The 230,686-nt window shown below is 45.2% G+C and carries 251 protein-coding genes, 3 pseudogenes and 1 riboswitch (2 of these 255 cut by a window edge); of the genes and pseudogenes, 203 read left to right on the forward strand and 51 right to left on the reverse strand.

The genetic code is table 11. The annotated features are described in order from the left end of the window. The 12 genes from ACT89M_RS07270 to ACT89M_RS07325 form a co-directional block, all read left to right on the forward strand. On the forward strand, positions 1–302 hold the 3' portion of the coding sequence (locus ACT89M_RS07270; protein ID WP_154890885.1) for a DUF6612 family protein. 556 nt of this gene lie to the left of the window's left edge; the window shows 302 of its 858 coding nt (coding positions 557–858); its start codon lies beyond the left edge, outside the window; the stop codon is at positions 300–302. A 226-nt stretch (positions 303–528) separates the two neighbouring features. Next, entirely contained in the window at positions 529–912 is a 384-nt protein-coding gene (locus ACT89M_RS07275; RefSeq protein ID WP_154958501.1) for a VOC family protein, read from the forward strand. A gap of 159 nt (positions 913–1,071) precedes the next feature. Next, on the forward strand, positions 1,072–2,364 hold the full coding sequence (locus tag ACT89M_RS07280) for a P-loop NTPase family protein (RefSeq protein ID WP_487345147.1): 1,293 nt from the start codon (positions 1,072–1,074) through the stop codon (positions 2,362–2,364). Between the two features lie 45 nt (positions 2,365–2,409). Further along, a complete protein-coding gene (locus ACT89M_RS07285) occupies positions 2,410–3,705 on the forward strand; it encodes a TadA family conjugal transfer-associated ATPase (protein ID WP_341181748.1) in 1,296 nt (431 codons plus the stop codon). 166 nt (positions 3,706–3,871) lie between these two features. Beyond that, positions 3,872–4,630: a type II secretion system F family protein gene (locus tag ACT89M_RS07290; protein WP_341181749.1), complete on the forward strand. Its 759-nt coding sequence runs from the start codon at positions 3,872–3,874 to the stop codon at positions 4,628–4,630. Between the two features lie 12 nt (positions 4,631–4,642). Beyond that, on the forward strand, positions 4,643–5,512 hold the full coding sequence (locus ACT89M_RS07295) for a type II secretion system F family protein (RefSeq protein WP_341181750.1): 870 nt from the start codon (positions 4,643–4,645) through the stop codon (positions 5,510–5,512). A 13-nt stretch (positions 5,513–5,525) separates the two neighbouring features. Then, entirely contained in the window at positions 5,526–5,702 is a 177-nt protein-coding gene (locus ACT89M_RS07300; RefSeq protein ID WP_154890890.1) for a Flp1 family type IVb pilin, read from the forward strand. Further along, the gene (locus ACT89M_RS07305; protein WP_341181751.1) at positions 5,686–6,360 is read left to right on the forward strand and encodes a TadE/TadG family type IV pilus assembly protein; all 675 of its coding nucleotides are present in this window, start codon (positions 5,686–5,688) and stop codon (positions 6,358–6,360) included. The genes ACT89M_RS07300 and ACT89M_RS07305 overlap by 17 nt, the downstream gene beginning before the upstream one ends. After that, positions 6,341–8,569 (forward strand): hypothetical protein, encoded by a 2,229-nt coding sequence (locus ACT89M_RS07310; protein WP_487345148.1) that lies wholly within the window; start codon positions 6,341–6,343, stop codon positions 8,567–8,569. The genes ACT89M_RS07305 and ACT89M_RS07310 overlap by 20 nt, the downstream gene beginning before the upstream one ends. A gap of 26 nt (positions 8,570–8,595) precedes the next feature. Then, positions 8,596–9,636, forward strand: coding sequence for a pilus assembly protein (locus tag ACT89M_RS07315; protein WP_373323227.1), 1,041 nt, complete (start codon positions 8,596–8,598; stop codon positions 9,634–9,636). A 15-nt stretch (positions 9,637–9,651) separates the two neighbouring features. Next, positions 9,652–10,158, forward strand: a complete 507-nt coding sequence (locus ACT89M_RS07320) for an A24 family peptidase (protein ID WP_154958494.1) — start codon at positions 9,652–9,654, stop codon at positions 10,156–10,158. A 60-nt stretch (positions 10,159–10,218) separates the two neighbouring features. Continuing rightward, on the forward strand, positions 10,219–12,018 hold the full coding sequence (locus ACT89M_RS07325) for a DUF6382 domain-containing protein (protein WP_308722542.1): 1,800 nt from the start codon (positions 10,219–10,221) through the stop codon (positions 12,016–12,018). A gap of 26 nt (positions 12,019–12,044) precedes the next feature. On the opposite strand, the gene ACT89M_RS07330 is transcribed toward ACT89M_RS07325, so the two are convergent. Continuing rightward, entirely contained in the window at positions 12,045–12,956 is a 912-nt protein-coding gene (locus ACT89M_RS07330; RefSeq protein ID WP_154958492.1) for a TIGR01777 family oxidoreductase, read from the reverse strand. 173 nt (positions 12,957–13,129) lie between these two features. Beyond that, complete coding sequence (locus ACT89M_RS07335) at positions 13,130–13,597, reverse strand: DUF2621 domain-containing protein (RefSeq protein WP_154890895.1); 468 nt, start codon at positions 13,595–13,597, stop codon at positions 13,130–13,132. A gap of 167 nt (positions 13,598–13,764) precedes the next feature. Here ACT89M_RS07335 and ACT89M_RS07340 point away from each other — a divergent pair, with 167 nt between their 5' ends. Together ACT89M_RS07340 and purU are read left to right on the forward strand one after the other, a co-directional pair. Beyond that, entirely contained in the window at positions 13,765–14,871 is a 1,107-nt protein-coding gene (locus ACT89M_RS07340; RefSeq protein WP_308722543.1) for a deoxyribonuclease IV, read from the forward strand. Positions 14,872–14,938: 67 nt separating this feature from the next. Further along, positions 14,939–15,832, forward strand: coding sequence for a formyltetrahydrofolate deformylase (gene purU / locus ACT89M_RS07345; protein ID WP_090918068.1), 894 nt, complete (start codon positions 14,939–14,941; stop codon positions 15,830–15,832). 106 nt (positions 15,833–15,938) lie between these two features. On the opposite strand, the gene ACT89M_RS07350 is transcribed toward purU, so the two are convergent. Then, the gene (locus ACT89M_RS07350) at positions 15,939–16,418 is read right to left on the reverse strand and encodes a hypothetical protein (RefSeq protein ID WP_154890897.1); all 480 of its coding nucleotides are present in this window, start codon (positions 16,416–16,418) and stop codon (positions 15,939–15,941) included. 372 nt (positions 16,419–16,790) lie between these two features. On the opposite strand from ACT89M_RS07350, the gene tkt reads away from it, so the two are divergent. The 5 genes from tkt (at position 16,791) to ACT89M_RS07375 (ending at position 22,252) form a co-directional block, all read left to right on the forward strand. After that, a complete protein-coding gene (gene tkt, locus ACT89M_RS07355; RefSeq protein WP_154890898.1) occupies positions 16,791–18,833 on the forward strand; it encodes a transketolase in 2,043 nt (680 codons plus the stop codon). Positions 18,834–18,987: 154 nt separating this feature from the next. Continuing rightward, positions 18,988–19,305 (forward strand): pyrimidine/purine nucleoside phosphorylase, encoded by a 318-nt coding sequence (gene ppnP, locus ACT89M_RS07360; RefSeq protein ID WP_154890899.1) that lies wholly within the window; start codon positions 18,988–18,990, stop codon positions 19,303–19,305. A gap of 182 nt (positions 19,306–19,487) precedes the next feature. Next, positions 19,488–20,843 (forward strand): glucose-6-phosphate isomerase, encoded by a 1,356-nt coding sequence (locus tag ACT89M_RS07365; RefSeq protein ID WP_090918059.1) that lies wholly within the window; start codon positions 19,488–19,490, stop codon positions 20,841–20,843. 168 nt (positions 20,844–21,011) lie between these two features. Beyond that, positions 21,012–21,644 (forward strand): YigZ family protein, encoded by a 633-nt coding sequence (locus ACT89M_RS07370; RefSeq protein ID WP_090918449.1) that lies wholly within the window; start codon positions 21,012–21,014, stop codon positions 21,642–21,644. Between the two features lie 5 nt (positions 21,645–21,649). After that, positions 21,650–22,252: a TetR/AcrR family transcriptional regulator gene (locus ACT89M_RS07375; RefSeq protein WP_090918057.1), complete on the forward strand. Its 603-nt coding sequence runs from the start codon at positions 21,650–21,652 to the stop codon at positions 22,250–22,252. A 181-nt stretch (positions 22,253–22,433) separates the two neighbouring features. Here the strand turns inward: ACT89M_RS07375 and ACT89M_RS07380 are convergent, their stop codons facing one another. Continuing rightward, positions 22,434–22,835 carry a secondary thiamine-phosphate synthase enzyme YjbQ gene (locus ACT89M_RS07380; protein ID WP_154958489.1) on the reverse strand — a complete coding sequence of 134 codons (402 nt, stop codon included), beginning with the start codon at positions 22,833–22,835 and terminating at the stop codon, positions 22,434–22,436. 422 nt (positions 22,836–23,257) lie between these two features. Between ACT89M_RS07380 and cysT the strand changes: the two genes are divergently transcribed. The 11 genes from cysT (at position 23,258) to ACT89M_RS07435 (ending at position 32,715) form a co-directional block, all read left to right on the forward strand. Next, positions 23,258–24,073 carry a sulfate ABC transporter permease subunit CysT gene (gene cysT, locus ACT89M_RS07385; RefSeq protein ID WP_090918051.1) on the forward strand — a complete coding sequence of 272 codons (816 nt, stop codon included), beginning with the start codon at positions 23,258–23,260 and terminating at the stop codon, positions 24,071–24,073. Continuing rightward, positions 24,070–24,867, forward strand: coding sequence for a sulfate ABC transporter permease subunit (locus ACT89M_RS07390; protein WP_154890901.1), 798 nt, complete (start codon positions 24,070–24,072; stop codon positions 24,865–24,867). Before cysT ends, ACT89M_RS07390 begins: the two co-directional genes overlap by 4 nt. Position 24,868: 1 nt before the next feature. Then, the gene (locus ACT89M_RS07395) at positions 24,869–25,933 is read left to right on the forward strand and encodes a sulfate/molybdate ABC transporter ATP-binding protein (RefSeq protein ID WP_154890902.1); all 1,065 of its coding nucleotides are present in this window, start codon (positions 24,869–24,871) and stop codon (positions 25,931–25,933) included. Positions 25,934–25,979: 46 nt separating this feature from the next. Then, the gene (locus ACT89M_RS07400) at positions 25,980–27,047 is read left to right on the forward strand and encodes a sulfate ABC transporter substrate-binding protein (RefSeq protein WP_186809753.1); all 1,068 of its coding nucleotides are present in this window, start codon (positions 25,980–25,982) and stop codon (positions 27,045–27,047) included. Positions 27,048–27,381: 334 nt separating this feature from the next. After that, positions 27,382–27,828: a hypothetical protein gene (locus ACT89M_RS07405; protein WP_154890903.1), complete on the forward strand. Its 447-nt coding sequence runs from the start codon at positions 27,382–27,384 to the stop codon at positions 27,826–27,828. A 234-nt stretch (positions 27,829–28,062) separates the two neighbouring features. Continuing rightward, on the forward strand, positions 28,063–28,857 hold the full coding sequence (locus tag ACT89M_RS07410) for an MBL fold metallo-hydrolase (RefSeq protein WP_154890904.1): 795 nt from the start codon (positions 28,063–28,065) through the stop codon (positions 28,855–28,857). Positions 28,858–29,027: 170 nt separating this feature from the next. Continuing rightward, the gene (locus ACT89M_RS07415; RefSeq protein ID WP_261764417.1) at positions 29,028–30,011 is read left to right on the forward strand and encodes an RNA polymerase sigma factor; all 984 of its coding nucleotides are present in this window, start codon (positions 29,028–29,030) and stop codon (positions 30,009–30,011) included. Between the two features lie 18 nt (positions 30,012–30,029). Continuing rightward, positions 30,030–30,611 (forward strand): ATP-dependent Clp endopeptidase proteolytic subunit ClpP, encoded by a 582-nt coding sequence (gene clpP, locus ACT89M_RS07420; protein ID WP_090918042.1) that lies wholly within the window; start codon positions 30,030–30,032, stop codon positions 30,609–30,611. Positions 30,612–30,849: 238 nt separating this feature from the next. Then, the gene (locus ACT89M_RS07425; RefSeq protein ID WP_090918040.1) at positions 30,850–31,224 is read left to right on the forward strand and encodes a GntR family transcriptional regulator; all 375 of its coding nucleotides are present in this window, start codon (positions 30,850–30,852) and stop codon (positions 31,222–31,224) included. A 5-nt stretch (positions 31,225–31,229) separates the two neighbouring features. Beyond that, entirely contained in the window at positions 31,230–32,096 is an 867-nt protein-coding gene (locus tag ACT89M_RS07430) for an ABC transporter ATP-binding protein (RefSeq protein ID WP_253496278.1), read from the forward strand. After that, positions 32,089–32,715 carry an ABC-2 transporter permease gene (locus tag ACT89M_RS07435; protein ID WP_253496275.1) on the forward strand — a complete coding sequence of 209 codons (627 nt, stop codon included), beginning with the start codon at positions 32,089–32,091 and terminating at the stop codon, positions 32,713–32,715. The genes ACT89M_RS07430 and ACT89M_RS07435 overlap by 8 nt, the downstream gene beginning before the upstream one ends. A gap of 468 nt (positions 32,716–33,183) precedes the next feature. On the opposite strand, the gene ACT89M_RS07440 is transcribed toward ACT89M_RS07435, so the two are convergent. Continuing rightward, entirely contained in the window at positions 33,184–34,605 is a 1,422-nt protein-coding gene (locus tag ACT89M_RS07440) for an aminotransferase-like domain-containing protein (protein ID WP_373323228.1), read from the reverse strand. 120 nt (positions 34,606–34,725) lie between these two features. Between ACT89M_RS07440 and ACT89M_RS07445 the strand changes: the two genes are divergently transcribed. Then, a complete protein-coding gene (locus tag ACT89M_RS07445) occupies positions 34,726–35,649 on the forward strand; it encodes a DMT family transporter (protein ID WP_154890908.1) in 924 nt (307 codons plus the stop codon). A 318-nt stretch (positions 35,650–35,967) separates the two neighbouring features. Here the strand turns inward: ACT89M_RS07445 and ACT89M_RS07450 are convergent, their stop codons facing one another. Beyond that, a complete protein-coding gene (locus ACT89M_RS07450) occupies positions 35,968–36,771 on the reverse strand; it encodes a Cof-type HAD-IIB family hydrolase (protein ID WP_154890909.1) in 804 nt (267 codons plus the stop codon). A gap of 368 nt (positions 36,772–37,139) precedes the next feature. Further along, positions 37,140–38,144, reverse strand: coding sequence for a lipoate--protein ligase (gene lplA, locus ACT89M_RS07455; protein WP_090918025.1), 1,005 nt, complete (start codon positions 38,142–38,144; stop codon positions 37,140–37,142). Positions 38,145–38,407: 263 nt separating this feature from the next. On the opposite strand from lplA, the gene cobD reads away from it, so the two are divergent. The 11 genes from cobD (at position 38,408) to ACT89M_RS07510 (ending at position 50,016) form a co-directional block, all read left to right on the forward strand. Next, positions 38,408–39,598 carry a threonine-phosphate decarboxylase CobD gene (gene cobD, locus ACT89M_RS07460; RefSeq protein ID WP_154982776.1) on the forward strand — a complete coding sequence of 397 codons (1,191 nt, stop codon included), beginning with the start codon at positions 38,408–38,410 and terminating at the stop codon, positions 39,596–39,598. After that, positions 39,595–40,392 (forward strand): adenosylcobinamide amidohydrolase, encoded by a 798-nt coding sequence (locus ACT89M_RS07465; protein ID WP_154982777.1) that lies wholly within the window; start codon positions 39,595–39,597, stop codon positions 40,390–40,392. The genes cobD and ACT89M_RS07465 overlap by 4 nt, the downstream gene beginning before the upstream one ends. A 37-nt stretch (positions 40,393–40,429) precedes the next feature. Further along, positions 40,430–41,407: an adenosylcobinamide-phosphate synthase CbiB gene (gene cbiB, locus ACT89M_RS07470; protein WP_308722559.1), complete on the forward strand. Its 978-nt coding sequence runs from the start codon at positions 40,430–40,432 to the stop codon at positions 41,405–41,407. Next, positions 41,401–42,060 carry a histidine phosphatase family protein gene (locus ACT89M_RS07475; protein ID WP_253496263.1) on the forward strand — a complete coding sequence of 220 codons (660 nt, stop codon included), beginning with the start codon at positions 41,401–41,403 and terminating at the stop codon, positions 42,058–42,060. The genes cbiB and ACT89M_RS07475 overlap by 7 nt, the downstream gene beginning before the upstream one ends. Positions 42,061–42,250: 190 nt before the next feature. After that, positions 42,251–42,367, forward strand: a riboswitch (cobalamin riboswitch). Between the two features lie 454 nt (positions 42,368–42,821). Beyond that, positions 42,822–43,814 carry an ABC transporter substrate-binding protein gene (locus ACT89M_RS07480; RefSeq protein ID WP_154890912.1) on the forward strand — a complete coding sequence of 331 codons (993 nt, stop codon included), beginning with the start codon at positions 42,822–42,824 and terminating at the stop codon, positions 43,812–43,814. Beyond that, complete coding sequence (locus ACT89M_RS07485) at positions 43,811–44,857, forward strand: FecCD family ABC transporter permease (protein ID WP_253496257.1); 1,047 nt, start codon at positions 43,811–43,813, stop codon at positions 44,855–44,857. Before ACT89M_RS07480 ends, ACT89M_RS07485 begins: the two co-directional genes overlap by 4 nt. Beyond that, on the forward strand, positions 44,854–45,666 hold the full coding sequence (locus ACT89M_RS07490; protein ID WP_253496254.1) for an ABC transporter ATP-binding protein: 813 nt from the start codon (positions 44,854–44,856) through the stop codon (positions 45,664–45,666). The genes ACT89M_RS07485 and ACT89M_RS07490 overlap by 4 nt, the downstream gene beginning before the upstream one ends. A 45-nt stretch (positions 45,667–45,711) precedes the next feature. Beyond that, positions 45,712–46,869, forward strand: a complete 1,158-nt coding sequence (cobT, locus tag ACT89M_RS07495) for a nicotinate-nucleotide--dimethylbenzimidazole phosphoribosyltransferase (protein ID WP_253496251.1) — start codon at positions 45,712–45,714, stop codon at positions 46,867–46,869. Then, a complete protein-coding gene (gene cobU, locus ACT89M_RS07500) occupies positions 46,866–47,426 on the forward strand; it encodes a bifunctional adenosylcobinamide kinase/adenosylcobinamide-phosphate guanylyltransferase (protein ID WP_090918011.1) in 561 nt (186 codons plus the stop codon). Before cobT ends, cobU begins: the two co-directional genes overlap by 4 nt. After that, positions 47,423–48,322: an adenosylcobinamide-GDP ribazoletransferase gene (locus ACT89M_RS07505; RefSeq protein ID WP_487345149.1), complete on the forward strand. Its 900-nt coding sequence runs from the start codon at positions 47,423–47,425 to the stop codon at positions 48,320–48,322. The genes cobU and ACT89M_RS07505 overlap by 4 nt, the downstream gene beginning before the upstream one ends. 149 nt (positions 48,323–48,471) lie before the next feature. Further along, positions 48,472–50,016 carry a cobyric acid synthase gene (locus tag ACT89M_RS07510; protein ID WP_487345309.1) on the forward strand — a complete coding sequence of 515 codons (1,545 nt, stop codon included), beginning with the start codon at positions 48,472–48,474 and terminating at the stop codon, positions 50,014–50,016. 238 nt (positions 50,017–50,254) lie between these two features. On the opposite strand, the gene ACT89M_RS07515 is transcribed toward ACT89M_RS07510, so the two are convergent. Then, positions 50,255–51,955, reverse strand: a complete 1,701-nt coding sequence (locus ACT89M_RS07515; RefSeq protein WP_154890917.1) for a methyl-accepting chemotaxis protein — start codon at positions 51,953–51,955, stop codon at positions 50,255–50,257. Positions 51,956–52,304: 349 nt separating this feature from the next. On the opposite strand from ACT89M_RS07515, the gene ACT89M_RS07520 reads away from it, so the two are divergent. From ACT89M_RS07520 to ACT89M_RS07530, 3 genes are all read left to right on the forward strand, one after another. Beyond that, a complete protein-coding gene (locus ACT89M_RS07520) occupies positions 52,305–53,702 on the forward strand; it encodes an L-cystine transporter (protein WP_090918005.1) in 1,398 nt (465 codons plus the stop codon). A 383-nt stretch (positions 53,703–54,085) separates the two neighbouring features. Then, a complete protein-coding gene (locus ACT89M_RS07525) occupies positions 54,086–54,769 on the forward strand; it encodes a queuosine precursor transporter (RefSeq protein ID WP_154890919.1) in 684 nt (227 codons plus the stop codon). Between the two features lie 134 nt (positions 54,770–54,903). Beyond that, positions 54,904–55,257 carry a hypothetical protein gene (locus ACT89M_RS07530; RefSeq protein WP_154890920.1) on the forward strand — a complete coding sequence of 118 codons (354 nt, stop codon included), beginning with the start codon at positions 54,904–54,906 and terminating at the stop codon, positions 55,255–55,257. A 222-nt stretch (positions 55,258–55,479) separates the two neighbouring features. Here ACT89M_RS07530 and ACT89M_RS07535 read toward each other — a convergent pair whose 3' ends face one another. After that, positions 55,480–56,568: a M24 family metallopeptidase gene (locus ACT89M_RS07535; RefSeq protein WP_487345150.1), complete on the reverse strand. Its 1,089-nt coding sequence runs from the start codon at positions 56,566–56,568 to the stop codon at positions 55,480–55,482. Positions 56,569–56,978: 410 nt separating this feature from the next. On the opposite strand from ACT89M_RS07535, the gene ACT89M_RS07540 reads away from it, so the two are divergent. After that, a complete protein-coding gene (locus tag ACT89M_RS07540; protein ID WP_487345151.1) occupies positions 56,979–58,187 on the forward strand; it encodes a PQQ-dependent sugar dehydrogenase in 1,209 nt (402 codons plus the stop codon). Between the two features lie 786 nt (positions 58,188–58,973). Here the strand turns inward: ACT89M_RS07540 and ACT89M_RS07545 are convergent. After that, positions 58,974–59,708 carry an MBL fold metallo-hydrolase gene (locus ACT89M_RS07545; RefSeq protein WP_308722262.1) on the reverse strand — a complete coding sequence of 245 codons (735 nt, stop codon included), beginning with the start codon at positions 59,706–59,708 and terminating at the stop codon, positions 58,974–58,976. 140 nt (positions 59,709–59,848) lie between these two features. Beyond that, positions 59,849–60,403, reverse strand: a complete 555-nt coding sequence (locus tag ACT89M_RS07550; protein WP_253496233.1) for a hypothetical protein — start codon at positions 60,401–60,403, stop codon at positions 59,849–59,851. 168 nt (positions 60,404–60,571) lie between these two features. On the opposite strand from ACT89M_RS07550, the gene ACT89M_RS07555 reads away from it, so the two are divergent. After that, the gene (locus ACT89M_RS07555; RefSeq protein WP_308722261.1) at positions 60,572–61,435 is read left to right on the forward strand and encodes an SDR family oxidoreductase; all 864 of its coding nucleotides are present in this window, start codon (positions 60,572–60,574) and stop codon (positions 61,433–61,435) included. 4 nt (positions 61,436–61,439) lie between these two features. Here the strand turns inward: ACT89M_RS07555 and thrS are convergent, their stop codons facing one another. From thrS to ACT89M_RS07570, 3 genes are all read right to left on the reverse strand, one after another. Further along, a complete protein-coding gene (thrS, locus tag ACT89M_RS07560; protein WP_308722260.1) occupies positions 61,440–63,464 on the reverse strand; it encodes a threonine--tRNA ligase in 2,025 nt (674 codons plus the stop codon). 563 nt (positions 63,465–64,027) lie between these two features. Then, the gene (locus tag ACT89M_RS07565; protein WP_308722259.1) at positions 64,028–65,779 is read right to left on the reverse strand and encodes a sensor histidine kinase; all 1,752 of its coding nucleotides are present in this window, start codon (positions 65,777–65,779) and stop codon (positions 64,028–64,030) included. Further along, on the reverse strand, positions 65,776–66,543 hold the full coding sequence (locus ACT89M_RS07570) for a response regulator transcription factor (RefSeq protein WP_308722258.1): 768 nt from the start codon (positions 66,541–66,543) through the stop codon (positions 65,776–65,778). The genes ACT89M_RS07565 and ACT89M_RS07570 overlap by 4 nt, the downstream gene beginning before the upstream one ends. A 255-nt stretch (positions 66,544–66,798) precedes the next feature. Here ACT89M_RS07570 and ACT89M_RS07575 point away from each other — a divergent pair, with 255 nt between their 5' ends. Together ACT89M_RS07575 and ACT89M_RS07580 are read left to right on the forward strand one after the other, a co-directional pair. Continuing rightward, positions 66,799–67,818, forward strand: a complete 1,020-nt coding sequence (locus ACT89M_RS07575) for a M23 family metallopeptidase (RefSeq protein ID WP_487345152.1) — start codon at positions 66,799–66,801, stop codon at positions 67,816–67,818. A gap of 168 nt (positions 67,819–67,986) precedes the next feature. After that, entirely contained in the window at positions 67,987–68,523 is a 537-nt protein-coding gene (locus ACT89M_RS07580) for a GNAT family N-acetyltransferase (RefSeq protein WP_090917980.1), read from the forward strand. A gap of 75 nt (positions 68,524–68,598) precedes the next feature. Here the strand turns inward: ACT89M_RS07580 and ACT89M_RS07585 are convergent, their stop codons facing one another. Then, positions 68,599–69,093 (reverse strand): DinB family protein, encoded by a 495-nt coding sequence (locus tag ACT89M_RS07585; RefSeq protein ID WP_221787235.1) that lies wholly within the window; start codon positions 69,091–69,093, stop codon positions 68,599–68,601. 291 nt (positions 69,094–69,384) lie between these two features. Here ACT89M_RS07585 and ACT89M_RS07590 point away from each other — a divergent pair, with 291 nt between their 5' ends. From ACT89M_RS07590 to ACT89M_RS07630, 9 genes are all read left to right on the forward strand, one after another. Beyond that, a complete protein-coding gene (locus tag ACT89M_RS07590) occupies positions 69,385–69,804 on the forward strand; it encodes a hypothetical protein (RefSeq protein ID WP_090917976.1) in 420 nt (139 codons plus the stop codon). Beyond that, on the forward strand, positions 69,801–71,090 hold the full coding sequence (locus tag ACT89M_RS07595; protein WP_090917973.1) for an ammonium transporter: 1,290 nt from the start codon (positions 69,801–69,803) through the stop codon (positions 71,088–71,090). Before ACT89M_RS07590 ends, ACT89M_RS07595 begins: the two co-directional genes overlap by 4 nt. Before the next feature lie 146 nt (positions 71,091–71,236). Further along, on the forward strand, positions 71,237–72,187 hold the full coding sequence (locus ACT89M_RS07600) for a DUF1963 domain-containing protein (protein ID WP_308722257.1): 951 nt from the start codon (positions 71,237–71,239) through the stop codon (positions 72,185–72,187). A 229-nt stretch (positions 72,188–72,416) separates the two neighbouring features. Continuing rightward, the gene (locus ACT89M_RS07605; RefSeq protein ID WP_253500267.1) at positions 72,417–72,878 is read left to right on the forward strand and encodes a DinB family protein; all 462 of its coding nucleotides are present in this window, start codon (positions 72,417–72,419) and stop codon (positions 72,876–72,878) included. A 122-nt stretch (positions 72,879–73,000) separates the two neighbouring features. After that, positions 73,001–73,705: a response regulator transcription factor gene (locus tag ACT89M_RS07610; RefSeq protein WP_090917965.1), complete on the forward strand. Its 705-nt coding sequence runs from the start codon at positions 73,001–73,003 to the stop codon at positions 73,703–73,705. 30 nt (positions 73,706–73,735) lie between these two features. Then, positions 73,736–74,869, forward strand: coding sequence for an ATP-binding protein (locus ACT89M_RS07615; RefSeq protein ID WP_154887314.1), 1,134 nt, complete (start codon positions 73,736–73,738; stop codon positions 74,867–74,869). Positions 74,870–75,017: 148 nt separating this feature from the next. Continuing rightward, a complete protein-coding gene (locus ACT89M_RS07620) occupies positions 75,018–75,458 on the forward strand; it encodes a hypothetical protein (RefSeq protein WP_154887312.1) in 441 nt (146 codons plus the stop codon). After that, positions 75,452–77,329 (forward strand): transglycosylase domain-containing protein, encoded by a 1,878-nt coding sequence (locus ACT89M_RS07625; protein ID WP_487345153.1) that lies wholly within the window; start codon positions 75,452–75,454, stop codon positions 77,327–77,329. Before ACT89M_RS07620 ends, ACT89M_RS07625 begins: the two co-directional genes overlap by 7 nt. Positions 77,330–77,465: 136 nt before the next feature. After that, positions 77,466–78,017 (forward strand): DUF2569 family protein, encoded by a 552-nt coding sequence (locus ACT89M_RS07630; protein ID WP_253496211.1) that lies wholly within the window; start codon positions 77,466–77,468, stop codon positions 78,015–78,017. A 99-nt stretch (positions 78,018–78,116) separates the two neighbouring features. Here ACT89M_RS07630 and ACT89M_RS07635 read toward each other — a convergent pair whose 3' ends face one another. The 14 genes and pseudogenes from ACT89M_RS07635 to ACT89M_RS07700 all read right to left on the reverse strand — a co-directional run bounded on the left by ACT89M_RS07635 (position 78,117) and on the right by ACT89M_RS07700 (position 89,885). Further along, positions 78,117–78,575 carry a threonine/serine exporter family protein gene (locus tag ACT89M_RS07635; RefSeq protein WP_253496209.1) on the reverse strand — a complete coding sequence of 153 codons (459 nt, stop codon included), beginning with the start codon at positions 78,573–78,575 and terminating at the stop codon, positions 78,117–78,119. Between the two features lie 18 nt (positions 78,576–78,593). Continuing rightward, the gene (locus ACT89M_RS07640) at positions 78,594–79,373 is read right to left on the reverse strand and encodes a threonine/serine exporter family protein (RefSeq protein ID WP_487345310.1); all 780 of its coding nucleotides are present in this window, start codon (positions 79,371–79,373) and stop codon (positions 78,594–78,596) included. 195 nt (positions 79,374–79,568) lie between these two features. After that, positions 79,569–79,874 (reverse strand): hypothetical protein, encoded by a 306-nt coding sequence (locus tag ACT89M_RS07645; protein WP_145328501.1) that lies wholly within the window; start codon positions 79,872–79,874, stop codon positions 79,569–79,571. 68 nt (positions 79,875–79,942) lie between these two features. Further along, complete coding sequence (locus tag ACT89M_RS07650) at positions 79,943–81,025, reverse strand: S66 family peptidase (protein WP_487345154.1); 1,083 nt, start codon at positions 81,023–81,025, stop codon at positions 79,943–79,945. Between the two features lie 72 nt (positions 81,026–81,097). Beyond that, a complete protein-coding gene (locus tag ACT89M_RS07655) occupies positions 81,098–82,435 on the reverse strand; it encodes a DUF5643 domain-containing protein (protein WP_154887304.1) in 1,338 nt (445 codons plus the stop codon). Beyond that, on the reverse strand, positions 82,432–82,947 hold the full coding sequence (locus ACT89M_RS07660; RefSeq protein ID WP_154887302.1) for a sigma-70 family RNA polymerase sigma factor: 516 nt from the start codon (positions 82,945–82,947) through the stop codon (positions 82,432–82,434). The genes ACT89M_RS07655 and ACT89M_RS07660 overlap by 4 nt, the downstream gene beginning before the upstream one ends. A 288-nt stretch (positions 82,948–83,235) precedes the next feature. Continuing rightward, positions 83,236–83,781: an ankyrin repeat domain-containing protein gene (locus tag ACT89M_RS07665; RefSeq protein ID WP_154887300.1), complete on the reverse strand. Its 546-nt coding sequence runs from the start codon at positions 83,779–83,781 to the stop codon at positions 83,236–83,238. Positions 83,782–83,888: 107 nt separating this feature from the next. Beyond that, positions 83,889–84,764, reverse strand: a complete 876-nt coding sequence (locus ACT89M_RS07670) for a helix-turn-helix transcriptional regulator (protein ID WP_341181764.1) — start codon at positions 84,762–84,764, stop codon at positions 83,889–83,891. Continuing rightward, positions 84,761–85,207 carry an NUDIX domain-containing protein gene (locus tag ACT89M_RS07675; protein ID WP_341181954.1) on the reverse strand — a complete coding sequence of 149 codons (447 nt, stop codon included), beginning with the start codon at positions 85,205–85,207 and terminating at the stop codon, positions 84,761–84,763. The genes ACT89M_RS07670 and ACT89M_RS07675 overlap by 4 nt, the downstream gene beginning before the upstream one ends. 141 nt (positions 85,208–85,348) lie before the next feature. Continuing rightward, a pseudogene (locus tag ACT89M_RS07680) lies at positions 85,349–85,834 on the reverse strand (GNAT family N-acetyltransferase); the annotation flags it as partial. 640 nt (positions 85,835–86,474) lie between these two features. Next, positions 86,475–86,885, reverse strand: coding sequence for a flagellar basal body rod protein FlgB (gene flgB / locus ACT89M_RS07685; protein ID WP_090917944.1), 411 nt, complete (start codon positions 86,883–86,885; stop codon positions 86,475–86,477). Between the two features lie 236 nt (positions 86,886–87,121). Beyond that, on the reverse strand, positions 87,122–87,937 hold the full coding sequence (speD, locus tag ACT89M_RS07690; RefSeq protein WP_090917942.1) for an adenosylmethionine decarboxylase: 816 nt from the start codon (positions 87,935–87,937) through the stop codon (positions 87,122–87,124). A gap of 145 nt (positions 87,938–88,082) precedes the next feature. After that, positions 88,083–88,661 carry an SLOG family protein gene (locus tag ACT89M_RS07695; protein WP_154887296.1) on the reverse strand — a complete coding sequence of 193 codons (579 nt, stop codon included), beginning with the start codon at positions 88,659–88,661 and terminating at the stop codon, positions 88,083–88,085. A gap of 81 nt (positions 88,662–88,742) precedes the next feature. Further along, positions 88,743–89,885 (reverse strand): RluA family pseudouridine synthase, encoded by a 1,143-nt coding sequence (locus ACT89M_RS07700; protein WP_253496199.1) that lies wholly within the window; start codon positions 89,883–89,885, stop codon positions 88,743–88,745. A 190-nt stretch (positions 89,886–90,075) separates the two neighbouring features. Between ACT89M_RS07700 and ACT89M_RS07705 the strand changes: the two genes are divergently transcribed. Further along, the gene (locus ACT89M_RS07705; protein ID WP_090917938.1) at positions 90,076–90,483 is read left to right on the forward strand and encodes a hypothetical protein; all 408 of its coding nucleotides are present in this window, start codon (positions 90,076–90,078) and stop codon (positions 90,481–90,483) included. A 277-nt stretch (positions 90,484–90,760) separates the two neighbouring features. Here the strand turns inward: ACT89M_RS07705 and ACT89M_RS07710 are convergent, their stop codons facing one another. Continuing rightward, positions 90,761–91,471, reverse strand: coding sequence for a GT-D fold domain-containing glycosyltransferase (locus ACT89M_RS07710; protein WP_154887294.1), 711 nt, complete (start codon positions 91,469–91,471; stop codon positions 90,761–90,763). A gap of 312 nt (positions 91,472–91,783) precedes the next feature. Here ACT89M_RS07710 and ACT89M_RS07715 point away from each other — a divergent pair, with 312 nt between their 5' ends. From ACT89M_RS07715 to ACT89M_RS07735, 5 genes are all read left to right on the forward strand, one after another. Then, the gene (locus ACT89M_RS07715; RefSeq protein WP_154887292.1) at positions 91,784–92,473 is read left to right on the forward strand and encodes a glycosyltransferase; all 690 of its coding nucleotides are present in this window, start codon (positions 91,784–91,786) and stop codon (positions 92,471–92,473) included. A 17-nt stretch (positions 92,474–92,490) separates the two neighbouring features. After that, the gene (locus ACT89M_RS07720) at positions 92,491–93,480 is read left to right on the forward strand and encodes a polysaccharide biosynthesis protein (RefSeq protein WP_090917931.1); all 990 of its coding nucleotides are present in this window, start codon (positions 92,491–92,493) and stop codon (positions 93,478–93,480) included. Positions 93,481–93,514: 34 nt separating this feature from the next. Continuing rightward, positions 93,515–95,410, forward strand: coding sequence for a nucleotide sugar dehydrogenase (locus tag ACT89M_RS07725; RefSeq protein ID WP_487345155.1), 1,896 nt, complete (start codon positions 93,515–93,517; stop codon positions 95,408–95,410). Further along, on the forward strand, positions 95,391–96,143 hold the full coding sequence (locus ACT89M_RS07730; RefSeq protein WP_487345156.1) for a class I SAM-dependent methyltransferase: 753 nt from the start codon (positions 95,391–95,393) through the stop codon (positions 96,141–96,143). Before ACT89M_RS07725 ends, ACT89M_RS07730 begins: the two co-directional genes overlap by 20 nt. A gap of 673 nt (positions 96,144–96,816) precedes the next feature. Next, positions 96,817–97,923 (forward strand): glycosyltransferase family 2 protein, encoded by a 1,107-nt coding sequence (locus ACT89M_RS07735; protein ID WP_487345157.1) that lies wholly within the window; start codon positions 96,817–96,819, stop codon positions 97,921–97,923. Positions 97,924–98,248: 325 nt separating this feature from the next. Here the strand turns inward: ACT89M_RS07735 and ACT89M_RS07740 are convergent, their stop codons facing one another. Further along, a complete protein-coding gene (locus tag ACT89M_RS07740; protein WP_308722240.1) occupies positions 98,249–98,788 on the reverse strand; it encodes a DUF5412 family protein in 540 nt (179 codons plus the stop codon). A gap of 353 nt (positions 98,789–99,141) precedes the next feature. Between ACT89M_RS07740 and recQ the strand changes: the two genes are divergently transcribed. The 35 genes from recQ (at position 99,142) to ACT89M_RS07915 (ending at position 126,124) form a co-directional block, all read left to right on the forward strand. Then, the gene (gene recQ / locus ACT89M_RS07745) at positions 99,142–101,022 is read left to right on the forward strand and encodes a DNA helicase RecQ (RefSeq protein ID WP_090921798.1); all 1,881 of its coding nucleotides are present in this window, start codon (positions 99,142–99,144) and stop codon (positions 101,020–101,022) included. A gap of 1,107 nt (positions 101,023–102,129) precedes the next feature. Beyond that, positions 102,130–104,172, forward strand: a complete 2,043-nt coding sequence (locus ACT89M_RS07750; RefSeq protein ID WP_487345158.1) for a B12-binding domain-containing radical SAM protein — start codon at positions 102,130–102,132, stop codon at positions 104,170–104,172. A 134-nt stretch (positions 104,173–104,306) separates the two neighbouring features. Next, positions 104,307–105,416, forward strand: a complete 1,110-nt coding sequence (locus tag ACT89M_RS07755) for a tyrosine-type recombinase/integrase (protein ID WP_341181771.1) — start codon at positions 104,307–104,309, stop codon at positions 105,414–105,416. Between the two features lie 172 nt (positions 105,417–105,588). Further along, positions 105,589–106,095 (forward strand): DUF1643 domain-containing protein, encoded by a 507-nt coding sequence (locus ACT89M_RS07760; RefSeq protein ID WP_487345159.1) that lies wholly within the window; start codon positions 105,589–105,591, stop codon positions 106,093–106,095. Positions 106,096–106,198: 103 nt separating this feature from the next. Continuing rightward, positions 106,199–106,768: a DUF1643 domain-containing protein gene (locus ACT89M_RS07765; protein ID WP_487345160.1), complete on the forward strand. Its 570-nt coding sequence runs from the start codon at positions 106,199–106,201 to the stop codon at positions 106,766–106,768. 203 nt (positions 106,769–106,971) lie between these two features. Continuing rightward, complete coding sequence (locus ACT89M_RS07770) at positions 106,972–107,793, forward strand: hypothetical protein (RefSeq protein ID WP_487345161.1); 822 nt, start codon at positions 106,972–106,974, stop codon at positions 107,791–107,793. A 138-nt stretch (positions 107,794–107,931) separates the two neighbouring features. Further along, positions 107,932–108,501, forward strand: a complete 570-nt coding sequence (locus tag ACT89M_RS07775; protein WP_487345160.1) for a DUF1643 domain-containing protein — start codon at positions 107,932–107,934, stop codon at positions 108,499–108,501. Between the two features lie 161 nt (positions 108,502–108,662). Then, positions 108,663–109,058: a contact-dependent growth inhibition system immunity protein gene (locus ACT89M_RS07780; protein ID WP_253495351.1), complete on the forward strand. Its 396-nt coding sequence runs from the start codon at positions 108,663–108,665 to the stop codon at positions 109,056–109,058. A gap of 179 nt (positions 109,059–109,237) precedes the next feature. Beyond that, on the forward strand, positions 109,238–109,990 hold the full coding sequence (locus tag ACT89M_RS07785) for a restriction endonuclease (RefSeq protein WP_154887280.1): 753 nt from the start codon (positions 109,238–109,240) through the stop codon (positions 109,988–109,990). 124 nt (positions 109,991–110,114) lie between these two features. Beyond that, complete coding sequence (locus ACT89M_RS07790; protein WP_487345162.1) at positions 110,115–110,825, forward strand: P-loop NTPase fold protein; 711 nt, start codon at positions 110,115–110,117, stop codon at positions 110,823–110,825. Positions 110,826–110,995: 170 nt separating this feature from the next. Further along, positions 110,996–111,607, forward strand: coding sequence for an alpha/beta hydrolase (locus ACT89M_RS07795; protein ID WP_154887276.1), 612 nt, complete (start codon positions 110,996–110,998; stop codon positions 111,605–111,607). A gap of 172 nt (positions 111,608–111,779) precedes the next feature. After that, complete coding sequence (locus tag ACT89M_RS07800; RefSeq protein ID WP_464680434.1) at positions 111,780–112,547, forward strand: GNAT family N-acetyltransferase; 768 nt, start codon at positions 111,780–111,782, stop codon at positions 112,545–112,547. A 510-nt stretch (positions 112,548–113,057) separates the two neighbouring features. Next, the gene (locus ACT89M_RS07805; RefSeq protein ID WP_487345163.1) at positions 113,058–113,927 is read left to right on the forward strand and encodes a GNAT family N-acetyltransferase; all 870 of its coding nucleotides are present in this window, start codon (positions 113,058–113,060) and stop codon (positions 113,925–113,927) included. A gap of 274 nt (positions 113,928–114,201) precedes the next feature. Further along, positions 114,202–114,693, forward strand: coding sequence for an NUDIX hydrolase (locus ACT89M_RS07810; RefSeq protein ID WP_154887270.1), 492 nt, complete (start codon positions 114,202–114,204; stop codon positions 114,691–114,693). A gap of 54 nt (positions 114,694–114,747) precedes the next feature. Next, on the forward strand, positions 114,748–115,242 hold the full coding sequence (locus ACT89M_RS07815; RefSeq protein WP_487345164.1) for a hypothetical protein: 495 nt from the start codon (positions 114,748–114,750) through the stop codon (positions 115,240–115,242). Positions 115,243–115,287: 45 nt separating this feature from the next. Beyond that, entirely contained in the window at positions 115,288–115,710 is a 423-nt protein-coding gene (locus ACT89M_RS07820) for a GNAT family N-acetyltransferase (protein WP_308722230.1), read from the forward strand. Between the two features lie 73 nt (positions 115,711–115,783). Continuing rightward, positions 115,784–116,551, forward strand: coding sequence for a nucleotidyltransferase domain-containing protein (locus ACT89M_RS07825; RefSeq protein ID WP_487345165.1), 768 nt, complete (start codon positions 115,784–115,786; stop codon positions 116,549–116,551). Between the two features lie 16 nt (positions 116,552–116,567). Then, positions 116,568–116,987, forward strand: a complete 420-nt coding sequence (locus ACT89M_RS07830; RefSeq protein ID WP_341181776.1) for a hypothetical protein — start codon at positions 116,568–116,570, stop codon at positions 116,985–116,987. Further along, on the forward strand, positions 116,980–117,399 hold the full coding sequence (locus ACT89M_RS07835) for a DUF7674 family protein (RefSeq protein WP_487345166.1): 420 nt from the start codon (positions 116,980–116,982) through the stop codon (positions 117,397–117,399). Before ACT89M_RS07830 ends, ACT89M_RS07835 begins: the two co-directional genes overlap by 8 nt. A gap of 69 nt (positions 117,400–117,468) precedes the next feature. Continuing rightward, positions 117,469–117,963: a GNAT family N-acetyltransferase gene (locus ACT89M_RS07840; RefSeq protein ID WP_341181778.1), complete on the forward strand. Its 495-nt coding sequence runs from the start codon at positions 117,469–117,471 to the stop codon at positions 117,961–117,963. A 115-nt stretch (positions 117,964–118,078) separates the two neighbouring features. Beyond that, positions 118,079–118,660: a DJ-1/PfpI family protein gene (locus ACT89M_RS07845; RefSeq protein WP_341181779.1), complete on the forward strand. Its 582-nt coding sequence runs from the start codon at positions 118,079–118,081 to the stop codon at positions 118,658–118,660. Between the two features lie 35 nt (positions 118,661–118,695). Next, positions 118,696–119,019, forward strand: a complete 324-nt coding sequence (locus ACT89M_RS07850) for a hypothetical protein (protein ID WP_341181780.1) — start codon at positions 118,696–118,698, stop codon at positions 119,017–119,019. Positions 119,020–119,113: 94 nt separating this feature from the next. After that, on the forward strand, positions 119,114–119,419 hold the full coding sequence (locus tag ACT89M_RS07855) for a DUF2834 domain-containing protein (RefSeq protein WP_341181781.1): 306 nt from the start codon (positions 119,114–119,116) through the stop codon (positions 119,417–119,419). An 84-nt stretch (positions 119,420–119,503) separates the two neighbouring features. Continuing rightward, a complete protein-coding gene (locus ACT89M_RS07860) occupies positions 119,504–119,965 on the forward strand; it encodes an SRPBCC family protein (RefSeq protein WP_308722221.1) in 462 nt (153 codons plus the stop codon). A 140-nt stretch (positions 119,966–120,105) separates the two neighbouring features. After that, a complete protein-coding gene (locus ACT89M_RS07865; RefSeq protein ID WP_308722220.1) occupies positions 120,106–120,681 on the forward strand; it encodes a dihydrofolate reductase family protein in 576 nt (191 codons plus the stop codon). A 146-nt stretch (positions 120,682–120,827) separates the two neighbouring features. Further along, complete coding sequence (locus ACT89M_RS07870; RefSeq protein WP_308722219.1) at positions 120,828–121,583, forward strand: hypothetical protein; 756 nt, start codon at positions 120,828–120,830, stop codon at positions 121,581–121,583. Positions 121,584–121,618: 35 nt separating this feature from the next. Beyond that, a complete protein-coding gene (locus tag ACT89M_RS07875) occupies positions 121,619–122,206 on the forward strand; it encodes a GNAT family N-acetyltransferase (protein WP_154982848.1) in 588 nt (195 codons plus the stop codon). Between the two features lie 22 nt (positions 122,207–122,228). Further along, entirely contained in the window at positions 122,229–122,489 is a 261-nt protein-coding gene (locus ACT89M_RS07880; protein ID WP_308722218.1) for a CDI toxin immunity protein, read from the forward strand. Between the two features lie 70 nt (positions 122,490–122,559). Beyond that, positions 122,560–123,087, forward strand: a complete 528-nt coding sequence (locus ACT89M_RS07885) for a hypothetical protein (RefSeq protein ID WP_487345167.1) — start codon at positions 122,560–122,562, stop codon at positions 123,085–123,087. A 19-nt stretch (positions 123,088–123,106) separates the two neighbouring features. Beyond that, entirely contained in the window at positions 123,107–123,238 is a 132-nt protein-coding gene (locus ACT89M_RS07890; protein ID WP_276539739.1) for a hypothetical protein, read from the forward strand. A 29-nt stretch (positions 123,239–123,267) separates the two neighbouring features. Continuing rightward, positions 123,268–123,576 (forward strand): hypothetical protein, encoded by a 309-nt coding sequence (locus tag ACT89M_RS07895; protein WP_154887241.1) that lies wholly within the window; start codon positions 123,268–123,270, stop codon positions 123,574–123,576. A gap of 16 nt (positions 123,577–123,592) precedes the next feature. Next, positions 123,593–123,967 (forward strand): pentapeptide repeat-containing protein, encoded by a 375-nt coding sequence (locus ACT89M_RS07900; protein WP_308722216.1) that lies wholly within the window; start codon positions 123,593–123,595, stop codon positions 123,965–123,967. 336 nt (positions 123,968–124,303) lie between these two features. Beyond that, on the forward strand, positions 124,304–124,960 hold the full coding sequence (locus ACT89M_RS07905; RefSeq protein ID WP_308722215.1) for a hypothetical protein: 657 nt from the start codon (positions 124,304–124,306) through the stop codon (positions 124,958–124,960). 34 nt (positions 124,961–124,994) lie between these two features. Beyond that, the gene (locus ACT89M_RS07910; RefSeq protein ID WP_308722214.1) at positions 124,995–125,558 is read left to right on the forward strand and encodes a hypothetical protein; all 564 of its coding nucleotides are present in this window, start codon (positions 124,995–124,997) and stop codon (positions 125,556–125,558) included. Positions 125,559–125,644: 86 nt separating this feature from the next. Next, a complete protein-coding gene (locus ACT89M_RS07915; protein ID WP_154887231.1) occupies positions 125,645–126,124 on the forward strand; it encodes a hypothetical protein in 480 nt (159 codons plus the stop codon). 65 nt (positions 126,125–126,189) lie between these two features. Here the strand turns inward: ACT89M_RS07915 and ACT89M_RS07920 are convergent, their stop codons facing one another. Next, complete coding sequence (locus ACT89M_RS07920) at positions 126,190–126,795, reverse strand: hypothetical protein (protein ID WP_154887229.1); 606 nt, start codon at positions 126,793–126,795, stop codon at positions 126,190–126,192. A gap of 132 nt (positions 126,796–126,927) precedes the next feature. Here ACT89M_RS07920 and ACT89M_RS07925 point away from each other — a divergent pair, with 132 nt between their 5' ends. The 10 genes from ACT89M_RS07925 to ACT89M_RS07970 all read left to right on the forward strand — a co-directional run bounded on the left by ACT89M_RS07925 (position 126,928) and on the right by ACT89M_RS07970 (position 134,753). Continuing rightward, the gene (locus tag ACT89M_RS07925) at positions 126,928–127,494 is read left to right on the forward strand and encodes a histidine phosphatase family protein (RefSeq protein ID WP_154887227.1); all 567 of its coding nucleotides are present in this window, start codon (positions 126,928–126,930) and stop codon (positions 127,492–127,494) included. 119 nt (positions 127,495–127,613) lie between these two features. Beyond that, positions 127,614–128,276, forward strand: a complete 663-nt coding sequence (locus tag ACT89M_RS07930; RefSeq protein WP_308722213.1) for a hypothetical protein — start codon at positions 127,614–127,616, stop codon at positions 128,274–128,276. A gap of 33 nt (positions 128,277–128,309) precedes the next feature. After that, positions 128,310–128,843 carry a hypothetical protein gene (locus ACT89M_RS07935; RefSeq protein WP_253496126.1) on the forward strand — a complete coding sequence of 178 codons (534 nt, stop codon included), beginning with the start codon at positions 128,310–128,312 and terminating at the stop codon, positions 128,841–128,843. After that, on the forward strand, positions 128,840–129,526 hold the full coding sequence (locus tag ACT89M_RS07940) for a hypothetical protein (protein ID WP_308722212.1): 687 nt from the start codon (positions 128,840–128,842) through the stop codon (positions 129,524–129,526). Before ACT89M_RS07935 ends, ACT89M_RS07940 begins: the two co-directional genes overlap by 4 nt. A gap of 604 nt (positions 129,527–130,130) precedes the next feature. Continuing rightward, positions 130,131–130,958: a transporter substrate-binding domain-containing protein gene (locus ACT89M_RS07945; RefSeq protein WP_154887219.1), complete on the forward strand. Its 828-nt coding sequence runs from the start codon at positions 130,131–130,133 to the stop codon at positions 130,956–130,958. Between the two features lie 27 nt (positions 130,959–130,985). Beyond that, positions 130,986–131,681, forward strand: a complete 696-nt coding sequence (locus ACT89M_RS07950) for an ABC transporter permease subunit (RefSeq protein WP_154887216.1) — start codon at positions 130,986–130,988, stop codon at positions 131,679–131,681. After that, positions 131,678–132,388 carry an ABC transporter permease subunit gene (locus ACT89M_RS07955; RefSeq protein ID WP_154887214.1) on the forward strand — a complete coding sequence of 237 codons (711 nt, stop codon included), beginning with the start codon at positions 131,678–131,680 and terminating at the stop codon, positions 132,386–132,388. The genes ACT89M_RS07950 and ACT89M_RS07955 overlap by 4 nt, the downstream gene beginning before the upstream one ends. After that, on the forward strand, positions 132,385–133,137 hold the full coding sequence (locus ACT89M_RS07960) for an ATP-binding cassette domain-containing protein (protein WP_154887212.1): 753 nt from the start codon (positions 132,385–132,387) through the stop codon (positions 133,135–133,137). Before ACT89M_RS07955 ends, ACT89M_RS07960 begins: the two co-directional genes overlap by 4 nt. Before the next feature lie 49 nt (positions 133,138–133,186). Next, entirely contained in the window at positions 133,187–134,197 is a 1,011-nt protein-coding gene (locus ACT89M_RS07965) for an MsnO8 family LLM class oxidoreductase (RefSeq protein WP_154887210.1), read from the forward strand. Positions 134,198–134,258: 61 nt separating this feature from the next. Then, positions 134,259–134,753 (forward strand): DinB family protein, encoded by a 495-nt coding sequence (locus ACT89M_RS07970; protein WP_154887208.1) that lies wholly within the window; start codon positions 134,259–134,261, stop codon positions 134,751–134,753. A gap of 141 nt (positions 134,754–134,894) precedes the next feature. Here ACT89M_RS07970 and ACT89M_RS07975 read toward each other — a convergent pair whose 3' ends face one another. Then, the gene (locus tag ACT89M_RS07975) at positions 134,895–135,266 is read right to left on the reverse strand and encodes a hypothetical protein (RefSeq protein ID WP_487345168.1); all 372 of its coding nucleotides are present in this window, start codon (positions 135,264–135,266) and stop codon (positions 134,895–134,897) included. Positions 135,267–135,393: 127 nt separating this feature from the next. Further along, positions 135,394–136,095 (reverse strand): NAD(P)-dependent oxidoreductase, encoded by a 702-nt coding sequence (locus ACT89M_RS07980; RefSeq protein WP_487345169.1) that lies wholly within the window; start codon positions 136,093–136,095, stop codon positions 135,394–135,396. A 186-nt stretch (positions 136,096–136,281) separates the two neighbouring features. Here ACT89M_RS07980 and ACT89M_RS07985 point away from each other — a divergent pair, with 186 nt between their 5' ends. The 4 genes from ACT89M_RS07985 (at position 136,282) to ACT89M_RS08000 (ending at position 139,129) form a co-directional block, all read left to right on the forward strand. Continuing rightward, positions 136,282–136,842, forward strand: a complete 561-nt coding sequence (locus ACT89M_RS07985; RefSeq protein WP_487345170.1) for a TetR/AcrR family transcriptional regulator — start codon at positions 136,282–136,284, stop codon at positions 136,840–136,842. A 26-nt stretch (positions 136,843–136,868) separates the two neighbouring features. After that, on the forward strand, positions 136,869–137,147 hold the full coding sequence (locus ACT89M_RS07990; RefSeq protein WP_090921889.1) for a hypothetical protein: 279 nt from the start codon (positions 136,869–136,871) through the stop codon (positions 137,145–137,147). Between the two features lie 163 nt (positions 137,148–137,310). After that, the gene (locus ACT89M_RS07995; RefSeq protein WP_090921891.1) at positions 137,311–138,351 is read left to right on the forward strand and encodes an ABC transporter substrate-binding protein; all 1,041 of its coding nucleotides are present in this window, start codon (positions 137,311–137,313) and stop codon (positions 138,349–138,351) included. Between the two features lies 1 nt (position 138,352). Continuing rightward, positions 138,353–139,129, forward strand: coding sequence for a ferric iron reductase (locus ACT89M_RS08000; protein ID WP_487345171.1), 777 nt, complete (start codon positions 138,353–138,355; stop codon positions 139,127–139,129). A gap of 253 nt (positions 139,130–139,382) precedes the next feature. Here the strand turns inward: ACT89M_RS08000 and ACT89M_RS08005 are convergent, their stop codons facing one another. After that, a complete protein-coding gene (locus ACT89M_RS08005) occupies positions 139,383–140,102 on the reverse strand; it encodes a peptide ABC transporter permease (RefSeq protein ID WP_253496107.1) in 720 nt (239 codons plus the stop codon). A 5-nt stretch (positions 140,103–140,107) separates the two neighbouring features. Further along, positions 140,108–140,743, reverse strand: a complete 636-nt coding sequence (locus tag ACT89M_RS08010) for an ATP-binding cassette domain-containing protein (protein WP_487345172.1) — start codon at positions 140,741–140,743, stop codon at positions 140,108–140,110. A 425-nt stretch (positions 140,744–141,168) separates the two neighbouring features. On the opposite strand from ACT89M_RS08010, the gene ACT89M_RS08015 reads away from it, so the two are divergent. Further along, positions 141,169–142,896 carry a helix-turn-helix domain-containing protein gene (locus ACT89M_RS08015; RefSeq protein ID WP_487345173.1) on the forward strand — a complete coding sequence of 576 codons (1,728 nt, stop codon included), beginning with the start codon at positions 141,169–141,171 and terminating at the stop codon, positions 142,894–142,896. A 409-nt stretch (positions 142,897–143,305) separates the two neighbouring features. Here the strand turns inward: ACT89M_RS08015 and ACT89M_RS08020 are convergent, their stop codons facing one another. Further along, positions 143,306–143,749 carry a hypothetical protein gene (locus tag ACT89M_RS08020; protein WP_487345174.1) on the reverse strand — a complete coding sequence of 148 codons (444 nt, stop codon included), beginning with the start codon at positions 143,747–143,749 and terminating at the stop codon, positions 143,306–143,308. A gap of 424 nt (positions 143,750–144,173) precedes the next feature. Between ACT89M_RS08020 and ACT89M_RS08025 the strand changes: the two are divergent. The 10 genes and pseudogenes from ACT89M_RS08025 (at position 144,174) to ACT89M_RS08070 (ending at position 154,741) form a co-directional block, all read left to right on the forward strand. Next, positions 144,174–144,415, forward strand: a pseudogene (locus tag ACT89M_RS08025) (hypothetical protein). A 37-nt stretch (positions 144,416–144,452) separates the two neighbouring features. Beyond that, on the forward strand, positions 144,453–144,866 hold the full coding sequence (locus tag ACT89M_RS08030) for a hypothetical protein (RefSeq protein ID WP_487345175.1): 414 nt from the start codon (positions 144,453–144,455) through the stop codon (positions 144,864–144,866). A 116-nt stretch (positions 144,867–144,982) separates the two neighbouring features. Next, entirely contained in the window at positions 144,983–146,215 is a 1,233-nt protein-coding gene (locus ACT89M_RS08035) for a WXG100 family type VII secretion target (protein WP_487345176.1), read from the forward strand. 12 nt (positions 146,216–146,227) lie between these two features. Further along, positions 146,228–146,527: a hypothetical protein gene (locus ACT89M_RS08040; protein ID WP_487345177.1), complete on the forward strand. Its 300-nt coding sequence runs from the start codon at positions 146,228–146,230 to the stop codon at positions 146,525–146,527. A 297-nt stretch (positions 146,528–146,824) separates the two neighbouring features. Beyond that, entirely contained in the window at positions 146,825–148,120 is a 1,296-nt protein-coding gene (locus ACT89M_RS08045; RefSeq protein WP_487345178.1) for a hypothetical protein, read from the forward strand. Then, positions 148,104–148,757 carry a hypothetical protein gene (locus tag ACT89M_RS08050; protein WP_487345179.1) on the forward strand — a complete coding sequence of 218 codons (654 nt, stop codon included), beginning with the start codon at positions 148,104–148,106 and terminating at the stop codon, positions 148,755–148,757. Before ACT89M_RS08045 ends, ACT89M_RS08050 begins: the two co-directional genes overlap by 17 nt. Beyond that, positions 148,754–151,624, forward strand: coding sequence for a hypothetical protein (locus ACT89M_RS08055; RefSeq protein ID WP_487345180.1), 2,871 nt, complete (start codon positions 148,754–148,756; stop codon positions 151,622–151,624). The genes ACT89M_RS08050 and ACT89M_RS08055 overlap by 4 nt, the downstream gene beginning before the upstream one ends. A 36-nt stretch (positions 151,625–151,660) precedes the next feature. Continuing rightward, on the forward strand, positions 151,661–153,502 hold the full coding sequence (locus ACT89M_RS08060; RefSeq protein ID WP_487345181.1) for a serine/threonine-protein kinase: 1,842 nt from the start codon (positions 151,661–151,663) through the stop codon (positions 153,500–153,502). 711 nt (positions 153,503–154,213) lie between these two features. Next, positions 154,214–154,402 carry an aspartyl-phosphate phosphatase Spo0E family protein gene (locus ACT89M_RS08065; RefSeq protein WP_308722188.1) on the forward strand — a complete coding sequence of 63 codons (189 nt, stop codon included), beginning with the start codon at positions 154,214–154,216 and terminating at the stop codon, positions 154,400–154,402. Positions 154,403–154,435: 33 nt separating this feature from the next. Continuing rightward, the gene (locus tag ACT89M_RS08070; RefSeq protein ID WP_308722187.1) at positions 154,436–154,741 is read left to right on the forward strand and encodes a hypothetical protein; all 306 of its coding nucleotides are present in this window, start codon (positions 154,436–154,438) and stop codon (positions 154,739–154,741) included. Positions 154,742–154,948: 207 nt separating this feature from the next. Here the strand turns inward: ACT89M_RS08070 and ACT89M_RS08075 are convergent, their stop codons facing one another. Both ACT89M_RS08075 and ACT89M_RS08080 read right to left on the reverse strand, forming a co-directional pair. Then, positions 154,949–156,628, reverse strand: a complete 1,680-nt coding sequence (locus tag ACT89M_RS08075) for a type 2 periplasmic-binding domain-containing protein (protein ID WP_487345182.1) — start codon at positions 156,626–156,628, stop codon at positions 154,949–154,951. A gap of 359 nt (positions 156,629–156,987) precedes the next feature. Further along, a complete protein-coding gene (locus tag ACT89M_RS08080) occupies positions 156,988–158,595 on the reverse strand; it encodes a response regulator transcription factor (RefSeq protein ID WP_487345183.1) in 1,608 nt (535 codons plus the stop codon). A 362-nt stretch (positions 158,596–158,957) separates the two neighbouring features. Between ACT89M_RS08080 and ACT89M_RS08085 the strand changes: the two genes are divergently transcribed. Next, positions 158,958–159,902, forward strand: coding sequence for a lysophospholipase (locus ACT89M_RS08085; protein WP_487345184.1), 945 nt, complete (start codon positions 158,958–158,960; stop codon positions 159,900–159,902). Positions 159,903–160,142: 240 nt separating this feature from the next. Here ACT89M_RS08085 and ACT89M_RS08090 read toward each other — a convergent pair whose 3' ends face one another. Continuing rightward, positions 160,143–161,954 (reverse strand): histidine kinase, encoded by a 1,812-nt coding sequence (locus tag ACT89M_RS08090; RefSeq protein ID WP_154982892.1) that lies wholly within the window; start codon positions 161,952–161,954, stop codon positions 160,143–160,145. 458 nt (positions 161,955–162,412) lie between these two features. On the opposite strand from ACT89M_RS08090, the gene ACT89M_RS08095 reads away from it, so the two are divergent. From ACT89M_RS08095 to ACT89M_RS08110, 4 genes are all read left to right on the forward strand, one after another. Next, a complete protein-coding gene (locus ACT89M_RS08095) occupies positions 162,413–163,270 on the forward strand; it encodes an ABC transporter permease (RefSeq protein ID WP_186809594.1) in 858 nt (285 codons plus the stop codon). Positions 163,271–163,289: 19 nt separating this feature from the next. Then, positions 163,290–164,162, forward strand: a complete 873-nt coding sequence (locus ACT89M_RS08100) for a carbohydrate ABC transporter permease (RefSeq protein WP_090921935.1) — start codon at positions 163,290–163,292, stop codon at positions 164,160–164,162. 820 nt (positions 164,163–164,982) lie between these two features. Further along, complete coding sequence (locus tag ACT89M_RS08105; RefSeq protein ID WP_154887149.1) at positions 164,983–165,450, forward strand: GNAT family N-acetyltransferase; 468 nt, start codon at positions 164,983–164,985, stop codon at positions 165,448–165,450. Positions 165,451–165,702: 252 nt separating this feature from the next. After that, positions 165,703–166,344: a FusB/FusC family EF-G-binding protein gene (locus ACT89M_RS08110; RefSeq protein WP_487345185.1), complete on the forward strand. Its 642-nt coding sequence runs from the start codon at positions 165,703–165,705 to the stop codon at positions 166,342–166,344. Between the two features lie 244 nt (positions 166,345–166,588). Here ACT89M_RS08110 and ACT89M_RS08115 read toward each other — a convergent pair whose 3' ends face one another. Further along, complete coding sequence (locus tag ACT89M_RS08115) at positions 166,589–167,185, reverse strand: NAD(P)H oxidoreductase (RefSeq protein ID WP_487345186.1); 597 nt, start codon at positions 167,183–167,185, stop codon at positions 166,589–166,591. A 261-nt stretch (positions 167,186–167,446) separates the two neighbouring features. Between ACT89M_RS08115 and ACT89M_RS08120 the strand changes: the two genes are divergently transcribed. From ACT89M_RS08120 to ACT89M_RS08135, 4 genes are read left to right on the forward strand one after another with little or no spacing between them, the layout of a single operon-like run. Continuing rightward, the gene (locus ACT89M_RS08120) at positions 167,447–167,821 is read left to right on the forward strand and encodes a winged helix-turn-helix transcriptional regulator (protein WP_487345187.1); all 375 of its coding nucleotides are present in this window, start codon (positions 167,447–167,449) and stop codon (positions 167,819–167,821) included. Positions 167,822–167,856: 35 nt separating this feature from the next. Continuing rightward, on the forward strand, positions 167,857–168,486 hold the full coding sequence (locus ACT89M_RS08125; RefSeq protein ID WP_487345188.1) for an NUDIX hydrolase: 630 nt from the start codon (positions 167,857–167,859) through the stop codon (positions 168,484–168,486). Positions 168,487–168,498: 12 nt separating this feature from the next. Further along, a complete protein-coding gene (locus tag ACT89M_RS08130) occupies positions 168,499–168,936 on the forward strand; it encodes a hypothetical protein (protein ID WP_487345189.1) in 438 nt (145 codons plus the stop codon). Between the two features lie 58 nt (positions 168,937–168,994). Then, complete coding sequence (locus ACT89M_RS08135; RefSeq protein ID WP_487345190.1) at positions 168,995–169,858, forward strand: DUF4085 family protein; 864 nt, start codon at positions 168,995–168,997, stop codon at positions 169,856–169,858. 111 nt (positions 169,859–169,969) lie between these two features. On the opposite strand, the gene ACT89M_RS08140 is transcribed toward ACT89M_RS08135, so the two are convergent. After that, positions 169,970–171,049 (reverse strand): anti sigma factor C-terminal domain-containing protein, encoded by a 1,080-nt coding sequence (locus ACT89M_RS08140; protein WP_487345191.1) that lies wholly within the window; start codon positions 171,047–171,049, stop codon positions 169,970–169,972. Then, the gene (locus tag ACT89M_RS08145; RefSeq protein ID WP_186375385.1) at positions 171,046–171,558 is read right to left on the reverse strand and encodes an RNA polymerase sigma factor; all 513 of its coding nucleotides are present in this window, start codon (positions 171,556–171,558) and stop codon (positions 171,046–171,048) included. The genes ACT89M_RS08140 and ACT89M_RS08145 overlap by 4 nt, the downstream gene beginning before the upstream one ends. A 144-nt stretch (positions 171,559–171,702) precedes the next feature. Between ACT89M_RS08145 and ACT89M_RS08150 the strand changes: the two genes are divergently transcribed. The 5 genes from ACT89M_RS08150 (at position 171,703) to ACT89M_RS08170 (ending at position 174,114) form a co-directional block, all read left to right on the forward strand. Then, entirely contained in the window at positions 171,703–171,918 is a 216-nt protein-coding gene (locus ACT89M_RS08150) for a hypothetical protein (RefSeq protein ID WP_487345192.1), read from the forward strand. Positions 171,919–171,998: 80 nt separating this feature from the next. Beyond that, the gene (locus ACT89M_RS08155; protein ID WP_487345193.1) at positions 171,999–172,538 is read left to right on the forward strand and encodes an HAD-IIIA family hydrolase; all 540 of its coding nucleotides are present in this window, start codon (positions 171,999–172,001) and stop codon (positions 172,536–172,538) included. A 28-nt stretch (positions 172,539–172,566) separates the two neighbouring features. Then, positions 172,567–172,908, forward strand: coding sequence for a hypothetical protein (locus ACT89M_RS08160; RefSeq protein ID WP_487345194.1), 342 nt, complete (start codon positions 172,567–172,569; stop codon positions 172,906–172,908). Between the two features lie 12 nt (positions 172,909–172,920). After that, the gene (locus ACT89M_RS08165; RefSeq protein ID WP_186809575.1) at positions 172,921–173,208 is read left to right on the forward strand and encodes an SHOCT domain-containing protein; all 288 of its coding nucleotides are present in this window, start codon (positions 172,921–172,923) and stop codon (positions 173,206–173,208) included. A 42-nt stretch (positions 173,209–173,250) separates the two neighbouring features. Further along, positions 173,251–174,114: a phosphotransferase gene (locus ACT89M_RS08170; RefSeq protein WP_487345195.1), complete on the forward strand. Its 864-nt coding sequence runs from the start codon at positions 173,251–173,253 to the stop codon at positions 174,112–174,114. Positions 174,115–174,167: 53 nt separating this feature from the next. On the opposite strand, the gene ACT89M_RS08175 is transcribed toward ACT89M_RS08170, so the two are convergent. The 3 genes and pseudogenes from ACT89M_RS08175 to ACT89M_RS08185 form a co-directional block, all read right to left on the reverse strand. After that, positions 174,168–175,253, reverse strand: a complete 1,086-nt coding sequence (locus ACT89M_RS08175; protein WP_487345196.1) for an ABC transporter substrate-binding protein — start codon at positions 175,251–175,253, stop codon at positions 174,168–174,170. Between the two features lie 26 nt (positions 175,254–175,279). Beyond that, positions 175,280–176,284 (reverse strand): iron ABC transporter permease, encoded by a 1,005-nt coding sequence (locus tag ACT89M_RS08180; protein ID WP_154887127.1) that lies wholly within the window; start codon positions 176,282–176,284, stop codon positions 175,280–175,282. Continuing rightward, positions 176,281–177,330 (reverse strand): annotated as a pseudogene (locus ACT89M_RS08185) (FecCD family ABC transporter permease). Before ACT89M_RS08185 ends, ACT89M_RS08180 begins: the two are co-directional and overlap by 4 nt. 103 nt (positions 177,331–177,433) lie before the next feature. On the opposite strand from ACT89M_RS08185, the gene ACT89M_RS08190 reads away from it, so the two are divergent. The 3 genes from ACT89M_RS08190 to ACT89M_RS08200 all read left to right on the forward strand — a co-directional run bounded on the left by ACT89M_RS08190 (position 177,434) and on the right by ACT89M_RS08200 (position 180,991). Continuing rightward, complete coding sequence (locus ACT89M_RS08190) at positions 177,434–178,114, forward strand: response regulator transcription factor (RefSeq protein ID WP_154887123.1); 681 nt, start codon at positions 177,434–177,436, stop codon at positions 178,112–178,114. Beyond that, on the forward strand, positions 178,111–179,889 hold the full coding sequence (locus tag ACT89M_RS08195) for a sensor histidine kinase (RefSeq protein WP_308722170.1): 1,779 nt from the start codon (positions 178,111–178,113) through the stop codon (positions 179,887–179,889). The genes ACT89M_RS08190 and ACT89M_RS08195 overlap by 4 nt, the downstream gene beginning before the upstream one ends. 721 nt (positions 179,890–180,610) lie before the next feature. After that, on the forward strand, positions 180,611–180,991 hold the full coding sequence (locus tag ACT89M_RS08200) for a VOC family protein (protein ID WP_154887119.1): 381 nt from the start codon (positions 180,611–180,613) through the stop codon (positions 180,989–180,991). A gap of 88 nt (positions 180,992–181,079) precedes the next feature. On the opposite strand, the gene ACT89M_RS08205 is transcribed toward ACT89M_RS08200, so the two are convergent. Beyond that, positions 181,080–182,063, reverse strand: coding sequence for a cation diffusion facilitator family transporter (locus ACT89M_RS08205; RefSeq protein ID WP_308722169.1), 984 nt, complete (start codon positions 182,061–182,063; stop codon positions 181,080–181,082). A 320-nt stretch (positions 182,064–182,383) separates the two neighbouring features. On the opposite strand from ACT89M_RS08205, the gene ACT89M_RS08210 reads away from it, so the two are divergent. The 7 genes from ACT89M_RS08210 to ACT89M_RS08240 all read left to right on the forward strand — a co-directional run bounded on the left by ACT89M_RS08210 (position 182,384) and on the right by ACT89M_RS08240 (position 188,457). After that, positions 182,384–183,061: a response regulator transcription factor gene (locus ACT89M_RS08210; protein ID WP_154887115.1), complete on the forward strand. Its 678-nt coding sequence runs from the start codon at positions 182,384–182,386 to the stop codon at positions 183,059–183,061. Next, entirely contained in the window at positions 183,058–184,446 is a 1,389-nt protein-coding gene (locus ACT89M_RS08215) for a sensor histidine kinase (protein ID WP_308722168.1), read from the forward strand. Before ACT89M_RS08210 ends, ACT89M_RS08215 begins: the two co-directional genes overlap by 4 nt. Before the next feature lie 67 nt (positions 184,447–184,513). After that, positions 184,514–185,761, forward strand: coding sequence for an ABC transporter permease (locus ACT89M_RS08220; protein WP_308722167.1), 1,248 nt, complete (start codon positions 184,514–184,516; stop codon positions 185,759–185,761). Further along, the gene (locus ACT89M_RS08225; RefSeq protein WP_154887109.1) at positions 185,758–186,435 is read left to right on the forward strand and encodes an ABC transporter ATP-binding protein; all 678 of its coding nucleotides are present in this window, start codon (positions 185,758–185,760) and stop codon (positions 186,433–186,435) included. The genes ACT89M_RS08220 and ACT89M_RS08225 overlap by 4 nt, the downstream gene beginning before the upstream one ends. 216 nt (positions 186,436–186,651) lie before the next feature. Further along, the gene (locus ACT89M_RS08230; RefSeq protein ID WP_154887107.1) at positions 186,652–187,191 is read left to right on the forward strand and encodes an NUDIX hydrolase; all 540 of its coding nucleotides are present in this window, start codon (positions 186,652–186,654) and stop codon (positions 187,189–187,191) included. Between the two features lie 156 nt (positions 187,192–187,347). Further along, positions 187,348–187,857, forward strand: coding sequence for a DUF4275 family protein (locus ACT89M_RS08235; protein ID WP_308722166.1), 510 nt, complete (start codon positions 187,348–187,350; stop codon positions 187,855–187,857). Positions 187,858–187,872: 15 nt separating this feature from the next. After that, entirely contained in the window at positions 187,873–188,457 is a 585-nt protein-coding gene (locus ACT89M_RS08240) for a DUF4304 domain-containing protein (RefSeq protein WP_154887102.1), read from the forward strand. Positions 188,458–188,465: 8 nt separating this feature from the next. Here the strand turns inward: ACT89M_RS08240 and ACT89M_RS08245 are convergent, their stop codons facing one another. Continuing rightward, the gene (locus tag ACT89M_RS08245) at positions 188,466–189,293 is read right to left on the reverse strand and encodes a DUF2785 domain-containing protein (RefSeq protein ID WP_308722165.1); all 828 of its coding nucleotides are present in this window, start codon (positions 189,291–189,293) and stop codon (positions 188,466–188,468) included. 84 nt (positions 189,294–189,377) lie between these two features. Here ACT89M_RS08245 and ACT89M_RS08250 point away from each other — a divergent pair, with 84 nt between their 5' ends. Further along, entirely contained in the window at positions 189,378–189,671 is a 294-nt protein-coding gene (locus tag ACT89M_RS08250) for an RNA polymerase alpha subunit C-terminal domain-containing protein (RefSeq protein ID WP_154887097.1), read from the forward strand. Positions 189,672–189,731: 60 nt separating this feature from the next. Here ACT89M_RS08250 and ACT89M_RS08255 read toward each other — a convergent pair whose 3' ends face one another. Continuing rightward, entirely contained in the window at positions 189,732–190,676 is a 945-nt protein-coding gene (locus ACT89M_RS08255; protein ID WP_154887095.1) for a hypothetical protein, read from the reverse strand. Positions 190,677–191,018: 342 nt separating this feature from the next. On the opposite strand from ACT89M_RS08255, the gene ACT89M_RS08260 reads away from it, so the two are divergent. The 41 genes from ACT89M_RS08260 to ACT89M_RS08460 all read left to right on the forward strand — a co-directional run bounded on the left by ACT89M_RS08260 (position 191,019) and on the right by ACT89M_RS08460 (position 216,902). Beyond that, a complete protein-coding gene (locus ACT89M_RS08260; RefSeq protein ID WP_186809572.1) occupies positions 191,019–191,501 on the forward strand; it encodes a DUF2569 domain-containing protein in 483 nt (160 codons plus the stop codon). A gap of 32 nt (positions 191,502–191,533) precedes the next feature. Further along, entirely contained in the window at positions 191,534–192,151 is a 618-nt protein-coding gene (locus ACT89M_RS08265) for a histidine phosphatase family protein (RefSeq protein ID WP_154887091.1), read from the forward strand. 214 nt (positions 192,152–192,365) lie between these two features. Continuing rightward, entirely contained in the window at positions 192,366–193,316 is a 951-nt protein-coding gene (locus ACT89M_RS08270; RefSeq protein WP_308722164.1) for a radical SAM protein, read from the forward strand. A gap of 170 nt (positions 193,317–193,486) precedes the next feature. Beyond that, the gene (locus ACT89M_RS08275; RefSeq protein WP_154887087.1) at positions 193,487–194,512 is read left to right on the forward strand and encodes a phosphodiester glycosidase family protein; all 1,026 of its coding nucleotides are present in this window, start codon (positions 193,487–193,489) and stop codon (positions 194,510–194,512) included. Position 194,513: 1 nt separating this feature from the next. Beyond that, a complete protein-coding gene (locus ACT89M_RS08280) occupies positions 194,514–195,527 on the forward strand; it encodes a bifunctional glycosyltransferase family 2/GtrA family protein (RefSeq protein ID WP_154887085.1) in 1,014 nt (337 codons plus the stop codon). 207 nt (positions 195,528–195,734) lie between these two features. Beyond that, positions 195,735–196,448, forward strand: coding sequence for an AAA family ATPase (locus ACT89M_RS08285; protein WP_154887082.1), 714 nt, complete (start codon positions 195,735–195,737; stop codon positions 196,446–196,448). Between the two features lie 59 nt (positions 196,449–196,507). Continuing rightward, positions 196,508–197,008: a cysteine hydrolase family protein gene (locus ACT89M_RS08290; RefSeq protein WP_308722163.1), complete on the forward strand. Its 501-nt coding sequence runs from the start codon at positions 196,508–196,510 to the stop codon at positions 197,006–197,008. A gap of 56 nt (positions 197,009–197,064) precedes the next feature. Continuing rightward, positions 197,065–197,301: a hypothetical protein gene (locus tag ACT89M_RS08295; RefSeq protein WP_253496007.1), complete on the forward strand. Its 237-nt coding sequence runs from the start codon at positions 197,065–197,067 to the stop codon at positions 197,299–197,301. 67 nt (positions 197,302–197,368) lie between these two features. Continuing rightward, complete coding sequence (locus ACT89M_RS08300; RefSeq protein WP_308722162.1) at positions 197,369–197,992, forward strand: hypothetical protein; 624 nt, start codon at positions 197,369–197,371, stop codon at positions 197,990–197,992. A gap of 149 nt (positions 197,993–198,141) precedes the next feature. After that, the gene (locus tag ACT89M_RS08305) at positions 198,142–198,624 is read left to right on the forward strand and encodes a GNAT family N-acetyltransferase (RefSeq protein WP_308722161.1); all 483 of its coding nucleotides are present in this window, start codon (positions 198,142–198,144) and stop codon (positions 198,622–198,624) included. Between the two features lie 127 nt (positions 198,625–198,751). Further along, positions 198,752–199,090, forward strand: coding sequence for a hypothetical protein (locus tag ACT89M_RS08310; protein ID WP_154887068.1), 339 nt, complete (start codon positions 198,752–198,754; stop codon positions 199,088–199,090). Between the two features lie 24 nt (positions 199,091–199,114). Beyond that, positions 199,115–199,624 (forward strand): hypothetical protein, encoded by a 510-nt coding sequence (locus tag ACT89M_RS08315; protein WP_154887066.1) that lies wholly within the window; start codon positions 199,115–199,117, stop codon positions 199,622–199,624. A 157-nt stretch (positions 199,625–199,781) separates the two neighbouring features. Beyond that, a complete protein-coding gene (locus ACT89M_RS08320) occupies positions 199,782–200,219 on the forward strand; it encodes a LytTR family DNA-binding domain-containing protein (protein ID WP_261769206.1) in 438 nt (145 codons plus the stop codon). Continuing rightward, positions 200,216–200,626 carry a hypothetical protein gene (locus tag ACT89M_RS08325; RefSeq protein ID WP_090922029.1) on the forward strand — a complete coding sequence of 137 codons (411 nt, stop codon included), beginning with the start codon at positions 200,216–200,218 and terminating at the stop codon, positions 200,624–200,626. Before ACT89M_RS08320 ends, ACT89M_RS08325 begins: the two co-directional genes overlap by 4 nt. Before the next feature lie 15 nt (positions 200,627–200,641). Beyond that, positions 200,642–201,040, forward strand: coding sequence for a hypothetical protein (locus ACT89M_RS08330; RefSeq protein ID WP_186809571.1), 399 nt, complete (start codon positions 200,642–200,644; stop codon positions 201,038–201,040). Between the two features lie 18 nt (positions 201,041–201,058). Next, positions 201,059–201,412, forward strand: a complete 354-nt coding sequence (locus ACT89M_RS08335; RefSeq protein ID WP_261769181.1) for an immunity protein Imm33 domain-containing protein — start codon at positions 201,059–201,061, stop codon at positions 201,410–201,412. Between the two features lie 372 nt (positions 201,413–201,784). Beyond that, positions 201,785–202,297: a hypothetical protein gene (locus ACT89M_RS08340; protein ID WP_154887062.1), complete on the forward strand. Its 513-nt coding sequence runs from the start codon at positions 201,785–201,787 to the stop codon at positions 202,295–202,297. A gap of 32 nt (positions 202,298–202,329) precedes the next feature. Next, positions 202,330–202,581 carry a DUF7660 family protein gene (locus ACT89M_RS08345; RefSeq protein WP_154887059.1) on the forward strand — a complete coding sequence of 84 codons (252 nt, stop codon included), beginning with the start codon at positions 202,330–202,332 and terminating at the stop codon, positions 202,579–202,581. Between the two features lie 51 nt (positions 202,582–202,632). After that, a complete protein-coding gene (locus ACT89M_RS08350) occupies positions 202,633–202,821 on the forward strand; it encodes a hypothetical protein (protein WP_154887057.1) in 189 nt (62 codons plus the stop codon). A gap of 8 nt (positions 202,822–202,829) precedes the next feature. Beyond that, positions 202,830–203,309 (forward strand): NUDIX hydrolase, encoded by a 480-nt coding sequence (locus tag ACT89M_RS08355; protein ID WP_487345197.1) that lies wholly within the window; start codon positions 202,830–202,832, stop codon positions 203,307–203,309. A gap of 11 nt (positions 203,310–203,320) precedes the next feature. Next, on the forward strand, positions 203,321–203,893 hold the full coding sequence (locus ACT89M_RS08360) for a histidine phosphatase family protein (protein ID WP_154887053.1): 573 nt from the start codon (positions 203,321–203,323) through the stop codon (positions 203,891–203,893). 21 nt (positions 203,894–203,914) lie between these two features. Continuing rightward, complete coding sequence (locus tag ACT89M_RS08365) at positions 203,915–204,040, forward strand: hypothetical protein (protein WP_308722159.1); 126 nt, start codon at positions 203,915–203,917, stop codon at positions 204,038–204,040. Between the two features lie 10 nt (positions 204,041–204,050). Beyond that, positions 204,051–204,443 (forward strand): hypothetical protein, encoded by a 393-nt coding sequence (locus ACT89M_RS08370; protein WP_308722158.1) that lies wholly within the window; start codon positions 204,051–204,053, stop codon positions 204,441–204,443. Positions 204,444–204,523: 80 nt separating this feature from the next. Continuing rightward, positions 204,524–205,075 carry a GNAT family N-acetyltransferase gene (locus ACT89M_RS08375; protein ID WP_308722157.1) on the forward strand — a complete coding sequence of 184 codons (552 nt, stop codon included), beginning with the start codon at positions 204,524–204,526 and terminating at the stop codon, positions 205,073–205,075. 50 nt (positions 205,076–205,125) lie between these two features. After that, entirely contained in the window at positions 205,126–205,770 is a 645-nt protein-coding gene (locus tag ACT89M_RS08380) for a Type 1 glutamine amidotransferase-like domain-containing protein (RefSeq protein WP_308722156.1), read from the forward strand. Between the two features lie 18 nt (positions 205,771–205,788). Beyond that, positions 205,789–206,682: a PhzF family phenazine biosynthesis isomerase gene (locus ACT89M_RS08385; RefSeq protein ID WP_308722155.1), complete on the forward strand. Its 894-nt coding sequence runs from the start codon at positions 205,789–205,791 to the stop codon at positions 206,680–206,682. Between the two features lie 26 nt (positions 206,683–206,708). Continuing rightward, entirely contained in the window at positions 206,709–207,473 is a 765-nt protein-coding gene (locus tag ACT89M_RS08390) for an aminoglycoside adenylyltransferase domain-containing protein (RefSeq protein WP_221786913.1), read from the forward strand. A gap of 15 nt (positions 207,474–207,488) precedes the next feature. Continuing rightward, positions 207,489–207,761, forward strand: coding sequence for a hypothetical protein (locus ACT89M_RS08395; RefSeq protein ID WP_145328782.1), 273 nt, complete (start codon positions 207,489–207,491; stop codon positions 207,759–207,761). Between the two features lie 29 nt (positions 207,762–207,790). Then, on the forward strand, positions 207,791–208,672 hold the full coding sequence (locus ACT89M_RS08400) for a GNAT family N-acetyltransferase (RefSeq protein WP_154982946.1): 882 nt from the start codon (positions 207,791–207,793) through the stop codon (positions 208,670–208,672). Between the two features lie 20 nt (positions 208,673–208,692). Beyond that, positions 208,693–209,289, forward strand: coding sequence for an HD domain-containing protein (locus tag ACT89M_RS08405; protein WP_221786911.1), 597 nt, complete (start codon positions 208,693–208,695; stop codon positions 209,287–209,289). 45 nt (positions 209,290–209,334) lie between these two features. Further along, positions 209,335–209,787, forward strand: a complete 453-nt coding sequence (locus ACT89M_RS08410; RefSeq protein WP_154982947.1) for an NUDIX hydrolase — start codon at positions 209,335–209,337, stop codon at positions 209,785–209,787. Between the two features lie 98 nt (positions 209,788–209,885). Beyond that, entirely contained in the window at positions 209,886–210,674 is a 789-nt protein-coding gene (locus ACT89M_RS08415) for a hypothetical protein (RefSeq protein ID WP_221786909.1), read from the forward strand. A 49-nt stretch (positions 210,675–210,723) separates the two neighbouring features. After that, positions 210,724–211,392 carry a zinc dependent phospholipase C family protein gene (locus ACT89M_RS08420; protein ID WP_308722154.1) on the forward strand — a complete coding sequence of 223 codons (669 nt, stop codon included), beginning with the start codon at positions 210,724–210,726 and terminating at the stop codon, positions 211,390–211,392. Beyond that, the gene (locus ACT89M_RS08425) at positions 211,389–211,838 is read left to right on the forward strand and encodes a YhfM domain-containing protein (protein WP_154887034.1); all 450 of its coding nucleotides are present in this window, start codon (positions 211,389–211,391) and stop codon (positions 211,836–211,838) included. Before ACT89M_RS08420 ends, ACT89M_RS08425 begins: the two co-directional genes overlap by 4 nt. 40 nt (positions 211,839–211,878) lie before the next feature. Next, positions 211,879–212,460: a GNAT family N-acetyltransferase gene (locus ACT89M_RS08430; RefSeq protein WP_154887032.1), complete on the forward strand. Its 582-nt coding sequence runs from the start codon at positions 211,879–211,881 to the stop codon at positions 212,458–212,460. 139 nt (positions 212,461–212,599) lie between these two features. Next, entirely contained in the window at positions 212,600–213,130 is a 531-nt protein-coding gene (locus ACT89M_RS08435; RefSeq protein ID WP_253495975.1) for a PH domain-containing protein, read from the forward strand. Then, complete coding sequence (locus ACT89M_RS08440) at positions 213,127–214,713, forward strand: PH domain-containing protein (protein WP_308722152.1); 1,587 nt, start codon at positions 213,127–213,129, stop codon at positions 214,711–214,713. The genes ACT89M_RS08435 and ACT89M_RS08440 overlap by 4 nt, the downstream gene beginning before the upstream one ends. 25 nt (positions 214,714–214,738) lie before the next feature. Next, on the forward strand, positions 214,739–215,101 hold the full coding sequence (locus tag ACT89M_RS08445; RefSeq protein WP_154887027.1) for a DUF3139 domain-containing protein: 363 nt from the start codon (positions 214,739–214,741) through the stop codon (positions 215,099–215,101). Between the two features lie 21 nt (positions 215,102–215,122). After that, complete coding sequence (locus tag ACT89M_RS08450) at positions 215,123–215,908, forward strand: Cof-type HAD-IIB family hydrolase (protein WP_308722151.1); 786 nt, start codon at positions 215,123–215,125, stop codon at positions 215,906–215,908. Between the two features lie 115 nt (positions 215,909–216,023). Then, complete coding sequence (locus ACT89M_RS08455; protein ID WP_154887023.1) at positions 216,024–216,194, forward strand: YHYH domain-containing protein; 171 nt, start codon at positions 216,024–216,026, stop codon at positions 216,192–216,194. 45 nt (positions 216,195–216,239) lie between these two features. Continuing rightward, positions 216,240–216,902 (forward strand): HAD family hydrolase, encoded by a 663-nt coding sequence (locus ACT89M_RS08460; protein WP_253495968.1) that lies wholly within the window; start codon positions 216,240–216,242, stop codon positions 216,900–216,902. 6 nt (positions 216,903–216,908) lie between these two features. Here ACT89M_RS08460 and ACT89M_RS08465 read toward each other — a convergent pair whose 3' ends face one another. Next, positions 216,909–218,066 (reverse strand): glycosyltransferase family 4 protein, encoded by a 1,158-nt coding sequence (locus tag ACT89M_RS08465; protein ID WP_154887019.1) that lies wholly within the window; start codon positions 218,064–218,066, stop codon positions 216,909–216,911. A 179-nt stretch (positions 218,067–218,245) separates the two neighbouring features. Between ACT89M_RS08465 and ACT89M_RS08470 the strand changes: the two genes are divergently transcribed. Together ACT89M_RS08470 and ACT89M_RS08475 are read left to right on the forward strand one after the other, a co-directional pair. Further along, complete coding sequence (locus ACT89M_RS08470) at positions 218,246–218,815, forward strand: DMP19 family protein (RefSeq protein ID WP_154887017.1); 570 nt, start codon at positions 218,246–218,248, stop codon at positions 218,813–218,815. A gap of 19 nt (positions 218,816–218,834) precedes the next feature. Continuing rightward, entirely contained in the window at positions 218,835–219,116 is a 282-nt protein-coding gene (locus tag ACT89M_RS08475; RefSeq protein ID WP_154887015.1) for a hypothetical protein, read from the forward strand. Between the two features lie 72 nt (positions 219,117–219,188). On the opposite strand, the gene ACT89M_RS08480 is transcribed toward ACT89M_RS08475, so the two are convergent. Next, the gene (locus ACT89M_RS08480) at positions 219,189–219,962 is read right to left on the reverse strand and encodes a sporulation protein (RefSeq protein WP_090922083.1); all 774 of its coding nucleotides are present in this window, start codon (positions 219,960–219,962) and stop codon (positions 219,189–219,191) included. A 163-nt stretch (positions 219,963–220,125) separates the two neighbouring features. Between ACT89M_RS08480 and ACT89M_RS08485 the strand changes: the two genes are divergently transcribed. From ACT89M_RS08485 to ACT89M_RS08535, 11 genes are all read left to right on the forward strand, one after another. Further along, positions 220,126–220,803 (forward strand): class I SAM-dependent methyltransferase, encoded by a 678-nt coding sequence (locus tag ACT89M_RS08485; protein WP_154887013.1) that lies wholly within the window; start codon positions 220,126–220,128, stop codon positions 220,801–220,803. 20 nt (positions 220,804–220,823) lie between these two features. Then, positions 220,824–221,366, forward strand: coding sequence for a GNAT family N-acetyltransferase (locus tag ACT89M_RS08490; RefSeq protein WP_154887012.1), 543 nt, complete (start codon positions 220,824–220,826; stop codon positions 221,364–221,366). A gap of 69 nt (positions 221,367–221,435) precedes the next feature. Then, on the forward strand, positions 221,436–221,960 hold the full coding sequence (locus ACT89M_RS08495; RefSeq protein ID WP_090922087.1) for a YfiT family bacillithiol transferase: 525 nt from the start codon (positions 221,436–221,438) through the stop codon (positions 221,958–221,960). Between the two features lie 172 nt (positions 221,961–222,132). Further along, positions 222,133–222,516 carry a VOC family protein gene (locus ACT89M_RS08500; protein WP_154887009.1) on the forward strand — a complete coding sequence of 128 codons (384 nt, stop codon included), beginning with the start codon at positions 222,133–222,135 and terminating at the stop codon, positions 222,514–222,516. A gap of 268 nt (positions 222,517–222,784) precedes the next feature. After that, positions 222,785–223,519, forward strand: a complete 735-nt coding sequence (locus ACT89M_RS08505) for a class I SAM-dependent methyltransferase (protein WP_154887007.1) — start codon at positions 222,785–222,787, stop codon at positions 223,517–223,519. Between the two features lie 65 nt (positions 223,520–223,584). Then, positions 223,585–224,280, forward strand: a complete 696-nt coding sequence (locus ACT89M_RS08510) for an SDR family NAD(P)-dependent oxidoreductase (RefSeq protein WP_154887005.1) — start codon at positions 223,585–223,587, stop codon at positions 224,278–224,280. Between the two features lie 176 nt (positions 224,281–224,456). Then, positions 224,457–227,126 carry a winged helix-turn-helix domain-containing protein gene (locus ACT89M_RS08515; RefSeq protein ID WP_186809569.1) on the forward strand — a complete coding sequence of 890 codons (2,670 nt, stop codon included), beginning with the start codon at positions 224,457–224,459 and terminating at the stop codon, positions 227,124–227,126. A 133-nt stretch (positions 227,127–227,259) separates the two neighbouring features. Continuing rightward, on the forward strand, positions 227,260–229,344 hold the full coding sequence (locus tag ACT89M_RS08520) for an S-layer homology domain-containing protein (protein WP_154887001.1): 2,085 nt from the start codon (positions 227,260–227,262) through the stop codon (positions 229,342–229,344). Positions 229,345–229,437: 93 nt separating this feature from the next. Further along, complete coding sequence (locus tag ACT89M_RS08525) at positions 229,438–229,980, forward strand: GNAT family N-acetyltransferase (RefSeq protein WP_487345198.1); 543 nt, start codon at positions 229,438–229,440, stop codon at positions 229,978–229,980. Continuing rightward, the gene (locus tag ACT89M_RS08530) at positions 229,977–230,426 is read left to right on the forward strand and encodes a GNAT family N-acetyltransferase (RefSeq protein ID WP_154886997.1); all 450 of its coding nucleotides are present in this window, start codon (positions 229,977–229,979) and stop codon (positions 230,424–230,426) included. Before ACT89M_RS08525 ends, ACT89M_RS08530 begins: the two co-directional genes overlap by 4 nt. 201 nt (positions 230,427–230,627) lie before the next feature. Then, positions 230,628–230,686, forward strand: the beginning of a protein-coding gene (locus ACT89M_RS08535) for an RtcB family protein (RefSeq protein WP_308722150.1). It continues 1,162 nt past the right edge of the window; only the first 59 of its 1,221 coding nucleotides appear in the window; its start codon is at positions 230,628–230,630; its stop codon lies off the right edge, out of view.

Raw genomic sequence — 230,686 nt, forward strand, 5'->3', positions numbered from 1 at the left:
TGAACGCAGATGTATCGGGTGACAATGTCAAGGAATTGGCTAAATCCGTTATGGAACAAAACGGTTCAGATGCTCAAATGCAGGCTATGCTTGATCAAATGAACATTAAGAGCATGAAGATGAAATATTTGATTAACAAAGAGACGTCTCTTATGGAGAAGATCGATGTAGAGATGGTGATGGAGATGGAGCAAAACAATCAGAAAATGACGATGGACATGAAAATGGACACTTCGTTCTCCAACCATGACAAAGTTGCAGAAATCAAAATCCCGCAAGAGGCTTTGGACAGCGCAAAATAAGTAAAGCCTGAAACACCTTTGATTCTTACTTCGGAATACCTGTGGGTAGACCGGATAAGGATCAGGGGTGTTTTTTTGATTTTGGAAGTTCTTTAGAGTGTTATAATATGGACTTGTATGATTTATTTTTTAAATTTGGTCATTTGTAAAAGGATCAGCCGTGATTGTAAACATGTGGTTGCGTAAGGTTAATTCATCATTGTTTTAATGGGAAGGGGATACCGAGATGATCAAATATGCACATATTCATCACGTAAGTCTGGCTGTTCGTAATTTGGAAACCGCAAAAAAATTCTATTCGGGTTTGCTCGGAATGCAGGAGATTGAGCGTCCTCCGTTTCGTTCCACGGGTGCGTGGTATGCGATCGGCAGTCAGCAACTTCATCTGTTGCAACATCCGGAAGGTCATACGCTGCGGGAAGCGGGGATTGATACAACCGACGGACATTTTGCACTTTGGGTGGTCAGTTATTCGGAGACGCTAGCTTGGCTGGAAGAGCAAGGTATTGAATATGAAGCTAGACCAGATAGTGTGGCTGGATTCGCTCAGATTTTTATCCTTGATCCGGATCGAAATATCATTGAATTTGGAGCGCCTTATGGTTCTTAAGTGAGATGGTTAGAATAAATCCCTTGCTCGTCCAGAAATTGTATGTTATAGTGTGCATACATTCATAGCACGTGACGGAAGCACCGTCCATATCCTGCAATTTCATGCGGGAAATGGGCGGTGTTTTTTGTGCTTTTTTTTGATGGGAGGGAAACGTAATTGATTGTCCTTAAGGCAATGCTGGTATCGAGGGATAAAGATTATATCCAAGCTTGGCTTGACTATGTACAGAGTAGTTCGTCAAGCTCCACGATGCGATTCATCGCTTTTTCACAGTGGGAAGCATTCAGGAATCATATGGATGAACTGGATGAACAAGAGCTACCTGATCTGATCATCGCTGAACCTGAGTTTTTAAACCCTTGGTTGATGAATGGTGGGGATGTCTCAGGTATCCCATGGCTTATGCTTAGCGAAGGAGCTGACGAAGGGCACGAGGCGAAGCGACTCATGAAGTATCAGCCGTTGCCTGCGTTGCTTGAAGCCGTCAGGAGGGCTTGCAGGCAACCACGTAGTAAGCGGAGTCGACATTCGGGTCAAGAAACATTAACCATCGGTGTATTATCGGCATCGGGTGGGAGTGGTAAAACAGCCGTAGCTCTGCATATGGCGAAGCAACTTGGACTCGCTGGGTATTCTGTGTTGTATCTCAATCTGGAGACTCTGGACAGCTCATTTCCTTTCCTGGAGAGAGGGTTACGGCAGGGCAGTCAGCATCATGTGGAAGCAGAGACAGGTTTATCACGACTACTATATGATCTGAAAGCCTGTAAAAGGGAGGTAGCGGGTGGTCAGTTACAGACGCAGCGGCGTAGCCTGAATCAAGGTCCTACACAAGATAGAAGTGCGGGGGGAAGGAAAAGTACGGATGCACATACAGATATAGCGTCTGCTACTTATTCGGATATCTCGGTAACAGGACAAATGAAAACAATAGTTGAGTATGTTGTTGGGCATGAGGCATTAAAGGCGGATGTGTTCTGGCCGTTAGCCAACCGTAAGGAAATGTTACAGATGTCTAAAGCGGATACAGTGGATCTCATCCGGTATCTGACCGATTCCGGGCAATATGAAGTGTTGATTCTGGACGGAGACTCAGGCTGGGATGAACGTAGTGATGGCATCCTGAAAACGGCAGATACCTTCGTCTGGTTAGTAGAAGATGATATCGCCGCGATGCATCGATGGGGACAATGGCTTCAGCATAACGAGCGTAACCGAACAGAACTGTTAGGAAGTATGCTGGAGCGTACGTATTTTGTCATCAACAAATATCGGGAGCAAGTGATCAATCCATTGCCAAGACCTGATCTGTATGTGGATGCAGTGTTGCCTTATATTCCTTCTTGGAAACAGATGAATCAGGAAGAGGTCATGCTGAGTTCACCGATCTTCCAGCGTGAAGTAAAGAGATTGTGTGAATTGCTGATTCAGGCTGAAGGAGGTGGCTAGCCGCAAGACAAGATGCATTTTTATACAGGAGGAGCCTGGGGAGTTATGACAGATCATTTATGGAACATCACAGACCGTGAAGAACAATTTCAAATGCTTCGCAGAGAGGTCCGAGCTTCGCTCGATATGACTTCTTCTGCCGGGGATGAGGAGTTGTGGCATGGGATTGAGAGAAAAGTTCTCGGTGATTCGGGCCTGGAAGATTTGACTTCAGGTGAGCGCCATGAGTTGGTGCAACGATTGTACGATTCTTTTCGCGGATTGGATATTCTACAACCTCTGGTGGATCACCCGGACATTACGGAGATTATGATCAACAGTCATCGGGAGATATTTGTGGAACAAGAAGGGGAGGTCAGACAGATTCCACTGCAATTCGAGTCCAGAGAGCGGTTGGAGGATATTATTCAAATAATCGTGTCTGGTGTGAACCGCATCGTCAATGAATCTTCCCCCATTGTGGATGCCCGCCTGAAGGACGGTTCACGGGTCAACATTGTGCTTCCGCCTATTGCGCTAAAGGGGCCAACGATGACGATCCGGAAGTTTCCCAGTGAGCCGATGAAGATGTCTGATCTGATTGAGAAGGGGGCCTTGCATGAGGAAGCAGCCGAGTTATTACAGCAGTTAGTGCGGAGCAAATACAACATTTTTATCGGGGGAGGTACAGGTTCGGGGAAAACGACTTTTCTGAACGCGTTATCCCAGTTCATCCCTGCTGATGAGCGGGTTATTACGATTGAGGATTCAGCGGAGTTACAGATCGTGACTGTGCCCAATCTCGTCTCTCTGGAGACCAGAAATGCCAATACAGAAGGAAAAGGTCTGATATCCATCAGGGATTTGATCAAGTCCTCCCTACGGATGCGTCCAAACCGGATTGTCATTGGGGAAGTACGGGGAGCGGAAGCGCTGGATATGCTACAGGCGATGAACACGGGCCACGATGGGAGCTTGTCTACTGGTCACGCAAATACGATCTCGGACATGATCAGTAGACTTGAAACGATGGTCCTTAGTGGAGCGGAACTTCCCATTACTGTTGTAAGACAGCAGATTAGCTCGGCCATCGATATTTTTGTACATCTTTCCCGGCTTCGAGACCGTTCACGTCGTGTGACGGAAATCAGTGAAGTGATAGGTTTACGTCATGGTGAAGTGCTTCTGAACCCGTTGTTTCGATTTCAGGAGCAGGAGGAACGGGAAGGGCGTATCATTGGTGGACTCATCCGGGTGGGCAACCTGACCAAGGTGGATAAGATTCATATGGCCGGACTTGGAGAGTGGCTTGAAGGATACATAGAACAATTAGCTGAGCAGGCCGGACCAGAAAACAAGTAGTAAGCTATGAAAATAAAGCGAGCTATAGGATGGGATACAAGGTGAGTGGAAAAGAAAAACGTCTTATAACAACTATGATTTAATGTTTTTGATGTGACCTATCTTGTTGTTAACGATTTTGGGAAGTTCCAAACCATGTTGTGAGAGAAAGAGGGTGCAGAGGGCGGTGCAGGGCAAGCAAGCATTAACGAATTATACCGTATATACACTTAGCTCAAGACAACGCTTGGTCTGTATGCTGGTCAGCGGATGTTTATTTTTCGGTGTTGGCTTGTTGTTTTATCATCACTGGTTGGCAGGCACGATACTGGCTGCTGGTTGTATATGGGTGCCCAGGTTTTGGACAAAGGTGCTACTGGAACGCAGAAGGATGACACTTAGTCTGCATTTCAAGCAAGCTCTGTATACACTATCCTCGGCCCTGGCGGCCGGGAAGTCAGTGGAAAACGGTTTTAAGGAATCCGTTGAAGACCTGCGGATGTTGAACCCTGAAGCTGATACCGATTTGATTCGAGAGTTCACTATATTGCGGACACGCATGGAATACGGTCAGCCGATTGAAGAGGCGTTGCAGGATTTTTCGGAAAGGGCACAGATTGAAGATATTACGAATTTCGCAGACGTGTTTATTACTTGTAAACGAACGGGAGGTGATCTGGTGGAAGTGGTTCGTCGTACCTCCGCAGTGATTGGAGAAAAGCTGGATATTCAACAGGACATCATGGTTGCTGTGGCACAGAAAAGATTTGAATCCAAAGTGATGTTTGCGGCACCCTTCATTTTTTTGTTATTTCTCAACCTGACCGCCAAAGATTTTATGGAACCACTATACAGCGGGCTCGGATATCTCATTTCTACAGGTGCGCTTGCTGTGCTGGTCTGCTGTTATCTATGGATTCATCGCATTATGGATATCAAAGTGTGAGGAGATGAAAAGATGCTGTTTCCCCTCATGATTGGAGGAGTACTTAGTGCGGGCTGGATTGTGCTTGATCGAACCCGGGGGAAAACTTACAAGCATTTACGAAAGCTGCATATGGAAGGATTACGTTTGAAAAAAATGCATGCTCCGTTTCTGTTTATGCTCGACAAGTTCGAGATCGGCCGCAGATTACCTGTACTTATGTTTCGGATGCAGCACGCGATCCAGAAGATGCATGGCATACAACATAGCGGTGAGAAAACGCTACTCTATTGTGCTGAAATGTTGACGTACTCATGGCTAGTGTTGCTGTCAGGATGTTTACTATCCCTCGTGAGGGAGGTAGGCACGGGAGCATTAGCTGGTGGAGTCGTTCTTGCAATTGCTTTACCATTTGCGATGTATAAGGATCTTTACACCAAGGTGAAGCGAAGAGACCAAGATATCCTTATAGAGCTACCTGAACTGCTTAATCGAATTGTGCTCTTGGTTGGGGCAGGGGAAACAGTGCAACGTGCAATCAACCATAGTGTGAATAGCCAGGGCGAACGGAATCATCCCTTGTACAACGAATTGCGGAGAGCAACAGGAGACTGGAATAACGGGTACTCGTTTCAGCAATCTTTAGAGCAGTTCAGCCGCCGATGTGGTGTGCAGGAAGTGACGATTTTTACAACGACAGTTTTACTGAATTTCAGGCGTGGAGGAGGTGACTTTGTATTGGCACTGCGGGATCTGTCACATGTATTGTGGGAGAAACGCAAGGCGGTTAGCCGGGCCAAGGGAGAGCAGGCCTCTTCGAAATTAGTGTTTCCGATGGTGCTGATCTTTTTTACAATCGTGATCATGATCGGTGCGCCAGCTTTTATGATGATGAACATGTAGGAGGGAAATTGGGATGAAGAACAAGGTAGCGGCATTTTGGAAAGAAGAAGAGGGTCTGGGTACGCTGGAACTGATTCTGATTATTGGTGTAATTATCATTATTGCGCTGATTTTTAAAGATCAGATTAAATTGTTGGTAACAAGACTGCTGAAAAATGTCAGCAACAAAAGTAATGAGTTTTTTGAGTAGACGTTTTAGAAAGGAAGAAGGGAGCTTCACTGTCGAAGCTTCCCTGGTCTTCCCGATCATATTATTTATCCTGGTGTTGCTGCTGTTCTTCACGATGTACATGTACCAAAAAACGTTTTTAAACCAGCATGCTTATGCGGCTTCTGAACGAGCTGCCTACAGTTGGGATAATAGTCACAAACAGGCGCTGACAGGCGAATATGCTTCCGGGGAATATGATCACTTGTACTGGCGGTTAAGCGATGATCGGCTGTTAGGAGTATTGTTTGGTTGGGCGGGAGCGGGTAATGAGGTTAGCGTTTCTATACCTGAATCAGAAGGTGGCAATCTTTCGGAAAAAAAACTAGCACAAGCATCTAGCCATATGCCTTCAGCCATGAAGGGCACAATGACATATCAAAATGCATTGATCCAGCGGAAGGTAACAACTGAGCTAGAGCAGGTTATATCGTTGCCTCTGCCCTCATTTTTGTTTGATTCCGGCAATCTTGTACTCACGAAGGGCTCCTCTGCTGTTGTAGAACCGGTTGAATTCATCCGAACGGTGGATTTGATCCGTTATTACGGTGCCAAGTTTAAAGGAAAAGGTGGAAAGGAAGCGACTTCAGCTGTGGAGGCAGGGCAAGTTATACAGCATTTTGGAAAAAACGAAAAATGAGCAAAGGGGGAGGGAGGCACTGTTTAGAAAAAAAGATGGTGAAGCTGGAGCTGTAACGTTATTTCTGATTTTGATTCTGGCTGGAGTGTATATGTTTGTGGCGGTTTTTATTGATTATGCGAGAATTGCCGCCTTCAAAGTACAGACGGAGCGGATGGCACATGCCGCAATGAGATCCGTTATGTCAGCTTATGATACATCACTTCGGGAGTATGGTTTGTTTGCATATGGCGACAGTAGCGGAGATGCCATTATGGCCAAAGTGTTGAATGATAGTGTGAAACCTTCTTCCGTAAAGGATGGTTTCCCGATTCTGGATATTCAATGGGACACCACTTCACTCGGTATGGAACGTGAACTGGGCAGGTATGATATTTTTAATCGTCAAATCCAGGAAGACATGAAGTATAGAGCGCCGGTTGATTTTGCTATTGAAGTGATTAATCGATTCAAACCGATGTCAGAGGAGATGAAGGAAGCAGCACATACCGTAGATCTGTTGAAGAAATTACAAAAGCTCTATGATAAACGTGAGAAATTGCTGGATGAAGCGATTGGGAATCAGATTGAATCTGCCGATAAGGTAATGAAACTTCCAGACTTGATCATGAAACCGCCAGCCCAGGCCATCTATGAAGAAATGCTTGAGACAGCGCCAGAGACAGCGGCAGAAGCGGCTGCACGTTATGCCGATTACTTAAGCAAGAAACAAGCAGACGAAGGACTGCCTCTCATTGAACAGCTGTACATATTGGAATTGGGGCGTTACCGGACAGGTGTAAATCAGATTGTGACAGGAATCAGCATGTTGATGCAACCAGCGCTAGAGGCGCATAAGACCAAACTATTGGAAGCACAGGACAAGATTGAAGAGGCACGTGAAATTAATGAAGAAATGAAACGAGTGATTGCGGAAGGAGAAAATCGTTCCGAGAATGCCGGTTATGACAACGTGGGTAGCTCTACCCTCCCTGGAACGAGTCCGACATCTGCGGGTTCCGGCAATGAAGCCAAAAGTACACGTTCGCTCGCTTCCGAGCTTGTCAGGGAAGATGCTCTATTTGATCGGATAAAATCTCGTGTGATTTCTCAAAATGAAGACTTCTCTGGCGTGGGAAAAGATAGCATGGAACTCAATACCCAGCTTCGGAGTGTGACGGGTATGAGTGGTGTTCCAATTAAACCTGCGGTCAGGCAGGCAAGTCAGACTACGGAACGTTATATGAATTCTTTTGGGAGAACAGGCCCTTCCAATCTTATCACACAGAGCCAACAGGAACTTGAAAACGGCCGTAGATCGGATGCCCAGCGTAAAGAGAATGACAAGCAGTCCAAAGGGAAGTTGAAGGAAATCAAACGGATATTCAGCCGGATAGAAAACGGAAGTTCCGGTTCCATGCAGACATTCAAACAATTGGAACAATTTTATGAGGCCAACATAGCGTTCAATCAAAAAAGCTTTGAGCGAGCGGAAAAGACAGAGATTGCGAGTGATCCGTATGATTCCGGTGGAAATGCCATGAAGGGAATGGATCACCTGTTTGGAGGGATGTCAGGACTACTCGGACAACTTGGCGATGAGTTGTTTCAGAATGAATATGCGCTTGCTTACTTTAATTCCATGGATTTTGGTCAATTGTTCTCCTGGACGGAAGGTAGTGGAGATGTTAATGACGTGTTCAAACTGGAGAATCAGGAGCTGGAGTATATCCTATACGGTTTTCATAACCCTTCAGGTAACATCGCATCTGCATATGCGGAGGTCTTCGGAATGCGTCTGGCGATTCGTACAGCTGAAGGACTAAGTGAGAATAGTAAGCTTGGGAATCCGCTTCTTGTGCTGTCTGCCGCGATCCTGTATGGAATCACGCATGCAATAGAAGATATGGTGAAGCTGGCGAAGGACGGCAATGTAGAATTATCCAAATATATCAAGGTGAAGCTGACATACAGGGATCACCTTAGATTGTTCCTGCTTATGCATAGCAATAATGATCGCAAAATGTCCCGAATGTTAGCCTTGATCCGATTGAATACGGGAGCTAACCCGGATGAGAAACAAACTTATGCTTCCGGTCAGATGCGCAGCAGCATCAAGCTATGGTTTTTGCCTGGAATTGTGCGAAGTATAGGCGCTGTTATGGGCAGTGAGGATCAAGTACAAGATGGACGTTTTTTCATTGAACGGAAGGCGGATTATTCCTATTAAACACGTGAAAACATGTTGATGGAGGCATGATGGAAAAAAGGGTTCAGGTTCAGGATGAAAGGAAATGTGTGCAGATGCAACATCGGATCACGCGGATAAGCAGATTGGAACGCTTGAAGTCACTGAGAAAACAGGTGTTTGAAGCGAAGAAAGAACAGGGCACTATGGTGCTGGAGGCTTCGCTGGTTCTACCCATTTTTCTATTCTTTATCCTATTTCTTATCTTCATTGTTCAGATGACACTGATCTCCACCGCATTGCAGAGTACAGCGGGGGAAACGGTAAAACAGTTATCAACGAAAGTTTATCCAGTATCGCTTGCCTTCGCGCCTTCAGATTCTGCTGGAGGTGAGAGGCTGGAGGAGGGCTGGAAATGGCCACAGCTGTCCCTGACGGAATGGGCAGACGGTTACGCTTCTTCCTTGCCTTCACCCTTAAGTGACTGGGTGCGAGATGCAGCGAAACGTGGTGAAGAGCCACTGCAAAGAATCAAAACGTCGGTAATGGAAGCCATACTTGATCCGGTTGTGAAGCCGTTGTTGCAACCATTTGTTGAAACTACACTGCTAGATATGGAACGTATTCATGTTAACGGAGTATCCGTTCCTAACTTGAAGAATAAGACGAATCCGTATTTCAGAATAGAGCTGAGTTATGAGTTGCCTGTGAAGGTTCCTTTTCTCGGCAAGCCTTTACGAATTCAAGTTGCTGCATCAGAGCGGATATGGATTGGTGACACAGGAGAAGGAAGTGGTAACGGAAGCGGGGGAGAAAATGGCACGGGGTCAGCAACTGTTTTATCAAAGCCAGATCCAGCATTCATAGGGAACCATGCAACGATAAAGGTTCAGGTCGAGCCAGGCGCAACGGCTAATCTCACGATTTTTTACAAGTCTGGTGAGAGTTCTGCGAAGCATATTGGCTGGGCTACGGCTGACGAGAACGGAATCATAGAATGGACATGGTTTGTGGGCACTCGAACAACGGAAGGGACTTGGAGTTTTGTTGTAGAGACTGCGGAGGGCATGCAGACGGAAACTTCATTTACGGTAGCATCCAGAAAGTAAGGAGCGATGATATAGGTGGGATGGTTTTATGTGATCTGTGGTATATATCTTCTGGTGGCGTTTGTAACCGATATACGGTCTATGAAAATTCCGAATCGGTTGACTCTACCAGTAACGGCAATGGGAGTGCTTGCTCATCTTGCCTGGGGAGGCTGGGGAGGTATGTGGTTCTCTTTAGCTGGATTTGCTGTTGGTTTCGGTATGTTGTTTTTAATGTACGTCATTGGTGCAGTCGGTGCAGGAGATGTGAAGTTATTTGGGGGCATAGGAGCTTGGACGGGGTTTACATTTGGCATACACGTGATCATATATTCCATTCTGTACGCTGGATTAATCGGCTTAGTTATCCTTTTATTTCGCAAAGATGCGTCGCAGAGAATACGTACAATGATGTTTAATATATTCGGTTTCTTTAAACTGGGCTCTCTTAAACTCGTAAGTCACGAAAAAACGCTGAAGTTCCCGTTTATGCTCGCTGTACTTCCCGGTTTCGTCAGCTCATGGATTTATATGTTTGGGTAGTTGCTCTGCTCTGGAATAACAGCGATTGAAAGGCTCCTCTGTTATTGGAGCATCCGTGTAATGACTTTTGTTAACATATTAAAACAATGGAAAGTGAGGAGCGGTATGTATGGCTTAACGAGGGATTTCGTACGTAACGGCGGGACATTTATGGTTTTGGAAAAAGCGGATGGGCTACGAATGGAGGAACTCAGCAGGGTACAGATCGGTATGTTAACCTCGAATCGAATTCCTCGTATGCTACCTTTATTCACTCGGGAGATTGATCAGAATGTAACGTTACAGTATGACATCTCCGGATATAAGATGTTGTCCCAGATGTTAAAATCGATTCAAATCAGCTTGCCGGTATTGTATAATCTTTTATTTCAGTTGGCAGAAGCTCTTGTGGAGTGCAGGCACTACATGTTGGAACCACAAAATTTGTGTATTCACGAAGACTATATATTTATTCAGGGGGCAATGGAGCAAGGGGAGCTTGGTTTAGTTTACGTACCCATGATGAATGCCCATGCCCGGCAGGAGAAGCAACCCCCGCAGATATTCCGTGACTTGGTAATCAAGCTTATGGCTCATGTTCAGGAATTAGAAGGAGAGGGCATACAACGAGTATTACAGTTATGTGATGATGAGCGCTGGGACATTCGGCAATTACGTGAACTTTTATTAGAATTGTGTACTGGTAAACCAGCACGACTGATATCCAGTCAGCTACCTGAAAAGAAAAGCGTCGCCAGACTTAATTACAATAAACCTGATACAGAACAATCAGATCGTCATCAACGTGAGCGCCAGCAAATCATCAAACCGGATGTAGACATTAAAAAAGTAGACCCCTATTCGAAATCTTTGTTACACAGGCCAACAGCTGGCCAACCTTCGTCGAGAAATACAAACTACTTTCATCAGAATCAGACCTCAACTCAACTTGAGTCCTCTTCATCATTTGTTTCCGTAGATCAGAAAAATGTGGAGATGGAAGAGCAAAATTCGGTCACTAGATCTTCGCGTACGACATATATCTGGCTAGGTTGTATAGTTTCCATGGCATTAGTATGGAGATTTATCTACATGCAGCAGCCAAGTCAGAATGCAATGATTTTGTCTACAGCGCTAAGTGTCGGCCTCATTGCAGTGGCGAGTTGGATGTGGAAGAGAACGGGTGATTCCGCTGGTGTATCCGGCGTTCATATCCCTTTATCTTTATCAGTGATTGGCAGGAAAAAGGATAAGGGGGCTAAAGTAGAAGAGGAGATGTTTCAGGAGAGCTGGCGCTGGAATGCCATGGATAAGCCCGAAGAAGATAAGGGGAAATCCATTGAATCTTTGCCTGAGGTTGCTGAAGATCATACCTCTTCCCGCCTTCGCAGCATGAGCATATCCCCTATGAACCTAACGTCTGGAGATATGCTTAATCCACCATACACTGAGAAGCGGGATAGGGAATGGGGGAGCACTTCTGAACCCCATCTCACGGGCTCAGCCGTTGAGGCAACAGTTAATCTGCAGGCACTGGACGGATTATCCAATGAAGACAGAAGCCCTAGTCTACCATCATATTACCTTGAACTAACTTTAAATAAAGGTGGAGGGAGCAAACGTGTTGATGTGAAGGGGGCATCGTTTGTCATTGGAAGAGCAGCGGATATGGTTCAATATGTAGATAACTCGACAGGTGTATCCCGTGCACATGTGGAATTGAGTCGGAGCAAGTCTGGTTATGCTCTCAAGGATCTAGGTTCCGTCAATGGAACGATGCTTCAAGGAAATCTGCTGGCTCCTTACAAAGAATATCCACTGACGGATGGGGATACGTTCATCCTGGCCGAATCGGTCTACGTTTATCGAGTGTCAGGATGAACTGTACGATCCAAATGTAATTTGTTTTAATCGGATAACCCGCGATGCTTCAGGTCCTCAAGAGCCTGAGTCAATGTGGGGAAGGTAAACTTAAAACCGTGATCCAAGGATTTTTGTGGAATGACCCGTTGTCCTTGAAGCAGGACGACGGATAGTTCACCAACCAGTGTTTTGATCAGGAAGCCAGGGACAGGGAACCAGTGAGGACGATGATAAACTTTGCCTACCGTACGGCCGAATTCATCATTGGTTACCGGGTTGGGCGAAGAAGCATTAACTGGACCCGAAATTTCTTTGTTATGAATAGTAAAGTCGATCAATCGAACGATATCCATGATGTGAATCCAACTGGTCCACTGTTTGCCGCTGCCGATCTTGCCGCCAAATCCGAGCATATAGGGCAGTTTCATCAATGGGAATGCCCCTTTTTTATGACCCAAAACGAGACTGACCCGGATTTTGACCAGTCTTACATCCCGGATGGCATCGGCGGCAACTTCCCATTGTTCCGAGACGCGGGAAGGAAAATTCATCGACCTTTGCGGGCTGCTCTCATCAAAGGTTTCATCGGGAGAGGTGCCGTAGATTGCCATGGCTGAAGCCTGGACGACAACTTCCGGCTTTTGTCGTAGCGATTCCACTAGTTTGGCAACCCGGGCAACCGTTCTAACTCTGGATTCCACAATTTCCAGCTTGGCCTTCGTTGTCCAACGCTGGTTCAATGTCTCGCCCGCTAGATTCACCAGAGCATCAATACCTTCCAGTTCCTGCGGCGTTTCTTCGAGCTGATCCCAGGATATATATGTAAGGTTTTTACTCGGATTATGCATGTCAGGAAGCTTGCGAGTGATTACTTTCACATGATGTCCGGCCTGTAACCAGTAATCTACAAGTGCGCCTCCGACAAATCCGGTACCTCCACAAATGGCAATTTTCATATTGAACATCCTCTCTTATGGGTCAAAAAGCCCCGCATGGTAAGTTAAATGAGTGAAAAGGGCTTACCGAGCGGAGCTAACATGTGTTTAATTTAACCAAATTGGTACCACATCTAACGATGCTGACCTGCTTTATTTTCCAATCGGTTCATACGCTATAATTCATCAAATGATTATTTCATCAAATGGCGATAGGGAGTATAGTCGATTTTATTTTTCTCCAGAAATTTAACCAGAAATTTATTGTCCCGTTTTGGTGTCGCAATGATATAACCTTTAATGCAATGGTCTCTGGACACTTCGGTTGCATGATCTTCCACGGCAATTTTACCAATCTCGGCAGCAATGGAATGTTTGGCAATGTCACGAAAAGGGCCAGGTACAGGTTCAACAAGCTGATCCAGAAAAGCTTTGGCTTCATCTGTCCATAGGTGGCGGCTTGTCTCCACCCAGTGATTCTGCCAATCCAGCTTGGACTTTCCGTCAGCTTTCGGCAGCACCTTAAGGAACTTCCGCATCATGAAAAATCCACCGATGCACATGCTTCCAAGCAGCAAAAGCGTCCAGAACGCAATCGTATTCATAAACCAGTTGCTGGGCGAACTACTCGTTAAAAGCTGGGTGTAGGTATTAAAAATCATTGCCAAATCACCTCGGTTTATTGATTTTCACGCCCTGATGAAAAGGCGTCCATGTTCCGTAATTTGCTGTCAAAAATAGCCTCTCATTCGAATTATATCGCATTTCTAGATTTATTTCGATAATCGCGTTATGATAGTGGATAATTCAGAAAAAGGGGGATCTATTGATGCTGAAAATCGGCTCCCACGTGTCCTTTTCGGACAAGGGATTATTGAGTGCAACGAAGGAAGCGTCCTCGTACGGTTCCAGTTCGTTTATGATATATACGGGTGCACCGCAGAACACACGCCGTAAGCCTATTGAATCGATGTTTATTGAGGAAGGCAAACTTGCCATGCAGGCAGGCGGATTTGAGGACATTGTTGTGCATGCTCCTTATATCATTAACCTGGGCTCTTACAAGGACAGCACATATGGACTGGCTGTGGACTTCCTTCAGGAGGAAATTCGCCGTACTCACGCCATTGGCGTGAAAAACATCGTATTGCACCCTGGTGCATTTACGGATAAGGATGCTCATTACGGTATCGAACGTATTGCACAAGGATTAAATGAAGTGCTCGATGGTATTCAGGAAACCGATGTGAATATTGCACTGGAGACGATGGCTGGTAAAGGAACCGAAATGGGCCGTAGCTTCGAGGAACTTGCACAGATTATTGAGAAAGTGAAACATAACGAACGTCTGACGGTGTGCATGGATACGTGCCACATTCATGATGCGGGTTATGACATTGTCAACGATCTGGATGGTGTACTGGATCAATTTGATCGAACGGTTGGACTTGACCGAATTGCTGTAATGCACATTAACGATAGTAAAAATGCTGCCGGTGCACGCAAAGACCGTCATACACCGATTGGATCGGGCTGGATTGGTTTTGAAGCAATCAACCGTATTGTAAACCATGAGAAGCTGAATAATCGTCCATTCATTCTGGAAACGCCGTGGATTGGTAAAGATGCCAAAACCCAGCGACCGATGTATGAAATTGAAATTGCATTGCTGCGCGGAGACGTGGAAGGCCGTTTCGGTCAGGAGTTCCTGAGTGAAGTCGAGCAAATGCAGCACTTCTTCAAAAGTAAGGAACTGGATTCCCGTGCGTATGTACTTGATGTGTGGACACTGCTCAAAAATGATGCCAAAGCCAAAAAAGCTGATCCGCGTGAACCGCTGGAACGCTTGTATGACATGGTGACAGAGGCGGCATTGTTCCCGCATTTGAATGAAGAACAAATCAATCACCGCTTGATTGCTTGGCTTGCAGGGTAATCCCTGCAAGTCTTGCCTGATATAGTTCATGTATGTCTTGTCTAATTGAAGGAGGAAGATTAACCCGATGGAGATTCACGCAAAACAAATACGACCTGATGATCAAAACCGCGCCAATCGAGCGCGTATGCTTATTTCCTGTCCGGATGGTCCGGGAATTGTAGCAGCGGTATCACACTTTTTGCATCAACATGGTGCCAACATTGTACAGTCTGACCAGTATACGATGGACCCGTCAGGCGGTATGTTTTTTATGCGGATCGAGTTCGATCTACCGCAACTGGAGAGCAACTTGGCGAAGCTGGAAGCGGATTTTGCCGATGTAGCAACACGTTTCGAGATGGAATGGTCTCTTTCAGCGGTTAGCCGCAAAAAAAGGTTGGCTATTTTTGTATCCAAAGAGGATCACTGTTTGGTAGAGCTGCTCTGGCAATGGCAGGCTGGCGATCTTGATGCGGATATTGCGCTTGTGGTCAGCAACCATTTGGATATGAAAAACTATGTAGAGTCTTTCGGCATTCCGTATCACCATATTCCGGTTACAGCCGATACGAAAAAAGAAGCGGAGCAACGTCAACTGGAAGTGATCGGCAACGATGTGGATGTGATTATTCTCGCCCGTTATATGCAGATTATCTCTCCAACGTTTATTGAACATTACCGTAACCGTATTATCAACATTCATCATTCGTTCTTGCCAGCCTTTGTTGGAGGTAAGCCATACGCTCAAGCCTATAACCGTGGTGTTAAAATCATTGGCGCAACGGCGCATTATGTAACGGAGGAGCTGGATGGCGGCCCAATTATTGAACAGGACGTTCAGCGTGTAAGCCATGGGGATAATGTGACCGAATTGAAACGCATTGGACGTACTATTGAGCGTGTTGTGCTTGCGCGGGCTGTGAAATGGCATGTGGAGGACCGTGTTCTTGTACACGAAAATAAAACAGTCGTATTTTAAGTCTAAGTTTACGCTTTAATACTGTGCAAGGTTGATCCGTAACCTTACAAGAGAAGTAGACTCAGTCACTCAGAGAGTGCTGCACTATAATCCGAGCGGCCCCAGTTCAATGATGAACCGGGTGCCGCTTTTTGGCGTGTATGTATTTTCCGCATAGACCTAACAAAGTACCAAAGAGAAGATGGCCAACGACCCAATAGAAAATGGCACCAGCGTCATTCAGATCGGGTACACGTGGGGATAACGGAGACAAAGGGAGATAGAGCAGGGAAGAGACGGCTCCAATAAGTATTCCTCTACTGACTGGACGGCCTGAACGTCTGATCCACCAGATATAGAAAATCCCGATGATAACAGATACAGCAAGGTGCAGGAAAAATTCGATCCATTCCGGCAGGCGCGGAGGAAGCCCTGGTACAAAATCAATGTTAAGTAGCAAGGTGTATACCTTTTCGTCAGTTAATGTTTGGACCACTTTGAGAAACAGTCCCAGAAAAACGCCGCTGACGATTCCGGTTATGATCCCGGAAAACAAGGGTAATGATGATTTTAACGAACGAGACGGGTGTCGCACTGCATCTGACATTACAAGCCCTCCTTGGAATGAAGCATACCTAGCTATCTGAAAAATAAACCGTTCACCTTGCTCTCGAATCGAGAGATACAGACTAGAAGATGCAAATTTCACGTTAATCTCTAAAAAGTGTATGGTTTTCAGCTTAAAGGTTATACTTCATCCGATGGATTAACAAGGTTTAGCGAGAATCAGCCGAATTTTTCCGTAACTTTCTAAAAGAAGGTTATGGAAAAGCTTCACGGCAAGTGATACAATACAAAAGTGAATAAGTCAAAATGAAACATTCAAGCGGATTCACTTATTGTTTATGCGGTTTGCTTGTATGATGAGAGGGACTCGCTTGCGCACCCGACTTATCTAAAGACATGAGGAGGACAAACCATGACTGACAAGAACGAAGCGATTCAAAAGGACGAGAACACCACAATCGACAATCTGTCGATTACAACCGTACGTACTTTGGCGATTGATGCAATTGAGAAGGCAAATTCCGGACACCCGGGTATGCCGATGGGCTCCGCTCCGATGGGGTACCAGCTTTTTGCAAAAACGATGACTCATAACCCGGACCACCCGACTTGGATTAACCGGGACCGCTTTGTGCTGTCCGCAGGACATGGCTCCATGTTGCTGTACAGCTTGCTGCACCTGAGCGGCTACGATCTTCCTATGGAAGAATTGAAACAATTCCGTCAATGGGGAAGCAAAACTCCGGGTCACCCGGAATTTGGACATACAGCTGGTGTTGATGCAACTACCGGACCACTGGGTCAAGGTATTGCAATGGCAGTTGGTATGGCTATGGCTGAAGCTCAACTGGGCGCAACTTATAACAAAGATCAATTTAACGTTGTTGATCACTACACATATGCAATCTGCGGTGATGGCGACCTGATGGAAGGCGTATCTCATGAATCTGCTTCCCTGGCTGGACGTCTGGGCCTTGGTAAACTGATCATGTTGTTCGATTCCAACGACATTACGCTGGATGGTAAACTTGATCTGTCTTCTTCCGAAAGCATCGCTAAACGTTTTGATGCGTATGGCTGGCAAGTGCTGCGTGTTGAAGACGGTAACGATCTGCCCGCAATTGAAAAAGCAATCAAAGAAGGTCAAGCAGACACAGCACGTCCTACATTGATCGAAGTGAAAACCGTTATCGGTTACGGTAGCCCGAACAAGCAGGGTAAAGGCGGCCACGGCGGTACTCACGGATCTCCACTGGGTGCAGAAGAAGCTAAACTGACTAAAGAATATTATAAATGGGTATATGAAGAAAACTTCCACGTACCAGCTGAAGTTCGCGATCACTTTGCTCAAGTAAAAGAAAAAGGTATTGCTGCAAACAAAGCATGGGACGCACAATTTGCTGAGTACAAAAAAGCATACCCTGAACTGGCTGCTCAGTTCGAAACAGCAATTAACGGTGATCTTCCAGAAGGCTGGGATCGTGATCTGCCGAAATATGCGGCAACAGACAAAGCATTGTCTACGCGTGTAGCTTCCGGTAACGCTCTGAACGGTCTTGCACACAATGTGCCTCATCTGACAGGTGGTTCTGCTGACTTGGAAAGCTCCACAATGACGCACTTGAACAACCTGGCAAACTTCACTCCGGAAGACTATTCAGGCCGTAACATCTACTTCGGTATCCGTGAATTCGGTATGGCTGGTGCGATGAACGGTATGGCACTGCACAGCGGCGTGAAAGTATTCGGCGGTACGTTCTTCGTATTTACCGACTACCTGCGTCCGGCTGTTCGTCTGGCTGCACTGATGAGCCTGCCAGTAACGTATGTTCTGACTCACGACAGTATCGCTGTTGGTGAAGATGGTCCTACGCACGAGCCGATCGAGCAATTGGCTTCCCTGCGTATCATCCCGAACCTGACGGTAATTCGTCCAGCTGACGGTAACGAAACTTCTGCAGCTTGGGCTTACGCGCTGGAGAACAAGAGCAACCCGGTTGCCTTGGTACTGACTCGTCAAAACTTGCCGATCCTCGAAGGTACTGTAGAAGGTGCACGTGAGAACGTTAAACGTGGTGCTTATGTGGTGTCCGATGCTAAAGACGGTAAAGCGGTAGCACAAATCATCGCGACAGGTTCTGAAGTACAGCTCGCTGTTAAAGCTCAAGCTGCACTTGCTGAGCAAGGGATTCAAGTTCGCGTAATCAGCATGCCTAGCTGGGATCTGTTCGAGAAACAAGACAAAGCTTACAAAGAGTCCGTTCTTCTTCCAGATGTTAAGGCTCGTCTGGCGATCGAAATGGCTTATCCAATGGGCTGGGAAAAATATGTTGGAGATCAAGGTGACATTCTCGGAATCAGCACATTCGGTGCTTCCGCGCCTGGCGACCGTGTAATCCAGGAGTATGGTTTTACTGTGGATAACGTAGTTAGCCGCGTAAAAGCATTGCTGTAATTAAAACTTTATACTTCAACAGTCTGTCATGGGCCGAACGTCTTCCGGCGCTTCTGGCTCATGACAGTTGTTATTTCCGCAGAGTCAAGGGCGGCATGGCTGCCCTGATCTGTGTTGCCTTTTGTTTTCATTAACTTCAGGGGAGCGGGTACGCATGTCACAATTGGATCAAGTCAGTGTAGTGAAAAAGGCCAACATATATTATGATGGCCAGGTAACCAGTAGAACGGTTATTTTGGGGGATGGCAGCAAAGTGACGCTAGGTATCATGCTTCCAGGTAACTATGAGTTCGGCACAGATTCCCGCGAAATTATGGAGATTCTGTCCGGCGATCTGAGAGTATTGCTTCCTGGTGAAGAAGAGTGGCAAGAGATTCAAGGCCAAGCTACATTCCACGTGCCTGCTGAATCCAAATTCAAACTGGAGATACGCAGCGTTACCGACTACGTCTGCTCGTACCCGGCGGAATAACACAAGAAGGGGAACTCGAACCGCATTGTTGCGGATTCGATTTGCCCTTTTTGCTTCTTGAATGTTAACAGCCAAGTTCGTGCATAAGCTTGTCAGCAAGTTGGATTTGAAGTATCCTTAGGACAAGTTGTTTAACATGGAAAACGGAAATAATATACCGATATCAGGAGGTTTTTGAGATCATGGCAAAAAAAGTGACATTTGACTATAGTACAGCTTTGCAATTTGTAAACCAGCACGAAGTAGACTATTTCGCTGAACCGATCCGCTTGGCTCACGAGCAACTTCATAATGGTACAGGAACAGGTTCCGACTATCTCGGTTGGATCGACCTTCCGACAGCATATGACAAAGAAGAATTTGCCCGCATCCAAAAAGCGGCTGCTAAAATCCAAAGCGATTCCGAAGTGCTGATCGTGATCGGTATCGGTGGATCATACCTGGGAGCACGCGCAGCGATCGAAATGCTGACACATTCCTTCTACAACAACTTGCCGAAAGACAAACGCAAAACTCCTGAGATTTATTTTGCAGGTAACAACATCAGCTCTACGTATGTGACACACTTGCTGGATCTGGTAGAAGGTAAAGACTTCTCCGTGAACGTTATCTCTAAATCGGGTACAACAACTGAACCAGCGATTGCATTCCGTATCTTCCGTGCAGCTCTGGAGAAAAAATACGGGAAAGAGGAAGCTCGCAAACGTATCTACGCAACAACAGATAAAGAGCGCGGAGCACTCAAAAAGCTGGCGAATGAAGAAGGTTATGAATCTTTCATCATCCCGGATGATGTAGGTGGACGTTATTCCGTACTCACAGCAGTAGGTTTGTTGCCAATCGCAACAGCAGGGATCAACATCGAAGAAATGATGCAAGGTGCAGCTGATGCTTCCAAAGAGTACAGCAATCCGAATGTAGCGGAGAACGAAGCCTATCAATATGCTGCTGTTCGTAACGCATTGTATCGTAAAGGCAAAGGAACAGAGATTCTGGTGAACTACGAGCCTTCCTTGCACTTCGTATCCGAGTGGTGGAAACAGCTCTTTGGTGAAAGCGAAGGTAAAGACTACAAGGGGATCTATCCTGCATCCGTAGATTTCTCCACAGACTTGCACTCTATGGGTCAATTCATTCAGGAAGGTAGCCGGAACATCTTCGAAACCGTTATTCAAGTCGCAGAAGTATCCGAACACATTTCCATTGAAGCTGATGCGGACGATCTGGACGGTTTGAACTTCCTGGAAGGAAAAACGATGGATTTCGTCAACAAAAAAGCATTCCAAGGAACGTTGCTCGCACATACAGATGGCCAAGTTCCAAATCTGATTGTGAACATTCCAGATATGACTCCATATTCCTTCGGATATCTGGTATACTTCTTTGAAAAAGCATGTGGCATCAGCGGATATTTGCTGGGTGTGAATCCATTTGACCAACCGGGCGTGGAAGCATACAAGAAAAATATGTTCGCATTGCTGGGCAAACCAGGCTTTGAAGAAGAGAAAGCAGCGCTCGAAGCGAGACTTTCTGAATAATTCATGGCTTCGCTCATATAGTTAAATAAAGATTGTTAAGTCCATCCGGGAATGCGAGCTTTTGCAGGGTATCGTTTCCCGGGTGTCATTAACCAAGGCAGTTCATCCGCAATATGCGGGGAACTGCTTTCTTGTAAAATGGATGATTTAAGGAAAGTTGGATTGGAAATGATTGAACGTTATCGAACGGTTCGAGGATCGGGACAACTGGAAATTGTGATCAAGAAATCACGGTTTATCGGTCATATTATGCCGGTCTCAACTGAGGAAGAAGCTATTGCTTTTATTGATGATATCAAGAAAAAGCATTGGAATGCGACACATAACTGCTCGGCGTACATGATTGGCGAGCGGGATGAGATTCAGAAGCAGTCCGATGACGGGGAGCCGAGTGGTACAGCGGGTAAACCTATTCTTGAGGTGATCAAGAATCAGCAATTAAAGAATGTAGCGATTGTTGTTACAAGATACTTCGGGGGAATCATGCTTGGCGCTGGTGGACTTATTCGTGCGTATACAGATGGTGCTGTGGCAGCGATTGAAGCAGGTGAAGCCATTACCAAAGTGTTGCATCGAGAAGTATTTGTCGAACTGGATTATACGTGGCTTGGGAAAGTGGAAAATGAGTTAAGGGGCCGGGAAGTGCGTACAGGTGAAACGGCTTTCACCGATAAAGTTACGTTAACGTGTCTTCCGCCGGATAGTGAAACCGAGGCATTTATCGCCTGGATCACGGATTTGACGCAAGGGCAATCCCGGATCACGGAGGGACAGCGGCTTTATTTTATTGAAGGGGAATAAAATATATGGCTAGAAGAGCAGTCGAACAGGAGTTGTCGAGGGAGCGGATACTGGAGGCGGCGAGGCATCTTTTTATTACCAAAGGATACCGCGCCATTTCGATGCGAAGCATCGGCCAGCATCTTGGCTATAGTCATGGGTCGCTGTATTATCATTTTAAGGAAAAAGCAGAATTGTTCTATGCGATCGTGGTAGAGGATTTCAACCATCTGGGACATCTACTGTTGCAAGCCATGGTCAGGCCGGTTGCAGGCGGCGTGAACAAAGTGGAGCATATTTTGATGGAGTTTATTCGATTTGGTCTGGAAAATCCGTATCAATACGAGATTATGTTTATGATTCGGGACGAGGAGTTATTGTCCTATTGTCGTACGGAGCAAGGACGTTGTTTCGAACTGTTTGCGTCGATTATTCGGCAGTATATGAAGGAAGAGGGCTGTGCCGAAGAAGATATTCAGCATGTGCCGCGTACTTTGTTTCTGGCTATGCACGGATTCATATCGTATCATATTCAAGACCGTTTAACGTTTGCTGAGATCGAATCCTCTGCGTTGTCTCATGTGAAAGTATTGTGCCGTAACTTGGGTCAGCAGCCTGGCGTGCAATAATTTGCCGCTTATGCCTGCCCCTACACTTCAAGGCGGTGATTGATCATAACATTAACTCTTTATTACGTTATCATGCGAAAGATATTATTTTCATACGCTGAAGATGAAGACAGGCGTTCCTAACCCCGGTACAGGGTGGAGCGCCTGTTTGTGTTTGTGTTTGTGTTTTTTGAGATGGAACTTAACCTTCCATAATTTTGATAAAATACTCCCGGTTACGCGGTCCATCAAATTCGCAAAAATAGATCCCTTGCCAACGTCCGAGAAGCAGTCTGCCTTCATGAAGGATGACAGTCTGTGATGGACCCGTAGTTATTGATTTGAGGTGAGAGGCCGTATTGCCCTCGGCATGACGATACTGTGGGTGCTCCCATGGGTACACCTCATCGAGACGTAACAAGACATCATGTTTAACATCGGGGTCGGCATTTTCATTAATAGCAATGCCAGCTGTTGTATGTGGACAATAAATGAGTACGGTGCCATTCTGCACGCCGCTGCTTTGCACAACTTGTTTGACTTCCCGTGTGATATCCTTCATTTCATCTCTTGCAAATGTTGATATATTTTGTGTGTATAACATGTCTTTCCTCCTTGTCGTTGTAATGGCTCTCCTCAATTTTAACTCCTCAGATAGTAACTTAACCACCTGAAGATCAACAAAACTCATTGATTCTACAGGTAGAAATAAACGATTTATAAAAGGATGTATACAAGGATGAAGGCTACACAAATGTTTGATTACATTGAACGGAATTTCGCCAATGTAATGTACTGAAATCGTTTATTAAAAATGGGGAAATTTGTGTATTCGAGGCATCAAATAGTTCGAATAAAAGCATTGACGATCAGCACTGCAAACTGGTAAAGTATCAGATAAGCAAAAACCAAGTAGACTAATGGGAATAATAATAAAGTAAACTTATCCAACTCAGGAAAATGTCGTATGAAGTCAGGTAGACTGCCGACCGGAGTTAAAGCCGGAGGCTGGGAGGGAACACAGTAATGAACACCGTTCTTCGTCACAAGGGATGGACTTGGGGTTTTCGCAGTACCGTATTGTTATATTTCATCGTGCTCATTGTACTTCCAATCATCGGTGTGTACGCCAATTCCTTTTCTGAAGGATGGAGCAATTTTGCTGAGAGCATCATGGACCCGATCGCATGGAAGGCGGTGCTATTAACGGTACGTCTGGCCGTGGTCGCCGCTATAATTAATGTGGTCTTAGGAACCATGATTGCCTGGGTGTTAACCAGATATCGATTCGTTGGCAGATCCTTTCTTAACAGTCTCGTCGATTTGCCTTTTGCGTTGCCGACAGCTGTAGGCGGTCTGATGATTATGCTGTTGCTCGGCCCGATCAGTGCTGTCGGGAAACTGGCTGAATCCATGGGGTTTGAAATTGTATTTCATCAGCCTGCAATTGTAATTGCGATGACCTTTGTTACCTTTCCTTTTGTCATCCGGGCAGTGCAGCCTTTGCTGGAAGAGATCGATCCTTCCGAGGAAGAGGCTTCGTACACGATGGGTGCTTCCAAGGCACGTACATTCATGCAGGTCATTCTTCCATCTATGGCTCCTGGCATGATTAGCGGCGGAATGTTGGCTTTTTCCAGGGCGCTTGCTGAATTTGGCGCAGTTGTACTGGTTGCCGGTAATATTCCGGGCAGAACACTAACCGCTTCTGTTTTTATCTATGGTGAGATTGAAAGTGATAACCCGACAGGAGCGGCCGCAGTATCCGTATTGCTTCTAACACTCTCCTTCCTGATCCTCTGGCTGATCAATCTCGTACAGATGCGGGGGAGAAGAAGATGAGAAGACTCTTAATCGGACTTACGTTTGTAGTGTTCACATTGCTGTTGATCATTCCTCTCGGACGGATTCTGATTGGCGCGTTTGAGGATGGTGCAGGCGGCTTTGTTAAAGGTATTATGCGTCCTGAGGCGCTTCACGCACTGATGATGACAGGGTTGGTCGTTCTGGTGGTTACCCTGTTAAATACACTGTTTGGCATCATGATGGCGATTTATCTGGTCCGCGCAGGATGGCTGAGTGAACGGGTGAAAGGACTGCTTAACAGCATTGTCGATTTACCTTATGCGGTATCGCCGGTTATTGGCGGTTTGATGATTGTTTTGTTGCTTGGACCAAACAGCATCATGGGAGGATTTTTTGAGGGCATCGGATTTAATGTGGTGTACGCTTTTCCAGGGATGGTTATTGCCACGTTGTTCGTTACGTTCCCGTTGATGGTAAGGGAAGTTATGCCCGTCCTGCAAGAGCTAGGTTCGCAGCAGGAAGAGGCGGCTTCCACACTTGGAGCCTATGGCTGGAGAACGTTTTGGAGTGTTACCTGGCCTTCCATCCGCTGGGCAGTGGTCTATGGTCTAGTTCTGACGGTAGCGCGTTCACTGGGAGAATTCGGGGCGGTATTGGTCGTATCCGGTAACATTATGAATAAAACGCAGACAGCAACAACACTGGTGTATCAGGATGTAGAGAATTTCAACGTGTCAGCCGCAAACGGTGTGGCATTGGTGCTGGTAACCTTCTCCGTAGGACTGCTGCTCCTGATGGAATGGGCCAAGAAGCGAAAGGAAGTGCATTAAGATGCATGTAGAAGTTCGTGATCTGAACAAACACTTTGGTGATTTTCATGCGGTAAAAGATGTCTCGTTCGATATTGCCAAAGGACATCTGATCGGTTTGCTCGGCCCCAGCGGAGGCGGGAAAACGTCGATTCTGCGTATGCTCGCAGGGCTTGAAAGCCCAGGGTCGGGCGAGATCCGCTTCCACGGAAAAGTCGTGAATCATCTGCCGCCTCAAGAGCGAGGCATTGGATTTGTATTTCAGAACTATGCGTTGTTCAAACATATGAGTGTTTTTGATAATATTGCGTTTGGTCTCAAGGTGAAAAAGACACCCAAAGCCCAGATTCGTGATCGCGTGATGGAACTCGTTGAGCTGACTGGGCTGAAAGGTTTCGAACAGCGTTATCCGCACCAGTTGTCAGGTGGACAGCGTCAACGTGTGGCCTTTGCCAGAGCGCTTGCGCCTGAGCCACAGTTACTGCTTCTGGACGAACCGTTTGCAGCCATTGATGCAAAGATCCGTCAAGAGCTTCGTTCATGGCTGCGTGAGTTGATCGAGCGGGTAGGCATCACGTCCATCTTTGTTACTCACGATCAGGATGAAGCCATTGAAGTAGCAGATGAGATTATGATTATCAGCCAAGGTCGTTTGGAGCAAAAGGGTACCCCTTGGGATATTTATAAAAATCCGCAGACCCCATTCGTGGCGACTTTTATTGGGGAGTCTACGGTGGTGGAGGATGCCTCTCAGCTGAAAGGTTTCGAACATGCTGTGCATGGTGGCAATACGCGCGCACTGATCAGACCGGAGTATATCGAGATTGGACTCAAAAACGAGTTCACGATGTTGTCTGCAACGGAAAAAGGGATTGTGAAACATCTTCACTTCCGCGGTAGTGAATGGATGGTTGAAGTTGAGGTGGAGGGACATAAGCTCATCACCTATCGCTCATTGGAGAAAACGACACTGGAGATCGGGCAAACGATTCGTGTGCTTGTGCACCGCGCCTATTTGTTCAACGACTCGGAGAGCTGGGTTGTTGAGAACCGACTGAAAGAAGATCCGATGCCTGTCATGATCTAGAGCCTGTTATGTTAAGAATAAAGCAGAAATGAAAGAAGGAGCGGCCATGCAGACGAGCCAAAACAATAAGAAATTTATACCTTTATACGTGATCCTGATGCTTGTGCTCGTCTGTGTGACTGCCGGATGTAGCAAGCAGGAGCCAGGGCAGCCAGCCGGGGTTTCGAGTGGGGATTCTTCGAACACACTGGTTATTGGTGCATATAGCGTAGCGAAGGATGCGGTAGGTGAACTGTTGCCCAAGTTCCAGGCAGAATGGAAAGCCAAAACGGGACAGAGTATTAATTTTCAAGAGTCTTATGAAGCCTCAGGAACTCAAGCTAGAGCGATCGTCGGCGGGTTCGAAGCGGATGTAGCCTTGCTGGCGATGGAAAGTGACATCGATAAACTGGTGAAGGCCAAGCTGGTCACTACGGATTGGAAACAAACTCCGAATGAGGGCATGATTACCCGTTCGATTGTTGTTTTAGGTACACGAGCAGGCAATCCACTGGGGATTAAAGATTTTCAGGATTTAACCAAGCCTGGCGTGAAGGTGTTGTATCCTAACCCGAAAACATCCGGCGGTGCACAGTGGGATATTAATGCTATTTACGGTGCAGGATTGAAGCTGTCGGAGGAGAAAGAGGGCAAGAAAGACCCTGCCGCAGCCAAAGCATTTCTGGAAGAGGTGCACCAGAACGTTGAATCCCTTGACAAGAGTGGCCGTTCCTCGATGGCGGCATTTGAATACGGTGTAGGGGACGTCATCGTAACATACGAGAATGAATTGCTCGCTCGAATCGCAAAGGGTGTAGACTATGATATCGTGGTGCCGAAAAATACGATACTCATTGAAAATCCTGCAGTGGTGGTGGATAAATACGCTGACAAACATGGCAATCGGGAGCTGGCGGAAGCCTTTATCGCATACTTGCGGACACCTGAAGCGCAGCGTATTTTTGCGAAACACGGCTTCCGCTCGGTAGACCCGGACGTATTTGCCGAGACGAAAGAATCGTTCCCGACACCAGCGGGACTGTTTGATATCAACTATCTGGGTGGATGGGATGAGGTGCGGAAGACACTGTATTCCAAACGCGGCGTATGGTATCAGGTGCTGGCAGGACTGTAGCCCATTGAACAATGAACTATATAAGTTGAACTATTTATTTACACAATAACGGAGAGGACAGAAAAAACCTGGAAAAGCGTAGCGCTCGCCTTTATCACCGGATTTTCCCCTTTGGAAAAGGGAATCTAAAAAAATCTGGGGATAACAGCGATTGGAAGGTTATTCTGTCATCGGAGTGTTCCGTGTAAGAGAGATTAATTCAACTTATACAGGAATGTGAACCTTCATTTTACGGCATGCCGAGATGGAGGTTTTTTACTACGAAAAGGTTATAATAGGAAGTATACTAATACACATGTTGGCATAATCGTAATTGCAGAGAGGTGTGACCGTAATGAGTACAGAGATCAAATTGTCCCAAAGCACAGCGATTCGGCTGGAGCAGGCCCGCGGCAAGGGCATGCCAGAAGCGGATATATTAAAAGCGATTCAAGCCAAGGATGTAGCGGCATTTGATAGCGTATCCGAAGAGCATTATCGGTACGATACGTTTTTCTCCTATGCGGACGAGCATGGTGAGAACTTGGAAGGGGCTGTACGGAACGGGTATCGAATTACGTTTAATACACGTGGCGGCCTGGGCATCTGGCTGGAAAAAGCATTTAATCTGCAAGCAGAGAAGGATTTCACGGTGGGTGAGGGCATCATCACCGGTTTGCAGTTGACTGCAGAACAGGCTGAGGTGCTAGAGCAACGTCTGGCATGGAACTGGGTCATCACGGATGCCTTAGAGGTTCCTGCTGGCCGTGAACTGACGTTGAAACTGCGTGCGCTGGTGTGAGCGGACGCATATGGAATCATCATGTCTGAGGCTGGGTTTCTCCAGCCCGGTCAGACGACAGACTTTCCCGGCCAGCTGTGATGAGCTGTGAGTGGGGGAGTCTTTTTTTTGCAAAAGCGGAGGTAGGGGATTACAATTTACATAAAATATTTGTGGCACAACTTTGTTGATTACGAAGGAAGAGACATCACATCTGAGCTGAATCGGCTTCAGGGAGCGAGAGGGGAATGCGGAATGAATCAGCTCACATTTCTGGGCACAGGCGACGCCATGGGTGTCCCAAGGGTGTATTGTAGTTGTGAGGTATGTGCAGAGGCGAGGCAGACAGGAGAAAATCGACGAAAACGTTCATCGATCATGATTCATGATGGTAGTCACGTGGAAGATCAGCCTGAAGACGGGATGTTTATGATCGACTGCGGGCCGGACTGGCGTTCTCAGATGGAAGATCAGGGAATGCGTATGGTGCATACGTTGCTGATTACACATGCGCATTTTGATCATATTGGCGGCCTGCCGGAATGGGCGGATGCGTGCCGCTGGCTAGGCGTGAAGGGTAAGCTGTATGCCCCGCGTGAGGTAATCGTTACGATACAGGGACAATTTCCGTGGCTCGCTCGTCACATGGATTTTATGGAAACGGATAACGGGATTGAACTCGGTGGATGGACGATTCGCTCCTGGAAAGTGTGTCACGGACACAATGGATTTTCGTACGCTTATCGATTGGAACGTAGGGGGTATGCTTGGGCTTACTGTTCGGATGCTATAGATTTGAAGGAAGACGAGAAGGAACTGTTGTATGGACTGGATCTACTGGTATTGGGCACAAGTTTTGTGCATGAGCTGGCGGAGTTTTCAACGCGTTCGGTGTACGATATGCAGGAGGCGCAGGAGCTTTTGCGAGAGCTGAAGCCGGGATACACTTATTTTACACATATGTCCCATGATGTAGATGTAAGGCAGGACTATAAACTGGATCAGGGCATTACCATAGCACGAACAGGCATGACGGTGACGCTGGGCTAAGATTCGATGTCGATGTGAAATCAGGATTCGGCATTGAAATTGGAGAATTTGAGATTGAGGAATAGATTTTGTTGTAAAAAATAAATTCAGAAGAGCGTATCCTTTTCAGGAGGTTCTTCGTTTACATAATGAAACACTTAATCAGGAACAAACAAAGGGGGGCCCCCGAGATGGCCTTTGTGAAGTCCGCAGATTGCGAAGTCAACAGACTTGAGCATGAATGGAGCAACACGCGTAATTACAAGACGGATCATGTTGGAGATGGCGGAATTACCAATCAAATGAATCAAGCTAGTCCAATAAATCAGATTACTACAACGAATCAGAGATATGATATGGATTGTACAAAGGATGCTGATGGGAAACGTATTTCGCATCCCATGTTGCACGATATATTGCCTGACCTAATGGCTTCACTCTATGCATATTGCTTGTCATTGACCAAATCAGTGACAGAGACAGAGGATCTCGTACAGGAAACCTGTCTCAAGGGATTATCGTCAGAGGTGGTGCAAGCTTCCGAAAGATCAGACGCGTCTTTTAATTGGGAAGCTTATCTGATTCGGATTGCACGCAATACATGGATTGATGGAATTCGTAAGCAGGAGAAGCTTCGATCTATTCTCGCGGAGATGAAACCTGTGATGTCCGAATGTACGGAAGAAGAATCATTTGAAGAGCTGGAGACTGCGGTGCAGCTGTTAGTTCACACCTTGCCACCATGGCAACGAGCAATCTATATTTTACGTGAAATCATGGGATATAAGGCGGCAGAGACTGCCGAGATGCTGCGTACAACCGAAGGTGCCGTAAAAGCAGCATTAAACCGTGCCCGCACAGCTTTAAGTAAGATCAGGCATAAATTCGAGGAAGCAGGGATGGATGCTGCATTGGAACAGGCGACGATGGAAGAGCCCGCTGATCTGGAGCAAGAGCAGCTCCGCAGTTATCTGATGGCTTTCCGCCAAGGGGATACCGCACGTCTAATTGATCTGTGCCTGAATCGCACGGACGATCCGATGGCTGTAGCGGGTACGATTTTGCAGCAGACTCTGCCGTCTCAAGCGATGCAGCCATTGATGTACGGTTATGCCACTTCGAGCACGATTTCGATGCCTTATGGAGGTGGATATACGGTCATCATGGCTGCCTAATATAAGGAGGCGACATATATGAACGTTGTACCTTACGTAGTAGAACAGACCGCTCGCGGCGAGCGGAGTTATGATATTTATTCACGCTTGTTGAAAGACCGCATCATTATGGTGTCGGGAGAGATTGAGGATCAGATGGCCAATGCTATCGTGGCTCAATTGTTGTTTTTGAGTGCAGAAGACCCGGATAAGGATATTCAAATGTATATCAATAGTCCGGGGGGATCTGTGACAGCGGGTTTCTCGATTTATGATACGATGCAGTTTGTGAAGCCGGATATTTCGACGATCTGTACCGGTATGGCGGCGAGTTTTGGTACGATTTTGCTGGTGGGCGGCACCAAGGGGAAACGAATGGCGTTACCGAACAGCGAGATTATGATTCATCAGCCGCATGGAGGTACACGCGGGCAGGCATCCGATATGCTGATACATGCAAACCGGATTATCCAGCACCGCCAGCGTCTGAATCAGTTACTTGCAGACCATACAGGCCAGCCGCTGGAACGCATTGAAAAAGACTCGGACCGAGATTATTTCCTGACGGCAACTGAAGCCGTGGAATATGGATTGGTAGATAAGGTTGTTACAGGTGCGTAAGTGTCACCGTAAATGAAACTGAAGAAGCGAGTGGAACAGAAAACAAATATAATCGAAACAACGAATGTAAAGATTTGGACGACAGCGGACTGTCGTTCTTTTTTTTGTATTTTCTGATGGAGAGAAGAAAAATGGATAAAAATAGGTTGACCTTAACCAGGTATATTGTGTATATTATATATATACACTATGCCTGGTTATTTATATGAAACAATGGCAATGAGGTGAAGGAACGAACATGAATATACGGATATCCAATGCATCAAGCGATCCCATCTATATCCAGATTTTATCCCAGATTCGGCAGAGCATTCTGAACGGGGAACTGGCAGCAGGAGATCACCTGCCTTCCATCCGTCAACTTGCGAAGGATTTGCAAGTCAGCGTCATTACGACGAAACGTGTATATGAAGAACTGGAAAAAGAGCAACTGATTGATTCCGTGGTTGGCAAGGGAAGTTTTGTATCCGGCGCAAATCAGGATTTTATCCGGGAGAGACGTATGAAACAGTTAGAAGCGAAGATGCTTGAGGTTATTCAGGAGAGCAAGGAACTGGGCATGAGCGCACAGGATTTGATTCATCATCTTACTTTGCTGTTAGAGGAGGAATAGGCAAGATGAATGCGATAGAATTGCGGAATGTTACGAAAGAGTATCCGTTATTTAAGGTGGATAACATATCCACGGATGTGAAACAGGGATTTATCACAGGGCTCATTGGCCCAAACGGAGCCGGAAAAAGTACATTAATCCGAATGATTACCGGACTCATCCATCCAGATCAGGGGACATTGCGAACGCTGGGCAGTGAGAATCCGAGCGGTGATGTGGCTGTCAAGCAGCGGCTCGGTATTGTGTCCGATGAATGCTTTTATTATGAACATTTGACCATCAGGGAGATGTCAAGGTTAATCGCTCCTTTTTACAGTCGCTGGGACCATGCCGTATTCAAGAGTTATTTGGAACAATTCGAATTGTCTCCAAAAAAGAAAATCCAGGATTTATCCAAAGGCATGAAGATCAAATTCTCGCTTGCGGTTGCCTTGTCTCATGATGCCGATCTGCTTGTCATGGATGAACCAACATCCGGTCTTGACCCGGTTTTTCGGAGAGAGCTGCTTGATCTACTGGCCGGCATGATACAGGACGAGGCCAAATCCATCATTTTCTCGACACATATTACGACGGATCTGGAGCGGATCGCGGACTATATCGCTTTTGTTAATCAAGGCAAGCTGATTTTTAATGAGGCCAAGGACGATGTGCTTGAGCGCTACACTATAGTGAAAGGGGATTTGGATCTGCTGGATGCCGATACCCGGCGTCAATTCGTGGGCATACGTGAAACATCGATTGGTTTTGAAGCGTTATCGGACAACAAAGCGGAGGCACAGCGTATGTTCGGCAGTGAGGCTCTTTTGCATAGGCCCGCGCTGGAAGACTTGATTTATTTCACGGCAAAAGGGGGACGTCAACATGCTTAATCTGCTTCGCAAAGACTTTATTGCACTGAGAAGTTCGTTGTGGATTATTGCTCTGTATGTGGTGATTTTCAGCTGGGCGTTTATCCCGAAGATGGAAATGTCCATGTATCTCGTAGGGATTTATACGGCTTTTGGCTCGATTATGCTAGCAACGATGGTGGACATCAAAAATCATAATCATAACTTTTTAGTTACGCTTCCGGTCAGTCGCAAACAGATCGTGCAAGCGAAGTACCTGTCTTCCATTCTCTATTCCCTGTTTGGAGTGCTTGTGTCCTACGGCATTCACAAAATTGTTAACCTGAACTATCCTGAACTCAACAAACCACAATATTCCCTGTTGGATATCCTTATTTCTATGGGGTTGGTATTAATACTGGTATCAATTTATATGCCACTTTTCTATGCACTTAGTAAAAAGGGAGCAGGGATTATCAATACGGTTTTCTTCGTTTGTTTAATTGTTCTTGCACAACCGACTGCCTTTATTCTTAATGTGGTGGGTAAAGAAGGGCTGATTACAACACCGATTATCTCGGGGATTGCCGTAGCCATAGTGGCTCTGTTTCTTGTATCGTATGTCGTCACGATCCGGCTATTTGAGAGAAAAGATCTGTGAGCGGATTGACTTTAGGGACTCGAAGCGGGCGCTAACGATCACAGATGAGCCTATTTGCTCCATTTCAGGTGATTTAAGAATGTAACGATCTCAGGAGGTGCTATGTTAGTTATTTCGATGGAAAATGGGTGAAAATCACATGTTTCCATTGAAATAAGGTCACTGGTGATCGTTAGCGTTGGCATGAAGTGGACATCGATGTGCCCACAGAGGAAACAGCCGTTTTGATTATAGACAAAAAGTGGTCTGACCTAAGCCTTGGACACCTTTCCCATTTTCGTTGACTCTCTGAGCTTTCGTTGACCCACTGTCAGTGGGTACATTCAGAATTCTGCACACTTCTAAGACTTGGCGAGGTTCAATCCACGCTCAATCCACTCTTCAAACACCCTGAACCCGCCTGGATTCCGGAGAGCCTTCGTCGAATGCTCTTAAGCTCTAGTCATCGATTCAAAACGAAGTATCTTTTTAACTTCTCGCCGCCAAGGTGATCAGTCTGTCCATGCCTTCCCGAATCTGCTGTTCACGGGCGTAGGAGAAGGAGAGACGGAGTTTACGGCTACCTGATGCGTGTGAGGGATCAAACACGGTGCCAGGCACAAAAGCAATGGAGTGCTCCATGCTTTGGTGTAACAACCTGCCTGTGTCGATCCCCTCGGGAAGCTCGGCCCAGATGTTCAGACCGCCCTCGGGGCGTGTCCATGTCCAGTCTGTCTCCAGCAGACACTGCTCCATCACTTCCATTCGAAGTTGAAGCGCAGTTCGAAGTTTGGACAGATGCTGGTGCATACGATCCGACTGGAAATAACGAAGAAACAGCTTCTGATTCAGTAGTGGTGATCCGTTATCTGTCAGGGCTTTAATCGCCTGGAGTCCTGCCATGAGATGTGAACGGCACATAATGGCTGCGATTCGCAGACCCGGAACAACATATTTGCTGTAGCTGCGGATGTACAGTGTATGTCCAGAAGTATCATAAGTGAAGATTGGCGCAGGCGGTTTTTCTTTAAAATAGATATCGTATGTGCTGTCATCCTCCACCAGGAAACAGCCATATTGTTCAGCCAGTTCAGGTAACTGTTTGCGTTGCTCTACAGATATACTGATGCCTGTTGGGTTTTGGAACGTCGGTGTCATATAAAAGAGGCGTGGCTTCTCTGTTTTCATCAGATGCTCAATCTGCTCCAGATCATACCCTTCGGGATGGATATCGGTAAAAACAAGCCGTGCACCCTGTTTGCGGAAAATTTCCATGGCAGGGCCGTAAGTTGGTCGCTCAATCAGTACCCGATCTCCGGGCTTGACCAGTGCACGGGAGATGACATCAATCGCCTGTTGAGCACCGGATGTAATCAGTACTTCGTCAGAGGACAGGTAGAAGCGTTCTTTTGCCGTCAAATGGCTGGCCAGACTGGTACGAAGCTCTAGATCGCCTTGGATCGTTGAGTACGTACCGAGTAGACGAGGATATTGATCTAACAGATCACGCATCAATTCGCCCCAATATCGGTTGGGTAGTAGTGCAGGATCGATTAATGATTTGGAAAACTGATATTCCGCTTCCAGTGATTGGACCCGGTCAAGTGTGTCCCAATAGAGCCAGGCCGACACGGAGGGATCATCTCCCTGATCTGTATCGGATAGTGGTTTGGCTGGACTGACGTAATAACCAGATTTGTCTCTAACATAGACGATCCCACGTTGTTTTAACTCCTGATACGCTTTGAAAACCGTTAGCCGGTGCACGCCGAGCAGTTCGGACAAGCTTCGTACCGAAGGCAGTTTTTCCTGTTCAACCCACTCCCCAGCCTCAATCCGTACCATGAGATAGTGGATAACTTGCTCGTACCGTTTCATGCTGTTGTCTGCCATCATTACCGTTCTGCTCACCCGACCCACGCTCCTTTTGATCTCCATTGTAACAGTTAATGAGAGATAACTGTTCTATTTTGTTCATTCTGTTCTATAGACTATGAGCTATGATGGAGAACAGATAAAGGAGTGGTTAACATGGTAGGGATTGCATTTACCGTAATGTGTCTCGTTTTTGGAACAACGTTTCTGGCGATTAAAATTGGTGTGGAGGCAGGCATGCCGCCTTTTCTATCTGCTGGACTGCGGTTTGTGATTGCGGGAGCTTTAATGTTTACATGGATGTGGATGAAGGGGAAAGTGAACTTGTCCCTGTTATTCCGCAAAGAAATGCTGATTACAGGTGCAGGTCTAACATTTGCGACCTTTGCTACGTTATATTGGGCGGAGCAACATGTCAGTTCCGGTGTAGGAGCTATTCTATCGGCAACAGGACCGCTGATGATTATGCTCATGCAAACGGCATTATTGCGGCAGAAAACCTCTGCCCGCATGGTGGTTGGCTGCCTGATCGGATTTACAGGCGTTGTACTAGTCGTTTTGCCAGGCGTATCGCTTGGTGCAGGTTCTTTATTTTTGTGGGGATGCATCGCGGTACTGGTGGGGGAAGTCTGTTATTCCGCAGGTACGTTATATTCCAAAAAAGTCATTCATCAATTCAGTGAGATGAATCCTGTTGCCATTAATGCGGTGCAGATGATGTATGGCGGTGTGCTGTTATTTATCCTCTCTGCACTGACGGAATCCTGGAATATGTCGGCACTGGATGTGCTACCGGCCGTGTCGTCTGTGATCTATCTGACGGTCATCGGTTCAATGGTCGGGCACAGTCTGTTCTATTGGATTATGTCACGCACTAATCCGTTGTTCCCGGCAACCTGGTTATACATATCGCCACCAATTGCCGTTGGGCTCGGTGCGATCGTGTACGGAGAGCATGTCAGCTGGGTGACATGGGTCGGTGTCGTTTTGGTTATCTCGGGGCTGTTAACCATGAATGAGAAGGTGAGTAGCTGGTTGAAGAAAGGGAGACGTACGAAGGTGATTGTGCAAGGCTCCTAGAATACCGGATGAATCTCTTCTATAGTATGATAGTAAGAGTTCTTACTTTGAGGAGTCGTGTGAAATGATGAGAAAAGTCTTCCTGAATTTCGTAACCAGTGTGGTTCTTTCTATCCTGGTATTTATTCTTGTTTTATTTTTCGTTCATATATCCGATTCAACGAATATCATGGTCTCGGTTGGGATTACTGTGTCGTTACAGATTTCTTTTTTAACTGCAGTATTGCTGGCCAAAAATAAAAAATAAAACTAGAAACAAGAAAGCCCGGAACCACAAATTATTGTGGTATCCGGGCTGTTTTTTATAAGAACTTTGGTTTATTCCGCGTTCAGTACAAACTTCTCGATAACCTCTTTAACACCGTCTTCGTTGTTGCTCGCCGTAATGTAGTCTGCTAATTCTTTCAACGCAGGGATGGCATTGCCCATCGCTACACCAAGACCGGCGACTTCCAACATCTCGTGATCGTTCCAGGAGTCACCGATGGCGATGCACTCACTAAGCTCGTGACCGAAATGGTCAGCCAGGAACGTCAGTGCGTGGCCTTTAGTACCTTCTTTATGCATAATTTCCAGGAAATACGGCTTGGATTTGGTGATGTGCACTTCAGATCCCAGCAGTTCACGAAGCTCTACAGCGACTTGGTCCAAATAATCCGGCTCATCAATAATGAGCAGTTTTGGTGTTGGTTGTTCAATGACTTTGATGAAGTCAGACTCGATGTAATATTGCGTGCCGTTTAGTTTGGCATAATCGAGCAGTTTCTGATTTTCCTCACGAGCATAGAGTTTGTCATCAATATACGTTTGCAGGTGCAGATTTTTCTCGAGGCAATAATCAAACAGTTTGCGGGAAGCTTCTTGCGGTACATAGCGCTCGTAGAGCACTTTTTCATCCAGCAGGTTTTTCACCAAAGCCCCCTGATACGTAATGATCGGGACGTTCAGCTTGGTTTGGCGTGCAAGTGCCTGTGCGGAAGCGTAAGCGCGTCCTGTTGCGAGGGTTACTACTACTCCGTGTGTTACCGCTTGCTCCAAAGCCGTTTGCGTAGCGGGCGTAACTTCCTTGTTGTCGTTAATCAGGGTGTCATCGATGTCGATGGCAATGAGTTTGTAAGTCATATGATGTTTCTCTCCTTTTTTATCTGTGTCTATTTCATTGAACGAAATAAATAGATTACACGAGTCACTCCAAACGCAGAACCACCGATGATTTACACGAACACTCCGAAGACAGAATAACCTTCCGATCGCTGTTATCCCCAGATTTTTTGAATCCCTTTTAGAAGGGAGAAAATCCGGTGATAAGCATATGCTTCCGATGTAGCTTTCTTGCAGAAAGCTTTTAGGTGAACGCTTCACTTCTCCAGGTTTTTTCTGTCTTCTCCGTTATTTTGTAAACGAATAGTTCTGCCTTTTCCGTTAGATGTGTCATCGAAAATTCGTTCAAACAACCTGTACCCATCTAAATGTCGTATTTCCTTCTTTATTTACTCTTCCAGGAAAACAAGACCGATAAAGTCTTCCAGCTCCAGGTTGCCGAAGTAATGCTTCACATCCAGACCTTCCAGGGCTGAACGCACTTCAGTCTCGTCATAACGCTTGCCGCGTAACATGTCCTCGATATCCGCTACATCGCCAACACCGAAGAAATCGCCGAAGATTTTAATATCTTCGATACGCCCATCCTTGATGTTCATGCGCAGATCGATGATGCCCACCGGGAATTTGCGGGTATGCTTCACATTGCTTTCCGGTGACAGACCATAGTTCCAGTCCCAATTGTTATAACGCTCCGCCGAGATTTCTTTAATCTTATCCCAGTCCTTCTCGGTCAGCTTGTACTGAGGAACGTCCTGCGGCTCCATGCGGAAAATGTGACGAAGCAACTCATCACGGAACTCTTCAATCGTCAGATTGGTGTCAATCAGATCACGAATGTTGGCAACGCGGCTGCGTACCGACTTGGTGCTCTTGGATTTGAATTTCTCGGGATTGACGTTCAGAGATGCCTGAACGTGCTCCAGATTCAGATCAAACATCAGCGTGCCGTGACTGAACATGCGTCCGCGGGTAGCGAATTGGGCGTTGCCCGAAATTTTCTTTTCGCCGACTTGCAGATCATTGCGCCCAGTCAACTCGGCATTGACGCCAAGTTCGTGCAGCGCTTCAACTACAGGCTGGGTGAATTTGCGGAAGTTATGGAAGGACTGACCGTCATCCGCGGTAATAAAACTGAAGTTCAGGTTGCCCAGATCGTGATACACCGCCCCGCCCCCGGAAAGACGACGTACCACCTGCACACCGTTATCCTGAACGTATTCGATATTAATCTCTTCAATCGTATTTTGGTGTTTGCCAATGATGATTGACGGACGGTTGATGTAAAACAACAGGTAGCTGTCATCCTCCATCGGCAGATGTTTCAAAATGTACTCCTCAATCGCGAGGTTTACAGAAGGATCTGTAATGCCCTGGTTATCTACAAACAGCATGGTCATTCCTCCATTAATGTATGTGAGAGGCGCGTAGCCCCTTATGTAGTGATACTCGTACAAAAGAATCAGAAAACTGAAGTTTCTGAAATTCCTCTTCTATTGTAAACGAATTGTCGTTGGGACACAAAGAAAACAAGTAGATAAAGGCGGATTTGGGCCCGACTCATGACAACCAGATGAATGGAGAAGGAATACAGGATTGACCCATCCCACGTACGCCATTCATAATAAAAAGAAGATACAGAGAGGATGACGGAAGAATGACCAGTTATATCGAAGTGTTCGGACATGGTGGAGATGTGGAGACCGCAGCTTCGAGGTTTGGAGGCAATGCAGCGGATTTTCTGGATTATAGCGCTAATATCAACCCTTTAGGCCCTCCCAAAGAGGTTTTGGAAGCATTACAGCAAGGTCTGCATTCGGTGCTTCGTTACCCTGACCCGGGCCATCGGGGATTCAAAGCGCTTCTGGGTGAACGTTTGGGAGTAACACAAGAGCAAATTTCCGTAGGGAATGGTGCGGCTGAAAGTATGGCATTGATCCTGCTGGCACTTGCTCCGCGCAAGGTTGGAACAGTGGAACCGGGTTTCTCGGAATATCGCGCTTTGGCACGGCAATTCGGTGCGGATTCTTTGCATACAGAAGGCCTTGAAGAGCTGAATTGGAAAGCGCCAGCTGAACATATCGAACAGTTGATGGAAAAGGTAGACCTGCTCTTTCTTGGACAGCCAAACAACCCAAACGGTGTACAATATCCGGTGGAGACACTGCATAGGTTAGCACGGAAAGCCGAAAAGACGGGTACCGTGCTCGTTATTGATGAAGCGTTTATCGATTTTATTCCACCGGCTCTGCGACAGTCACTTGCTCCTGATCTGAATCAATATCCGCATGTGATCATCATCCGTTCGATGACGAAGTTTTATGCGATTCCGGGCTTGCGTCTCGGATATGCTATAGGTCATTCGAAGTACATACAGGCGATGACGGAGAAACAAGTCACCTGGAGTGTCAACGGACTGGCTCTTATTGCAGGAGAAGCCTGTCTGCGTAGCGGGGAACGGTTCGAGCTGGACACGATATCGCAGATTACGATTGAACGGACACGTTTAATCCAGGCACTGGAGTCGTATGGGTGTAGCGTAACGTCTGGTGAAGCCAATTTCATTTTGGTGCGTGTGCCAGAGCCTTGGACGGCAGCTTCTATGCAGGAAGCTTTGGGGCGGCGGGGTATTCTGATTCGTAGCTGTGCCATGTATCCGGGGCTTGAGGCAGGACATGTACGTTTTGCGGTCAAAGGTGCTGAAGCCAACGACAGGTTGCTTGACGTGCTCGGAAGTGTGCTTGAACAAAGCGGGGATCAGGACGTGGATATGGCATCTGTCGATCAGGGGATTCAGCAGGGGCATACGCAACATTTTGAAAAAATAAAGGGAGGGAAGCGGTTGTGACACTCCCGTTTTATAACTATTTTACAGATGGAAATAGAGACGAGAATATCTACGTGTCCTCTTCCTGGCCGGGTCTGTACATCGCTGCCCATGAACGGCATGTTAAAGCTCAGAGCCCACAACCTGCTCTCGCACTTTCCAGCGCTGTATATGGCGGCGGGATGCTTGAATTAAACCGCGTCTTTAACATCTATGTGGACAAACACTACCGATGTGATGATCCACCCCGTGATATCGCAGAGGCGCTGTATGAATGGCAAGAGCAAGCCGATCAGTGTGCCGGATTGTTAACTGCGGTCAGATTGGAGCATACCTCTATTCAGGAGTATACGAGTTCGGATTTTGGACTGTTGTGCTGTACGACTGCAGGCGTATCCAATGCAGCACGAGCAGGTTCCGATAGAACCGTGTTTGATGTCCGTGGGAAAAAACAAAACAGAATTCCATATATCCCTGGTACGATTAATATCATGCTGTGGTTCAACGGACAGATGACCCCTGGAGCGATGGTTAATGCGGTTCAGACGGCCGTGGAGGCCAAGGCCGCTGCCCTTGCCGATGCAGGTATTGCCGATTCGGAGAACGGACTTCCTGCCACAGGTACAACAACTGATGCCATTGTATTTGCTGTACGTCAGATTTCTGCAGATGATAGCCAGCCGCTTCACTCATATGCGGGCACGGCTACTGCATTGGGAGCGGTTATCGGCAGACTGGTATATGACACGGTGACAGAAAGCCTTCAGGCCGGATTGCAATGGAAAGAAAGGAACGGACACAGTAATGACATTTGAATTGGAGCATCTATGGACATCAACGTTCTGGATTGGCATGTCTGGAGCTTGGATCATCATTCTTGCATACATATTAGACCGGTGCATCGGAGATCCGCGCTGGATTCCGCATCCCGTTATCGGCATGGGGAAAGGCATCTCGGCACTGGAGCGTGTTATTCGGGCACGTGTACATACAGATAACGGGCTGAAAAAAGCGGGGATCTGGTTCCCGATCTTGATTGCGGGAGGTTCTTTTGCTGTCACATGGGGTCTGCTCCTTCTGCTGGGTCTGATTCATCCGATCTTTGCGGCTGCAGCCGAAATTATTCTGATTGCAACAACGATTGCTTCCAAAGGGTTGCGTGATGCAGGCATGGAAGTGTACCGCCATCTGAAAGAGCAGGATTGGCCTGGAGCCAGGCGTTCACTCGGTATGATTGTGGGACGTGATACGGCACATCTGGATGAGCCGGAAGTGGTTCGGGGAACGGTGGAGACCGTTGCGGAAAACATTGTGGATGCCATTGTGTCGCCGCTATTCTATGCACTTATTGGTGGTGCTCCGCTGGCTATGGCCTACCGTGCCGTCAATACGCTGGATTCCATGGTTGGATATAAAAATGATAAATATCTGCATCTCGGGTGGGCCTCCGCACGGCTTGATGACTGGGCTAACTGGATTCCCGCTCGCGTGACCGCTCTGCTGTTAATTGTAGGTGCATGGGTGCTAAAACTGGATGCCAAAGGCGCAGCGCGTATGGTTGCCCGGGATGCGAGGTTACATCCCAGCCCGAATAGCGGTTTTCCCGAGTCGGCAGTCGCTGGAGCGCTAGGCATTCGGCTGGGCGGGCATAACGTGTATCACGGCGTTGCTTCATTTAGAGCTTATATGGGCGAGGCTACGCGGCCGATGGAGTCGGAAGATATTGTGCGAACGACGCGGCTGATGTTTTGGTCGGGGGGAGCTTTTGTGGGCCTTTGTTTCTTGGCAACCTTGGGTGTGTGGTTAGCAGGAGGTGCGCTATTGTGGTAATTAAAGAATTAGAACAGCTTGGATCAAAACAGTCTCCGTACAAGCGTAGCATCGTATTGATCCGTCATGGAACAACCCAGTGGAATGTGGAAAAAAAGTATCTGGGGCATACCGACATGGGGCTGTTGCCTGATGCACAAGAAGAGCTGGCTCAGCTACGCGAGCAGTGTCGCGAGCTTACATGGGATACGGTGTATTGCAGTGACCTGCTTCGTTGTCGCCAGACGCTGGCACACATCGCACCGCAGCTGATTGAACAGGCGAAGTTTGATTCGCGCCTGCGCGAGAATGATTTCGGACAATGGGAAGGCCTGAATTACGAGCAATTGAAGGATAATCTCTTGTACCGGGACTGGATTGATGATCCACACAAGGTAACTCCGCCTGAAGGAGAAGCGTGGCAGACTTTTGCGGAACGAGTGGATTCTTTTCTGTACGAACAGATTTGGTCGGAGCATTCACACGAAAATTCACACAAGACACTTATTGTGACACATGGCGGTGTCATCCGTTATATGATGTCCCGGCTCATCCATGGCGTCGGGTTTTGGGATACACATGTCATCCCTGGACAGGCTATTCAGGTTGATCTTGAAAAGCAAGGGGATCACTGGCTTGGCAGACGAATGGATTTTCCGTACATCGGGTTGTAAGGTGCTGCAATATACCCTATAATCACAACAGAAGTGTGACTCGGACGGACATATTGGGTATGATGGGCTGAGACGCCTGAACTGACGTGATTCGTGCGATGAGCACTACGACTATGTTTGACCTGAATTAACCATCTTTAGCGACTAAGGGTCCCGCGTGCCAATCCGTTGTTCATGAAGAACAAGGACAAGTTATCATGCGCACAAGGGTAAAATGGGGAAGCTGGTGCAAATCCGGCACGGTCCCGCCACTGTGAAACAGGAGCCATCCTGTAAGTCAGATTACCAGCCCTGGACGTACAAGCCGGTGTTCCTTCGAGGAAAGGACAACGTTTCGGGCCATTCTGTGCGCATGGACAGCTAGCCGCTGTTACATGTACAGATTGCCGTATGCGAGACGTCATCCCTGATCCTTGTTTTAAGGATAAGGGATTTTTCTTGTTGTACACGATGTGTTGAAAAGTACTATGTTACACGAGGCCACTCCGATTGCAGTACCATTTTCCGATCGCTGTTATCCCCAGATTTTTTGATTCCTTTTCAAAGGGAAAAATCCGGTGATAAGCGTATGCTTTCGATGTAGCTTTCTTTCAGAAAGCTTTCAAGCGAACACTTCGTTTCTCCAAATTGGTTCTGCACTCTCCGTTAAACGTGTACACGTCTGCATTTCCTTTCATCTGAACACCAAGATGGGGTAGAGCAATAAGAGTGAGGTAATAAGCAACAACAATAGTACAGATAGAGAAGGGGAGTTTAAATCAATGATTAAGAACTGGAAAGCACTCACATCACTGTTGAGTGCAGCAATGCTGGCACTGGCGCTGGCTGGATGCGGTAATACCGCAACAAAAGAAGGTGCGGGCAGCTCACAGCAACCTGCACAGGAACAGTCGCAGGAACAAACGCAAACGGATCTGAAAACTCAATACCCACTGACCGTTACAGATGCAACGGGTGAGTCTTTCACTTTTGAAAAAGCACCCACCAAAATCGTCTCGGTATCTCCAGCTGAAACGGAGTCGCTGTTTGCCCTCGGACTGGATAATGAGATTATTGGCGTATCCGACTATGACGATTACCCGGAAGCGGCAAAAACCAAAACGAAAATGGGCGGTGTCACCAAGCCAAACGAGGAGTCCATTATTGCAGCAGATGCGGACATCGTGTTCACTGGCATTTCTATGAGTGAGGATGCGGTGAAGAAGCTGCGTGAACTGGGCATTACCATTTTCAAAACGGATCCTAAATCCATCGACGATGTAATAAACAATATCGAAACCTTCGGTAAAATCACCGATCATCAAGAGCAAGCTCAGAAGCTTGTCACGCAGATGAAGAAAGATGTAACAGATGTAACAGAAGCGGTAAAAGCCGTAAAACCGGAAGAGAAGAAAAAAGTATACATCGAGTTCTCCCCAGGCTGGACGGTTGGTAAAGGTGAGTTCATGGACGAACTGATCAACGTAGCCGGGGCTACCAATATTGCTGCCGACAAAGAGAGTTGGTACCAAATTAACGAGGAAAATGTCATTGCCTCTAACCCGGATGTTATCTTGTACGCCAATGACGTAGTTGAGGACAACAAGACGCTGGATCAGATCATCAAGGCACGTAGCGGCTGGGATCAAATTAGGGCGGTGAAAAACAATGCCGTGATTGGGCTGGATGCCAACTTGCTGAGCCGTCCAGGACCGCGCGTAACTCAAGGGTTGAAAGATGTTGCCAAAGCGATCTATCCTGACCTGTTCAAATGAGCAGAAAGCTGATCCTGTTCGGAACGATGGGCATGGCGCTGCTGGTGCTTACCGTGCTCGTCTGCACGGGCATCGGTTCAGTGGCGTTGCCCATCCGGGACATCGCTGGTATTCTCGTTCACAAATTGCCATGGGTGGGCGACTGGATTACATCTGATTGGAACAAGGCCGCCGAACAAATCATATGGAAGGTGCGTTTCCCGCGTGTCTTGCTTGCGATGCTCGTAGGTGCTTCACTAGCAATTGCAGGGGCGGGGTTTCAAGGTGTATTACGCAATCCTCTGGCTGATCCATTCACACTGGGGGTTTCCTCTGGTGCTTCGATGGGGGCGGCGTTCCTGATATTCTTTGGTTTGCAGTACGCTATCATTGGTATTTGGACACTGCCGCTGGTTGCTTTTTTGACCGGGGTAGTCACGTTATGGTTCGTGCTGTCGCTGGCTCGTGAAGGACGTAAAATACCAACGCATAGCCTCATTCTGGCAGGTGTGGTCATGCAAAGTTTCTTGGGGGCAGTCGTTTCCTTCCTATCGACCATGTCGAAGCAGACAATCAATGAAATTATATACTGGACGATGGGAAGTCTGGCACTGCGCGGGTGGTCGTATACGACCATCCTTTTCCCGTATTTTCTGCTTGGACTGATTTTTCTATGGAGTCGGGCACGTTCGCTGAACGTCTTGGCACTGGGTGAACGTCAGGCAGCGCATATTGGTGTTGGTGTGGACAGGCTCAAGTTATCTGTGCTGGCTGTAGGCACATTGCTAACGGCAGGAGCTGTTTCGGTTTCGGGAGTCATCGGATTTGTTGGCTTGGTAATTCCGCATATTTTGCGATTGCTGGTGGGGCCGGACTATCGCTTGCTGGTACCTTTGTCTGCGATTGGCGGTGCGATTTTTATGGTATGGGCAGACACCATAGCTCGCTCCTTGCTGGCACCGACTGAAATACCGCTAGGCGTCGTGACTGCTTTTGTCGGCGCTCCGTTTTTCGCCTATTTGCTGCATCGGAACAAAAAGCTGCAGAAGGGGATGATGCCGTGACGACCGACAAAAATTATGCTACCGCTTCTCTAGTAACTGTTGTCCGGGCGGGCAAAACATACGGTGATCATCATGCCCTGCATCCTACCGATTGGCAGATCACAGAAGGAGATTGGTGGGGTGTCGTTGGCCCAAATGGAAGCGGGAAATCAACACTACTCCAGCTTATTGCAGGAACGGAATCGTTAAGTGAAGGCCAGATCAGCATTGCTGGTCGTGATATCCGATCATATAGTCGCAAGCAATTGTCACGGATGATTGCCGTTTTGCAGCAGGATGGCTTACCCGCAATCTCCTATCCGGTTCGAGATGTTGTCGAAATGGGGCGTTATCCTTACCAGAACTGGCTAGGCCGTGAATCGGGAGAGGGAGCCCATGTGGTGGACAGAGTGCTTGAAGAGCTGGGACTCACGGAACTGGCAGATCGACCTCTGGATTCCCTAAGCGGCGGACAACGGCAGCGTGTGGCCCTAGCCAAGGTCATGGCACAGGAGCCGCGATTATTATTGCTGGACGAACCAACGACGTTTCTCGATATCAAATATCAATTGCAGTTTATGGAGTTGTTAGCGGCATGGCAGAAGAAGAGCAGCATCACGATTGTAGCGGTGTTGCATGATCTCAATCTGGCTGCGTTGTTCTGCGATCGTATTTTGGCTTTGCGTGAGGGGAAGGTAGTGGGAGAGGGAACACCTCACAGTTTAATGACGGGAGAGCAGATTCAAGAGATTTTTCGCGTTAAACCTGCGATGGTGTCCCATCCGGATCATGCGGTTCCTCAACTGCTGCTGCGGAGGGACTTGGATTAAACGAGGCGGGAGAGCCTCTATTTTGATGAAGGAAGTGCTGGTTGAATGAAGACAGAAGAACAGAAGTTGGAGCAAGTATTAAATAAGATTGTTGCTCCTGACCCAACCATTGCTGCCGAAACGTCTGCTCATGTGGATATACTCACAAAGCCACCTGGTAGTCTCGGCAAATTGGAAGACCTTGTGATTCGATTGGCAGGGATGACAGGGCAGGCACGTCCGCGTTTTGATCGCAGGGCTGTGATCGTTATGGCTGCGGATCACGGGGTCGTAGCTGAAGGGATCAGTGCTTTTCCAGCCGAGGTTACACCGCAGATGGTCATGAATTTTCTGGCTGGAGGCGCTGCAGTCAATGTCCTTGCTCGTCATGCCAGAGCGGAAGTGATCTGTGTCGATATCGGTGTAAATGCTGACCTTGATCATGCTAACCTGCTCTCCCGTAACATTCGTAAAGGCACGGCCAACATGGCTCAAGGAGCCGCGATGACTCGGGATGAGGCGATTCAGGCTATTTTAGTAGGTGTGGATGTCGTTACCGCGGAAGTAGCAAAAGGGACAGGGTTGTTTGTCACCGGAGAAATGGGGATTGGCAACACAACGGCAAGCGCCGCAGTGATGAGTGCGCTCACCGGTATTGCACCAGCATCAGCTGTTGGGAGAGGGACTGGCTTGGATGATGCAGGTGTGCTACGCAAGGCTGCTGTTATAAGTCAGGCTTTGAGTGTTAATACACCTGACCCTGAGGATGCGCTGGATGTGCTATGCAAGGTGGGTGGATTGGAGATTGCCGGACTCACCGGCGTTATTCTCGCTGCCGCGGCTCATCGCTGTCCAGTTGTCGTAGATGGTTTCATCTCGACTGCGGCGGCACTAATCGCAAGAAAGCTGGCTCCCCTGAGTACGGCTTATATGGTCGCTTCCCATACCTCCCATGAGAATGGACATGCGGCTCTGCTACGTGAACTTGATTTGAAGCCGATGCTAGATCTGGATATGCGCCTTGGAGAAGGCACAGGTGGAGTACTCAGTCTGCATCTCATTGATGCAGCATGTCTGATTTTGAATGAAATGGCGACCTTTGCAAGTGCGGGTGTGTCAGACGGAACGAATCAGGCTTCGGACTCTGATTCCAGTGAGAAAGAGCATTCGACTGGTTCCTCCATTTTAACGGTCTCACCTGTTCAGGGAGATGGCTCCCGATGAGTGTATTGGTTACTGGCGGTGCACGCAGTGGTAAGAGTTCGTTTGCCGAACGTCTGTGCATGCAGCGTTCCTCAGAAGCTTGGTATGTAGCAACTGCTCAGGCGTATGATGACGAGATGCGTGAACGCATAGCAATGCACCAGAAGCAGCGTGAAAGTTCCGGTTACCTCTGGCGTACGATGGAGGAACCCTTGGCTTTGCCTGCTCTAATTCAGCAGATGGGCGAAGGGCATACGGGAACGTCCGCACCAACGATTCTGGTGGATTGCTTGACTCTCTGGCTGACGAATGTGTTACTGGCCCATGAACATGACGAAGGTCACGTGTTGCAAGGTCATCTGGATGCACTGGTAGAAGCGGTTCAAACCTATCCCGGATTACTTGTGCTGGTTACCAATGAAGTAGGGGATGGAATTGTACCCGAATACAAGCTTGGTCGTGTGTATCGTGATCTGGCAGGTGTTCTTAATCAGCGCATTGCAGCAATCTGTCGTGAGGTGTTTCTCGTGACGGTAGGCATTCCAATCGAATTGAAAAGTAAGGAGTATCGCTTATGAAGCATGGCTCAGCGGGTTCAGCCGTTCCGCAGCGGAAACATGCGGCAGCCGCGGCCTTTCAATTTCTGTCTCGTTTTCCTGTGAAAATGCAGCTCGATTTTGTTTCGCCATTGCTACGCGAAAGTGTGGTGTATTATCCACTGGTCGGTGCTGCAATCGGTCTCTGCGTGTGGCTGGTCGCCGCACTGAGCGGTGCCCTGCTTCCGGCTTTTCCGGCAGCGGTTCTGACCTTGGCTGTATGGGTCTGGCTTACCGGAGGATTGCATCTCGACGGATGGATGGATACAGCAGATGGCCTGCTCAGTTACCGCAGCCGTGAGCGAATGCTGGAGATTATGAAAGACAGCCGAGTGGGCGCGATGGGGGTTATTGCCTGTGTGCTGCTCCTTATGATGAAGGCGGCACTGATTGCCGATATGATTGCCCGTGGGAACTGGTTGTACGGTGCGTTGCTGATTTTGCCTATGATCTGGAGCCGATGGTTTATGGTCTATGCCATGTCAGCCTGGCCTAATGCTCGTGGGGATGATGGGCTTGCCGTTCTATTCAAAGGGCTCGGGGAGCGGAATGAAGTCCAGCGAGCACGTAGCGCTGCGATTGGACTTACGCTGGTCTTAGGCGTCATTACAATTGCTGTCGTATGGCTGTTTAAACCGGATATTGCTATTGCCGATGCCATGGTCAGCGGGTTCGGGTCACTCCCTTGGTGGTTGTATCCTGTAACGTCAGTTATCGTACTGCCTGTGGCGTGTTATTATATAGGGCGATTTGTTGCTACCCGGATCAGTGCCCGGCTCGGAGGGCTTACTGGAGATACATATGGTGCCATGAACGAACTGTTGGAAGCGGCTTTATTGATGGTATTAAGCGTGCTTCAAGGACTATTTTGGCTGTAGAGATTGAGTTGTAGAGGTTAAGCTACCCAGAATTTCATTGGAGAGTTTTCGTTTGGTTTGAGCATTATCGTTGTGTAGCAAGTTAATCGCGCGAAAGACAGGGGTGAGGGACCGTGGAAGATCAGGTAAAACAACCAGCGGCTGTACTCATGCTGCAAGGCACGGCTTCTGATGTAGGTAAGAGTGTCATTACAACGGCACTGTGCCGGATTTTCAAGCAAGATGGCTTCAGCCCTGCTCCGTTCAAATCACAGAATATGGCGCTGAACTCTTATGTTACAGAAGACGGCAAGGAGATTGGTCGGGCGCAGGGGGCACAGGCTGAAGCCTGTGGTATTGAAGCTACGACCGATATGAATCCGATTCTAATCAAACCTGTGCGGGATATGCATTCACAGATCGTGGTGCATGGTGTTCCTTTTGCCCAGATGAGCGCATCGGATTATCGTCAGCATTTCTTACCTGAAGCGAAGCAGACCGTAATGGATGCATTAAATCGGTTGCGCGATACATATGACATCGTTTTAATGGAGGGAGCAGGCAGTCCGGCAGAGATTAACCTGAAAGATCGGGATATTGTGAATATGAATCTGGCGGGATGGGCCGATGCGCCGGTTATTCTGATCTCTGACATTGATCGCGGCGGCGTGTTTGCTTCGATCGTGGGTACGCTCGAACTGCTGGAGCCACATGAGAAAGCCCGTGTAAAAGGATTTATCATCAATAAGTTCAGGGGGGATCTCTCTCTGTTGCAACCAGGGTTAGACTGGCTTGAAGAACGGACTGGAATACCTGTGCTGGGTGTGCTGCCCTATATAAGAGATATTCAGATCGAGGCAGAAGATTCGGTGGTGCTGGACTCTCTTCGACATGGCAAAAAAGAAGAGACAGAACTGGATATCGCCGTCATTCGTTATCCGCGCATCTCCAACTTCACGGACTTCGATGCATTATCCCGTGAACCGGACGTGAATGTACGTTATGTGACTTCACCGGAGGAATTGGGTAGCCCCGACGCCATTATTTTGCCAGGCACTAAAGATACGATCGGAGACCTGATTTATGTACGGGAATCGGGATTGGAACAGGCGATCCAAGCTCATTCAGAGCTTGAACATGTTCAACTTGTGGGGATATGCGGTGGATATCAAATGCTGGGACAACACTTGGTTGATCCGTATGCTGTCGAGGCAAACCAAGCTCAGGAAGCGGTGGGACTTGGCAAACTGCCTTTATCAACAACATTTCTTCAGCACAAACAGACGGTCAGAGCTATGGGGAACGTACAGCCTGAACATCCCATTCGGCTACATGGAGGAAAACAAGTTGAGTCTTCGGCCATACCTGTTAAGGGATACGAAATCCATATGGGTGTAACGGAATGCCACGAACCTGAACAGGTAACCGCTTTGTTTGAGATCGCTCATGCTGGCGGACAAGCATTCTTGGAAGGATGGGGCACATCAGATGGGAAAGTGTGGGGAACGTACCTGCACGGACTGTTTGAAAGCGACCAATTCCGGCGTTCCTGGTTGAACGGACTGCGTACAGCAAAGGGACTTGCACCGCTGGAGGAAACATATAGTGCTCAGGAGCGCAAAGAAATGGAGTTTGATCGAGTAGCCACCTCTTTGCGCTCATCACTGGATATGCAACGAGTGTATGAGATTATGGGCCTGACACAGCCTGAATAATTAACATGTGCACTTTGTTCAGGACTTATCTGTAATGATCCGAGTGAGAAATATGGATGAATAGCAAAAAACACCCCCATGACCCGCGACCTGTTCAGTCATTGAACGGTTGCATCTGGTATGGGGGTGTTTTTTATTAGATTATTTACAATGTTTAGTATAGCAAATGCAGGGTTATAGATATGTGATCATTATTGATGATTGTTGACGGATGATTCGATTGAAGCTTAATCAATCATTAGTCGATTTTAAACTTCTTCATCGCTGTTTGCAGCTCGACAGCTTGTTCATGCAGATGGCGCACCGTGCTCGAATGAGAGTCCATCTCGCTGAGTTGCATTTCTGCGGTAGTTGCAATCTGTTCCATGCTCTCACGAGACTTGGATGTAATCTGTGCTGTTTCTTCCACCGAAGCGCTAACTTCTTCTGCACCTGCAGAAACTTGCTGTGTGGAGGAGGAGACGGTTTGAATGGTGAGATTGACGTTCTGGATCAGTTCATTGAGTTGCTGGAAGGCTGAACCTGCTTGCTGTACAACAGCAGTTCCAGAACCAATCTCTTGCGTTACCCGGTTCATCGCACTTACGGATCGTTCGGCATCTTCACGAATCGTACCGAGATAATCGGCGATTTCTTCGGTCGCTGTCTTGGATTGTTCCGCCAGCTTGCGGACTTCTCCAGCAACGACGGCGAATCCTCGTCCGTGTTCACCCGCACGGGCCGCTTCAATGGATGCGTTAAGGGACAGCATGTTAATCTGTTTCGTAATTTCAAAAATAGAATTGACAATGGTTCCGATGGCAACGGAACGTTCGTTCATCGTTTCGATATAACGCAGCGATTCGCTAGCGGTCTGTCCGACAAGCTCCATCTGATTCACTGCATTTTGTGCCAGTTGATTGCCGTTAAGCGCCTCTGTTGCAGCTTCATTAATTTGTTCGGATACTTCGGCGGCAGAAGATGCGATATGCATAATTCCTTGGGTAATCTCTTCCATCGCTCTTGCGTTCTCGGATGCACTGGAAGCGATACTGACACTACCTTTTCCAGCTTCTTCGGCAGCATGGCTGGAGTTCTGTACCATACCGGACATGGACTCTACACGCTCAAGCAAGTCATTGGAACCGACAACGACCTCATTGGAGGTAGTGAGGGCACGGCTAATCATTTCTTTGAGATTATGTGTCATCGTCTGGAAGCTGAAGGCCAGTTGGGCGATCTCGTCTTTGCCTTTAATCTGCAGCTCAGCGGTAAGATCACCTTGAGAGATTCGTTTACTATGTTCTACAAGTTTAATGATGGGTTTGGTGACTCTTTTGATCATACTAGTAGAGATGAGCCAGCCAAGGACAAATACCAACGCGGTAATACCAAGGCATAGCCAGAAAATTTGAGCAATTTTATCCTGAACAAACTTGGCATCCATGCTGACGGCCATGAGCATATTGCTTCCCGCAATCGGCATAAATGCTGCTTTATGTACACCATAAGAATCAGAGAAGACCGGGCTGATGACCACTTGTTTCTTCTCGCTTGCTTGTGCCATGGAAGGTTCTACATCAATAGCATCTCCGGTCTTGAACTTGGAGTTGATGCTAGCGACAACAACGGTGGCTTTGCCATCCTGCACGGCAATGACATAAGCCGCATCTAGGCTATGTTCTTTGGATTGATCAGCCAGGTAGGATCCGACCGTCATGGCCGCTCCTTCAGCGCCTGCACCGCCACTTTGGATCTGCAGAAGTTTGGATGAAGATGTATTTTTGTAAATATCCTGAATGGACGTATTCAGAACTTTGTCGAACTGAGGTAGCACGTAACTTTGAATAATATTCATGGATACGGCATAAAAACTGATACTAAACAACAGGGAGGCAACGAGTAACACTAGGAATAACGTGCCCCTGATCTTGCCAGCAACGGTGCGTTTGCGAAACATAGAATCACCCTTTCACGTCATCTTCAATAACATTGTCCCTTATTCCGTTCTCTATGGCCTTTTTTACTAACGAAGAAAGACCTATTTTTTAGTTTTGCGAAGCTGTCGAATAAGCGGATATACCCATTTTACAAAATTAACCGCGGGTTGAATAGCAGAATTTTCATAAAACTGCATAATTATTTTCATCGATCCAGAATGAATAACATGAATATTACATAATATCAATTAATACCTACCAGAATAGTTTGATATGTGTTATATTGTTCATTGTCACATTTGGAGGCCAAATATAAATTAGAAAATCGGTTCAACACCGATGATACATGTCTGAGGAGGAACAAAGGTAATGAATACATTTCTATTAATTGTGAATGTAGTGGTCATGCTGGCGCTGCTGGGTGTTCTCTACTGGATGCAAAAGAAACACATCTCGTTTACGAAACGTGTATTTGCGGGTCTAGGTATGGGTGTTGTGTATGGTGTTATTCTGCAATTGATCTACACATCAGGTTCGGATGTGATTACGAAGTCAGTCGATTGGTTTAATCTGGTCGGTTCAGGATATGTCCGTCTGCTACAAATGGTAGTTATTCCACTCATCATGGTGTCGATTATCTCGGCGATCATGAATCTGAAGGGCAAGCAAAACCTCGGCAAGATGAGTTTCTCCATCATCGCTATTTTGCTAATTACGACAGCGATTGCTGCTGGAGTCAGCATTGCAACAAGTCTGGGATTCAACCTGACTTCCATTGAGATTCAAGGCGGAGACCGGGAAACGGCTCAAATCCAGAAGGTGGAGGAACGTTTGGCTGATGTGAAGGATCAGACGATTCCACAGCAGGTGCTGGAGTTCATTCCTTCCAATCCATTTGCGGATATGACGGGTGAACGCCGTACGTCTACACTGGCTGTCGTTATTTTCTCAGCCTTTATCGGTGTAGCTGTATTGGGACTGGATCGCAAAAAACCGCAACAGGCGGAAACGTTCCGTGGCATGGTGAATGCCGTCTACGCCGTTGTAATGCGGATTGTCACGCTGGTACTGAGGCTTACGCCTTACGGCATTTTGGCGCTCATTACGAAAGTAACGGCGACCACCAATGCAGAGGAAATTTTGAAGCTGATCAAATTTGTCATTGCGTCTTACGTGGCGCTGGCGATTATGTTTGTCATCCATCTGATCATCATCTCCCTGTCCGGATTTAACCCGGTTACGTATGTGAAAAAAGTACTGCCAACGCTGGTATTTGCTTTTACTTCTCGTTCAAGTGCGGCAGCGATTCCGCTGAACGTGGAGACACAGACGAAGAAACTCGGCGTATCCGACGGGATTGCCAACTTGTCCGCAAGCTTTGGTGCTACGATTGGGCAAAACGGCTGCGCCGGTGTATATCCGGCCATGCTGGCGGTTATGATTGCTCCGACGGTCGGAATCGACCCGCTGAGTTGGGACTTCATCGTGACGTTGATCCTCGTAGTTATGATCAGTTCGTTTGGTGTGGCAGGCGTCGGCGGCGGGGCGACCTTCGCTTCCCTGATCGTCTTGTCCACATTGAATCTGCCTGTGGCTCTGGTTGGACTGCTGATTTCCGTTGAGCCGTTGATCGACATGGGTCGTACAGCGCTCAACGTGAACGGGTCCATGACATCCGGATTGTTGACAAGTAAAATTTTGAAAGAAAACGATCGGGACACATTCAACGATCAAAGCCGTGAGCTGGATTCTGCTGCTCACGCGTAAGCTGCGCGAAGCTTGCCGCGCACGGCTTGTGCACTTGGTGAGGCAGCGTGCGCAGAGCGAGCTGCAATAGAGTGGATGCAAGGCCGTCCTTCGGAGACATTCCGGAGGGCGGCTTTTGCGTGTGGGATTGCACCAGAACGTGCAGATGGGGCACGAGTGGTGGGAGTCTTTTTTTCAATAGAGAAGGGGGATCGGGGTGATAGCGGGTATAGAGCGTGTGAGGATATATGTGTTGGGTTAACGGTGTTATGCAACGCTGGAGGGATTTAGTGCTGTTCAATGTTGCAGAAATGTGATAGAGTTATTCATGTTTTGGCGCTGCGCCAAACCGCGGTTCGTAACCATCCCGCGTAATCAAAACTAGGAAGGCAGTGTATGTATTCATGTTTAATTTGGTGTGGGGAGCGGTATTCGTTCTCGTGACGTATGGATTTTTTCTTCTATGTTATCGTCTGTTTGGCAAAAAAGGTCTGTATGCCTGGATCGGTGTAGCAACGGTCATTGCCAACATTCAGGTGACTAAAACGATAGACATTATGGGAATCGTCTTAACGCTAGGTAACACGATGTATGTGAGCATGTATCTGACCAGTGATCTTCTCAATGAAAAGTACGGGGCGGATGAGGCACGGAAGGCGGTATGGTTTGGATTTTTCACATTGATCATGACAACCGTTCTGATGCAGATGGTGTTATTCTTTAATGCGGCACCGACGGACTTTGCACAGGAATCCATGGAAAAATTATTTGGACTGTTGCCACGCCTGGCACTCGGCAGTCTGTCTGCGTATTTCATCAGTCAGTTTCTGGATGTGCGTTTGTTCAGTTGGCTACGTAAAATTGCACCAGGACGTAATCAGCTCTGGATTCGAACGAACGGTAGCTCGATTATCAGTTCCTTTGTAGATACGCTTGTATTCTGCACGGTTGCCTTTGTGTTTATCTATCCATGGGATGTGTGGCTGGAAATTTTCCTGACGACCTACCTGATCAAGTTTGTGCTGACTGCGGTTGGAACGCCGTTTCTGTATGCCGCACGTAACTTTAAATTGGAAGATGAAGCTTAAAATAGGATCGCCACTTCAAATCCCTCTGCGGAGCCACAGTTGCAATATGGACTCTGCAGGGGGATAATTTATACAACAGAATTTGTTTCCTGATAATATACGTCTACGATTACATAAGACAAGGGGGATTGAGCATGTATTCCACACTGCGCTACAAACTGGAGAGCAATGGCACAACCTATGAGAATGATAGCCTTAATGCCTCGGTATTTGTGGACTTGATTACGGATCTGGAATTGCATGATTTTGTCGTTCTGCAACCGTCAGAACGGGTAGAGGGAAGTATATATTTGCAGGCTGCTTCGCTTGAGGAACCGGGGCAAATGGTGGTAGAGACCCGTTTGCAGGAAGGTGAGAGCGGATTTCGGCATTACAGTTACACCACGGCAGATACAACCAAGGTGATTCAGTGGTTTTTGGATTACTGGGGCAAACAGGAGCTGCCTGAACTGGAGGATTGGCAGGATATAACCCATGAAATGGACTAACGAAGATGGAAGCTGATTGAGCATGGAATACAAAATGTACGCCTGACATAGCAACCCTCTGATCGATTCAGATCGCGATGGATGTGAACTCTAATAGACGCTGATCCCCATCGCAAGAATCAAAATCCCGCAAGCCAAGTTGTCATGGGTTGCGGGATTTTTTGTGCTAATTGAAGTTGCAGTTGTCTCATGTTTTGCGACTGCATACTTGCTACTTGCAGCTTAGTTTGTCAGGATTTGCAGTTCTTTGGGATACGTAGTAAGCACCTCTATGCCTGTCTCGGTTACAAGTACATCGTCCTCAATACGCACACCGCCAGCTGCGGTGTAAATACCCGGTTCAATGGTAAACACGGTTCCAGCCTGAAGCAGATCCATGTTCTCTCCATGCAGGGATGGATATTCATGCACATCAATGCCGAGTCCATGTCCGACACGGTGCATAAAACGCTCGCCGTATCCTGCATCAATCGTCACCTGACGAGCAGCGCGGTCAACGGATGCGCAGGTAATACCTGGTTTAACAACCTGTATCGCGGCTTCGTTGGCGGCAAGTACGGTATTATAGATGGTGCGAAGTTCAGGCGAGATGTCTCCGTAGGCAAAAGTACGCGTAATGTCCGACGCATATCCTCCAGCGTACACACCCATATCAAACATAAGCAAATCCCCGTGCTGCAGTTTGCGATCCCCAGGCGTACCATGCGGCAGGCCAGTTTTTGGTCCAGTCAGCACCATTGTATCGAAGGAGGGACCGTCGGCACCGAGTTTTTTCATCTGGTATTCCATCTCAGCAACCAGCTCGATCTCCGTTACACCTGCACGTACATGGGTAAGACCTTGTCGTAGCGTTTCTTCAATTATGTAGATGGCATGGCGAATACGAGTGACTTCTTCCTTTGTTTTGTTCAAACGCAGTGCGCGTAGCAACGAACCAACATCTTCAAAACTTGCACCGCCGAGAGCGGAGTTTAGTTGCTCATAACGAGAGACGGTAACGTATTCTTTTTCCAAACCTACCCGGCCCAGCCGTCCTTGATATCGGTCAAACAGCGAGTAGGGATTATCTGTGTCCGAATGTGTAGCAATGTTGGATACAGTAGAAGCTGCCGCAGCGGCATCCGCGTCCAGTGCGGGCACAATCAGTAACGGGTCTTCACCGCGTGCCAGCATCAGGCCCATAAAACGTTCATGCGGATTGCTCGCATATCCCGTCAGATAATAAATATGTTTTGGATCTGTGATGAGCATGGCATCGAGTCCTTGCTTGGACAGATCGGATTCCAGTCTGGATAAAGGAGTTTGTTTCATATTAGTATATCCACCTTTCATATGTACGTTCTTTTAAATAACCAACGTGTTTTCTTAGCATTATAGCGTCTACTCCTTCTATTATAGAAGATGTTGAATAAATTCTAAACTGGCGGCGACTTTTGAGCCAAGGAATGCCTGTTTTTACCGTTTAGGGAAAGAGTGGCAAGGGTAATACAGGGCGAAACCGCTTTATCGGTGGGACGTTGGCTGAAGGAAAAGACGCATATATACTAGACATATAGAGACTTGTAACACACATACACGAAACAGGCACACAACGAGACACAATACAGACTTGCTATACAGTCACATGACACAGAGACACAGACGAGTCGGCATATAGAACAGTCACATGAAATAAAGACTCGCACATATTCAAAGAAGCTGAAAGGGGAGTTTAATCCGTTATGAACAATCGATTAACTGTGCCGCTCTATGCCTCATTGCTTAGCATGGCTCTGTTAACCGCATCCTGTGCTCCGGGCACCCCGACGTCAGATTCGCAACGGCTATCTCAAGGAGAAGGAACGGGTCAAGGACAGACGGCAACCGGAGGCAACGCTGAAACAGGTACTGAAGAGTGGGATGAGCAAGGGAATACAGTCGTTCCCTATCAGGCTTCCGTTCTGGTCGAGGGATTGAACGCACCTTGGGAGATGGTGACGGTTGCAGATGGACGAATGTTTGTGACCGAGCGCCCGGGCGTGATCCGAGTTATTACGAATGGAAAACTGGAGTCTGAGCCGCTGATTGAATTCGAGGCACCCTTTAACGAAGAAGGCGAAGGTGGATTGCTCGGGCTGGAGGCAGATCCGGACTTTGAGAGTAACGGTTATCTGTATGTGTATCACTCGTACTTGGAGGGACAGGATATTGCCAATCGCTTGCTGCGCCTGAAGGTGACGGATGGAAAAGCGGTAATCGACAAAGAGCTATTGACGGGCATTCCAGGCGGCGTGAATCACAACGGCGGACGAATCAAAATCGGACCGGATCAGCTGCTGTATATCACCACAGGCGAGCGTTATGAACCGGAACTGGCACAGAACCGGGATAGCCTTGGTGGAAAAATACTGCGCATCGGTCTCGATGGGTCGATCCCGTCAGATAACCCTTGGCCGAATTCCCCTGTATACAGTATGGGACATCGTAACGCTCAAGGGCTGGCATGGAATCCGGATAACGGGTATCTCTATGCGACCGAACACGGTCAGCGCAATCATGACGAGATTAACCGGATTGTTGCCGGGGAGAACTATGGCTGGCCCGAAGTAGAGGGCGACGACGATGATAACGGAACTTATCAGGCTCCGCTGGCGCATAGCGGGAATGATACCTGGGCGCCTTCGGGTGTAGCCTTCATTGCGGAAGGCCCGTGGGCGGGTTCATTAGTGGCTGCGAATCTGAGAGGGGAGCAGCTACTGCGGGTTGTATTGTCCGAAGACGGTACGAAGGTCGAGCAGGTGGTCCCTTTTTTCGAAGATGAATGGGGCCGTATACGTAATGTCACCGCCGGTGAAGACGGTAAACTGTATGTGCTAACGAACAATCGCGATGGCCGAGGCACACCGCGTGACGGGGATGATAAGTTGATCGTGCTTACGCCCGAAGGGTAGCGTTTATTTAGCTGGATTGGTTGGAATTCGGTGATCTGTAGATCGGGAAATGAGAGTGCAGTTAAAGTGGATTACAGAGTAAATGAGGGAACGTGCCAAATTGGGAGTTAGGAGTAAGGAAGTAAAGGGGAAGGAGTTGGGTGTCACAGGGGGACAGGAAAGGGTAGGGTTTTACAGACTGCTACACGCCGGGTGTATGGGTACTGACTCCGACTTTTATTTCTAACGATCACAGGCGAGCTTATTTGCTGGTTTTTGAGGGTTTGAGAATTTTAACGATCACCACAGACGTTATTTTGCTGAAAATGCGCATAATGGGGCGAAATCGTCACGAATTGGAGTAAATAAGCTCTCTGGTGATCGTTAGGAAATAAAACGTGGCGAATCAGGCCAAATAAGGCTTCTGATGATCGTTAGAATTTAGAATTTTGGCCGACTGCGGGGCATTGAATAGGCAGAAGGTAAATACTCATCTAAAGGTAGATAGAGGGTTTCGAACACTCGATATAGCTCTGCTGTGTTAGTTTACAAACGCATCCATCGCGATAAAATTCAAAAAAGCTGTCCCCGCCAGTATACAGACGAAGGACAGCTTTTGAATTACAGGGAATCTAGTTATGGCATTTAGATATGAGAGAACGCACAAACCAACTTAAAAAGTCAGTGTACCAATGTACACTGTGAAAAGGTTTTACGTTACTCAAATGCTACACAGTGTGCCGTACCCACAAATTATAATGCTTAAACGTTAACACTGTACGGCGGTGACGAAATGTAGCATGACACCTAAGCTTCCGAATTCTCAGCCAGTTCGGCGATGTGCTTTGCAGGCTCTTTTGTATATTCTCCGCCATGGTAGCAGAGAACTTGATCTACCGTTAGGCCGGTCAGCTTCTTCAGACTGCGCAGTGCTTCAGGCATGTCCGGCGTTGCTGGCGGCGCTGGGCCGACCAGTTCATCGTCGACGACTCGCAGTTCATCGGCAGCAAGCAGGAACTGTTGCTCCCTAAAATAAAAACACAGGTGGCCTGGCGTATGTCCCGGTGTATGAATGACCTGTGTTCCGCCTTGGAGCGGAAGGATGTCCCCGTCCGCAAGTGCTCTGCTGATGTTGATCTCAGGCAGTTGCATCAGCAATTGATCGGCCAAAGCCAGCACAGGGGCAGGTAGCATGGCACGGCGTTCCGGCGTGAATTTGATCAAAGGTTTTGCACCTGTCAAATAAGGAATTTCATCCGCATGAGCCCAAACTTCAAGTCCTGGAATAGCATCCAGCAGAGCACCCAGATTACCAATATGATCGATATCCTGATGTGTTACAATCACACGTTTAATGTCGGAGAGAGGGACGTTCAACTCTTCCAGTGCGGATTGAAGTTCGGCAAATTGGCCAATCATGCCCGTGTCAACCAGAGTGTACCCGTCTTCGTCTTGAAGAAGCACAGGATGAATAGGGCTGTTGCCCGAAGGTGTTGGAATGTTGAGTGTTAGCACTGTGATGGATGGTATAGGTTGGCTCATAAAATATCCGGATATGTGTCCGGAGCACCTCCTTATATGATTGTGTTTTTAATAAGGGACAGTAAACGCAGCTTGTACCTCGTTCATTTTCCCATGATGCATCAAGCAACGAGTAAGTAATTAATCACTTAATCACTTACTTACTCCTTATTCTGAACGTTCGGTTCATAGCTCAGATGTTTCCTATATTTTTTTACTGCATGTAAAATGGTTTCAAAGGTGTCCTCTTCATTGCTGCCGTCCTTCACGATTGTTACGAACGAGAAGTTCTCGTGAATTAATCTGTTCCTTGTCTGGAACGCCTGATGGAGCGCTATGCTGCATGGCTCTTTGCCAGCCTTCAAAGCAATATGTTGCTTACCCAGTTCGGACTCCAGCATCTCCATGTTGGAGCGTGCCCGGTAAGCAGGAGTTTTCATGAGCTGGGTCGAATTAAACTTTTTCTGATACGTCCGTTTGTAAAGCTGTAATAACATCTGTTCCATAATAGAGCATAACTCCATCGTTAGCGAAGCGTATCTCCGGTTTTTGCGTTTGCGGGTAAGCTCGCTTGACTGTTCTTCGTTCAGCCATTCGTATTCTTCATATATTGAGGAATCGTCATGGTTCAGAATATCGCGATATTCCTGTTCCAGCAGTTTAATCTCAAGCTTGGCGAGTTTCTTGACGTGTTTGAAATCCTCTTGGGTTAGCATACGACTTGTCCTCCCATGGGTACCGAGATGTAAATGGAGCACGATCTATTCATGAATGTTGCTGATCAGGTGATCGTTTCATTATCTCATATTCTGGAACATAATGCCTTAGCGCTTTCATTATAAAATAATTCACGGAACCTCCGGTTCAGAAGGGAAGGACACCTCATGTCCATTCAGACAGCCATCGTTACAGGAGCCAACTCAGGGATGGGACTGGCCACCACTATTGAACTTGCCAAGCAGGGGTATCACGTCATTATGGCCTGCCGCAGCGAAAAGAGAGGACAAGAGGCGCTTGAACAAGCCTTGCGTCAGTCCGGATCGACCAGTATCGAGCTGATGCTGTGTGATCTCGGTTCGCTGGACAGCATCCGTCAGTTTGCACGCCAGTACCGCGAGCGCTATAATCACCTGGACGTACTGGTGAATAATGCGGGCGTGGTGATGGTGAAGCGCAAAGAAACGTCAGATGGCTTCGAGCAGAGCATTGGCATTAATCACCTGGGTCACTTCCTGCTCACGTTGCTTCTCATTGAACCACTGAAAGCGGCTAAACAGGGTCGAATCGTAAATGTGTCTTCTGGGGCGTACAAAGCCGGTAAAATTCATTTTGATGATCCACATTTGCGAAAAGGCTATAATCCGATCAAAAGTTACGCCCAATCCAAGCTGGCTAACGTATTTTTCACCCGGGCGCTTGCTCGTAAGCTCGCGGGAACTTCCGTTACGACGAACTGTTTACATCCAGGTGCGGTAGGAACCAGCATCGGAGTGGATCGCAACACCGGATTTGGCACCCGCATCATGGCACTTGCAGCCAAGTTGCCGTTTTTCTTGACACCAGAGGAAGGGGCCCGGACTGCAATCTACTTGGCAACAAGTCCAGATGTCACCGGGGTGACTGGGCGATACTTTTATCAGCAGAAGGAGCAGCGCTTGAAAGAGCATGCTTTGGATGAGGCGGCTGCCGAGCAGTTATGGACGTGGAGCGAAGAACAGGTTGGTTTGCAACCTGACGAGAGGTTATAACCTCTTATACCTGTCCGAGCACAATTTTATTCATCACCGCGTGTTGAATCATCTGGACAAAAGCATCGATGTGTTGCATGCCTTGATCTCCCTGACCGTATGCCCGGACAGAGGCGGATGAGGCATTTTTCTCTTGTTCACCAAGTACGAGCGAATAAGGGACTTTTTCCATTTGGGCTTCCCGAATCTTATAGCCTAGCTTCTCGCTGCGTAGATCAGTTTCCACACGGATACCCGCTGCCCGTAGCTTACTTTGCACCTCAAGTGCATAGTCGGCATAATGATCCGATACGGGAATCAGCTTAACCTGCATAGGAGCCAGCCAGAGTGGAAACGCACCTGCATAGTGCTCAGTCAAAATGCCGATAAAACGGTCAATCGAGCCATAGATTGCTCTATGAATCACGACTGGGCGGTGTCTCAGACCGCCTTCACCGATATAAGTAAGATCGAATTTCTCCGGCATCTGAAAATCAAGCTGTATCGTTCCGCACTGCCAGCTTCGCTTCAGCGCATCAAGAATATGAAAGTCGATCTTCGGCCCGTAAAAGGCGCCGTCGCCTTCGTTAATGCGATATTCCACACCGCGGGCGTCTAACACATTGCGTAACGCCTGTTCCGCCTGATCCCACAATTCTTCCGAGCCCATGGAATCTTCGGGGCGTGTGGAGAGCTCGATTTTATAATCGAAGCCAAAAATATCGTACATCCGTCCAATCAGGGAGATGGCCCGATTAATCTCGTCTTCAATCTGTTCAGGCATCACATAGAGATGGGCATCGTCCTGACAGAACGTCCGCACCCGCATCATACCATTCAGGGCTCCTGAGAATTCATGACGGTGAACCTGACCGAATTCCATCATGCGAATCGGCAATTCGCGATAGGAATGCAGTGTGTTTTTGAAAATCAGCATATGTCCTGGGCAATTCATTGGTTTTAAGGCAAATGTAGCGTCATCCACGTCCGCAAAGTACATGTTATCCTTGTAATGCTCCCAGTGACCTGACTGTTCCCACAGGCGGTTGTTCATCATGAGCGGAGTACGAACCTCCTGGTACCCTTCCTGCAATTGCAGTTCCCGTGAAAATTGCTCCAGCTCTGTACGAACTGTCATGCCTTTGGGTAGATAGAAGGGCATGCCAGGCGCTTCCTCAGAGAACATAAATAGCTCCAGCTCTTTGCCAAGCTTGCGGTGATCCCTCTTTTTCGCCTCTTCCAGCATGTGAAGATGTTCCTGCAACTGGGCCTTGTTCGGAAAAGCAGTGCCATAGATACGCTGCATCATTTTGTTGTCGGAATTTCCGCGCCAGTAGGCACCAGCGACATTCAGCAGTTTAAACGCTTTGATTCGGCCAGTGGATGTGAGATGTGGCCCGCGGCACAAGTCGAAAAACTCACCCTGCTCATAAATCGAAAGTTCAGCGTCTTCTGGCAGATCACGAATAAGTTCCAGCTTGTAAGGGTCATGGATGGCTTCGAATCGCTCCAAGGCTTGCACCCGACTAACCACTTTGCGGCGGATGGGCCAATTTTCCTGAATAATCTTGTTCATTTCCCGCTCGATGGCATCTAGGTCACTGATGGAGAGGGACTGCTCCAGATCGACATCATAGTAAAATCCATCTTCAATGACCGGACCGATACCCAGCTTCACGTGATCTGCGCCATATAATCGTTTCAATGCCTGTGCCAGCACATGTGCTGTGCTGTGACGATATCGGTGCAGACCTTCCTCGCTATCGAGTGTAACAATGATGAGTTCGCAGTCCTGCTCCAGTTTTTCGCTCAGATCGACATTCTGGCCATTCACGATCCCACCGATCGCCTGTTTACCAAGACTTGTGCTAATCGAAGAGGCAACTTCGCCTACAGTGATGCCTGCTTTGTAACTACGTACAGCACCGCCTTGCAACTGGACTTCAATCTTTTCAATCGACGATTTGGCTGCCAACGACTCAGACACTTCTGCGTGCTGATCACCCAAGGATAAATGCTCGCTTGCATACTCATGTTTTTCTTGACTCATGTGAACCACTCTCCCATATTTTTTGTGTTGGAAGCGCAAAAAACACCCGTCCCGGAGAAGGGACGAGTGCGCTTGGCTCGTGGTTCCACCCTAATTTGGTTATGCTGCATTCTGCTCTCGGCCAGCCGCCGCAAACAGAACCATCATAACCCTCATTGGAATCCGTTAACGGGGATCAGGCGGTGAACTCTACTGACCGTACGAGTAACTATCTTACGAAATCATCGATTGGAGTAATCTATTGAGATGATCTGCGCAAGTTCTGTACATCGTCGGAGGTTCGAGACCACGGCTACAGAGGGGTAACTTGAATTCGTTCGCTGAAGAAGGTTTCACCAATCCCTTCTCTCTCTGGGCAGCACGCAATGCAAATCATGTCTCTGGTCATCGCTAAATATGAAGGATGCAACGAGCTGAATAACACAGGGATATTTCAGATCCGTTGATCCTGTAGTGTGTAGAATTTAATGTAATCATTGGAACAGGTGTTACTTGAGAACCGATTATATAGACTGAAAATGGAAAGGTCAAGTGGAATGTTCAAATGCAGGCTAGCCCATTTCTTATGCATTTTGCATCCAGATTAATCGAATCGTTGTTCCTTCTCCAGGTGTGGAAGACACTTCAATTCGACCTTTCATTGCCTCGATTAAACCTCTGGTGACAGCCATGCCGAGTCCTGATCCAACATCACTTGTTCCCGTATCTGTACCACGGTAATACCGTTCAAATAGCTTCCACACGGTTTCGGGGCTCATGCCTCGTCCATTATCGGCAAACTCGATTGTAAATTCACCGTCACGTTCACCGGCCTCGACACGAACAACGAGGACAGACTCGGATGGGTTGTGCAGCAGAGCATTAGCGGTGAGATTATCTACAATCCGTTCAAAAGAAGGAACGTGTACTAGCCCATAGACAGGCGCGTCTGCAGATTGAAAGACAATACGTCCTTCACCGTACGCAGGGTTGCGCTCGGCTCGCTGCACGAGATTACGAAGTAGCGTATTTACGTCATTTCGTTCAACCTCAGGTTGATATCCTCCACTCCGCAACCGATAGGTCATCGCAAGATCGTTCACAAGTCTGTCCATATACATGGATTTGTCGATCATGATGCCTGCGAATTCTCGAACTTCTTCAGCCGTCCAGGTGTATTTGTCCGTTTCCAGCATATGCGCGTATCCCTGAATGGAGGAAAGAGGTGTCTTGAGATCATGCGTGATGCCAGCGATCCATTCCTCTCGAAGGGAATCCGTTTGTTTCCGTAGTTCCTCATCCTGCTTGAGTGTATGGGACAAAGCTTGCATGGAGTGGAGTACGTCGCCATACACTTGGTATTTACGTTTCCATTTTCCATTGCGGCGTTGGCTCCGCGGAATACCTGCTGCCCCGGTTGGTTCCTCATACTGTCCTTTCTCCAGACGTTGCAACCACTGAAGCATGTGCAGCATCGGAGCACCGAATCGATTAGCGTACCATAAAGCGAGTAAAATCAGCAGCGCAACGATGGACAAGATCAGGACGATTAGCGCCGGTTCAAGAATAAAAGCGTATGGATTCTGTTTCTCAACGACAGTTGAATCAATCCGTACACTTACCATCCAGGTCGTTTCGTTTTGGTTATCGTACCATGTGGCGACCGATATGCCTGAACGATTCGGGTAACGAACTTGGAGAACGAGATCCTGAATACTGTACTGGTTCGGCACGCCTACGGCCGGTTTGTTATAAGAGTCGATTTCTTTTCCATAAGGGTCCAATATTTGGATGTAGGCATCTGCTTTGCGAATCGTTTCTTGCTCCGCATGTTTCACAGTCAGTTTGCCGCCCTCATACGACAGCTTTGGACGGATCTCATCAAGTAAGGATTTGGCCGCATTTCGCTCTCCGTATAACAACGTAAAATATTTCCCGTCCTTCTCCCGGATCAGCATGGATAGCTGATAGGGGAATGGTTTATTAGCTTCCCAGTAGGCGATTAATTCTCCTGGTTTGTAGTGGTCTGGTACATCGGACGGGACATGATAATCGTCGATGACATAGCCCTTTTCATCCAGAACCTGAAGCCAGCCATGATTTTTATCCACCTGCTTGAGCAGATCGGGATCGTATCGTATCGTGTTATCCGGCAGGATCTCGGCGGTATTAATAAGTTGATCCAATCCGTTGTTTGCAAAGTCATCAACCAGATCCACTTCATTCACTTTCTGCAAAACCCAGATGGTAGCGATTGATCCTAGCAAAATAATCAGAATGACCGTGCCAGTGAGCATACCAATGAAGCGAGTTAATAACTTACGGCGAATACTCATGTCTGTGACAGGTTGCTAGGCTGGATCAGCTTGTACCCCAAACCGCGCACATTAACAAGAAAAGCCGGATTGGAAGGATCTTTTTCAATGCGTTCCCGAATGCGGTGGATATGCACCATAACGGTGTTATCGTCGCTAATGGCTTCTGAACCCCACACCCGTTCATACAGTTCAGACTTGGTGAAGATTCGGTTCGGATGTTTGCAGAAGAAGAGAAGCAACTGGAACACCAGTGCCGGGCAGGTCACTGCCTGTCCTTCAACGCGAAGCTCCCCAGCCAATTCGAATACTTGGAATCGTCCAAAATCATAAATGCCTTGTGATAGGTCAGAAGATGACGTATTTACGTGTGATAAAATGTTTTGTTGTTGCTGCAAAACGACTGTCTTGGAAGGCAAATAGCGATTAAGCAACGATTTAATTCTTGCAACAACTTCCAGCGGGTTAAACGGTTTGACGACATAATCATCACCGCCAACGGCAAATCCGGTCAGTTTGTCATAGTCCGTTGTTTTGGCGGTTAGAAACAGGATTGGGGCATCTGTGACCTGCCTTAGAAAAGGGCAGATTTCCAAGCCGCTTTTCCCTGGAAGCATAATATCAAGCACGATACAATGATACGTTTTGTTGTTGCATGCTTCGAGCGCTGCTTCACCTGTCGTGACCGTATCAATATCGAGAAACTTTTCTTTGAGCAGTACGGTTTTGAGCATATGTAAAATCGCTTGTTCATCATCAACAAGCAGTAGTGAGACATGATCCATGATGTAATGTTAACCTCCTCTTAACTCTCTTTCTTGCTATATTGCCCATCATAACATTCTTGAGACCAATTGGAAGATAGGTTGCCTTAACAGAAACTTAATTATAAAGCTTAGGTAGGGCGGTAAATTTAACTAGATGTAAGTGAAGGTTAGACAAACCATAAGACTCATGATGTAGATTTGAGGTAAGTAAGAAAAGATAATCAGAAAGGGTGTTGAATGATGAATAGGAAATGGAAACTACTCCTTCTAACCGTGACAGCATGTGCTGTACTCTCTGCTTGTACAAGTAACAAAGTTACCTCCGATGAAGCTGAGCAGGCTGAGAAGCAAGCTACAGAGCAGGTGAAGGATCAAAAGGATAACGGTGACACTTCAAGCAAAGAACAAAATGATGGTTCGACAGCTCAACAGGTAACACCAGATAATCTCATGGATACATTGACGAAGGGCTCCAAAGATGCCATTTATAATCAGTTTACTCCTGACATGAAGCAAGCTGTTTCCTTGGAAGATTTCAAGGCGTCTGCTGACAGCTTTTTGAAAGGAGTGAAGTCGTGGAAGCAGGTGGTAGACTCTGAGATGAATGGTTTGACGGAACATGCGTGGACAGACGATTCAGGGACCAAGGGGATCCTCGCCTATTTTACAGAAGATCATCAGATTGCCGGATTAAGCATTACTCCACTGGAACCACATCCCGATACAGATAACAAGCTGACCAAGACTGAGTTTCAGTTCCCGATGAAAGGAGAGATGTATGTCTTCTGGGGAGGTCATAGTGTTATGGAAAATTATCATTACGAGCATGAAACACAGCGCTATGCACTCGATATTGTTCAGACGAAAGACGGGGCGAGTTATCAGGGCGATGCCAAGGATAATGCCAACTATTATGCGTTTGGTCAGCCGCTCTATGCTGCTGCGGATGGTACGGTAGTTGAGATCAAGAACGATATTGCGGATAACGTGCCTGGCGTGATGAATCCGAAAGAGCCTGCGGGTAATTATGTGGTTATCGATCATGGCAATAAAGAATACAGTATCACGGGCCATATCAAAAAAGGCAGTGTAGCGGTGAAAAAAGGAGATAAAGTCAAGCAGGGGGATCACATCGGGGATTTAGGTAATTCGGGCAACTCCAGTGAAGCTCACTTGCACTTCCAGGTATCCGATGGTCCAGACCTGTTCACGTCACGTTCCCTCAATATTCGCTGGGCCGATCAGAGCCAGGAGTTGACACGGGGGAATACGGTTCAGGGACTGCCGGAGTAAGCGGGTAAGTCGGCACTATTGTTGGATAACGCTTGTTGTGTAGGTATGGATATTCTACATGCTGTACGCCAGCTTCCTTTTTCCATTATAATAACCTCTATAAATTAGAGCAATGAACTTGGCTTCGAAATGATATAAGAGCTATATAAGTTAATGGAGGAATAGGGAATGGCACTGGAAAAGGTACAGATCGAATATGCATGTCTCGAAGACTTGCCGAGAATTGTAGAGATTTATAATTCAACTATCGAGAGCCGCATGGTAACGGCGGATTTGGAGCCGGTGACGGTAGAGCAACGATTGCCATGGTTTAATGAGCATACACCGGATCGTCGTCCTCTATGGGTCATGAAACGGGATGGGCAGGTTGTCGCATGGGCCAGTTTGAGTTCGTTTTATGGGCGACCAGCATACAATGGGACGGTGGAAGTCAGCGTATACGTCGATCAGCAGTGCCGTGGGATTGGGGCCGGTGGAATGCTGCTGAATACAGTATTCGAGGCTTGTCCTGAACTGGGAGTAACGACGATTCTAGGATTTGTATTCGGGCATAATGAGCCGAGCCTGGGGTTATTGCGCAAGCATGGCTTCGAACAGTGGGGATTTTATCCGGAAGTGGCGGTGCTGGATGGCGTGGATCGAGACCTTGTGATTCTGGGCAAAAAAGTTGGAGCAGATCACCGCCTGAAAGAGGCGCAGATTTAATTAAAGAAAACCTCCGTACCCACTATAAGTGGAGTGCGGAGGTTTTTTTGCTTATTTTACAAACCACGAACCCATTTACAGTCCCAGTTGCTGCTTGATCTCTCGAATCTGTCCCAGATGACGTTCCTCGTGGTAGCTTGTAAAATCGATCCATTGTGCCAGATCCAATTCACCGAACGCCGGGTGAGGGAACGACTTACTACGTAACAGGGCAACATCATGCTCGCGTGCAAACTGTTCCAGTGCTTGATGGGACTCAGCCAGATCCCTACGAATATCCGCAAGTCTCTCAGGCTCAGTTGGTGGTTGCACATGAGGAGGGGCTTCGACAGATCTGCTGCGGTCCAGAGACATTTCATAAGGCTTTTTCTCAATGGACACATTCTGTTCTTTTTCCACTGCAAGACGAGCTTGCTTGGTGATGACATTTTCCATCAGATTCAAGTGCCGTAACACTTGCATAATACTCCACTGTTCCGGGGAAGGTTTCCGGTTCAATTGATCTTCATCTAACCCGGAGATAGCCTCCCAGATTTGGTTACGTATTTCGTCATTACGTTCAAACATCATAAACATCCTCTCTTTAGGTTTATTACAATAACATTACTGTTTCTATATGTCCAACCGAACATATAAGACCCTGTTTAACCAGCATAAAACACAAAATGAGCAAATGCGAACTTTACCTATATTACCCCTTGTTAGGTGAACTTGAGGAAAAAATAAAAAACATACCCTTAAATTGGGTATGCTGAATTGTATACAACGGCTTCCATAAAACGAAAAAAAGATTGACGGGTATGCCCCGGCAAACTATAATCGGTAACAAGTAACTTGATATGTAAGGAGTCCTGACATGATATGTTAGTAATCGACGAGGTGTATCACCATACAGCATTGCAAATATCATCGTCCGATCTATTGTACCTTATCGAACGGTTGAAGGTCAAAAAAGAAAATGAGATCGAAACGCTCAAGCAGAAGATTGAACAATTTGAACAAAAACGACGAGCCGAGGAAGTGGCTTATCAGTCGCTGTCTCCTGTTCGCAAATGGTTTGCGGGACGTCCGGCTTCTCATCACCAAGCGGTGGAATACATGGTGCAGGTGAAGGAACGATTCCGCAAGATGGAGCAGATTCGCAGGCGCATCCGTGATCTTGATCAGATTATGGAACGTATTCAGAGCGCTAATCATAATCGGCAGGAAGAGATTGAGCTTTCGCCTGAAATTATCCGCGAGATCAGACAGCTTAGTGAAACGGAGGATGTGCAGGCATGACTTTGGAAACGTTAAGCTCCGGGATCGACACGGTCTGGGTTGTTCTCAGCGCAGCGATGATTTTGTTGATGGAGGGCGGATTTGCCCTGCTGGAGGCTGGGTTTGTACGTTATAAAAATAGTGTGAATATTATCATGAAAGTATTTGCTGATATTACGATTGGCACATTATTGTTTTACGCGATTGGTTTTGGCTTGATGTATGGTTCAGATGCTGGAGGGTTTATAGGAGTGACAGGTTTTTTCCTGAATGGTGATCTCTCTCATCTGAACGTCCCGGTATCCCTGGAGACGTTTTGGCTATTCCAAGCCGCGTTCACGATTGCGGTCATTTCAATCGTATCCGGTGCCGTAGCTGAACGGATCAATTTCCGTGCATACCTACTATATATCATCCTGATGACGGCGATTATTTATCCGATTGGCGGACACTGGGCTTGGGGTGGCGGCTGGCTCAGTCAGCTCGGCATGCAGGATTTTGCCGGTTCAGCTGTGATTCACGCACTGGGCGGTTTCTCTGCACTGGCGGCAGCTATTATTATCGGGCCACGTAAAGGGAAATACACACCACTTGGTGTAAGTGCAATTGCACTGCCAAGCAATCTGCCGCTGGCATCGGTAGGTGCTTTCCTGTTATGGTTTGGCTGGTTTGGGTTTAATGCGGGAAGTACATTGAGTGCGACAGATGTCAGAATCGGTCACATCGCCATCGTTACCATGCTATCCGCAGCTGCGGGTGGTGCGGCTACGTTGCTCTATACCTTGTTCCGCTTTAATCGTTCCGATGCACCGTCCGTGATTAACGGTTCACTTGCTGGACTGGTAGGCATCACAGCAGGCTGTGCATTTGTAGGTGATCTGGCAGCAATATTCATCGGCGCAGTCTCCGGTCTGTTGATGATGGCTGCTACGAACTGGCTGGATCGCATGCGAATTGATGATCCGGTAGGGGCTTTCCCGGTTCATGCCGTTTCGGGAATGTGGGGGACGGTTGCTGTAGGTCTGTTTGCCACGGACGGAGGTTTGTTCATGGGCGGCGGCTGGAAGTTGCTTGGTGTTCAGGTGCTTGGTCTGACTGCACTGGTCGTCTGGGGATTCGCAATGACCTGGTTCGGACTGAAGCTCATTGGCAAAGTGGTTCCTGTCCGTTCGACCGAGGAAGAGGAAGACCTTGGTCTGGACATCAGTTACCATGGGGTGATGGCTGCGCACCAGTCGCATGAATTTCTGGATGGCGAGGAGCATATGATTGCTTATCAGCAGAAGTCCTCTGATTCAAATCGATAACAAAAGTATATGAAAAGATAGGGGCTGACGAAGGTCAGCCTCTTTTTTACACAGAAAGCAGGGAAAAAAGACAAGGCGGAAGAATATACAGGTGTGAACGTGAATAAGTCTCAGCATAGGTGTAACGTCAAAAAGGGAGGATCTATATGATTAAGCCGGAACAATGTGAACGTCTGACTAGAAAAGCACGTAAAACCCTCGAAGAAGAATACGGTCTCGGTGCTGTTGCCGATCTGGTGCTGGATGCTGGGCGCTGGGGTATTCGCCTGGATGTGTCCACAACGGATGAATATCGCAGAACAGGAAATTCGCGTGTTGGCGGACATCCTGATCTGCCGGATGATCTGGACTGGCCGCTTACGGAGGACGGGGTGCCAATGACTTTTCTGGCCCAGCTGAATATGGTGGATTTGTCTCCGTATACACCGAATGACGGGCGCGGAACGTTGCCGGAGCGGGGTATGTTGTACTTTTTTATTGGCAGTGTGGATGCAGCTTATCCGATTGAACATCGAGTGATCTATGAACCATCTACATATAATCTTGTGAAACGAGAACCGGACGGGGCTACTGCTCTGGGGGGAGAACCTACGATAGCGCATTCGGTTACCGTCTTGCCTAACCTTGAGCTTCCTACATATGCGTACATAGATGCTGCGGCGTTGGATGAGCAGGGGAAAGCTTCAGAGGCAGTTTCCAATCCAGAGGGAGCTCTCGAAGGCCGTTGGCTAGACCGTTATCTGGAATTCGAATCAGACTGGAATCACCCAAGCCCGCTGAATTGGGGCGGCATGTTTGGTTACCCCGATGGGCAGCATCCCGATGCAGAACACCGGGCGTTGAGTTATATTGAGCTGGGTGAGGCACACACCGGCAGTGAGCAGGAATGTGTGAAGAAGCTGACCGCGCATTACGATGGGGATGAGGAGCGCACGTGGGAGGAATTATCCGACACACTGCTGCTGTTAAAAATAGATACGAATGATGCTATCGGTTTTCAGTGGTTGGATTGCGGTGAATTACAGTTCTTCATTCGAGGTACTGACCTGGAGGCTGAGCAATTTGATCATACATGTTGTTCGATTTATTCCAGTTAAGTTTTAGTTCATTTTTTTACCCAGGCCTACTGCCATTCCATAAATTAGGTGAATATTTATTCAATAGCTGTAACAAAATGTCCTGAATCCCCGTTAATAAGAGGAGGAGGGACTTTTTTTTGTGCGCATATGTTAATCAGAGGCGCCAGCGTGTTTAAATAGTTAAAGGAAGTACATAGGTTGAAATGAGATCATATGTTCTATATAATGGGATGAAAAGGAAGTGATAATGTTGATTCAGTCTGCATTCAAACATATTGATACGGCGGTTGCATCATTAGTTGATATTTGCGATCAGTTAAGTGAAGAAGATTTGGACCTGACTCCGATTGAGGGCAAGCGTTCTATAAGGGAGTTACTTTCGCATCTAGCGTTAGTCTGTCGCGCAGATCTGTACATATCCGAAGGTGCATCAGAAGAGGAAATGACTCGATTTTATCAAGAGAACCGCGTGTGTTCTGTGAACCAGATCAAGGATTCTCTCATAGAGAACCGGAACTTCCTCTACCAGCGTTACATGCAGTTTACGACGGAAGAATTGCTTCATGTAACAACATCCTATTGGGGTGCTTCCTATAGCCGTCTGGAATGGTTACTTGAAATGATGGGGCATATGTACCATCACAGGGGACAACTCTATACGATGTTAACCTTGACGGGAAGAGAACCCAAGACGGCGATGTTTGCCTAAACGAATACATATCATCAATACATATCAGGTTAATTCCAAAGTGGTATACTGTGTACAGATAGATTGCTTACATATTCGGTTTAAACCGATGCAGCACTTGTGAAGCAGAAAGGAAAAATGCCGTGGCACAACCAGCATCTATACTGCTTGTCGATGATGAGCAGGATATTATTAAACTGATGGAAATTTATTTTGGCAATGAAGGGTACCGGATTTTTACTGCGAATGACGGAATACAGGCTCTAGAGGTGCTTAAGACGGAAGACATTGATCTCATTATTCTGGACGTCATGATGCCCAATATGGACGGAATCGAAGCCTGCATGAAAATTCGCGAAGAGCAGAAAATGCCAATTATAATGCTGTCTGCAAAAAGTACGGATATCGATAAAATAACGGGTTTAAGCATCGGCGCTGATGATTATTTAACCAAGCCGTTCAATCCGCTTGAGCTTGTGGCGAGAGCGAAATCCCAGCTTCGCAGGTACCATACGTTTAATGAGGGCAGGGAGAGCAAGGAGCATGAATGGATCATTGATGATCTGATTATTAATACAGACACACATGAAGTGTGGCTGGATGACAAACCTGTGCATCTTACACCCCGGGAATTTGCAGTGCTTGAACTGCTCGCAAGGCATCAAGGATCGGTACTTAGTATGGAACAGATTTACCGCCAAGTCTGGAAAGAAGAATTCATGGAGTCTAACAACACGGTTATGGTGCATATTCGTAAACTTCGTGAGAAGATTGAGCACGATAGTAAACATCCGAAGTTCATACAGACGGTATGGGGTGTCGGATATAAGATGATTAAACCAATTTAGGTTGTACGTCACAAGCAGGGAGTTTCTACCATGAATTCGAAATGGATTAATACGGTACGCTGGAAGTTTATTTACGCATTTCTGTTAAGTGGCATTTTGACTGCGGTGATATTGTATGGAGCAGGTAAAGTGGGCGAGACGATTCTGAAAAATCAGCAATATCCGAATTATACGATTCCGGGGCAAGTGGTTCGCTGGCTAGTAAATCATATTGGCTCTGTTCCGCTGATGATTGCTGTAGGAATCATCAGTTTTGTGCTGTTTTTCTTTCTGTTCACCCGCAAAGTGATGGTTGTGCTGGATGAGATCACGGCGGGTATTCAGGAAGTAGCCAAAGGAGAACTGTCACATCGGATTGCGGTGAAGACTTCGGATGAGTTTGGTGTGGTTGCGGCGAGCATCAATCAGATGGCGGAACAACTCCAGCGATCTCTTCAGGAAGAACGGAGTGCCGTTGCAGCCAAAAATGATCTGATTACAGGCATCTCGCATGATTTGAGGACACCCTTAACCTCGATTCTTGGATTTCTGGAGTATATCGAGAAGGATCGGTATCAGGATGAATTAGAAATGCGTTATTACGTCAGTATCGCTTACGAGAAATCCCTGACGTTGCGTAAACTCATTGATGATTTGTTTGAATATACTCGGGTCAGCGGCGGAAGCCTGCCGTTGTCTTTGAGACCACTGAATCTGACTCCATTCCTCATGCAACTCGCCGAAGAATTTGCTCCAATGCTTGAAGAAGCAGGCATGACCTATACGATCGTTGGAGGACAAGATCCATTATGGATTCAGGCTGCTCCGGGAGAACTCGTTAGAGCCTATGAAAACTTGTTCAGCAATGCGATTCGATATGGTGCAACGGGCAAAGTAATGGAAATTGGCCTTGCTCTTGAAGAAGGAGAAGCTGTGGTACGTATCAGCAATTACGGAGAATCGATCCCGGCTCAGGACTTACCACATTTGTTTGAACGTTTCTATCGGGTAGATAAATCACGTTCTCGTGATACAGGAGGCACAGGACTGGGACTTGCCATTGCCAAATCTATGATAGAACTGCATCAGGGGCAGATTGCCGCTTATAGCGATCAGGGCCGGACGGATTTTGTTACCCGTTTTCCAGCCATAAAACCACCCGTCCATACGCCATTGGAAGAGTAGGAAGAGTAGAATGTTCATATCATACCTCTCATATTAAGCTTTGGATATGTAAATTAAGAATTTGATAAGAAGTTAACAACGCTTCTTTAAGAACTATTCGGTATGCTACCTCTATCAATCTGTTCGAAGTATGAGGAGGGTACCGAAGATGAGTTCAAGATTTAACACCGTTCGAATGAAATACATCTATATTTGCGGAGCAAGCGCGGTTCTCAGCATCGTGCTTCTTTTTGTTATGTACCAGATCATGAGATTAGCTTATCGTTTGATGTTCCATGAAGTTGTCTGGTTTACCAACCTCGTACATTGGAGTATCAATCATATAGGAAAGAAACCGATCGGGTTGCTTATGGGCGGAGGTTTGTTTCTCTTATTTTTCTGGGTTCGTTCTCAGAAAATAAGCGAAGACATGCAAGCCCTTGTGCGGGGAACTAATGAACTTGCTAATGGCCGGAATCCTGCACCCATTCAAGTCTTAAGTGGTGGTGAGCTGCGGCAATTGAGTGATCAGATCAATGCGATTGCGGCGCTTACGGCGAATAAAGATTGCTCTGAAATGAAGGTTAAATCAGAGGAACCATCATGTTAAATGTGAAGATGAAACGTTCCATATATCGATTGTACGATGTTGCTGTTATTGTAGCGGTTCTACTGGTGCTACTGTACATCTATTTGTTTTCGTATGGAAAAATGGTGACTCGCCATCAACCGGAAGTTATGCAGCAAGTGTCATCAACCGTCATTCTGGATGAGGCTGGACAAGAGATCATCAGGTTGACGACACCAAACGGAGGATATATGGCGTATGCCGATCTGCAAGAAATGCCGGATATGCTAAAACAGGCCTTTTTAGTGACCGAGGATCGGCGTTTCTACCGACATGCGGGTCTAGACGTCATGGGTGTTGGCAGGGCAATGGTAGAAAATATACTACATATGAATTGGAGCCAGGGCGGGAGTTCGATCACACAGCAACTGGCTAGAAATCTGTATCTGAACGCCAACAAGAACTTCATCCGTAAAATAAACGAGTTATCCATTGCGATCGAGATGGAAACGAAGTATTCGAAGGACGAAATCCTGGAAATGTATCTGAACCGGATTTACATGGGACGGCAGCAGTATGGAGTCAAGGCAGCAGCATGGCGTTATTTCGGTGTGAAAGATTTGAAACGGTTAAAACTCTGGCAGATCGCCACGCTCGCGGGTATTCCCAAGGGGCCTTCTATATACAATCCGGTGGATAACGAGATTCTTTCCCAAGAGCGACGTAATGTCGTTCTCTCCATGATGCACGAACAGGGAATCATTACGAGCAAACAGATGCAAGAGGCTATAGCTGTTGAATATCAACCGCCTCCTCCCAATATGGCGAGCCTGTCAACGGCACGTACATCGGCAATGGAGCAGCCTTCCTATACATCTGCATTGGATGCAGTCATGCAGGAGGCTTCACTTCTCACCGGCAAGGGTGAAGCCGAGATTCGTTCCGCAGGATGGAGCATTCGAACGGGCTTGAATGCAAGTGTGCAGCGGGCAATGGAGGAAACATTCGCGGAGCATGTCTGGTTTCCGGATGACCGAGAAACTCAACAGGTACAGGCCAGTATGGTAATACTTGATCAACATAACGGTGAAGTGAAAGGCATAATGGGCGGACGAAATCCTGTGAAGGGAGATATGAATCGTGCTATGAAGGATGCAAGGCAACCAGGATCCGTATTTAAACCCGTCATCGTCTATGGCCCTGCATTGGAGTCTGGACAATTCGGGCCATCAAGTATGCTTCCTGACCGACCTACGCGTTACGGGAATTACCAGCCGGGCAATGTGGGAGGAAGGTACAGAGGTACGGTATCTTTGTCGGAGGCGCTGCAAAAATCAATCAATGCGCCTGCGGTTTGGTTGTTACACGAGATCGGGTTGAACCAAGCCAAAGGGTTCGCTGAGCGACTGGGAATTCAATTACAGGATGAAGATATGAATCTGTCCGTTGCCCTTGGGGGGATGCATCAAGGTGTCTCGCCGCTCAAGCTTGCGCAAGGATATGCTGTTTTTGCCAATGAGGGGAGATTCAATCGTGCACACCTTATACGCGAAATAACGGATGCCCGAGGGCGAGTTATCTATAGCCATCGCTCAGAGAACAAACAAGTTATCACGAGGCGAACGGCTCAAGAAATAACGAACATGCTGCAGCTTGTCGTGAGCCAAGGAACAGGAAAGCGTGCCCAGTTGCCTGATGATCATGTGGCTGGCAAAACGGGTACGACACAAGCCGCATTGCCGAATGTGCCCAAGCAAGCAAATCGGGATATCTGGTTTGCCGGATATACAAGGAAATGGACGGGGGTCGTGTGGATGGGATTCGATTATACGGATGCGAAACATTACTTAAAGTCCGGAAGCGGAACTGCAGCGGAGTTGTTCGGAACGGTGATGAAACGTAGCGAGGAATAAAGGAAAGGGAATAAGAGAGCGGAACGCTCAATGGATATTCGTGCTTGATTTAGCAGAGAATTTTCTCCTTTTTATAACACAACATACAGATATTAAGTTATAATAGATGCTCTTCTATTTTTCTAAGGAGGGTATCATGAATATGAATCGGGCATACGGTAAGCAAGATGAGGATGTAGATATGGTTTCGTCCAAAAGTGGCACCAGGCCTGAACTTCCAGGTATTTCGGGTTTGGGCGGCTGGTTGATTTTAATTCAGATTAGTCTTTGGGCTTCACTGGTATTTTTACTTTCGGATATCTCACAGGTTGCGGTGATCATGGATCCGGCACGATGGGAAGGAAGTCGGGGCATCGACCCGCAGCTGTATACGGAAGTCGTAAGGCCGTTGCTGTGGTTTGGATTCATTAGTAGCGTTATTTTGTCTGTCATCGTTGTTGTGAATCTTGTTCTTTTATATAGTAGAAAGCGGCTTTTCCCACGTTTGATGATTGTACAGTACATTGTCAATCTGATAATCGGTATCGCTACCTGGATTCTTATCGCTCAGAACGAAGTGGGAAGAGAAGAGCATATACTGGATGCGACCCCTGCTTTTAACCTGATTATTCGTTCGTTGCTGACGTGCTGTATTTTTATTCCCTATTTTCTAAAGTCGGTACGTGTGAAAAATACGTTTATCAAGTAAACGAAAAGGCCCATAGCCTACAAGAACGGAGCTAAGTCAAAACTCCAGCTTGCAGACCATGGGCTTTTTTTGCTTGGTGGCAACCTGCCATTGGGAGGTTCATTTGGAGGTGGACTTGATGCGGTTTGAACGGGAAAGGCTCTGAATCATCTGGTTTAATACCTCGGATAGGACAAGTCCTACGGCGATAGCACCCGACAACATAAGAGCTTTGGCGGCCATCTCCATGGCAGCACTGTAGTTATTTTGTACAAAACTACGCATCGCATTATACGCCAGCCCACCCGGCACGAGAGGAATGATACCCGCCACGCTAAAAATAATGACAGGTGCCCGGAACATACGAGAAAATAGCTGACTGATGACACCGACAGCAATCGTTGCAGCCAGTGTGGCCGGAACAGCATCTGCGGCATACTCCAGCACAATATAGATAATCCAGCCAATCATACCGACAAATCCGCCGTGAAGCAGCATCCGTCTTGGCGCATTAAAAATAATGCCAAACGCAGCCGAAGCAATGAAGCTGGTTAAAGCTTGTCCTATAAAATGGAGCATTTCCTGCAACCCTCCGTCTTACATCAAAAGTGAAAATACAACAGCAATGCCTGTGCCGATGGCAAAAGCAGTCAGAAAAGCCTCGGCGCCCTTAGATAAGCCGGATACGAGATGCCCAGCCATCAGGTCGCGCACGGCATTGGTAATGAGTAATCCCGGCACGAGCGGCATGACAGAACCGATTATGATTTTGTCCCGCTCAAAGCCTGCACCGACATATACGAGGAAAAAGGCGAGCATGCCGATGACAAAGGAGGCTGTAAGCTCGGCAAAAAATTTGACGCGCACCCAGCGGTGAAAAAGAATGACCGCGGCGTAACCGATTCCGCCGCAGAGTAGTGCCGGAAGAAAATTTCCCCAGCCTCCGCCGAACATGATTGTGAAGCAAGCACTGGATAAGGCAGCGGCCCCTAGCTGGACAGCATACGAATAACCGGAAGGCTTGCGTTCGATCTCCAGCAGCAGCTCATGGGCTTCCTGAACGGTTAGTTGCCCTTGTCCGATGCGACGTGAGACGGCATTCACTTCAGACACTTTATCGAGGTCCGTGGTGCGCTCCGAGATGCGAATCAGCTTCGCGGGTTCCGTGGCATCCACCGAGAAAAAGATGCCCGTGGGCACCACATAACTATGTGAATGTGGCAGCCCCAATGCAGCGGCCATCCGCTTCATCGTATCTTCAACGCGGTACGTTTCGCCGCCGCTTTGCAGCATGATTTTCCCGGCAAGCAGACAGATGGCGATGACTTGGGATTGCTCAGACGGTTCAGTCACAGGGTGTTGACCTTTGTTACGCATCTCCGATTCGGATTCAACAGGAGAAGAGGGGTCATGACGTATGTATTCCAACCGGATCAAACTCCGTTTCATATGAAATAAGGCGAGGTACCGACACCATTGTATCATATTTCACACGCTCACAAGCAATCCCGGCACATGGAATAAAAAAGCTTCGCCCAATCCTCGAAAGGAAAGAGACGAAGCCCTTTTGGCTTACATTAACAAGGTGATGACGAGCAATTCATACAGCACCAGCGGTAGAATCGTTGGGCCAAACAAAGCACGCGGTTCAGGGTAACCATGCATTGGTGTCACTTGAAGGTACAGTATTCCGCGGTCTGCACTAATAATGACTCCTTCCCAAACCTGACCATCGATGTTCTGAACCTGCACTTTCTTGCCGATATGCTGACGAGCCGTATGATGCAGCATGTTCCGCACATTTTGCACGGATTGCAGCATCGGTTGATTGGCCTGATATACAACACGTGTGGTTGGTGTGGATGGCGATTCAGACATGATGCACAACCCTTCCTCGAAATAAAATCTTTCTTACTTCAAGGTATGCATCTGCCTACAAAAGGTGATTACACATATGACATGTGCAGAGCTCCACGGCCGCTTTCGTAACTGACCTGACCCACTGCGCCATTCACAAAAGTCATCTGAGGTGGAATGTGACCGAGATCCACATCATACAGCACAGGCACGTTCAGATCGCCAAGCGCAGAGGAGAGGGCATCGGTAAACGTAAAATCATCTGTGTCCGAATAACCGGCAGGTCGTCCAAACAGAAAACCGTTCGCCCCGGCAAACCAGCCTGCTTGTCTCATCTGCCACAGGCGGCGATAGATATCACTTGCATCCATCTCACAGCTTTCCAGATACCAGATCGTTCCTTCGTCAGCGCAGTATTGATGCAAATAGTCTTCTACCGGTGCAAAAGAAGTGCCGATCAGGCACGTTATCGTGTCCATGCAGCCTCCAATTAACCTACCTGAGAAGCGAACAGAGTCACTTAGTGTTTCAGATGCTCCAAGCTGCTTCCAGCAAGATGGCGTATCTAGATTAAAGCCGGGCAGTTCCATATTCCATTCGGATTGATAATGGGTAGAAGATACTTGTGTGATCTCTTCGTCAGCTTTCGTCTGCAGCACATCAAGCCAGCGAGCCGTAACCGGATCTAATTCATTTGTCCGAAGATCAACATAATTCGTACCATGAGCTGAGGCAGAGCCGGTCAACAACGTATAAGCAAACAAGAAAGTGCTGATATCGGAGTAGCCGAGCACCCATTTGGGTGGTGACTTCTTCATTGCTTCCCAGTCCAGCAGCGGCAGAGTTTCCATCAGAAACTCTCCGCCCCATGGGGGAATGACGGCCTGTATCCCGGGATCAAGCATATATGCGTTCAGTTCGGCCGCGCGAGATTCTTTGGGAGCACTCACACATTTGGAATTGTTACGCAGGGAAGGACTTTCCTTAATGTTGAAGCCGAGACGCTCCATATGATGTTTGCTGTCTTCCAAATGACGATGCATAGACTCGCCTACACCACTGGACGGTGCGGCTACACCAATCGTATCGCCCTTCACGAGTGGCTGCGGATAACGGATGGAACGCGGATTCATATATAACACACCTTTCCCACTTGAGCTGAAGTTGCTCATGATATGACTTCATAATATTTCCATCATTATACAGCAAAGTTTTGCCAAAGACAGCTCATTGGAGGCAATCTATCAAGGATTTACAGGGATTTCGAGTGAAAAGGGTGAGTTTATTTTTGACGGATAGGTAGCAATTTTCATCTGAAGCTTACCCTGTAATTTTGCACCATGTTCGATGGTGATTGAAACGGTGGTGTGATCCAGATCTTTACCATGTCCCGGACTCCAGCTTGCACCAGGGGTTTGATAAGTTTTACCCGTACTGTCTTTTACTTCGCTGAAACCGAGTACGAAACTATCTTCCATGCTGTCAGGAACAGAGAAATCAACAATAAGATTTTTGCCCTCTACTTTGCTGCCAAGCATCTGAAGACCGGAAGGGCCTCCCGTAATCTCACGTGTTTTCAGGTCGAGGCTGAAATCAAGCTCTTTTTTATCCAGACCTGAGAATCCAGAGCCTTGTAAGGTCAGCTTTTTGGGTTTGGAGAAATACATGCTCTCAAAATAAATGGAACGTGTATCCTCCCCAATGGCGGTGTCGGTTCTCCAGGCACGTCCTTGTTCATCCACGAGTTGCAAATCGCTGAGACCAAAGATTTTTTTGCTGTTGTTTGGGTCGATCTGTACGTCAAGTACCAACCGGGTTGGATACATGGTGGCCTGTTTTACCTGGATACGCTGTCCATCGACGACTAAGGTTTCGTTTACAGGGATGACCTTTTTCATGCCCTTGGTTAAATTTTTATCGACTGGCATCGTTACCTTCCACACCCCTGGACTGGCTTTGTCTCTCGATTTGAATACCACCGTTAACACATCCGGAGGGGGGGATTGGTCGGTAAAAATAACATCAATATAGTTTTCATACACTGGATCATCTGAGTCAAAGTGGATTGTAGAATAGCCAAAACCAACAGGAAGATCTTTACCGTTTCCATCCAGTAAATCGATGTCATAGTCGAATTTTTCTGTATTTTTCATGCCTTTCATCTTATAAAAAATAACCATGCGTGAGTCGTCTGTAATAATGCCTTCCACGGTTACGGAACCCCCATTATGCTCGTCGGTGATCCCGACTTTCTGCAACAGGGACTGATCAATCGCCATCATCAATCCTTTGTCTTGCCGGATCAGATTGACGACGCCTTCCATTCCAGGCAGTTGCTCGACAAAGGACGCAAAGGCAGGGGATACCCGAATACAGCCAGTGAACAATAAAATCAGGGCTGCTGCGGAGATGGAGCTGGTCAGCCAGCGTAATCTGGTTTTTCGTTTACGGGAAGCTTGTTGAATCCCGGCCTGTACAGCTCGGGAAGTTGCTGTATCCGGTACGGGCATCGTATCGTATTCGGCTTTGCGTGCTTGAAGACGTGTCTCCAAAGCTTCGAACGGATTTTGTTCGTCGGTCATGATAAGAGCTCTCCTTTCGGTTCAAGTTGATCCCGGAGCTTGCCAAGCGCGCGGTGCAGTCGTGATTTGACCGTGCCTGCCGGAATTTCGAGAATGTCAGCGACTTCAGTTAACGAGAAACCTTCGAAATAACTCAGAATAATAATTTGTTTGTATTCCGGTTCAAGTGCAGCTACCGCAGCGGCAAGGTCCGGATCTTCGGGACGATCCCAGCGGCCTGATTCACGAATCTCGGTTACGGAACTGAACCGGATTTTGCGTTTGCGTTCATCTGCACAGTAGTTTAGAAGGATGCGGATTAGCCATGTACTGAAATAGGTAGGTTCTTTCAGTTTTTTGAGTTTGCGGTATGCGCGGTAGGTTGCTTCCTGTATCGCTTCCAGTGCATCGCCCTCATTATGCAGATACGCATAGGCGATCCGGTACAGGCGGCTCTGATGCATCTCCATTAAGGCTGCAAACGCTGCAGCATCCCCTTTTTGTGCAGCTCGCGTAAGTTCGGTAGGGGTCACAAGGCTCCTCCTTTGCTGATGTTGTTTCGTATTAGACAGAGATCGTTGCCAAACGGTTCTTGTTTTTTGAAAAAAAAATGTTGTGCATGTTGCTCATCAGAAAGTTTCATTGCATTATACAGCAAAAACCGTCAGCTCTCTCATGAGCATTACGGCTCCAGGAAGATTCTGACGGTTACAAGTATGATCTCGAATATCCTTCTTGGTACGATGCCGAGTCTTAAGTGTAGCATGAGTCCAAAGTATAGTACGGATTCACATCGCTATAGCGGCTTATATCGATCCCACTTAGGATAGCTTTGCCATCGCTTGCTCCAGACGAGCAGCGACAGAGGTATGACCACGTTGCTTCGCAATATCTAGTGCTATTTCGCCGGATGTGTTAAGTGCTTTGACATCGGCTCCATATTGAAGCAGCAAGTCTATAATGGCTGTCTGATCGGTATGAAAGGCAGCCGTGTGAAGGGCTTGCTGTCCGTCACTGTCAAGGATGCTCGTGGATGCGCCATGTTCCAGCAATAGCTTGATCACTTCCACTGAACGCTCTCCAGCGAGTGCGGCGTGTAGGGCTGTGTTGCAGGGAATGAAGGATATAAGGGAATGAGAGATCGCATTCACATCCGCACCGTGCTCAATAAGGGTATGTACGCTCTCCGTTCGTCCGAAATGTGCGGCATATCCCAGCGGTGTCAATCCATCCTTGTTTTCCGTGTTGGCCAGTTCTGGTTGTACGGCAAGAAGGGACTTTACTTTTTCAACATCATTCTGCTGTGCAGCTTCAAATAGCTGTTCCAATGGTTCTAGCTGCTTTGGACTCTGATCGGTTTCTTTCATTTGTGAAAACCTCCTCTTTCGTATCTATACACACAGGGAATGTAGCGTAAGCTCGTTCGGAGCTAACTTCATGATAGATCGTTCACACGGACAGTGCTTCTCGAAAATCACCTTTTTATCCGATACTGTGCAGGGGAGTATTTAAATCGTCTGAAGAAAAGGGAGCTGAACGAGCCAAGGCTCTCAAAACCGACGTTGTAACAGATTTCTGTAACAGGGAGATCCGTATTGGATAACAGCTGACAAGCAGCCTGAAGCCTGCGTTCCGTCAAAAATTGATGTGGCGATATGCCGAATACCTTTTTATAACTGCGGAGAAAATGATTCACGGACAGATGCGCGGCTGAGGCAGTCTCTGCAAGCGTGATAGGTTTATTATAGTAGGCTGTCATGTACTCGTGTGCGATATAGATTCTTCGATATATCTCGTTTCGGGTTGAAGATTTCACCATATCCAGGCTGTCGATTTCCAACCGAATCTCACGGTGCAAAACAAGCATGTGCACGCCCAGATGATAGAGTTGTTCCTCTAGTCCCCATACATCTACGGCCTGAGAGGCATAGGAGGAGCGCAATCGCTCAAGAGCAGCTCCTAGTTGATCGGTCATAGGATATGTTCGTTCCATCCAGTCCAGTGTACCAAGGGAAGATGTGGCATAAGGCTCATCCAAGAGATACCGGTTACTTCCTGAGATATTCCGACCGATTTCTTCCACTAGCCCCGAAGGGAAGAAGATGCAAAACGATTCGACGGGAACAGGTGAATCAATATGTAGCTGATATTCCTGTCCTTCGTTCAAAAGCAAATATCTGTCCTGATCGACTGCAAAATGTCCATGACCCGCTTCGTATAATGATGTTCCGTAACGGAACGTTTTCAGGGAAAGGGCACCTTGACCTTTCCAGTCGAACTGGTGTCTGGACTCATGCAGTATGAAAGGGACGGTACGTTGCGTTAATGTATTTTTGGAAGAGCCCTTCATTGGGTGCCGCTGTCCCGATGCTTCTCTGCATATTGTTGCTTCGCTGCTTCCAATGCCGGGACGGCAAAGCTGGCGAGTGGAGAAGGTAGCTCATGGAGCGGGAACCAGCCAATCTCCCCAATAGCTCCGCCTTCTTCCAGATTGCGTGCTTCTCCGCTAACGACCTTGGTGGAGTAGAGCACGGAAATCCAATGCTCCTGTCGCTCAGGGCGAATCGTTTCTGCGGTACAGAGAAGACCGTTGATCACAATATCCAGATTGACTTCTTCTTTAACCTCCCGGATAACAGCCGTCTCCAGTGTTTCGTACACATCGACTTTCCCGCCGGGAATACTCCAAGTGTGCTGTTCGGGTGCACGATTACGCCAAACGAGGAGCACTTCATTTCGTTCATTAAGGATCACTGCACCTACGCCGATCCGGGGAGTGGCCTGGACTGCCATGCTACCAACCGTAGTAGAGCCTGCCGAAGGGAAAGCACTTGCACTACCCGAACTAGACCCTGGCTGAAACGAAACGGGATATCCCGTTTGGGCGGACCAGTCTGCTGCGAGAATGCTCATCGAGATCAGATCGTACTGTGTACCGTCTCGAAGAACGGCAGCACGATGCCTGCCTTCCTCGCGGAATCCGGCCTTGAGATATGCCCGTCTTGCGGCTTCGTTGTATTCGATCACGTCAAGAGCAATTCGATTCAGGTTTAACTCATGGAATGCATATCGCAAAATCAACGCAAGAGCGTCACTGCCATAACCTTTGCCACGATCTCGTTCTTCACCAATGCCGATAGCCAGTTGTGCAGAGCGGTTATTCCATTCCAATCGATAGATGGCAACAAATCCGAGAAAGCGATTGTCTTCCAACGTGCGCAGGGCAAATTCGAAATCTTGACCGTTCCGAACGGAAGAAGATCCGGTCTCATCGGATGTTTGTGGCGTCACAATATCCGTATCCAAGTTACGCATATATTCGTAGTTTTGTGTAAAATGTGCGATTTGCACGCTGTCTTCGGGACAGGGTGCCGTGAGTCTGACTTTGGAGCCTTGAAACGCATTGTATTGACGATTCATGTTGCACCTCTTTTTATATAATCTAACGTTCTTCGCTTATCCCATTATACTACAGCCCTAATAAATACCGAACTTCCAGTGTGGATTGGTCGGCGGAGAACTTGGATCAACGCTTGCAGACGCTACACTTGAAAGTACTAGAGCTGATCGAGAAATTGTTTTATATTATATACAAAGGGATAATGTGGGAGTGAAACTATGAATCGGTTCCATAAAATAATATTATGTAGTATTCCAAGTGCTATTTTTCTATATGTATTCTATCTACCACAACTAAACTATTACCGGATCACAAGATTAACGGGTTGGTCAAACAACACAATGTCACTTTTAATAAGTATTATTAGTATTTTGCTGTTGGTTTCATTTGTGGTGTTGTTCTATTTCATAACGAAGAGACTGTTATATAATGAAAAGTTTAAATATATTCCAACGGTCTCATGGATTCCGTTCTATATTGTTCTTATTCTCATTAATAATTATACAATTCCTATTACAGAATCGGGGGACAAACCTTCGCCAGGAACAGGCATATTACTTATATTCTCTTATGTTTTATTACCTGTCATTCTAGCTTTCATCATCGGCATTTCTACCTCATACACAAAAAAACAGCCACGAGGGCTGCTGGTGTAAGCTTTTATTTTAAATCATTCAATAAATTTTTCATTTTTTTGTAATGTCCGCTGACTCGATCAGCCATGTAGTTATACATGAGTTGATTCTCGGAAAGCATAGCCATCTCCCGGTCAATATCTACATTGTTGTTGTTATTATTCATGGCTGTTTCGTTGTTCTGCATCACTCGGTACTGCACGATGGAGGCATTCGGATTGCTGACGGGAAAATGTTTCTCATGTGTGCGTTGCATCCGGAGTTGTCCGGTTTTACCGTTCTCGATGATACGTCTAAGCTCATCTTGAAACTCAACGGTTGTTTTTTTGTAATTGGGCGTATCGGCGTTAGCAATGTTGTTCGTTATGGCTGCATGTCGGGCGTTTAAGGCTTGCAAAAGGGATTCATTACGCTTGGTCGTATTCGTTTCAATCATACCCTGTTCCTCCTTTACCGCATCCGAGTGCAGTTCCCTCTATTTTAAGAAATTCGCGCGCACACTGTCAATCTGTTCAAAGTAACATATGGCGGGTGGGCTCACCGTCACAGCCGAAATAAACAACAATAAAGACAAGTATATGACCCAAATATGTGCTTCTGTGAAGGAAGTCAGCAGGATCAGGATCACTTGTCTTTATTCATGATGACATCACTCCTGACTGGTCTGTCCAATCAGGAAGAACGGTCTATATTTTTGCCGTAATAAATCTCGTCCATCTCCAGCTTCAGCCATTCGGTAATCTCCTGTTGTTCCGCTTTGCTGAGCTTGTCCTTGGTGTACCCGAACAGATAATTATCCAGATCGAATTCTTTCAGCTTACATTTGGTGTGGAAAATGTTCTCCTGATAGACGTTCACGTCAATCATATCGAAACCGCTTTTGATCTCGTCCGGAATGTAGTTCTGGATCGAACTGATCTCATGGTCAATAAACAGCTTGCGCCCGCTCGTATCCCTTGTAAAACCACGCACGCGATAATCCATAATCATAATGTCTGTATCAAACGAATGAATCAGGTAATTCAATGCTTTCAGCGGTGAAATCTCACCACAGGTCGACACATCGATATCCGCACGGAAGGTGCTGATGCCCTCGCTGGGGTGGAATTCGGGATAAGTGTGCACGGTAATGTGACTTTTATCCAGCTGCATGACGACATTATCGGGCAGGGGACCAGGCGACTCATCGAAGGATTCTTCGGGAATCTCAACGATCGGGCCTTCCGATACCAGCATAGTTACACTTGCGCCCTGCGGCACATAATCCTGCTGTGCGACATTCAGGACGTGTGCGCCGATGATGTCCGATACATTTTTCAAAATATGAGTCAGTCGGTCTGCGTTATATTGTTCATCGATATATTCAATGTAGGCTTCACGTTCTTCTTTGGTCTTGGTGTAACAGATATCGTACATATTGAAACTGAGTGACTTGGTCAGGTTATTGAACCCGTGCAGCTGGATGCGCTGCTCTGGCGTTAAAGTCATGGTTGCAGTTCCCCTTTATCCCATACGACATAAAAATCGCAGTTTTAATACTACTTATACCCAACCTTGCCCGAAAAAAAACATGAGTTTCCCATTTGGGGCGATAGCAAAAAACTGCACAGCATTTGCTGTACAGTTTCTAAAGTTAGAAGGGGATGTCCCCATCATAAGCAAAATCATTCATGCGTTCTTCCTCCGCGACCGATTGGATATCCTCGGAAGTGACCGTAATGATGGGATAATGCTCATTTTGTTGTTTCTTCAATGCCTTTTCCTTTACAAAACGCGGGCTGCCTTCGCCGGCATCTTCGTCATAGACAAGCAGCAGGCCATCGCTTTTACGCAGCAGCAGATCGTCCCGTGCGGTGAACTGCCACGGCCCGATGTATGGCTGTTTGCTAATTGCACCATAATAGTCCACTCCAGACAGAATGGAACGGTAGTACTCCTGCTTGTCTTCTTTCCATTGTTCCTCCGGGTTCTGAAAAGCAGTGATAATCGACAGCTTCAGATGTGGATAGCTCTGTTTCAGCTCCAACACAACCTCGCAGGCCCAAAGGTCGACACCGTATTGACCTGGAGTAAGCACCCATTCCAAGCCATCTTCCACAAGAGGTGTAAGGCGGGAGGCGATGGCTTTTTTAATGTAAGGAATACCCTCATGCTTCTGACCAAAAATTTGCAGTTCATGTGCACGATAACCGGTAATGAACAGGTTTTGCAAACGTGTTAACCTCCTTTCAGACGGACAATGAGTCCGTGAGGAACGGCATCTTAGTCGGTTGTCCGTCTTCGTATGAGCACGTTATTGTGCAGGTGTTGCCTCTCCGCGGAACGGATACAGGAATGGCTTCGGAATATCCGTTTCGAATGTCATCAGTTTGCCTGTCGTTGGATGAATAAACGACAACACTCGTGCATGAAGTCCCAGACGTCCGAGATCTCTTGTACGTGCGCCGTATTTACGATCTCCGGCAATCGGATGTCCCAGGTCTTCCATATGCACACGAATCTGATTTTTACGACCCGTTTCCAGACGAACCTCCAGCAGGGAGAACTCACGGTTCGACTTCAGCCGTTTATAATGCGTAACCGCATGTTGCCCGTCGTTTGGACGGGAACTGGAGTACATCTTGAGTGTTTTAGTTTCCTTGAGCCAAGAGGAGATGGTGCCTTCTTCTTGAGCTACCGCGCCTTCAACCAGTGCGACATAAACACGGTCTTGTACGTTTTCTTTCCAGTTGTTTTGCAACTGCTGCTGAACCTCTTCACTTTTGGCAAACATCATCACACCCGAGGTATCCCGATCCAGACGATGCACGATGAAAATCCGGTTCAGTTCGTTGGTACGACGCACATGTGACATCAGCTGGCGATAAGCGGTCAGATCGTCACTTTTGTCAGCCGCGATCGATAGGAGTCCGGCTTCCTTCCTAATCACAATGATGTCGTCGTCTTCATGCAAAATGTTAATACCTGTCAGAGAAGGAGCGGCTACAGCACCTTCTTTGCTGATGGATACGATCTGTCCGGGTAGCAGAGGTTCGTTAAACTTCGTTACAACTTTCTCATCTATCGATACTTGTCCACGTCCCAAAATGGACTTCACCGCATTACGTCCTGACTTTATATGCTTCAGCAGGAAATTCAGCAGTTCATCCGGTTCGGTTACCTTGTACTGACGTGGCGGTTCGGACTTGCGATAATGTGCATTGCCTGGACGCTTGGATGCCGTAGCCGGTTTGGCCGGTTTGCTTCCTTTGCCACCGTTTTTTGCAGGCGCCACGGACGAATGGGAAGCTGAAACCTTACTCGTATCCTCTCCCGAACGAGGGGAATTCGGTTTGGATGATGAAGTGTTGAAACGGCCGGAACGCGGCTTGGAAGAGCCTCCGTATGATTTTCCTTTGGCAGATGTACCGCCGGTTGAACGTTTGCGTTTATTCATGAATGACAATCTCCTTCTGAACAGCTTGTATCCTTTGTGTGCATACGATCCGTTCATTTCGTTATGCTGTTCAATATACCATTAACCGCGCGGAATTAAAAATAGGTTCATCAAATCTGCCAACCATCCAATCCGAAGAGTTGTCAGTTTCATAGAATATGTTATCCCATAGCATTGGAGGTGTTACTTCATGGGCGTGTTTCTCGATATGAGAACCTCGGAGAACTCGGGATACGTAGGGGCACCGGGATTACCTTTGTCCGAATCCCCTGAACCTTTCGGCGCAATCGGTCTTCAAACCCAGGGGGTCATTAATCCTATCATTACCTTGAATGGTACAGTGGGTGTTACGGGAGAACTGGGCGACACGTTTGTTGTAGAGATAGTGCGTGGTTTTGTGTACGATCCGTTCTTCATCATCTATCGAGCAGAAGGAACGGTCGGGCAAAATGGCGGTGCCGAGTTCCATTCGTTCACAGCTCAGGATCTGGCTGCACCACCAGCGCTGGAAAATGTATATACGTCATTCATCTCCGGTGTATCCACAGCTGTGCGAACCGGGCCGGAGATGTTCTACGGTATTGCCGCGACCAACTAAAGGAGCTTTGAAAGACTTTAGAGAGACCATCTTATAGTAACGTTTGTTGTACCCGTTTCAGTTACATGGCAATCAAGATCATTCCAATCAAGATATAACTCAAAATCCCCGCCTACCGAGGCGGGGATTTTGAGTTTGAGATGAAGCAGGATTGTAAGAGCATTGATTTATAAGAGAGAGTAGAAAGATTTTGATATAGAAGGAAAGGGAGAAGTAGAGATACAAGCAGCGCTATCGATCATGGGCATAGAGAAAAACTGAATACTGTAGATGCAACTTAGTTGGCGCGTCCTTTCAAAATCATGTTATTGGCTTTGCCGAAATCGATAGCGACTTTACCTGCCAGCGCTGCGGTTCGTTCTGCAAGAATGACGGCGTTAACCCCGCAAGAGAACAGAGCAACATCAAAGTCATCCTGATGCGTTTGAATCCATTGCAAGGTCTCATCCATCTGATCATAGTTGTCAAAAGCCAGTGTACTTACGATGTCGAGATGATAAGGCTCCTTAACGAGTGCGGCCTGTAACTCATCCAGTTCACGCGTTACAAGCAACACACGTTTGCCGGCAAGCATCTGCCAAAACCGAGGTACTTGCACAAGTTCACGATTCACACAAGCATGACAGGTCAACGCAGGCACGATGCCGTAGTGAGCAAAGATCATATCGGTCAGCGGCCGCTTAAGATAATCCGGAGCCTTGATGGTGCTGTCTCCACGCGGAAGGACACCCACAATAGTGGCTCTTTTCAACGAAGCAGCGACTTCGTCCCGCATCTTCAGGTTGGGAAGCCGCAGCCCCTTTTGTCCGAGATTAGCTTTGATTGCCCAGCGCTCTTGTAGCACCTGCTCCATAGGCCATACGGATTCTTGCGACATCACGATATTTTCACCATCCCCCACACGCACCAGTGAGAATGGACGCTTCTCTTGCAAAGCAGCTTCAAGCTGATCCAGCACGTCTTGCATTTCTAGATAAGTAGAATTCATTCCGAATGCCTGCCCCCTTTGAAAATCAAGCTCCTCTATTCTATGTTGCGAGAGAAACCGTGATCTGTGCGTTCGACCTCCAAGAGATAACTTGGGGTGTATATCAATCTATTTATAAGAAAATCAGTACATATGTCGGTGCCGGAATGTTCAGAAGTTCATACGTTATACAGTGCTGGCATTTAAGAGAATTGAAGTGTAAGCGATCAGCGCGAGGAACGAGTTTCGTAGATGCGAGATTTCATTCTAAAAAAACTATGAAAACGTCTGTACTCGCCATATAGGCTTACAGCGTTCATGAGGAGGAAGGGTATGTCCAGGAAAGTTGTGATTGAGATTAACTTCAATAACTACGGGTTAGATCCGCAGCGGCTGACCCGCGAATGGCTGGAGCGCCGTATGACCATTTTTCGCACATTTACATTGCATTGTCTCAAGGCTCAGACGAATCAAGATTTCTTGACAGTGGTGAAGCTTTCCAAAGAATCCGGGGAGCTGATGCAGGAGATTTTGGCGAGCCAGGAGCCCCTGCCTTCGAATATTCGTTTTGGAACCCACATCGAGAGTGTACGTGCGATTCTGGAGTTTGCCAAAGACGTAGAAAACATCTATATTGCCCGTCTGGATTCGGACGATCTGTATCACAAAACATTTGTGCAGCAGCTCTATGATGTAAAGCCTCAGCCAGAAACGATGGCGTTGATTAATCAGAATGGTTATCTGTGGGACAGTGTGAACAACGAGATGGCTCCGGCATTCCACCGCTCCCCGCAATTTTATGTCTATCTGTACAAGACAGCAGAATATGCCGCCGGATATCGGGTCAAACTTCCGGGCCGAGGCACGCATGGGAATGTGATCGACTTGCCACATGAGCTGCTTGCACCGCGAAACTACGTCAATATCGTGCATTCCAGCAATACTTCAGTCAAAAAAGTACCACCTAAAGACCGCTTAAGCCGCGAGGAGATGGCGCAGGTTTTACGTGAATTCATGATCTGAACAGGAGGGATTCATCCATGATTCAAGGACAAACGATTCTGGTCACCGGAGGAACTGGCTCCTGGGGTCAGAAGCTAACGGAGGTACTGCTTGCGCAGAACCCGGCGGAGATTCGACTGCTATCTCGGAACGAGTATGCTCAGATCGCGATGCAGCGGGAGTTCAATCATGATCCGCGTCTGCGTTTTATCATTGGAGATATTCGCGATTACCGGGCAGTGGAGGAAGCGTGCCAAGGCGTAGATGTGCTCTTTCATCTGGCCGCGCTGAAGCATGTTCCGGTCTGTGAAGATCAGCCGGATGAAGCATTTAAAACAAATGTGATTGGGACACAGAATATTATTCGGGCGGCCATCCGTATGGGGATTCCAAAAGTCATTGACGTATCCACCGACAAGGCAGTCGATCCGATTAACGTATATGGCATGACCAAGGCACTGGGCGAAAAAATGATGATTCGTGCCAACTGGCTGAGCGAGAAAACAAGATTTGTATGTATCCGCGGCGGCAATGTTCTGGGCACAAGCGGCAGTGTTGTACCTTTGTTCCGCAGACAGATTGACGAAGGCAAAAGCCTGACCATTACAGACGAAGGCATGACTCGCTTTTTCCTGACCCGTACCGAAGCTATTCATTTATTACTCAAAGCAGCGGAAGCGGCGGTAGGTGGAGAAACATTCGTCATGAAAATGAAAGCTTGCAACATGACGGAACTGGCATCTGTCATGCTCGAACAGGCAGGTCGCCCGTCAGGCGATTACAAAGTGACGGGCATCCGTCCGGGGGAGAAGCTGCACGAAGTGCTGATCTCGCCATTTGAAGCACCGCGTACTCGCCAGTACGATGCGCAGTATTATGTCATTTTGCCGGAGCATGCCGATCAAGGTCTTACGAAACATTATGATCATCTGCCACGTGTGAAGTTTGATCAGTATCGCTCTGACAGTGAAATGATGAACAAACCGGCGATAGCTACGTTTTTGCGTGCAGGGGGATATATCGACTAACGGAAGGGAGGCGGAACGTTTGGAGGTGGAAGAGATGAGTGAGAACAGCCTGAATCCCGAAGAGAAACGTCAAGATGAAAAGGAGAAGCAGGCACAGACTCCAGGAGAGCACCGTGGCCGGAAACAGCAACGATTGAAGCAACTCTACCCGAAGCCACAGCACACCACGCTTCAATGCATTCATGACCGCTCCCTGAAGGCTGTTGTCATCGGTCTTGGTTACGTGGGACTGCCGATGGCCGTTGAGATGGCACAGTCCGGTTACCAGGTGCACGGCATTGATATCGATGCAGGCAAAGTAGCTAAGCTTCGTGCAGGCCATTCGTATATTATCGGCATTGAAGATGAGGTGCTTCAAACGCTGCTGGAGGCGAATTTGTTAACGGCAGGCACGGATTATGCAGCAGTCGCAGGTGCGGATGTCATTGTCATCTGTGTACCGACTCCGTTAACGGATAAACATCAGCCGGATATATCCTATATTTCATCAGCAGTGGGGGGGATGACCCCCTATCTTCAGCAGGGCAGCCTTGTCATTCTGGAGAGCACGACGTATCCAGGCACGACGGAAGAGCATGTGAAACAGCCCGTAGAGGCAGCGCGCGGTTGGACAGCAGGTGAACATTTCTATGTCTGTTATTCGCCAGAGCGAGTTGATCCGGGCAGCGTACATTACGGGGTGAAAAATACCCCGAAAATCATTGGCGGTTCGACTCCCGCCTGTCTGAGTTATGGAACACAATTCTATGGCTCGTTTCTGAACGAAGTCGTGCCTGTTAGCTCGACAACCGTTGCCGAGACAGCGAAACTGTTCGAGAATACGTTTCGCAGCGTAAACATTGCGCTGGTTAATGAGTTAACCCCGGCTTGTGAGCAGATGGGCGTGGATATCTGGGAAGTGTTACAGGCAGCGGCAACGAAGCCGTTTGGCTACATGCCGTTTTATCCTGGACCAGGTATTGGCGGGCACTGCATTCCGATTGATCCGATCTATTTATCATGGGCAGCCAATCGCCAGGGATCGGAGCTGCGGTTCATTGAGCTCGCAGATGCGACGAACCGGCAGATGCCAGAGCACGTAGTTCAGCGTGCAACAGCCCTGCTGGAGCAACGCGGCCATTCCATTCGCGGCGCCCGCGTTGTACTGGCGGGTATGGCGTACAAAAAAGACATTGACGACCTGCGCGAATCCCCTGCGCTCGACGTCTTCCGGCTGCTGAGCGCAGCGGGCGCCGAAGTTGTTTTCACCGATCCGATGGTGCCCGTATTCCGTCAAGATGATGGATCCATGCTTCAGTGCCGGCCAGCTTCGCCCGAATTGTGGACATGGGCCGATCTGGTGATTATCACGACAGACCACTCTGCGTTTGATTATCAGGAGATGGCGGATCATGCACCGCTGATTTTCGATACACGTAACGCCACAGCTGGCTGCCGTGGAAACAATATCGTTGTGCTCGGTCAGCCTGAGCGGCATGACCATGGGAGAGTACACAGCTTGGAGCAGGAGAAGGGTCAGGGTGCTGAAAGGGAAAAGGGTGTCCAATCAGAATATCTAAAACATGCAGGCCATGAGGAACATGAGAAATATGAAGAAGTTGTGGAAGATGCTGAACTTGCGGAAACAGAACATGTGGCGCATGAGGAACAAGGGATGGAGAAAGAGGATTTTCAAGATACAGAGCATGAAGCGTCAGGATTGGAAGGTCATAGTAACAGCGGTCAGGTCACGAGAGAGAGAAATTCAGCAGGGGAAGACGTAAAAGGACAAAATGAAAGATATCCGAGTACGAAACGCGAGAACGTTCCCTCGGGTGAAGGTGCAGAGAAAGAGAACGGTGAATCGCATGGAATCCAAGACGATGCCTGGGCGGATCAAGATATGAAAAATGTGCACGGGAAAACGGGAGATGGCTATGGCGAATCATGACCGGGTGAACGAACGTTATTACGGAGAGATTAATTCCGAAGAATCTCATGAAGCGACGAGGACCCGTGTGCACTGGATGTGCCGGGAAACCACAGGCAAACGTATTTTGGATGTGGGATGCAGCCAGGGAATTACGTCTATTTTGCTGGGGCGTGAAGGCTTTCGGGTGACAGGCGTGGATTTGGAGGAGGAAAGTATCCGCTATGCGCAAGAGGAGCTGGCTAAAGAATCCAAGCCTGTCCGCAACCATGTCGATTTTCGCATGCTGGACATCACGCAATGGAAGGCGAGAACTACGTTTGACACTGTCCTGTTAGGGGAAGTGCTGGAACATTTTGCGCATCCCGAGACATTGCTATCGCAGGTTCACCGTCTGCTCACAGAGGAAGGCACACTCATCGTGACTGTTCCTTATGGCTATCATCCATTCTATGATCATAAACAGACGTTCTATGCGAGTAATCTGGCGATGTGTTTATTACCGTATTTTGAAGTATTGAAACTAGAAGTCCATCATAAATATCTATGTTGTGTAGCACGCAAACGCCAGAAAATACAGCTCGACGTAAAACCGCCTCTGAACCAGGTGCTGGACTGGATGAAGCTGGACCATACCCATTTTGAAGAGGTGGAGCAGCAACATCTACGCTCCATGAAACAGCGTAAAAAAGCGCTGGACAGTGCCGTGGATCAGCTGAAACGGCTGCGTCGTCAGGAGAATGAGGAAGGGTAATCGGAGAAGCATTGTCGTAACACCAACACTACACAGGCAGGACGGTGACAGTACACCACCACTAATCGTTAACACCAACATTAACCGCGAAACCAAGCCTAACATCAGCAACTGTATCACCAGCATGTAGACCATCGACACCAGGAGCAATATCGCAATCACACAACACTATGGAACTGGCATACGAACAACGCTAGCTACACAAACCACACAAACCACACAAACCACTAAGTTTAACACCACACATTTTACACAAAAGTAGTTGCTCTAACTCAAGTATCTCTATCAGCGACTGCACCATTAGCATGGGTACCACCGTACCACAGCGGTACCTACACTATCAGTACCAGTACCATTGCAATGACTATAGAAATTACAGAGTATAAATGAGGTAAGTTTTTCTAACGATCACCAGAAGCCTTAATTTAGGTCATTTCAAAGCTCACAGGATTCTAACGATCACCAGCGACGTTATTTGCCTTAAATTCAGTGATTTCCCTCAAATTTAGGTCTGAAATACGAAAATAGGCTCATCTGTGATCGTTAGATTTTCAAAAGCGCTGAAATGTGCTAAATAGCGTCATCTGTGATCAGTAGAAATTTTAGATTTTTACAAGTTGCTTAATCTCTTTTGTGTGAATCAGTACGCGTACGACAGGAAGGGGCTTTAAACGTGATCACCATCAGTTTGTGTATGATCGTGAAGAACGAAGAACGCACACTGGCAAGGTGTCTTGAATCGGTGGCTGACCTTATGGATGAGATTATCATTCTGGATACAGGGTCGTCGGATCGAACGATGGACATCGCTGCAAAGTATACCGACCGGGTCTATACGTATACATGGAATGAGGACTTTGCCGCAGCACGGAATGAGTCATTCGCCCAGGCTACGAAGGAGTATATCCTGTGGCTCGATGCGGATGATGTGTTGTTGCCCGGGGAACGGGCAAAGCTTGCGATGTTGAAGGAGCAGCTGCCGTCCGGAGGGAAGACGGCGGGTGTGATTATGGGCTATACGCTGGCCGAGGGGCCGGAGGGAAGTCCGCTGGTGGCGGACCGCCGGCTTCGCCTGGTCAGGCGGGATGCCGGTTGCCGCTGGCATGGCCGGCTGCACGAGCAGCTGCGCTTCCCGCAAGGCGAGGTCATTACGGCAGATATTGCCGTCACCCATCGCCGCGAGGCGGGCAATCATTCGGCGCGAAACGTGCGCATTCTGCGCAAATGGATCGCCGAAGAGGGCATAGCCCAGGGACGCCTGCTGTTCTACTATGCAGGCGAATGTTATGACCGCCAGCGCTACGCAGCGGCGGCACGCGGTTACGCGAAGCTGCTGGAGCAGCCCAGCGGTTACCGCGAAGATCGGCTCATTGCTTGCGCAAGGCTGGCGGAATGTTATGAGCGGCTTGGCGAGCCGGGCCGTAAGCTGGGCGCATTGCTGCAGTCGTTCCAGTACGACTTGCCGCATGCCGATTTCTGCTGCGCCATTGCCGCCTGCTTCCATGAGCGGCAAGAGATCGTCACCGCCATCTATTGGTATATGCAGGCGGTGGATGTAAGCAGCCGTGATCCGGGTCTGCGCCCTGTACCGGCTGCTTGCCGAACGTGGCTGCCGCATGCCAGGCTCTCACTCTGTTATGCTCATCTGGGCAACTGGGAGCAGGCGTTGTTGCATAACACGAAAGCTCGGAAGTATCTGCCGGATGATCCAGGTTTGGTCGGTAACCGGGAGAAGCTCGAAGCCGTGATTCGCAAACAGAGAAAAGAGAGAGAAGGATAGCACATGTAAGAAGGAACAAAAACGGAAAGTGAAGATGGGGCATCCAATAGTATGAAGCTAGCAATCCATTGGTGAAAGGGAATCATAACAGTTCTCAAATATAGCAATTAGATATAGCAATCAAATTAGCAATCCAATAAGGGTCTTCTACAGAGGCCTAATAAAAATAAACCCCGTTTAGCCGAGAAAGTCGGTAAACGGGGTTTGCTGTTGCTCTGTTTTAGTATGAACAGTGTAAACCGCGTTTAGAACAACTGAACTTATCGTCCGTATCCATGTTCCGAAGCAAAGTTGTCATGACATGATATTTCATCACATATGTTATTCACGATTCAGGTTCCAAACATCTTACATACTGGTCCTTTGTACGCAAGCTGCTGCAAGCCCAGCCCCATCCATCATAAATTTCTTCATCTATATTCAAGGTAACCGTCTCGTTACTATACTCGCTCCAGTTTTCAATGCGAAGGGTATCGTCACTCTCCCATTCGAGGTGATTTCCGCCATGAAACTCTGCGCGATAGATGCTTTTGGCATTCGAAGCGCTTGTATCCGCTGTTTTCCGTACGTCTACCCAGATCGTCACCCCGCCTGCTGCGCCGCCGTAAGGAACACCGTATAGTTCGGCCGTGTATTCTCCATTGGGAGATGACATGTACGAGCTCAGATCACCCTCACCCGAACGATCGAATGTGGAGAGGTAGGGACGAAGCGTGAAGAAAAGCGTCAAAGCCACGACGGGCAACATAAACAAGGAGATAAATATCGAAGCTTTTGGATGCCTGCGAACCCAAGATTTGCGTGAAGAGTTATTAGACAATGTTGATTTGATTTTGGATTGATCGGAATGTTCAGAATGTTCCATGGATACCGTAGTCCTCCCTTGCGGTCTAGAAGTTCATTGACATTTTCATTCCTGATCATATCATAGTGAGTGTTTTCTAGATTACAAATAAGTTAAATTAATCCAAAACAATTGTTATAAAGAGTGGTTATTTGACTTGTGTCTAAAAAGGGTTAACCATTTTTACATTAAAACGCGGTTGCTCATTCGCGCCGTGCCCGTTAAACTAAAGGTAGCGGCGTTTTGCTTGACGGACAAGTCATGAGAACGCCATTTTGTTGTCAGGGATGCGGCGCTGGTGCCGCGTCTAGATGTCAGAATCGGATAGAACCAAGCCGGTGCAGGAACACCGGTGACAAGTAAGGAGTCTTTACATGAGTGTGCAAGCACCTACTTTAGAAGAAGCGCAGGGTCTCCTGCAAAAATATTATGGTTACCCCGATTTTCGTGAGGGCCAAAAAAAGATCGTTTCCAGCCTGCTCGAATATGAGGACACGCTGGGGATTATGCCAACCGGAGGCGGGAAGTCAATTTGTTACCAGATTCCCGCTTTGTTATATCCGGGGCTGACGCTGGTCGTTTCCCCGTTAATCTCGTTGATGAAAGACCAGGTCGATGCGCTGACGACCGCGGGCATTGCCGCCGCTTATATTAATAGTACGTTAAGCGGCAGAGAAGTGAATGAGCGCATCCGCGCGGCGCAGCGCGGTGAGTTGAAGTTGCTCTACGTCGCGCCGGAGCGACTGGAGCTGGACTGGTTCCGCGATGAGATGGGGCAGTTGCCCATCTCGTGCGTGGCAGTGGATGAGGCCCACTGCGTGTCACAGTGGGGCCATGATTTTCGGACAAGCTACCTGGCGGTAGCACCGTTTGTGGACAGTTTGCCGGAGCGGCCGGTGGTTGCGGCCTTTACGGCGACGGCGACGCCCGAGGTCATGGGCGATATTCTGCGGCTGCTGCGTTTGCAGGACCCGCAGACGTATGTGACCGGACTTGGGCGAGATAATCTCGCGTTTAGCGTGCTACGCGGCGAGAGCAAAAAAGATTTTGTCTTGAACTACGCGCGCGAACATGCCAGCGAGCCAGGTATTGTATACGCCGCGACCCGTAAGGACGTGGACGATCTGCATCAGCGTTTGTTGCAGGCTGGTTTGCCGGCAGGACGTTACCATGCAGGCATGACGGACGATGAACGGGCGCAGAGCCAGGAGCAGTTTTTGTACGATGATATTCGCGTGATGGTTGCGACCAATGCCTTCGGAATGGGGATCGACAAGTCCAACGTGCGTTATGTGCTTCACTACAGCATGCCGAAAAACATGGAGGCATACGTTCAGGAAGCCGGACGTGCGGGTCGGGACGGTGAGCCAAGTCAGTGTATTTTACTTTTCGGAGCACAGGATATCATCACCCAAAAGTTTCTGATCGAGCAGAACCCGATGGAGGGTGACCGCAAAGCGAACGATTACCGCAAGCTGCAACAGATGGTGGATTACTGTTATACCACACGCTGTTTGCGCAGTGCACAGCTGGATTACTTCGGTGAGGTGCACGAGGACAAGCCTTGCGGCATTTGCAGTTCGTGTACAGACGACCGTGAGCTGGTGGATATGACCATTGATGCGCAAAAAATATTCAGTTGCATTCACCGCATGCGTGAACGCTACGGGGTATCGCTGGTCGCTTCGGTACTTAAGGGTTCCCGTGCCAAGAAAGTGCTGGACTACGGCTTCGATTCCTTGCCAACATACGGGGTTATGGGCAATCGCACAGAGCGCGAAATTGCAGAGATCATCAACGTGATGGTATCCGAAGGTTACCTGATGTTGTCTGAGGGCCAATATCCAGTGGTTCGATTACAGCCGCTGGCGGTGGAAGTGCTGAAAGGTCAACGCGAAGTCATGCAGCGTGTCGTACGGAAAACAGCGGCTACAGCTTCCGGTACAAACTACGGCGGACGCCGCGGACGCGATGCAATGCCTTCGGCTGTGAACGAAACGGTGTTTGAACAGCTGCGCCTGATCCGCCGTGATCTGGCTGCCAAAGAACATGTGCCATCCTATATTATCTTTAACGATGCCACCTTGCGCGAAATGAGTGTGGTATGTCCGAAGACAGAACGTGACATGCTGACCATTAAAGGGGTCGGTGAGGTCAAGTACCGCAAGTACGGTCTGCCGTTCCTGGAATTCTTCCAGAAGCAATCGGGTGAAGAAGTGGATACGGATGATGACGCTTTTTATGAATATGAGTGATATATGTTAGCGATATGTGATAGTGAATATGTCGTGAGTGATGAGGATAAATGACAAGAGATAAGTGATATCTGATCTGTGACCGAGGCCTACAGATTTGACAGGCTGCTCAAGTAGAGGATGGAAAGCTAACGATCCCCATGGAGCTTATTTGCCCTGAATCGGGGACATTTGAAATCTAACGATCTCCAGGAAGCTTATTTCATTTAAAATCCTGAAAAAAGAGTCTGATCAAGCTGATTTCAGCAGAATAGCGTCTCTGGGGATCGTTAGAATTTTCCAAAGCCCGAACATGCCGAAATAAGGCTTCTCCTGATCGTTAGCGCTCGTAGTAGAGGGTGGCCAACTTGCACTAGCCATGGGTGATGGGTGATATTTGACTAATGTGCATGGATTGATGAGCAATATTGGAGTGGATTGTGTACGTTCTATAGTTCTACTTATATAGTTCAGAAGCTGAAACTAGATCAGAAGCGGAACCGGAAGCATAATTAGAAGAAGGAACACAAGAAGAACCACAACCGGATCAAGAACAGGACAGAACAAGAATTAGAACCAGTAACAGGATCAGAGCCAAGCTCAGAATAGAATCGAATTCAAAAAGTAATACATGTCTCTCATGAATTGTGTCCTTTCAGAGTAGACAATATGGGCGAGAATGTCTTTCAAAGGGTGGACATGGACGTTAAAAGTTGTTAACGAGTGTTGACACAGTATATAGTTGTTTTAATGAAATTCAAGTCTATATATTGTGTCTATATTCGGGCGGAGAGTGTATGTGTTTTTAAAAGAGGTGTCCACTCTTTGAAAGACAAAATAGGAATTTGTTTATGAGGCGCGGACGGTTATAGCATACGGACTGGTTAATAGATCTTGTTAGTAGACCTTGCTAGTAGATCTTGTTTATAAGTCCTGCGAGTGTGTTGGCGCGTTGAAGCGTGTGTGTACTTGCGCGGTTTTCGATGTGGATTTGTGCAAGTGTGGCGATAAATAAGGCTCGGAGTTGCGTAGAGGTTTGTCTGAACAGCATCCGGGGAAGGATGGCTGTGGAGCTTTACTTTTCCCAAAAAATATGTGGTCTGGGTGTCCAGGCAAAGGTTGTGAACCATGAAGGTAATTTTGTCGACTTTGAATGCAAAGTACATCCATACCTCGCTGGCGCTGCGGTGTTTGAAGGCGTACAGTGAGAAGGATTTTGATATTGAGCTCGCGGAGTATACGATCAAAGACCCGGTCATGAATATTGTGTCCGATCTTTACCAGCGCGGGGCGGATGTGATTGGGTTTTCGTGTTACATCTGGAACATTGAAGAGACGATTAAGGTGATCGATAATTTGAAAAAGGTTATGCCTGACGTGAAAATTTTGCTCGGCGGGCCGGAGGTGTCCTACGACACCGAATATTGGATGAACCAGATTCCCAATGTCGATTTTATCGTCATGGGTGAAGGGGAAGAGACGCTGCATCAGCTCTTGACGGAGCTTGAAGGCAGCAAGAAGTTTCATTTTGTCTATGGACTGGCGTATCGCAAAGGGGAAGAGGTTATTCTCATGCCAGGACGCCCGAAAGCGGATTTGAATGATCTGCCTTCGCCGCATCGATTTGAAGAGGATATCCCGGATCTCGGGAAGCGGGTTGTTTATTTTGAGACCAGCCGGGGCTGTCCGTTTAGTTGTCAGTTCTGTCTTTCCAGTATTGAAGTCGGCGTGCGGTATTACGATATCGAGCGGACGAAATCGGACATTCTGTACCTGATCGAGAAGGGTGCGAAGCTGATCAAGTTTGTGGACCGGACGTTTAACATTAAACGGGATTATGCAATGGAGATGTTTAAATTTTTGATCGAGAATCATCAGGGAACGGTGTTTCAGTTTGAAATTACGGCTGACATTATGCGTCCCGAGGTACTTGATTATCTTGCAGAGAATGCGCCGCCGGGTACGTTCCGCTTCGAAATCGGGGTGCAATCCACGAATGATCCAACGAATGAACTGGTGAAACGCCGCCAGAACTTCGCCAAGCTGAGTCGTACGGTGAATAAAGTCAAAGCCAGCGGCAAGATCGACCAGCATTTGGATCTGATCGCGGGACTACCGGAGGAAGATTATAATACGTTCCGCAAGACGTTTAATGATGTGTTTGCTTTGGGGCCGGAAGAGTTACAGCTCGGATTCCTCAAAATGCTTCGTGGTACGGGACTTCGTCTGGATGCAGAGAAGTACAATTATACGTATATGGATCACGCACCGTATGAGATTTTGGGCAGTGACGTGTTGCCGTTTAGCGACATCGTTCGCCTGAAACGCCTGGAGGATGTGCTGGAGAAATACTGGAATGCGCACCGGATGGATCATACGCTGAAGTATCTGATGGAGCAGGAGTTTGATTCACCGTTTGATTTCTTCCAGGCCTTTGGCGATTACTGGGAGGGTCAGGGCTGGCAGAAGATTGGGCATCAGCTAGAGGATTTGTTCACTCGTCTGCACAGCTTCCTGGAGTCACGGAACACACCACACATGGATATTGTGCTTGGTCTGATGAAGCTGGATTATTTCCTGGGTCATAAGTACAAGCCGCGTAAAATCTGGTGGGACGATGTGCTCCAGAAAGATCAATGGGCGGGCTATATGAAAACGTTGGCTGAACGTCCAGAAGACGTTCGATTGCCACGTGTTGCCGGTGCCTCTGGCTCGGCATGGCTGGAAAGCAGCGGCGCGAGTGGAGCGGCCGCTGCGGGAACTTCGGCGGCTGCCGGAGAGGACACTGCCGCAGATGCGGCGGGTGTGATCGGCAGCCACGCCGGGGATGCTGCGTCGCTTGCAGCGCGCGACGCGGTGGGGTCCGCCGCGGATGGAGCGGCGGACCTGGGGCACGGCAACGCTTCGCGTGCGTTGCCAATGACCTCGGCCATGACCGCACAGACGGTCATGGGTGCCCGTGCTTTCGCCGATCTGGGACTCGGCGAAAAGGAACTGCAGAAGCACGCCGTACTGGACGTGCTTCCGTTCCGGCTTGAGCGTGTGCTAGCTGGCGCCAGCCCGCTTGCCGCGAAAGGCCAGACGCTGCTGGTTGTCGTATACCAGCAGCACGAAGACCAGCAGGCGCAGTATTACACGCTGCCGCTGGGAGAAGAAGCCGCTGCCATGTAGGTGCAGCGACCATATTTCCGAAAGCATCGGAAGATCATTGGATTTCCTTACGGGATGAAGATGATCTTCCTTTTTTTTTATTTTCCAAATTCAATAGAACTCATATATCCAATTAAGCTGAAGGAGAATGTCGTATGAACAACCGAACAGAAGCCTCCATCATACTAACCAAAGGTTATGCTGATACATTATATGTGCAAATTCCATATAATACGGTGCACATTCAGCGCATTCGTCAGGTAACAGGGAGAAGGTGGGAGACTGATGCAAAACGCTGGATCATTCCCTACTCAGACGCATCTCTTCAGGAGTTTACAAAGCACTTTGATGCGCTAGATGTAGAGATTTCCCCGGAGTTGTGGGTAGAGAGTGAGCTTTTAAGGAACTGGAAGTTAAGTGGAGAGCAAACACAATGGAAGAGGGAGGAATTGCAGCAAGCTTTGAAGTTAAGAGGATACAGTCGCAAAACGATTAAAGCATACTGCAATCAGATAGAACGATTTGTGGCCAGTCTTCCTCAGATGGATACAGAAATCCATACATCTCATGTTCAGGCATATTGTTTGGATTTACTTGAGCGAGGAGTCTCCCATTCCAGTGTGAATCAGACGATTAGTGCGATCCGATTTTATTGTAAACATGTGTTACTTCATCCTGCTGAGTTTCAATATATACGTCCCAAAAAGCAGGTGAAGCTGCCCAATGTTATGTCCGAAAAAGAAGTTACCCTATTGCTGAAAGCTGTGACTAATCTCAAGCATAAGACAATCCTGTATCTCACTTATTCGGCAGGGCTTCGTGTCGGCGAAGTCGTTCGTCTACGCTATAGTGATCTGGATATTGATCGTCAGACGATTATCGTAAGGCAGGGAAAGGGTCAAAAGGATCGGAGAACTCTTCTCTCTCATCTTGCTTGGGAGATTGTACAGAAGTACATCGCCGAATATAAACCCGAGCGTTGGTTGTTTCCGGGACAATCATCAGATCGACATCTTACGGAGCGCAGTGTACAAAAGGTTTTTGAAGAAGCTAGACAACGAGCGGATATTGTAAAAAAGTGTAGCATCCATGCTTTGCGGCACTCTTTCGCTACACATCTGTTGGAAAACGGAACAGACCTGCGCTATATTCAGGAGCTTCTTGGTCATACGAGTGCACAAACAACGCAAAGATATACGCATGTTAGCACGAAAAATATTCAGCGTATTCAGAGCCCACTGGATCGGATGGACATGGGAGATTGATTATCTCAAACTTCTCCCTTTTTCACCAAATTTTTCTTCGCATATATCGCCCCGTAGGTTATCATATACGTAGTTCATATATTACGTTGAATGTGTGGTATTTACGAAGTACATAAATTAGATGTTATGGGAAATACCACTAAAGAAGTTTTATAGAAAGGAACGAAATTATATGACAATAATTCAAGAAGCTAAAATACAATCAAAAGTGATTTTTTCAAAAGACAAAAGGCACAGATACTTGCTTGAGAGAGTTTGGGACAATGAGAAGAAAAAAGCGACTGTGATTATGATTAATCCGAGCTTTGCAGATGAATTAAAAACTGATGTGAGTGTTTGTAAATTGATGAATTTTCTAATAGATAATGATTTTGGGACACTTAGGATAGTAAACTTATATGCATTTATTTCAACAGACCCTTCTGCTTTATCGAACAATTCAGAGGCCGTAGGTGAATTAAATGATCAATATATTGAAAGTTCTATAGCAGATACTGACTTAATCATTATTGGTTGGGGAATTGAAAAATCAAAATACACCAAAAGAAAAGCATACATAAGGAATCTATTAAAGAAAACTAATATAGAAATTAAAGGATTCATTGATAATGAAGGGCGTATAGGGAGACATCCAAGTAGGATAAACCAATTTATATTGAGTGATTATCCTCTGGAGTAATGGTACTACCCATAACATAATATTCAAGCAGCGGCTCTATGGAGCCTTGGTCTGCGGGAAGGATTTCGGAGAGGGATTTCAGCAGACAACCCCGTTGGGGTTCATGAATACAGGAACGTTATGGGAAATACCACTAAAGAAGTTTTATAGAAAGGAACGAAATTATATGACAATAATTCAAGAAGCTAAAATACAATCAAAAGTGATTTTTTCAAAAGACAAAAGGCACAGATACTTGCTTGAGAGAGTTTGGGACAATGAGAAGAAAAAAGCGACTGTGATTATGATTAATCCGAGCTTTGCAGATGAATTAAAAACTGATGTGAGTGTTTGTAAATTGATGAATTTTCTAATAGATAATGATTTTGGGACACTTAGGATAGTAAACTTATATGCATTTATTTCAACAGACCCTTCTGCTTTATCGAACAATTCAGAGGCCGTAGGTGAATTAAATGATCAATATATTGAAAGTTCTATAGCAGATACTGACTTAATCATTATTGGTTGGGGAATTGAAAAATCAAAATACACCAAAAGAAAAGCATACATAAGGAATCTATTAAAGAAAACTAATATAGAAATTAAAGGATTCATTGATAATGAAGGGCGTATAGGGAGACATCCAAGTAGGATAAACCAATTTATATTGAGTGATTATCCTCTGGAGTAATGGTACTACCCATAACATAATATTCAAGCAGCGGCTCTATGGAGCCTTGGTCTGCGGGAAGGATTTCGGAGAGGGATTTCAGCAGACAACCCCGTTGGGGTTCATGAATACAGGAACGTTATACGACAGAATCAAACAAAAAATCAAAGATAATGGTTAAAGAAAATTAATTCACATACATAGAATATTTATGGAGGTGTAGTATGTATCACAATTTTGTGCTAGTCCAAAAAATAAATAAACATGCAGACTTAAAGGTTTACTTTGCAACAGGACAATACATCAATTGGACGTATGAAACAATCAAAAGTCCCTCTAAGAAGCTTAATAACCCGATGTTTCCTATAACCATTACTGATCAGAGAGTAACAATCCAAGAAAAGCCAAAAGGACGAGAAACAAGTTGTTATAGAACCACTGAAAATAAAATTAGATTCATAGACGACTATGGAGTCCCAGAAGGATTTCTTATATGTGTAACAGGACCAGAAGGCTACATACCTAAATTAATAAAATTCGGTCCAAAGCCTACTGTATATAAACAAGGATTTTCCTATGAGAATCCTGGAATATTTGATTTCTATGTTAATTCAACTACAAGGGAGGCATCAATACTAATTCATACGACTGAAAGATCTTTATTCAGTATGGCAATTGATTTTGAAAAATATGATGGCGATTTCAATATGAATAGAAAGACTAACTATCATGATACCTTTGATTTAACGATAGCTTTAAATGCAGGTAAATTTGAAGAAGTGACAAAAAAAGATGTACAGGACATAATGCCTAACATATTGGAATCACAGTCTGAGGAAATAGTCGAAGTAATGAATGAATTGATAGAACACCTGAATACAAGAGAACATAGTAGTGTACCTAATTCTCTTAAATTGAAAATTTCTAATGTGTTTAATAGTGTACTTGCTACAACCTCCGCCACTGTTACGATAGTGGATTCATACATTAACGATGGAAGTGCGGGGAAGATACTTAAAACTTTAATAGAATATTTTTCTCAATAATAAGTTGTTTGAATAATAATAAAGAATTAATTATGCGAGTATATCGAGAAGAGTGATTCCATCGTATAACATAATATTCACGCTGCGGGCATACGCCCTAGGTCCGGCATTCGCCAGACACCCGACATGCGTCGGGTCGTGAATACAGGAACGTTATGGGAAATACCACTAAAGAAGTTTTATAGAAAGGAACGAAATTATATGACAATAATTCAAGAAGCTAAAATACAATCAAAAGTGATTTTTTCAAAAGACAAAAGGCACAGATACTTGCTTGAGAGAGTTTGGGACAATGAGAAGAAAAAAGCGACTGTGATTATGATTAATCCGAGCTTTGCAGATGAATTAAAAACTGATGTGAGTGTTTGTAAATTGATGAATTTTCTAATAGATAATGATTTTGGGACACTTAGGATAGTAAACTTATATGCATTTATTTCAACAGACCCTTCTGCTTTATCGAACAATTCAGAGGCCGTAGGTGAATTAAATGATCAATATATTGAAAGTTCTATAGCAGATACTGACTTAATCATTATTGGTTGGGGAATTGAAAAATCAAAATACACCAAAAGAAAAGCATACATAAGGAATCTATTAAAGAAAACTAATATAGAAATTAAAGGATTCATTGATAATGAAGGGCGTATAGGGAGACATCCAAGTAGGATAAACCAATTTATATTGAGTGATTATCCTCTGGAGTAATGGTACTACCCATAACATAATATTCAAGCAGCGGCTCTATGGAGCCTTGGTCTGCGGGAAGGATTTCGGAGAGGGATTTCAGCAGACAACCCCGTTGGGGTTCATGAATACAGGAACGTTATGTGAAATACCAGAAACTAGTTATTCGAGAGGGTGAAACGATGCATCAAATGGATCTAACCAAAACCCTTGAAGAGCTTGAAGATAAATATTGGGGAGAACCGAATTTTGCTTCCTCATTAGTGATTCAAGTGCATAAATTAAGAAAGAAACCTCTTTGCGAATTGAGTGATGAAGATTTAAGACTATTGATCGGGCAACAAATGAGTCTAACTTTTCTTTTACCTCTAGCGTTAGAGAGATTAATAGATAACCCATTAAGATCAGGGGAATTGTATACAGGCGATTTATTTTGTTCGGTTCTCAGAGTAGGGAAAGAATATTGGAAAGAACATAAAGAATTAAAGAACGAAGTGGATGAAGTGATTAGAACATATGAAGAAGCAAGAGAGACATTAGAAGAACACATAAGAAAATACAGAAACGATCATTTATAAGTAGATTCAAGAAGCCCGGTACTCCACATAACAATATATTCACGCTTCGGCTCCGATGGAGCCTGGGTCTGCTGGATGGATTTCGGAGAGGGATTTTCAGCAGACAACCCCGTTGGGGTTCGTGAATACAGGAACGTTATGTGCAATTACTGCAAATATATTGAGAGTGGGAATCAAACATGATTAATAAAGGAAAGCTTCTTGAAGAATACATTCATTATGTCTATTCAAGTCTTTTGAAGATGGAAGAGAAAAATGCACTAATCACTAAAGATGTAGTTATAACTGGTAATGACGGGCAGAAAAATCAATTTGATGTATACTATGAATTTATTAAAGCCGGGGTACCACACCGTGTGGCAATAGAATGTAAAAATCACACTAGACCAATCGAACGAAAAGAAGTACATGATTTTGCATGCAAATTAGAATCTGTAGCTCCGATGCAAGGGGTCATGATCGCACCTTCTGGGTTTCAGGAAGGAGCGAGAATTGCTGCAAAAAACAAAGGGATTACTTTGTTAATGGATGAAGAGTTGCCCAAATTAACTGATATCTTGTCTAAACAAATTTCATATATTTTTTTACCTGATGAAAATGTTGTTGGCGAACCCTTTTGGGCATTAATGATGTTAAATGGTGAAGGAGAAAATACTGGGAATTATGTTTCTTTTTTAGATAAACAAAAGCAACAACGTATTCCCATTTTTATTTCAAAGAAAACAGCAGAGAATTTTCGAGATAAGCATTTTTACCACGCAAATTGTGGTGTGAGAGGGATTCGTCAACACCAGCTAATGGCAGTTATTGAATTTTCAAAAATTCAAAAGTTTGAATATCTATTAGTAACATCTACTTATGATGAAACAGAATTTGAATTTCAAAACATAAATACTGATCATCTTAAAAGAGATTATTTGACTGATTATTGAGTATTTCAATGTAGGCAGTAACAGCACATAACATTATATTCACGCATCGGAACCTGTCGGTTCCTCGGTCTGCGAGAAGCACTAGACAGGGAAGCAGATTCAGCAGACAACCCCTTAGGGGTTCATGAATACAGGAACGTTAGGTGAAATTATCAGAAAGAAGGAAAAATATATAATGACTCATAAACTAATCATAGTAGATGGAATACCGGGATCTGGGAAGTCAACGCTTTCGGAAATGATATCTAAAGAGTTGGATAAGCAAGAAATAAACAATATATTTTATCATGAATTAACTGAAAATCACCCACTATTTATATGGGGGCGTAAATTTACGACCTTAAAAGATAAAGAGGAGGCAGAGTATTATTTTAATCGAGTAGTTGAACTGTTTAATAGTTTTGTAGAATCCCATAAAAATAAATCGGAAGTTATTATAATCGAAAGTGTATTATTTCAAGATACATTAAGTTTTGCATATAACAGGGGAATGGACCGGCTAAAGATTGAAGAACTATTTAGTAAATTAGTAGATATATTAAGAAACATGAATCCTATTCTCGTTTATATCTATCAATTAAATGTTAGAAGAAATTGGGAAATAATTGGTAAGGTAAGAGGTGTAGAATGGATAGCTTCTTTACATACTCAAGAAGGATTAGATGAAGCTGAAAGAGATTGGAAACCGAATCAAGAATTTATTAAGTCATTGATTGAAGAATGGAAGATACCAAAATTAATTATTGAAAACAAAGATTATTTATGGGAGGAATATAATGAAAGAACTAAAGAATTTTTGAGAGCTAATTCAATGCTGTCTGATAAAATCATCTAACATCACATTCCTACTGCGGGGCATTCGCCCCTTGGTCGCCAGAGGCGTTTCGAGGAAGAGGTTCAGGCGACACATTGATTTCCCTAAGATAAGAGCTATCTAAGGGAATCAACTTCAGGAATGCAACAACGTTATACGAAATAATCCAAAACCAGAAAGGATAGTGAAAAATGAAATTAGAGATTTTAAATGTACCTTCATTTTGGGGAACCGAAATGAAACAAAAACACTATCAAGTTCATGAGGGAAATAAAAAATTAGTTGTTCTATTTCCTGGACAAAATTATCCATGTCACAAGCCTACCTTGCATTTCGCAGGAACTTCCGCTATTCAAAGTGGTTTTGACCTTCTGATATTAGAGTATGGTTATCAAGCTGCGCGAGCCGAACTGGATCATGATGATGTACAAAGAGTGGTAGAAGAAATTCATGAGTCGATTAAGCAAGTAGTAAATAAATATAATCAAATTGTTTTTATTAGTAAGAGTCTAGGAACAATAATAGCTGGGGAAGTTCATGAGAAACTTGATATGCCAATTAAACACCTATTTTTAACACCTATTAAAGATACTATTCGCTACGTCAATAAGTTCAATGGAGCAGTCATATACGGAACAAAAGATCAAGCATTTAGTGAAGAGTTGGCAAGCAAAATCAACGAAGAAAATGAAATTGTTAAAATCGCTAATGCTAATCATTCTTTAGAAACAAACGAAGTCGAAGAAAGTATTGAAATTTTGAAAAAGCTTGTAAAAATCTATAAAGATTTTTTGGGACAATAATTATTCAATAAATTAAAGAGTAACTTCGTATAACATAATAATTCTAGTTGCGTCTCCTTCGGAGTCTTGGTTTGCGAGAAGCATTTCGAAGAGGGATTTCAGCAGATAACCCCTTCGGGGTTCATGAATACAGGAACGTTATAAGAAATAGCCGCAAAGGGAGGAATAATTGGTGTTAGAATTAGAGAAAAATGAGCTCGAGACTGTTCGCTTTTTATGCAGCGGTATAAGTAATACAGTTCTTTTTGCGAGTATAGAAGGAAATATAGGAAGGGCATGGATTGACAGCAAGAAGGAGCCCACGTACTCCGTAATTGTTGCAGGAGATTTCGCATTTTTACTTGGAAGTGTCGAAGCTTTGAAAGAAGTAGATGTTCCATTGCGGTTTGTTCTTGAAGAATGCAGGGGGAAAATCATAATTACGAATGAGTTTTCTTGGATATCCCTTTTATCTCAACATTACTCGGATTCATTCCAAAAGTTTAACCGGTATTCCTTTAAGAAAGAATCGAATTTCCAAGTAGAACAATTAGAAGAGAACATAAAAATGATAGATACTGCATTCAAAATCGTACCCATAGATGAACATATTTACCCAATGGTACTGCAAGATCCCTTTATGGCAGATTGTTGTTGTTTCTTCTCTTCCATAGAAGAATTTGTGCAGCATGGAATTGGATTTGTTATCCTCAAGGATAATCAGATTATTACCGGTGCTTCTTCTTATACTTATCATGAAGGGTGTATTGAAGTTACAATTGGGACACATCCCTTGTACAGACGCCAAGGTTTGGCACTAGCTTGCGCATCAAGATTGATTCTTGAGTGCCTAAGTCGAAATATTCACCCAAACTGGGAGGCAGCCAATATAGAGTCAGTTGCTCTTGCAGAAAAATTAGGTTACAAATTGGAAAAAGAATACGAAGTGTATTCCATATAAACAGTCACACTACGGGGACTGCGTTAAGATAACAGGACGGCGGTAGTTGAGTGTTGCAAAGAAAATAATTGTAGGTGCTTCAAAGAAGGCGGATACATCGTGTAACAATATATCTACGCCGCGTCGCTATTGCTCCTTGGTTTGCGCGAGGATTTTCGAAGAAGTCGATTCCGGCAGGCACTCCTGCAAGGCTAAGTGGCGGAGCGCCCATTCGCTATTGCTCCTTTTAACCTTTCGGGTTCATGAATACAACAACGTTATAGGAAATCATCGTAAATATTAACATCAATTAAACACCTATTGATATTAATATTCTCAAATGAGTAGCAAAATTGCAAAGCACTTAATTATCCTAAAAATATTGATTATTCTCTTGATAAAATTAATAATGTATACATAGCTTGTCAAGGAGGCGGTACAATTGGTAATCATGAATAGTCGGACAGAAATTAGAGGGATAGCGCCTACTCGTCCATAAACTGCGTGTTTCTTTCTTGATGAGGGCAACCAGTGCAAGAATATCAAATTGCAAAAATGAATGACTTTTCAAATGAAAAGATCAATCAAATTAGAATGCTAGAAGAGTTATGCAAGATATACGATAACTCAAGTTTGAGGGTGGGGATCGAAAGCCTTAAAGAGATAGATGGAGATCATGCTTTTCTTTGCCAACAGGAAGATCAGTTAGTCGGTTTTCTAAGTTGGTATTCCTCAGATGGGATTGAAGCTAATATTAATAGTATGGTTCATCCGCAATCTCGCCGTTCTGGTGTTTTTCGGAAATTACTTCAAAGGGCAACGGCGGAGATGCAAATGCAGGGTATCCGTACTTGTCGTTTCAGAATTCCATCAAACTCTGAGTCAGGTATTAATTGTATAACACATTTAGGTGCTAGCTTTAGTTCATCTGAATTCTCTATGACCTTCAAGGGGATAGAAGATAGAGAATTATGTGTTGGGGACGTTAATCTGCGATTGGCTGAAGAACAGGACTTAGAGTTTATGATTACGTGTTTGTCTGAGGCTTTTGGAGATTCCGAGTCTTGGACTAGGGAATATCTGAGCCATACTAAAGAGTCATCACGTATTACGTATATTGCTATGGACCGTCTGACACCCTTAGGCATGATTAGAGTGAATTGTCTTCATACGAATACTGCGATTATCCATGATTTTTGTGTGCTTCCTGCATTTCAGGGGAGAGGGTATGGCCGTGACATTCTTTCGAAGGTAGTTAAGTTCTTGCAAAATCAAGAGTACTCTCCAATCCGCTTGAGTGTAGTTACTCAAAATAGACGCGCATTAAGTCTGTATCAGTCCATAGGATTCGATGTGTCTGCCGAATCTCTTTATTATGTGATTCCTATGGATAACCTTTAGTTGATTACGATAGGAAAAGAACGAGTTACCAACTAAAAAATCTTTATGGTATATCAAAGTATCAAAGAAAACGCTGAAATCCTATAACCTAGTATTCATGCTACAGGGTTATCACCCTTGATTGTCAGATGCTAATCATGAAAGGAAGCTCAGACAACAAACGATCCAGCCTAAGATAAGAGCTATCTATGGTTGGGTCATTTTTTAATACAGGGATGTTATGCGAAGCTACTGTAGTATCACTAGAGATCGACATAAAAAAGGAGAATGCTTGATGTTCTATGTTAATGCAAGAGCAATTGTCGAACGTAAAGGAGACGATAATACGGAAATAATCATACAGACCCGAAATAAAAAGAATGAGGAATCATTAGAATTGCCAGGTGGAAGATTAGAATTATTCGAATCCATATTAGATGGTCTGAGGCGAGAAGTTTTCGAAGAAACAGGTTTGACTGTTATTGAAGTGGAAGGTAGTCAAAAGCGTATAGATACACGTGGGATTAATCCCGATTTTGAAGTTGAGTGTCTAGAACCTTATTGTGTATATCAAACAATAAAAGGTCCAGTTGATTCTATGGGGATGTATTTTATATGTAAGGTTGATGGCAATCTCTTAGAAGTAGGAGATGAAACTACAAATATCAGATGGGAAAATGTTGAAGAAGTCTATAACATGATGATAGAAGATCAAAAACAGTTTTCAGATGTAGATCGTGCTGGGTTGAAGTACTATTTAAAACACAGATTTGGAAAGCAAATCTAAACAGGCAACATCGCATAAAAATGTCACGCTTGGCTACTGAGGTGAATGTATCTAATGATAAAATTAAATGTAAAAATAATGATCTTGATCTTATTTTTAATTTTGCCTGCCTGTTCGCCCAATAATGAAAAAGAAAAAGATCCTCCTGACTCCATCTTTCAGGTTGGCGTAGATGAAATTGCAAATATTAAGGTCAACGAAACTTTTCAATTCGTAGGGTATTTGAAAAATTCATCAAAAAAGGCAGTGGAGATATCTCATGGATCAGGTATGTTCAGTTATGAGATTTATAATGAAGATGGCGAAAGAATCCTTCCAAACGGAAATGTGTTATTAGAACACGCTATTGGCTATCAGGTGGAGATTCGTTCTGGTGAAGAATATAGAAATAATGGACAAAAACAAAGAAGTAAGGAATATTATGAATTCGTTATCCACCAGCCAGGCAATTACAAAGTTAAAACGAATGTCGAATTTATGATGAATAATGATGGCAAACAAAAGAAAATGAGGTTATCGAGTGAATCCAAAGAATTCAAAGTGCAGTAGAGGATTGCAGGGAATCTCAACATAAATTTAGCGGAGGTGATTTCAATGGAAGTACAAATACTCAAAAAACAAATTAGTGTAGAAGATTATATGAATCTGAGGGAGATCGTGGGTTGGGGTAATCCTGATAATATAGAGGCCATCGAACGTGGATTAAAGAACACTTTATATTCCATCTGTATAGAGGTTGAGGAGCAGACGATAGGATATGGAAGAATCGTGGGCGACGGTGGGTTTACTTTTTACATACAAGATATTATCGTGTTACCTTCCTATCAAAGGCTAGGTTTAGGCAATAAAATAATGGCGGAACTGATGGAGTATATTACAAGTACGTATCCGCCAGGAAGTTCAGTCGGACTCATGTCGGCAAAAGGTAAAGAGGATTTTTATAAGAAATTTGGATTCATGGAGAGACCCAATGAAAGTTATGGTGCAGGAATGATCCAATACTTAAAGAAACCATAGTAGAGGCATGTCAAGCAAGAGAAATTCACCGGACACATAGCTGAAAGAAGTTCTTAGTTTAGGAGGAATTCATATGATATTAGAAAAAGTTATAAATCAAATCACCATACAAAGTGAATATAAGGATTTGGTTGATACGTATGTAGAGCATATCCTGAACGAATTCAAAGATAAGATTCATAGCATTTATATGTGTGGCTCGATTCCCAAAGGAACGGCTCAACCTTATAAGTCAGATGCAGACTTTACGATTGTATGTGCAAAACCCGAAGATATTGATTACGAAAGATTGTCGAATATCAAGGATAAGCTTTTGGAAGAATACCCGTTTGTCACTAAGATGGATACAATCATTTGCTCGATGGATGATGTATTAAGTAGGCCGAATGATTGGGGTTTTTGGGTTAAAATCATTTGTGTTTGCATACATGGGGAGGACATTGGTGAAAAAGTACCCCCGATCATTATCTCTCCAGAATTCATCATAGACTTAAATAGAGATACCAAGGAGGAAGTGGATCGTGTACATCGTTCACTTTCTAATGCTAGTGATGACGCGATGAAAACTAGATATACTAAAGGTTACTCGAAGAGATTACTTCGTGCATTATATTCATTGATTATAGAAGATACAGGGGTATGGGAAGACGACATGACTAAGATGAAAAATGCTATATTAAACTATTGCGAGATTGATCCTGCTTTAGTTGAATATCTGTATGCTTGTTACTTGGATAGTAGTCATGTACCTGTTGAAGAGTTTCTAAGAAATGCAGAGGAAGTATATCGCTATTTCGAGAATGCCTTACATACAATGGCTGCTTTCAGAAAATCAAAATGAAGGTGAGGTGGGACAGATGAAGGAGGCTACTCCTAAATATGTTGAACAAGCATCCATGGAAAGTCTCATACAAAAGTTGAATCTGCCGCCACTCACTCCATTTTCACAGGACTGGGAGTATACGTCGGCTGATGCATCGAGATTAGATGAATTTATTACGTATTACGAGAATCATCAATTAAACGACAATGAGAAATTTACACTGATGATCATTATGATCTCTTCATTGGATGACTACCTTTCCGAAGGAAAAGGAATGGATGGTCACAAACTATGGAATAGAATAAAACAAAATCTACGTAAAGATTATGAGTTACATATCCATACCATTAATTACTGGTCTCAAGATGAGAGCGATCTGGAAGATTGTTTTGCAGTCACACCCTATGTTAGAGAGATGCGAACCTGGAACGAAGGTGAATACGACAATGATTGAAAAAGAAGAAATCATGGACAGGTTATTAATAGCCGTGCCCTCCTATAAGGATAGATATGAACGGTACATCCAAGAGAACTATGAACTTGGGGAAGCGAGATTGATCTATGTCGATATAAGTGACTTCGTCAAACATGTTATTGAGTGTTATCAACGTAAAAACACGGATGAATTCGATGCACTATTCGAAGTCATTGAAGAGCTTCATACGAATGGAGATTCATTTGTTAAAGAATTTGCTACAGTCGGTATTCTGGAATCATTACAGAACCAATTATCGGATAAGAAAATTGAGTATAGTGAAATTGAAAAATGTTTAAAACCAGAATCAAAACGATGGTGGAATCATGTAATTGATTATTGGAATGGGAAGACTCCATACATAGGAGGACCGATTAAGGAACAATCATAATTTTCTGGATGTTGGTGATTTTGAAGCAACCCTAGAATCATTCAAAAGCCCGAAAAGGAGATGATTCTTATGAAAGTCACGCTTCGCTTTGTCTTACCTTGTGATGCTGAATATGTACAGCAATACGCAAGTTACCCTGAAATTTCAGAGACAAGCAATGTTCCCTATCCTTATCCAGACGGAGCAGGAGAATCATGGGTGAACATGGTGATGGCTAGACGTGAACAAGGGATATCTTATGTATTTACTATTTTATCGGATGATCAATTTGCGGGTGTCATGTCTATAAATGCTGTGGACCTAACTGAGAAAACAGCAGAGTTGGATTACTGGATTGCAGTTCCTTTCTGGAACCGAGGCATAGGTACAATCTCAGCCCAAAAGGCTATTGCCTTTGCATTTCATGAATTGGATCTTCAAATTCTTAGAAGTGCTTGTTTGGCGAGCAATAAAGGCTCGTTAAAGGTCCTTGAGAAGAACGGATTTAAAAAAGTGAATGACTTTATTTTTGAAGCTGGCAAGTTTGAAGATAAAACAGGATGTAGACTTGAATTACATAGGTGAAGACCTTTAGGTTGCAAATCCTGATGAAAACTTTATGGAGCCTGTGATTGATTAAATCGAGTGAGAGGGAGAGATCTCCATCCTCTACTGCAGGCGATTGGAGAGGAATGATTCTATGAAGATGGCCTTTATTTTATTCAATGGAGTAACATTTCTTGATTTTGTTGGTTTCTATGACGTTATCTATCGATTGAACTTATTTGACCAAACCAAAGGAACGACATGGGACATCTGTGGATTGACTGAGGAAGTGACGGATGAACTTGGGATGAGCGTAAAGGTGAATGTCATAAAACCTGATTTATCTCAATATGACCTTGTTTTTGTTCCAGGAGGCATGGGGACTAGAAAACTAAAAGAAGATAATGAATTTGTAGATTGGATTCGAACTGCCGAATCTGTAAGTTACAAAATCTCGGTTTGTACGGGTTCACTTTTGTTAGGGGCTGCCGGTTTCTTAAAGGACAAGATAGCCACAACCCATCCGAATGTATATGAATTACTTCAGCCTTACTGTAAAGAAGTAGTTAAAACGAGAATCGTTAAAGATGGAAACGTGATCACTGCTGGAGGCGTAGCAACATCGATTGATTTGGGACTATATTTAATTGAATTGTTTATAGGCCAAGAAGAGGCAGATGTAGTAAAGAAGCAAATTGATTATCCCTACACTGCAGTAGGAATCATTGAGGTTTAGTTTTTTCGAAGAGGGCAAATCAATGGGGGAAGGAAATGAATAAGAAAACGTATCTTGTTAAGGTTGCTTATTTAATTGATCTGAGTGATGAAGAATACAAAGAAATTGGCGACAATTTGATTCCAGAACTTGAAAATGAAATTACAGTCAGGCAAAATCTAAAATTAAAATGGGAGAGTAGTTCTACTATATTACTTGATTCAGAGGGTATGAACTGTGGAAGGTGTTCGAAATGTAATTCGTGGGTAACCGACAGAGAAAAACCGGATCATATAGATGAACTAAACAACGGAGCGGTTGTCGATGATCGATTACTCTGTGATGAGTGTTTGCCAGAGGATCATAGGTGGGCATTCTAGAACGCTCCCAAGGTGCACGATAGTCATTTCCAGTATGTGAATTTAGGTGGACATAATATATTAATGAGGTGAGAGGTTGAAGTATTTCTTCGGGGTGTTAACCATCTTAGGAATAATATTACCTTACATGTCGTTTATTCCTTGGATTGGTGAAAACGGATTCAATCTAACAATGCTATTGAGTGAAGCAAGACAGAATCGAATTAGCGAGTTTGCTTGGGTGGATGTGTTAGTATCAGCAGTTGTTTTGATTGGATTTATCATATATGAAGGAAAGCGAATTGGAGTAAAGCATATGTGGTTACCGATCATTGGAACATTAACCGTTGGGGTTTCATTCGGACTACCATTATTTTTATTATTGCGTGAAATTCATATGGAAAAAATGAAGAATAGATAAACTAGAATTGATCTTTAGGTAAGTGAAGGAGTCCCGCAACTTAATTGAATTGGTGATTTGAGTATTTGTTGAGGTGATTGTGGAGTGGTTATAGTTGAGACAGAGATTCTAATCGATGCTCCAATAGAGTTATGTTTTGATATGGCTAGAGATATTGATGTTCATACACAAACGGTGTGGAAACATACGAAAGAGAAAGCTGTCGCAGGAATTACTTCGGGAAAAATAAATCATGAAGATACGGTAACCTTCGAGGCTAGACATTTTTGGATTAGGCAAAAGTTAACGTCAAGAATCTCAGCATACCAAGCCCCTTATTATTTTGTAGATGAAATGCTGAAAGGTGCGTTTAAAAGCTTGCGACATGAGCATATTTTTGAAGGACAAAACGGCAAGACACTCATGAAAGATCGGCTTACTATGGTTGCTCCGTTTGGAATTATAGGCTGGGTTACCGAAAGACTTATATTAAAGTCTTATATGAAGCGTTTCCTCATGCATCGAAATCAACAGTTGAAATTATTAATAGAGATGAAGATTAAATAGAAGAACGTGATATACATCGTTATGGAATCGTCGTATATTTCATTTGTGGTTAGCAAACCATATGAGAAAACAAGATGAATCATGCCCAAGTTCAGTTCAGATTTAGCGGAGATATCCCTCATAAACAAGGAGAAGTGAAGATGAGAAAACTCGTTTTATTTCTGCATTCGTCGCTTGACGGTTATGTAGAAGGACCAAATGGTGAGATGGATATTGGCTGGGTTTCTTATGATGCCGATTTGGAGAAACACGCAAAAGAGGTTCTGAGCACTGTTGACACGGTCATTTGGGGACGTGGGACGTATCAGATGATGCACGGTTACTGGCCGTCTGTACGTTCGGACGCATCAGCTTCTCAGCATGAACGGGAGCATGCCGAGTGGATTGAGAAGACCGCCAAAATTGTTTTTTCAACAACGCTGAACGACGTCGAGTGGAACAATTCCAGATTGGTAAAAGAAAATATTGAAGAAGAGATCAAAAATCTCAAACAACAACCAGGTGAGGATATGGTCATACTCGGTAGTCCAAGGTTCGCACACTACCTTATGCAGCTTGATTTAATAGATGAATATAAAATTACGGTGTCTCCCGTTTTAATCGGAAGTGGATTACCGTTATTCCAAGGTCTCAACCAGAAGATCAATCTTCAACTTATTGAAAATAAAACCTTTGATTCCGGTGCTCTAGGTCTCTTTTATCGGGCGATAAAATGAAGGGATCATCTTAAAGTAGAATAAAGGGAGAGAATCCCATCACACACACCCAGTCTAAGATAAAATGATCTAAAGCTGGGTCATTTCGTATTAGAATTATTCACAAGAACGTAATTACATAGAATCACGAAGAGGATGGAGATCATATGAAGCTATTTAAAAGCAAATTCAAGATTGCTGGATTGATCATGGTATTGTTCCTATTTTCAACTATAGCGGTTTCTCTAAAAGTCTACGCAAAACCTGTGAATGCTGTGTTAGTGGATTATTCAGCCATGGAACAAATCGAAAAAAATGTATTCATAGAAGCTGACGCCGGGAGCGACGTGAAAACTCAACTGCTTGAGTTTGTCAGATCATCAGAAGATAAAGTGATTAATATATTCGGCAGTAGAGTTGCTTCTCCCTATGTAATAGTTGCATTAAGTCAGAGTGCATTAAATAAATATGCGGAAAATATAACGGGTCAAACGTACTATTATCCATGGAAGAATTATATAGTTATAGGACCGAAGGGATTAAATGAAAATGTAATATCACATGAGTTCACGCATGCAGAGTTGAGAGAAAGATTAGATAATAAAGACAAAGTTCCTGCTTGGTTTGATGAAGGTCTGGCAACCATGATAGACGGTCGATATGCCAACAACGAAGACGTATGGAAAGAACATACGAATAATGGCGAGAAGCCTATTGATTATCAAACACTGGGATCACATGATGCATTTAATAATTATGGAACCCAAGAGGCTTGGATTAACTATAACTTGGCATGTTACGAAGTTACCCGTTGGTTCAAAGTGGTGGGAAAGGATGGACTTCTCCAGTTAATTGATGGATTGAATAACGGTAAAGAATTTGATAACCAATATCAATTAATCGAAAGCGAAATGATTGATTAGCATTAAAGTCAAACAACAAACCGGAGGTGTGGAAAATGAAGATTGAAGATGTTTACAACGATTTACCTGTGCTTGAGACTTCGAGAACGATACTTAGAAAAATTGAAAAGAATGATGTGCAGGATATCTATTCTTACTGTAGTGACCCGGAAGTATCCAAATATACAACATGGCATCCACATATGAAAATAGAGGATACCGAGAATTTTGTTGATTTCATCATAGATAAATATAATAAAAGCCAGATTAGCCCATGGGGGATACACGATAAAAAGACAGGCAAGATCATCGGAACTTGCGACTATGTAGGCTGGGATATTAATCACCACAAAGCTGAGATTGGATACGCATTGTCAAGAGATTATTGGGGACAAGGTTATATGACGGAGTGTGTGGAGAAAATAATCCAATTTGGTTTTGAACATATGGACTTGGTTCGAATTGAAGCTAGATGTATATCAGCGAATACGGGTTCTTCAAGAGTCATGGAGAAATCAGGCATGGAGTTTGAAGGGCTTTATAGAAAGCATATATTCATTAAAGGGAAATTCGAAGACCTCAAAATGTATTCGATCATAAACGAGAATTCAGCGAAAAGAGTGGAAGATAACTTTGTCATTTGATAGAAAAAGAAGGCTTCAGACATTGCTGAGAAGAAACAAACTGAAAAATAAGGAAAGAGAAACAAGTGTGTTGTTTGAAGAATGTTTGGCAGCGTTAGGTAGTGATGTGATTGTTATGACCGATGAACAGTCAAAAGAAATATATAAGTTATTTGAAGCGGAATTTAAAATCAATTTATATGGTCGAATAGAATGGGATTCATACAAAGCGTATGAGGAAATGGATGACAATACATCTGGAAATCGATATATGGATCTATCGAGAAGAGAGGCAGGTTATTGAAATCTTCCATGATGGAATCGTAAGAGTGATGCAAAAGAAAGAATGAGGGTGGTAAAAATGAGGATCAAGGATGTTGGGAGGGGAAATATTGCGAGTAAGTACATTTCTCGAAGAAAAAGATTTTAGCTTTAAAGATGTGGAATACTTGTCTCCAGAAATCAAAGCACTAGTGGTCAATCATCATATTAATGTCACACAAGGAGAAAGTGAAAATATTGCACATATACATGTCCAATATAATGATAACTTGTCTTTTCAATGTAAAGTGATTGATTTATATCAGGAGCATTCACCAAAGATCGCATGGATCAAAAATAGTTATGTAACAGATACATCGAATGATGATTTTGATTATGAGGATGTTATGCCTCCTTTTGGTGTTGTAGAGTTATATGATTTGGATATGAAATGTAATTCAGATTGTACGAAAGTCATGATCCAAGCTTTGTATCAATTTATGTTTAACTTCTTGCTGGAATATTTCAATGTGATTGTTTTTCATTCAAGGGAAGCTACGAATGTTATAGATCTTGAGAACATAAGATTTAAGAGTTTCATGATCAACGACGAATTATATTATAGGTCGATTTCTTACTGAGTATAAAGAAAAGTTATTGTTGAAGAATGAACAAGTGCTGTTTTTCGATCCAACTTTTCTCTCTGGCATTAATATAGGTGGAATAGAGCAGTATGAATTTCGGCGGATTCACAACGAAGAGGAAAAACAAGAGGTATATATCGAGCTTTAATTAATCTAATACATTGGAAGTGGTCTTCAGTGAAGAAAGTAGCGGTTGTTAGCTTGTATTTTTTGAGCGAGGCAGAAGGCGGACAGAAGGCAGCAATTACGGAGGACTTTTCGGCACCTATCGTTTTTGATGTTGATCCAGATTTGCAATTCGGGCTCTGGAGTGCTGTCGTGAAGTTACATAGTCAACCGGATGAACATAGGGAAGCTAGGGCTGATCTGTATTATCTATTCCACAATTCAGAAGAAGTGCCGAATCATCTATTGGAACCCGGCAACAGTTTCTCACTAAAAACGAATAAGACCATTGCCAAAGGAACGATAAGTGAAATGAAATAAAGAGGAGTCATCCAGGATGATCATAGAAACTGAAATGACAATCAAAACATTAAAAGATCTCGTACGTTCAGGAACAAAGCATTTAAAAAAAGTCGAAGTAACGGAATATGGAGATATTCATTATTTTAATTTTGACGATGTGATTTTTGAAGAGTGTATATTGTCATTAGACTTTACTGGCTCAACTTTTAGACATGCGAAATTTATTCATTCGAACATTAAAGCTTCGATATTTAGTGAAACTGATTTATCTCATTCGGAGTTTATTGATAATAGTATTGATGCTTGTACGTTTAAGAATGCCCAAATTGATGGAATTGTTTTTCTTAAGAATACTCAATACTCAAGTGAAAATACAATTGAGGATTTAAAAGAAATGGTGGGGGAATAAAAAAACTGAACCATGTATGTCATCTTTTAAAACAGTCACATCTATGCTGACATCTCAGCCATACAACTGTGATGTCAAACATGAGCCCCGCGATTCATTGTCGCGGGGTTTCTTCATAAGGTAAGATAGAGAAGAAATGTCATATTTTTATTGTGAACGATGATTACATGATGAGTGAACCGGGGCAACGTCATGAAGAGATGTTTGAATAAATATTAGATAATTGGGTGTAAAAGAAGTCGGGATAGTGTGACTGAGACTCGTATGTAATTCAATAGGTGGCAGGTACACTGACCTGGATGATTGATACATATCAAATCTGAGGGGTGATCATGGTTGGATATTAATAATCAAAATGGTGATTTTCTTGGTAGAATTCAGATGGAAGCACAGGAAAGTGATTACGTCGTAGATCAAATTATACGTACTCTGAAACCCGGTGATGGAAAGGCCATCTACATTGCAAATGCTGGAGAGCACCAATTCACCCAGCAGACGAATTATGCTGCCGTTGAATGGGAGCACGGACTGGAGCAGTTGAATGAAACGCTGACGGAGTGGCAACCGCAGTTTCCGGCCCATGCGGGGGTTGAGAGCATTCAGGTCTATTATGGATTCGATAATCTGACACCGGATGAGATTGAAGCTATGGCTGAAGAGAGCAGAATCACAGGACAGCAGGTCGTGATCCGCGATTTGCATCCAAACAACAAACTTGTAGGTATCCGAATCCAGTATCAAGGAGAAGGGGCACTGACCCTTCACATTTTTGGGACAACGAAAAGCCGAGTTTACCTGTCCGAGGATGAATTGTCTCAGGTGAAACCGCTACGCGTTCGGGGCGCAGAAGCATTTTATTTTTCGAATCACGGAATGGACCGGTTGATCTGGATTGAGGTTGGAAGCAGCGGAAAAGCGCTACAGTATGAACTGATCGGGCAGCAGCAGTCCGCAGCAACTTTAATTCAAATGGCTGAAGGGATGAGCATATAGTCTTAGTTAAGCATCGAAAAGGAAAAGAACAGATATGAATAACAGAAGATGGGCAGTACTTTCAACGGTTATCCTGATTGTAGCCGCAATATTTATTTATCAGTATTACAAGTCGGACTCCACAAGCGAGGCAATAACAGAGAAGGTTTTGAACCAAGATGGGTATACCGTCACGCTGAGATCAGAACATATTCCTCTTGAAATTTTTGTGAAACCCGAATGGATTAATTTTAATGTCGATAAACCCATGAAAAAAGATATCCAAGCAGCCGAGATTCACAACTCGACTCTGCTACTGGATGTGGTAAACAAAGGTAATGATATTCATTTTTCGTTTAGAGCGACCTTTAATATGAACAATCCTTCGGGAGTATTTATATATAATGGATACTTTACTGAAGAGGGAATTCAAACTTATACGGATACAAATGTGAAATTGTACGAGACAAATGGGAAAGAAATCGCAGTAAGTCAAACAGGACTTGGTCCAGGTGCAGCATTTTCCTTTGGAATTGAGGAGGAACAACAGAAGCTTATTAAGGAAGGGTTTTATGTGAAGTATAATGATTTTAATGTTTACAATTATATGGAAAAATAGCAACTCATCATGATTGAGTTCAGCGATCTGATGTGCCTTGTCATGAGGTGGATGGAGGATGTAAGTAGCTATATATGGAGGGTATTATGGACATTGTAACCAAGCAATTAAAGCTGGAAGAGCTTAGTGATTTGAAATATGAAGTGCATATGGGAGATTCCCAAGCCGTTAATTACTGTAGCATCATGATCTTGAAATTCATGGGTGAGTATGGTTTTGGTTCATCTGGGAATTCAGATGCTATTTATATGTGTGCCATCGGAGAAGCAGCAGTGGAAGCCTGGGAACCAGACGGTTTGATTTTGGACTTTAGTGAGCTGGTCTACGAATGGGGCGATCTGATCGAGCGTGTTTTTGATATCGGTAAAGCCAAGTCTGGGAGAATTCCTTTCCCAGAAGCACTTGTTGTAGGCAAGCAATCGGAAGAGGCAATACGAACTTTGATTTTGGGAGAATATAGTGACGAGCCTATTGACGACATTGATTGGGTACACCGTGATCTGAACAGCGCATGGGCGTTCATTGAAAAGAAATTGACGGAATATGATCGAGATAAACGATTGTAAAATTTGCCGTGACAGCCTTTTAAGTATAAATTCAAACGAAAAAGCCCCAATGTTGGGGCTGAATCCTATTCCAGGTGGTATTTTTTCATAACTGCATCCCAAAAGATTTGGTAATCGGATAATTGTTGTGATGTGGAGGATTCGGGTAAGCGATATGGACTTACGCCTTCCAAGCTGAATTTTCCCGAGTTATCATTAATCAAACCGAAGTCACCATAGGAGTTTCTCAGCAAAATTAGCACACTTGGTTCATCCTTCTGCAGTTCTACATAATCATTTGCCGTGTACTTGACATTCCCATCCAGGCTAACAGGTTCGATAACTGTCAATTCGGTCAGATCTGAAGGGAAATCCTCAGGTTTCTTTACTATTTGCTCAATCTTGATGTTGGTATTAGTGTGGAAGGATTGCATGGTTCCATCATCAAATGCAGTTATGACATGCTCACGATCCGCAAACCCGTCTGTTGCATATCCAATCACGATTAATTCAGCAAAAGCATCGAGCTTTTCCACTTCACTGAAGGTGATGGAGTTGGTCGGGAGATTGACTACGGTATAGACGGTTTGATCCGGTTTGGATTGAACATTTATATATGTGATAATCGATACAGTGACGACGACTATACATACAACGAATATTAGAACAGATCTCTTTTGGAATGAAAACATTAGCTTATCCTCTCTTAGATATTCTTTTCTCCACTTCTACTATTACATAAATGAGAATTATTGCAAATTATTTATAGGAGTAAGAACCGATAGATGAATGGATTTTGGAGATGAAACCAAAGGAGTTTTTTTATGAAAACGATCATTTATATGGTTAGGCATGCCGAGTCGCCATACAATGAAGGAACGGAAAGAACAAGAGGACTTACCTTGAAGGGCAGGGAGAATGCAGCTAAAGTAACAGAGATATTAAAGGAAGAAGGGATACATACCATCATTTCAAGTCCGTATGCGAGAGCTGTTCTAACTTTGGAAGGGCTGGCAACGGCTTTGGGGCTAGATATTCAGCTCATGGAGGATCTGCGAGAAAGGCATTTTTCAGATGAGGCTGTTGAGGATGAGGATTTTAGCGCGATTACGGAAAGAATGTTTGCTGACCCTGAGTATGCATTGCCCGGAGGCGAGTCTAACAAGGTGTGCCAGCATAGAGCTGTGAGCGGTTTGAAACAGATTTTAAAAGAGTATTCTGGGAAAAAAGTAGCGATCGGCACACACGGACATGTCATGACGTTAATGATAAATGCCTTTGATCCAACGTACGGAGTGGACTTTATCAATCAGATGAAGAAACCGGATATCTATCAATTGCAATTTGACGGGATGAGATTAGAGAAAGTCACTAGACTGTGGGAAGAATAGGAGATGATTCCGATGGCAGGCGGCTAGATTGGCTGGTTCGCACATTAAGGAGAATGAAGATATTACGGAAGAATGAAGAGAGTGGTAGGGCTGCTTAAAAATGAGGGGAGAGAATATGGATGGATCAGCAGGTTGACGCAGACCATCTTTACGGCTTCTTTCAATGGTTTATGCCATCGGGAGAGGGTATTGACCGAGTGTTTGAGCCGATTCCAGGCGGTGAGCGTTTTCTGGACCGAATACGTCCAATCTATGAGATGTTGAATCCTGGCGACTTCACCGGTGAATATGTGCCAGGGTATTTCAATGGTGGACATGAGGTTGCTCCCGAAGAAACGTTGCGAAAACTGGGTCAGGAGCTAATTGCAGGCTTGAAAACTCTGTTCTCCATTGTGCCAGAAGATGACGAATCAGCGGATATCGCTCAGGAAGCATTACAAGATCTGGCCAGTGTGAAGGAAGTGGTTGTGTTACCGCAGGGTGAACTTGGCAAGTTAGAGCAAAGAGCCATCCAAGGCACGGACGAAGAAGATAGCGAGGCAGTTTACGAAGCTCTCGGAGACCTCCTTAGCTCACGCAGTGACTACGATGAAGCGATTGAAATCCTAAGCGAAGCCTATTATTCTATTGCTTGTGATTATTGGGTAGCGTATTACTTGCAATGGCCCCGTTATGAAGGTTTGCAGGAAGTAGAAAACTGCCTGTATCCATACTTTGAGCTGTACCGTTATGGGTATAATCTTCATTGGACTAAGACGACATTATTCATTGGCAAGCGTTGATCCTACTAGAGCGTATAGAAGGAGTATATATTTATGAAGATTGAACCTACCAAAGAGTTTGCTTGTAAGCTGGGGATCATGCTTGAGAGTAAATTAATCTGGTACAAACACTTTCAACTCTTTTGTGATGACATTATTCTGGAATATGAGAAGCCACCATACTGGATCATTGAATTAGCAACAGTGAAATATCAAGGTGACGCGATTGGAATCGTTAACAGATATATTCACTCCGAACCTTTCGTCGATGAATATCTTAACTCATTATACGATCATTACATCGCTTGTTTGTATATGAAGTACGATCGAAGAGAAATATCCTGGGCCAGCTTTCTGCTCGCTTCCGGACAGTATGCTGATCTTTACCAGGCAGTGAAAGTGGAGTGCGAATATTTCTATGAATTATTAAATAAATACGAGGCTGAAGAGTTCGATGTGGAGCTTGAGCACAAACAAAGTGAAGAGATTCGGGATACGTTTCGGAACGAGATCATGGAAATGCAGGAGATCTATGATGTGTTCAGGGTGTATTTTCAACAATATATTAGGAAGGAAAGAGAATCATGAAGCTTTTTCATGGAAAAGAAACCATCGTTCAACAGGCGATGCCTGCGATGCCATCTATATGTACACCTCTGGGCACCGTGGAATTCTTACTTTCGGTCTCCAACCAATCCTATCTTGCAACAGATTGCGCCAAGCTCAACAGTGGTGGGTGGTTGTATAAGTATGACTACGATTCATGGGACTGCGAACTCGCAATTTGTAGAGTGGATGTAGAACTTGCTTGCGATCAGGCAGTAGATGAATGCTGGGGAGCTGTATTTCGAATCCAACCGAAGAGTGGGCAACGGATTGATGAGTGTAGCTTCACAGCCTCGTGGAAAGAGGGATATAACTGGACAAGCTGTGGATCGGATACTGGAGAAGGACTCGAAGCGATTGAATATAAAAATCAAACGTATCAGTTACATATCGGTACACAAGACGGAACGCTGTTAATGATGAGGAGAAACCAAGGAGATCGGATTCCGAAATCCTATGGTGAAGGTATTGATGTTGAAGCACAGGGGTACATCCTGAGTTCTGGAAAAGGGATTAGTGTGCCCATGTCACAGATGGAATCCGATGAAATATGTGAAATTCATGTTGTAATCGCTTGGAAGAAGTATGTAGAAGAAGATGTGTCTACCTGGCTCGCTGTGGATCAATTTTCAAAGGATATCTTAAAGGGAGAAGGGCTCAGCTAGGCAACACCAATCTAATAGATAAGGGTGAACCATATGGAACGAGGACTCATTATCTTTTTAAATGCGGAAAAAATACTAAGTTATATGAACTCCGGGCAAGAGTACTCGGCATTTAAGAAGTTAAGTCGAAGATAACTATATAAGTTGAAGAAAAGGGAATCAAAAAAATCCGGGGATAACAGCGATGGGAAGGTTATTCTGTCGTCGGAGTGCTCCGTGTAAACATCTTTAGTCCAACTTATATAGAAGATAAGTGAAGGAGAAGGGGCGGCTAGTTATACTTTCATAAGGGTGTTGGACATCTTGAACCTAACGATTCTTCGTTAGGTTTTTTGCTTGTTTCTCCGAGATCACGTTAGATAACGATAATGAATCAGGTTTAATGTAGAAGTCGTCTATATTATCGCAAGTGGGCACTTGCGGTCCTGCTAAGGTATGGTGTAATCGCACCCATTGAATATTTTATTTATATATAGAATTGTTCTATAAGTAAACCCGTTGACGGTGTTCCTGTTGGAATGCTATTTTTAGATCAATTAATTCCTAGTTAACATGTAAGAATTAGTGGTTTAAAATAATCGCACACATAACGGGGGAGAAAAACATGAAAAAATGGTCTGTTCTAACACTTACAACTGCAATCGTATTGGCGCTCACAGGATGCAGTACCGGGGGAGATACGAAGACAACATCTGGAGCTGACGGAGCGAAAGAACCAACCAAGATTATTGTGGGAACAGGCACGCAATTTCCGAATGTCGCTTTTATTGACGAAAATAACAAGCTGACGGGATACGATGTAGAACTCGTCAGAGAAATTGATAAACGGCTTGATGATTACGAGTTCGACCTGCAGACGATGGAGTTCACGAACTTGTTGCTCAGCCTCGAAACGAACAAAATTGACATGGTCGCGCATCAGATGGAGAAAAACCCGGAGCGCGAACAGAAATATCTATTCAATAAAGAAGCATATTCCCACTGGAAGAACAAAATCGCGGTTCTCAAAGATGACAATACCATTCATTCCATTGATGATCTGAAAGGCAAAAAAGTGTTAACGACAGCAACCAGTGCCCAGGCCATCTTGCTGGAAAATTACAACAAGCAGAATAACAATGCACTAGATATTGTGTATTCAAGCGGTGTGGCCAACGATTCCATCGCACAGCTCAAGGCTGGACGGGTTGCGGCATTTGTAGCAGCGGACTTTACGCTTCCACTTATTGATCCGAGCGGCGAGCTGAAACTGGTGGGTCCACCACTCAGTGAATCGGATACCCTGTTTATGTTCCGTAAGGATGATTCTGAAGAACAGAAACTTGCGGATCGTATCGATGAAGCACTCAAGGAAATCAAGGCAGACGGTACATTGAAGAAACTGAGTGAGCAGTGGCTTGGCTTTGATGCTACGCAATCGGAAACGAAATAACACGTACAAGAAAGGCAGGTCGCAACGATGGGTGCACCATTTGAATTCAGTTATGTCATCGACTACTTTGTAAAGCTCTTACCCACCATCAGTACTACGCTTCTCATCGTAGTTAGTGCAATGGTGCTCGGTCTAATCATCAGTTCCATCGCGGCACTGCCGCAGATGTACAATATTCCGGTGCTGAAACAGCTGTCTAAGCTGTATGTGTCCTTTTTTCGCGGAACACCAATTTTGATTCAACTGTTTTTGTTCTATTACGGTGTGCCGGAAATTTTGGGTCTGTTCGGGATTAATGCGAACCGCGCACCTGCCATCTACTTTGTCATTATGACTTACTCGCTCCATAGCGGAGCGTTTATGGTGGAGATGATTCGGGCTTCCGTCGCTTCCGTGGATCGGGGACAGGTCGAAGCTGCTTATGCCATGGGCATGTCTGGCCCGCAAGCTTTCTTCCGGATTGTATTGCCGCAGGCCTATGTGACGGCATTGCCTATATTCGCCAATATGGTGATTGGCAGCCTGAAGGATACATCCCTTGCTTTCAGTGTGGGTGTCATGGAGATGACGGGCAAATCGTCTACACTGGCAACGATCTCTCGTCATTTTATTGAAGCGTATATCTCGCTGGCGCTCATTTATTTTGTTTTGAGTTTTGTGCTGGAGAGGGTGTTCGGTGTGCTTGAGCGGAGAGTGCAGAAGAGGGGGGTTGCTCCGATATGAGCTTTGATCTTTCCTTTGTAGGGACCGCTTTCGTGCAGCTTCTCGGTGTCATCCCGATTACACTGGCCATCACGGTGGTCTCGGTAGTCCTCGGGTTTATCATTGGCACAGTGGTGGCGCTTCTCCGCCAGTTTCGGGTTCCTTTACTAAGCCAGCTGGCGACTGCCTATGTTACGTTTATTCGCGGTACACCCATGATCACACATCTGCTTCTGATCTATTTCGGTCTGCCGATGATCATTGACAGCGTGTCTTCATCACTCGGACTTGGGTTCAACTCATCGTCCATTCCATTGATCGGCTTTGCTTACCTGTCCTTCTCGATTACCGCGGGTGCTTATGCGTCAGAGATTGTCAGATCGGGCTTACTCGCGGTGGATCGCGGGCAGATTGAAGCCGCTTATTCTCTGGGCATGACAGCGACGAAGGCGCTGCGCAGAATTGTTTTGCCGCAGGCTTTTGCAGCCAGTCTACCCAACATTTCTAACATGCTGATTGGCATGTTACATGGATCTACACTGGCATTTGCGGTATCGGTGGTCGAAATTAATGCCAAGGCGCAGATTGTCGCATCGACCAACTGGAAATTTTTTGAGGCATATGTGGCGGCAGCCCTCATTTTCTGGGGTCTGACCATCATAATTGAAAGACTGACCGCAGTGGCAGAGAAGCGGTTCAGGTCGTACAACCGGGGAGGCGTGTCATGATTGAACTAAAGCAAATATACAAAAGCTTCGGAGACAATAAGGTGCTGTCAGGAATTAATCTGAATGTGGCGCGCGGAGAGGTTGTTGCGATTTTGGGACCTAGTGGGTCAGGCAAAACAACGCTTCTGCGCTGTATGAACTATTTGGAAAAACCGGATTCCGGACATATCACACTCGGGGACTTTACCTTGGATTACGGCAAGCACGCAAAAAAAGACATCCATGCCTTACGCCAAAAATCAGCGATGGTATTCCAGCAATATAATCTGTTCCGCCACAAAACTGCTCTGCAAAATGTAATGGAAGGACTTGTCGCTGTTCGCAAAGTGGCTAAAGAGGAAGCGCGGACACGGAGTGTCGCTTTGCTTGAAAAGGTTGGTCTCGGGAACAAGCTCGATTCATACCCCAGCCAGCTTTCAGGTGGACAACAACAACGTGTCGGGATCGCCCGGGCGCTGGCGATGAACCCTGAGGTGATTCTGTTTGACGAACCGACCTCCGCGCTGGACCCGGAACTTGTAGGCGAAGTGCTGGCGGTTATTCGCCAGATTGCAGAGGAAGGCATCACAATGATCATCGTGACTCACGAGATGGGTTTTGCCCAGGAAGTGGCGAACCATGTTGTCTTTATGGATGGCGGGGTCATTGTGGAAGAAGGAGAGCCGAAGCAGCTGTTCCGCTATCCGAAGGAAGAACGGACGAAGCAGTTTCTCAAACGCATTACGCCGGATAGTGCGTACTCCATATAAGAACACGGGATTAGAACCATGATTAAGGAATATCCAAGGGGGAAGAGATATGTCATTTACATTAGGGATTTTGGATCAAAGCATTATATTCCCGGGCCAGTCGGCTGAGGAGGCGTTGAAAAATACCGTAGAACTGGCGAAGCTTGCAGAATCACTTGGATATGACCGATTTTGGGTAGCAGAGCATCATGACTCGGAAGGTGTTGCCGGATCATCGCCAGAAGTGCTCGTGTCGTATTTGCTTGCTCAGACTCAAAAAATCCGGATTGGCTCCGGTGGTGTGATGCTCCAGCATTATAGCCCATATAAGGTGGCCGAAAGTTTCAATGTGCTTGCCACACTGGCTTCGGGACGGGTTGAACTTGGGATCGGGCGTGCCCCGGGCGGCTTGCCGCGTTCCACAAAGGCGCTACAAAAGGGAATCGCCGAGCCGGAAACACTGGATGACAAACTGGTAGAACTGAGAAACTTCCTGAATGCTCCGGCAGGTGAAACCCATGCACAGCCAGGACTGACAGCTCATCCGTTACCAGGGCAGCCGGCACGTATTTATATGCTGGGCACGAGTGTTTCCAGTGCGGAACTGGCAGCCAAGCAGGGACTACCGTATGCGTTTGCGCTGTTTATCAACAGTGATCCCGAAACGGCACGGACCGCACTGGATACGTATCGCACGCAGTTTAACACGGAACATGGCAGAGAGCCCGAAGCCATTCTAGCTTTGTCGGTCATTGCTGCAGATACGGAAGAAGAGGCGAATGCGCTGGCGGGACAGCACAAAACGGTGCGTGCCACGCTGGCGAGCGGTAAAACCGTGAATGTGCAGACGTTGGAGCAGGCAGCAGAATTCGCAAGACAGGCAGGAGAAACGTATACGGTGGTGGAGCGCGAAGCGGACATTACACGCGGGACCAAGGAAACGGTGCGGAAGCGGTTGCTCGAGCTGTCTGAGGAATACGGCGTGAACAGCTTTGTGTTTACAACGATTATTCCTAATTTTGAACAACGGGCACGTTCATTCCAATTGCTGAAAGAAGCATTTACAGGAGAACTGGTGTAAGCACAGCAATTCCTATCATCCGCATTGTAGTTAAACTTATATAGATCGGAGAGCGGTAACCATGGGAAACACAGCAGTGAAGACAGAATCAATCATATCGGCATATGTACACGCTTATGAAGAGATTGAACAGGAGATTACGGGTCTGACCGAGCAGCAGTTGAGATGGAAGTCTTCTCCATCCTCCTGGAGTGTTACGGAAGTGCTGGCACATCTGGTGGATCACAGTATCGTCGTATCCTTTCGTATCCGGGAAATATTAGCGGGATCACCGGCGACGCTGCCTGGTTTTAACCAGGATGCATGGGTTGCTGGACAAAAAGCAAATGAGGAGCAGATCTCTCAGCTGATTACGATTGCTAATGGTCTGGTGCAGTACAATTCAGGACTACTGGAACGGCTAAGCGATGAAGAATGGGAGAAAACCGGCATTAACTTCAAAGGCGAGACAGTATCTCTAGCTGCGATCATTCCGGGTTTTGTCGCTCATGTGCAGAACCATCTCAACCAGATTCGCAGAATCAAGCAAGAGTGGGTCGAAAAGCAGGTGCAGTAATAGGAAATGCGGTGGTCAGAGCAACGGGAAGGCAGGCATCCGTTATGTCTAAGTCCGTTAAGTCTATGATTCTATGATAGATAAGGATTGGAATTGAATAGGAAGTGACCCGGAAGGGTTGAATATGGCTTCAGATGAAAGTCAGGGCTGGGGCCAAATCTTTCTTTTAGCGTTGTCCTGCCCTACTAAGTAGATTTCATCAATATTCCCATATGTGTTAGTGAACGAGATGTTGAAGTCCTTATGACCTCTAATCGGAAGTTTACTGCCTTTGATCTGAATGAATAGTGAATGATCTTGATGTGAGATGTTGTAGCCGTGATATTTGCTGATGCTGTCTCCGAATCCACCTTGTATCGTAATAATCTCAGGAGAAACTGTAGTTTTCGTGACCATTATCTCTTCCGGATCGACAACCTTGTTCAACATAAAGAATCCAATGATTATAGGAAAAGCAATAATGGCAACGGTGAACACTATAGTGATATACTTCCTATTTAGTCGCATACTCATGATTCACCTCCTAGTTAGATGCTATGAATCGATGTCTCAATTATTATTGGGGCATCGATTTTTTGGCTTTAAACAAAGGCCTACATTGATTATATAAGAAGTTGAACGAACCTCCAATCCGAACGACCTATCTCCCTATATTCACAATTTTTCCGATCCAATCGGGCTGGCTGACTGCCGCGCGTACTAGCCCGTCAGCACAATCTGCAAAAGGAAGTGCAGCAATTGGATTGATGCGAGTGAGTGGGCCAGCCGTATATTCCAAGTTCCCTTCCGCATACTGAAGCACGGATGCACGCATGATGACCCATTCGAGATCACTTTGGATGAGCGCTTGTTCCGCGATATGTTTATCTTGAATGGCCTTCCAAAAAATACGGCGCATCAGATGAACGGCGAGACGGCTGACATAAGAAAGTTCTCTACCATCGCTCAAATTAATGCCGCTCTGCATCACCATACGTTTAACCCCTGTATGCTGACAGGCCGAAATAATATTTGGAATTCCCACAGACATGACCGTACCTGGTGAGAAATTAGCCTTCATTGTACTTAAACCGGCACTGAGATTACCCAAGCCCTTCTTGGCGGAGGTGGATGATACATTGAGTGGAGGGCCTATACAACTAATGACAGCTTCTGCCCCGGAAATGGCCTGAATCATAACAGGTAAATCGAACACATCCCCTTTTCTAACAGTAAGTCCTTCTATTGGAGCAATGGCTTCGGGACGACGAGCAACGGCAATAACTTCATGCCCTAATCCAAGTGCGCGTTCAATCACTTTTTTTCCTGTTCCTCCGGTAGCCCCAATGACTGCGATTTTCATATGGTTAAACTCCATTCCTCACTGTGAATTAATGCACAGTAGTGTATTATTTATTAACTATGTATAATGGTATACGTAAATAAAAATCTTACAATGGCTAAAAAGCTGGATTGCGTGCAATTGTGCACAGATGGTTTGAAAGTGCGTATTAACCATGAAGAAAAAGGGTGATGTGAAGTGGTCAAGGTGGATCGAAGGATACGCAAATCGCAAGAAGCGATCAAAACGGCGGTTATTGAACTGATGATGAACAAAGATTTTGATCATATTACGATCCAGGACATTTCAGAAAAAGCGGATATCAGCCGCAGAACGATCTATCTTCATTACACAGATAAATTCGATCTTCTGAATAAACTCATCACAGAGCATATTGAGAATTTGCGTGAAATCTGTGAATCTACGGAGATGGACACGGGTTATAACAACATGGTATTCGTGTGGTTTGAGTATTTTGAGAAGCATTTTTTATTTTTCTACGCATTGCTGGCGAGTAAAGGCAGTTCTTTTTTTCGTAAGCAGTTTCTGGACTTTTTTATTCATGAATTACAGAACGGGAACGAGAGCGAACCAGCTGTTATGAACACCGAATTAATGAAAGACCAGATTGTGGAGGTTCAGTATGTGGGGGGAGCGATCATTGGGGTCGTCGAATGGTGGTTTACGCATGAAAGACCTCTCCCACCTTCCGTAATGGCTGAACGTATAGGAGCAATGCTTGAACGAAATCTGGATATGAATCCTTAAAAATATTCCTTTGGAGGAGATCCACTATGAATCCAGAAGAGCATATTGAGCAAATGTTACATACTATCATTGAGAACGCACAATCCATCATTAACGATCAAGGAAAGCAATCCTTCGGCTCTCTAGAATATTTTCTGGGACATATTAGGGAGTATCGCGATGAAAAGCAATACCTGACAGAGGATTGGCAGTTCCGTACACCGCGCTGGCTGGGGGAGTATGGCAATACGCCGGAGGAAGAAGAACTTCTTGCAGACATTTACCGTCTTCAGGCTTACATTGCTGAGAAATTAAAAGGCGGATAGTGGATAGGTGTAGGTGTAGGTGAAATATCAAGTGTGATGTCGCATTAGTCCGACTGAAATGTCGCAAAAGTACATGGTAACACGATACACAGATCGTTTATACTCTCTTTATGTTTCGATAATGAAAATCATTATCACTAGTATACATAAGGGGGATTTACAAATGAAACAAGGAACAAACGGGCAAGCTGCCGGAAGCAAAGGCTATTTTGCTCACAAATCACGATTACTTATGGGCTTGATGTTGGCCCTGATTCTAGTCCTGACGGCGTGCGGTGCCGGAACAGGTACAGATAGCGGTAAACAATCCGCGGCAACGCCTTCGGATACACCTGCGAGTACAGAGACGAAGACCGACGGCGCTTTTCCAGTAACGATCAAGGGTATGAAGGGTGACATCACTCTAAACGAAAAACCGAAGAAAGTGGCCGTGCTGGATGTTAAGTTTTTGGATCAAATGTTAGCGGTTGGCGAAAAGCCAGCAGGTAGTGTTATCGCTGGAGGAAACACTGATTTTCCAGAATACTTAGGTGATCAGGCAAGTGGCGTTGAAGTTCTGGGTACACGGGACGAGCCTAACCTGGAAGCGATTGTTGCACTCGACCCGGATCTGATCATCATGACCGACTTCCAAGAAAAGCAGTACGAGAGTGTAAGCAAAATTGCACCTACCCTGGTACTCGATTTCTACGAAGACTGGCGTGATACGTTAGCTACAGTAGCTAAGATTACGGACAAGCAAGACGAGGCAGAGAAAGTACGTACAGCGTATGAAGAGAAAGTGGCAGGAATGAAAACAAAACTGGCTGAGAAGCTGGGTGATGAGACAGTAGCATTGATTCGTCCGCGTAAAGAAGGTATCCGTGTTCATGGCATCGAGCACCGTACAGGTGGCATTCTGTATAATGACCTGGGCTTGAAAATGCCTGCACTTGTTGAAGGCATCAAGGATGATACTTCCGTAGAGATTTCGATGGAGAAAGTGCCTGAAATTGGGGCGGATCGTTACTTTGTACTGTCGGATGAACTGTTTGCCGCAGAAGCTGAGGCGATGGTGAATAATCCGGTATGGAAGTCTCTGGATGCTGTGAAAAATAACCGCACGTATGATGTAAACTCTACACTATGGATCGCATACTACGGACCGCTTGCGATTAACCTGATTGTAGATCAGGCATCGGAAGCCCTGCTAGGATCGAACTAATATGAGCCGATATCTCTCAACAGACGCATGGAAAGAGACGGTGGAGGATCATTCGATTTTGCTTGGCGAGCCGCCTGAACATAGTGTCCGTAGCATTGCGCTGAGTGAGCTGCATGACGAAGAGGCGTGCCGAGAGTATATCCGCTGGTTTCAACATTATATCGATGCACCAGACATGAAGGTTGCCGCTTCCATGTTAGCCAAGCGACTTGGCTATCTATGGACGACTCCGCTCGTGACGGCGATGACATTTCATCATCAGCATGTAACCTTTCAGCTGGAGAACAGCTTTCTCTATCATCCGAAGCTCGAAGAACATGAGGAGGGTACACGATTTCCTTTTCTAGCGGTGAACGAGCTTCGGGCTGAAGAATGGACTGGAGATAGACACGTTTGGCGGGAAAAGGCGGTCCAGGAGATGTTTGCAGTACAGCTTACACCTCTGTTAAAGACACTTGCTTCGATTGCACCCCTTTCGATGAGTATTCTCTGGGAGAATATCATGGTGCGGATCGGGCGACTATTCGCTCCTGATGAAGGTGAGACGGAGCAGGAACGTAAGATCATTCGAGAGGACTTCGCCTATCTGACGCAGGTAGCGTCCGGGCAAGTGTTTGGTGAGAGGAAGAATCCGTTAACCCGTTTTACCGAGTGTAAGAACGATGTGCATGTTGCCAAAAGTGATCGGCTCACCTGCTGTTTCTGGTACCAGATGTCAGGGGAATATTGCCTCAAATGTCCGAAAATTGACAATGAGAAAGAATCTCAACTACAATGACAACAGCAATGATTATACCTACGCGATTGTCAGGAGATGAGAGAAATGCCCGGCAAGAGCAGCGTTTGCACGAAACAAATGTAACTTCTAATGTGCTGCTACTGGCATAAGGAGGGGAAGGGGAGCTTGCAATGGATGGCGAGGGATGCCACATTGGAGCTTCTTTTGCCTGTTATAGAGGGGACAATCCACATAATTGTGTAAAAAAAGTTCCTATCAGATTGCCCCAAATTCCAACGTGTACATCAACTTTTTAGTCAATTCCAAGCTTTAACCAACGTTTGTTCATCAGTTTGCCGATCAGAACACTCACTAAAAATAAGATAAGATTATACACAATAACCGTTAATACATTGCTTAAAGAAATGAAATTGTTTCCTTGTGCAAACACTTGGTTGATGTGCCTATAAAGGTAATTTGAAGCGTCGAAAACAGCAACATATGTTAATTTATCTGAACTGGCTACTAAAACGACACTCAATATCCAGTATAAAATACTTAAACCAATACTCATCAAGATATTAGAAGAAAGCAAACTGATCGTTCCAATGATAAGAATGTATTGTGTGACTACAGACGTCAACAAAAATACCATGAGCAAAAACAGACTAAAATCCTGGTACACCATAGATACAACGGAAAGGAATATTGTGATTAAAATAAGTGATTCAATAAATAGTACGGCAAATTTATTCAAGAAGAATTTAAGACTGTCATAGGATAACAGCCTATAAAACAGAATGGTTTTATTCGAATATTCCTTATTCACGAAGAAAGCAATGATAAACGAGAACATTAAAAATCCAAATTGAGTAAAGACAGTATAGGTACTGAAGAGATACTCTCGATAACTTAGGGATGTAACTTTATCAAGACCAATAGGAAGGAACCAACCGATTAAGAACGACAACACAAAAATAAGTGCCAGGAACATAAATACTTTATTAAATAGGCTTTTTGCAAATTCAATCATAGTCACTATTCCTCAATATATATTTTTATTAGTTGATCTTTGTTTTCGTATTGCACTAGCTTTTTGTCTTGAAAGAGGAAGTATCTTCCCTCAATGTTTTTGAGATCTGATAAATTGTGAGTGATGTTCAATATGATTTTGTTTGGATGCTGTCTGCTATAAATGTTAAGAAATTGGTGAATCTCATTGACTGTTGTTTTATCTAGAGAATTAGTGATCTCGTCGAGTATGATCAGTTGCTTATTTTCTAAAAGAAATGATACCAGCTTAAGCTTCTGTTTCTGTCCATCACTTAGATTTTTTATGAGAATGTTGGAGGGTATATTTTCAATATTCAATAAATCACTAAGCTGATCCAACATCATCCGATCATATCTTTTAATTAATATCTTAAAAAGCAATTTGGCGGAAATATCTTCAGGTATATTAGAATAACTTGAGATTACGGTTAGGTTTGAGGACAAGTGTTTCGGGAAAAAACCGCTCTTATTTAGAATAAAATCTTTCGCCAGTCTGGATTTCCCCACACCGTTCTTCCCAACAATATGATTGACACCACCTGGTTGAAAATGTAAATGTGCGTGATCAAGCAAGAGTTTATTTTTGATTCTTAACGTATAGCCATTTATATCTAAAACCATGGCATGAATTCCTCCTCTCTTAAAACCACAATAAATACCATATCCATTTTCAGCACCAAGACATTAAATTTAGCCGGTTTCTCTGAATTAGAAATCAATTCTTTAATTTCTAATTTTCCCATATGTATTAGCTTTCTTACAATTACCACTATTATACATGTGATTCTTATACAGACAAGTTAAAAATGTATGAAACCTATTAAATGATTGGATACTTCTATGGATTAACGAGATTATGATCAACATTATTTAAGTTTCGTCTAACAACTGTATATTTGTTTTTCTCATCGTGCCTGAACCACTCTTTGGGATGATCTCTGTGACGAAGAGCCGTGCCGAGTCCGAAAATTGACAATGAGAAAGAATCTCAACTACAATGACAACAGTAATGATTATACCTATGTTATTGTCAGGAGATGAGAGAAATGCCGCTGCAGGAACAGACAAGTGGTTGGAGTGATACAGCAATCAAGATGCTTGACGGATATAGCGGTACTTTGCAGACAGGCAGCGTTTTACACGAAACCAATGTAACTTCTAATGTGCTGCTGCTGGCATACGGAGGGGAAGGGGAGCTTGCAATGGATGGCGAGGGTTGCCACATTGGAGCTTCTTTTGCCTGTCATGCGGTGAAGGGATCATCCTACACGTTGACGGCCAGATCAGAGGACATTCATTATATAGTGATCAAATACAAGGCTTCTTCCATGGAGGGAGCCTCTCTTGTTGTGCCTTCGTATCGCAAACATCCGCTGCGCAGATCCTTTGTGCAGAACTCGGCAGCCCACGCGGAATGGATCGAGAATGCGGAAAAAATAGTAGCCAAATGGCGCCGTGGCGAAGGACTGGAACGATTTTATACCAACGCTTTGCTCCAGGGCATGATCTATGAGCTAATCATGGCGTATGAACGTGGTCAGGGGGGCGCGGAGTCCGATATGGTGGATGTGGTCGCTTCCTATATTGCGTCGCACTATCGTCAGAACCTGGAGCTGAAAGAGCTGGCTGCCCTTGCGGGTTGTAGCGTACGACAGCTACAGCGTCGTTTCAAACAAGAAAAGCAGCTCGGACCAATGGAGTACGTCATTCAGCTGCGTATGGAAAGTGCCTCACGTATGCTGCGTCATACAGATGCTTCGATCGGTGAAATTGCAGACAAGTTGGGCTATCGGGATATGTATTATTTCAGCAGAGCGTTTAAAAAATATGTTGGTGTTCCACCGCTGCATTATCGGCATGCCGCTGCTTCGAGAACGGATGCAGACTATGCGAAGACTTTGCTGCAAAATCGCACAGCTTCATCCTATGAATCAGCCCAAGGCCCGGTCATCTGTCATATGCAAGGCGAATACACCGTCACCGAAATACCGCAGCGTATCGCTGTCCTTGATGTGCAATATGCAGATCATTTGCTGGCGCTGGGCTTGTCTCCGGTAGGGAGTGTCGGACTTGGAAGCAGCGTGTTATCTTTTCCTCAACCCCTTCAGGCAGGACTCAAGGACACCGATTTACTAGGTACATATGAATATCCAGATCTGCCTGCGGTAGAACGACTTGCACCGGATCTGATTATCTGCACCGAGGTGCATGAACAGTATCTTGAACGATTAAGTGCGACCGCTCCAGTGCTAATGTTCAAACGTAACGAAAACTGGCAGACGATCCTTAGTCTGTTCGGTGAACTGACAGGCAAGCGAGCAGAGGCCAAGCAGATTAATGCCGACTATCTTCGCAGAACGGCTTTGCTGGCTGAGGAAATAGCTACAGTATTGGCAGGCAAAAGTGTGGCTCTAATCCGCCCGCTGGATTCGCTCGTTCGTGTGCATTCCTCCGCTCATCGCACAGGTGCTGTGCTGTACAGTGATCTGGGTCTGCCTGTTCCACTGTTTGTCGCAGACACCTCGGATACGGCCTATCATATTTCGGTTGAGAGATTACCCGCAGTGCAGGCAAGTCACTACTTTTTGCTGAGTAATGAGTTTATGCAGGATGGGATATCAGCAACAGAGGAGCGGGTATTGGGAATGCTCGGTGGGGGAGAAGAGCAGCGACAGCGAGTGCATTCGGTGGATGCGGCGACGTGGATTGGTTGTTATGGGCCGATGGGGATCAATGGGATTGTGGATCAGGTGGAAAAAGCGTTGTTGGGGTAGGAGAGTTACTAGCACTAGCCCGCTTACAGCAAGCGTTCTATTTTTGAAAAGTAATTAGGTTCAATGGTATTGGAAGGTCGTCGGATTCCCTATGGGATGAAGAAAGGCCTTTTTTGTTTTAAACGAAGATTCGTTTGCTTGCATCTAGTATCACACTACGTATTCAGTATTCAAAGCCCACTGGATGTATGGACTTGGGAAATCAAGTTTCCTGATTATTCGGGGGAACATCACTAAATATCACACTCATGTTGCGCGGTAATTCGTCCTGGGTCTTATATTCGCAGGTATGCATGATCGGAAGCCTAAGAATCTGCAAGAAAAAAAGAATCGGCGAACCGATTCTTAAAAGTAAATTTTAACATGATAGCAGAATCTACATCATTTTAACCGAATAGCTAAGCTTATCTCAATCTTGCACTTCATGATAATTCCCAGTCCATGGATCAAAAACGAATGAAGTTACTTCTGAATTTTTTTCCACTGAGAACATATAACCTTTTTTAATTTCATTAGATTCATCTTCAATTAACGTATTCTTTTGCTTATTAACCACATAAGGCTCTTCTAAGTTCTGAGTGACCTTATCTACCGCACGTTCATACGTGTATTGAGGAAGTGTAGTGATCGCATGAATTGGAATAAATATCAAAAAGAGTGTTTGTATAAAAAGTACTATTTCTTTACGTTTTTTACTTAGTTGAACTTTTAAGAAATAACTCAGCACCATGAAAAAAACTAACACTCCAATGAAAGAAAAAAGATCTAAAATATTATTGTAACGATATTGTAAAAAAAGTAAAAAAGAAACTTCTATCAGACAAGAAATAATTATTAGTTTTCTATACATCATATCTCCTTTGAATAAGTAGTTGAAGCCAAGCATTATATGCTTCGATTATGCAAAGATCAGTAGCCCCTGCTACTTGAACACTTAAAATATCAATAATCAGAAGAAAAGAAAAAAGACGTAAATAATTCTTTCATACGAACACTCCTTTAAATAATATACTTTTAAAACGTTTTCTAACCAAACATTTCCTAATATAATTACATCATATCATTTAAGGCAAATGATTATCTTTTCACCATGAGTTGTTTTTAAAGAAAGTCCGACCTCCTTCCAAGCGAATATGGTGTTTAAATTAAGTGAAGGTGTATCGCCTTCATCTTTGTATCGAATGTAATGTTAAGATTCAGAAATGATATTTGAATTTAGGTGTATATGATAAAATGATAGTAAGTTTCAAAAATACAAATAATAGGAGGTATAGCACATGAAGTGGCAGGAAGTAAGAGAGCTATTCCCTGACCAATTTGTTTTAGTTTCTATCCTTCAGTTTCATGAGGAAGATAACAAAAAAGTTGTGGATGAAGTTGCACCGATTCGTACCGTATCCGAACAAGATGCAAATAAAGAGTTTTTCAAGTAGAGCCTGGTAACGTTGTGTATCATACTTCGAATCCAGACTTTGTGATTTATCTCCGCAAAGATCCATTAATGAGAGTGAGACATTGAACGGATATGGAGCGAAAGATTTAGAAGGGGAGAGCCTATGAGCGAAAGAGCTAAAAAGAAATTGAAAATGCAATTTGGCTTCATCATATTATTTATTTTTATCATTGGCGTGCAATTAATTGTCAAAAACTACTTCGTGAATCATCCCCCTGCATGGACAACTGGATTGTACATTTCTTGTTTTATTATATTTTGTATACTTGGACTGCTAACCTACCTTGATCTCAAGAACCAAGAGCAATTCGTAACGAATGGTCGGATCGTAGATGTGAAGAAGGATAAAAGTATTATTATAGTCAAAGGATTGGGACGAGGTGATCGTAAAATATTAATAAAAGATAATCATATTCTAAATATGATGCAGCCAAATGAACTGATCGAAATCACGAGATTGAAATATACAAACATGATAACGAAGAAAGTGTATCAGAACCAGGAGCTGCAACTTTGATCAAGTGATGAAAGGTTGTAGTACATATCGTTGACAGTAGCAATAAACTAAAGGTAAAATCCAAATATTCCCTGTCGTCGAAAAGATAAAAATCTTTAACCTATGTGAGGTGTTCTATGACGAGAATTATGGTTACACCTGATCAACTTTTCGAAGTAAGTAAACAGTTTTCTACAGCATGTACTGCTTTTCAACAGATAAATGAAGGTTTGCTACGAAGCATAAGTGATATTGAAGCCAAATGGGATGGAAGTACAAGAGAACGATTTTACAGTGATTTCAAACATTCCCGGATTGTTATGACGGAAGTTACCATATTAATGAATTCAATATCGACGGTTTTACATAACCACGGAGAACGGTTTTTGCAAGCGGATGCGTTGAAAGAAGCAAAGGATCAGAGCTGTTTACCTCCACCACCTAATGCTTGTGGCCCACAGGAAGCTGTAGATACTCGTAATGCATTTGAAAAGTCTGTAGATAGTCTAAAAGAGTTAGGGCAAGCATTTGTGCAATCCGCAGAAAACCGATACCAGAAGAGATATGATAGTGTAGGCGGATTTTTGGACTACTGGACATTTGGCATTCCGAGTGGACTTGTCAATGGATATGTTGATCGAGCTGACAAAGCTTTCGATTCGCCACAAGACACGCTGAACTGGCTGACATTTGGTGCTCACGGAACGATTAGGGAAGCTGTCATGCCCACGAATGCGTGGTCAAGTGAACATTGGGCAAGTATGCTTGGTACAGGAGGCATGGTGCTAGGGGTAAGTTCTGTTTTCAAACCTAAGCTGCACATCGATGCCCCAGTCAAATACGATGGTGCAGTCGATCTCAGGCAGATTTTAAGTAATGGACAACGTAATGAGTTACCACTTACGGATAATCAAAAGATCGAGATAAAGCGTTATTTGAATAAACTAGACTTTCCTGAAGAAAACATCTTAATTGCGCAACCCGGTTATTACGACACATGGAATACAGGTATGATGTATAATCGGCTGATCATTAACACAGATGTTCTCCCAGCGGCAGCCCCAGGCGTAGGAACATTGAGTGCGAATACTCGCATATCTATGAATGCCACACTTGCTCACGAGATTGTTGGACACTATGAGGCTACTATCGCAGGTAGATCGTTTACGCTTTATGATCTTCCTCCCGAGGTTGTGAAAAGAAACTATGCTCTTGATGAAGCTCAAGCAAGCATTCGAGCAGCAAGATTCGCGCCTGAACTCAATTCTATTGAACGATATGCTTTATTGAGAGATGCCATCGTTAGACTTCATAACGCCGATCTTCGAGTACGAGATGTCAAAGGCGAACTATTCATAGATCAGAGATAAGGAGGTCAGAGAATGGAAACAAAAATGCTGTTTGGCGTAGGTATGGTCTTTGATACACCTGAATATGGAACCATTGTGATGGGGGCAAACGAAGAGTTGGATGATCTTCTTCCTTCGACCATTCAAGAGATGATTGGTGAGCAGGTCATGATTAAAACAGCGGATGGGAAAGAGCAGGTATATAATGTTGTTTCTTCTCAGATCAATCATTCGATTGCGGGTAAAAAGAATGTTGGGATATGTTTGGGAAAAGAGGCATCGCCTGATGAAGTAGTTGAGGGCTCAATTGTTTATTATTATCAATCGGAATAAAACAGTCAGTAATGTGACTTTGGAAATCAGTATGAAGTGAGAGTTGCTGGTGGTATGGTTTAAGACAGGAAGCCGAAGCTGCTACTTGGTCTGACCGAGCCATATCGGGATAGCGAATTCGGGTAGAAAACCTTGAGAACCTAAAATCTTGTTGGCTAATCGTTAACATTCCGGGTTTGTAAAATTTAGACTCTTATAAAAAATAAGAACTTATTTATTGTCGATTGTTTGAGGATTAAATGACTGCATTGCTACAATAATTTTTATAAGAAAAAAGATAAAGGAGGTGTTTCTTTAATGGGGGGATTTTCAACAAAAAACAATAATATTGATGCGGAAGGTGAGTACCAAGGGAGTACTAGCGAGGAACACCATTCTGAAAAGGTCAGAAGTGACTATGACTTATCACATAAAGATATCGTTATGGTTAAAAGTATTGAAAATCATTTAAGAATTTTTGAGATTTTTAAATTACGGGACTCTCAGATGATAACGCTAATTATAGCAGGAGCTAAAACATTGGCCAGTGAAGCGGGACGTTTTTCACTTGATGAGGCTCAAAATTATTTGGGATATTTAAGTAAGAAGACTAGGGATAGAGTAATAAAAGAGCTTCAAGAAAAAGGATGGATAGTTTTTGATGGGTTTGATTACGAGGTGCCAGGTAAAATAAGATCCTTTTTGACATCTATATTCTTATCGTTTGCCAAGGAAAAACTCTCTATGGAAGAACAAATTAAAACAACTATTATACTAGCTGATTTTGCTGACGAATTTAATATGAATGAGGCTCATACAGAGTCCATTAAAAATATGGGGTTTCGAGAACTTTCAGTATGGAAGGGATATCTTGAACGGGTAATTCAAAAAAACTCTCGGAGAGAAATTTTAGAAATAGGCAGTCATACTAATGCAATCATAAAAGTGATTACTGAAACGCAAAAAGCGCTTAATACCAATCGAGATATTTTTGGCAGGTTAAAATACGATGAATTTTTTGATTTAACAAGTAATATCCTCCAATTGACGACTCAAATTTTATCTATGGCTATTCAATTCCAAAGAGAGAGTCAAAAAGGTTTAGGCGAGTTTATTTCTCCGGAAATGATAGAAGCAGCGCTCTTTGAAGCACCTATAGAAATTTTATCAAGTTTCTCTGAAATGAACTTCTCCGCTCCAAAACATACGTATCAATTAAGGGAAGAAAATATAAGTAGCAAAACAAAGGCATTTTTTGAAAATGAAAAAGAGGAAATTATAGCAACACCTTCTCCAGAACCGGTGGATATTATTGAAGAAGAAGTCAGTTTAGATCGAATTCAGAATCCTATGGAAGTTTTCTATCAGGAGGTTGTCCTAAAAATGAAGTTAAAAGATGAAGTGCCAATGGAAGATATTCTCTATCAAGATATAGATAGTTTCGGCCAAGCAATGTATAGGACAGGGCAACTTCTCAAATTGACGCGAGAACTGGATGAGGATCAAGAAAGTGAGAAAAGAGAGATATTTGGGCTCAATGTAATCGATGGTTATAAGGAATTACTACAAGGACCTGTGAAAATTGTGACAGAGTGTTATGTTAGGAGGGAATAACATAGATTCTATTAATGAGGTAACAATAAATCCCGAAGCTCAGAGAATATGCTCAATGTTTCATTATGGTTGGGTTTCTAAAAAAGAAATAGGTACAATTGAAAGAGATATCAAACTATTTAGAGATGTACAGACCTATCTTTCTCTAATGGGATATGATCTTCTTAATCCACCAGGAACCGATTGGTATGTAATAAGACTGAAGAAGGAGTATGATTCTTCATCATTCGATTATTTTTATAAGAGGATTAAAGACTTGGATAGAAGACATATGGCGTTGCTCACAGTAATTTATGCCAAGCTGGTTCTCCCTAAGGAACTGCGTCATGTAGACCCTGAAAATGAACTTTTTTTGACAGTTGATGAACTTTTATATAACTATGGTGCTAAGTTTCAACAGGGAAGAAAGAACCCGCGTAAGACAATTGAAGCTTTGCTTATGTCATTAAAAAAATATCACTACATCCTCTTCGATAAAGGAAAGTCAAAGATTACTGTTGGACCTGCCATTTATATGTTACATAGTGAGATACTCATGGATATATGTGAATATGCAATCCAAGGAATAACTGCAAACTTAAATCCGGTCCAAAGAATAAAGGAAGAGAGTTCGAACACGGAGGAGGAACAAGAATGATTAAAAATTTCTCTACTGTTTACTGGGGCTATCTTCCTAGAACTAAGGAACCGTACAAGGTTCACGAAAAAGTCAATGCTTTTATTGGACAGTCAGGCCATGGGAAAACAACAATATGGGATGGACTTCGGTTAATGTTAGGTGCAAGTCACTATGAGAGTAAACGGACTTTTTCTTATTATGTTCATAAAGATAGTAATTGGTCGGTTGTTAGGGTTGCATTTTATAATATCCCCGTTAACGGTAGTCGTCCATTTGAACAATATAGAAAATTCAAAGATGAGGTTACTGCGTGTTGCAGAATTTTTAAAACTGAACAAGGATCGTGGTCAAGAGAATACTACCTAATGGATGGTGAATTTTATGATTTACCAGATTTACATTCAAACTCTAAATCGTATAGTGAAGCTTCTCTTAGTGTAACTCAGTATCTTCAAATTTTAGAACAATGTCTTGGTATAACCAAGGAATTCCGCAACTTAATGGCAATGAGTCCAGATACTGTGCGTGAAGTTGTTAATTCAACTCCATACACACTTTTTCAGTTACTATTTGATCTAAAGGGAACAAAAGATTATAAAAAACGTTATGACGAGAGTAAGCAAAGATTAAGTGATCAGGAGATAAGTATTGAACGGGCAGAGAAAGAGATGGAGCAGGCAAAGGTTCGGTTTGAAGAAACTAAACAGAGGGCGCAAAAATTTCGTCTCTATCAATCGAAAGAGTTGGAGGCGAAATTAACAGAGACTAAGTTGAAAAAAATCGAATATTTCGAATGCCAGGAAATACTGAATTCTGTTAAGGAAAAAATTAATAAAGTTGAAAGACAGATAAAATTTGAGTCGGATGTAGTGAATGAATTATCGGTCAAAATTGTGGACAAGCATAAAGAAATTGAAAATTTAGATAAAGAATATAAGGTTTTTGATAATAACGAAGAAAAAGCAAATTCCGAAATCACTGAGCTTACAAGCAAAAAAAGTTTGGATGAGGTAGAAATCGTTAGACTAGCCAAACAAATTAATGAGCTTACACTCATTAGCCCCCAAAGTATTGATTATTTAACTCAAATGAAAGATATGCTCACAAGTGAGTTGGATCTTAAAAAGTTAGAATACTCCCAATCACATAGTCATTTGGAAAAATTAAAGAGAACAATGGCTGATTTGGAAAATAATTTACTCCCCTATAAAAGTGATGTGAAAGAATTTAGAGGGATTCTTGAGAATAATCAAATTCCATTCATTATGCTTTCTGATGCTATTAGTGTGAGACCAGAAATGAGGAAGTGGCAAAAAGCAATCGAGGCATTTATTGGTAACAACCGTTATCGTATTATTGTGGATGAGACTAACTATCTGAATGTGAAAAAATTACAGCAGCAAGCTCGTTATGGTTCACGAGTATCTTTGCCAAAAAACGCGGGGGAAGTTTCGAAACGGAAAGATGTTTCTTTTCCAAGTATTCGTTCCGCCATAAATATTACGCATCAAAAACAAGTAGAAGGATATTTGAATCAATTAAATCATGTATATCTTGTTGAAACTGTAGAGGAAGGTCATTTGCTTCAATCCAGAGGAATTCAAAGTATAACGATCCAAGGTCTACTTCAGGATAATGATGGTGCTATCTATTTAAAATATCACAATTTATGTTGTGGAAGATTAGCTATTGAGGAAGAAAAAAAAATTACCAAAGAATTATTACTTCAGCAAGAAAGTATTATAAGTAAATATAAAGCAGGCATCAATATTAAGGAAAGAGAATTGGAGGAATTAAAAGAGGATATAGCAAATCAAAAGGCATTAAGTGAATTATCAGCCCTAGAGGATTCACATTTTAGTTTAACGGTCAAAGTTAATGATTTATTGTTTCATATTAACGAAGCAATAAAGAGTAAAGCTCTTGCTAAACAGAATAAAGAAGACAACACTGCTAAGGGGCATGAAGCCAGAGAAACGCGGAAGGAATTTACATTAAGAAAAACTCATGCAGAACAGACAATAAAAGAAGCTTCTATACAACATATTGAATTATTAAACCAATTAGACTCTCTAACTGATAGCTTGGAGAAGGCTCGTATAGCAGTTGAAGCCAAGGGTTTAAGCAGTGATGATATAGAGTTTATATCATATGAAATAAAAGGTAGTGGTTTCAGAGATCCCCATGGTAACGTGTTTACCTCTAAAGAATTACAGCAAATATTAAACACACTACTTCAGGAAAAAAATAAGTTATATGACCCCTCAGTAAGTGAAGAAATTGTCCGATTAGTGGAAGCACAAGATGGACAAGTGGGCTTACTTGTGCAAAGTCTCAACAAACTGAAAGAAGACAGAATTGAGCTGGAGCGTACATGTAACGATTTACTATTTCAATTCCGAGGTCATATAAAAGATATTATGAAAGATTATATTTCTGAGTTTGAGAGTTTAGCAGATTTACTAAAAGCATCTGCCAAAGGGAAATTAATTGAGATCACCCCTGAACCGGAAACGTGGGAAATTCATCTGTTCATTGGGTATGATGGTAAGGAGCCTGTTCCAGTCGACGGGCCAGATCTTAGCTCTGGTCAAAAGGCTAGTACTAGCTTAATGATTCTGCTGGCTGCTTTAAATGATAACAAAAATGGCCGTTCTGCACCCATTATGTTTTTAGATGAGCCTAAAGCACGTGTAGATGATGAAAGAGGGAATGAGATTGGTCAACTTCTGCAGGTTACTGATATCCAGTATTTTATTACACATCAACAAGGTGAGTCTCTAAAAACTATTGATTGGATCGATCATGCATTTAGTTGTAGTGCCCGTGAGCCAGGCAAACAGTTCGCAAATCCACTGATACTAAAGAAACGCGTTAAAAAATAGAGGCGATGGTGATGAATATTAATGGCCCTAAATCATGTGTTTAGAATTGATGAGCAGCACATTGGACTAGTCATAAGTAAAGTGAACAAAGAAAATTATCGTTTTCCGTTTGAGATGCAAGCAAGTGGAAGGAAATTTAACGGTGTGGAGGCTACTTTAAGTAAGCCACATGGTAAGAAGAGTATTATGAGTCTTATTATTAAGATACTCTTAAAAGGGCCGAAGCAGTACACTCCATTTATTAAAAAAATCATCAAAGAATATCCTTGGATTGACTTAAGTGATGCACTAGAGATTCTTTTATTAGATGGTGTAATACAAATTATTTTCAAGAATTCGAACCCCCGAAAAGCAATTCAGTGGGAACCCAAAACGATTAAGCTAGATCCTAGAGCGTTGGAATTTTTTATGAAGGAAAAACCCAACATTGCAATTGAGCATGAAAAATTAAAAAAGTCTGCTCTTGAATTAATTGGAAATGTCAAAAACCCTTTAACGCCACATATACAACAATGGCTTGAAGAAACAGTAGTTAGAGATCATTCAGGTAATGTACTTGCCGATATTAAAACATTTCAGAAATATAAGTCAATAATTCTTACTATTTCATACTATATTTATTTAAAGGATTGTGGAAACAATATACCATTACGTCATTTATCCAATCAAATATGGAACCAGTCAAGGGTATTAGCTACCTATAAGAACGAAATTTTGCTTGCGGCAGGTCTAAGTAATGAAGACTTTGAATCAGTTCTCCTTTCAGATATCAATAATACCTTGAATGTGCCCCTCATATCTATCTCTCCTGTGGAACACTTGTACAACTTAGTGTATGAGCTTTTAAAACCAGAGGTTTCACAAGATGTCGTATTGTTATCTTTAAATGAAATAAGTGATTCTATAAAAGAGATTGTTGAGGTTATTGAAGAACCAGAAAATGAGAGTCTAGACACTTTTTTGCGAGAATATTATGAGCTAAATAGTAAGTTAGTTAAAGTAGATTCAAAGGAAAATCAAACATTAATTTTAAAAAAACTAATAAGATCTATAACTAGATTAAAACGGGAAATGTTAAAGATGGATCATATTAAACACCGTTTTGAGTTAATATTGTTAAATGATGAGGGAAGTGGGGCATTTGCTACAGTATACAAGGTGTTCGATCCTGAATCACATAAAGTTGTAGCCTGCAAACTTCTTAATTCAAGAAGTTACTTTAAACAGAATTATAGGAAAGATGGGGATGAATATATACTCCGGTTTAAAAGAGAGGTTAGGTTGTTAGCTAATGAGCTTAGGCATAAAAATATAATTGAGGTAGAGAAAATTCATCTTAAAAGTTCCACCTTTTGGTTTACTATGCCTTTAGCAAATTGTACTTTGGAAAAATGGATAAAGAATAACCGGCAAGCTTTGATAGAACAACGAATGGACATCTTTAAGCAGATTATTTCAGGAATAAAGTATTTACATGAGAGAGAAAAATATCATAGGGATCTATCCCCAAACAACATATTAATATTTGAAACAAATAATGGATTAGAAGTAAAGATTGCTGATTTTGGACTGGCAAAGGACTTAAAATCAAAATCATTTTTTACTGGATTATCAAAAAGGGGATATGGTCAAGAAGATTTTACTGATCCAGAACAGTTAAACAATTTTGCTTCCTCTAATTATTTATCCGATATTTACTCATTAGGGGCTATATTGTTTTATTTATTAACAAATAAGCTTCCAAAAAAAAGATTTCATGTTTCATTCATGTGCAAAAATATAGTCATGAAAGCGATGGATAAACGGAATAAACGTTATCAGTCAGTTTTGGATTTTGAGAGTGATTTGAACATGTGTATCAAGATGAATCAAGAATAGAATAAGATGTGATTATTAGATATTCACCAAATGTGATGAAGCTTATATGTTCCAAATTTGGATGCTGGAGAAGTGATAATTTATGCTTATACCCCATTTCCCATTACATTTACTGCCAGAGAGTTTTCCTCTAAATAATTGTCTCAAACGTATTGACATTGATGTTACGGGAATTTACATCGTCTTCAGCACAACTGCTTTTCTATATGTTGGCATGTCATTATAAGTCGATCGGCGTATTTCGCATATAGAAACTCAGCATCATCAACTACCTCAGATTTGGAGGAATCATCCTAAGGCAAGTGTACGCATACTCGAATATCCCTGGTGGGAGTTGGAAAACACTAATGAAGCGTTATCAAAGGATAAAGTTACTTCTGCATTTAGGACGTTTGAAAGTGCCGCTATCCTGCACTATGGCCCACTATATAATCGAACTAGTTGATCATTGTCCGGAGAAAAAAAGTATTAGACTAGAGTCGCTGTTGTCCGCTGTGACTGGTTTCTGATCGCCTCACCACTTTTGTTGGTATGCTTGTATGTGGAGATAATACTATTTCTAGCCAACGGAGATTTAAACCGGTGGTTATTTTTTTGAAATTCGATATCCGCATTAAAATCGTAGGGATTTAAAATACAATTGATTAAGTCAGATACCATCTGTGATTAAGAAGATATTATACAGTTTAGACCCATCAGAGAGGTGCATGTATGAGCCGGTTGCTTGACTTATTGGAAGAGGAACGGCGCAAGCTTAATCAGCTTGGTGAGGCATCCTTGAAGCAAGCGATTCCGTTATGGGACAATCCTGCGGTTCAGGAACAGAGCCGGAGGGTGGATGAACTGGTGGCACGAGTTAATGAAACGAAGGCGAAACTTGGTCGAGTGGTACGGCAATGAGCGAAGTACATAATGCGTAGGGGAGGAGAAGCTATGGATTTTCCACCGTGGATGCAGCGAGCGATTCAGGCAAGGCTGGATGAGGTGACTGCCCGGATCGAGCATGATCCTGAACTGAGTCGTGTACGTGAGGAAAACGACGAAGCGTTTGAAGCTTGGTTTGCAGGTAAGGAAATCGAGCAGACACCTGAATACGCGGAGTGGGAGAATCGTTACATTGTTAGCAAAGGACTAGAAAATGAACGGTTGTACATGCAGGGGCTGCGAGATGGTATTCAGTTAACGGTATCCTTGCTAGGCCAGTCGATGTTGGCGGAGAGAGGGAATGAATCTGACTAACGCTAGTTGATTTACGAACTTAGCAGTGTGAAAAGCCCGTGCATGCTTACATAGCTAGCTTGGTAAGCATGCACAGGCTTGATCCACAACGCAAACCCATAAGATATGGGGGAGCGGCCCTGATCTACACTTAAAAACCCGAGTCGAAGCGTGAATAACTCGCTTCGGCTCGGGTTTTAATGCTTTACTTTTCCCAACAACAAAATCTTATTTCCCACTCACCGACTTGAACCAATCATTCACCTCTTGGGTGATCTGGTCGCCGCCGTTGGATTTCCAGTTAGCTACGAATTGATCGAATGCATCGATTGGCAGTTTGCCGTAGATGATTTTGTTGAAGGTTTCGAGCTCGGACTGACGGAGCAGGTTCCACTTGGATACCATGGTTGGTGTGGCTGCGCCTGTGAAATAGTTTTGTTTGCGGATGTCGATCTGGGACATCACGACTTTACCAGCGTACCAGTTTTCCGGTTTACGGAATTCGGCCATTTGTTTCTCGTAAGGTGTTTCAGGCTTCTCGCCGTTCGCGAGTTTCACGAGTGTTTTCATGTACAGATCCGGAATACGCGCCGGGCCGGTCAGGAACGGGAATTCGTTGGAGAAGTCTTTGATCTTCTCTTTGTCACTGGTCGGTTTACCGTCTACGACATCCCAGTCATAACCTTTAGCAAAGCCGTACTCGTACGGGCTTCCCGCTTTCGGGTTCGCCAGGTTATCCAGCAGATAGTTGTAGTACAGGAAAATCGCTTCCGGGTGCTTCGCATCTTTGTTGATCATGATACTTGCGTTGACGCCAGAGTTCTGCCATTTCGTACCGATCTTGCCGTCTGGACCAGCCGGAACAGGGTAGGCTTTGTATTTCGCGCCAGGTACGTTCTTCAGCAGGTCTGGAGCAGGCCAGTCTGGTACCCAGTTTGCGCCAGGCAGGATGCCGGCTTTGCCAGCGGTCCAGCTTTCAGCGGATTTACCTTCGTCCCATAGGGCGGAGTCAGCGTGGATATAGCCTTTTTCCATCCATTCAGCCAGCTTGGCAAGAGCTTGTTTCGCACCCGGGTTCACGGAGCCGTACTCCAGATTACCGTTTGCGTCTTTGTTCCATTGTTCTTCAATTGTACCGTATGCACCGAACAACCAGTCCAGTCCACCCATCCAGGTGTTGGTGTTATTTTTGAGCGAGATGGCCAGCGGGAATACTTTGTCTGGAGACAGACCGTCCGGGTTCTCGTTTTTGAATTTGTCCATGATGTTCTCAAGATCTGCGATGGTTTTTGGCGCTTCCAGGTTCAGCTTCTCCATCCAGTCCTCACGGAGCCAGAGCAGGGTATCGTCGTTATCCGTGTACTCCATGATTGGCATGTTGTATTTTTTGCCGTCCTTGGTGAACGGATACCACAGCTCAGGATGTGCTGCTGCGTGCTCTTTCAGAATCGGGCTTGCATACTTCTCGAACAGCTCATCAATGGCGATGAATTGACCGGAGTCGATCAGCTGATTCGTCAGTACCGCATTCGTTGGTACGGTTACGAAATCAGGCAACTTCTCGCCAGACGCAATTGCGAGTTGCAGCTTCTGTCTGTATTGATCGTCAGTGGCCGGATACCACGTATCTTTGTGCTTCATGCCCAGCGTTTCGAGCATCCAACGGTCATGTACGTTGTTCTCTTTGGTATCGCCATGAGCGTATTTTTTCGGCATCAGCACGGAGCTGAATTCGATGGGTGGGTCGTATTTTCCTTTGGCAAACGCTGCTTCCGCTTCCGCAGAGCCGACAGCCTCTTGTGTATCATTCGTGCCTTTCTCACTGGCTGACTCGCCACTGCCGCATGCAGTGATGGTGATGAGTGCGATGACCATGAGCAAGGACCACCATGTTTTAAATTTGATCATTGTTCAATCCCCCTACGATGTATGATCTTTACACTGTAACTGTACCAAGAGGAGCAGGAGGGCATCTATATGAGTTTGTTAGTTTCGATAGGACTCTCTTAGTGAAAGTGTAAAAACTTTGGTTATCGCAATCTATATAAGTTGAACTAAAGATTTTACACAATCCACTCCGATGACAGAATAACCTGGAGAGTAGCGGTTATCCCAGATTTTTTGATTCCCTTTTTTAAAGGGGAAAATCCGGTGATAAAGGCGACCGCTTCGCTTCTACAGGTTTTTTCTGTCCTCTCCGTTCTCGTGTAAATGAATAGTTTAACTTATCTATAAGTAACGTAATCCAAAGCGAACTGCTTTTCATATTAATGCTGGTCGCGGTACTCTTGGGGTGTCACGCCGAATTGCCGTTTGAACACTTTGATAAAATACGCCGGGTCCATATAGCCGATCTCCAGGCTGATCTCATATACTTTTTTGGTAGTCGTGACCAGCTTGTGGCAAGCTCGATCCATACGCAGACGCGCGATATATTCACTGATGCCTTCGCCTGTCTCGATCTTATAAATTTTGGACAGATGCGTTGGGTGCAGGTTCACATGATCTGCAAGCACACGTAAAGACACGTCTAGATGCAGGTTTTTATCTGTAAACTCCTGAATCTTTTTCACGTATTCTGACCGGGTATCCTTGACCTCGTTGGACGTGCCTTCCTTAAGTTTGGCGAGTACGCCGAGCGACCATTTGCGCAGTTTGCCGATGGTGGAGAAGACTTCGCCGCTTTGTAGTTGCTCGATCTCACTACCCATTAGACCTGCCAGGGTAAGCCTGTTCCGATGAGCCAGATTCGTGAACGCAGCGGTGATGAGGAATCCGGCCTCCATACAGTGTTCCCATGATTCCGACCATTTTTCGTCCAGTTCGGCGCAGACGGCACGGATTTTGTCTTCTGCGGCATCCCATTGGCCGCTTTCCAGTAGCTGAATGAAGGTAGGCGGAGTGTACAGCACGTCCAACGGACCTTGTGCCGCAGGTGCTTCGACATCGGTCACCCGCATGACGAATTCACGCTCGTCCCCGACGATCTGGCGGAAATAGGCGGAAGCCTGACGGAAGCGATCGTAGATCTGTTCCGGGAAGGTGAACCACTCGGTCATGACAATGGAGAGGGAGCCTTTCAGAAACTGTTTTACTTTGGATTGAAGCTGAATGGACAGCTTCTCCAGAATGGTTTCTTTTCCAATATCGCCGTTCGCCTCTTTCAATTGCAGTAAAAATACAACGTACCCGTGCTCCTCCTTCACACCCCAGACGTGCATAAACTCGCCCATAATCTCCTCCGCCATGTTGATGATGGCATATTCGATCAGGGTCTGATCATGACTGTCGTACTGGCTGAACTCATTATCCATACGGACCAGCATCAGCGCGGCATCCCCGGTGTGGAAGGGCAGGTCGTAGTTGTCGAGCTTACGTTCCCATTCGCTGGCGGAGAACCGATGTCCCTGTAAGGCTTCCAAAAGTAGGCGTCCCCGCAAATGCGGCAAATTCTCGCGCAACGTAAACTGCGTTCGCGACAGGGAGCTAACAAGCGCCCATTCATTGTTTAGTTGGTCGATGGCTTTCTGCACGGCGCCAATCAGTTCGTCATCTGTTGGCGGTTTGAGCAGGTAGTCCACGGCTTCGTACTGGATGGCTTTCTTGGCATATTCGAATTCGGAGTAACCGGATAAGAGGATGCATTTTATTTTTTTGTCCCGGATGCGGATGCGTTCGATCAGCTCTATGCCTGTCATTTCCGGCATCTGAATGTCCGAGATCACGATATCAATAGGGTGAGTTTCAATGAGTTGCAGTGCTTCACGAGCGGAGTATGCCCGGTGAACCTGTTCGATCCCGAGCGTATGCCAGGGTTTGGTCATGGACAGGTTATCGACCCAGTGTGCTTCGTCGTCTACGATGATCATTTGCATGTTGCTTTGTCTCCTTGCTTGAGGGTTTACACGCTTCTAAGCTGACATGTGTTGCAAGCAGTATATCACACCACCATCCGCTTCTCTATGGAAACAGTTCCGGGCGCATATGCGTTTGAAAAAAAGATTGAATAATCAATATTTACGTATAGTAATCCGATATATAGGGTGAAATTACAATTGCTAAATTCCTCCTTAGGGAAGTAGGATGAATATGTATGAACGTTCACTCAGCATGTGGCAACCTTGAAGCCGATGAGGAAATACAGAAATACATAAAGAAAAAGATGACAACGACGAAGAAGAAAAAGAAAGAGAAGAAAAGAATAAGAAGAGAAAAAGTATCATTACGGGGGGATTATGTGAGTACAACAAATCATTTTAAGTTTAATTCGGATGAAGGAACTCGAATCCATGTGTATAACTGGCTACCTGCAAGTGAGACTCAGGTCAAAGGAGTGGTGCAGATCTGTCACGGGATGGCGGAGACGGCGGCCCGGTATGAGCGTTTTGCACAGGAACTGAATCGGAATGGATACATCGTGTACATCCACGACCAGCGAGGGCATGGCAAAACGGCAGAGGTTGTGGAGAACTTGGGTCATCTGGCAGATCGCGATGGCTTCGAGTGGATGGTGCATGATCTGTATAAACTGACGGGCATCATTAAGAAGAAGTATCCTGAACTCCCTCTATTTTTGATGGGGCATAGCATGGGTTCTTTCGTAACGCAGCGGTATCTGATGCTCTATGGCGAAGAATTAGACGGCGTGATCCTGTCGGGTTCAACCTTGCATGTGCGTTTCATCCTTCATGTGGCTTCGTTGTTAACCAAAGAAGAGATTCGGCGCCGCGGCAGACGTGTACCAAGCCACCGAATGAACAAACTGTCCTTCGGCAGCTACAACGATGCGTTCAAGCCTGTCCGCACTGAGTTCGACTGGCTTAGCCGGGATGCGGAAGAGGTGGATAAATATATTCGTGATCCGTTCTGCGGCACGGTGTTTACGACTGGATTTTTCGAAGACTTTTTCACTGGACTCAAAAAGCTTGGGATCAAAAACAATCTGAATCTGGTGCGCAAAGACTTGCCGATTCATATCTTCGCTGGGGACAAGGACCCGGTAGGCAGCTATGGCAAAGGCATTATCCGGTTGTACAACGCCTATAAACAGCAGGGCATCGACAATGTGACCTACAAGCTGTATCCGGGCGGGCGGCATGAGATGCTGAACGAAACGAACCGGGACGAAGTTACTGCGGATATTGTGAGTTGGTTGGATGAGCGGATAAGCAAGAAAGTATAGACGTAGTCGCAAATGGAAAAAAGAAAGCAAGAAGATAGCAAAAAGTGTAGCAAAGAGGATAGCAAAAAGGATACGAAGAAGATACCAAGAAGAAGGAAAAAACGCCTTTACCGCCGCCACAATGAGCGGTTGGAAGGCGTTTTTTAGTGCGTACATTAGTGTATGCAATCGTTACCCGAGGACGTTGAGCAACAAATGCGGCGGTCCAGGGTAACGGATACTAGGTTAATCTGTCTTTATCTATCCACCTGAGTCGTTCCCACGTTCCTTGTCAGCTTCTTCGCTCGGAATTTCCCAGACGATTTCGGTGCGGAAGCCGCCGAGTGGAGATGGGCCGAACAAAAGATAGGAATGGTTGCCAAAGGTGTGAATCATACGCTGATACGTATTCCAGAGACCGCAACCGACTTCCTCTTGCAATGGCTCCAGCATTTCCTGGTTCAACGCTTCGTACTGCTCCGGCGTGAGACCGGGGCCGTCGTCATCGATATAGATTTTGCCAAAGCCATTCACACTCTCCCCGGTAATACGAATCTCCCCGGAGGTATAAGATTTCCCAATCCCATGAATCACCGAGTTCTCAACCATTGGCTGAAGCATTAAACGTGGAACCGACTGGGCAAGCATATGCTCCGGAATATCGATGTGATATTCAATACGGCCGTTGCGTAGCTTCTGAATATCCAGATAGTTAACGAGCAGCTTGATTTCTTCCTGCAATGAAGAGGTTTCCCGTTCCATCCGGGTGGTGTAGCGATAGTATGCACTCAGATTATGCGCCATGGACACCACGGCTTGCTCGTCCTTCATCTGCGCCATGTTGATGATATAACCGAGACAGTTATATAGAAAATGCGGGTTAATCTGTGCCTGGAGCTGCTTGAGCGTCGCTTCTCTGGCTCGTATTTTTTCCTGAAAGACATTTTCGATCAGGTCCTGAATCTGGTGAGACATGTCGTTGAAACGGTGGAATAAGAATGAAAACTCATTCTGGTTGTTGCTGTGCAAACGCACGGAGTAATCGCCTTGCTGCACGCGGCGCAGACCTTTGATCAGTTTCTGGATGGGGTACTGCACATTGCGATACAGAAGGATGGATGCCGATATGCCCACAACAAGCAGCAAAATCATACAGGCATAAAACAGATTCTGACTCAGCGAGATCGGCTCCAATATCTGATACAGCGGCACGACATCCACCAGATGCCAGTCCAGATACGTGGATTTGACGGTACTGACAAGATAGTTTTTGCCGCCCAGTTCCACGACATCTTGCGTTGTATCTTCAAGCGAGTGAGTATCCAGATAACGGATCAGGTCACCGGATAACTGCTTGTCCGCGGTGCGGTTTAGAATAGGAGTGTTGCCTTTGTGATAAAAGAATGGGTCACCCTGTCCACCTGCTTTGTACGTGTCGAGCATATTCTGAATGTTCTCATGGCTAAAGCTGGCTTCAATGACCAGATTGCTGCCTGTGAGCATACCTGGTTGTGCTAATGAATCCGTATAGAACCAGTAAAAGGATTGCATGGCGTCTTTCGAATCGGTGGAATGATCCCCGTAGGTCCATTGTCCGCTCATGTTTTTTTTCAGATACGCCTCATCATAACCCGTATCGCGTGTATAGTTCGCAATCACCTCTTTGTTCTGCTGGGAGTACACCGCGTAGCGGGTAGGCCAGAGATCGGTTACGCCTGTCTGCAGCGTCATTTTCTCCTGAATGATGTACCGCGTCTGCATCTGGTCATACTTATCCTGCCACAGGTTCAGACCGTTGAAGGCACGCACATTCGGATCACGCGAAAGAATCAGGCTGAAATCCATCATCTGATTGATGCGCGAATCGATCTGGCTAGACAGAAACGTGAGCTGCTTGGTGTTCGAGACCTGCAGTTCTTTGCTGACGACATCGTACGTAACGTTGTTCGAATAGGTGTACATGATCAGAATCGGGATGAACAAAATGATGATTAACAGATTGATTTTGGCGAAAAGGCTGAAGCGGGATCGGATTCCTTTTTGAAAAACGTTAAAGCGCTCCCATGTATACATAAAAAGTCTCCTCTACATTCACATCTAACTATATTGATGAACGTTTTTATTTACACGTGTAACGGAGAGGACAGAAAAAACCTGGAAAAGCAACGTGGTCGCATTTATCCCCGGATTTTCCCTTTAAGAAGGGAATCAAAAAAATCTGGGGATAACAGCGATTGAAAGGTTATTCTGTCCTCGAAGTGGCTCGTGTAAATAACACGATTAGTTCACCAATATAGATCAAACTAACAAAACCCTATCCACCCTAACAATGTTATATAGTCAGACCTCGGAACGGCTTGATACTATTTATATCAGAGAAGCCCAAGACACACAAAAACTTTTTTTGGGAACAGGAGAAGGTTCATATGGAGGCTAAAATAGAGGGTCAACGGCTCCCGCAGGCGAATGCGGGCAACAAGCTGGAAAAAAAGAAGAAAAAACGTTACAAACAGCCGTGGATATTGCACTTCATGGTGCTGCCAGCGGCCATTATGGTCTTTATTTTTTCATATATTCCGATGTCAGGTATTCTAATGGCCTTTCAGGATTACAAGCCCGCGCTGGGCTTCAGTGGTTCGGAGTGGGTGGGGCTGAAGCATTTCGAGTATATGTGGACCAATGATTATTTCCTGCAAATTACGTGGAACACACTATTCTTTGCCTGCTCAAAGATCATCATGAACTTGATTATTCCGTTTATCTTTGCGCTATTGCTTAATGAGGTACGGAAGATGGCGTTGAAACGTACGATCCAGACATTAGTGTATCTGCCACACTTCTTGTCCTGGGTAACGCTGTCCGGTATTCTGATCGATATTCTGGCACAGACGGGCATATTGAATCAGTTTCTGGTGTCGGTGTTTGGCATCAAACCGATTTTCTTCCTCGGGGATGGGAACTGGTTCCGGTTCACCGTCATTATCAGTGATGTGTGGAAAGAGTTCGGTTTTAACACGATCATCTTCCTTGCTGCACTGGCGGGCATCAACCCGTCTCTGTATGAAGCAGCTGAAGTGGATGGGGCGGGGCGCTGGAAACAGACGATGTATATTACCATTCCGGCACTTATCCCCATCGGGATCGTTATTGCCACGCTGGCGCTGGGCAACGTGTTGAACGCCAACTTTGACCAAATCTTCAATCTGTACAGCCCATTAATCTATCAGCAAGCGGATATCATCGATACGTTTGTGTATCGCGAAGGGCTGCTGAGCGGACAGTTCAGCTTTGCAACGGCGGTCAATCTGTTCAAATCGGTCATCAGTCTGATCCTCATCGTGATCTCGTACCGACTGGCGTATCGTTTTGCCGGATACCGAATTTTCTAAGAAAGGATGATGATGAACCATGTATCATAAAACGTTACCTTATCGCATTTTCAGCATCTTCAACAATGTGTTTCTGACCATCCTTTCGGTGCTCTGCTTGCTGCCGCTGTATCACTTGCTGATGGTTTCACTCAGTTCGTCCGCCCCTGCGAATGCAGGGCTCGTGACATTCTGGCCAATTGGATTTACGTTCGAGGCGTACGCCAAGACGTTTGATAACTCCAACTTCTTGTCCTCGCTCTGGGTATCGGTGGAGCGGACGGTGCTGGGCACCGGGCTTGCACTCATCGTCAATACGCTTGCGGCGTATGCTCTGTCGAAGGAGACACGTGTGTTCCGCGCTCGTAATGTCTACTTGTGGTATTTTGTGATCACGATGCTGTTCAGTGGGGGGCTTATTCCGGGATATATCCTCATTCTGAAGCTGGGTCTGATGAACACGCTGTGGGCGCTGATTCTGCCGGGGCTGGTGGCGGTGTTCAACATCATTCTGTTGCTGAATTTCTTCCGTACGGTGCCGAAAGATTTGGAAGAGGCCGCATTTATCGATGGCGCAGGTCATTTCCAGTCATTTATCAAAATCTATCTGCCCGTGTCCGTGCCGGTTATTGCTACCGTGTCCTTGTTTATGATGGTGGGGCACTGGAATGCATATTTCGACGGGATCATCTACATCCGTGATTCGGAGAAGCTGCCTTTGGCGACATTCATGCAGACGATTATCGTGCAGGGCGACATGACCAAGATGGACCCGCAAGCGATTGCGAACCTGTCCCAACGGACCATCCGGGCGTCACAAATTTTCATCAGCGCACTGCCGATCTTGCTCGTGTATCCATTCCTGCAACGTTACTTTGTAAGTGGAATTGTGGTCGGGGCCGTGAAGGAGTAGGGACTTAAGGCTGTAATTGGAATGGCGTTAATAACGATTGAGAAGTGGAATGCATGTGTAAACTTTTGTTTTCAAGTTATGTGAATGTAACGTGAAAAGGAAGCTGTCAAACTGGGGAAGGCCAGGGAGATAGCTTCTTTTTTGTAGTCTTTAACAGATCACCTTGTATTACGTTTCTTCATCCATATCTTTAAGCAACTATACACAGTTACGATGATGTTCAACAATAATACACCTAAGTATCCGTCCGTATATTGAGTTCGCTCAATCCACTTGTTCACCAGTTCTCCAGAAAGAGCTTGTTTTGCTAAGTAGTTATTAATATCATTCGGAAGAATCTCATTGATGTAAATGAGTGGGAACTCCATGCTATTGGGGGAGAAGGCTAGTGGTGGATAGAATTCGACCCATTTCTGACCTGTCCATCGATCAAACTTATACTTGAAGTCCGCGCTGGACTCAGATTCAAGATGGTCCCATCTCATAAAACCGAATAGCAGTAGAATACACAGTGTAAAAATGCTAATGAATATCTTTTTATTTTTCAAATGATCACATCCTTTTTGGCGCGAACTATATCTAGTTCAACCGATTGGGAAGACCCATTTGGTGCTAATAGGGCTTTACCGTTTTTATTTTATCAACACTATCAGTTCTCTGTAAGTATATTCCTTCATGTTCAACTAAATCTCTCCGGTTACCTTTATTTGAATAAAATGGTACGATAGGAAAAATAAAAAAAAGGAATACGAGATGAACATATATAAGCGCATGTATGGGGTAGCATCTACAATTCACTCTACGAGCAGGGGGAAAAGAAATGGAATTCAGAAAAATCTCTTGGGATAATTTTATTGAATGTATTGAACTCAAGGTTTCTCCGGATCAGCAGCAATTCATCTCTTCGAATCAGCATGCACTTGCAGAAGCGTACATAGCCTCGGATGAGGGGCAGATCATTATCACATTTGCAGTATACAAGGAAGAACGAATGGTCGGATTTATTTCGATGTATTATGACGATGGGGATGGAAATTTCGAATACAGCAGCTATGGCATTTTCAAAATGATGATTGACCATCGGTACCAAGGCCAGGGATACGGCAGAGAGATGGTAGAGAAAGCGATTGCGTATGCACGGTCAGCCCCGCGTGGGGAAGCTAAAGTGGTAGAGCTAACATATAAACCAGAGAATGTGGCTGCTAAGAAAATCTATGACTCGCTTGGTTTTCAACTTACTGGTGATGTATTGGCTTGTGGTGAGGTGCAGGCAGTGTTAACACTGTAATTGCCCATCTCCCACCATTCCTGCTATAATTCCCGTATATCGACTGCATTGGGGGTTATGACGTGGCAATAGGGATGATGCCGGATTGCTCGTTCGCTAGAAAGCCTTACGCAAAGCCTGAATAGGGGCGGACTTTGTGTAGGGCGCGACAAAATGAGATCGTGTGCCCTGAAATCAACATCAATATCATGGTTCAACCCGCAGGCTTTGCACCTTATTTGCTTGACCACTATAAATAAGGGGCTGAAGGCCATGCAAACACCATTTATTCATAATCATCAATATAACTACATTGTTAAACAAGCCGAATTTCTGTTAAAAACGCTGCGCTCGGTCGTGGACCCCAAAGTATTGGATACGGTCCGCTACACCGTCAGTACGAATGCCGTAGGCATCTTCGAGGATCTGACGCTGGAACAGAAGCAGCTGCTGGAGCAGTTATCCACGTATGCGACACCGCATGACGTGCAGCTCTATCTGAATCAGCTTGAAGACTATCTGATTCCATACCCACAGGTTACAGCCAAGCAGATTCAGAAGTTGTTTCCAAAGGCGAAGAAGCTCAAACTTCCTGATCTGGAATCTATCGATTATGTACACACCACGTACCTGAGATGGATCGATATTGCGACAAGCCGTTTGTTCATTGTGTACCCGCACGAAGGCAAATTCCTCGGGATTGAGGGACGAATTACGCCCACGAACAAGAAGGGATACTGTATGTTCTGTCATCGCCATCAGGAGCTTGGATTCTACAACGTGAAGACCAAGGCACAGTCGGCGGACAATTTTGCATCTGTTGGCCAGTATGTGTGTATGGATGATAAGGCATGCAATGAGAGCATTACGGATATCAGCATGCTGGAGAGATTCTTGCTGGCAACGATGAAATAAAGCTGGAGATGCGTGTGTAACGAATATAAGCAAATTATGAAAACGACGTTAGTATCGTAAAATAGCACAAAACACAGGAAGGGTCGCTCGGTTGAGCGGCCCTTTTTGATGTGTGATATGGAGGTTTTACTTACCATAACCGCTCTTGAAAAGCGGAAACGGGGGATTTATTTTACCAAAGGCGGAGCGGAATGTGAGATGTTTATTTTTCCAATCGTGAAAGGCGCAGATGGACCTTAACCATTTATGTTACTGACTGTTCGGCAGAAGCGCTAACATAGTTCAGTCCCAACTCATACGCCTGATTCAGCAGTTCCTCATAATGCTCCGGCGGTGCTTCTACGGTATTGTACAGAAACTCAACCTTTGAATTAGTCACGCCACAGTAATCGGCAATGCCGACATTGAGCAGGTTTTGAATCGAGTCACCATAGCCCCGCTTATTCATCTGTTCTTCCGTTACACCGGAAAGAGCGATCCACAAAATCTGCTCATGATGCAGCTTGTTCGCACCATAGGCAAAACTGTTGTTCATGACGCGGTCAATATACCCTTTCAGCATCGCTGGCAGATGCCACCACCACAGAGGGAAAACAAAAGCAATTGCATCGTGTTTCTTGAGCCGTGTAATTTCCGTTTCAATCTGAGGGGAGAATCGCTGATTATCTTGCGTATAGTCCGGTTCATCTTCTGCTCGCAGGATCGGATCAAAACCAATCTCGTGCAAATCCACGATTTCAGCTTGATGACCTGCTTCTGTCAGACCTTGAACGAAACGATCGGTGACCTGGAAGGTCAGGGAATTTTTGCGCGAATGAGATACTACTACTAATACGTTCATTATTAATCACAACCTTTCTGGAGCACGGTTCGGTAGCCGTAACTCCTCTGCTGATGCTATTATAAACAGAGTTGAAAACATCTGGAAGTACGCACTTTGATGTTCTATAGGGAGATGAAAGTACCCTAGGAACATGAAATTTGAACGTGAACTTAAATGTACCTTGATGGAAATGTCATGATTTAAGAACCCTGATATAAAGAACCATGATATGAAGGCCATGACATTGAGGCTCAGAAAGATATCGGAGGGAAGATCAAGATGGAACAAGGCAAGACCAGTACTGAGGCTCCCAAGAAATATAGAGTTGGTGTTGAAGCAGCGTTGGAAGTGATGGGTGGAAAGTGGAAGCCGCTCATTATTTATCATTTGTTTACAGGTTGCAAAAGAACGTCGGAGCTGAAGCGGTTAATCCCCGAAATTACACAGAAAATGCTGACAACGCAGCTCCGAGCACTGGAAAAGGACGAGATCGTGCAGCGTAAGGTGTACTCTGAGGTTCCTCCACGAGTGGAGTATGAACTGACAGCTTATGGATTGGGACTTAAACCCGCGCTGGATCTTCTGTGCTACTGGGGGGAAGAGCATCTGGATAAGGTTTACGGCGATAAGTCGAAGGTGTTGGAGGATTTTTAATTCCTGGAAAACGTGAAGGACAGGGGAGAGAATCGGTGAAACATACAACGAATGCGAAAGGAGTAAGCCAAGTGAACCAAACGGGTCAATTAAGTCATTCCGACCAAAACACACAAGCCAATAGGGCTACACAAGCTAATCAGTCCACGAAGGATACTCCGGCCAACTTAACCGATTTAACCGCTCTACCCAAACAGTCTGTGCCGATCCGCTGTGAAGGGGTTGCTGTGGTACTCTTGAAGAAGTATCTGAATGAATTTCATGTGCTGATGCTGAAACGGGCTGGTCGAATGCTGCATGGTGAGTGGTGTTATATCGGCGGTGGTATTGAGCCAGGGGAAAAGGCATGGGAGGCCGCGATTCGAGAGATTCGTGAGAAAACGGGCATCACGGATATTCGTTTATACACGTCTAATCAGTTCGAACAGTTCTATTCACAGGCAGAGGATTATATCTACATGGCTCCCGTATTTGTAGGTTATGTGCACGAAGATCAGTCTGTCCAGTTGAATCATGAGCATAGCGATTACCGATGGATGACGTTTGACGAAGCCAAACACAACGCGGCACTGCCCGGAATTGATGATATTCTGGGTTTTGTAGAAAAGCATTTTGCCAGAAAAATACCTTCCAAGTGGTTGCACATTAATATAGAAAATGATTAGGAGGAATATTGCATGACGTATAAGACGATTTATCCAAGAGCTGTACTGCAATTACTTTGTATGCTAATGATTGTAGTTTTATTTTCTAGAAATGTTTTTTACGGTGAAAATGGTGTTATGAAATACATCGCTTTATCTTTTTTCGTCTTTATTCTAGGCTATATCATCTTTCTAATCTGGCGTTTGCTGTTCACCAGACCTAGCATTACGCTGGAAAGTGATCATATCATCTCTACCAAATTACAGAAATACGATGCATCTCAGATTGAGTGTATTTATATGAACTACAGACGAATCGGGTTTAAACGCTATGGCAAACGGATTGTGCCAATGGATTTATGCTTTTATTTTAAGGGAGATCAAGAAACCGCAGGTGTAGAAGCAGTCCGTGAGTGGGCCGCGCGGAACGACAAAGAAATCAAACATAAATTTTTTCAATCCTGGGTGTAGACCGGCATGTCTGTGAGAGTAAGGGAACGTTGAGGCTGGAGAATCTGGAGGAGTAGCTATGAAATACTTAACAAAAGAGTGGTACGATACGTGCCAGCAAACAGGGCTTCATTTTGGGTTGAGAGTACATAAAGGCGCGGGGGCGCTGGATGAGGATCTTTTCCAGAGACTGTACAAACGGAAGGAAAAAGAACATGTAAAGCAAGAGCGTGAGATATACGATACCGATCCACGTTTCATGCTGGAGAGTGATGGTCAAGTGATGACCCGTGCAGACAAAGCTTTTAGCGGGGAAGAGATCACGGCGGAAGATCAGATGGTGTATCACATGCCGCCGGAAGAGCGAGCGCATATCGAGAAGCTGATTGCGGAGTATGATGTCCGTCCTGCTTTTGATGTGAAGCAATGCAAAGACAAGTATAAAGAAGCGATGGAGTGGAACTACCAATACCATGCGGAGAAATTACCCGCGCACATCTTGAACCAGATTGCTGACATCCGTGTGTTTGCACTGGGATATTGCACGAGAGAAGTTATGCAGCAGCTTAAGAAAAAGAGTGCAGAGAATACCCAAGAGATGGAACGTATCGGACAAGAATACAGGGAAGCGATGGTGAACCAGAATATTGCGGATGATGTTCGCAACCAAGTACAATTTCATGATTGTCAGGTGACGGAGCTATTGCCTTCGGAGAATCTGGTTATTCGTTTTGACAACCGGGGAGGCTTCACTGAAATGAATAAACTCACGTTGATTGCACCTGAAATTCTTAAGCAAGAAGGTGAGGTTGTGGGCAGTCACTGGCTGTACCAAGAGCTGTACCGGATCGATAACGGGTACGAACTGCATGTTCTTTTGGACGGAGAACCCATGCCTGAATTGATTGTACGTTGTACAGATATTGTTGCCGAGACCGAGTGAGGGGGTACCTTTCTAGATTCGTTTGCATTATCAGTAACTCTTGTATGTAAAAATAGAGATCATGCCTGTTCACACCAAGGCATGATCTCTATTTCAATGGGTCATGTATGCTTAATCCCAATTCCATATCTCTACCCGGTTCAGATGCACATGCCGGAATTCCGGATTCTCGCTAATCTTCTGCAATTCACGTATGGGCCCTGTTACAACAGCTCCATATACTAGTACGCCATTCTTTTTCAGATAGTTAAGTCTTCGTTGATCCCAATCAACACCGTTATAACTGAGGCTGTTCGTCATCCATTCCAGATCAGACATCATGGCTTGGATTTGTTCCTGCATCGTTCCTTCTGACTGTGCCAGCTCCTGATCTTTAGTGTCTCTAGGAAAATAATTAAACCATCGGCCTCCGCCGTCTTCCATTTCATAGAGCGGCTTAAGAGTCAGATGAGGAACATCATAATCAAACAGTCCTGCTCTCGTATAGGAAAGATTTTTTTCCTGCATTTCGCCTGAATAGATCGGCATTGCTGTTACTCGGACATCATACTTAGAGAGCAACTGCATCAATTGCTTCGGCGATTTTAAATTTTTCAATGAGATCGACATCTCGGCAACATGCCCGTCATCTATTTTACGAAGTCGCTTAGAACTGCTGTTTTCCTCCGTGTTCTCATTGGAAGGTTTGCCGTCAACCAAGTCATACGGAAGGTAAAATGGACCGCGTTCGTTACCGTTTAAATAAGCTCCTGTGCTATTCATCTTGTAACTGAATTTACCGGTAATACTCCGTTCGGCCTGAACCTCACCAGTGATCACTTCCGATGAACCGACGAGGCGATATACCTTCAGATTGGCCTTTTGTGTTAAAAAGGGAGTGACTTCAAACGTCTGATGGGGGCTTTTTTCGACGCGCAGTCCGTCACCATGAATCTCCACCACCGAAATAATGGAACGCATGAACTCGTTCCGCACCTTGGATTGATCGAAATACATATGCAGAGCCGTGATATAGACATGATAGAGCACAAATATTAAAAATAGAATTCCCCCTGCGTTCAAGAAAAATTTCCAGCGTGTTTTCCATACCATTCGTCTAAATTGCTTATGACCCCATTCCGGGCGTTGAGGTTCGAAATCATCTGCATGGAGCACATACAGATCATCTGGTTCCGTTGGCTTGGACATCATTCATTCTCTCCTTTCATCTGTAACATCTCTTCTTTGAATCGTGCTCTGGCGCGAAACAGGGTAACTTTGACCTGACTCATATTCATATCCAGAACCTTGCAAAGTTCCTTGTAAGACAGCTCATTCATCTCGCGAAGTAGCAGTACAGTCCGATATTGTTCGGGCAGTTTCTTCATGACCTGTTGAATGAGCTTTACCCGTTCACGAGCGGCGAGTACTTCCTCAGGAGTACGATATGTATTCTCTACACTTTGTTTCTCCAGTTCCCGGCTCATTTCCATTTCCCCGCGGTTCTTTCGGTACCAATCGATAAATAAATGTCGGGCTACTTTGTACAGCCATGCTCTGGCATAGTCGGCATGTTCGGTTTTCATGGATACCATAGCTCTGTAAAATGTTTCTTGAACTAACTCCTCAGCCGTTTCTTGTGATCCACACATTCGGTAGAGATAGAGATGCAGGGAGGATTGGTACTGTTTGAATAGTTCGGCATATAAATCACTCCTCATTCCAGATTTCATCCTCCTTCATTTAAGACAACGGGTGGAGTTGAAAAATGTTACAATTAAATTGAATATTTATTAATAATATGAATTCGATTATGCTTTTGTCAGGCACATAAGTTCATAGACACCAAGGAGATGTACACGACTATGGAGTTATTTACAGCGTTAATTTCCGTTTTTGTATGCATTATTGTTGTGCTTATTGTTGCAGCGGTTGTGCGTTATGCCGTGGATTCGTCCAAAACATCAAGGAAACTTGATCTACTGATGAAGGAAGTACGTGATCTGCGCGTAGAAGTCAGACGGCTTCAACATGCAAAAGAGCAGGAGGATAATAAACATATTATCGATGAAATAGTGTAATAGCTGTGTGAAGCGGTGAGATCTTTAAGTTAGTGAATAGTGATTAATACAATAACTTAAATCGGGAGTGAACAAACCTTATGACTGCAAATCCAAACGTTCAGGCTGTTTTTATCGACAGAGATGGCACGATCGGAGGTACAGGACATTTTATTCATCCGAGAGACTTTGAGTTATATCCGAATGCACAGGAAGCGATTACGCTCTTAAAGCAAAACGGAATGAAGGTTTTTGCACTCACCAATCAACACCGAATTTCACGCGGACAGGCAACGGTTCAGGAGTTTGAACAGCAGTTTCAGGAATACGGATTCGATCAGGCCTACATTTGCTCACATGAAGAAGAATGCGGCTGCCGAAAGCCTAAACCCGGCATGTTACTTCAGGCCGCGGAGCAGTACAATTTGGATTTGACCAAGTGCATCGTAATCGGAGACGTAGGCGAGACAGACATGCTTGCTGCGCATGCTGTAGGCGCGACTAAGGTCATGGTGAGAACAGGCTGGGGCGAATCCTCATTAACGAAGTTCAGAGATAAATGGGCTCAGACGGAGCCGGATTATATTGCAGCAGATATTTTGGAGGCAGTGCATTGGATTATTGACAATTTGAATGAGTAAATGTTCAGTGTATAAGGGGAGTGATGGGATGATCGCAAGAACATGGCATGGAGCGGTACCGCTGGAGAACAAGGAAGCTTTTCTGGAATATGAGGTTGAAACAGGTGTGGAAGATACACTCGCTGTTAAGGGAAATCGCGGAGCGTATCTGAAAGTTGTGGAGCAAGGAGACTACGCACACTTTTTCCTGTGCACCATGTGGGAGGATATGGAGTCCATGATGGTATTTGCAGGGCCGGAGCCTACCATTGCGGTAACTTATCCAAAGGATGAGGAGCTTGGTTTGATCTCTGATCCGATTGTCATTATACAGGAAGTAACCAGTGCAGATAGTCCATTTGAGGATGATAAAAAAGTACATAACATTTAGGGGGGAATGAAGTTGAAGGCATTATCCATCATTGCAGTTGTAGTATTTACATTGACGTTATTTTTCATTTTTGTTTTGGGACCCGTAGACGAGGCGGCTGCAGTAGGATGGGCATTTTTATCTATGTTTTTTGCCATACCTTATTCGATTTTTGTGCTTGTAAAGGTCAATAAATTAAAGAAACCCGTAGTTAATGTCCATGAACAGCTGTTACAATTGGGGGATTTAAAGGACAAAAATATCATCTCGGAGTATGAATTCGACCAGAAGAAAGAGAAGTTGCTTGCAAAGATTAGATAAAACAGGAGAAAGGAGAAGGGGAAAAAGGAAAGGGAGAAACATATGATAAACATCAACCCAAGCACCAAGGAGATCAACGAGCTCTTGCAAAAGCATAGCATTCACGAACACATCGTGGAAGTAAAGCAGCTGTCGGGAACGACGGCGGGGCGGGTGTTCAGGCTACTTGCGAGCTCGGGCGAACGGTACATTTTGAAATGGGATGATCCTGAGGACATTCGTGTTACATGTCAGTTTATGAATACATACAGTGAAGTGATGCTGTTGCCAAAGGTTCTTTTTATGAGTTCGGACAACACTTATTTTTCATACAGCTTTATGGAAGGTGTGACTCATAACCATCGGGGAGCGAAGAAAGCATGGTTAACCCGGCTGGTGAAAGAGCTGTTGAATACATATGTACGTTTGCCGGATACAAAGTTATGGGGAAGAATGGAGTATCCACGTGAGACATGGAAGGCATTCAATCAGATTAGTATCGATGAGGCGAGAGAGAATATTGGTGATGTGCTTACAGCGGAAGACTACAATCTGGTTCAATCTACAGTGAATCGTCTGTTTCATGAGGATGAGTCGGAGAGATTTCTTTTGCACGGGGATGCGGGTGTTCATAATATTGTGTTTGAGCAAAAGGAACTGATTGGGGTCATTGACCCATCTCCGATGGTCGGCCCGGTTCTCTATGATTTTCTCTATGCTTTTTGTTCCTCCCCCGATGACCTCGACCCGATATTGTTATGGGATGTATTCGGTCATCTTGAGCAGGTGACTATGGATAAGTTCAGATTGATGGAAGAAGCAGTGGTTCATCTATACTGCCGGATCGGGCTAAGCAACAAACATCATCCGCAGGACTTGCCTGAGTATCTCGAAGCGTGGGATTTGTGGAAACGGTATATAACATAAAGCCAACCTTCGCTTGGAAGGTTGGCTTTACTTTTGCATTAAGGAAAACCATATTATTTTGTGAAGAATGGAATAGCCTCTTTTAGAATTTCTTCACCCGACAGAGGCCCCTTACCCAGTGCCCATATTTCATCATTAACAACGAGCACATGTTTATCTTTCACCGCTTTAATCGATTGGAAGGTGCTGTTATTCATCCATTTATCCAGGTCAGCCTTCGCCCCATAGATGACCAGATAGTCCGGGTTTTCCTGTACAAGGGTTTCCAGATCTACATCGGCTACGTCAATCTTGCCTGGCGTCTGTTGCTGACTGGACTTGTTCTCATCGAAGCTGTATTCCGCGCCGATTTTCTCCAGCAGAGTTGCGATATATGAGGTTTTCATCCAGATGTAAAAGTTTTTCTCCAGTGCTTTCACGACGATAACTTTAGGTGTGCCCTGGATTTGAGCGTGGGTCTGTTCAATGTTCTGGTTCAGTTCATTCATAACCTGATCATGTTCTTTTTCTTTGCCAAGCAAGGTTCCCAGCATAGCGAAGTTTTGCTCCATGTCTCCGTAACCATTGGTATAGAGCGCGATGGTCGGTGCAATTTTCTCCAGATCCTCACGTATGGCTCCGTGCACATCGGCATTGGCGATAATCAGATCGGGCTTGAGGGAAGAGATGACTTCCAGATTAGGCTGCTGGTGATTTCCAACAAAAGTATAGTCCTTCACCTGATCTTTCAGGTAACCAAGCACTTCCGCTTTATAAGAGCCTGCAATCCCTGCTGGCGTTACACCAAGGGAGACGAGCTCATCCGTGAAGGAGAAATGAAGGGTAACGATTTTTTTGGGCGAGACAGGGAGTTTGGTTTCTCCCCAGGCGTTCTTTACAACAAATGAACCGTCTGAATTAGAGGTAATTGAAGGAGTCGTTGTTGTATTGGCTTCATTTGAACCTTGGTCTGAAGATGATGTTGCAGTGGAGGAAGTGGACGCATTACCACTATCCGTTTTACTCGGTTCATTGGCAGAAGCCGCTGACTCCTTGTCCGATGTAACACCAGCGGTGTTGCCAGCCGTTCCTCCGCCACATGCGGTGAGAACCAGCACAAGAGTTAATATAATTACCATAAATAGTGATGTTCGTTTCATTGGGAATGAACCCTCCATATTGAAAATTATTTTTTCTGTCCTTGCTTGATGATCAGGTATACAAAATAGGGCGCGCCGATTAACGATGTAATGATGCCAACGGGAATCTCCATTGGAGGGATCAGAATGCGGCCAATCATATCGCCAAGCATGACAAGTAGCGCGCCGAGCGCCGCGGTAAATGGGAGGGAACGGATGAAGTTCTCTCCAACCAGCTTATGGGACAGATGTGGAATAATAAGTCCAACAAAGCTGAGATTCCCCGATATACTGGCTGAGCTTGCGGATAAAGCGAGAGCCACAATGAGTAGTACCGTTCGCACCATGCGAACCCGGGTGCCTAAGGACACCAGCACGGATTCATCCAGCTTCAAAACATTTAAGTACCTTACGAGCAACATGGCGGCTAACAATCCTGCTAGCGTCCACGGCCACAACATCTCCACATGTTGCAAGCTGCGCGCATATAAGCTGCCTTTAAGCCAGACCAGTGCCTGACTGGAACTCATGGCATATTTAACGATAAGCATTTTGATGATGGCCTGTAATGCAGAACTAACGGCTATACCCACAAGAGCGAGACGGATCATGGATGTGCCCTGGCGGCGATAAGCGAGCAGGAAAATGATTAGACTTGCCGCTGCCGAACCTGCCATCGAATAGAAAGGCAACCAGATTGCGGGTGTTAACGGCGCAAGTAAAATAATGACTACGGTCACCAGCCCGCCACCTGCTGTTGCCCCGATGACATCAGGTGAAGCCAGAGGATTACGCAGGACAGTTTGCAGGATGGCACCTGCGACAGATGCAGCAATGCCTACAAGCATGGCGCAGAGAACACGAGGCAACCGAAGCTCATAGATCGTGCCCGATTGCGCTTGAAACTGGGCGATGATTTCATGGAACGTAACGGGGGTTGCCCCGAAACGAAGCGACAGGATGAATACCAGCGCTAACGAGAATAAGACTGCGGTCATCAGTGCAGCAAAGCTCCAGTTGGATCGGGAGGACGGATTTTTTAAACATGTCATGAACGTTTCCTCCCGCGCATGCGCATGAGCACGATGAAGAACGGTGCTCCAATAAACGCAGTAATAAGTCCAACCGGTGCTTCCAACGGATAGAAAAGCAGGCGTCCGATCAGATCGGCATACACGAGAAGCACACTGCCTGTCAGCGCAGCGAGTGGTACAATCACCCGATAATCGATACCTGTTAACGTACGAATAATATGTACTGCCATTAAGCCAATGAACCCGATGGGGCCGCATACCGCCGTTGCTGCACCAACGAGCACAATAATGGCTACCATGATTCCGCTCCGTACCATGGTTAACCGTTGTCCGACAGATATCGCTGTATCCTCACCCATAGACAATACATTTAACTGGGACGCAAACAAGCAACAAAGGATACTGACGGGAACGAGAGTGACTAGCGAGAACATGACATCTTCCCAGGACATGCCCGACAGATCGCCGGCCATCCAGCGCAGCAGTTGTTACAGATCGGTATCATGGAATATGATCAGCGTGGTGGTCATTGAACTAAAGAACAGACTGTTCACGAGCCCGGTGAGCACCACACTGCTAGAACTGAAGCGACTTCGCACACTGAGCACATAAATGAGAATGCCGCTGAGCGCAGTTCCCAACATGGAAGCCGTTACGGTGAAAAAACGGAATGTTTGGAACTGCATCAGCACCATCAGTGCAGCAATCGCCATGTTGGCCCCCTGATTAATGCCCATAACCTCCGGGTCTGCCAGATCATTCGATGTTAAAGACTGAAGCAGACATCCCGCAATACCGAGTCCGGCACCAACAAGTACCGCAGCGAGAATTCGGGGCAGTCTAATCGTGGTTACCGAGCGAATCAGGGATTCGTTGTCCGTCCAGGCGAACCAGTTGAACAGGATCGGTTCCTTGCGACTGGGTTGCAGATGAAAGATCACGGCCAGATATGCGCCCGCAACAAGCAGGATAAGTAATGTCAGGCCGATCCAGATGGGCTTCGACAGGCCTAGATGTTTTCGTACGGCAGAAGCACGAGATGAATTATGAAATGAAAGAAACATGCCGGATTACGTTCATCCCCTTTTCGTTTTTAATGAAAATGATTATCATTGTTGATATAATACATAACAGTTGTGTGATTCATGTGTGTTTAGGAGGAAAATTGTGAGACGTTCCGTTTTATTAATAGAAGATGAAGAATCCATTCGTGAGCTGGTCACGGATTACTTCAAGCAATCCGCTTGGCAAGTTATTGAAGCAGCTAACGGGGAAGAAGCACTTGAACTGTTCAATGCCTGTCCTCCAGACTTGGTGATTGTAGATCTGATGATTCCCAAAGTGAGTGGCTGGAATGTGTGCCGGCAGATTCGATCTCAGTCTACCGTGCCCATCATTATCCTTACTGCAAAATCGGAAGAAGAGAATAAGCTGCTGGGCTTTGAGCTAGGTGCCGACGATTATGTGACGAAACCGTTCAGCCCGCGAGTGCTGGTTGCCCGCGCGGAGACATTAATGAAACGTGTGGACAATACAGTAGGACAGGAAGATCCGATCATTTCTTTTGGCAATATAAAAGTATATGAGAGAAAACGCGTAGTGGAGTCAGATGGTCAGCCTGTCGAGCTGTCCTATAAGGAATATGATGTGTTGCTACACCTGCTCAGGCATCGAAACTTCCCTTTGACGCGTGAACATTTGTTAAACCAGGTGTGGGGTGTGGACTATTTTGGCGACCCTCGCGTGGTAGATACTCATATCAAAAATCTGCGTAAAAAATTAGGTGAAGATGCCGGATATATTCGTACGGTGTTTCGCATCGGGTACAAGTTTGAGGTTGAATCGTGAAAACGAGAGGGATCGTATTTAAGCTTTTTGCTGCCAATCTTGTATTTTATATCGTCTTCTTTGCAACGGTTGTGGCAGGACATTTCTGGTTCTTTGAACGTTTCTACCAGCATGAACGAGCCAGTGATTTGGGGAAAAAGCTAACATCCTTCGCTATGGATTATGCCCGGCAGAAATGGCCTGAGGAGAAAACACCTATGGTGATGGGCAGTTTCATTACACAAAATCATGTGCAAATGGCGGTTCTAAGTAAAGAGGGTGAGGTTCGCTACGATAACCCGTTTCGAATTCAACTGAACACGGATAAGGGACAATCGCTACCTGTGGCCGTTTCCTTTTTTCCAGACATCTCGGCTCTGACTTCGTATGGTTTGCAGCCTGGTGATCGCGTGACGGTGCAAGGTGCTTATTACATGGAGCATGGAAACGCGCTGTTCTCGCCTTATGTCATTCGTAAAGAGGGGTCACCCGCGGTTGGGGTGCTTCCTCACAACGCCGATCGGGAAGGCGTCATTGAGATTAGTGGCACCGTAAACTCGGTATTGTTGCCTGCGCCGGGTCAGTGGAATAACCGGGAAGGTATTATGGCGGCCGCGCTGCGCGTGTGGTTTCCTTTGCCGGAAGCAGAGCGGGAGCAGTTGGATCGGGGCGAAGCATTTCATACCGAATGGAAGGAACCTGTGAGCGGTGTACATAATCTGGTGTTTGTGCAACCGATTGTTCGTGATGGTAAGGTCGTGGAGTATCTGTTTGCTCTAACGCCCTTGACGCAGCTTGGGGAGGCATTTGGCGCGCTGGAGGTGTATTATGCCTTTTTCAGTATTGCCGGAGGGCTACTGCTGATGGTGGTTCTGTCCTTTTTCTTCTCCAAAATCGTTTCACGTCCGTTATTACAATTGAATCGTGATGCGGCTCGCATGGCAAATCTGGATTTCACGGCCATGGCCCCGATTCAGAGTAATGATGAGCTGGGTAGTCTGTCCGAAAGTCTCGTCAGTCTTTCTTCCAATCTGGATCGTACGCTAAAGGAGCTTCAACTCACGAACGAGAAACTGGTGCTGGAGATGGAATATAAAAGCCGGATGGAGCAGTTGCAGAAACGTTTTGTGTCGGATGCTTCGCATGAATTAAAAACACCCATCAGTGTGGTGAAGGGATATGCGGAAGGACTTCTGGATCAGATCGCGGAAAATAAACGTGAGCGTTATATTCGTACCATTTTGCGAGAAGCCGATCGGATGGAAAAGCTGGTGCTCGATATGCTGGAATTGACCCGGCTAGAGGCTGGCGCGGTGAAGCTACGTATGGAATCTTTTACGGCGGATCAACTTGTAGCTGAATGTGTGGAGAAGATGAGACAACTCGCCAAGGCTAAGCAGATGAAGTTCGAGGTGCAGGGTGACCGCGATGTACATGTCTGGGCAGATGCCGAGAAGATGCAGCAGGTCTTGCTGAATTATGTGAGTAATGCGATTCGCAACGGGAATGAAGGAAGTACGATTCGGATGGAGATTAGACATAATCGTGAGCATGAACAAGTGTGTATAATTGTAGAAAATGAAGGGCCTTCCATTGCAGAGCATGAGCTGACACGGATATGGGATCGGTTCTACCGCGAAGAGGATGCGCGCAGTCGTCAAGCCGGTGGAACCGGGCTGGGGTTATCTATCGTGAAGGAGATTGTACAACTGCATCAGCAGTCCTATGGTGTAGCAAATACGCCGAATGGCGTAAAATTTTATTTTACGTTGCAAAGCTCGTCGGAAGATGAGTGATTGTTCCTGAACGTACTGGTCGATGATCGGATTTCTGTGGCTGGAGTACTGTTGAAATAAAAGGGATCGTGGAAATGTTTATCAGCTTATAAGAAGAGGGCCTTGGCTTAAAGCCAGGGCTCTTGTCATTTTAATTAATACTTCATGAAAAGAATCTATAGGCACGTTTACCGGGTGTCGCTACGACTTAAGTAGTACTCCAGCTCTGAAATGAGAGTGTCAGAATTCTAACGATCCCCACGAAGCTTATTTACTCTGATATGAGGGTGTCCAAACTCTAACGATCTCCAGGAAGCTTATTTCATCCAGAAACATAAAAAATATACTGTATTGGCGCAAAATCAGCTAAATAGCGTCTCTGGTGATCGTTAGAAAATAAAAAGCAGCGAAACAGGCCAAATAAGGCTTCTGGTGATCGTTAGCGTTTTAGTTGAGTAAGGATATAATGATATCGTACCATTCAATAGCCTTTTTTCATTGACGTTTAGGAGGGGTCAGGTATGGTGGATTTAATTTTTCATATGGGGAATAGAACATGGGGAGGATATGTAATTCTAAATTGGGATGAGATTGATATTTAGACAATTACAATTGGATTGCATACATAACGGATGTGTGTCGCCGAAAAACACGCTAGACGTACTGTAATTATATCTATAAAATGTTATTATAAAACGAAACATAGTTTCGTTGAGTGAAACTTAATAGGAGGATGAATCAAATGGCCTATCATTTCAATGGCATTGATCATGTGCAGTTGGCTGCTCCTGAAGGTTGCGAGAAGGAAGCTAGAGATTTTTTTAATCAAATTCTTGGATGGACAGAAATTCCAAAGCCTGCACTGTTGCAAAAACGCGGCGGTGTGTGGTTTCAATGCGGCGTCCATCAGGTTCATATCGGTGTTCAACATGATTTTGTACCCGCTTCCAAAGCCCATCCGGCCTTTCATGTCCAGAACCTGGAGGAGTTACGCGAACACCTGCACAAGCACAGTATCCAAGTATTAGATGATGAAGCAAGAGCAGACGAGGGAGTACGGCGTTTTTATCTGAATGATCCCTTCGGGAATCGACTGGAGTTTCTGGAATTCATTGCAGTATAAACAGCAAAAAACAGGGCGATCCCTTAACGGGAACCGTCCTGTTTTGCCTTATCCCAATAAAAGGGAGTATCCGCTAACCTGCAATACATCAATGATGGTGATGCGCATGTGCATCGGGTGCGTCACCTTTGACGGTGCAGAGGACGGAGGTATCGTGAAGATGCTTTTCAGACTCAACCTGCAAGGTGACATGTTTGATCTCTTTGTGCTCCAGCAGATGCTCAATTTTCTGTACAAGCACCTCGGACGCATATACATCCATCGTTCCATCTACCACGATATGGGCAGTCAGTGCGTTCAGGTTACTGGTGATCGACCAGACGTGAACATCGTGAACACCTTTGACGCCATCCACCTGCTGAATCGTCTGCACCAGATCGTTCACATCGACGTTTACGGGTGTGCCTTCCATGAGAATGTGCAAAGAAGATTTGGTGACATAAAATCCACTGCGTAATACCAGCACCGCCACGATGACACTTGCCAGCGGATCAGCCCAGCCCCAGCCGAAGAACATCATGAGCAGGGCAGCAGCAATCGCACCAATCGAGCCGAGCATGTCGCTGATCACGTGAAGATAAGCACCGCGCATGTTCAGGTTGCTCTCGGTATCGCTGCCACGCATCATAATCCAGGCGACCAGAATGTTCACGAGCAATCCGATTGTACTGATGATCAGCATGCCCATCGTTGCCACTTCGGGCGGGTGGATGAAGCGGCCAATAGCCTCGTAGAAAATATAAAGTGCAATGGCAATTAACGTCACGCCGTTTAACGTGGCTGCCAGAATTTCAAAGCGTCTGTAACCGTAGGTTTTCCCCGTATTGACGGCTTTGGCTCCATATGTGAACGCGAGCAAAGCAATACCGAGCGCGATAGAGTCCGAGAGCATATGACCTGCATCGGAGATGAGTGCAAGACTGTTCGTAATGAATCCCCCGAAGGTTTCTACGATCATGTAGAAGGTAATGATAATGAAGGAAAAGAGCAGTACCTTTTTGTTATTCGTGCCGTGCGCGTGATTGTGTCCATGATCGTGGGTATGATTGTGCCCATGTTGTTGTCCTGACATTGTAATCCTCTCCTTTGGAACGATCCTCTGTTATGTATGTTGCGTGATCATATAGCGTTACGTGTTACTTGTGGATGTGTTGCTGATCATTTTTGTAATACGGTTCACTCCTATTTATATGAACATATGAGCAATCACTCATATGTCGTAAACTTATTATAATTCGGCCTCATAGTAGTGTCAACCAGATTTGCGAAAATATAAACATGCATCCACACAGACAGCTGTAATGTCAACTGCACCACTTAACTGCACTGGCTAATGGCTTCGTTTTTGTGCTACCATCGGGGCAGGATCACTATAGAAGGGCGGACTACGAGATGAAACATCTGCTACTAGCAGACGATGATGCGAATATTCGCGCACTGTTGCGCCATGTCATGACGAAGGAGGGATACCGGGTACATGAAGCACAGGATGGTGTGGAGGCGGTCCAAATGATACAGCAGACCCCCATCGATCTTGCGATCTTGGATGTGATGATGCCAGGCATGGACGGACTTGAACTGTGTGATTACATACGTCAGCATTACGACATTCCTATTATATTGCTGACCGCAAGGGATCAGCTGGCAGACAAGAAAGAAGGATATTTGCGGGGCACGGATGAGTATGTGACCAAGCCGTTTGAACCTGAGGAACTGGTGTACCGGGTCAAAGCGTTGTTTCGCCGATATCATCGAACTTCCAGCGATATCATTCGCATGAACCGGATTGTGATTGACCGCAACAATGTGGAAGTAAGCGATGGACAGTCGATTCTTTTTTTACCGATGAAAGAGTTTGAACTACTGTCTCAGCTTGCGCAGTTTCCGGGGCGCCTGTTCTCGCGTGATGAATTGATTCGTCTTGTCTGGGGGGCGGATTATGAAGGGGACGACCGAACGGTCGACGTACATATCAAGCGGTTGCGTGACCGCTTTGCGGACTATACAGATGATTTTGTGATTCAGACGGTGCGGGGCATTGGATACAAAATCGAGGTGAAATCGCATTGAGATCGTTATACGTTCGCATATTTCTCATTACGGTGGCGGTGATTATCGTCAGTAGTTTGCTCGGATTCTTTTTCTCCAACATCTACTATCACGCTAAACTCAAAGACTTTAATGATGAGAAGTTGGTTGGTATCGCCATGGACATGAAAAAGTTTGCCGAAGAGCAGCCTGAGCCGAGTACGGTTCAGCGATATCTTCACAATGCAGCGGCATTAGGATACGAAATCTATGTCACCGATGGTCAAGGCGATGATCAGTTTTACGGCCGTGAATTCCGCGAAAAGGAGTTGGACAAGCAGGCTGTTCGTCTGGTTCTAGGCGGCGATGTGTATCATGGCGTGGCCGAGTTTCCGAGCCAACCGTTTATTACCGGATTTTTTGACAACCAATTAAGCAATACGGTGGGGGTTCCACTTCAGGTGGGCGAGGTTCGTTACGCCATGTTCATGCGTCCCGATGTTATTTTGCAATTTGGAGAACTGCGGATTTTCTTTGCGCTCATTGGGGCATTGACGGTGGGTATCAGTGTCCTGATCTTTCTGTTCAGTACGCGTTATCTGGTCAATCCGATTGAACGGCTGTCTGAAGCGACGAAACGTATTGCGCAGGGCAATTATAATCTGAAATTAAATACAGCAAGGCGTGACGAGATCGGGCAACTCGCCCAGCATTTTATGACGATGAGCCGAGAATTGGAACGGGTGGATCAGGCGCGGCAACAGTTTGTGTCCAACGTATCCCATGAGATCCAGTCACCGTTAACCTCCATTCAGGGATTTGCGCAATTGGTAGCGGATCCGGAACTACCGGAGCAAGAACGTGCGCACTATGCATCCATTATTGAAAAAGAGAGCCGGCATCTCTCGTTGCTCAGTAAACAATTGTTACTCCTGTCTTCCTTGGAACAGGGTCATGAAGATATGACGCAAACCCAAGCTACCTTCGCGCTGAGAAGCCAATTCCGTCAGGCGGTTCAAGTGTTGCAATGGCAATTGGAGGAGAAAGAGTTATCCCTGCGCATGTCTGTACCGGAATCCATAAAGATTACAGGCAATGAAGTGTTACTGATGCAGGTTTGGATGAACTTGCTTGGTAATGCGGTGCAGCATCTGCCGAAGGGCCGTAGCATTGAGGTTCGGGCAGAGCAGTTGGATAAAGCGTGTGTCGTGTATATTCAGGATACTGGAGACGGAATTGCAGCCGAGCATCTGCCTTTTTTGTTTGACCGTTTCTACCGGGCGGATCATGCACGTGAACGTTCATCTGGCGGGACCGGCCTGGGCCTTGCGATTGTGCAGAAAATTATTCGTCTCCATCACGGCACCATTGAGGTGTCCAGTTCAGCTGAAGGCACGCTCTTTACCGTAACGCTTCCACAGATGTAATGTGTTATTCATTTTCCGTTCATTTTCACCTCCTATACTTGGATTATCAAGAGGGAGGTCAGAGCAAATGTACTTGGCTATACGGGAAATGAGGTTTGCAAAAGGACGATACGCATTGATTGCCACCATCATGGTGCTGGTTTCGTTTCTGGTGTTGTTTGTAACCGGACTTGCGCAGGGGCTGTCGTATGATAACGCAGCTTCGATTAAAAATATGGCAGCAACCCATTTTATACTCGAACAGGATTCGAATCATCGATTTACTCGTTCACAGGTGGGCCAGCAGGAGCTGGATGAGGCCCGTGCTGTCGTTGGACAGGATAATGCCGAGCCGCTTGGGGTTCGAATGACGACCGTCAGCCCGGCGGACGATACCAAGAAGATCGATGTCACCCTATTCATGGTGAACTCGGGAAGCTGGCTGGCGCCAACGGTTACCGAAGGCAATGCGATCAACGATCAGTCCGCAGGGCAGGTGGTGGTCGATCGGAAGCTGGCGAAATCCGGCGTCACGATTGGCACGGTTCTGGTGGATCAAGCCTCGGGGACGGAGTGGACAGTGAGTGGTTTTGTGCAAAATGAATCGTTCAGTCACGCACCGGTGGTGTTTATGAATGAGCAGGAATGGCTTACATTGCAAGCTGGATCACGTACTGTGCAGGCAACATCTGCAATAGGTCGAGTAGACACCGGCACTGGCACTGGAACAAGCGCGATTGCTAAAGCGAATACTGACGCTATTGGCACTGAAAAGAGCGCTGAAGCTGTAATGGGTACATCGACTCCATCTGGTTCACTGAATGCGCCAGTTTACAATGCAATCGCGGTCAAAGGTGCGGATGATCAAGTGAGCAAGTTGAGTGCCGCCTTACCAAAGACAGAGATCATCACCAAATCGGATGCGGTATCCGCTATTCCAGGTTACAAGGAGGAGCAGGGCTCATTATTGATGATGATTGCTTTCCTGTACGTCATCTCGGCATTTGTACTGGCGGTATTTTTCTACGTCATTACAATTCAGAAGACCAGTCAATTTGGCATTTTAAAAGCGATTGGAACACGAAACGGTTATCTGGCAGGCAGTGTGTCGCTACAAGTGTTGCTGTTGTCCGTCGGTAGTCTGGTGATTAGCGTATTGCTTGTGCGGCTGTTAGAATCTGTTCTTCCAGCATCTATGCCTTTTCAATTAGGAATATCCACCCTTGCATTGACCTGTGTGTTATTCATTCTGATGTCGATGGCGGGTTCGTTGTTCTCGGTGTGGAAGGTTACCAAAATTGATGCACTCGATGCGATTGGGAGGACGGCAGCATGAGAAAACGACTGGAATTACAAGGGATTACACAGACATTTGATGACGGTGGCAGCCAGCGTACAATATTGGATCGCCTTGATCTTCAGGTGGCAGAAGGAGAACTTGTCGCCGTGATGGGCCCTTCGGGTTCAGGAAAAAGTACATTTCTGTCCATTGCAGGTGCACTGCTCGAACCCACGGATGGGGAGGTACTACTGGATGGCTCTTCGATCATGGGCAAAAGTAAAACGGACATCTCGGATGTGCGGCTGCGCCAGCTCGGATTTATATTTCAAAGTGCGAATCTGATTCCTTACCTGAAGGTGGAGGAGCAGTTATTAGTAGTAGCGAAGCTTGCGGGTATGGACAAAAGTAAAGCCGAGCGCCGTGCAGGTGAACTGCTGGAGACGGTGGGCCTGTCTCACCGGCGCAAAGCATATACTGACAAGCTGTCCGGCGGAGAACGCCAGCGCGTTGCCATTGCGCGGGCGCTAATGAATGATCCGGCTGTGCTACTGGCGGATGAACCGACGGCTAGCCTCGATGCGGAGCGCGGGCTGGATATTGTAGGCACGATTGCGCGGCTCGTGAAGGAGCAGGGCAAGAGTGCGGTGATGGTTACGCATGATGAGCGGATTTTGCCGCTCTGTAGCCGGGTTCTTTTTTTGGAAAAGGGAAAGCTGGTAGCACGTTAGAGGATTGTGAATTTGCTTTTCGAAGAAATAAGTTGATGAGAAATACGCTTAACGGTTAGTTCCAGTGCGATGAGAGGGTCACAGCTCCTGTGGGAGAGGTGGCCTTCTTTTTGTGTTTTCGACTATAATTGGAAGGGAATGGCGTGTACGTTGAGGTAAAGATTCAGGCTACGAATGGATGACAGTACATCATGAATTTCATTGGGAGAGGATTGGATGCGAATGAACAGCATAGATGCACAACAATTTCCGGCACTGAGTACGTCGATCCACTGGGGAATCATTGAGGCGGAGTTTAGGCTGGGCGAGCAAATAGACGAGACACTGGTGAGTAATGTGAGCATTATTCCGTTTGTTGGAGAAGAGTGTGTTGTGTTTCAACTGGATAACGGACTGTGGGAACTGCCCGGAGGAACGTTGGAAGCAGGCGAGCACTATATGGACGGATTGAAACGTGAACTGATGGAAGAATTAGGCGCGGAGCTACGTAGCTACCAAGTTTTTGGACAGTTTCATTGCACTTCCAGTGCTCTTGAGCCGTATAGACCTCACATTCCGCATCCGCATTTCATTAGAGTCATTGGTTACGGTGATGTGGAATTGGTATGTGAACCGCTCAATCCCGAAGATGGGGAGCAGGTGGTGGCGGTTGAGGCCGTAGAGATTGATGAAGCGGTACGGCGTTTTCGGGAACAGAACAGACATGATATTGCCGAGATGTACGAACTGGCCTATGTGCTGCGAAAAAACAGATAAGGGCTGATATAACCGAAGACGAAGGGCATTGTTGGAGTTTTGAAATTTAGTGAGAGAATCTATACGCTTCCATTGGAGTTGCTGTGTGATAGGTATGTACGTATCTCATGATCGATAAATGTTTTTTGAAAGTATCTACATAAAGGAGGTTCACCCATGATTCGAGAAGAGATTAATCGGATGCTGGATGTGTTGCCGGAAAGTGAACTTAACGTGGCATACTCACGAGTTGAAATGGTGTACCGCAAATATATGTATGAGAAAATGATCGCGGACAAGGGAGTACAAGTGACCGAGTTGTGCGAGGAATCGGAGGAGATTGTTCAGCGTTGGGATGAGGTGTTTGCCCATAACCTGGATGATGTTTTAAAAGAATCGATCTATTACAGCCAGTACAAATGGCATATGTTCAGTTACGAACAGCAGGAATGTTTAGAAGGGGAAGCAGCGCGAGCGGCCTTCGATGCGGAGGGGAAACATGATTTATATGTGATGTATCAACATTCACCATATATACAGGTCTACGAAAATGCAAGCGCTGTTGTCGCAACTGATTTTGATGAACAACAGGACATCTATATCTTTGACAAGGCGTTCACATGGACATATGTACATACGCATGAATCGATGTGCGGGCCGTATTTTTATAAAATCGAGCAGGCATAGAGGGAGGGAGTTCCGTTGCAGGAGCTGTTTAAAGAGATGATCAAAAATGAAGTAAAACCTTTGTTTGCCCGTCACGGTTATACCAAAAAAGCTCTGAATTTTCGAAGAGTCGAAGACGGTCTTATTTACGGATTCAACATTCAGAAGTCCCAAGCTAATTCAGCCAATCACGTTCGCTTCTATATTAACTGCATGATTCATTCCAAGGAGCTGCAGTCTATGATATCAGGCGGTAAAACGATGGGGGAGCAGGCTCATCTGACCTGCAGGATTGAAGAGATTGTCCCATCTGCCCCAGACCGCTACTCGTTGACACCTGACACCGACCCGATCACCTTTTCACAAGAACTACTGTCCGGCCTGGAAAAGGCCGTTGAATACATGGAGAACATAACCAGCGCCAGGGATATTGTGGAGTATTATATGAATATAACCGCACTACATTTAAGCGAAGAAACCTTTCATTATCTACTGCAAAATGGCGATACTACGACTGTTCAGAAATATCTACAACAGCTACACGCTAAATATGGAGCCCAAAAGCGATGGACGATTTTTGAGAAGAAGTATGCCGCTATTTTTGCATCGTATGGACTCTAACACATTCTTCAGGATGTGTAGTAGACCGGTTCTACTTTATATAACGTTTGCTCAATCGTTGGACATAAGGCAGCATCATACACTCCATGAAATTTGATTCTAAAATAAAGACTTTTGAGAAAGTTTTTAATGTTGTTTTTTTGCCTGAAGGCAGGCAAAAATTCGGATTCATTCTCCACCGTGCCAAAACGTTGAATCCATTGTTGAACGGACGCCTGACTAAGGATGTTTCTATCCAGAATACACATGACTGGTGTTATCATTCGTTCGTCTTCGCCATCGGAGTAGACCCGGTCACTGATCGTCATTTTCTCGTACACCAGATCCAGCATCGTTGATAAATCAGCCTCATCTAATTCAATATATTGAGCCAAATCTTCCAACACATCAGCAGCATGAGCTACAGCGTGAGCCCAACCCTTAGTTTCATCATATCCACGGTAATCCTTTTCTTCTCGTACATTGTGAAAGACTACATCCTTAATCTGATGAATGCGCTCACTTGACAGGAAGGGCGATGCTGCGTGTCTCATGAAAAGAAGAGGGATAACCAGCATGGAAAAGGAACGTGTGAATACGGAGTCGGAATGGGTTTCCCCCAGTCCATAAAGCAGATGGTCACGATCTAAAACGGTGGTTAAAATGTGTTCTAATTCGGATGTAGTCAGAGAAAGGCTAGGAATCCAGTGAGATAGGGTGGTATAGATCAACTCATCACGCAATTGTGCGTCCACCGTACCGATGTTATGTAACATTTCTTGGATCAGGACGAAGGCGTCTGACTGTGCTTGATATTGATTTTCTCGTATGTACATCAGTTTTTCTTTTAAATTCATTTAAACACACTCCTGCAATTTAAATTTCATTCTAGTAAACTTATTATCAAACGTATTATACAATCTCTAAGGAGGAAAGCCCAAATGACAACCAATAAAGGAACACGGCGAACATGCGAGAAGGGACATACATTTTTTAAAAAGAGTGATTGTTCGACTTGTCCCAAGTGTGAGGCGGAGCGGAAACCGAAAGAGGGATTTATGAGCCTGCTATCTGCTCCGGTAAGACGTGCACTGGAAGCAGAAGATATTACGACATTACCAAGACTTGCTGAATATACGGAAAAAGAAATTCTGAAACTGCACGGTATAGGGCCATCGTCCATGCCTATACTGCGTAAATCGCTGGAGGAAGAGGGATTGTCCTTTAAGGTATGACTTTAATCTTTGATTTCAAGCTTTTTTGATCGTTTTCCTCATTCCTCAGCTCATGTGAAGCTACTCTATAACAGATAACAGTTCTTCCATCGTGACCTGATACAGCAAGTTCCCCTCACTCAGTAGCAGGCGATCCTGACGAAAATCCTGTCGCGCCTGTTGGAAGGGGCGTTTTTTCTCGTTCAGCAATTGGAACTTCGTTCCTTTGGTGAGGCTGCCAGACTTCTGCATTTTCTTGAAAATAAATGTTCCATGCTTCCCGTACCCGGCATCAAACAGGAAGTGATATCCATCCGTACAGAAACCGGAGGAACCTGATATATTTGGATTCAGGAAGTTCATTCGAGCAGACTCCGGTTTGAATCCTCCCGAAATACAACCAAGTGAAAAGTCACTATAATAGTAGAACCAGACTTCTTCCTCGTTCACCACATTGAGTGCGTAACAGTCAGCAATGTCTGCACTGTTATTTTTATAGAGCACATTCCCGTATGCATCCCAAGCGAGCAATCCACTCGCCCCAACGGGCTGATCCCAGCCATAGTTACCAAAGATACCTTCATCGAAGTAACTCGTCCAGATCGTTCCATGCTTCGTCACCTGTACACTCTGAATCCCATCCCCGAGCAAAAATTCTCGAATCGTCGTGCCTTCCATATCACATACTTTGGCGTTCAGATCAAATTGATCGTTTCCATAATAGGTGCAGCGCGCACCAACGAGCAGAAGATGTTCTTGTAAAGGCTGTACATAATGATAGTGAAATTGTTGTCCCCCGATGACAACTTCCTGGACATATTGATCCGATACAATCAGCACTTTGTACGTGTATGGCTCCTTTAGTTTGGTTTGCACGAACATACCTTTTCTTCGTTCAGGGACTTGATTAATAAGTAGTATATATGCAAGCCCATCGTGTCCCCACTGTACGGAGACGATATCGAAACCTTCGGTATAAACGGAGATATCTGCAAAAGGCAGTAACGTTAATTTTGGATCAGGCATGGCTAAATCCTCCTTATTATAAGTAATCGTAAGCAGCATCGTAGGCTGCTGTTGTTACGTTGAATTATGACATGAGCGGACGGGACGGAACATGGTGTAAGTATAACGAACCTGATAATAGGAGGTAGAAAAAATGAGTATGCCTCATTTCTTCACTGTAGTACAATAAGGAAGCTGTGTAAATTTTTATGGGAGGGACTAAATAGCTTTCAAGTAAGAATAGGAAAGAAACGTATAGAGTATTTATACATATGGAATTGAATAGCGGCAGTTAAAACAGCATAAGAGAAGGACGTGTTAGAAGTGCAACAAGAACCTCGACAAGAACCATTTCAAGAATCAATGATAGAATACCGTCCATTGGGTGTGTCTGGACTCGGAGGCTGGCTGATCCTAATCCAGATTGGTTTGTGGTTCACATTAGTGATGCTCCTTGCACAGATTAGCCAGTCTGTTTTACCCATTTTAAACACAGAGACATGGGAGATTCTAACTTCGAAAGATTCAGGTTATTATCACCCACTTTGGGGTCCAATGATTATTTTTGAGGCGATTTACAACATATTGTTTCTATTATTCACGGTGTATGTCATCGTTGCTTTTTATCGTAAAAAAGCGATTCTTCCACGCCTGATGATTATTTTTTACAGTCTTAGCCTTACAGTAGGCATCGTGGATTCTCTGCTGCTCTCTCAGATTCCGATGGCGAGAGAACTGACAGACGGAAGCTCGATTCGGGATATTGCAAGATCCGCCATTGCCTGTGCGATCTGGATTCCGTATTTTATCAAGTCTGAACGTGTGCAAAATACTTTTGTTCGTTAAATGATGAGACAGTGAGAGGTGACAAGAACGCCATGAAGATTTTCCTGGTTCGACACGGTGCAGACGAAGAAGGTTATCGCGGCGGTTGGAGCCAAAGGGGACTCACCGAAGCAGGTGTTATTCAAACCAGAGCTTTAGGATCGTATCTGTATGAACATAAAGAGCAATATGATATTCATACGGTGATAAGCAGCGATCTACCCCGTGCGGTGCAAACAAGCCAAGCCATTGAAGAGTCATTGGGCATTCGAGGTGTACACACACCTGATTGGCGTGAGATGAACAATGGTGACATGGCGGGTATGCTCCATGCGGAAGCGGAGGAAAAGTACCCCGGGATTTATTTTAATACGCTCAAGATGGACACTGCTTTTCCGGGCGGAGAAAGTCCGACCCATTTTTATACAAGAATACAAAATGCATTCGAGAATCTTTGTGTTCAACTCGAAGAGAAGCGAATCCAATCAAATGTTTTACTGGTGACCCACGGTGGGGTGATTAATGTCCTTTATTATGTGCTCGCTAACAGGGAGTGGAGCAATACGTCCAGTTTTTATCCCATCGACAACACGAGTATTCACACGGTTCAGAACATGAAAAATGGCTGGAGCATATTGGACACGAACAGGATTCCTCATTTAAGATCGTAAAGTAACAGAACTCCAAGGCACCATGTATCAGCGTATACGGTAATCGTTATTGCTGTCGCCGGTTTTATTCGTTTGAAATTATAGAGGTGCAGGAGTTAATTATTTTTATATGGAACGTACATAATGTCATAGCGCCCTTGGAATGTCTTTCGCTATAATCTTCAGGTTATCAGGACGTGGAGGTAACTGGCTGAAAGATAATCAGGGGAGGCGTATGACGATCAGAAACAAATATAAAGCACTTGAACTGGAGACCCCGGGCGTCTATGAGCTGGAAGGGCTAGAGGTTGGAGTGACTTCGAATTGCAATTACAAATGCGACTACTGCTGTGCCTACAATCGAGATGATGGGGAGTGCATCAGCAGTACAGAGGTTATCCGAATTATTCGTGAGCTTCCACATCTCAAGCGGGTACGCCTGTCAGGTGGCGAGGTGACGCTGAAATATCAGGATTGTCTGGAGATTGTAACGTACTGTGCAGCACATGGCATAGATACACAGCTGAACACCAATGCCAGTCTGTTGACAGAGAAAAGAATCATAGCATTACGGGATGCCGGCTTGTCCAACATCCATATTTCTTTCAACTACACCGATGCGGAATCGTATGCTGCCTACTACCGTGTGCATCCAAGCATGTATGAGAGATTAGAACGTAATATCCGTCTTTGTACGGAGCTGGGTTTGGAAACCGTACTGGAAACGTTGTTGTTCAAAGGCAATCAGGATCATATGCTGGCGATTAGCGATAAAGTATATGACTTGGGTGTGCGTATTCATGAGATTCAGAACAGCATCAAGATGCCACACACCGACTGGAGTCAGATTGTCTCCAAAGAGTCACTGGTTCAATCGGTCACGGCGTTAATCGAACATAAAAAGCCGGATACAACGCTCTATTTTACATGTATGGATCGGTTTGCCGAACAATTGAATCTGCGTGAACAGCCAGGTGTATATTTCTCGAACTGTGTGGATGGTACGAAACAATTACACTTGCATGGTAACGGTGACATTCTGATCTGTGAGCTGTGTCATCCGGTGGTGATTGGTAACATTTATAGTGGCACGTCGCTAAAAGATATCTATAAGCAGCAGCCCGCTGCACTAACGGACTTTCTGGAAAAGCGCCCTTGCCCGGCTTATGATGCTTTATTCACATAAATCCATTCTACTTTGAGGTCTTCTGATTTCCTTTAACGGAAACGGAGGATCTTTTTTGTATTTTAAAGATAAACTCATAGCCATCTTACCTCTTTCATTTCAGATTCATTTAAGTTACCGGTCCTAATATGGCATTAGAACGTAAATGAATCTGGAGAGGTGAATGATACATGATCAAACTCTTTGAAAAAAACAATCGGAAAGACCAACATAGCATTCCTGTTTCCCGAAAAAAACGCAGGTGGCTTACCTTTACCCTTGTGGCTGTCATTGTTATAGGTAGCATTCTGTACAGCCTGGCTGACCGATATTTGATTCGGCATGTACAGGTGGTTGTGGCTGATGATAACACGGTAGCTACTCCTGCAACGGCGAATGCTGGATCTGAGGGAACAGCGAGTACAACCTCTACTACAACGAGTGCAACGGGTGCACATGCAACGTCAGATGACTGGAGTTACAGCAGTGATGATCTAAAGATACAGATTCAGAAGGTGCAGACAGGCTCCGGCTCGGATCAGATTACCTATTATGTAGCTGATGTACAGGCGAAGGACGCGAGCAGTTTGCGAAGTGCGCTGGCGGACAATAGCTTTGGCACCAATATCACGGAGGACACATCGGAGATTGCCGAAGCAAACAACGCGATTTTTGCGATAAACGGTGACTACTACGGATTCCGTGATGATGGTGTCATTATCCGTAATGGCGTGTTATATCGGGACAGCCCGACAAGGGACGCGTTAGCTCTGTTTAATGACGGGACAATCCGAACGTACAATGAAAATGATATTTCTTCTACTGAACTCCTGGCAGAAGGAGTAACGAATACATTATCCTTTGGGCCGATTCTGGTGCAGAACGGTGAAATTACAAGTGATTTCAGTCGTGTGAAAATTGACAATAACTTTGGCAATCGCTCCATTCAGGATGCGAATCCACGAACAGCTATCGGTATGATAGCTCCAAACCACTATGTGTTTGTTGTAGTCGATGGAAGACAGGATGACAGCCGGGGCATGACGCTGGCTGAACTTGCCCAGACGATGAAAGACCTGGGCGCAACCGAGGCTTACAACCTTGACGGCGGAGGTTCTTCCACCATGTATTTTATGGGCAGGGTAGTCAACAATCCTCTGGGACGTAACCAGGAACGTGGCGTAAGTGACATTCTGTATCTAACGGAGGCACAATAATATGACAATCCTTATTCCATCCTATGAACCTGACGTTCGTTTATTGAATCTGGTTATGCAGTTACAGACATTTAAGCTTGGGCCTATTGTGATCGTAGATGATGGCAGCGGGGCTGAATACCGTGGAATTTTCGAGACAGCTGAGGCGTACGGTTGTACAGTGCTGACACATGAGGTCAATCGGGGCAAAGGCCGGGCGCTGAAGACTGGTTTCCAATATATTAGAGAGCATGGCCCCAAAGGCGGAGTTGTATGTGCAGATAGTGACGGGCAGCATCTGCCGCATGATATTCGGAGTATCTTTGAGACACTGCTTGCGCAGACAAGCCCTGGCATTGTATTAGGAAGTCGTCGCTTTACAGGTAAGGTGCCTGTCCGTAGCCGTTTCGGTAACCGTGTTACCCGTACTGTGTTTGCGCTGACAACAGGCAGTAAGGTGTATGATACACAGACGGGACTTCGTGGTTTTCCATATGCGATGCTGGACTGGCTGTGCCAAATTCCCGGAGAACGGTTTGAGTATGAGATGAACATGCTGCTAAACGCACATAAGGAAGGATATGAGATTACAGAAGAATTCATTGATACGGTCTATCTGGACCACAATGAATCCTCCCATTTCCGTCCTTTGGCAGACTCGTTTCGTATCTACATGCCCATTCTGATGTTCAGTACATCTTCTGTCTTATCTGCTCTGATTGATTTTGGATTATTATTCATCATACAGTATTTCACACATAATCTGTTTCTGTCGGTGGTTGCCGCAAGGCTTTGCAGTTCCATGTTCAATTACACTGTGAACCGCAAATATGTTTTCTCCGCAGGTCGGAGTTCCAAGATTCAGCAGTCGTTACCGAAATACTTCTCGCTTGTGTTGTTGGTGCTGTTACTAAACTACGGATTGTTATATTTGTATAATGAACAACTGATCATTCCGCTATTGGCAGCTAAAATTCTGACGGAAATTTCAATCTTTGCGTTCAGCTACTGGGCACAGCGAAGATTTGTATTTTAATTAGCCTAAGGACGCGCGTATCCGTTTTAGTTCTCGATTGTGGCAGCTTGCTCAATGACAAGCGTGTTCAGCAACATGGAAAAGTAATATAAAGAGTGAGCCAACGGGCTCGCTCTTTTTCAATTGAAGCGGTTTCCAAAATATTGGATTATAGGGTACGATGGACATAGGGCTTTACGTGAATGAACCTATGGCAGGAGGTAGATCATGTATCTTCGAAGCGTTGAATTAATGTCAGACAAGATTGAGCAACCTGGGGAATATCCCTTCAGTATCCCGTCGATTCATTCCATGGGGCGACTGGAGTTTAGCAATAACGTTACGTTTTTTGTTGGTGAAAATGGATCTGGAAAATCAACATTGCTGGAAGGCATCGCTCATCAATGTGAATTTAATACCGCCGGAGGCGGGCGGAATAATGTGTTTGAAACACATGCATCTGAGTCCTCACTAGGAGACTATCTAAGACTGGCCTGGTTGCCTAAAATGGCAAACGGTTTCTTCTTGCGATCCGAATCGTTCTATCAATTTGCATCCCATGTCGATGAGATGCCGGAATCGCTTCGATATTATGGCGGACGTTCATTGCATAAGCAATCCCATGGAGAGTCTTTTCTTAACTTGTTCATCAACCGTTTCAGTTCCAAGGGGATTTATCTGCTTGACGAGCCAGAGGCCGCTTTGTCTCCAGCCCGGCAGCTCTCGTTGCTGCGAATTATTCATGACTTGTCGAGTACTTCGCAATTTATCATTGCGACACATTCGCCCATTCTGCTCGGGTATCCGGGGGCCGATATTCTAAGTTTTGACGACGGACATATTCACGAAATTAGGTATGAGGATACAGATCATTATCAGATTACTCGCAGCTTTCTGGAGAATCAGGATCGAATGCTGCATGAATTGTTTAGGGATGATTAACTGGATAACGACAAGCAGAAATACGAATTAAACCATTGGATATTAGAAGGAGAGATCGGATGAAAACAGGATTGTTAATTGTGGATATGCAAGAGAGCATTGTGCGTCAAAAGATGGATCAGAAGGCCATAGACCATGCCTGCGAATATATCAATCATGTCGCGAACGTACTTCGCTCCAATGACCATGTGGTCGTGCATATTCAAGATGTGGAAGGCATGGAGGGAGCAGAACCCGAGCAATATCAGGTCATTTCAGAGATTGATGTGGATGGGGAAGATATTACGATCACCAAAGAGAGTTCCAATGCATTCTGGCAAACCAATCTGGAGCAGACGCTCAAAGATTTAGGCGTTGAACTGCTCATCGTATCCGGTTTTGCCGCAGAAGAGTGTGTCCTGTTCACATACAATGGTGCCATGGAGCGCGGATTCAGACCCGTGATGCTCCAGAACGGTGTTCTTAGCACATATTCAGATGCCGTAGCTTCAGCCTACAGGGATCGCAACGTAATCTCGTACCCGGTGGTTGATTACTTGATTGGATCGCGGATGTCATAAACGGAGGTTACTGTTCATCAAAATGCTGATTTTATTCTCGAAGGGGGAAAAGCAGGATGGATGGATACTACATTGCTTTATTAATCGTACTTTCTTGCACGGGGCTGATCTGGACGGTCAAAGGCATTAAGAAAAAGCTGCGTCTGATGGTGTTTTTCGGTGTCATTCTGATGCTGGCACCTATACTAATCCTTATGGGCTGGATGACATGGTTACCGCTTGTAAGCTCCGTTGCACTTGTTGCTTCTTTGTTTGTGCGGAAAGACAAAGACGTCAAGAGGACAGAACTTTGAAAGAGGGGGAAGCTACGCTACTTCGTCATTGAAATCATAACATCTCTGGATAAAAGGAGGGCTTTGCTTGCCTTGGCCAATGGTTCATTTTGCAGTTGCATCTGAAATCGTACTGCATTCATCTCCATCATTCTTACTGGGAAGCCTAGCACCGGATTCCATTCATGTGAGAACGAACATACGCAGTGAAAAGGCAAAAACGCACCTCATGGCTGTAGAGCATGAATTTCCTACAGATACTGATTTTCAGCATGTTATTGAATCAAACAGACAACGGATGCAGCAAGACCACCAATTTGCGCAATACCTATGCGGTTACATCGCCCATATATACACTGATCGTGAGTGGACATATCAGATTTATCCACCTTACGAAGCTGACCCGAATGGACGAAGTGTGTACACCCATGATGTGAAAAAGCTGGAGTTTAGAATCCTGCGTGAATACGTCGGTGCTTACGGATGGTTAGATCAGTTGATGACAGCGAAAGCATATGAGTTTGGCGGTCTGTCAGCACATGAGGTGTACGAGTACAGGGGAGAAAAGTTGGATTTCCTTATGAACAAGGAGAACGAGCCTGCGGATGATTTCCATGTGTTGACGATGGACAGTATATCAACTTTTATATTGAAGACCGCCTTGAATTTGAAAACAAGATTCAAAGAATGGCATGTCTACGAACATCTATAAGTTGAACTATTCATTTACACTTTAACGGAGAGCACAGAAAAAAACTGAAAAAGCGTAGCGGTCGCCTTTATCACCGGATTTTCCCCTATGAAAAAGGGGATTCAGAGAATCTATATAGATTCTTAGCGAGACTGGGAGTGGGAAACAGGATGGGACAAGGTATTTGTTTGGTACCATATGAAGAACAATATCATCAAGATTTAACCCGGTTTACGCTGAAAAATGAACAAATTCACTTTACGGCATTGCCTGCCCAGGTGATTGAAGAGGCTATGATCAATCCGGACAAAGATCCGATCGTTATTTTACATCAGGCTGTGCCTGTAGGGTTCTTTGTTTTACATAAAGGGTCAAAATACGTGGAGCCTGTGGAGCCTGATCGCAAAATACTCATTCGTGCGCTGTCGATCTCGGAGCAATATCAAGGGAGAGGTTATGCACTGGATGCCATGAAGCAACTGCCTGATTGGGTACGTGAGTTTCATCCTGAGATTGACGAAATCATTCTCGCTGTGAATGAGGCAAACAAGGCTGCATATCAGTTGTATGTAAAATCTGGTTTTCTCGACCTTGGATTGACCCGAATGGGCAACAGCGGTATTCAGCATATTTTGCACTACAGCATGAGGTAGGGAGGCAACATAGATGGACATCGGGATGAAGCTCGAATCACATGGCTGGCTGGATATAGAGATTGAATCTCAGCAACAGGAAATCATCGAAATTCCAGTTTCCTAGTTGTCGGATGCCTTGGGGGATATGGCTAGTCAACTCATTGCCCTACATAGAGGTGCGGAAGAAGTTGTCATGGTGATGCAGACGGAGCCAGGGGAATACCGTTTTAAAATCAAGAAAATCGCTCAGGCACGGGTTCGGTTTATGGTGTACGAGATGCGTGACACTTTTAGCTCACAGGTGGTCACAGAAGGGACTTTGTTGATGTCAGAGGAATTAACTTTAGTTAAGCTAACGAAATTATTTTACCGGGAATTTAGTAAGTTAAAGAACTTAGGTCTAGAGGAATATAAGACTCGATGGAGTTATGGGTTCCCTATGGATGCTTATGAGCGAATTGGCCGAGTTGTTCAAATCAAGTAAAGAGTGAATAGAGAGGAGCTTGTAATGAAGGCTGAGATCAGAAAAGAGGATTTAGATTCGCAAAAACTAAGCTGGCTGTGTATTGAACCGATGCTGCTCTCCGTCCGCGGACAGAGTATGGAAGCCAAAAAAGAGGTATACATGCGGCTAAACGAAGGGCAACAAGCATTATACCTGTTTTACTCATATCACAATCACACCATAAGTCTGGCAGAGTTTTATTGGTTCTCGGCATATAACATCATTGATTTGCGTAGCTGGAGCGGGATCAGGAAAGGCATGCAATTTTTTGATTTGAATGAGATGATTGATGTACTGGATGATATTGAAGCACTTATAACAGATGCCAAAAAATCCGGAGAAACATGGCACGAAGTATCGCCAACCGATTTGGAACATGACCCTCAGTTGCTTCAGCAGACGGAGCATTTATACGCAGCATATCGGCAGGCTTCACAGCAAGCGATCACAACGATGAATGAGTGGGTACGGCAGCATCAGGACCTAATTTTAGAGGTTAAGGCAGAGGCATAGAAAAACGAGCAAAAGATCGTAAAACTACTCTGAAGAGTAGTTTTTTTGTTTTTAATGCAACACAACTACGGGTTCATGCAACAAAACGCAAATTAGTGGGAAGTGTCTTTTCAGATATGTAATATGAGTGGTGAGAGGAGGACGACGTGTGAAAGTTATGTTTGAGGAAAATCAGGAGATGCAGCCTAACGAGGCCAAAATAGTAACTCATCCTGCAGAGAAGTCAAAGTGGGATCGTATTCGGGAAGCGATTGGTCAATCCGAGACGGAACTGGTCGTGATTCAGGCGAAAAACAATCGTCAGGTGAGGATTAAACTTAGCAGCGTCATTGCCATTGAATCGGAAGATCGCATGTGCGGGGTGCGTGTCGTCACAGGAGAGAGATATTTGCTTAACCTACGTCTGAAATATGTGGAAAAAGATTTTCAAGATACTTCATTCGTACGAATCAACAATCAGACGATGATTAACACCACACATATCAGCAACTTTTCAGCTGCCGAACATGCCAGAATTCAGGTTAATCTGACCGATGGCTCAAGCTACTCCGTCAGTCGGTTTTATATTCAAAACTTTAGGAGGAAACTATCATGATCAATCAGCTTAAACAATCATTTTTTCAGGTATTTACGGTCACTACTCTTTGGGTCATCCTACTGCTGACGCTGTTCTACCGCGATCAGCCCATTCAAATGGTGTATTTGTGGAACATTGCAGGCATTTCCCTTATTGCGGCTTTATTGTTTGGAGTGATGTACAGCGCACTGTGGAATCATCTTACGTTGAAGCCGATATGGAACATCGTTATTTCTTCTACATGTAACATTGCCGGAGGCATGGGCATCATTTGGTTGTTTTCCAGAGAGATGTTTGAGCTAATTGCGCCTTGGTTCCCGGGAATGTGGCTTCTATCAATCGTGTTGCATGTTATTGCGTTTTATTTTTATGCTAGAATGGATAGCAGGAAAAAAGCGGAAGAATTAAACGACATTCTGAGGTAAGTCAGATGAACAGATATGAATGAAGATGAATTGTTGCAATTGTACGGAATGGAGCCTGACAAGGAACAGCGGGAGTCCATTCGTAGGCTGCTGCAACAAGAGATGGAGAATCAGAAAATAGAGGATCATGAGGTATTGAAACTGCTGTGCATCATGTTGTTTGCTATCGGGAACGTAGAGGACACAGAACTGATCTGGCAAGCCAAACGAAAAAATCAGGACGCAGGCACTTACATTGATGTGCAGCTGCTTTGCGGAGCAGGTGTTGAAGAAACAATCGTGTATCTGGAAAAAAAGGGCGGCGAACAAGCGCATGATCAGGTGCTTTATCTCAAGAAGTGCGAGCTGTACGACTTTGTGGATTTTTCCAAAGACGAATGGTTATCAGGATACAGAGGCTATTACGGCATCTGATGCCAAGGATGGAGGGATATGGTGAAGCAGGAGAGTGCTATACACGTACAGAAGCAACTGTGTGAGAAATACCATGCAGACTATGTTCCGAGTGAACCCCACCTGAAGGTAGGGATTGCCTGGAACGTAAAGGAGAAACGCGAGCCTATCCATGGGATGCGAATTCAGCCAGAAGGCGATACGACGGGCTGGTACATTTGGGCCGAGGAATATTCGGCAGCTGATGATTTCTTTGTACCGCTGCATGTTGCTCATATCGATGAATGGGATGCGAAGATTAGTCGATATCTCGGACTTGCTCCCGGATGGAGGTTCTTGATTGCCGAGGATTATGAGGACGTATGGTTTGATGAAGGGTTGCTCAATAGATAAGAAAGAGGTAAAGAGGTATTTGATTTGCGTTTAATATGATATGAAGATTTACGAAATGAGGCCAGCAAAGATGGTAATGCAGCATAGGAACACCGATATCTTTTGAAAGATGAGGATGGGAAGGAGCTCCAAGTTAAGGGTACAGGAATATTAAATAGGTTTGTAAATAAATAATTGAGCTAGCGCGCTTGCATATAGCATGGATATCCATGCAGCCAGCGTGTTTTTTTATGTCAGGAGGGAATGTAGTATGAAAGTGGATGTGTTTCCACAGCATTCGCAAATCCCACATTATGGGTTATGATGTATCTGGGAGAAAAATTTACAGCGACAGGAAGTCATGGGTTGAAAACGAACTGGGAGTGAAGTGGAATGATCCGAAAGTATGCCTTGATCCTCAGTGTTATGTCGTTGCTTGTAACGGCTTGTCAGAGTAAAACAGAGCCTGAGGATACACAACAACCGGAGGTCTCGGTAAGTACGAATGACGAATTAACCGTGGATGAAGATGAATCAGCAGTCTCTACGCCACAAGATGAAGTTACCCCGCCCGAATATGTGGATGAGAGCAAGTATTCTGGTGATGAGCTGGAAATTGTCAAACTAATGAATACGCATATGCGTTACTTATATGAACAGGATGAAAAGGGATATATGAGCCTCTTTGCGCCGGAATCTCCGATCTCCGGCATGCCGAATTATACTTTTCGTAAAATCACTTCCATGGGTGACATTACGATTACGGAACAAAAAAAGCTCTATCAAGGTGTTGTAATGATTACGGAAGTGGACGAAGACGACATCGAGTCCAGCTCCACCATGGTGTTTTGGAAATGGAAAGCAGATGGTGATGCTGCGAAATGGATCATTGCGGACATCGATTAACAAGTACAACATGAAAGAAGGTTCAGAACGCGGTGCAGAAGACATTATTTGAACTTGTGAATGAGGTGCAGGACGAAGCCACTTTTATTGCTTTCCTAAGTGCTTTAAGTAAGGATCGACAGACCTGTGCCGATGAATGGCAAAATGATTCGATCGAATCATTTTTGGAAGCTGCGGCAGATTGGGGGCAGGAATCCGTTAACGGATTAACGCATTATGAGAAGCCTGATAACCCTTGGAAGCGATGTGCTCAGATGATGTATATGGGCAAAATTTATGAGTAATTGGTGAACTATAGGGCAACTAAGAATGATACATAACGGAGGTTATATAAGATGATGGAATTTGTAGAGATAGGTTTGATTGTTGTAACGGTAATGTTGTTCGTCCTAGGTGCGATTAGTAAACGTAAATTATTCATCAGGTGGGGGGGCGCAAGCCTCCTTCTACTAGTCGTGTTGTTTATTCCGTCGTTTGTGAACGGATTTCAGAATGGATTTGTTGAAGGATGGACGGCTCGATGACTGATTCGGTGAACAGAAATATATCGTATTTGCAAGACAACAGCCGATTTAACTTTCGTGTTGCCGGTATTGTGATGGATGCGGACAGAGTTCTTTTACACCAGGCGAAGCAGGATGATTTCTGGAACTTGCCTGGCGGGCGAGTGGAGATGAATGAATCAACAGGGGATGCGATTCGGCGAGAGATGATGGAGGAGCTGGGTGTGTCTATCCGGGTAGAGAGGTTGGCATTTGTTTGCGAAGATTTTTATGAATACGATGGTAAGGAGATGCATGAAATGGGATTCTATTATGTGATCTCTTTGCCCGGAGGGCATTCCTTCTATAATGAACGCAAATTCAAGGGTGTGGAGCAAGATGGCAAATTAACGTTTCGCTGGTCTCCCATCCAAGAGACAGAGCAGATGGAGATTTATCCTGTTTTTTTGCGAAAAGAACTTGTTAATCTTCGTGATTCAAGTAGCATAAGACACTTCATTCAGAAATAGAGGGGTACCGAGTGGATATTACATTTATTCGTCATGGTCACGCGGAGCATTTGTTGAAATATCCGAAGGAGCTTAACCGATTACACCCGGGGTTGACTGAACAGGGAAAAAAACAAATCGTTTCCTTACGTAAAAACATCAACATAATGCCTCACGATACTATTGTGGTAAGTCCTACTAAACGTACTCTTGAAACGGTAGAACTATTAATGACGAATGAGCATAATGGGGCTGTAATTAGTCCTCTAGTCGGCCCTAGAATGTATCCTCAAGATCCGAAGTTTGCTCCATTAGGCTGTGATCAAATCTATTCAATGGCAGAACTCAGCTTGCTATACCCAGATAAGCAATACATAGATGTTGGATTAGAAGCCTGGGAAGAAAGTATAAATCAGATGAATACACAACAGTTCACACGACTAGCAGAGCAACTCTTGGCTTGGTGCAGAAAACAGACGGGGCATACGTTCATCGTGTCACACGACGGTACGATCACGAATTACAGAATGATGTTAGGTGAGCATGATCTAACCAGAGATGATTTTCTTGGAGAGGCAGGGTACTACACTGTCCGTGATGTTTAGCTTGAAAAGGAGAAATGGTTGATGACGCTGTTTCAGTCGATGGAGACACAAAGACTGTATATGGGAGAACTAACTTTGGCAGACCGAGAGAGTGTATTCAAACATTTTGCTGATGAAAATGTCACGCGGTACATTCTGAATCAATAGGGGGGTTCACATGAAGTCCATTTCCCTTTCATTATCGATACTATTAGCCAGTTTTATTCTGGGGGTCTCATTTATTATTGGCTCTGTACTGCTCATGAATCAGGACAAAGATTCGAGTAATGGAACACTGAATCAGACAGCGGCACAGCAGACGCTCTTGCTTGATAAGGTTTTGTTGACACTGAAAGAGACGGCTACATATCTGGGCATGAATGAAGATCAGGTGATGAGCATCATTAAAACAGAACAGAGCAGTTTGAATGCTTTTCACCACTTTGAGGGGAAAATGTTTCCATTTATAAAAGTTCAAGATCAGTTTTATGTAAGCCGGGTTGAACTGGATTTGTGGATACAAGATGCTTCAAGCAACCATCGTAGATACATTAATGGGCAATTGCAATAGTTATGGCATGTAAGGTTATTCGAATCTTCTAATCATGTACGTTATATCGCTATCCTTGGAGAGGAGAACTAGGCACTAGTATGGAAATCGTCGGACAACAGATTCGGATCAGTAGCTTAAACGAGCAGGATATGGATTTTATATGCAAACTGGAATGTGATACAAGCTTGTGGAATTATGAAGAGAGTGTGGAAACGAAGGAAGAGGATGTAAAGGAGAAGTACCGGAGTCACTTCCACGTTGAGGGCGAGACACCGTATGCGTATGATTTTGTTATCCGTCGCTTGAATGATGCCAGTGATACACCAGTGGGCATCGTTCAGATGTGGAGTTACGTTGATTTTCGCAAAAGCTGGGAGATTGGTTTCGCAGTGCTGCCTGAATATGCAGGACAGGGGTACGGAAGCGAGGCGACCCGGTTATTACTGCAATTTGCATTTAACGAGTTACAAGCACACAAAGTCGTAGGCATGTGTAATGCCGAGAATGTAAAATCAGCGGCTTTAATGCAACATGTAGGCATGACAAGAGAAGCCATTTTCAAGGAAGAGTTATGGTGGCGGAATAAGTGGACGGACCAGTGTTTTTTCTCCATTTTGGACAGCGAGTTTAAGAAGCATGGAATGGACTAAGACAGCAGTAATCTAAGACACGTCCTAATACAAGATGAGGGGTTAATCTAATGGCACAGCGTAAACTGGTTTTGCTTAGCGATCTGTATTTTGAACCCCATGATGAACTGAATGAGAGAATTCGAAGCTTGTTTCAGCACAAAAAGCCCTCAATCGGTTACATCCCTTCCTGTTCCGACCCACAGCGCATTTATGTCGAGCACACTCGGCGTTTTTATCGCCAGTTTGAGATGGAAGATGTGCAGTATTATGATCTCGATACCGAGTATGAGAAAAGCATGCTGGACTCTCTTTTCGAATGTGACGCGATTCATTTATCTGGCGGGAATACGTTTTATTTTCTAAGTTTGTTACAGCAACGAAATAGGATTGAACAGCTACGTTCTTACATTAGTGACGGTGGTATTTTGATTGGGGTTAGCGCGGGCAGTATCCTGATGACACCTACGATTCAAATAGCTGGATACGGTGAGGATGCAGACGAGAATCATATCGGTTTGACCGATTTACAGGCCCTTGCTCTTGTAGATTTCGAGTTTGCACCCCATTGGGATCGTTCCGAAGAGATGATGCAATCATTCAGAGAATACGCTCAAAATTATCAAACCAAAGTATATGCGTGCCCGGATGGTGGGGCTGTTGTTGTTGAAAATGAATCACTTGAATTATACGGCGGGGCAACTCCTGCTTTGTAAAGAGAGGATGAAGAGTAGATGCGTGCTATCCAAGTGTACCACTATGAAGCTTTTTCAAGCATTCCAGGCAAGGGCAACCCGGCGGGCGTTGTTTTTGAAACAGATCATCTGAGTGAAGTTACAATGCAACAGATTGCTCATGCTGTCGGTTTTAATGAGACGGTATTTGTATTGAAGTCTGAAAAAGCCGATGTCCGGTTGCGTTATTTCACTCCGGGTCACGAGATTAATCTGTGTGGTCATGCGACCATGGCGGCAATGTATGGACTTAAGACACGTGATGTACTACAAGGAAAAGACTCTATCACGATTGAAACGAACGTAGGTATATTACCAATTCAGTTTGAACAACAAAGTGACACCTGGTTGATGGAGATGAAGCAGGACCAGCCACGGTTTGTTCCCTTTCAAGGCGATGTAGAAAAGCTTGCTAAGTCTATTCATCTGACAACGGATGATTTGGACATGAATATGCCTACCGTATACGGAAGTACGGGTACGTGGACGTTATTAATTCCGATTCGTCGTTTAGATGCATTTGTTAAAATGAAACCGGATCCTTCTCAGTTCCCGGACATTTTATCTGAAAATCCCAAGTCATCCTTACATCCCTTCTGCTTCGAAACTCGCGATGCAGATGCTCTGATGCATGCAAGGCATTTCTCTTCGCCATACTCAGGTACAACGGAAGACCCGGTGACGGGCACCGCTTCAGGCGTGATGGGAGCCTATTATTTAACGTATGTGAATCAGGAGATTCACGAGGTTGATTTTACAGTAGAGCAAGGGCATGAGATTGGTAGAGATGGCAAGGTCCAAGTGAACGTACGCCGGGAGCAAGAGGGGATGGATGTCCGAATCAAGGGCACGGCTGTTTATGTTCGGGAGATGAAGGTGGAAATAGACAGTTGAGGTTCTGACAGAAGGAGAGAGTCAAGGTGAATGAAAAGACCATATTGAGCAGGCTCATCGAAGTATTAAAGGAAGAGTTAACCGACGCGTTAACAGGCGTGTATTTACATGGCTCCATGGCGATGGGATGTTTCCATCCGCTGCAGAGTGATATCGATATTTTAGTTGTATGTAGAGAGAAAAGGTCCTCTGAGAGTTACCGCAGAATCGCCGACCAACTGATACGTATAGAAGATGAAATGCATATTCCGAAAGGGTTTGAGATTAGTATTGTACTAGAGTCAGCTGTAACACGTGGTCAATACCCTACACCTTTTGAGTTTCATTATTCTGCATATCACCGGGAGAAGTACAGAAATGATCCTGATTATCTCTGCGGTGGTCATGAAGACCCGGATGTGGTTGCACATATGGCGGTGATCTATGATCGAGGTATTGTGCTGTATGGCAAGCCGATCAAGGAACTGTTCCAGCCGGCGAACCGCGAGCATGTCATCCAATCCATTGCATCTGATGCAAGTTCAGCCTTGGAAGAAATCGTAGACAATTCGGTCTATTATGTTTTAACTTTGTCACGCGTGCTGTTGTATATTCAGGAATCAGTGATTCACTCCAAGCGAGAGGCTGGAGAGCGTGCGGTGGCAGAAGCATTGCCTGAACATCAGGAACTTATCTCCCAATGTTTGGCTAAGTACAACGGGGAACGTGAATCGGTCAATGTGGAACATACACGTTTAAGAGATTATGCCGAATATATGCTCAAACAAATTCAAGAAGCTATGCAGGCTTAAAGGAGAACTTGATATATGAAAGAATCACAACGGATCAAATGGGAGAAACAATTACAGCAAGGAAAAAGGCATCATATCCTGGTGCGCGGCGTTTTGGGCTGGGGTTTGCCTTTGGCTTTTCTGTATACCTTGGTGATGACCTCGTGGAGCGGACAAAGTTTAACCCTGAATGGTGAGTTTTATGTAAACTTACTGACGGCACTTGTGTTGTTTCCAGCTGCTGGCATCTGGTATGGTGCCTGGACGTGGAAAATCCTGAAAATGAAAGTCGAGCAAGGCAGAAGGTAGAGCGGTGAGGTGAAGAAAGGATTGAGTACATGATTACTGAGCTGGAGGCTTCTGAATTTCACAAAATAAAACATCTAACCAATGCCTGTCGCAATATGGAGGTCAAAGCAGTGGCATCAGGCATGAACCCGGGACGGGTCTATGTCGACGATACCCTCAATCCTCAAGCGGCGCTTGTATGGGTTCAGGGGCAATCCGGTTATCAGCTAATTGGTGATTTTCAGAATGAAGTGTTCCGAAGTGAACTCCGAGAGTACATGGAGACACAGATTTATCCCACATTAGCATCATTACAAATTTCTGACGTAGAGATTGGCGTAGAAGATAGTCGGTGGGAAGCGGTACTTGAGCATATGGCTGGCCCGAGTGAACTGAACGATGATACACAGCATGTGTATCTGCTAAACCCAACGGATGAAAGAATAGAGCGAACAGAGAAAATAAAGAGTGCCAAGCGCTCATCTTCCTCTAGAATGCTTATACAACCAGTCGAGGGAACACAGGTTATTATAATAGACGAAGTACTTTTGAAAGACGATAGGTTGAATAATCTTTCTTTTGTCACATATAAGATCAAGCATTTCTGGACAAACGTAGATGCTTTTTTGAAACATGGTGTTGGCTATGTTGTTACTCGCGAGGAAGAGATTGTGTGCATATGTATTTCTGCTTTTGTCGATGGAAACACACATGCCATTGATATTGAAACATTGGAAGGTCATCGTAAGCGAAATTATGCTGCCTTGGCTGCTCAAGCGTATATGAACGAATGTAACGATAGAGGCATCCGTCCCTATTGGGATTGCTCTCCGGATAACATAGGTTCGATCCGTTTAGCACAAGGTGCAGGTTTATCTCTGGATTTTAACTATCAGGTCTATTGGTACAGCATTTCAGAGTGTATGCGTTAGTAATTGAAGGGGGTAAGAGCGTGGATGAGACACTAGAGTCACAGGTCCAGTTTCTGATTGAAATAGACAAGCTGAAAACGATTGAACGAAGAACACGAATTATCCATGGCGAACGGCTCGAGAATGATGCAGAACATTCTTGGCATCTAGCCATGATGGCATTCATATTGCATGGTCATGCTAACAAGGAAATCGACATGCTTAAAGTAATCAAGATGTTACTTGTTCATGACCTTGTTGAAATTGATGCCGGTGATACCTTTGCGTATGACACCCAAGGAAACACAGATAAACATGAACGAGAGCTTAAAGCCGCAAACCGATTATTTGGTATGTTGCCAGAAGACCAAGCCGAAGAACTGTTAAGTCTGTGGATGGAGTTCGAGACCAAAGAGACACCGGAGGCCAGGTTTGCTTCTTCCATGGATCGGTTGCAGCCGATCATTCATAATCATCAGAATGAAGGTGATACATGGCAGAAATATAACATTACGAGTGATCAGGTATTAAATCGTAATGCCGAAATTGCAAATGGGTCAGCAACGCTGTGGAAGTATACACAACAAATCGTACAAGATTCGGTAGATCAGGGGATATTGAAACAATCCGGTTCCTAAGTAAACGGGGGCTGTTTTAACTACATTTGGACTCAGGAGGCTAACATGGGGTACATCATGGATTTACGAAAATTGGTAGGCACACGTCCCTTGATCATGGCAGGTTCATGTGTACTGGTGTTTAACGAGCAGGGTCACCTGCTACTCCAGAAACGAACAGATAGCTTGGATTGGGGTACCATTGGCGGTTCGCTTGAACCGGGTGAATCATTGGAAGAGACTGCTGCGCGTGAACTATATGAAGAAGCTGGTCTGCGAGCAGAGGCATATAAGCTGATTACCATATTTTCGGGTCAGGATATGTATTACCGTTATCCACATGGAGATGAGGTATACAATGTCATGGCAATCTATGAAGCAGGCGGCATTACGGGCAGTCCAACGGTGATGGATGATGAAGGGTTAGAGCTCAGGTACTTCGACTTGACTCAGCCGATTCCGGATATCAATCCATTCACCAAATATGTGCTGTCCAAAGCGGGATATATCAAAAGCTAGGAGGAGTTTCGCACAACATTATCATTTTTCTCTCAGTGATTTACGGATACTGATTTAGTATGATAATAGTATCATTTTGCAAAGAGAGAGGGTTAGACATGGATACATTTTTGCAGCAAATTAACGAGTTAAATGAGCTTCAGATCGAGCTGGTCAGCCTGCATCCTTTTTTTGCAGAACACCATCCGGTTGTTGTAGCACACGAATCATTGTTATATATCTATGATTATTCATCTGTATCCGGGCAATACGAATGGGTCAAAACCGTACCGGACGACCTATATATTCCTGATGACTGCCTCGGCGCAATGCCTGTACATCATATGAACGATCGGATGTGCGCGATTGTGACCGCTTCTGTTTTCAAAGATTTAGAGCAGAAGGTTTTTCTGTTCCATGAATACGTGCATTGTTCTGTCTATGGAAAATACGAGGAACGAATCGTTGACCGGATGCAGATTAAACATAAAATGACCCAGTTGAGGCGTGTAACCTGGGAGATCGATTACGAATTCCCGTACGAAGATGAGATTGTTGCTGGGCGAATTGAATCTCTTCTATCTGCGTTGAAAAGTGAGAATTTACAGCAAATTCAGGTGGCGCGAACGGCATTGTTCCAATCTCTTACAGAAGAGCAAGCGGAATATTGGAGCTGGCTGGAATGGAATGAAGGAGCAGCAAGGTATATCGAGAATTTGATTCGAGCCAAGTATGAATTGCAGCCTAATCATTATGGCGATACAGCACCTTTTAACCGCCTCGTATTTTACGAGTGTGGATCGGAATATATCCGTTTGCTGGTGAAGGATCAGCCTGCGTATCATACGGATCTGGAAAAGTTGTTTGACCGGATGCAGGACGAGAGACTGGCAGGTTTGGTGAGCTAACGAGAGATTATATATAACCATTCCTTCAATGGAAAAAGGAGATCGGTCTATGCCTCTGCCTATGGTGCATTTAAGTGTAGCCCATCGATTGGCTGATACGTTGCCTGAACCACTGGACCTGGGAGCATTTTATCTCGGAAATATTGCGCCAGATGCCATTCATATGCGTGAAGGCACAACAAGGGACGACAAGCAGTATACTCATTTTTATCCTGAGCAAGAAGACAATTATACCGGACGTCTCCAGAAGTTTTATGGTGATTACATCAGCGAGCGCAAGAGTGAAGGCTGGACTTCCTTTGTCACTGGTTACTTCATGCATGTGATGACGGATTATTACTGGTTTCGAAGTGTGTATCCCGCATTCGAGGAACAGGTTCGTGAGCAAGACCAGTGTGAGGGAGCCGTGCGAACCAAGGAAGACCTGGCCCGTTTATATTACAAGGAGACGGATCAGATTGATTTTAATCTGTATCGCACCATGAATTGGAGCGAAGAAGTATGGTCGGCCTTAAATAACTCGTCAGGGTACGAGATGGCAGATCGTTTAACAGCAGATGAGATCATACGCTGGCGTGATCGCACGTTTTCTTTTTTACATGGGGAAGCGCCGGGCATTATTCCGTGTTACATTACCGAAGAGGTTGTACGAGCTTTTGTCCAAAAAACAGTCCCACGTTTAAACGACTTATTAGCTGAATGGGAGGCCGCTAGGTGAGACATATCGGAATGTTGCTTCTATTCTTCAGCGTCATATTCATTGCAGCGTGCGGTGGCAACAATTCGAGTGATGTGGGCTCCAAAGAGGCTGAGGAACTAGAACAGAGCGAAGGGATTCCTACGTTAATCACGTTATCTTGTAATCAGGCTCACTTCTCTAAAACGTGCCGCGATGTAGAATTTGACCGCGCTGACGAGATTCAAATCGTGACCGAAGCCATATTCAGTGCCGAGCGTATGCAGGGGATGCTTGATTATTCTGCTGAATACACGATGAACATCACATACACAGACGGTTCCGTCACTCGGTATGATCTGTCACTGGGTACAGATCCTAAATCGCAAGGTTTGCTTGTAAACCAAAAGGATACGACGACTGGATATACGATCCCTCTAGAGAACGCGAATCAACTGAGACAAATCATTCAGCGCCGTACTGACTAAATGGAGCGAAGAGATCAACAACATGAATACAGGCTTATAGATGAATGGAGATGCAGGCAAGTTGATAACAATCGGAACACTGACGGCAGCAGATGTGGATGGAGCATATCATATTTTTGAGACAACGATTCCAGAGGCATACCGTCAGGAAGGGATCGGATCACTTCTGGATGAAATTCTGGAAGAGATCGAACATAAAAAGACTATAGTACAATCTGTTTTGCAACATGAATCTGATCTTGAACCAACGATAACAAGTCCCTTTTTCTTTGTTGCCCGAAAAGAAGATAAGGTCGTAGGTACGATCTCATATGGGCCTTGCGGGAAAGTCGTTCAGGAATGCACCAACCATCGTCTGGATCACGTTGGAACGCTGGGCTCACTGTATGTTTTACCTGAACTGCAGGGCCAGGGGATTGCTTCTGCGCTTATCGCGGCATTGGTCACCGAACTACAGAAGCGGGGGATTACCCAATTTTGTCTGGACAGTGGTTATCGAATTGCACAGCAGAAGTGGCGGCGGAAGTTTGGAGAGCCGTATGTTGTGACGAAGGACTACTGGGGTGAAGGAAGCGAAAATATGGTATGGTTGTGTGAAGTGCAGGATTTTGCTGGAAAATAAACGAAAACAAAAGATGACCCCCCCTGCACGTGAACAGGAGTCATCTTTTTTTATTTCTTTTATCTTACTGCATCGATACATACGCATCATCGTAAAGTATATTGACCAAAAAAGACATGAGAGAGGAGAGAACAACAACATGTCAGAAACAACAGATATGGCAGTAACAACTGGAACAGAGGAATGGAGCACGCCGCAACAGAAGCTTTCCCCTCATGCCATAAGGTTGTGGAGAGTTAGCGCGATCCTCTACAACGTCATTGGCTTTGTGGTGTTGGCAGCGTTGCTTATACTGGACTCCGTCTATGATTGGAGGCCGTGGATCGGCTGGATTTTATGGGGAGTCACGGTTATATCCGCAGGTTATGCTGTGTGGGATATATTTTTGCAGCCCGTGTTGTTGTATCGATATTGGTTTTATGGCGTTAACGCAGAGTTTGTGCAATTGAAGCATGGGGCATTGAACAAGGTGCACCAAGTCATTCCGATGGCCAAGGTGCAATCCGTATCAACGAATCAGGGGCCATTGATGAGAAAATACGGACTATACTCGGTGTCCATCGGAACGATGGGTTCATCTCATCATATACCGGCCTTGCCAGAAGATGTGGCATATGCGCTGCGTAACCAGATTGCGGATTATGCCCGGATTAACGAGGTGGATGAATGACGGAGATGAAACGGCATCATGCACTCAGCTTGTTGTGGAGTTTGGGTAATCTGCTTAAAAGTACATTTGCCTTTATTCTGTTTTTATTCGTATTTCGTGCAGGATCAGATCAGGCATGGGTCTTCTATGCACGGATGATTTTTTATATTGGTATTTCAATCGCACTGTTCTCTATCGTCTGGAAATGGTTCACAACACGTTATTCAGCCGATGAAAAAGCTTTCCATATCTACACGGGAGCATTCAGTCGAACCCGCAGAACGATCCCGTATACGAAAGTACAAAATGTGAGCCGACATACGAGCTTTGTTCATCGTTTATTCGGAGTAACCTCTATACGCTTCGAAACGGGGATCAAGGGTGATGATGCGACGTTTCAGCTACAGGTCGTTTCGGTTTCTGAAGCAGAACAGTTAGAAAAGCGGGTAGCCCGTCATTTATCCGAGGACCAAGCTACAGTTGAAGGAATTATGGATGATGAGCAGGATGCAAAGGATGAGAAAAGTCTACTTGCAGAGCAGTATACCGAAACTGAAGAACAAGCAGGCAGTGACTCAAGCGCCAATGCCAATAACAATGACACAGGAATTAAAGGCACATTCGAACACGTCGTTCACTACCGTTCTACGCGCAAAGATGTGTTCAAAGCTTCGTTTACTTCACTTAGTTTTCTGGTGTTGATCCCGATCTTGGGTTCCTTGTACTCAACCGTGAAGGATTTCTTCCCAGACGAAACCGTAACCGAAAGCCTTGTGTTAACCTGGCTTGAATCATGGTGGGTGACGAGCCTGGTCATTCTGCTTTTGATCCTTGTATCTGTCGGGCTTGGAATTGTGCGTACCTTTGTGAAATATGGAGATTTTCAGATCACGTCCGATGACAAGCGAATTTATATTACAAAGGGCATGCTGGAGAAGACGTCGTTCTCGATCCAGAAAGATCGTGTACAGGCCGTCAAGATTACACAGTCCCTGATGAAAAGATTGCTAGGTCTTGCCGAGGTAGAACTTACAACCGCAGGCAGTTTGGGTGAAGCTAGCCAGGAGGTTAACACATTATATCCCTTTTTACCTGTGAGGGAGGCCTATCGCATCATTGAAGAAATGCTGCCTTCCTACCATGTGACGGAGGAAATGCAGAAGCTGCCTCGGAAAGCGTTATGGTTACGGTTACTTAAACCAAACTGGTTATGGATCATCGTCACGGGTGTGCTAGCATACTTCAAACCGGTTTTGTTCGGCATGGAACAGACATGGTGGATGATTTCGCTACTGTTGTTCGTGTGGATTACAACGTGTAGGGTGATCAATTTTTATCATACGCGGTATGCACTGAACGATCAGTTCATTCAGTTTCGCTCAGGTGCGCTGACTTCGACGCTGTTTCTGTCCAAACGGGAAAAGGTCATTGAAATCAAGATTACTCGTCATCCCTTGCAGCGCAAGTTAGGGCTGGCTTCCATCCATACCGTAAATCGCGCCAAACCTGTCATGCATCAATATGTTCACGATATACCGGATGATGTGGCTGGCACATTCCAGATGTGGTACATGAGGCGTTCCAACGAGGTACAGATCCGGTAGAAACGACAAGGGGACGTTAAGTAAAATGAGTAAAACTAAAAAGATTGTATCATGGACGATTGGCATTACGCTCATTGTATTGATTCTCACGCCGTTTATCTATGTAAAAGTCAACAAAATGATCTATGCACATCGTGTCACAACATATTTAACGGAGCAGAAACATTATTCTCCTGATGAGATTGAATCCGTAGAAGGCGTCTGGAGCGTAAAACTGCCACCCTTCCTTGCTGTAGTGAAGTTTAAGGATGAACCGGATGTGGAGTATATATATTTTGCACATAATGATGTGATTCAGTTTAGCCATCGCATTTCGGAAGAGGCGCAGAAGAGCGGTAAAACGAAATCAGACCTGAAGCATTTTGCGCCGACAGTCGACCAGCAGTAGAGGAGAAGAGGATGAGGGTTAATGAAAAAAGTAATAAAAGCTGTATTTTTGGATGTGGACGGTACGTTGCTTAGTGAACAAGATCGCAGTCTCTCCAAGTGTACCGAAGAGTCCATTTGCAGGTTAATCCAAAAAGGAATTCATATCATCCTTGTGACAGGCAGACCACATCATCTATGTGAAGAGTTTAAGCATCTTGGCATAGATACGGTTATTTCAGCTAATGGAGCTTTGGCTACTTGCCGTGGTGAAATCATTCATAAATCCATTCTTTCTTCAACCATGGTTAGGGAATTCAGTCATTTTGCTGATTCTCAGGGACATGCACTTTCCTACTTTACGGAGTCTTTTGGCATGAACGGAACTGGTCGGACGGATCATCATGTGATAGTTGCTCTTCGAGAGACACTTGGAATGATGGAATATGCGGAACAGATCATGACGCTCGATAAGGAAATATACTGTATGTGTTTATACGCAAATGAGGAGGAGACAAACCGATATAAAGAACAGTTTCCTTATTTACGATTTGTACGATTCCATCCGTACGTTTGCAATGTGCTAGAAGCGGGTGAAGTCAGTAAATCTGTAGCGGCTCAGAAAGTTCTAACTCACCTAAATATACGCAGAGAGGATACGATGGCTTTTGGGGATGGAGAGAACGATATAGATCTACTAACTTATGCGGGCGTAGGTGTCGCTATGGGAAACGGTGGAGAGCGTGTTAAGCAAAGTGCGGACTGCGTCACGCTGAAAGCGAGTGAGGATGGAATAACTCATGCGTTGAGGCACTATAAGCTTATATAAAGGGACTTTAGTTGGAATAAGGGATATCCATATTGTGGATTTTTATGTAAAATGAAATGAAGTGAAGTGAGAAAGCCCTAAAGCATAGGGTGTCAAAAGAAAGGTGAATTTTAATATGAAAAAAGGTTTTATACTCATTTTATCGCTGGTTATACTTATCGGTGTATCCTCTTCGGCGTATGCACATCCTGGTCGATTGGACAAAAACGGTGGACACAAGTGCTCCGCAAAATCGATTAAAAAAGGTCTGTGCACAGGCTATCATTATCATAAAAAGAAAAAGTAGTCTCTACTTCTCAATTAACTGAAGGAGAACGGAGGAACAAACTTCATGGATCGCATTAAAGCTGTCATTTTTGACTTGGACAACACGATTCTAAACCGGACAAGAACGTTTGAGGGTTTCACACAAAGTTTGATCAACACGTATTTTGGACACATGGAATCGACCGAACATATAAAGCAGCGGATCATCGAGCTCGACGAAGATGGTTATAAGGAGAAACCCCGGCTGTTCGACGAATTATTAGAAGAATTACCTTGGGCAGAACATCCTCCGCACGAAGAACTAATGGCATTCTACGGCCGGGAGTATGTGCGAAATTCGGTGCTCATGGATGAGGCAAGAGAAGTGGTACAGCATTTGAAAGGCCGTTATTTAATCGGTTTAATCACCAATGGTCAAACACATATTCAATATGGAAAGATTGATCAACTTGGCATTCGTGAGGATTATGATCACATCATTGTATCGGAAGAAGCAGGTGTGAAAAAGCCTGATCCGCGTATATTTCAATTAGCCCTTGATCATTTTGGTATAGAACCTGAGCAATGCCTCTACATCGGGGATCATCCGCTGAATGATATACAAGGGGCGGCCAAAGCAGGCATGAATACGATCTGGATGAAGGTAAACCAGCCTTGGCCTGAGATAGTTGAGACAACACCGCTACATACAATCCAGCAACTTCGAGAATTGAAAACCCTGCTCTAGCAAAATTTATGCCGTATAGATTTGACCTATCTTCCGTCTATGACGTTGCTGGGTGGCCTCTTCGTAATCTTCAATCAGGGTGTCAAAAATCTGCTCCCAGGAACGCTGTTCTGCAAGTTTCCGGCCTTCAAGTCCCATCTTTTTCAGCAATTCCGAAGAGTCGACTCGTAAGCCAATCTCTCTTATAAATGCGTCTACGTTACCCGGCTCAACAAGTATGCCGCTGTGTTGATGTACGACGAGGTCTTTGACTCCGCCGGCGTTAGCAGCCAGTACGGGAAGACCCGAGGCCATGGCTTCCAGCACAACATTGCCGAAGGTCTCTGTACAAGAAGGAAAGACAAACAGATCTGCTGATGCATACATCGATGCAAGCTCATCACCATGCAAATATCCGGTGAACGTAACATTGGCAGGCGCTTGCTGCTGCATCTTGGGAAGGGCAGGCCCATCACCGACAATGATCCAGTGAACATGGGCTTGTAGTTCTGCGGGCAATTGCTGCATCGTGGCTGTCAGGGTGGCTATATCTTTTTCCGGAGAGATGCGTCCAACGTAGAGCAGGATGAGAGGTGCGGTGATCTGATACCGTTCGCGAATGTTGGGGCTTCGTTTGCATGGAGAATAGAGGTTACAATCAATACCGCGAGACCAGAGCTTGAGCCGCTGAATCCCCTGAGCCTGTAAGGTGTACATCGTGTCTTGGGACGGAACGAATGTAGTATCACAGGTGCGATGAAACCACTTGATGTACTTCCAGTAGAGTGGAATGACACTTCCAAGCTTGTAATAATTGAGATAACGATCAAAGTGGGTGTGGTAAGAGAGGACGTGTGGAAGCTGGAACTTGAGTGCATATCTCAGGCCAAGTAGCCCCATGTTAAACGGTGTAGCGACATGAAGCAGATCAGGCTGAAATTCCTGTAGCTGTTTATAGGCGGTTACTCTGCTGGGAAAAGCGATTCTGCATTCGGGATACAGAAAAAAGGGGATATTGATTACGGAGCTTACGGGAGCTTCAACGTTTCCTTCCATGATGGATTGGGATGTAAACAGCAGATGTTCTATATTTCTGCGATTCAGATGGTTGCTTAGACGATGGAGTGTTCCTGCGACACCATTGGTTTCTGGAAGATAAGTATCTGTGAACAAGGCTAGACGCATCCTTACCCCTCCCTAAACTTGTGATGCCAAGATCATAACAGCGAATTATTTTCAATGAGTCAAATGCATGTTAACTTGGCGCGATTTCTTTTCTATACAGCATATTCTGGTATGATGGAGAGACGTGGCGGCGCAGATCATGACTACGCTATATAGAGAGATACAGGAGGACAAGTGAGATGAACAAGTTACAGGAAGAACTGGCGGAGTTGATGCCGCCTGCAGGCATCGAAGAGATGTCAGGTGAAGAAATCGTGGGCAGCATTGCGATGGATATGTACCGGGCTGAATTTGCCACGATTCGGGAACAAGTTTCAGAACTGCCTGTAGTAATACGAGATATTATGCTGATTATTGATCTGGATACGGAACTATCCATGAATGGATTGACCGGTTATTTGGAGAATGCCAGCGGCCTGCATCTGAGAGAGGTCATCGAAGCGTTAAACCGAAGTGGCAATGAGACAGATGCGATGATTTTGCATAAGGTGGAACAACTCTTGAAGGAACAAGGAATCACGCCAGAACAACTCAGAGAGAACGTGGAACGTCTGTCCGAACACGACATATCAACAAGTTTGCAGACACATGGGACACAGATCCATGAGTTATTACAGCAGGTAGAGCAGGAAGGTCAACATTTAAGCTTTCAAGCGGATAATGAAGAAGTTTTCGATTTGCTGTACCAGTATGTAGACGAGCATAAAGATGAATTAAAGCAGCAACTGGAGCAGTTTCTCGTTCTATAAGAATAAGGGGGAGAAATGAATGCGTCTGAACAAACGTGTGGGGATTGAAACCATTATCGTTAGCTTTATTTTCATACTTTTGTTAGTGGTTTGGAAAATAGCCCAAGGTATGTTTTTAACATTACAGCATGTCCCGCAAGGTACACCATTACAAACGTCTGGTGCGGCATCGCAAGTTGATTTTGGACATGCGGCAAGTGGAAGCGGTTTGATGATAACCCTAAGTGTTGGTGGTATATTCCTTTTGGCTATAGCGTACTATGTTGTTCGTTCTTATGTTGTGGGAAAAAACAAGAGATAAAGAGAGTAGCCCTTGGCATCAGATGGATACATAGCCGGGGGCTGCTCTCTTGATGTTTTGCATGTTCGTAGTCTATAGGTGCTCTGAAATAATCTCTTCCAAGCCTTGTGCGACGGAACGTGCACCACGCTCCAGATGTCTCTCGTGCAGTTGCAGGCGCACATAGGTCTCATCCGTGCCCATGGCTTCGGAGAGCATTCCGCTAAGTCCACGTGCACGACGGTCGATCTGGATCAACAGTTCCAAGGAATTCCCCATTGGATAGAAGAGAACTTCAAGTTCATCCAAATATCCGCGAAACTTGGTGGTCGGCACAAACTCAAACTCCTGTACAAACGGCAGATTGCCACCGAGCCTTGGGGCATAATCATTAGTTACTTCACGAAGTTTGAATCCCAGCATATCCATGGCATCCAGAACGATCTCCATCTCCCTGGAAGGCACAACATGAATAAGGTCTCGATCTGATGGGTCTACTGCGCTAGAGATGTCCAGTCCCGTTTCCACCCATACTTCCGCACGGTGTAGTGTAATCGGTAAATTTTCCGGTAGATCGAATTGAAAGCTCTTTTCCAGTTTTGTACCAGGCTGCAGGGTGAACCCCTCGGTGAGCAGATATTTGGCTACAACAGCCGTTTCCTTCACTTTGCGATCATTACTTTCCCGAATGTAGTGCGTTTTGATTAATAGATAAATCCGATCAACCTGCTGCTCCACACCTCCGCCCTCAATGTACACTATTCCCGAAAGAGTTCCTCCGGGCATAACTTCTGTTGTATGTAACTCCGTATTTACTTTTGCTGCACCTACACCAACACTGGCCAGCATTTTTTTGAAAAATGACATGTGAGCAACCTCCAGATTCATGGATTATTATGGGGGAATTATGATTTCGAGCATAATACGGACGATGAAATAGATGCGTTTCAATTTTTATAAGAACAGGGGAATCTGTATGGTCTCGCCCGAATGTTACTTTAGGATCAAAATTCCAGATAGGAGGATGTCTATGAGTATGGAGTGGTACGATATGATTGCACGACGTAATGGTGGATACAGAGCTCGGGCACAGTACATATGGGAGGGGAAGTCCACAGAAGAAATGTTCGAAGAGCGGCTGATCCAGTTACTGCCTGCGTATACATCGGTCCTTGATGCAGGCTGTGGACACGGTGACTTTACTCTTAAAATGGCGGCACATGCTACTCATATAACAGGGTTCGATAACTCGGAAGAGATGATTAAAATAGCGCAGGAGAGTTTGGAGTCCAGTGTCATTCAGAATGTGGATTTTATCTGTGCTACAACAAAAGAAGATTTGCCTTTTCAGGATGAACAATTCGGCTTGATCTATAATCGTAGAGGCCCCACATCCATTATTGAATACGGAAGACTTCTCCCTCAGGGAGGCCTGCTGTTTGGAATACATACGGATGTTACCAAGGTTCGTGAACGGTTGGAACGTAACCTTTACGAGCAGATTGAGATCGAAGAATATCATGAGGCACTTATGGTTTTTCCTGACGAAAATGAGTTTGCTCTCTTCCTTGCAGACGTTCCGGGTAACCCGGATTACACAAGCTCTGAGTTTCGTGAACAATTGCAAACCAAATTAAAGGAACATACGATTGATGGGAAAATAGCCGTTCGAGAGCATAAATATATATGGAAGGCTGTAAAAGCGTAAGGATTCGGGGAGGGGATGAAATGAATATCGTATATCAAGTGGGGAAATTGAAAGTTCGCCTGCTACAGACGGAGGATGAGCAGTTGCTAGTCCAATGGCTGTCTGACCCGGAGGTTCTACAGTATTACGAAGGCCGGGATCAGCCGCATGATCTGGAGCTTGTGAGAGCACATTTTTACAATCAGGATGATGAGGCTGCCCGTTGTATTGTAGAGTATGACGGGAGGCCAATCGGATACATTCAGTTCTATGAGCTGGAGACAGAGGAACGTGTGGAATATGGTTATGCTGACAATGGTGAGATCATCTATGGGACCGATCAGTTTATCGGGGAAACGGATTGCTGGAACAAGGGTATCGGCTCACAACTGGTGAAGTCTATGACAGCGTATTTGATTCAGGAGAAACATGCCCGGAGAGTGGTTATGGACCCGCAAGCGTGGAACGAACGTGCGTTATCTTGTTACGAGAAATGTGGTTTTAAAAGGGTTAAACAATTGCCACAGCATGAACTGCATGAAGGACAGATGAGAGATTGCTGGCTGATGGAGTACACTCTATAAAATAGCCCGGTAAGTGGTGTCGTGTTCATATGCAGTAAACAAATCCACAGGGATCATGGGGGAAATAAGATGGACTATAGATATCCAATTGGTCAGTTCACACATGAAGGTGAGATAACGCTGGCTCATAGGCAACAATGGATTCAAGATATTGCAGACCTGCCTAAGCGTGCGAGAGAAGCGGTAGAAGGATTGAATGAAGAGCAGCTAAGTCTGCCATACCGGGACGGAGGCTGGATGCTGAAACAGGTTATTCACCACATGGCAGATAGTCATATGAACAGTGTGATTCGCTTCAAGCTCGCTTTGACAGAAGATACGCCTACGATTCGCCCGTATTTTGAGGAACGCTGGGCCGAACTGAGCGATTCCAAGGATCTGGGTGTGGAGGTTTCACTGCATCTTCTGGATGCACTACATCGCCGCTGGTCGGCATTGCTATACGCGCTAACGGACGAAGACTATGCTAAAAAGTTCTATCATCCTGCATCCAAAGAAACGATGAGACTGGATCATTGTCTAGGATTGTATGCATGGCATGGCAAACATCATGTTGCCCAGATCACTTCACTTCGAGATCGACTGGGAATATAGAAAAGAAATTACAGCAAACTTTCCTCGCCGTATAGGTGGCATGAAACGTCAATTCAGCTGCTCTAAAATGTTTATCTTAAAATAGGACATGCATGTTATACTCAATTGGAATCTGAGGCAATCTAAGATTGAAGGAATACCGAGATAACTTGATTAGAGGAGTGGTTGGCACATGTTTAGCAAATTAGGCCAAGTTATGCTGTACGTCAATAACCAGGATGAATCTCTGGCTTTTTGGACGGAAGTAGCCGGGTTCCATATCGTGGATGAGGTTATTCTTGATGAAGGTATGCGGTGGATTGAGATCGCTCCTGCGAAAGATTCACAGACCAGCATCATTTTGCATGATAAAGAGGTCGTGGCACGTATGTCAGCCGGGGTAAATCTGGGCACACCTTCGTTGATGTTTTTCACCGATGACCTTGATCGGTTATATGCGGATTTGTCTGCTAAACATGTAACGGTTGGAGAGATTGTAGAGATGCCGACAGGGCGTGTCTTTAATTTTGCAGATAATGAGAAAAATTACTTTGCCGTGATGGAGCGCAAGGTCTAAAACGAAACGTATTTATAGTTTTAAACCGGTAATCTTATAACTGTAATTTCAAGCGGACAACATGCGATGTTGTTCGCTTTTTGTATGGGAAAAACAACGTATATTCTACTGAATTTTTACATGGAAAATAGAGAATGAATGGTTAAAAATGTTATAATAAAGTGTAGTGAATGGAGTAGGATTTCATGCAAAAATGCTAGTGGAACAGCAGGGTAACAATAGTGGAGAAGTACCCATTTTAAGCGTTAAAACAGGAGGGATTTGGACCTTGGAGAAAACGATAAAACGTGTGCAGGATCTCTATGATATGCTCGATGCGGATTTCAGATCGGCCAAGCAATTTTGGGAGCCGTTCTATGAGAATCGGGACAGACCCATTCCGTTTTTTCCAAACAAGCCAGACGAGAATCTGGTTGCTGATGTAGAAGCTGGACGGTTAAGAGGTGGCAGAGCACTGGAGCTGGGATGTGGCCCCGGCCGGAATGCATTGTATTTAGCGGGACACGGTTATCAGGTTGATGCCTATGATCTGTCAGAGACTGCGATTGCTTGGGCCAAGGAACGGGCAGCGGAAGAACAGCTGGATGTTCATTTTGAATGTCGTTCGGTGTTCGAACTGGCGCCAGAACAGCAATATGATCTAGTCTACGATTCGGGCTGTCTACACCATTTGTTACCGCATCAGCGTATTCCTTACATTGAGATGATTCATCGTGCATTGAAGCCTGGAGGGTTGTTCGGCATGACCTGTTTTGCACCAGGATTCGGCGATCAAGGCGGCCCGGAGCATGTGATGGACGATTGGGAAGTTTACCGCGAGAAGTCAATGCGGGGCGGACTTGCTTTTACGGAGGAGAAGCTTCGGTATTTACTGGAGGACCCGTTTGAGTGTGTGGAACTGCGTCCAATGAAAGCGATGGGGCAGGAAGATCCGTATTTTGGTTTGCCTATTTTGTGGGTGACCATGTGGAGAAAACCAGAAGTACAGGATGAACAAGTTTAGAGATGAAATACATATCAATCCTGCGGCATTAGAGCAGATATGAGAATTGAAAGGTGAGGAGCATATTGGGTAACAGAACCTTTATTATTACAGGTACATCCAAAGGCATTGGTAGACAGCTTGCAGAACTTTGTTTGGAAAAAGGAGACTCCGTCTACGGCATAGCACGCGGAGCATCCGACTTGGGCAATATCTACGAAAGGTACACTCATGTCCAGTTCGACCTTACAGACATTCAGGGCATCGACGATGTAATCTCGGGCATATTGGAGCAGATTCCGCTTCTTTCTGTGGAATATATCGGACTTATCAATAATGCGGCCATGCTTGAACCGTTGAAACCCATAGATCAGTGTCTTGCGGACGAGATTAGCGTCCATCTGAATATTAGCCTAGCCGCACCGATGATTCTTACGTCATCTTTTATTCACCACACCAACCATATAACGGCACGCCGAAAAATTATTAATGTGAGTTCCGCATCGGGCAGTTATCCCGCTCCTTCGATGGCTACCTATTGTACATCAAAGGCAGGAATCAACATGTTTACACAGTGTGTTGCGATGGAGCAAGCCTCACAGTCTAATCCGGTGGAGATCGTCGCCTTTGATCCAGGCATGGTGGATACGGAATTGCAGGCTGTGGCGAGAGGAAAAAGTACAGAGGAATTTGCACTGTCTGGCGCATTTCGAGATGCTTATGAGACAGGGCAATTGAAAACCCCACGTGATGTAGCACTCGCGCTATTAGAGTTGTTGTGATCCAAGATAAATAAACGTCTCTTTTGCCCTGTACTGTCTGTGCAGGGTTATTTGCCTTTGGTTTTTGTATAAAATGGTGTGCGGCATCGACATTGTTCCCTGTATACTTAGAATATCTAAATGTACATACAACGATTTCTATAATGTGCACCTCAGTGCGGGTTCAGGAGGATTACATGCAGCAAGAACAAACAGCTGGTTTCCATGGCGACTGGCTTCAATTTATGATTTTGACGAACAAACTGGAATTGCCCCCTTTACCAGCGGATACCATGGATCGTCCAAGGCTCAGTTCGCAATACGATGAAGTTATGCAATCCAAGATGACGTTGTTGACTGCTCCGGCCGGTTCGGGAAAATCAACACTATTGGGGAGTTGGCTGAGAAGTGCCGCAGGGCAAGCGGCTTGTGTCTGTCTGGATGAAAAGGATCAAGATCCATTTCAGTTTTGGCTTTACATTATTCATGCGTTGGACCGCGTGAGACAGGGGTTGTGCGCAGAAATTCTGCCTCAGTTTTTGCAGCGCTATCCAGTCGAGCCGAGAGCGGCATTAATTTTGTTGCTGAATCGTGTTGCCCAGAGTGGTCAGCACACCATGCTTATTTTGGATGATTACCATGCGATAACGCGGCCGGAAGTTCATTCACAGATGCAGGACTTTATTGAAAACCTTCCTTCGTCTATTCATCTGGTCATATCGAGCCGGACGTATCCTCCGTTTAAGCTGGAGAAGCTGCGCCTAAGGGGCGAGTTGAAGCAGCTTACACTTCAGGATCTTGCGTTTACACCGGAGGAAGGCATTGATTTTTGTCAGAACGTTATGCGTATGGAGCATGCCAACAAGGATATACTTGGGTGGGTTCATCAGACGGAGGGGTGGGCGGCTGGGCTGAAGCTACTTGCTTTATCTCACACATTAGGTGCAGGCACGGTGAAAAGTTCATTGCCCATCATCTCTTCTTTCCCCCATCGCGCAAGTGATGCTGAGACAGGCAACAGAAACATCTCGGATTATTTGTTAGAAGAGGTATTCCATCGTCAGTCACCAGAGATGCAGCTCTTTTTGCTTCGAACTGCAATAACAAGAAGGATGAACAGCCGTTTAGGTCAGGTGTTAAGTGGTTTGCATGAAGCTCCACAGTTGTTAAGGCAGCTGGAGAAAGAACATCTTTTTCTTATCCCTCTGGATCGGGAAGGAGAATGGTACCGTTATCATCATTTATTCTCGGCATTCCTGAGGCGTGAGTTGAGACGGAATCACGCCGAGTTGGCCAACGAATTACATGGTTTTGCCGCACTTTGGTATGAACAGAACGGATATCCATCTGAAGCGCTGGATCATTATATTCTTGGGCTACATCTGGAAGATGCCGCAAGATTGCTAGAAGAATTGTTCGCCCATTTTATCATGGGAGAGTGGTGGACACTTCGTAAATATTTTGATGTTTTGCCGCTAGAAATAGTGAAAGCTCGTCCTAAGTTATATATGTCTTATTTGTTTCTTGTTGCACGTGAAATGCCTTATGGGGAGATGGTGAAGCAACTGGATGAGCTCGAGCATGTCATCCGCGTGCATCTCCAAGGGCAGGTTGCGCCAGAAATTATTGAATATTTGTTGCAAGTGATCTGTGTCATGAGAGCCTATATGGCGTATCTTAACCGTGATTTAGAAGGACTTTCTTCTTATCTGGTGTCTTATATTGATCAGGGTTACCCTGATGATATCGCGTTTCAGTATATGGACTACGATCGAAGAGAGAGCATGCGTATGCGAAGTTTTCACGGCGTTCATGGTTACTTGAGGAGAGCTGAAGCTTGTTTTGGAGCCATTACAAAGCGTTGGTATGATGAACCTGCCTATGTAACGTCCTACTACGGAGCAGGATATGGTGAGATTTTGATGGAACAGGACCAGTTATCCGAAGCCGTGAAGTATGCGGAACGAGCTCTTGAAGTGGCCTTGCAGATCAAAGTGGCGGCGATACTTGTTCCTGCATATGTACTGAAAGCTAGGCTTGAATTACATTCAGGTAGAGCTGAGGAAGGTATAAAGCTGTTGCAGCAGGCTGAGAGTCTGCTGTCTGAGAAGGATAGAGAGTACTGGAAATCTGTATTGGAAGCACATCGCAATCGAATAGGGCTTGAGCAGAGCCCTGTGGACACGGCTACCCACATTCTCGCTAATCCGGTAGACGAACAACAAATGCTCGTTGAAATGAGCTGTGACCAACTATTTCAATGGATGGTTCGATTACGTGCTGCCGTGGCTCTTGAACATTATGATTACGCACAAGAGGAACTGCAACGAGTTCGAGAACATGCTGAAAAACGCGATCTGTTGACGGAACAGATTGAATGTGCCCTGTTAGAGTCCGTGATACTACAGAAGCAGGGGGACTCAGGTGCTGGTGTTGTAGCCTTATCGCGTGCTCTTGTTTTGGGAGAACCTGAAGGATATATCCGTTCATTTGTTTCCGAAGGCGAGCCGGTAAAATGGCTACTTCAACAGTATCTGGTGCTTCGCCGTAAGAAGGCTATCTCGGATGATGGAGTGAAATTAGCTTATGTGAAGCAATTACTCTCTGCTTTTGTCCAAAACCAAAAGGTACGGGGCCGTTCAGTACTAGATGAAGCAAAGCATGAACAGAAGGAAGTGGGACTGAGTCCCATGGAGCAGAAGATATTTGGTCATATTGCAGAAGGGTTAACCAGCAAGCAGATTGCTGCCGAATTTGGGATATCACCTGGAACCGTAAATACTCACATTCGCCGTGTGTTCGCCAAGCTTGGAGCAAGCAGTCGTACGCATGCGGTACAAATTGCTGAACAGCGGGGCTTATTATAAGTTATGAAACAATGTCTACTTTTTTGTAGACTGTTTGGATGATGTCGTCTCTCCTACAATAAATCTAACGAAATAACGCTGTGAATTTCCGGTGTCATTAGCGATAAGATTCCGTAGGAGGTTGTGTTAAGAAATGTCTAATCATCGTTCCAATTACAAAGGTTACTCTGAACAGCGTCGGAATAAAGTTGTGCCATATATAGCCGCTGTGTTGTCGCTCACTCTCTTTGGTGCTCCGGGAACAGTAGGTGCCGCGGAGGATGGAACAAGTATTCAGGACCTGCAGCTTGCTGCCCCGTGGGCCCAGCAAGCCATTGAAAAAGCTACCCAGCAACAATGGATTATTCCAGACGGTACAGGTCGTTTCAACCCAGATGCACCTATGACAAGAGGGGAACTTGCACATATGTTGGCTCAGCTTCTGGAGATCAAGGTCTCGTCTTCAGACCAACGACCGAAACAGTTATTTAAAGACTTAGAGCGTACAAGTTCAGGCGAATCTTATATCTATGCTCTTAACTTAACTGGCATTATGAATGGATATCCCGATGGTACATTCCGGCCGAATGGTGTAGTGACGAGAGAACAGCTCGCTGTTACGATGATTCGGGCACTGAAGGTGAAAGGGTATGTTGGGCTATCAGATGGTCAACAATCGTTATCATTTAAGGATAGCAAGGATATTAGCGCCTGGGCTTTGCCCGGTGTGCAACAGGCCGTTGGATTAGGTCTTCTCAAGGGGGAAAATGGATATTTTGCACCCAAACGTTCCACGTCCAGACAAGAGATTGCTGTCATTGCAGTGCGAACAACAGACACGATTCGAGTATTGAGGGCAGGAGGTTCAGAGAAAGATGGTTCTAATTCGCAGGCTCCAAAAGATAATCCAGGCAAGGTAACGGAGACACAAGGTACAATTACAGGAACAGTAGGCACTGCGAATGGTACAGGTACAGGGAACAACAACAACAATAATACTGGAACAACGTCCGGCGGAACAACAGGTGGAGGAAGCGGAGGATCGGTTAATCCGTCTGTACCTTCAACCCCTTCCAATCCATCTAATCCAGGAACCAGCAATCATGCTCCAATCGTTGCCCCTGGAGGTTTGCCTGCTCAGGAATTGACGTTGGATCACGCTTCTAAGGACTTGCAGGCCTCTTCTTATTTCAGCGATCCAGAGGGTGGACCATTGAAGTTCGCTGTCTTGTCGGGAGATGAGAACATGGTATCTTTTACTGTGACGGACTCGGTAATTCGCCTTGCACCACGGGCTGCCGGTCAGACGATGCTGACCATTCAAGCTACTGATGAACAAGGTGCCAGTGTAACGGCACAACTCCAGGTTACCGTGCAAGTGAATACGATTAGCCGCCAATTCCCTGACGAGCAATTGGCTGGAGCTATGGCATTTTGGCTACAGAAGGGGCTAGATGATCCGCTGACCAAAGCAGAATTAGCTACGGCACTTGTCCAGACTCAAGGAGGATTGTATGCAAGAGATGCTGGCATTTCCGATCTTACCGGTGTCGATATATTTAATGGATTAAATGTCGTAGAAATTGATTTATCTGGAAATAACATAAGTAAAGCGGATGCCTCTGGATTCGAGCAATTAGAGTGGCTTGATCTGTCGAACAACCGTCTGAGTGAAATTAACGTCACAGGGCTTGAGAAATTGCATTACCTAAATCTGAGAGATAATGAGCTTAGTGTGCTGGACGTGACAGGGCTGGCTTCCTTGCAAACATTGTTTATGCAAAACAATCAGCTTGTTCACATTCCAGGAGGACTGGTAGATTTAACGAATTTGGAATATGTAAGGTTAGATTCCAATCAAATCAACCTCAGAAAAGAACCAGATTCCATAATGCATCATGCCCTGCTACTAAAAGAAGAACTGATATATGGTTTTGATGGTTCTCCTCCTAAACTGATCGAGGCACCAGCAGGAAATACAGCTTATGTAGGTGGAGATGAAATCGAGATAGACTTGTCCTACATGTTTAGAGATGAGGATGATGACAGTTCGACCCTTAAGTTAGAAGCGACATTTTCTGATAATCAATTAGCAACTGTTCGAATGGTTGGACAAAACTTATACGTGAAAGCATTAGGAACAAGTAATACGCCTATACGAATTGGGATAATGGCTACAGATCCGTTGGGGATGACGGGTTGGGGGTATGTAGATGTTTATCTGACCGAAGCCCAGTAGCTAGTAGCTTAGTCAGAATTGAATGGAACGATAACAAACGCACTTTCCTATGAGGGAGGTGCGTTGTTTCCATTTTGTGTAATTTAGTATAAGATGAGTGAGATAACGTTAAGCGATAATATGAAATACATAGATAGTAGATTGCGAATTTTAATTGATGTAGAACCGAGAGGGAGAGCAAATATGCCAAATACCAACATTACGCCAAGTACCGAAGAAGATTCAGCCTATGTCCGCCAGCAACTGGTCGCTTACAATGCGGCACATGTGAGCGAGGATTTAAGGAACAGATACGAGGAACTTCATTTTCATATTCGAAACGAGGCAGGGCAGATTGTAGCAGGGGTACTGAGCACCTTATGCTGGAACTGGGTCGAGCTAGATATCTTGTGGGTTGATGCCAAAGAGAGGCACAAAGGGTATGGAACGAAACTGCTACAGGAGGTAGAGCGTTTGGCCCGGGAGAAGGAGTGTGATTTCATTATGCTGAACACCTTCTCGTATCAGGCTCCTGAATTTTACCTAAAACACGGGTACGAGCTGATGACGATGATCGAGAATGCACCTACGGGACACCAACAATACTATTTCAAGAAGGATCTCATCAGATCAGAAGGAGCAGAGGCTTCACGATGATTACAATTAAACAGATTGAACCGCAGGATTTGCCTGCGTTAAACCAGCTGTACCATGAATTGATGGGTACACCTCCCAATGAACAGCAGATGAATGCACAGCAAATGCAAAAGACGTTTCAACAAATGAAGAAACAGGGTCACTACTATGTGCTTGGAGCCTACGATCAGGATAAACTTGTGGGATCGGTTATGGGGGTTGAATGCATGGATCTGATGGGTTCTTGCGAGCCATTTATGGTCGTGGAGAATGTCATTGTCTCCGAACGGGTTCGCAGGCAGGGTGTTGGACAGAAGCTCATGCTTAAGATCGAACATATTGCCAAAGATTTGGGATGTGCGTACATCATTCTGGTGTCTGGTGATCAGCGCAAGGAAGCCCATCGATTTTACGAGAAACTGGGCTTTAGAGACGAGAAGGTTCAGGGATACCGAAAACATTTATAAGCGGCAGTATTCTTTCTATACACTGTAAAAAAAAGGGAGTGAGCCCCCTAGTGGACGCTCTCTTTTTTAGTGAGCGAACGGAAAAGGGGAGCCTTTTTTACAGCAGTATAGCGTATCCTACACCTATACTTTAGTAGCATATCGAGAAGGATAGATTTTTGTTAAACTTTAGGAAAAAGAATACATAGGAGGTTACCGAATATGCGTATCGTGGATAACATCAAAGTCTGGGGGGAACCGCTGGAGAATGCCGTCAGTCA

Source organism: Paenibacillus sp. NN59, assembly GCF_057597225.1.

Coding starts and splice junctions, on each gene's coding strand:
- ACT89M_RS08380 (WP_308722156.1), top strand. CDS start 205,126: ATGGCACAGCGTAAACTGGTTTTGCTTAGCGATCTGTATTTTGAACCC.
- ACT89M_RS08340 (WP_154887062.1), top strand. CDS start 201,785: ATGATCCGAAAGTATGCCTTGATCCTCAGTGTTATGTCGTTGCTTGTA.
- ACT89M_RS07635 (WP_253496209.1), bottom strand. CDS start 78,575: ATGCTCCATTTTATAGGACAAGCTTTAACCAGCTTCATTGCTTCGGCT.
- ACT89M_RS07315 (WP_373323227.1), top strand. CDS start 8,596: ATGATGGAAAAAAGGGTTCAGGTTCAGGATGAAAGGAAATGTGTGCAG.
- ACT89M_RS08285 (WP_154887082.1), top strand. CDS start 195,735: ATGTATCTTCGAAGCGTTGAATTAATGTCAGACAAGATTGAGCAACCT.
- ACT89M_RS08175 (WP_487345196.1), bottom strand. CDS start 175,253: ATGAAACGAACATCACTATTTATGGTAATTATATTAACTCTTGTGCTG.
- ACT89M_RS07975 (WP_487345168.1), bottom strand. CDS start 135,266: ATGAGTATGCGACTAAATAGGAAGTATATCACTATAGTGTTCACCGTT.
- ACT89M_RS07995 (WP_090921891.1), top strand. CDS start 137,311: ATGAAACAAGGAACAAACGGGCAAGCTGCCGGAAGCAAAGGCTATTTT.
- ACT89M_RS07335 (WP_154890895.1), bottom strand. CDS start 13,597: ATGATTTTTAATACCTACACCCAGCTTTTAACGAGTAGTTCGCCCAGC.
- ACT89M_RS07305 (WP_341181751.1), top strand. CDS start 5,686: ATGAGTTTTTTGAGTAGACGTTTTAGAAAGGAAGAAGGGAGCTTCACT.
- ACT89M_RS07720 (WP_090917931.1), top strand. CDS start 92,491: ATGATTCAAGGACAAACGATTCTGGTCACCGGAGGAACTGGCTCCTGG.
- cbiB (WP_308722559.1), top strand. CDS start 40,430: ATGTCTGGAGCTTGGATCATCATTCTTGCATACATATTAGACCGGTGC.
- speD (WP_090917942.1), bottom strand. CDS start 87,937: ATGACTTTAACGCCAGAGCAGCGCATCCAGCTGCACGGGTTCAATAAC.
- ACT89M_RS07515 (WP_154890917.1), bottom strand. CDS start 51,955: ATGTTTCGCAAACGCACCGTTGCTGGCAAGATCAGGGGCACGTTATTC.
- ACT89M_RS07530 (WP_154890920.1), top strand. CDS start 54,904: ATGTATTCCACACTGCGCTACAAACTGGAGAGCAATGGCACAACCTAT.
- ACT89M_RS08245 (WP_308722165.1), bottom strand. CDS start 189,293: ATGAATTTAAAAGAAAAACTGATGTACATACGAGAAAATCAATATCAA.
- ACT89M_RS07485 (WP_253496257.1), top strand. CDS start 43,811: ATGAGCAGAAAGCTGATCCTGTTCGGAACGATGGGCATGGCGCTGCTG.
- ACT89M_RS07825 (WP_487345165.1), top strand. CDS start 115,784: ATGATATTAGAAAAAGTTATAAATCAAATCACCATACAAAGTGAATAT.
- ACT89M_RS08170 (WP_487345195.1), top strand. CDS start 173,251: ATGATAAACATCAACCCAAGCACCAAGGAGATCAACGAGCTCTTGCAA.
- ACT89M_RS08225 (WP_154887109.1), top strand. CDS start 185,758: ATGAGAAAACGACTGGAATTACAAGGGATTACACAGACATTTGATGAC.
- ACT89M_RS08210 (WP_154887115.1), top strand. CDS start 182,384: ATGAAACATCTGCTACTAGCAGACGATGATGCGAATATTCGCGCACTG.
- ACT89M_RS08480 (WP_090922083.1), bottom strand. CDS start 219,962: ATGTCATTTTTCAAAAAAATGCTGGCCAGTGTTGGTGTAGGTGCAGCA.
- ACT89M_RS07545 (WP_308722262.1), bottom strand. CDS start 59,708: ATGAGCCAACCTATACCATCCATCACAGTGCTAACACTCAACATTCCA.
- ACT89M_RS08370 (WP_308722158.1), top strand. CDS start 204,051: ATGAAGTCCATTTCCCTTTCATTATCGATACTATTAGCCAGTTTTATT.
- ACT89M_RS07630 (WP_253496211.1), top strand. CDS start 77,466: ATGAATATGAATCGGGCATACGGTAAGCAAGATGAGGATGTAGATATG.
- ACT89M_RS08305 (WP_308722161.1), top strand. CDS start 198,142: ATGGGACAAGGTATTTGTTTGGTACCATATGAAGAACAATATCATCAA.
- ACT89M_RS07815 (WP_487345164.1), top strand. CDS start 114,748: ATGATAAAATTAAATGTAAAAATAATGATCTTGATCTTATTTTTAATT.
- ACT89M_RS08375 (WP_308722157.1), top strand. CDS start 204,524: ATGGAAATCGTCGGACAACAGATTCGGATCAGTAGCTTAAACGAGCAG.
- ACT89M_RS08050 (WP_487345179.1), top strand. CDS start 148,104: ATGTTAGGAGGGAATAACATAGATTCTATTAATGAGGTAACAATAAAT.
- recQ (WP_090921798.1), top strand. CDS start 99,142: ATGAGTGTGCAAGCACCTACTTTAGAAGAAGCGCAGGGTCTCCTGCAA.
- ACT89M_RS07580 (WP_090917980.1), top strand. CDS start 67,987: ATGGCACTGGAAAAGGTACAGATCGAATATGCATGTCTCGAAGACTTG.
- ACT89M_RS08385 (WP_308722155.1), top strand. CDS start 205,789: ATGCGTGCTATCCAAGTGTACCACTATGAAGCTTTTTCAAGCATTCCA.
- ACT89M_RS07925 (WP_154887227.1), top strand. CDS start 126,928: ATGAAAACGATCATTTATATGGTTAGGCATGCCGAGTCGCCATACAAT.
- ACT89M_RS08105 (WP_154887149.1), top strand. CDS start 164,983: ATGGAATTCAGAAAAATCTCTTGGGATAATTTTATTGAATGTATTGAA.
- ACT89M_RS07850 (WP_341181780.1), top strand. CDS start 118,696: ATGAATAAGAAAACGTATCTTGTTAAGGTTGCTTATTTAATTGATCTG.
- ACT89M_RS08520 (WP_154887001.1), top strand. CDS start 227,260: ATGTCTAATCATCGTTCCAATTACAAAGGTTACTCTGAACAGCGTCGG.
- ACT89M_RS08150 (WP_487345192.1), top strand. CDS start 171,703: ATGGAGTTATTTACAGCGTTAATTTCCGTTTTTGTATGCATTATTGTT.
- ACT89M_RS07590 (WP_090917976.1), top strand. CDS start 69,385: ATGTTAGTAATCGACGAGGTGTATCACCATACAGCATTGCAAATATCA.
- ACT89M_RS07435 (WP_253496275.1), top strand. CDS start 32,089: ATGCTTAATCTGCTTCGCAAAGACTTTATTGCACTGAGAAGTTCGTTG.
- ACT89M_RS07325 (WP_308722542.1), top strand. CDS start 10,219: ATGACTTTTGTTAACATATTAAAACAATGGAAAGTGAGGAGCGGTATG.
- ACT89M_RS07760 (WP_487345159.1), top strand. CDS start 105,589: ATGACAATAATTCAAGAAGCTAAAATACAATCAAAAGTGATTTTTTCA.
- ACT89M_RS07625 (WP_487345153.1), top strand. CDS start 75,452: ATGTTAAATGTGAAGATGAAACGTTCCATATATCGATTGTACGATGTT.
- ACT89M_RS07885 (WP_487345167.1), top strand. CDS start 122,560: ATGTTGGGAGGGGAAATATTGCGAGTAAGTACATTTCTCGAAGAAAAA.
- ACT89M_RS07845 (WP_341181779.1), top strand. CDS start 118,079: ATGAAGATGGCCTTTATTTTATTCAATGGAGTAACATTTCTTGATTTT.
- ACT89M_RS07820 (WP_308722230.1), top strand. CDS start 115,288: ATGGAAGTACAAATACTCAAAAAACAAATTAGTGTAGAAGATTATATG.
- ACT89M_RS07900 (WP_308722216.1), top strand. CDS start 123,593: ATGATCATAGAAACTGAAATGACAATCAAAACATTAAAAGATCTCGTA.
- ACT89M_RS08005 (WP_253496107.1), bottom strand. CDS start 140,102: ATGATTGAATTTGCAAAAAGCCTATTTAATAAAGTATTTATGTTCCTG.
- ACT89M_RS08155 (WP_487345193.1), top strand. CDS start 171,999: ATGACTGCAAATCCAAACGTTCAGGCTGTTTTTATCGACAGAGATGGC.
- ACT89M_RS07425 (WP_090918040.1), top strand. CDS start 30,850: ATGAATATACGGATATCCAATGCATCAAGCGATCCCATCTATATCCAG.
- ACT89M_RS08450 (WP_308722151.1), top strand. CDS start 215,123: ATGAAAAAAGTAATAAAAGCTGTATTTTTGGATGTGGACGGTACGTTG.
- ACT89M_RS08325 (WP_090922029.1), top strand. CDS start 200,216: ATGATCAATCAGCTTAAACAATCATTTTTTCAGGTATTTACGGTCACT.
- ACT89M_RS08180 (WP_154887127.1), bottom strand. CDS start 176,284: ATGACATGTTTAAAAAATCCGTCCTCCCGATCCAACTGGAGCTTTGCT.
- ACT89M_RS07550 (WP_253496233.1), bottom strand. CDS start 60,403: ATGCTAACCCAAGAGGATTTCAAACACGTCAAGAAACTCGCCAAGCTT.
- ACT89M_RS07755 (WP_341181771.1), top strand. CDS start 104,307: ATGAACAACCGAACAGAAGCCTCCATCATACTAACCAAAGGTTATGCT.
- ACT89M_RS07415 (WP_261764417.1), top strand. CDS start 29,028: ATGGCCTTTGTGAAGTCCGCAGATTGCGAAGTCAACAGACTTGAGCAT.
- ACT89M_RS08020 (WP_487345174.1), bottom strand. CDS start 143,749: ATGATGTATAGAAAACTAATAATTATTTCTTGTCTGATAGAAGTTTCT.
- ACT89M_RS08515 (WP_186809569.1), top strand. CDS start 224,457: ATGCAGCAAGAACAAACAGCTGGTTTCCATGGCGACTGGCTTCAATTT.
- flgB (WP_090917944.1), bottom strand. CDS start 86,885: ATGATTGAAACGAATACGACCAAGCGTAATGAATCCCTTTTGCAAGCC.
- ACT89M_RS07750 (WP_487345158.1), top strand. CDS start 102,130: ATGAAGGTAATTTTGTCGACTTTGAATGCAAAGTACATCCATACCTCG.
- cysT (WP_090918051.1), top strand. CDS start 23,258: ATGAACACCGTTCTTCGTCACAAGGGATGGACTTGGGGTTTTCGCAGT.
- ACT89M_RS07430 (WP_253496278.1), top strand. CDS start 31,230: ATGAATGCGATAGAATTGCGGAATGTTACGAAAGAGTATCCGTTATTT.
- ACT89M_RS08460 (WP_253495968.1), top strand. CDS start 216,240: ATGGATCGCATTAAAGCTGTCATTTTTGACTTGGACAACACGATTCTA.
- ACT89M_RS07585 (WP_221787235.1), bottom strand. CDS start 69,093: ATGATGTTTGAACGTAATGACGAAATACGTAACCAAATCTGGGAGGCT.
- ACT89M_RS08455 (WP_154887023.1), top strand. CDS start 216,024: ATGAAAAAAGGTTTTATACTCATTTTATCGCTGGTTATACTTATCGGT.
- ACT89M_RS07525 (WP_154890919.1), top strand. CDS start 54,086: ATGTTTAATTTGGTGTGGGGAGCGGTATTCGTTCTCGTGACGTATGGA.
- ACT89M_RS08235 (WP_308722166.1), top strand. CDS start 187,348: ATGATTCGAGAAGAGATTAATCGGATGCTGGATGTGTTGCCGGAAAGT.
- ACT89M_RS07300 (WP_154890890.1), top strand. CDS start 5,526: ATGAAGAACAAGGTAGCGGCATTTTGGAAAGAAGAAGAGGGTCTGGGT.
- ACT89M_RS08420 (WP_308722154.1), top strand. CDS start 210,724: ATGCCTCTGCCTATGGTGCATTTAAGTGTAGCCCATCGATTGGCTGAT.
- ACT89M_RS07875 (WP_154982848.1), top strand. CDS start 121,619: ATGAAGATTGAAGATGTTTACAACGATTTACCTGTGCTTGAGACTTCG.
- ACT89M_RS07785 (WP_154887280.1), top strand. CDS start 109,238: ATGATTAATAAAGGAAAGCTTCTTGAAGAATACATTCATTATGTCTAT.
- ACT89M_RS08100 (WP_090921935.1), top strand. CDS start 163,290: ATGTATCATAAAACGTTACCTTATCGCATTTTCAGCATCTTCAACAAT.
- ACT89M_RS07380 (WP_154958489.1), bottom strand. CDS start 22,835: ATGTTATACACACAAAATATATCAACATTTGCAAGAGATGAAATGAAG.
- ACT89M_RS07370 (WP_090918449.1), top strand. CDS start 21,012: ATGATTGAACGTTATCGAACGGTTCGAGGATCGGGACAACTGGAAATT.
- ACT89M_RS08490 (WP_154887012.1), top strand. CDS start 220,824: ATGAATATCGTATATCAAGTGGGGAAATTGAAAGTTCGCCTGCTACAG.
- ACT89M_RS07540 (WP_487345151.1), top strand. CDS start 56,979: ATGAACAATCGATTAACTGTGCCGCTCTATGCCTCATTGCTTAGCATG.
- thrS (WP_308722260.1), bottom strand. CDS start 63,464: ATGAGTCAAGAAAAACATGAGTATGCAAGCGAGCATTTATCCTTGGGT.
- ACT89M_RS08250 (WP_154887097.1), top strand. CDS start 189,378: ATGACAACCAATAAAGGAACACGGCGAACATGCGAGAAGGGACATACA.
- ACT89M_RS07965 (WP_154887210.1), top strand. CDS start 133,187: ATGTCATTTACATTAGGGATTTTGGATCAAAGCATTATATTCCCGGGC.
- cobT (WP_253496251.1), top strand. CDS start 45,712: ATGAAGACAGAAGAACAGAAGTTGGAGCAAGTATTAAATAAGATTGTT.
- ACT89M_RS08440 (WP_308722152.1), top strand. CDS start 213,127: ATGACGGAGATGAAACGGCATCATGCACTCAGCTTGTTGTGGAGTTTG.
- ACT89M_RS07505 (WP_487345149.1), top strand. CDS start 47,423: ATGAAGCATGGCTCAGCGGGTTCAGCCGTTCCGCAGCGGAAACATGCG.
- ACT89M_RS07570 (WP_308722258.1), bottom strand. CDS start 66,543: ATGGATCATGTCTCACTACTGCTTGTTGATGATGAACAAGCGATTTTA.
- ACT89M_RS08410 (WP_154982947.1), top strand. CDS start 209,335: ATGGGGTACATCATGGATTTACGAAAATTGGTAGGCACACGTCCCTTG.
- ACT89M_RS07910 (WP_308722214.1), top strand. CDS start 124,995: ATGAATAACAGAAGATGGGCAGTACTTTCAACGGTTATCCTGATTGTA.
- ACT89M_RS07330 (WP_154958492.1), bottom strand. CDS start 12,956: ATGAAAATTGCCATTTGTGGAGGTACCGGATTTGTCGGAGGCGCACTT.
- ACT89M_RS07955 (WP_154887214.1), top strand. CDS start 131,678: ATGAGCTTTGATCTTTCCTTTGTAGGGACCGCTTTCGTGCAGCTTCTC.
- ACT89M_RS07730 (WP_487345156.1), top strand. CDS start 95,391: ATGGCTATGGCGAATCATGACCGGGTGAACGAACGTTATTACGGAGAG.
- ACT89M_RS08070 (WP_308722187.1), top strand. CDS start 154,436: ATGGATTTTCCACCGTGGATGCAGCGAGCGATTCAGGCAAGGCTGGAT.
- ACT89M_RS07350 (WP_154890897.1), bottom strand. CDS start 16,418: ATGTCAGATGCAGTGCGACACCCGTCTCGTTCGTTAAAATCATCATTA.
- ACT89M_RS07275 (WP_154958501.1), top strand. CDS start 529: ATGATCAAATATGCACATATTCATCACGTAAGTCTGGCTGTTCGTAAT.
- ACT89M_RS08275 (WP_154887087.1), top strand. CDS start 193,487: ATGATCAAACTCTTTGAAAAAAACAATCGGAAAGACCAACATAGCATT.
- ACT89M_RS08475 (WP_154887015.1), top strand. CDS start 218,835: ATGCGTCTGAACAAACGTGTGGGGATTGAAACCATTATCGTTAGCTTT.
- ACT89M_RS08270 (WP_308722164.1), top strand. CDS start 192,366: ATGACGATCAGAAACAAATATAAAGCACTTGAACTGGAGACCCCGGGC.
- ACT89M_RS07940 (WP_308722212.1), top strand. CDS start 128,840: ATGAAGCTTTTTCATGGAAAAGAAACCATCGTTCAACAGGCGATGCCT.
- ACT89M_RS07740 (WP_308722240.1), bottom strand. CDS start 98,788: ATGGAACATTCTGAACATTCCGATCAATCCAAAATCAAATCAACATTG.
- ACT89M_RS08065 (WP_308722188.1), top strand. CDS start 154,214: ATGAGCCGGTTGCTTGACTTATTGGAAGAGGAACGGCGCAAGCTTAAT.
- ACT89M_RS08430 (WP_154887032.1), top strand. CDS start 211,879: ATGAATGGAGATGCAGGCAAGTTGATAACAATCGGAACACTGACGGCA.
- ACT89M_RS07670 (WP_341181764.1), bottom strand. CDS start 84,764: ATGAAGGGCTCTTCCAAAAATACATTAACGCAACGTACCGTCCCTTTC.
- ACT89M_RS07725 (WP_487345155.1), top strand. CDS start 93,515: ATGAGTGAGAACAGCCTGAATCCCGAAGAGAAACGTCAAGATGAAAAG.
- ACT89M_RS07665 (WP_154887300.1), bottom strand. CDS start 83,781: ATGAAAGAAACCGATCAGAGTCCAAAGCAGCTAGAACCATTGGAACAG.
- ACT89M_RS08320 (WP_261769206.1), top strand. CDS start 199,782: ATGTTTGAGGAAAATCAGGAGATGCAGCCTAACGAGGCCAAAATAGTA.
- ACT89M_RS07915 (WP_154887231.1), top strand. CDS start 125,645: ATGGACATTGTAACCAAGCAATTAAAGCTGGAAGAGCTTAGTGATTTG.
- ACT89M_RS08035 (WP_487345176.1), top strand. CDS start 144,983: ATGACGAGAATTATGGTTACACCTGATCAACTTTTCGAAGTAAGTAAA.
- ACT89M_RS08255 (WP_154887095.1), bottom strand. CDS start 190,676: ATGCCTGATCCAAAATTAACGTTACTGCCTTTTGCAGATATCTCCGTT.
- ACT89M_RS07840 (WP_341181778.1), top strand. CDS start 117,469: ATGAAAGTCACGCTTCGCTTTGTCTTACCTTGTGATGCTGAATATGTA.
- ACT89M_RS07990 (WP_090921889.1), top strand. CDS start 136,869: ATGAATCCAGAAGAGCATATTGAGCAAATGTTACATACTATCATTGAG.
- ACT89M_RS08365 (WP_308722159.1), top strand. CDS start 203,915: ATGACGCTGTTTCAGTCGATGGAGACACAAAGACTGTATATGGGAGAA.
- ACT89M_RS08465 (WP_154887019.1), bottom strand. CDS start 218,066: ATGCGTCTAGCCTTGTTCACAGATACTTATCTTCCAGAAACCAATGGT.
- ACT89M_RS07405 (WP_154890903.1), top strand. CDS start 27,382: ATGAGTACAGAGATCAAATTGTCCCAAAGCACAGCGATTCGGCTGGAG.
- ACT89M_RS08500 (WP_154887009.1), top strand. CDS start 222,133: ATGTTTAGCAAATTAGGCCAAGTTATGCTGTACGTCAATAACCAGGAT.
- ACT89M_RS08110 (WP_487345185.1), top strand. CDS start 165,703: ATGCAAACACCATTTATTCATAATCATCAATATAACTACATTGTTAAA.
- ACT89M_RS08470 (WP_154887017.1), top strand. CDS start 218,246: ATGAACAAGTTACAGGAAGAACTGGCGGAGTTGATGCCGCCTGCAGGC.
- cobU (WP_090918011.1), top strand. CDS start 46,866: ATGAGTGTATTGGTTACTGGCGGTGCACGCAGTGGTAAGAGTTCGTTT.
- ACT89M_RS07450 (WP_154890909.1), bottom strand. CDS start 36,771: ATGACTTACAAACTCATTGCCATCGACATCGATGACACCCTGATTAAC.
- ACT89M_RS08145 (WP_186375385.1), bottom strand. CDS start 171,558: ATGAGGAGTGATTTATATGCCGAACTATTCAAACAGTACCAATCCTCC.
- ACT89M_RS07795 (WP_154887276.1), top strand. CDS start 110,996: ATGAAATTAGAGATTTTAAATGTACCTTCATTTTGGGGAACCGAAATG.
- ACT89M_RS07620 (WP_154887312.1), top strand. CDS start 75,018: ATGAGTTCAAGATTTAACACCGTTCGAATGAAATACATCTATATTTGC.
- ACT89M_RS08205 (WP_308722169.1), bottom strand. CDS start 182,063: ATGTCAGGACAACAACATGGGCACAATCATACCCACGATCATGGACAC.
- ACT89M_RS08525 (WP_487345198.1), top strand. CDS start 229,438: ATGAGTGAGATAACGTTAAGCGATAATATGAAATACATAGATAGTAGA.
- ACT89M_RS08015 (WP_487345173.1), top strand. CDS start 141,169: ATGCCGCTGCAGGAACAGACAAGTGGTTGGAGTGATACAGCAATCAAG.
- ACT89M_RS07480 (WP_154890912.1), top strand. CDS start 42,822: ATGATTAAGAACTGGAAAGCACTCACATCACTGTTGAGTGCAGCAATG.
- ACT89M_RS07295 (WP_341181750.1), top strand. CDS start 4,643: ATGCTGTTTCCCCTCATGATTGGAGGAGTACTTAGTGCGGGCTGGATT.
- ACT89M_RS07365 (WP_090918059.1), top strand. CDS start 19,488: ATGGCAAAAAAAGTGACATTTGACTATAGTACAGCTTTGCAATTTGTA.
- ACT89M_RS08445 (WP_154887027.1), top strand. CDS start 214,739: ATGAGTAAAACTAAAAAGATTGTATCATGGACGATTGGCATTACGCTC.
- ACT89M_RS08280 (WP_154887085.1), top strand. CDS start 194,514: ATGACAATCCTTATTCCATCCTATGAACCTGACGTTCGTTTATTGAAT.
- ACT89M_RS07770 (WP_487345161.1), top strand. CDS start 106,972: ATGTATCACAATTTTGTGCTAGTCCAAAAAATAAATAAACATGCAGAC.
- ACT89M_RS08290 (WP_308722163.1), top strand. CDS start 196,508: ATGAAAACAGGATTGTTAATTGTGGATATGCAAGAGAGCATTGTGCGT.
- ACT89M_RS08530 (WP_154886997.1), top strand. CDS start 229,977: ATGATTACAATTAAACAGATTGAACCGCAGGATTTGCCTGCGTTAAAC.
- ACT89M_RS08040 (WP_487345177.1), top strand. CDS start 146,228: ATGGAAACAAAAATGCTGTTTGGCGTAGGTATGGTCTTTGATACACCT.
- ACT89M_RS08090 (WP_154982892.1), bottom strand. CDS start 161,954: ATGTATACATGGGAGCGCTTTAACGTTTTTCAAAAAGGAATCCGATCC.
- ACT89M_RS07640 (WP_487345310.1), bottom strand. CDS start 79,373: ATGCGTAACAAAGGTCAACACCCTGTGACTGAACCGTCTGAGCAATCC.
- ACT89M_RS07835 (WP_487345166.1), top strand. CDS start 116,980: ATGATTGAAAAAGAAGAAATCATGGACAGGTTATTAATAGCCGTGCCC.
- ACT89M_RS08075 (WP_487345182.1), bottom strand. CDS start 156,628: ATGATCAAATTTAAAACATGGTGGTCCTTGCTCATGGTCATCGCACTC.
- cobD (WP_154982776.1), top strand. CDS start 38,408: ATGACCAGTTATATCGAAGTGTTCGGACATGGTGGAGATGTGGAGACC.
- ACT89M_RS07600 (WP_308722257.1), top strand. CDS start 71,237: ATGATTAAGCCGGAACAATGTGAACGTCTGACTAGAAAAGCACGTAAA.
- ACT89M_RS07790 (WP_487345162.1), top strand. CDS start 110,115: ATGAATACAGGAACGTTAGGTGAAATTATCAGAAAGAAGGAAAAATAT.
- ACT89M_RS07410 (WP_154890904.1), top strand. CDS start 28,063: ATGAATCAGCTCACATTTCTGGGCACAGGCGACGCCATGGGTGTCCCA.
- ACT89M_RS08115 (WP_487345186.1), bottom strand. CDS start 167,185: ATGAACGTATTAGTAGTAGTATCTCATTCGCGCAAAAATTCCCTGACC.
- ACT89M_RS08120 (WP_487345187.1), top strand. CDS start 167,447: ATGGAACAAGGCAAGACCAGTACTGAGGCTCCCAAGAAATATAGAGTT.
- ACT89M_RS07340 (WP_308722543.1), top strand. CDS start 13,765: ATGCTGAAAATCGGCTCCCACGTGTCCTTTTCGGACAAGGGATTATTG.
- ACT89M_RS08045 (WP_487345178.1), top strand. CDS start 146,825: ATGGGGGGATTTTCAACAAAAAACAATAATATTGATGCGGAAGGTGAG.
- ACT89M_RS08315 (WP_154887066.1), top strand. CDS start 199,115: ATGAAGGCTGAGATCAGAAAAGAGGATTTAGATTCGCAAAAACTAAGC.
- ACT89M_RS08095 (WP_186809594.1), top strand. CDS start 162,413: ATGGTGCTGCCAGCGGCCATTATGGTCTTTATTTTTTCATATATTCCG.
- ACT89M_RS07960 (WP_154887212.1), top strand. CDS start 132,385: ATGATTGAACTAAAGCAAATATACAAAAGCTTCGGAGACAATAAGGTG.
- ACT89M_RS07865 (WP_308722220.1), top strand. CDS start 120,106: ATGAGAAAACTCGTTTTATTTCTGCATTCGTCGCTTGACGGTTATGTA.
- ACT89M_RS07285 (WP_341181748.1), top strand. CDS start 2,410: ATGACAGATCATTTATGGAACATCACAGACCGTGAAGAACAATTTCAA.
- ACT89M_RS07705 (WP_090917938.1), top strand. CDS start 90,076: ATGGGCGTGTTTCTCGATATGAGAACCTCGGAGAACTCGGGATACGTA.
- ACT89M_RS07950 (WP_154887216.1), top strand. CDS start 130,986: ATGGGTGCACCATTTGAATTCAGTTATGTCATCGACTACTTTGTAAAG.
- ACT89M_RS07605 (WP_253500267.1), top strand. CDS start 72,417: ATGTTGATTCAGTCTGCATTCAAACATATTGATACGGCGGTTGCATCA.
- ACT89M_RS07535 (WP_487345150.1), bottom strand. CDS start 56,568: ATGAAACAAACTCCTTTATCCAGACTGGAATCCGATCTGTCCAAGCAA.
- ACT89M_RS07510 (WP_487345309.1), top strand. CDS start 48,472: ATGCTGCAAGGCACGGCTTCTGATGTAGGTAAGAGTGTCATTACAACG.
- ACT89M_RS08135 (WP_487345190.1), top strand. CDS start 168,995: ATGAAATACTTAACAAAAGAGTGGTACGATACGTGCCAGCAAACAGGG.
- ACT89M_RS08030 (WP_487345175.1), top strand. CDS start 144,453: ATGAGCGAAAGAGCTAAAAAGAAATTGAAAATGCAATTTGGCTTCATC.
- ACT89M_RS07710 (WP_154887294.1), bottom strand. CDS start 91,471: ATGAATTCTACTTATCTAGAAATGCAAGACGTGCTGGATCAGCTTGAA.
- ACT89M_RS08265 (WP_154887091.1), top strand. CDS start 191,534: ATGAAGATTTTCCTGGTTCGACACGGTGCAGACGAAGAAGGTTATCGC.
- ACT89M_RS07870 (WP_308722219.1), top strand. CDS start 120,828: ATGAAGCTATTTAAAAGCAAATTCAAGATTGCTGGATTGATCATGGTA.
- ACT89M_RS07650 (WP_487345154.1), bottom strand. CDS start 81,025: ATGAGCAACTTCAGCTCAAGTGGGAAAGGTGTGTTATATATGAATCCG.
- ACT89M_RS07715 (WP_154887292.1), top strand. CDS start 91,784: ATGTCCAGGAAAGTTGTGATTGAGATTAACTTCAATAACTACGGGTTA.
- ACT89M_RS07830 (WP_341181776.1), top strand. CDS start 116,568: ATGAAGGAGGCTACTCCTAAATATGTTGAACAAGCATCCATGGAAAGT.
- ACT89M_RS07970 (WP_154887208.1), top strand. CDS start 134,259: ATGGGAAACACAGCAGTGAAGACAGAATCAATCATATCGGCATATGTA.
- ACT89M_RS07935 (WP_253496126.1), top strand. CDS start 128,310: ATGAAGATTGAACCTACCAAAGAGTTTGCTTGTAAGCTGGGGATCATG.
- ACT89M_RS08335 (WP_261769181.1), top strand. CDS start 201,059: ATGGTGAAGCAGGAGAGTGCTATACACGTACAGAAGCAACTGTGTGAG.
- ACT89M_RS08435 (WP_253495975.1), top strand. CDS start 212,600: ATGTCAGAAACAACAGATATGGCAGTAACAACTGGAACAGAGGAATGG.
- ACT89M_RS07920 (WP_154887229.1), bottom strand. CDS start 126,795: ATGTTTTCATTCCAAAAGAGATCTGTTCTAATATTCGTTGTATGTATA.
- ACT89M_RS08395 (WP_145328782.1), top strand. CDS start 207,489: ATGAAAGAATCACAACGGATCAAATGGGAGAAACAATTACAGCAAGGA.
- ACT89M_RS08200 (WP_154887119.1), top strand. CDS start 180,611: ATGGCCTATCATTTCAATGGCATTGATCATGTGCAGTTGGCTGCTCCT.
- ACT89M_RS08350 (WP_154887057.1), top strand. CDS start 202,633: ATGATGGAATTTGTAGAGATAGGTTTGATTGTTGTAACGGTAATGTTG.
- ACT89M_RS08415 (WP_221786909.1), top strand. CDS start 209,886: ATGGATACATTTTTGCAGCAAATTAACGAGTTAAATGAGCTTCAGATC.
- lplA (WP_090918025.1), bottom strand. CDS start 38,144: ATGCTGTTTGTAGATAACCAGGGCATTACAGATCCTTCTGTAAACCTC.
- clpP (WP_090918042.1), top strand. CDS start 30,030: ATGAACGTTGTACCTTACGTAGTAGAACAGACCGCTCGCGGCGAGCGG.
- ACT89M_RS07945 (WP_154887219.1), top strand. CDS start 130,131: ATGAAAAAATGGTCTGTTCTAACACTTACAACTGCAATCGTATTGGCG.
- ACT89M_RS07655 (WP_154887304.1), bottom strand. CDS start 82,435: ATGACCGACGAACAAAATCCGTTCGAAGCTTTGGAGACACGTCTTCAA.
- ACT89M_RS08160 (WP_487345194.1), top strand. CDS start 172,567: ATGATCGCAAGAACATGGCATGGAGCGGTACCGCTGGAGAACAAGGAA.
- ACT89M_RS07520 (WP_090918005.1), top strand. CDS start 52,305: ATGAATACATTTCTATTAATTGTGAATGTAGTGGTCATGCTGGCGCTG.
- ACT89M_RS08080 (WP_487345183.1), bottom strand. CDS start 158,595: ATGCAAATGATCATCGTAGACGACGAAGCACACTGGGTCGATAACCTG.
- ACT89M_RS08010 (WP_487345172.1), bottom strand. CDS start 140,743: ATGGTTTTAGATATAAATGGCTATACGTTAAGAATCAAAAATAAACTC.
- ACT89M_RS07565 (WP_308722259.1), bottom strand. CDS start 65,779: ATGAGTATTCGCCGTAAGTTATTAACTCGCTTCATTGGTATGCTCACT.
- ACT89M_RS08295 (WP_253496007.1), top strand. CDS start 197,065: ATGGATGGATACTACATTGCTTTATTAATCGTACTTTCTTGCACGGGG.
- ACT89M_RS07675 (WP_341181954.1), bottom strand. CDS start 85,207: ATGGCAGTCCAGGCCACTCCCCGGATCGGCGTAGGTGCAGTGATCCTT.
- ACT89M_RS08220 (WP_308722167.1), top strand. CDS start 184,514: ATGTACTTGGCTATACGGGAAATGAGGTTTGCAAAAGGACGATACGCA.
- ACT89M_RS08400 (WP_154982946.1), top strand. CDS start 207,791: ATGATTACTGAGCTGGAGGCTTCTGAATTTCACAAAATAAAACATCTA.
- ACT89M_RS08130 (WP_487345189.1), top strand. CDS start 168,499: ATGACGTATAAGACGATTTATCCAAGAGCTGTACTGCAATTACTTTGT.
- ACT89M_RS08310 (WP_154887068.1), top strand. CDS start 198,752: ATGGCTAGTCAACTCATTGCCCTACATAGAGGTGCGGAAGAAGTTGTC.
- ACT89M_RS07395 (WP_154890902.1), top strand. CDS start 24,869: ATGCATGTAGAAGTTCGTGATCTGAACAAACACTTTGGTGATTTTCAT.
- ppnP (WP_154890899.1), top strand. CDS start 18,988: ATGTCACAATTGGATCAAGTCAGTGTAGTGAAAAAGGCCAACATATAT.
- ACT89M_RS07595 (WP_090917973.1), top strand. CDS start 69,801: ATGACTTTGGAAACGTTAAGCTCCGGGATCGACACGGTCTGGGTTGTT.
- ACT89M_RS07700 (WP_253496199.1), bottom strand. CDS start 89,885: ATGAATAAACGCAAACGTTCAACCGGCGGTACATCTGCCAAAGGAAAA.
- ACT89M_RS07445 (WP_154890908.1), top strand. CDS start 34,726: ATGGTAGGGATTGCATTTACCGTAATGTGTCTCGTTTTTGGAACAACG.
- ACT89M_RS08260 (WP_186809572.1), top strand. CDS start 191,019: ATGATAGAATACCGTCCATTGGGTGTGTCTGGACTCGGAGGCTGGCTG.
- ACT89M_RS07375 (WP_090918057.1), top strand. CDS start 21,650: ATGGCTAGAAGAGCAGTCGAACAGGAGTTGTCGAGGGAGCGGATACTG.
- ACT89M_RS07980 (WP_487345169.1), bottom strand. CDS start 136,095: ATGAAAATCGCAGTCATTGGGGCTACCGGAGGAACAGGAAAAAAAGTG.
- ACT89M_RS08230 (WP_154887107.1), top strand. CDS start 186,652: ATGCGAATGAACAGCATAGATGCACAACAATTTCCGGCACTGAGTACG.
- ACT89M_RS08055 (WP_487345180.1), top strand. CDS start 148,754: ATGATTAAAAATTTCTCTACTGTTTACTGGGGCTATCTTCCTAGAACT.
- ACT89M_RS08140 (WP_487345191.1), bottom strand. CDS start 171,049: ATGATGTCCAAGCCAACGGAACCAGATGATCTGTATGTGCTCCATGCA.
- ACT89M_RS07615 (WP_154887314.1), top strand. CDS start 73,736: ATGAATTCGAAATGGATTAATACGGTACGCTGGAAGTTTATTTACGCA.
- ACT89M_RS07930 (WP_308722213.1), top strand. CDS start 127,614: ATGGATCAGCAGGTTGACGCAGACCATCTTTACGGCTTCTTTCAATGG.
- tkt (WP_154890898.1), top strand. CDS start 16,791: ATGACTGACAAGAACGAAGCGATTCAAAAGGACGAGAACACCACAATC.
- ACT89M_RS07765 (WP_487345160.1), top strand. CDS start 106,199: ATGAATACAGGAACGTTATGGGAAATACCACTAAAGAAGTTTTATAGA.
- ACT89M_RS08330 (WP_186809571.1), top strand. CDS start 200,642: ATGAATGAAGATGAATTGTTGCAATTGTACGGAATGGAGCCTGACAAG.
- ACT89M_RS08495 (WP_090922087.1), top strand. CDS start 221,436: ATGGACTATAGATATCCAATTGGTCAGTTCACACATGAAGGTGAGATA.
- ACT89M_RS08000 (WP_487345171.1), top strand. CDS start 138,353: ATGAGCCGATATCTCTCAACAGACGCATGGAAAGAGACGGTGGAGGAT.
- ACT89M_RS07810 (WP_154887270.1), top strand. CDS start 114,202: ATGTTCTATGTTAATGCAAGAGCAATTGTCGAACGTAAAGGAGACGAT.
- ACT89M_RS07400 (WP_186809753.1), top strand. CDS start 25,980: ATGCAGACGAGCCAAAACAATAAGAAATTTATACCTTTATACGTGATC.
- ACT89M_RS08485 (WP_154887013.1), top strand. CDS start 220,126: ATGAGTATGGAGTGGTACGATATGATTGCACGACGTAATGGTGGATAC.
- ACT89M_RS07645 (WP_145328501.1), bottom strand. CDS start 79,874: ATGTCTGAATCGCCATCCACACCAACCACACGTGTTGTATATCAGGCC.
- ACT89M_RS07555 (WP_308722261.1), top strand. CDS start 60,572: ATGTCCATTCAGACAGCCATCGTTACAGGAGCCAACTCAGGGATGGGA.
- ACT89M_RS07390 (WP_154890901.1), top strand. CDS start 24,070: ATGAGAAGACTCTTAATCGGACTTACGTTTGTAGTGTTCACATTGCTG.
- ACT89M_RS07780 (WP_253495351.1), top strand. CDS start 108,663: ATGCATCAAATGGATCTAACCAAAACCCTTGAAGAGCTTGAAGATAAA.
- purU (WP_090918068.1), top strand. CDS start 14,939: ATGGAGATTCACGCAAAACAAATACGACCTGATGATCAAAACCGCGCC.